Origin of the sequence: Variovorax sp. OV329 (assembly GCF_900114785.1) — a bacterium.
Classification (GTDB): domain Bacteria; phylum Pseudomonadota; class Gammaproteobacteria; order Burkholderiales; family Burkholderiaceae_C; genus Variovorax.
The window spans coordinates 1-223,820 of record NZ_FOUG01000008.1 but is presented as its reverse complement, the minus strand read 5'-3'; the positions used below and the strand labels follow the sequence as shown (position 1 = coordinate 223,820).

Below are 223,820 nucleotides of genomic sequence, written 5' to 3'. Positions count from 1 at the left end.
CGTCAGTGCGCCGCGGCGCTGCCGGCTTCCGCCGGCGCAGCACCCGGAAGGTCCTGCAGCGGCCCGGTGCCGCTGTAGCGGTCCAGCGCCAGGTAGATGGCCGGCGTGATGTAGAGCGTGATCACCTGCGAGAAGATCAGGCCGCCCACCACCGCCACGCCCAGCGGCTGGCGCAGCTCGGCGCCGGCGCCCAGGCCCAGCGCCAGGGGCAGCGCGCCCATCAGCGCGGCCAGCGTGGTCATCAGGATGGGACGGAAGCGCAGCCGGCAGGCCTCGCGGATGGCCTCCACGGGCGTGAGGTTCTGCATCCGCTGCGCTTCCAGCGCGAAGTCGATCAGCATGATCGCGTTCTTCTTCACGATGCCGATGAGCAGCAGGATGCCGATGGTGGCAATCAGCGTGAGGTCGAAGCCGAAGAGCTTGAGCGACAGCAGCGCGCCCACCGCCGCCGAGGGCAGGCCGGCCAGGATGGTGAGGGGGTGGATGTAGCTTTCGTACAGCACGCCCAGCAGCACGTAGATGACCAGCACCGCGATGATCAGCAGCGCCGCCTGGCTGCCCTGCGAGCTCTGGAACACCGCGGCGTCGCCGCCGTAGCTGGTGATGATGTCCGCCGGCATCTTCAGGTCGGCAGCGAAGCGGTCGATCTTTTGCGTAGCCTCGCCCAGCGGCACGTTGGGCGCGAGGTTGAAGGACACGGTCACCGCCTGCAGCTGGCCCTGGTGGTTCACGGCCGTCGGGCCGACGGTGCGGCGCACGGTGGAGAAGGCCGACAGCGGCACCAGCTGGCCCGCCTTGTTGCGCACCGACAGGCGCGACATGTCGTCCTCGAACTGGCGGTCGCTGTCGGCCGCGGCCAGGATCACCTGGTAGGTGTTGCTGGGGCCGTAGATGCTGCCGATCTGGCGGTCGCCGTAGGCGTTGTACAGGGCCGTGCGCAGGTCGCCGATGGCCACGCCCAGCACGCCGGCCTTGTCGCGGTCGATGTTCAGCGTGGCCTGCAGGCCGCGGTTCTGCGAGTCGCTGGTGACGTCGCGGAAGGCGGGGTCGGCACGCAGCTTCTCCATCAGCCTGCCGGCCCATTCGCCGAGCGAGCCGGCGCTCACGCTCTGCAGCGTGTACTGGTAGCGCGCCTTGCTCTGGCGACCGCCCAGGCGCAGGTTCTGCGTGGGCTGCATGTACACGGCAACGCCGGGGATGTCGCGGAAGCGCTTGCGCAGCGACTCCAGCACCTGCGCCATCGGCAGGCGCTCGGCGCGGGGCTTGAGCACCACGAACAGCCGGCCGCTGTTCTGCGTGGCGGTGGGGCCGCCCACGCCGACGAAGGAGCTCACGTCGCCCACGTTCGGGTCCTCGCCGATGGCCTGCGCCACGCGGTCCTGCAGCGCCAGCATGGCGGGGAAGGAGATGTCCTCGGCCGCCTCGGTCGTGACCTGGATCTGGCCGATGTCTTCCTCGGGGAAGAAGCCCTTGGGCATGGACACCGCCAGCCAGCCGGTGACAACGAAGGTGCCCAGCGCCAGCAGGAGCATCAGCGGGCGGCGCCCCAGCGTCCAGTCCAGCGTGCGCATGTAGGTGGCGTGCACGCCGCGGTAGAGGCGCTCGAAGGCGCGGCCGATCGCGGTGCCGGGCTCCGGGTGGCTTTCCTCGTGGTCCTCGGCGTGGCCGCCGCCTTCGCGGGGCGTGTGCTTGAGCAGGCGGCTGGCCAGCATGGGCACCAGCGTGAGCGACACGATGGCCGACACCAGCACCGCCAGCGCCACCACCACCGCGAACTCGTGGAACAGCAGGCCGATCACGCCGGGCATGAAGAAGATGGGGATGAACACCGCCACCAGCGAGATCGAGATGGAGACGATGGTGAAGCCCACCTCGCGCGCGCCGCGCAGGGCGGCCGCCATGGGCTCCATGCCCTTCTCGACGTAGCGCATGATGTTTTCCAGCACCACGATCGCGTCGTCCACCACCAACCCCACCGCGAGCGTGATGCCCAGCAGCGAGACGTTGTCCAGGCTATAGCCGAAGGCGTAGAGCAGCGCCACCGCGCCCACCAGCGAGATCGGGATGGTGGCCGCCGGAATCAGCGTGGCCACCAGCCTGTGCAGGAACAGGAAGATCACCAGCACCACCAGCGCGATGGTGCCCAGCAGCGTGAGTTGCACGTCGTGCACCGCCTCGCGGATGGAGACCGAGCGGTCGTTCACCGGATGGATCTCCACCGACTGCGGCAGCTGCGCCTGGAAGCGCGGGATCAGCGCGCGCACCGCGTCCACCACCTCCACCGTGTTGGCGTTGGGCTGGCGCTGCACCGCCAGGGTGATGGAGCGCTGGCCGTTGTAGCTGCTGGCGGTCTTGACCGACTCGTAGCTGTCTTCCACCGTGGCCACTTCGTCCAGGCGCACCGGTGCGCCGTTGCGCTGGCCGACGATGAGCCGCTTGAACTCGTCGGCCTTGAGCAGCTGCTGGTTGGCCTGGATGGTCAGCGTCTGGCGCGGGCCGTCCAGCACGCCCACCGGCGTGTTGGCATTGGCCAGGCGCACCGCGTTGGCCAGTTCGTCCAGCGTGATGCTGCGCGCATTGAGCAGGTCGGCGTTGGCCTTGATGCGCACCGCGAAGCGCTTCTGGCCGTACACCAGCACCTGAGCCACGCCGTCGATGGTGGACAGCGTCGGCGCCACCAGGTTCTCGGCATAGTCGTTGAGCTGCGCCGGCGACATCGACTCCGAGGTCATCGCGATCAGCAGCACCGGCGCGTCGGCCGGGTTCACCTTGCGGTAGGAGGGCAGCTGCGTCAGCTCGGCCGGCAGTTGGCGCTGTGCGCGCAGCAGGGCGGCCTGCACGTCGACCGCGGCCGCGTCGATGTCGCGGGTGCTCACGAACTCCAGCGTGATGGAGGTGGTGCCCTGGGTGTTGACCGAGCTGATGGTCGACAGTCCCGGGATGGTGGAGAACTGCTTTTCCAGCGGCAGCGCCACGGACGAGGCCATGGTGTCGGGGCTGGCCCCCGGCAGCTGCGCCGAGACGTTGATGACCGGCGTGTTGTAGCTGGGCAGCGCCGCCACCGGGATGCGGAAGTAGGCAAAGATGCCGATCACCACCACGGCGCAGGACAGCAGCACCGTCATCGCCGGACGGCGGATGCACAGCTCGGAGATGTTCATTACTGGCTCCGCTGCGCCACGGGTCCGATCGGTTCAGGCCGCGCCGAGGCGGCGCCGGGGCCGGTGGGACCGCCCGGGGGCTCGGCCGCCGGGGGCTGCGGGCGCGGCGCGGGCGCATCGGTGCGCACCTTGCCGCCGGGCCGGACGTTCTGCTTGCCTTCCAGCACCACCTGCTCGCCGGCCTCCAGGCCTTTCACCACCACCCGGGTGCCGAAGTTGTAGATCGGCTCCACCTTGCGCCGGGTGGCGTTGCGCTGCTCGTCCACCACGTAGACCGAGTTGCCGTCGGCCAGCAGCATGACGGCGGTGGCAGGAATCACGGTCGCGTCCTTCAGGGTGCGCACCGTCACGTGCGTCTCGACGAACTGGCCGGGCCACAGGCCCTGGTCGGGGTTCTTGAACACCGCCTTGGCACGCACGGTGCCGATCTGCGGATCGACCGTGTTGTCGACGAAGTCCAGCGTGCCTTCGATCGGCTGGCGGCCGGGCACGATGGCCTTGACCTCGGTGCGGCCGCGCGCCGCCGCCAGCAGGTCCTGCAGCTTGTCCTCGGGCACCGGGAAGCTCACGGCAATGGGGTCGAGCTGGGTGATGGTCAGCAGGGAGGCGCTGGGCTGCACCAGGCTGCCCGGATAGACGTTGACGGCGCCGATGCGCCCGGCAATGGGCGCGCTCAGCGTCGAGTAGCTCAGCGCCACCTGCGCCGCCTGCACCGCCGCCTTGTCGGCCGCCACGGCGGCGCGCTGCGCATCGAGCTGCGCCAGCGTTGCGTCGGCCGCGCTCTTGGAAATGAAGTTCTGCGCCAGCAACTCCTGGTTGCGCTTGTATTGGCGCTGCAGGTCGGCCAGGGTGGCCTCGTCCTTGAGCTGCTGGGCCTTCGCCTTGGCCAGGTTGGCCTGGTCGGCGCGCTCGTCCAGCGTGAAGAGCAGCTGGCCGGCCTTGACGAACTGGCCCTCCTTCACGTGCACCTCGCGGATGGTGTTGGTGATCTGCGGGCGCAGGTCCACGCTGTTGAGCGAGACCACGCTGCCGTTGACCTGCACGGTGATCGGCACGTCCTGCCTGCTGGCCTTGGCCAGCGTGACCAGGGCGGGCGCGCCGGCCGCGCGCGGCGCAGCGTTCTCGCCGCTGCCGTTCTGTTGTTGGGACACCGCGCCATTGGTGGCCTGCCGGCCCGAGTTCCACCAGAAGGCCGCGCCCCCGAGAACCAGGACAGCCAGCAAGGGCAGGACGACTTTTTTCTTCATGGGGCAAATAACAACAACGGGGGCGACGTGAGGCAAATTTGGACCGACACTCTGAGATCGTTACCAAAGGCAACTATTGGACCAGTGACGGGGCCCGCGCGTCCATGCCTTCCGTAAAGATAGGTAAAGCCATGGTGGCCGGCCGTGGGGCGGGGCCGACACCTGTCTCGTAAAATCGCCCGCTCAGCCTCTGGATATACCCCATGAACCGCTGCATCGCCACAAGTTCCATCAAGACCCTCTTCATCGCTGCAGCCGCTGTCACGTCGCTGCTGCAACTGCCGGCCGCCCACGCGCAGGACGACGTGCTCCAGGGCCAGCCAGAAGCCGCCGTCGGCGGCCGCGTCTTTCCCATGAACGCCCTGCGCGGCGAGATCAGCTTCGGCGCGCCGCCCGCGATCCTGCTCGACGGCCAGGCCGCCCGCCTGTCGCCGGGTGTGCGCGTGCAGAGCGCCCAGCGCATGCTGACCTCGCCCGCATCGCTGGCGGGCCAGAGCTTCGCGGTGAACTACACCCGGGAAGCCACTTCGGGCATGGTCAACCAGATCTGGATCCTGAACAACCTGGAAGCCGGCACCAAGCGCGCGGGCGCCCCGAAGCCCTTCTTCAATTTCTGGCCCTTCGTCGCCAACACCGGCCCGCGCGACGACGGCACCACGCCCTACAACCAGTTGCCGGGCTACGGCCAGTAGGACGGGCCGGCTGGCCGCGGCGGGCCAGCCATGACGACAACACGACGCGACGCGCGGGGTCTGGACGATGCCCCGCGCCGGAGGCATCTCCTTTCCATTGACCGATCGCCCACCTGACCCACCCTCGACGGGCACCCCATGACCAAGAAAGTCTTCATCAAAACCTTCGGCTGCCAGATGAACGAGTACGACTCGGACAAGATGGCCGACGTGCTGAACGCCGCACAGGGCTACGAGCCCACCCAGGACGTGGAGGAAGCCGACCTCATCCTCTTCAACACCTGCTCGGTGCGCGAGAAGGCCCAGGAGAAGGTGTTCTCCGACCTGGGCCGCGTGAAGCACCTCAAGGCCAGGGGCGTGAAGATCGGCGTGGGCGGCTGCGTGGCCAGCCAGGAAGGCGACGCCATCATCGCCCGCGCGCCCTACGTGGACGTGGTGTTCGGCCCGCAGACCCTGCACCGCCTGCCCGAGCTGCTGGCCCGGCGCGAGCGCCTGGACCGCCCGCAGGTGGACATCAGCTTTCCGGAAATCGAGAAGTTCGACAACCTGCCGCCCGCGCGGGTGGAAGGCGCCACGGCTTTCGTCTCGATCATGGAAGGCTGCTCCAAGTACTGCAGCTACTGCGTGGTGCCCTACACCCGCGGCGAGGAAGTCAGCCGCCCCTTCGACGACGTGCTGGTCGAGGTGGCCGGCCTGGCCGCGCAGGGCGTGCGCGAAGTGACCCTGCTGGGCCAGAACGTCAACGCCTACCGCGGGAAGATGGGCGACACGAGCGAGATCGCCGACTTCGCCCTGCTCATCGAGTACGTGGCCGACATCCCGGGCATCGAGCGCATCCGCTACACCACCAGCCACCCCAACGAGTTCACGCCGCGCCTGATCGAGGCCTATGCCAAGGTGCCGCAGCTGGTGAACCACCTGCACCTGCCGGTGCAGCACGGCAGCGACCGCATCCTGATGGCGATGAAGCGCGGCTACACGGCCATGGAATACAAGAGCACGGTGCGCAAGCTGCGAGCCATCCGGCCGGACATCGCGCTGTCCAGCGACTTCATCGTCGGCTTCCCGGGCGAGACCGATGAAGACTTCGGCCGGATGATGAAGCTGATCGAGGACGTCGGCTTCGACTCCAGCTTCAGCTTCATCTTCAGCCCGCGTCCCGGCACGCCCGCGGCCGCCCTGCACGACGACACGCCGCACGAGGTCAAGCTCGCGCGCCTGCACCAGCTGCAGAAGAGCATCGACGACAACGTCAAGCGCATCGGCGAGAGCCGCGTGGGCACGCTGCAGCGCGTGCTGGTGGAAGGCGCTTCCCGCCGCGACGCCGACGAGCTGATGGGCCGCACCGAGTGCAACCGCGTGGTCAACTTCCAGGGCGACCACCGCCTGGTCGGCCAGATGATCGAGCTGCGCATCACCCGCTCGATGTCCTACACGCTGCGCGGCGAGGTGCCCACCCGCGAGGGCTCCGCGTTGCAGCAGGCCGGCGGCACGGTGCTGGCCGCCTGATGGGAAACCTCAAGTCCGCCCGCGGCTCCTTCCAGCAGTTGCTGCTCTTCGGCTTCCTCCTGATCACCGCGCTGCTGGTGGGCGTGGCGCTGCGCTCGGTGTTCCAGTACGACGGCCTCATGACCCAGAGCCGCGATGCCGCGGCGCGCGCCCTCACGCTTTCGGGCTCGGCCCAGTCGCTGGCCGAGCGCAGCGCCGCCATGGAGCGCGCCGGGCGTCAGTCGCTGGTGCTCAACGACGGCGTGCTGCGCCGCCGCTTCGAGGATGCGGCGCGCGACGCGCACGGCGCCATCGACCGCCTGGTGGCCAACGGCCTGCCGGTGGAGGCCGCCGACGAATGGCGCAAGCAGATCGGCTCCATCGAGTCGCTGCTCACCGGCCCGCAGGAAACCGCCCTGGCGCGCGAGAGCAGCATGGCGCTGCAGTTCCGCGACCTGGACGGCAACAACACGCAGATCGCGCAGCAGGCCCAGACGCTGATCGAGGCGCAGAACAAGGCGCTGGCCGACCGCATCGAGAGCGCCCGCCGCCGCCTGATGAGCGAAGTGCTGGCCGCCAGCGGCGTGGCCCTGGTCCTGGCGCTGGCCTTCGGCGTCTGGCTGGCGCGGCCTTTCAAGCACCTGGAGCGAGCCATCGTCGGCCTGGGAGAGAACCGCCTGGACGAACCTATCGACATCCGCGGCCCGGCCGACGTGCGCCGCGTGTCGGAGCAGCTGGAATGGCTGCGCCTGCGCCTGACCGAGCTGGACGCCGACAAGGCGCGCTTCCTGCGCCACGTGTCGCATGAGCTGAAGACGCCGCTGGCCGCGCTGCGCGAAGGCGTGTCGCTGCTGGAAGACGGCGTGACCGGCGCGTTGAACCCGGCGCAACGCGAGGTCGCCCAGATCCTGCAGCAGAACACCGTGGCGCTGCAGGGGCAGATCGAGGCGCTGCTGCGCTTCAACGCCGCCGCATTCGAGGCGCGCCAACTGCACCGCGAGCGCGTGCCGCTGCTGCCGTTGATCGAGGAGCAGGTCTATGCCCAGCGGCTGCAATGGCAGGCGCAGGGCCTGGAGGTGCGCGCCGAGGGCGAGGACCTGCAGGTCGCCGCCGACCGCGTCAAGCTGGGCACGGCGCTTGCCAATCTTCTCTCGAACGCGATCCGTTTCTCTGCGCGCGGCGGGCTGATCACGCTGGCGGTGTCCAGCGGGCCCGGCGTGGCGCGCATCGACATCTGCGACGCCGGCCCCGGCATTGCCGATGGCGACCGTGAACGCATCTTCGAACCCTTCTTCCGTGGAGAGCGCCAGCCCGAGCATGCGGTGAAAGGCACTGGTATCGGCCTTTCCATCGTGCAGGAGTACATTGCAGCCCATGGCGGCAGTGTCGAACTGCTGACCGACGGACCGGGCGCCCGCTTTCGCATCGAACTGCCGCGCACTGCCTGAGCCCGTCCCATTCTTCCTGTCCTGCGCCCCCTTTCCTGTCCTTCATGTCGTTGTTCCTGTCTGCCCGCAGAACTGTCTCGCTCTGGGCTGCCGCCGCCGCACCGGTGCTGCTGGCTGCCTGCTCGTCGCCCGCCGTGCTCAAGCCGGCACCCGCGACGGCCCCGGCGCCCGTGGTCCAGACCCTGCCCGCGCCCGTGATCCCGGTCGAGGCCGAGCCCAGCGCGCCGGCCACCCAGCCGGCCATCAATTTCATCGCCGCCACCTCCGGCCAGGTCGCCGCCGCGCTGGCCTATGCCGACAAGGTGCGAACCCTCAACCCCAATGACCTGGGCAACGAGATCAGCCGCCTGGGCGAGCCCGGCGAGGTGCCGCTGTCGCAGATGCAGCTGGCCATGGCCCTGGCCCAGACCCGCCAGGGCCCGGACCTGATCCGCGCCCAGGGCCTGATGCAGCGCGTGGCCAGCGGCACCACGCCCGAAGCCCAGCAGCTCGCACCCCTGGCGCGCACCCTGGGGGCCCGCTACGGCGAGCAGCGCAAGGTGGAGGAAGAGCGCGAGAAGCAGGCGCAGCAGCTGCGCGACAGCCAGCGCCGCATCGACCAGCTCACCGACCGCCTGGAAGCGCTGCGCGCCATCGAGCGCAGCTTCTCGCGTCCCAGCAACCATCCGCCGGCGGTGCCGGCCGCGCCGGCCCCCAGCGCCACCAAGCCATGAGCAGCGCGATTCCCGAGAACACCCACCGCGGCGCCCGCCTGCTGGTGGTGGACGACGACCCGGACATGCTGCGACTGCTGTCGATGCGCCTGACCGGCGCCGGCTACCAGGTGACGGCGGTGACTTCGGCGGAATCGGCGCTGACCCAGCTGGAGATCGAGCATCCGCAGCTGGTGCTCAGCGACGTGCGACTGCCCGGCAAGGACGGCCTGCAGTTGTTCGACCAGATCCGCCAGCAGCACCCGACGCTGCCGGTGATCCTGCTCACCGCGCACGGCACCATCCCCGACGCCGTGGAAGCCACCGCGCGCGGCGTGTTCGGCTACCTCACCAAGCCCTACGACGCACGCGAGCTGCTCGACAAGATCGGCCAGGCGCTGTCGCTGGCCGCGCCGGCCGTGCTGCCCGCCAAGGGCGCGGGCGACGAGAGCTGGCGCTCCGAGATCGTCAGCCGAAGCAACCGCATGGCCGAGCTGCTGGCCGAGGCGCGCATGGTGGCCAAGTCCGACGCCAGCGTGCTGCTGCGCGGCGACAGCGGCGCGGGCAAGGAGTTGCTGGCACGCGCCATCCACAAGGCCAGCTCGCGGGCGGAAAAGCCCTTTGTGGCGGTGAACTGCGGGGCCATTCCCGAGGCGCTGCTCGAGTCCGAGCTCTTCGGCCACATGAAGGGTGCCTTCACCGACGCGCATGCCAACCACAAGGGCCTGTTCCAGCAGGCCGACGGCGGCACCCTGCTGCTGGACGAAATCGGCGACATGCCGCCCGCCCTGCAGGTCAAGCTCCTGCGCGTGCTGCAGGAGCGGGCGGTGCGGCCGCTGGGCGGCAGCCAGTCGATCCAGGTCGACGTGCGCATCATCTCGGCCACCCACCGCGACCTGGACGCCGCCATGGAGGCCGGGCAGTTCCGCGAGGACCTGTACTACCGTCTCAACGTCGTGACACTGAACCTGCCCTCGCTGGCAGCGCGTCGCGAGGACATTCCCCTGTTGGCCAACCATTTCCTGCAGCGCCTGGCCGGCAAGTACAACAAGCGGCTGTCGGGATTTGCCCCGGAGGCATTGAAGGCCCTGACCACCGCGCCCTGGCCGGGCAACGTGCGCCAGCTCTACAACGTGGTGGAGCAGGTCTGCGCCCTGTCCACCTCGCCCCTGGTGCCGCTGGCCCTGGTGCAGCGGGCCCTGCGGGTGCCCACGGTGGAAGTGCAGACCTATGCCGAAGCCAAGCAGCGCTTCGAGCGCGACTACCTGGTGGGCCTGCTCAAGCTCACCGACGGCAACGTTGCGGACGCTGCCCGCCTGGCCGACCGCAACCGCACGGAGTTCTACCGGCTGCTGCAGAAACACGAGCTGACGCCGGGCTCCTTCAAGGGACCCGTGGCGGGCTCCGCAGAGGGCGTCGCCGACGAGCGACAGCCCTAAGTTGTTGATTTTCAATAACTAATTTTTTGGGCTGAATGGCCTTGTCGTGATCCGGCGACAAAAACGAGGGTTTTGAGGGCCAAGATCGGCGAATGGGCCGAAAAACCCAGACCACGCTCTCGCAAGTGGTTGATTTGGAAGCGTTTTTCCATGCTGGCACAGGGATTGCCCTATAGCTCGCATGACGACACTTTCCAGCCCATCTTTCGCCACGCGCTCGCCCCAGTACGGCCTGCGCCACAAGCACGTTTCGCCCTCGCGGCCACGCGCGGCGACCCAACTGTCCGGCTCGCTCGAGTCGGGTAACGGGATGGCGCCAGACAGCGTATTCAAGCGCTTTCCGGCAATCGGCGACACGCCGGTCCGCGACAAACAAGCTTTCTAAAGGCGCCGATGAAGCCCAACGATTTTTCCCAGCTGCGCGTGCTGGGCGAAAGCGACTTTGTCGCCGCTCGCCCCGCCGCCCGTGAAGAGCGCCACCCCAATTCCGTCACCGCCCCCCCGCTGAACCGCGGCTCGATGGTGCCGCGTCCCTGGCGTGGTTTCTGGAACAGCATCGGCACCGGCCTGCTGGTGCGCCTGGGTGCGGGCGGCGCCCGCCGCCAGGCCGCCGCGCCCGAGGCCCGCCAGCCCTGGCAGCGTGCTGCCGAGCGCCGCCGCTCCACCTTCGTCCTGCTGACGGTGCTGAGCACCGTGCTGGCCGCCTGCCTGTTCGCCACCATCCAGCCCGAGTACGACAACGCCCTGCTGCAGTACGGCCAGATCGCGCTCTACGCCATCCTGTCAGGCTGGGTCGTGACCGGCTTCGTCACCGCACTCATGGGCTTCTACGTCTCGGTGCGCGGCGACAAGCACGCCCTGTCGGCCAGGCAGGTCGCCGACCACCCGATGAATCCCGAGGCGCGGACGGCCATCATCATGCCGATCTGCAACGAGGACGTGGCCACCGTGTTCGCCGGCCTGCGCGCCACCTGCGAATCGGTCGCCGCCACGGGCCACGCGAAGCAATTCGACGTGTTCGTGCTGTCCGACAGCTACCAGGATGGCATGGCCGACGCCGAGCGCGCCGCCTGGGAAGACCTGCGCGCCGCGCTGGCCGAGAACCCGAACCAGCCGCAGGTGGAGGTGTACTACCGCCTGCGCACCCGCCGCACGCACCGCAAGGCCGGCAACGTGGCCGACTTCTGCCGCCGCTGGGGCAAGGACTACCGCTACATGGTCGTGCTGGATGCCGACTCGGTGATGAGCGGCGACTGCCTGACCGCCATGGTCAAGCTGATGGAAGCCAACCCCAGCGCCGGCATCATCCAGACCGCCACGCAGGCCATCGGCCACGTGACGCTGCACGCACGCGCCCAGCAGTTCGCCTCGCGCGTGACGGGCCGCCTGTTCACGCTGGGCATGCAGTTCTGGCAGCTGGGCGAATCCCACTACTGGGGCCACAACGCGATCATCCGCGTCGAGCCCTTCATGCAGCACTGCGCGCTGGCCCCCATCAAGGGCAAGGGCGGCATGTCGGGCGGCATCATGTCGCACGACTTCGTCGAAGCCGCGCTGATGCGCCGCGCCGGCTACCACGTGTGGCTGGTGGCCGACCTGGTGGGCAGCTACGAGCAGCAGCCGCCGGACCTTCTGGCCGAGCTGCAGCGCGACCGCCGCTGGTGCCAGGGCAACCTGCAGAACGCTCGGCTGATGGCCGAGCCCGGCATCCACCCCGTGCACCGCGCGATGTTCGTCACCGGCACCATGGCCTATGTGTCGGCCCCCCTGTGGCTGGCCTTCCTGACGCTGGGCACCACGCTGTGGCTGGCCGGCTCGAACCTGGTCGCCGACTGGCACGTGCTGCCGGCGGAACTGGCGGGCCTGTGGGCCTGGACCTTGTGCCTGCTGTTCCTGCCCCGCATCCTGGGCGTCGCCGCCATCCTGATGCGCAAGGAACAGCGCCAGTACGGCGGCTTCTGGGGCCTGGTCAAGAGCTCGCTCATGGAAAGCGCCATGGCCATCGTGCAGGCGCCGGTGCGCATGCTGGCCCACTCGCTGTTCGTGCTGGTGGCCATCACCGGCATCAAGCTGGACTGGAAGTCGCCTCCGCGGGAAGCCGCTGCAGTGGGTTGGCGCGACGCCGCCAGCGCCCTGGCCCCGATGAGCATCGTGGTCGGCATGCTGGCCCTGGGCATCGCCATGATCGACGCCAGCGCCCTGATCTGGCTGATGCCGGTGGGCCTGCCGCTGCTGCTGGCAATTCCGCTCACGGTGCTGACCAGCCAGCTGAGCCTGGGTGCCAGCCTGCGCGACCGCGGCTTCCTGCTGATTCCCGAGGAATCGCGCTCGCCCGCCGTGCTGCGCCGCGCCTGGATGCATGCCCTGCGCCTGTCGCGCCCGGCTGCGCTGGCCACCGCCTGAGGACGGTTCGACGGCTCACGAAAGGCCCGCTGTTGCGGGCCTTTTTCATTGGATCTGTATCTCGCGGCGCCCTTCGGGTTTCCGGTATCGTCGAGAGACTCCCATGATCTCCACCTCGCACTTCATCCTCTTTTTCGGCGCCGCGCTGCTGATGGCTCTTACCCCGGGGCCGAACATGATCTACCTGATCTCGCGCTCGCTGTGCCAGGGCCGCGCGGCCGGGGTGATGTCGTGGTTCGGCGTGGTGCTGGGCTTCACGGTGCACATGTGCTCGGCGGCGCTGGGCCTCACGGCCCTGTTCATGGCCGTGCCGCTGGGCTACGAGATCCTGAAGATCGCCGGCGCCATCTACCTGCTGTGGCTGGCCTGGCAGGCGCTGCGCCCGGGTGCACGCTCGCCCTTCGAGACGCGCGAGCTTGCGCCGCAGTCGCCGCGCAAGCTCTTCACCATGGGGCTGCTCACCAGCATCCTGAACCCCAAGGTCGCGATCTTCTACCTGTCGGTGCTGCCGCAGTTCATCACGCCCGAATCGGGCTCGGTGCTGGGTCAGAGCCTGCTGCTGGGCAGCACGCAGGTCGCCATCGGCGCCACGGTGAACCTGCTGGTCACGCTGTCCGCCGCCGGCATCTCGCAATGGTTCGCCAGCAACCGCTTCTGGATGCGGCTGCAGAACCAGCTGATGGGCATGGTGCTGGGCGCGCTGGCGGTGCGCCTGCTGTTCCAGCAGCGCACGCCCGCCTGATCCACCCCGGAGCCGGCCCGCGCGCGCAGGCCGGCCGGAGTCGCCTTTTCTCAGATGCGGCGGCGCCTGGGCACGACGTTGAGTTGCAGCTTCGCCTCGGCCGCCGCGCTGGTCAGCGTGAGCGTCTGCGGCGCGATGTCGATGAGCTGGTCCGGGTGCCAGATGCGCACCACGACCGGCCCGTCGGGCACATCTTCCATCGTCACCTTGCCGTCCGCGCCGGTGAGCGCAGCCCAAGGCGAATCGCTCACGTAGACATGGCCCCGCATCGAGGGATGCAGGTGGCAGCCCAGCAGCACCGCGCCTGCCTTGTCGAAGCTGGCGTCGGCGATGCTGGCCGGCTTGCCTTCCGCCTTGCCGTTGAGCATCAGCTCGAAGCCCTCGCCCGGGCTCGCGCTGAACTGCGCCAGCCCGGCCGCCGAGGCGCGCACATGGTGGTCCCAGGTGTCGTTGTTGACGAAGCGCGCCTTGGCACCCACCGCCACGACGCTGGTGGCGGGCACGAAGCGCATCTTCTCCTGCACGATGGTCACGCGAGTTGGCAGTGGCGTCCTGGGCGCCCCGCCACCCGCAGGCTGGAGGATGACCACGGCGTCCGGAACGGGTGCGCCGTCCTTGTCGAGTGCGGTGACCTGCAGGTTGCCTGCCTGCGCGGCGGCACAGGCCAGCGCCAGCAGCGCCGCCGTGGCGCGCGGCACGAGTGCCGCCAGGCCCCGGCCGCTCGTCGAAGATCGAAGGGTGCTCATGTGGATGCGAGCCCGTTCGCCTTCAGGGTTTGACCACGTGCCAGACGTTGCGGTAGTTGTCGCCGTAGCGGTCGCCCGGTTCCTGGTCCTCCGGCCAGTAGTACAGCGGCTTGCCCTTGAAGGCCCACTGCTTCTTGCCGTCGTCGCGCACCACCACCGAGAACTCGCCGACGGGCGCCCCGCCCTCGGCGACCATGAAGGGCGGCCAGTTCACCGCGCACGGGCCGTTGCAGGAGGACTTGCCGGGCGTCTTGTCGGCGTCGAAGGTGTAGAGCGTCATGCGCTTGGCATCGACCAGGATGCCCTGGTCGGCCGTGGCCGGTGCCTTGGCGGACGTCGAAGCGCAGCCGGCCAGGAAGGCCAGGCCGAATGCGGCGAGCGGGAAATACTTCATGCTGGAGTCTCCGTACCACTGCGAGCTTGCAGTTTGTTACAAACACGGAGGGCGCCGATTTATTCCCTGGTCATGCGAGAACCCGGGAAAGCGTTGAGTAAATGCACAGAAAGTCACGTCTCGATCGCCAAAGCTTGCGCCGGGCGGACGATTCGGTCCCACTGCCACTCACGGGGGACGCGGCTGAAGTGATCGAACGGGTCTTGGCCGCGCGAAGCCAGGCGGCCTCAGGCGCCCTTGCGCAGGGTGCGCCGCGCCCGCTGCACGATGTAGCGCGTAGCGGGCGAGTCGCTTTTCCCCAGCCAGCGCTCGCAGGTTTCATCGACCCAGGGCCCTTGCGTCTTGCTGGCGTCGTTGAGCCAGTTGGCCACGGAGTTCTGCACGTAGCGGCTGCCGTCCGCGCGCAGGGCCTCCAGCAGCGGCAGGGCCTGCCAGGGCTCGGACTTCAACGCCTCGATCTGCGCGCACCAGACGCCGCGCGGGCGGGTCAGCTCGCTCGCGAAGCGCCGGATGTTCGGGTCGGCGTCCAGTGCCCAGGGTTGCAGCAGCGCCAGCGCCTGGCCGGGCGCCGTGCTCACCGCGTCTCGTACCGCCATCCATGCGAACTCGCGCACGCCGAAGTGCGTGTCGGCGGCAAATCGACGCACGGCCTCCAGTTGCGCCGCCAGCGGCAGGCCGGAGAGCGTCACCCACTGCGTGGCCCAGCAGCGGGCCACGTCGCTCGCGTGGGTGGCCAGCCGATGCGCCACCGCGTCGCGCTCGCCGTGCAGTGCCGTCAGGTCGTAGAGGGCCCGCGACACGTGGCCGTGGCGCTGCATGGGCTTGAACGCGGCCAGCATGGCCAGGGTGTCGAGCAGGCGATCGGCCTGCGGGTCCAGCCCGATGTGCTGCGCCACCTGCGCCGCCAGCCGTTGCAGGTCCAGCGCGAGAAACTCGTTGAGGTTGACCGTCTCGAGCAGGCCCAGGCTCAGGCCTTCCAGCACCTCGGGCTCGATCAGGGCGATGCGATAGGCGCCCTTGCGCGACTTGAGATGGTCGAGGCTGCCTTCGGCCATGGGCGCACGCCGCTGCGGGTTCAGCCCTGCAGCAGCGTCTTGACGTCGCCCACCATGGGCGCCACGCCCTGCCCGTAGCGGGCATAGAGGCGCAGCCGGCCCTCGGGGTCGTAGACGTAGCTGGCGGCCGAATGGTCCATGGAGTAGGCGGTGGGCGTCTTGCCCTCCACCTTCTTGTAGTAGACCTTGAAGTCCTTGGCCAGCGCGGCAAGCTGCTCCTGCGTGGGTATGAGCGCGACGAAGGAAGGATCGAATGCGCCCATGTAGGCCTTCATCACCTCGGGCGTGTCGCGGTCCGGGTCCACGGTGACGAACACCACCTGCAGCTTGCCGGCGTCCGCGCCCAGCTGCTGCTTGACCTGCGCCATCTCGGTCATGGTGGTGGGGCACACGTCGGGGCACTGGGCATAGCCGAAGAAGAGCACCACCACCTTGCCCTTGAAGTCGGCCAGGGTGCGGGTGGCGCCGTTGGCGTCCTTGAGCGAGAAGCCCTTGGCGTAGTCCGCGCCGGTGATGTCCACCGCATTGAAGCTGGCCTTGTTCTGCATGCAGCCGGCCAGTCCCAGCGTGGCGCCGCCGGCGGCCAGCAGCTTGAGCAGGTCGCGCTTGTTCATGGTGGGGCTCATGTGTCGTCAGTAGGTGATGTAGTGGTCCACCAGCAGCGCGGCGAAGAGCACGCTCAGGTGGACCAGGGAGAATCGGAAGGTCTTGCGCGCCAGCGCATCCGAGTAGTGGCGCCACAGCTTGAAGGCATAGCCCGAGAAGCCCACGCTCACCCCGACGGCCACCAGCAGGTACAGCCAGCCGCTCATGCCGTAGATGAAGGGCATCAGGCAGGCGGCAAAGAGGATGAAGGTGTAGAGCAGCACCTGCAGGCGCGTGAACTCGTTGCCGTGCGTCACCGGCAGCATCGGCAGGCCGGCCTTGCGATAGTCCTCCACCCGGTACAGGGCCAGGGCCCAGAAGTGCGGCGGCGTCCACAGGAAGATGATGAGGAAGAGGATCAGCGCCTCAGGCCCCACGTCGCCGCGCATCGCGGCCCAGCCCAGCACCGGCGGCATGGCGCCCGACGCGCCACCGATCACGATGTTCTGCGGCGTGAGCGGCTTCAGGATCACGGTGTAGATCACCGCGTAGCCCACGAAGGTGGCGAAAGTAAGCCACATGGTGAGCGGGTTCACCGTGAACCACAGCAGGGCCGAGCCCAGCGCGCACAGCACGACGGAGAAGGACAGCGCCTGCCAGTCGCTGAGCTCGCCGCGGGCGGTGGGCCGCCAGGCGGTGCGCTTCATCTTGGCGTCAATGCCCTTCTCGACCAGGCAGTTGAAGGCGGCGGCGGCCGCAGCCACCAGCCAGATGCCGATGCATGCGAACAGCCCCTGCACCACGTCGTCCCACGACGGGATGCCGGGCACGGCCAGCACCATGCCGATGAAGGCGCAGAAGACGATCAGCTGCACCACGCGAGGCTTGGTAAGGGCGTAGTACTGGCGCAGCACGTTGGCGCCATGGCTGTCTTGGGCGGACAAGGGCGTGCTCATTGTTCGAGGATCTTGTTGGAAGCGAGGCCCGCCGAATGGCGGTGCGGCACGGTGGCGGCGGCACGCCGGCTTTCGCACAGCGTCCAGGTCAGCACCACCGCGAGGGCGGCGGCGCCGCCGGTGTGCAGCAGCGCGGCGACCAGCGGCCAGCCCAGCAGCACGTTGCCCAGGCCCGTGGCCAGCTGCAGCAGCGCCAGGCCGATCAGCCAGCGCGCCTGCGCGCGCAGGGCCGGCGCCTGGCGCAGCAGCTGCCAGGCCAGCACGCCGATGGACGCGAAGGCCAGGTAGGCCATCAGCCGGTGCGTGTAGTGGATGGCGGTGAGCGCAGCGAATTCGATGGGCGCGCCATGGCTGGCGGTGCCCAGCTCGCGCCAGATCTCGAAGCCCTGGGCGAAGTTCATGGGCGGCCACCAGCTGTCCTGGCAGGTCGGGAACTGGGTGCAGGCCAGCACCGCGTAGTTGGTGCTGACCCAGCCGCCCAGCGCAATCTGCAGCAGCACCACGCCGGCCGTCCACCACAGGAGGGTGCGCAGCGCCGGGGCGATGGGCGCCGGCAGGCGCGCCTGCGCTGCGTGGCCATAGCGAACGGCCTGGATGCACAGCAGCGCCAGCAGCACCATCGCGCCCAGCAGGTGCAGGGTGACGATGGCCGGATAGAGGCGCCAGGTGACGGTGAGCGCGCCGAAGGCGCCCTGCAGGCACACCCACACCAGCGTGGCCGCGGGCCACCAGGCACTCAGCGATGCCACGCCGCGGCGCGTCGCCTGCGGCGCCAGCCGCTCGCGGCGGCGGACCACCCAGGTGGTCACGGCCAGCACCAGGATCAGGAAGCCGACGCTGGTGGCCAGGTAGCGGTGCACCATTTCCACCCAGGCCTTGCCGTGCGTGACCGGGCCGGTGGGCTGGGCCGCCTGCGCCATGGCGATCTCGTGGCGCGCGCCCAGCGGGCTGGCGTTGCCGTAGCAGCCGGGCCAGTCGGGGCAGCCCAGGCCGGAATCGGACAGGCGGGTGAAGGCGCCGAACAGCGTCAGGTCGAAGGTGAGGAACAGGGTGAGCACCGTGAGCGCCTGCAGCCGGCGGCCGGCGCCCTCGCCCACGTGCCGGCGCCACACCCACAGCAGCGGACCCAGCGCGATCAGCACGCCCATGCCCAGCAGCCACGCCACCGGTGCGAGGTCGTAGAGCGGTTGCGCGTCCATGCCGTTCATCGGCCGGCTTCGTCCCATGAGGAGGACGCGCGCAGCATGCGCTCGACATCGCGCTTGGCCTTGGCAGCGCCTGCGGCGTCCATGCGGGCGGGGAAGCGCATCATCCAGTGGCCCATCGGGTCGACCAGGTACATGTGCTCGTCGAGCTGGTGGCCCGCGGCCGGCGCCAGCCACTGCGCGAGCTGCGCCTGCGGCACGCGCAGCACGGTGGCGCCCTGCAGCGCGCCGCCCAGGCGGGCGGGCGGGGGCGCATCGTCGGTGATGAGCCAGACGCGGTCCAGGCGGTCCTTCTCGCGGCCCAGGCTCTCGCGCAGCTGGCGCTGCAGGTACAGCTGCTGCTCGCACACGCTGTCGCAGCCCGATTGGCCCACCACCACCAGCAGCCACTGCCCCTTGAGCGAGCGCAGATCGACCGGCCGTCCGTCCCCGCCGACGGCAGTGAGCGCGGGCAAGGGGCGCTGCGGGTCGATCAGCTGCCCGTAGGAGGCGTTCCCGGTCGGCTTGACCACGTAGTAGGTGAAGTAGGAGGCGATGACCGGCGCCGCGCACACGAGCATCACCAGCAGCATGCGGATGCGCCCCGTGCGCCGGCCTTCACCCGCTTCCAGCGTCTGCTGGGGCGTGGGCATGGAATGCACCGTGAGGCCGAGCGGCTCGTCAGCCACGGCGCTGGCGCCTGGCGCGGCGGAAGGGGACGATGAATTGGAACCAGACATAAAGTACTGCGACAAGGGCCGCGAGACCGAACCACTGGAATGCGTAGCCGTAATGCCGGTCGATGCCCAGCGCCGGGGCCGGCCAGTCACGCTGCAGTCCTTGGGAGGCACTGCCGATTTCCTGCAGGGACAGTTCCGTGCGTAGCGGCAGGCCGGTCTGCGTGCGGAAAGCGTCCAGGTCCAGATTTTGCCGGATGGGGGAAGACCCCGCGGCAGCGGCCGCCGCAGCCCCGGCCGGCGGTGCCGCGCCGGCGCTGCCTTGGGCAGGCGCGGTGGCAGCCTCGGCGGCGGGCGTGGCTGCTGCGCTGCCGGCGGCGGGCGCGGCGGGCGGCTCCTTGCCCAGCTCCAGCAGGTGGGCTGGCGGCGGGGCGATGAGCGCCTCGACCTCCACCAGGCCACCGGGGGTCTGCACCGGCGCCAACTGCGTGCGGTCGTTGAAATTGCGCTGGATCCAGCCACGCTGGACCATCACCGTCTCGTTGCTGCCTTCCAGCGCCAGGGGCGTGAGCACGTAGAAGCCCGGGATGCCGTGCATCTGCCGGTTGTCCAGGTAGACGGTCTGCGAGGCCAGCCACAGGCCGCGCAGGCGCACGCGGCGGTGCAGCGCGTCGACCGGCTTCGGCAGGGCCAGGAACTCGGCCTGGTCCAGCACGGGCTGCAGCCCCTGCGCCTCGATCTGGGCCTGCAGGGCTTCCTTCTGGGCCGCGCGGCGCAGTTGCCAGTTGCCCAGCGCGATTCCGAGGGCGATGAGCGCCAGCGCGACGACGGCGAAAAGAAGGGTGTGGCCCCGCTTGCGGGTGCGTGCCGGCGCCTGCGCCGACTGGAAGGGTGCCGCCGTGCTCACGCGACGCCCGGACCGCGCAGGTCGATAATGCTTGTCATGAAATTCGTCATTGCCCTGGTGTTCCTGGGCATCCTGGCCAGCTTGGGATCCGCCCTGTACTTCATGCTCAGGGACGGGCGCGAGGGGCGCGCCAAGTCCGGAGGCATGGCGCGCGCGCTCACGGTTCGGATCGGCCTGTCGGTGGTTTTGTTCCTGTGCGTGCTGCTGGCCTGGAAGCTCGGCTACATCCAGCCAGGGGGCCTTCCGGTCGGCAAATAAGTCCGGCCGGCGGGCTTCCTCGGAGAACCATGAAAAAAGCGCCTTGCGGCGCTTTTCTCTTTTGCCGTCGTGCGAGAGTCTCAAAGCCAGTAGACCAGCAGGTACAGGCCCAGCCACACCACGTCCACGAAGTGCCAGTACCAGGCCGCGCCCTCGAAGCCGAAGTGGCGCTCGGGCGTGAAGTGGCCCTTGTGCAGGCGCAGCGTGATGAAGAACAGCATCAGCATGCCCACGAACACGTGCAGGCCGTGGAAGCCCGTCAGCATGAAGAAGGTCGAGCCGTAGGTGCCCGAGCTGAGCTTGAGGTTCAGCTCGGTGTAGAGGTGGTGGTACTCGTAGCCCTGCACGCACAGGAAGATGAAGCCCAGCAGCACCGTGACCCACATGAAGCGGATGGTCTGCGCGCGGTGGTTGGCGCGCAGCGCATGGTGGGCGATGGTGAGGGTCACGCCCGAGCTCAGCAGCAGCGCGGTGTTGATGGTGGGCAGCCAGAAGGGGCCCACGGTCTGGAAGGGCTCGACGATGTTGGCCGGCGAGGCGGTGGCGCCGGCCGCCAGCGTGGGCCACACGGCCTTGAAGTCGGGCCACAGCAGCGCGTTGTCCAGGCTGCCCAGCGCCGGCAGCGAGTGGGTGCGGGCCCACCACAGCGCGGTGAAGAAGGCGCCGAAGAACATCACCTCCGAGAAGATGAACCAGCTCATGCTCCAGCGGTAGGACAGGTCGATCTTGTAGCCGTATTGCCCGCCTTCGCTCTCGTGCGCTGCCGTGCGGAACCAGCGGAACAGGGTGGTCAGCCAGATGACCATGCCGGCCAGCAGGGACCAGGCGCCCCAGGCGTGGCCGTTGATCCACTGGGCCGCGCCCAGGATCACCAGGAACAGCCCGGCCGCGGTGACGACCGGGTAAGCCGAGGGGGCCGGCACGAAGTAATAAGGCGTGGTGCCGTGGGCGGTTGAACTCATGTGGGCTCCTGCTTTCTCTTCTCTCTGTTCAGTCTCTTCTCGGGCTCTTTTTTCCAGGTGCCGCCGCGTCAGGGCGCCACCACGAACTTCACCAGCAAGACCAGCGCGACCACGAACAGCACCGCCGCCACCAGCCCGACGGCGATGATGTGCAGCGGCGTCAGCCGCTTGATGTCTTCCTGGTAGCTGCTGTTCTTGCGCACGCCGAAGAAGCCCCAGGCCACCGCCTTCACGGTGCGCAGCAGCGAGGGCTTGCGCTCCTCGGGGGGCAGCTCGTGCGGCGCGGCCATCACGACCTGGGCTCCGCCTTGGCAGCGGCGTCGGTGCCGGCCGTCTTCGCGGGCGCGGCGGGCACCGGGCTGCCGACCTCGAAGAAGGTGTAGGACAGGGTGATGGTCTTCACGTCCTTGGACAGCTTCGGGTCGATCACGAAGGCCACCGGCCACTGCTTCTTCTCGCCCGCGTCCAGCGTGTACTGGTTGAAGCAGAAGCACTCCAGCTTGTTGAAGTAGGGCGCGGCCTGCTGCGGCGCATAGCTGGGAATGGCCTGCGCGGCCATGCGGCGGTTCTGCGTGTTCTGGAACTCGTACATCACCGTGTGCAGCTCGCCCGGATGGACTTCCATCGTGCTGAGCGCCGGCTTGAAGTCCCACAGCCCGCGCGCGTTGGCGTCGAACTCCACCGTGATGGTGCGGCTCTTGTCGACCTGCGTGTTGTTGACCCGCACGTCCTTGCCGCCGGAGGCGCCGCCGGGCACCTGCAGTTCGGACAACGCCAGGATGTTGATGCCCGTGACCTCGCAGATGGCGCGGTACATGGGCACCAGCGCATAGCCGAAGGCGAACATGCCGGCCGTGATCACGGCGAGCTTCCCCACCATGCGAAGGTTGTGGCGGCGGGTGCGTTCGCTGTTGCTGCTGCGGCTGGCCATGGCGCTTGTGCGGGCTCCGGGCGTCAGCGCATGAAGGTCATGCGGGCGATGAAGCCGAGGAAGAACACCACGGCGATGGAGGCCAGGATCAGCCCCATGCGGCGGTTGCTCTTCTTCTGTTCGGGCGTCATTGCGATGGGTCCTGTATCAGCCGATCACCTTGGTGGCGGTGGCATCCAGCTTGGGCGGGGTCTCGAAGGTGTGGAAGGGCGCCGGCGAGGGCACTTCCCATTCCAGGCCTTCGGCCGCTTCCCAGGGCTTCTGCGGGGCGGGCTCGCCCTTGCCGCGCATCGTGGGAATGACGATGTAGATGAAGAAATACACCTGTGCCAGGCCGAAGGCGAAGGCACCCACCGAGGCGATCGCGTTGAAGTCGGCGAACTGCATCGGGTAGTCGGCATAGCGGCGGGGCATGCCGGCCAGGCCCAGGAAGTGCATCGGGAAGAAGGTGACGTTGAATGAGATCAGCGACCACCAGAAGTGCACCTTGCCGCGCCATTCGTTGTACATGACGCCGGTCCACTTGGGCACCCAGTAGTAGAAGCCGGCGAACATGGCGTAGAGCGAGCCGGCCACCAGCACGTAGTGGAAGTGGGCCACCACGTAGTAGGTGTCCTGCAGCTGGATGTCGATGGGGGCCACCGCCAGGATCAGGCCGGTGAAGCCGCCCATGGTGAACACGAAGATGAAGCCCACCGCGAACAGCATGGGGGTCTCGAAGGTCATCGAGCCCTGCCACATGGTGGCGATCCAGTTGAAGATCTTCACCGCCGTGGGCACCGCGATCAGCATGGTCGCGTACATGAAGAACAGCTGGCCCGTCACCGGCATGCCGGTGGTGAACATGTGGTGCGCCCACACGATGAAGGACAGGATGGCGATCGAGCTGGTGGCATACACCATCGAGGCGTAGCCGAACAGCTTCTTGCGCGAGAAGGCCGGCACGATCTGGCTCACGATGCCGAAGGCCGGCAGGATCATGATGTAGACCTCGGGGTGGCCGAAGAACCAGAAGATGTGCTGGTACATCACCGGGTCGCCGCCGCCGGCGGGGTTGAAGAAGCTGGTGCCGAAGTGGCGGTCGGTCAGCGTCATCGTGATGGCGCCGGCCAGCACGGGCATCACCGCGATCAGCAGGTAGGCGGTGATCAGCCAGGTCCAGCAGAACATCGGCATCTTCATCAGCGTCATGCCGGGGGCGCGCATGTTGAGGATGGTCACGATGATGTTGATCGAGCCCATGATCGAGGACGCGCCCATGATGTGCATGGCAAAGATGCCGGCGTCCATCGAGGGGCCCATCTGCAGCGTCAGCGGCGCGTAGAGCGTCCAGCCCGCGGCCGGTGCGCCGCCGGGCATGAAGAAGGAACCCACCAGCATCGCTGCCGCCGGGATCAGCAGCCAGAAGCTCAGGTTGTTCATGCGCGCGAAGGCCATGTCGGATGCGCCGATCTGCAGCGGGATCATCCAGTTCGCGAAGCCCACGAAGGCCGGCATGATCGCGCCGAACACCATGATCAGGCCGTGCATGGTGGTGAGCTGGTTGAACAGCTCGGGGTTCACCAGCTGCAGGCCGGGCTGGAACAGCTCGGCGCGGATGCCCATGGCCAGGATGCCGCCCACCATCAGCATGGCGAAGGAGAACAGCAGGTACAGGGTGCCGATGTCCTTGTGGTTGGTCGCGAAGACCCAGCGGCGCCAGCCCGTGGGGGCGTGGTGGTCGTGATGCCCTTCGTCGTGACCGTGGCCGTGGCCGGCCGAGTGCCCGTGGTCGTCGAGGATTGCGCTCATGTCGATCTACTTTCTTCTCTGCAACGCTGCTGGGGAGGACTTACTTGCCGCGATCGGCCAGCACTTCGGAGGGCTGCACCAGCTGGCCGGTCTTGTTGGACCAGCTGTTCTTGGTGAAGGTGACCACGGCCGCGATGTCCGTGTCGCTCAGCTGCTTCCAGGCGGGCATGGCACCGTTGTTGGCACCGTTGAGCACGATGTGCAGCTGCTTGTTGTGGTCGGCATCCAGCACGATGGCCGAGCCGTCCAGCGGCTTGATCGGGCCGGCGCCCTTGCCATTGGCCTGGTGGCAGGCCGCGCAGTTGGCGGCATAGACCTTCTCGCCACGCGCCAGCATGTCGGGCAGGGTCCAGACCTTGTTCGGGTCGTCCTGCTTGGCCGCGGCTTCCTTGCGCTTCTCGTCCACCCATGCGGTGTAGTCCTCGGCGGGCAGCACCTTCACGTGGATCGGCATGTACGCGTGCTCCTTGCCGCACAGTTCCTGGCACTGGCCGTAGTAGTCGCCCACCTTCTCGGCACGGAACCAGGTGTCGCGCACGAAGCCGGGGATGGCGTCCTGCTTGATGCCGAACTGCGGCACCGCGAAGGCGTGGATCACGTCGTTGGCCGTGGTGATGATGCGGATCTTCTTGTTCACCGGCACCACCAGCGGGTTGTCCACCTCGAACAGGTAGTTGTCGGGCACCGCGCCCTTGGCACCGGAGTTGGAGAAGGCACGGTGCTCGGGCAGCAGCGTGGAGATGAAGCCCAGGCCCTCGCCTTCGCCCTTGATGTAGTCGTAGCCCCACTTCCACTGGTAGCCGGTGGCCTTGATGGTCAGGTCGGAGTTGGTGGTGTCCTTCTGGGCCACCAGGACCCGGGTGGCGGGCAGCGCCATCAGGATCACGATGAGGAAGGGAATGATCGTCCAGACGACTTCGACGACCACCGATTCATGGAAGTTGGCCGCCTTGTGGCCCACCGACTTGCGGTGCTTCCAGATGGAATAGAACATGACCGAGAACACGGCGATGAAGATCACCGTGCACAGCACCATCATCGCGTTGTGCAGGAAGTGCTGCTCCTGCGAGATCTTGGTGACGCCGACCGGCAGGTTCAGCTGGCGAACCCCGGGGCCGCCCGCCAGGTCGTTGACAGCGTAAGCCGCGCCGCTGAATGCCGCGCCGGTCGCCAGGAGCAGGTTCGCCGCCTTGTACCAAATGCTCTTCATCGTGTTCACTTCTTCATTTTCCAGTTGACCCATCGCCAGACCGCCGGCTTGGAATGGCAGCGCGCCACGCCATCTCATGCGTTGCGCACTGCCATGCGGATCTCCCGCGCCAGCGCCGCTCGAAGCTCGGGCCGCACATAGCGCCCCACCTTCACCGAACGACCCTGGCCCGAGACCTCGATCAGCGAACGGTCGCTGACTTCCGGCTCGATCCGCACCTGGTGCGGCAAGAATTCCGTGCGCTCATGACGTCCACCGTTCTCCAGCTCGACGATCAGCCGCCCTGCCTGCAGCTCGATCATCTCGCCGTCCGTCGCATGCCGGGCATAGACCAGGAAGGCAATCCCCACGGCCGCCAGCTCCAGCCAGGCAAATGGAAGCACGAGCGGAGCTCCGTGCAACCAGAAGCCGGTGGCGATTGCCAGCGACACCAGACACAGCGATGCGTAGAGCCACCCCAACTGGCTCGGCGTGACCGAGCAGTTGCGCCTCAGGAACCAGTGGATTCCCTGGCCTGAGACGGTGGCAAAACGAAACACGGAATTCGACACTTGCGAGCTTCAGTTATCGGTGCATTGGCGGCCGTCAAAACTGTCGTCGCTCGGGCCTTTGAATAGCGTGGACACAATTAGCGCAACGACAAATTGTAGCTGTGTGATTCACTCGGGTTTGTATGGATGGACGCCCTCACGGGGTCGGTCCGCGGCGACCCTGCAGCATCGAGCGCATGTCGCGCAGCGACACCGCGCTTTCGGGGGAGAGCGCCACCCTCGGCTGGGGCTTGAAGGCATGGCCGTAGATGATCTCGAAGGTCATCGAAATGCGGCCTTCGGTGTTCATTTTTTCTGCCAGCGCCTGTTGCAAATCTGCCCTCCAGCGCCGGCCGCGCAAGCCACCAAAGCGGCCGGGGTGCAAGTTGCGCCCCAGGGTGCGCAATTCCGACAGCAATGCGTCGGGCGAACTCCAGGTGAGCTGGACATGCTCCATGTCCATCACCGGTTCGGCAAAGCCGGCGTGCACCAGCATGTCGCCCCAGTCGTGCATGTCGGTGAAGTCGTGGCCGGCCGGCGCCCAGCCATGCCCGGTATAGAGCGCGCGCAGTTCCGCCAGGGTGTCGGGGCCCAGGCAGGAGAACATCAGGAAGCCGTTGGTGGCCACCAGCCGGTGCCAGCGGCCGATCAGGGCCTCGGGGTCGCCCGCGTTGTGCAGGGCCATGTTGGCCCACAGCAGGTCCACGCCCTCTTCCGGCACCGACTCGGCGCCGAAGCGGGTGCGGGCGGCATTCCAGCGGCGCGCGCTCCACCAGGGCTGCGCCAGCGCCTGGGCGGTGGCCTGCTGCAGCCCGGCCTCGGGCTCGACCACGTGGCCGGCCGCCTGCGGGTAGCGGCGCGCCACCAGGCCGTGGGCCTCCAGCCCGCCGCGAAGGGGGGCCCAGTCGGCCCAGGTCCTGGGCTGCGCCTTGATCCACTGCAGCCGGTCCTCCATGCGCCGGCCCACCTCCTCGTGCAGCCAGGGCGAGGTGCCCCCGGTGGGTGTGCGCGCCCAGCGTTCGGCGGCGACGGCATCGATGGTGGGTGGACGCCGCGTGGGCTCGTTCTCTGGCATGGGGCGGCCAGTATATTGAGTGGGCATGCCGGCCCTTGCCTTCCTCTCCCAATGGCGCGATCGCCTGCCCGGCGTGTGCGCGGTCTGCGCCAGCTGGCCCGCGCGGCCGGTGTGCGATGCCTGCGTGGCCCGCTTCGCGCCGCCGGTGCCGCGCTGCCGCAGCTGCGCCCTGCCGGTGCCGGAGGACGTGGCCCGCTGCGGCGAATGCCTGCGCCACCCGCCGCCGCTGGACGCCTGCCTGGCCTGCTGCGACTACGCCTGGCCCTGGCCGGGCCGGATCGGCCGCTTCAAGTTCCAGGGCGAGGCCGGCTGGGCCACGCCCCTGGCCACCCTGATACGCAGCATGCCCTGGGTGGAGCCGGTGCTGGAGCAGGCCGACCTCGTCCTGCCCATGCCCCTGTCCGCCCAGCGCCTGAAGTCACGCGGGTTCAACCAGGCACTGGAACTGGCCCGGCAGCTGTCGCCCCGCAAGATGGAAGCGCGCCTGCTGCTGCGCACCCGGGACACACCGCCGCAAAGCGGCCTGCCGCGCGCGCAGCGGCTGACCAACCTGCGCGGTGCCTTCGCCCTGGAACCGCTGCGCGCCCATGAGGCGCGCGGGCGGCGCGTGGTGCTGGTGGACGACGTGATGACCAGCGGCGCCTCCCTCTTCGCCGCGGCGCAGGTGCTTCGCGACGCGGGTGCGGCGCACGTCGCCGGCATCGTCTTCGCCCGCACCGGCCGGCCCGACGCCGCGCGGGCGCCCTAGCGGGGCCGCGACAATCGGGGCATGTTCCACATCGTCCTGGTCGAACCGGAAATCCCGCCCAACACGGGCAACGTCATCCGCCTGGCGGCCAACACCGGCTGCACGCTGCACCTGGTGGAGCCGCTGGGCTTCTCGATGGAGGACCGGCTGCTGCGCCGCGCCGGCCTGGACTACCACGAGTTCGCGCCGGTCAAGCGCCACGCCAGCTGGCAGGCGCTGCTGGACGCCGAGCAGCCCCGGCACGAGCGCATGTTCGCGCTGACCACCCGCGGCAGCCGGCCGGCGCACGAGCTGCGCTTCGAGGCGGGCGACTGGCTGGTCTTCGGCGCCGAGACCCGCGGGCTGCCGCCCGAGTTGCGCGACAGCTTCTTTCCGGCGGAACAGCGCCTGCGCCTGCCGATGCGGCCCGGCCAGCGCAGCCTCAACCTGTCGAATGCGGTGGCTGTGACGGTGTTCGAGGCCTGGCGGCAGAACGGCTTCGCAGGCGCCTGACCTCGGCGCGACGGGCCTACGGATACCGTCGGGCCACCGACTCGGCGACGCAGGCCGGCTTGGCCGCGCCCTCCAGCTCGATGCTGACTTCCCAGGTCATCTGCTGCCCGTTGTTGTCGATCGCATCGCTGGACAGCAGCTTCATGCGCGCGCGCAGGCGGCTGCCCACCGGCACCGGGGACATGAAGCGCACCCGGTTCAGCCCGTAGTTCACGCCCATGCGCGACTCCACCACGGCAACCGAGGTCTCGAAGAAGCGCGGCAGCAGCGACAGGGTCAGGAAGCCGTGGGCGATGGGCGCGCCGAAGGGCCCCTTCTTCGCCTTCTCGACGTCGACGTGGATCCACTGGTGGTCGCCGGTGGCCTCGGCGAACTGGTTCACCTGCTCCTGCGTGATGGTGATCCAGTCGCTCACGGCGACTTCCTGGCCGACGCAGGCGGCGAGATCGGAGAGGGTCTGGAAGGTCTTGATGGTCATGCGGCGCACTCTAGCTTTGCGGGGGGCGGGGTGCGTGTCGGACAGGCGACAGGCAGGCCGGTCCTCAGCTTTCCAGCCACTGGCAGATCGGCTGCCACTGCGCCAGGTCGCGCGCCACGCGCCCCGGCGCGATGTCGAACACGGTGAGCCCGCGCGCGGCCAGCTGCACGTAGTTCTGGGTGTCGCGCAACTCGCCGATCACCGGCACGCCCAGCCCGGCGACGAACTCGTGCAGACGGTCGGCCGCCAGGGTGCGCGCATCCACCCGCATGCCCACCAGGCCAACCTGCGTCTTGGCGGCGTTGCGGCTTTCCTTCAAACGGTCGAGGAAGTCGCGGGTGGCGTAGATGTCGAAGATGCTGGGCTGCAGCGGCACGATCACCTTGTCGGCCAGCGCCAGCACGTCCTTGAAGCGCCAGCCGTGCAGGCCGGCCGGGGAGTCGAGCACCGCGTGGGTGGTGCCCTTGGGCGGGCGGACCACGCTGCCGTCGCCCTGCGCCTCCCAGGTGGAGATAGGCGCGGCCGCCGGCGGCCGCAGGCTGAGCCAGAGGCGAGCCGACTGCTGCCGGTCCACGTCGCCGAGCATCACCGCGTGCCCGCGGCTCGCAAGGTAGCCGGCGATGTTCGTCGCCAAGGTTGACTTTCCGACACCGCCTTTGGGATTGGCGACCAGGACCACCGGCATGAGAGGCTCCTCGCTCGTGTTTGAATGACCACTAAATGTTACAGGGCGGCGATCACGGCCGTCCGACGCCGGGGCCGCGCCGCACGCCCCGGCGCCGCTTGCGCTATGTTCGCGGCCATGCCCGATTCCACCAACCTCGACGAGCCCGCGCCCCGCATCTACCTGCTCGCGGCGCATCCCCACTGGCGCGACTCGCACATCAACCGCCGGCTGCTGGCCGCGGCCCGCGAAGTGCCGGGCGTGGATGTGAACGACCTCTATTCCAGCTACCCCGACTACGCCATCGACGTTCCCGCCGAGCAGCGCCGCCTGGCGCGCGCCGACCTGCTGGTGCTGATGCATCCGATCCAGTGGTACTCGATGCCGCCGCTGCAGAAGCTCTGGCTGGACGAGGTGCTGGCCTACGACTGGGCCTACGGATCGCAGGGCACCGCCCTGCTGGGCAAGGACTTCTGGCTGGCCGCCACCACCGGCGGGCCGGAAGAGAGTTACCACCCGCAGAACTACAACCGCTACTTCTTCGACGCCTTCCTGCCGCCCTACGAGCAGACCGCGGCGCTGTGCGGCATGCGCTTCCTGCCGCCCCTGCTCCTGCACGGCGCGCGCAGCGCCTCGCAGCAGGAGGTGGCGGCGCACATCGACACCTTCGTCGACCGGCTGGCCACCTACCCGGACTGGCCGGAGATGGACGAGATCGAGCCCTGCCCGCGCTGCATCGTGCCGCAGACCGACCGGCCGCAGGATGCGGAAGACGACGCCGCCGCCCTGGGCGCCACCCCTGACACCACGCAAGCCGAGGCAGCCTGATGGAACACGCACCTGCCTGGCTCGTCAACTCGCTCATCTACCTCAGCGCCGCGGTGCTGGTGGTGCCCATCTCCAAGGCCGTGGGACTGGGCTCGATCATCGGCTACCTGGCCGCCGGCATCGCCATCGGCCCCTGGGGCCTGCGGCTGGTGAACAACGTGGAGGACATCCTGCACTTCGCCGAGTTCGGCGTGGTGCTGATGCTCTTCCTGGTCGGCCTGGAGCTGGAACCCAAGCGGTTGTGGAGCCTGCGGCGCCCCATCTTCGGCTGGGGCTCGGCGCAGGTGCTGGCCTGCGCCGTGCTGCTGCTGGCCATCGGCATGCTGGCGGGCTTCTCGTGGCGGGTGTCACTGGTGGCTGCGCTGGGCCTGGCGCTGTCGTCCACCGCCATTGCCCTGCAGGTCTTCGGCGAGCGCAACCTGCTGCGCACCGACAGCGGGCAGGCGGGCTTCTCGATCCTGCTGTTCCAGGACGTGGCGGCCATCCCGATCCTGGCGCTGCTGCCGCTGCTGTCCACCGCGGCCGATGCCGCCGACAACAACGGCAGCGGCTGGGGCCATCTGCTCGAATTCGCGAAGATCGTCGGCGTCGTGGCCGGCATCGTGCTGGGTGGGCGACTGCTGCTGCGCCCGCTGCTGCGCTGGATCGCGCGCAGCCGCACGCCGGAGATCTTCACCGCCACCTCGCTGCTGCTGGTGGTGGCCATTGCCGCGCTGATGCAGTTCGTGGGCCTGTCGATGGCCCTGGGCGCATTCCTCGCCGGCGTGCTGCTGGCCGAGAGCGAGTACCGGCGCGAACTGGAGACCGACATCGAGCCCTTCAAGGGCCTGCTGCTGGGCCTGTTCTTCATCGCCGTGGGCATGAGCATCGACTTCGGCGTGCTGATCTCGCATCCGTTGTGGATCGCGCTGACGGTGCTGGGCTTCATGGCGGTCAAGGCGCTGGCGATCTACAGCCTGGCCCGCGTGCTGCAGCTGCCGGTGCAGGAACGCCCCGTCTTCACGCTGCTGCTGGCGCAGGGCGGCGAATTCGCCTTCGTGGTGTTCCAGGCCGCCGGCCCCAACGTGCTGCCGCACGAGATGAGTTCCTTCCTGGTGGCCTCGGTGGCGCTGTCGATGCTGATCTCGCCGCTCTTGCTGGTGGCGCTGGACAAGTGGGTGCTGCCGCGCTGGAGCACGGGCGAGGCCCGGCAGATGGACGAGATCTCCGAGCAGCAGGACGCGAACGTCGTGATCTGCGGCTTCGGCCGCTACGGCCAGATCATCGGCCGCATGATGAGCGCGGAGGGGCTGCAGGTGACGGTGCTGGACCACGACCCCGACACGGTGGAAGGCCTGCGCCAGTTCGGCTTCCGGGTGTTCTATGGCGATGCCACGCGGCTGGATCTGCTGCGCACCGCGGGCGCCGCGACGGCCAAGGTGCTGGTGGTGGCGGTGGACGACATCGAGCAGTCGCTGGCCATCGTGGACCTGGTGCAGCAGAACTTCCCGGACACGCGCATCGTGGCGCGCGCACGCAACCTCAACCATTGGTTCCAGCTGCGCGACCGCGAAGTCCATCTTGCCGAACGCGAGGTCTTCGAATCTTCCTTGCGCAGTGGCCGGCATGTGCTGGAGTTGCTGGGCTGGCCGCCGCACGAGGCGCGCGAGAGTGCGATGCGTTTTCGTCAGCTCAACATCCGTTTTGCTGAAGAAACGCACCCGCTCTACAAGGACCGCGCGCAGTTCATCGGCGCCTCGAAAGTGGGACGCCAGCAGATGGAGCAGCAGATGGCGAAGGAGCGCGAGTCGAGGCGACAGCGGGCCAAGGCTGGGTGGAGCGGCGACGTGTCTTAGCGTCCCTGTTTGCTTGCTGGCTTCAGTGGTTCAGCGGTTCAGCGGTTCGGGGTGCACGGGGCGCGGCAGGCGGTCTGGGCCGGGGGCTCATCCGGGGCGGTCGATGCCTGCGGCATCGACTTCGTTGCGGGGCTCGCGCTGGGGCTTGTGCGGCAGAACTCGCTACGCGGCTGCGCCGCTACGCTCAGACAGCTGCCGCAAGTCAGTAACGGTCGCATTCCTGCCTTCGGCAGGAACGCTCAAGCCCCAGCACTCCGCTCCTCACCGCCCCGGAAATCGCCCCCGGCCCAGACCGCCTGCCGCGCCCCGTGGGAAACGGCGTGACGGTTTCTAGAACGGCGAACACCTCACCGTTGAAAGTGGTCGCACCCGGGTTGCATAGCGGTTGGATCACCACCGACGTGTCCTGGTCAAAGGCCTGTGTGCAGCTGTGTGCGCAGCGCGCCTCTCGGGCGCCGAGCAGCGCAGCGGGACCGGCCCGTTTTTGTGTGCCGAAGGACACACAAAAACTTCAACATCTGACTTGCGGCGGCTGTTTGAACGTAGCGAACGAAGTTCGCGCAGTGAGTTCCGCCGCGGGGCCGGTCTCGCGAGCAGCGCAGGGGAGCCGGCGCGAAGCGCCGGCCGCCCGAGTGGCGCGCTGCGCACACAGCTGCACACAGGCCTTTGACCCGCCCCGAACCGCCCCACTCAGGACCGTTGAGCAGACAACAGGGTCTAACCCAGACCCAGAAGCCGAACAGCGTTCCCCTTCAAGATCCCCGGCATGACTTCGGGCTTGAACCCCGCCTCCTCGAAGTCCTTCATCCACCGGTCCGGCGTGATCAGCGGATAGTCGCTGCCGAACAGGATGCGGTCCTTCAGCAGCGTGTTGGCGTACTGCACCAGCTGCTTGGGAAAGTACTTGGGGCTCCAGCCCGACAGATCGATCCACACATTGGGCTTGTGCGTCGCCACCGACAGCGCCTCGTCCTGCCACGGGAAGCTGGGGTGCGCCATGATGATCTGCATGTCCGGGAAGTCGATCGCCACGTCATCCAGGTGCATCGGGTTGCTGTATTCCAGGCGCAGCCCGCCGCCGCAGCGCATGCCCGAGCCGATGCCGCTGTGCCCCGTATGGAACACCGCCGGCAGCTTGTATTCGGCGATCACCTCGTAGATCGGCCAGGCCATCCGGTCGTACGGGTGGTAGGCCTGCACCGTGGGGTGGAACTTGAAGCCCTTCACCCCGTACTCCGTGATCAGCCGGCGCGCCTCACGCGCGCCCATCTTTCCCTTGTGCGGGTCGATGCTGCCGAAGGCGATCATCACGTCCGGGTTCTTCTGCGCCGCCTCGGCGATCTCCTCATTGGGAATGCGCCGGCGCCCCATGTTCGCCTCGGCATCCACGCCGAACATCACGAAGCCGATCTTGCGCTCGCGGTAGTAGTCGATGCTCTCCTGGATGGTCGGTCGGCTGCTGGAGCGGAAGTACTTGTCGGCCGCGCGGTCGTACTCCTCGCCGTAGTTGTCGAAAGGGTTCCAGCAGCTCACCTCGGCATGCGTGTGCGTGTCGATGGCGATCAGGTTGGCGATGTCCATGATGGGCGTGTCTCCGGTTCTATCGGGTAAGTACTAGGCCTCGGGCTGCGATCGGCGCTTGAATTGGTTATTTTTCATAACCATAATCGATTCACACCGCGGATGCAAACCATGACCACCTCCGATCTTCACGTCGAATTCCAGGACGACATCGCCGTCGTCCGCCTGACCCGCGCCACCAAGCGCAACGCACTGTCCGACGGGCTCATTCTGGCCCTGCAGGACACCTTCGAAAAGCTGCCGCCCAATATCCGTGCTGCCGTCATCGACGGCGACGGCCCGCACTTCTGCGCCGGCCTGGATCTGTCCGAGCTCAAGGAGCGCGACGCCGCCCAGGGCATGCACCACTCGCGCATGTGGCATGCGGCGCTGGAGCGCATCCAGCACGGCCCGGTGCCGGTCATCGCTGCGCTGCACGGCGCGGTGGTGGGCGGCGGGCTGGAGCTGGCGAGCGCCTGCCACATCCGGGTGGCCGACAGCACCACCTTCTACGCCCTGCCCGAAGGCTCGCGCGGCATCTTCGTGGGCGGCGGCGGCTCGGTGCGCATTCCCAAGCTCATCGGCGTGGCGCGCATGACCGACATGATGCTCACCGGCCGCGTCTACGGCGCCGAGGACGGCGAGCGCGCCGGCTTCGCCCAGTACCTGGTGCCCGAGGGCACCGCCACCGACAAGGCGATGGAGCTGGCCCGCCGCGTGGCCGAGAACGCGCCGCTCACCAATTACGCCCTGATGCACGCCCTGCCGCGCATCGCCGAACAGCCGGCCGACCACGGCTTCTTCACCGAATCGCTGATCTGCGCCATCGCCCAGTCCGCGCCCGAGGCAAAGGGCCGCCTGCGCGACTTCCTCGAAGGCCGCGCGGCCAAGGTCAGCAAGGAGTAACCGAGTGAGCGCACCCGCCGCCAACGACGCGCTGCCGCGCTATCGCCCTCTCGCCTTCGGCGTCACCCGCGGCGTGCTGCGCGAGGGCGCGCCCGGCGTGCGCTACTTGGAAGCGGAAACGCCGCTGGAACCCTATGGCGAGCACATCACCCACCGCCTGCTGCACTGGGCGGATGTGGCGCCCGACCGCACCTTCATCGCCCGCCGCGAGCGCCTCGCCGACGGCAGCACCGGCGACTGGATCCACATCAGCTACGCGCAGGCGCTGGAGAAGGCGCGCCGCATCGGCCAGGGCCTGCTCGACCGCGGCCTGAGCGCCGAGCGCCCCGTCGCCATCCTGTCGGAAAACAGCCTGGAGCACGCGCTGATGGTGCTGGGCTGCCTGTATGCCGGCGTGCCGCACTGCTCGGTCTCGCCGCCCTACTCCATCGTCAGCCAGGACTACGACAAGCTGCGCCACGTGCTGGCCACGCTCACGCCCGGCCTGGTCTTCGCCGGCGACGAGAAGCGCTACGGCCGCGCGATCCGCGAGGCGGTGGGCCTTGACATCGAGGTGATGCTGGTCGAGGGCCACATCGAGGGCCGCCACTGCACCTGCTTCGCCGATCTGCTGGCCACCGAGCCCACACCCGCGGTGGATGCCGCCATGCGTGCCACCGGCCCCGACACCATCACCAAGTTCCTCTTCACCTCGGGCTCGACCAAGCTGCCCAAGGCGGTGATCAACACGCACCGCATGTGGTGCGCCAACCAGCAGCAGTTGCGCCAGTCGATTCCGGCGCTGATGGACGAGCCGCCCGTGCTGGTGGACTGGCTGCCCTGGAACCACACCTTCGGCGGCAACCACAACGTGGGCATCGTGCTCAACAACGGCGGCTCGCTCTACATCGACGACGGCAAGCCCACGCCGGCCCTCATCGGCGAGACGCTGCGCAACCTGCGCGAGATCGCGCCCACGGTCTACTTCAACGTGCCCACCGGCTTCGAGGCCATCGCCAACGCCATGCAGACCGATGCGCAGCTGCGCAAGAACCTGCTGTCGCGCGTGAAGATGTTCTTCTACGCCGGCGCCGCCCTGCCGCAGCCGGTGTGGGACAGCCTGCACCGCACTCAGGAGGCAGAGATCGGCGAGCGCATCGTCATGGGCACCGGCCTGGGCATGACCGAGTCCGGCCCCTTCGCGCTCTACATCACCGGCCCGCAGGTCAGCTCGGGCGACCTGGGCCTGCCCACGCCGGGCCTGTCGCTCAAGCTGGTGCACACCGACGGCAAGACCGAGGTGCGCTACCGCGGCCCCAACATCACGCCCGGCTACTGGCGCGCGCCCGAGGCCACGGCCGAGGCCTTCGACGAGGAAGGCTACTTCTGCACCGGCGACGCGGTGGCGTGGATCGACCCGGGCGACATCCACCGCGGGCTGCGCTTCGACGGCCGCATCGCCGAGGACTTCAAGCTGGCCACCGGCACTTTCGTGAGCGTGGGTCCGCTGCGCGCCAAGGTGATCGCGGCCGGCGCACCCTACGTGCAGGACGCGGTGCTCACGGGCCTGAACATGAAGGAAGTGGGCGCGCTGATCGTTCCCACGCAGGCGGTGCGCAAGCTCGCCGGCCTGGCTGCAGACGCGCCGATGAAGGCGGTACTGGAAAGCCCGGCGGTGCAGGCGCACTTCCAGGGCGTCGTCGACCAATTGGCCGCCAGCGCCACCGGCAGCGCCAGCCGCATCGCGCGCCTGCACCTGATGAGCGAGCCGCCCTCCATCGACAAGGGCGAGGTCACCGACAAGGGCTCCATCAACCAGCGTGCGGTGCTGCACCACCGCGCGGCGATGGTCGAGGCGCTGCATGCGGGCGTGCTGCCTTTCACGATCCTGCCCAGGCCGGCGAGCGCCTGAGACCGAGCTCATTCATCCACCAAGGAGACACGCATGAAGATCGAAGGACAGGCCGCCCTGGTCACGGGCGGCGCATCGGGCCTGGGCGAGGCCACCGCGCGCGAACTGGCGCGGCTGGGCGCCAGGGTGGCGGTGCTGGACCGCAACGCCGAGCTGGCCGAGAAGGTCGCCAGGGAGATCGGCGGCGTTGCCTGCGGCTGCGACATCACCGACACCGCCAGCCTGACCGCTGCGCTCGACAAGGCATCGGCCGCGCATGGCCCGGCCCGCATCCTGATGAACATCGCCGGCATCGGCAGCGCCAAGCGCGTGGTCGCCAAGGACGGCAGCCCTGCCCCGCTGGAAGACTTCCAGCGCGTCGTGAACGTGAACCTGATCGGCGCGTACAACGTCACGCGCCTTTTCGCCGCGGCCTGCGCCAAGCTGGAACCCAACGAGGGCGGCGAGCGTGGCGTGATTCTCTTCACCGCCTCCATCGCGGCCTTCGACGGCCAGGTGGGCCAGCAGGCCTACAGCGCCTCCAAGGGCGGCCTGGTGGGCATGACGCTGCCGATGGCGCGCGACCTGGCGCAGCACGGCATCCGCGTGTGCACCATCGCCCCGGGCCTCTTTGCCACGCCGCTGCTCATGGAGCTACCCGAGGCCATCCAGCAGTCGCTGGCCGCGTCCATTCCCTTCCCGCCGCGCCTGGGCAAGCCCTCGGAATTCGGCGAGCTGGCCTGCCACATCGTGACCAATGCGCACCTCAACGGCGAAGTGATCCGCCTGGACGGCGCGCTGCGCATGGCGCCGCGCTGAAACCCACCACCACCCCTTTCCAAACCAAGAAGAGGAGACAGCCATGATTTTCAAGAAGACGACGCTCGCCGCCCTGGCGGCTTTCGCGCTGATGGGCGCGGCGCATGCCGACATCACCATTGGCGTGGTGCAGCCGCTCACCGGCCCGGCCTCGGGCCTGGGCATCCCGGTGAAGAACGCCATCATGATCTGGCCCAAGACGGTCGCCGGCCAGAACATCAAGCTGGTGGTGCTGGACGACGCCAGCGACCCCACCGCCGGCGTGAAGGCCGCGCAGCGCCTGGTCACCGAGGACAAGGTCGACCTGATCGTCGGCTCCTCCGCCACGCCGGTGGCCATCCCGATGGCCGACGTCACCGCCGAGGCCGCCACGCCGCAGCTGGCCACCTCGCCGGCCGGCCTGCCGCCGGGCAAGGACAAGTGGTTCTTCCGCCTGCCGCAGTCGAACAACGTCATGGCCTACGCCGTGGTGCAGCAGATGAAGAAGCAGGGCGTGAAGACCATCGGCTTCCTGGGCTACACGGATGCCTACGGCGAGCTGTGGCTCAAGGCCATCACGGAGGAAGCGGGCAAGAACGGCATGAAGATCGTGGGCACCGAGCGCTTCGCGCGGGCCGACACCAGCGTGACGGCGCAGGCGCTCAAGCTCACCTCGGGCAATCCCGACGCGATCCTGATCGTGGCCTCGGGCTCGGGCGCGGGCATGCCGCAGAAGGCGATCATGGAGCGCGGCTACAAGGGCAAGGTCTACCAGACCCACGCCGCCGCCACGCCCGACCTGATGCGCGTGGCCGGCAAGGACGCCGACGGCACCTTCGTGGTCTCGGGCCCGGCCATGCTGGGCGCGCAACTGCCCGACAGCAACCCCTCGAAGAAGGCCTCGCTGGCCTTCCTGGAGGACTACACCAAGGCCTACGGCGCCGCCTCGGCCAACCAGTTCGCCGGCCACGGCGCGGACGCGTACACCATCCTGGAGAAGGCGGTGCCGGTCGCGCTGAAGAAGGCACAGCCGGGCACGCCGGAGTTCCGCGCCGCGCTGCGCGATGCCTTCGAAGGCATGGGCCGCACGGTGATCTCGCACGGCGTGCTCGACTGGACGCCGCAGGACCACTGGGGCTACACGAACGAGACCGGCGTGATGATGCAAGTCGTCGACGGCAAGTTCAAGGTCATCCAGTAACCCACGAACGAAGCGCCCTGCCATGGACTTCTCGATCGCCAGCATCCTGCTGCTGGACGGGCTCACCAACGGCGCGATCTATGCCCTGCTGGGCATGTGCATCGTGCTGGTGTTCACGGTGACCCGCATCATCTTCATTCCGCAGGGCGAGTTCGTCGCCTATGGCGCGCTCACGCTCGCCATCTTCCAGACCGGCCAGGTGCCGGGCACGGTGTGGCTGCTGCTCATCGTGGCGGCGGTGGCCGCGCTGATGGACCTGGTGGCCGTGTGGCGCCATCGCGGCCGCGCAGCGCCTGCGCTGGTGGCGGCGCTGCGCACCTTCGTACCGTCCGCCGTGGTGGCCGGGGTGTCGGCCTGGGCCGCGCCGCGCGGGCTGCCGATGCTCGTGCAGGCGGGGCTCACGGTGGCCATCGTCACCTGCTTCGGGCCGCTGGTGTACCGCGTGGCCTACCAGTCGCTGGCGGGCGCGAGCACACTGGTGCTGCTGATCGTGTCGGTCGGCGTGCACTTCGCGATGACCGGCCTGGGCCTGCTCTTCTTCGGCGCCGAGGGTTTCCGCAACCCGCCCTTTTGGGACATGCGGCTGCCAATGGGGCCGCTCAACGTCAGCGGCCAGGCGCTGGTGATCTTCGGCATGTCGGCCGTGCTCATCGTGGTGCTGTGGCTCTTCTTCGAGCGCACGCTCTACGGCAAGGCGCTGCGGGCCACCGCGGTGAACCGGCTGGGCGCGCGGCTCATGGGCATCTCCACGCAGAACGCGGGGCAGCTCACCTTCGCGCTGGCGGCCTTCATCGGTGCGCTGTCGGGCCTCCTGATCGGGCCGACCACCACCATCTTCTACGACTCGGGCTTCCTGATCGGCCTCAAGGGCTTCGTCGCCGCGGTGATCGCGGGGCTGGCCAGCTACCCGGGCGCGCTCATCGGCGCGCTGTCGGTGGGCGTGATCGAGGCATTCGGCTCCTTCTGGTACAGCGCCTACAAGGAGGTGATCGTGTTCACCATCGTGCTGCCGGTGCTGCTGTGGCGCTCGCTCGCTTCGGGCCATTCGGACGAGGAGCATTGAAGTGAGCGCCGTCGTTTCCTCTTCTTCCTCCGCCGCCGCCGCCGTGCCGGCCGCATCGGTCGCCGGCAGCCCGCTGCGCCGCTGGGGCCCGTGGGCGCTCATCGCGCTGCTGGCCGTGCTGCCTTTCCTGCCGGTGTCGGACTTCTGGATCATCCAGCTCATCTACATCGGCCTGTACGCACTGCCCGTGCTGGGGCTGGTGCTGCTCACCGGCGTGGCCGGGCTGACATCCTTCGGGCAGGCGGCCTTCGTGGGCATCGGCGCCTACACCACGGCCTACCTGACGGTGAACACGGGCCTGTCGCCCTGGCTCACGCTCTTCATCGGGCTGGCGCTCACCGGCGTCAGCGCCCTGGTCATCGGCGCGATCACGCTGCGCATGTCGGGGCACTACCTGCCGCTGGCCACCATCGCCTGGGCGCTGTCGCTGTACTACCTCATGGGCAACATGGATGCGCTGGGCAAGTACGACGGCATCCTGGGCGTGAAGGGCCTGTCGGTCTTCGGCTTCGAGATCGGTCAGCGGCGCCTGTTCTACACGCTGGTGTGGCTCTTCGTGATCGCGGCCTCCTTCGCGATGCTGCGCCTGCTGGATTCGCGCAGCGGGCGCGCGGTCCGGGCGCTGGCGCGCGGCTCGCAGATGGCCGAGGCCATGGGCATCGACACGCTGCGCCACAAGGTGGGCATCTTCGTGCTGGCGGCCATGCTGGCCTCGGTGTCGGGCTGGCTCTTCGCGCACTTCCAGCGCACGGTGAACCCCTCGCCCTTCGGCATCAAGATGGGCATCGAGTACCTCTTCATGGTGGTGCTGGGTGGCGCCGGCCACGTGTGGGGCGCCATCGCGGGCTCGGGCGTGGTCAAGCTGCTGGAGGACCAGCTGCAGGTGCTGCTGCCCAAGCTGATCGGCACCGCCGGCAGCTACGAGGTGATCGTTTTCGGCATCCTGATCGTGCTGGTGCTCAAGTACCTGCCCGACGGCCTGTGGGCCTTCGTCGACCGCCGCCTGCCGCGCGCGCCGCGCCCGGTCGACTGGCAGGACGCCGCGCCGCTGCCGGTGCGCGCCAAGCCGGCCGCCGGCGAGGTGGTGCTGGACGTGAAGGCGGTGCGCAAGACCTTCGGCGGCCTGGTGGCGGTGAACGACATCAGCTTCCAGACGCGCGCCGGGCAGATCGTGGGCCTGATCGGCCCTAACGGCGCAGGCAAGTCCACCACCTTCAACCTGGTCACCGGCGTGCTGCGGCTGTCGGGTGGCGAGGTGCGCTTCCGCGGCCAGCGGGTCGACGGCCTGCCCTCGCGCAAGATCGCGCAGCAGGGCATGTCGCGCACCTTCCAGCACGTGAAGCTGGTGCCCGAGATGACGGTGCTGGAGAACGTGGCCCTGGGCGCGCACCTGCGCGGCCACCGCGGCCCGATCGCGGCCATGGCGAAGCTCAATGGCGCGGAGGAGAAGCAGCTCTTCGCGGAAGCCGAGCGCCAGCTGCAACGCGTGGGCATGGCCGACTTCCTGCACGAGCAGGCCGGCAACCTGGCCATGGGCCAGCAGCGCCTGCTGGAGATCGCACGCGCCCTGTGCGCCGACCCCGCCCTGCTGCTGCTGGACGAACCCGCCGCCGGCCTGCGCCACAAGGAGAAGCAGGCGCTGGCCGAGGTGCTGCGCAGCCTGCGCGCCGAAGGCATGAGCATCCTGCTGGTGGAGCACGACATGGGCCTGGTGATGGACGTCTGCGACCACATCGTGGTGATGGAGTTCGGCACGCACCTGATGGAGGGCACGCCGGCCCAGGTCCAGCAGAGCGACAAGGTACGCGCCGCGTACCTCGGAACGGAGCATTGAGATGAGCGCCCCACTACTTCGCGTGCGCGACCTGCACGCCGGCTACGGCCGCGCCGAGGTGCTGCACGGCATCGCCCTGGACGCGCCCGAGGGCAGCGTGATCACCGTGATCGGCCCCAACGGCGCCGGCAAGTCCACGCTGCTCAATGCGCTGATGGGCGTGCTGCCCGCGCGGGGGCAGATCGAGTTCATGGGCCAGCCCATCGACAAGCTCACGCTGGAAGAACGCGTGATGCTGGGCATGGCCCTGGTGCCCGAGAAGCGCGAGCTCTTCGGCACCATGCCGGTGGAAGACAACCTGGTGCTGGGCGCCTTCCGCCAGGTGCGGCTGCGCAACGCGCGCTGGCGCGAGCAGCTCGATGCGGTCTACGCGCTCTTCCCGCGCCTGAAGGAACGCCGCACGCAGCAGGCCGGCACGCTCTCGGGCGGCGAACGCCAGATGCTGGCGGTGGGCCGCGCGCTCATGTCGCGGCCCAAGTTGCTGATGCTGGACGAGCCCAGCCTGGGCCTGGCACCGCTGGTGGTGCAGGAGATCTTCCGCACGGTGAAGGCGCTGCGCGAGACCGGCGTGACCATCCTGCTGGTGGAGCAGAACGCCCGCGCTGCGCTGGAAGTGGCCGACCACGGCTACGTGCTAGAGATGGGCAGCGTGAGCCTGGAAGGCCCGGCGCGCCAACTGGCGGGCGACGCCCGCGTGATCGACACCTACCTGGGCGCGGCGCGGGCCGCCGCCTGATCGCCTCCCGCATCGCGAAGGATTCCGCATGCCGTTGAATGCCGCATTCCGCACGCTGCCCCTGGTGGCCGCCTGCACCACGCTGCTGTCCTCGTGCGCCAGCCTGGGCCCTGCCGAGCCGCCGCGACTGGGCGCAGCACGCCCCGGCGCGCTGCAGCACTGCGAAGACCTGGCCGCGCGCGCCGCGCTGCCCGGCCTCGCCTTCACCAAGGTCAGCGCCGAGGCCGCCGGCGAGGTCGCGGTCGGCGCGCTGCGCGTGGCCGTGCCGGCCCACTGCCTGCTGCAGGGCAAGGTGGACGAGCGCAAGAGCCCGGTGGACGGCGCCACCTACGCCATCGGCTTCGAGATGCGCCTGCCGGTACAGTGGAACGGCCGCTTCTTCTACCAGGCCAACGGCGGCCTGGACGGCGCCGTGGTGCCGGCGGTGGGCGGCATCGGCGGCGGCGCGCCGGTAACGAGCGCGCTGGCCATGGGCTTCGCCGTGATCAGCTCCGACGCCGGCCACACCGGCGCGCAGAACCCGCGCTTCGGCTTGGACCCGCAGGCGCGCCTGGACTACGGCTACAACGCGGTCGCGCGCCTCACGCCCCTGGGCAAGCAGGTCATCGAGCGGGCCTACGGCCGCGGCCCCGACCGCGCCTACATCGGCGGCTGCTCCAACGGCGGCCGCCATGCGATGGTGGCGGCCGCGCGCCTGCCGCAGGCCTACGACGGCGTGCTGGCCGGCGACCCCGGCTTCAACCTGCCCAAGGCCGCCATCGGCGAGATGTACGGCGTGCAGCAGATGGCCAAGGTCGCCGCCGCGAAGACCGAGGCCGGCCTGCCCGACGTGCAGAGCGCCTTCACGCCCGCCGAGATGCAGGGCGTGGCCCGGCAGGTGCTGGCACGCTGCGACGCACTCGACGGCCTAGCCGACGGCATCGTCAGCGACGTGAAGGCCTGCCAGGCACGCTTCAATCTGGCCACCGACATGCCCACCTGCGCGGCCGGCAGCAGTGCACGCGACGGCAGTTGCCTGAGCGCCCCGCAGAAGGACGCGCTCGCCAGGCTCTTCGCCGGCCCGAAGGACAGCAGCGGCAAGGCGATCTACAGCGGCTTTCCCTTCGACAGCGGCATCAGCGGCGCCAACTGGCGGCAGTGGAAGTTCGTGAACGCGCAGACGCTGGACCCGGCGGCGAGCGCCTTCGTCTTCTCCACGCCGCCGCTGAACGACCGGCCCGGCGGCCTGGCCTACGCGCTGGCTTTCGACCTGGACCGCGACGCACCACGCATCTATGCCACCAGCGGCGCCTTCACCGAATCCGCCATCTCCTTCATGACGCCGCCGAACGCCACGCGGCTGGACACGCTGCGCGACCGCGGCGCGAAGATGATGGTCTACCACGGCACCAGCGACCCGGTGTTCTCTTCCGACGACACGCAGGCCTGGTACGAGGGCCTGCAGAAGGCCAATGCCGGGAAGGCGGATGCCTTCGCGCGCTACTTCCCGGTGCCCGGCATGAACCACTGCTCCGGCGGCCCGGCCACCGACCAGTTCGACATGCTCAGCGCGCTGGTCGACTGGGTCGAGCAGGGCCGCGCGCCCGCGCAGGTGGTCGCCAGCAGCCGCGGCACGGGCAGCGCCGTGCCCAACGTCGAGGCCCCCGCCAACTGGGCGCCCAACCGCAGCCGGCCCCTGTGCCCCTATCCCAGCGTCGCCGTCTACCAGGGCGGCGACGCGGAACGCGCCGGCAGCTTCGCCTGCAAGGCCTCCTCCGTGCCATGAACTACCGCCCGCTTCCCGAAGACATCCTGTTTCTGCAGCAGCAGGTGCTGCAACTGGGCGACAGCCTGCGCGCGCTGCCCGCCTTCGCCGAAGTCGACGATGACTTGTCTTCGCAGCTGCTAGGCGAGGCGGGCCGATTCGTCGGCGAGGTGATCGCGCCGCTGAACCGCGAGGGCGACGAGACCGGCGCCCGCTGGAACGATGGCGAGGTGACCATGCCGCCGGGCTTCCGCGAGGCCTACCAGGCCTTCGTAGCCGCTGGCTGGCCCGCTCTCTCGGCGGCACCCGAGGACGGCGGCCAGGGCCTGCCCGCCGCCCTGGACGCCGTGCTCTTCGAATGGCTCAGCGGCGCCAACCAGGGCTTCACCATGGCGCCCGGCCTGCTGCACGGCGCCTACGAATGCATCCGCCACCACGGCAGCGAGGCGCTGCGCGCGCGCTACCTCGAAGCCATCGCCAGCGGCCGCTGGCTGGCCACCATGTGCCTGACCGAGGCGCACGCCGGCAGCGACCTGGGGCTGGTGCGCACGCGCGCCGTGCCGCAGGCCGACGGCAGCCAGCGGGTAACGGGCGAGAAGATCTTCATCTCGGGCGGCGAGCACGACCTGACGGAGAACATCGTGCACCTGGTGCTGGCGCGCCAGCCCGATGCGCCGCCCGGCCCCAAGGGCCTGTCGCTGGTGCTGGTGCCCAAGTGGCTGCCCGACGGCACGCGCAACACGCTTCGCTGCGAACGCATCGAGGAGAAGATGGGTCTGCACGCCAGCCCCACCTGCGTGATGCGCTTCGACGAGGCCACCGGCTGGCTGGTGGGCGAGCCCGGGCGTGGCCTGGCGGCCATGTTCGTGATGATGAACTCGGCCCGCCTGCACGTGGCGCTGCAGGGCATCGGCCTGCTCGACGCCGCCTGGCAGAAGGCCGACGCCTACGCCCGCGAGCGCCGGCAGATGCGCGCGCCGGTGCGCCCGGCCTCGCGCGGCGAGAACGATGCCGCTGACCTGATCGTCGAGCACCCCGCGGTGCGCCGCGTCCTCGACACGCAGCGTGCCTGGGTCGACGGCGCCCGCCTGCTGGCCTACCGCACCGCCTTGCAGCTGGACGTGGCGCGGCATGCGTCCGACGAGGCGCAGCGCCAGAAGGCCGAGCGCTGGTGCAGCTTCGTCACGCCGGTGCTCAAGTCCGCCTGCACCCACCAGGCTTTCCATGGCGCCAGCGAATGCCTGCAGGTCTTCGGCGGCCATGGCTACGTGCGCGAATGGGGCATCGAGCAGGTGGTGCGGGATTCGCGCGTGACCATGATCTACGAGGGCACCAACGAGATCCAGGCCATCGACCTGCTGGTGCGCAAGGTGCTGCCCGATGCCGGCGCCGGTTTCGCCGCCTGCCTGCTGGAGCTGCGCGACGAGCTGGACGCATCGCGCGAGAACGAGGCCGACGCGCAGCGCCGCATGGCGCAGCTGCGCTACCTCGGCACCTCGGTGGCCCTGGCCGCGCAGGCCGATCCGAAGCTGCCCTACGAGGTGGCCGACGACTACCTGCGCGTGGCCATGCTCACGCTGATGGGCTGGGCCTGGGCGCGCATCGAGCGCGCCGCGCCCGCGGACGATGCGCGCTGGGCGACGCCGGCGGCGGCCTTCCGCCGCTGGCTGTTGCCGGAATTCGACATGCGGCTGGGCCTGGTGAAGCGCGCTTGCGAGGCCGCTTCGGCCCCGCGCTGAATTGGCGGTAGGCTTCCTGGCCATGACGCGCCAAACCAGGTCGACGACCACCAGACCCATCAAGACCAAGGCCTCGGACAAGGCCGGCGGGAGCGACAGCTTGGACAACGGATTCCTGGAAACCCTGGTGGGCTACAACACCCGCCGCGCGTGGTCGCAGATCAGCGCCGTGTTCTCCGAGCGCATGGCGCCCTACGGGCTCAAGCAGGTGGATTTCTCGGTGCTCTCGCTGCTGACCCACAACCCCGGCGCCACCTCGCGCCAGCTGTGCGCCACGCTGGACATCCTGCCGCCCAACCTGGTGAACCTGATCGCCGCACTGGACAGCCGCGGCCTGATCGAGCGTCGCCCCCATCCGCGCGACGGCCGCGCGGTGGGCCTGTACCTCACCGCCGCCGGCGAGAAGCTGACGCGCGAGACCGAGCAGGCGGTGGTGCAGCTGGAGCTGGACGCCAGCGCGAAGCTCAATGCGCGGGAGCGCGAGACGCTGATCCGGCTGCTGCAAAAACTGTATCTTTAGTGCGACTTCGCACACCTACTACCGGTGCTCCCGACAGACGGGGCCGGCCGGTGCGCCGTATAGTTCCAGCCATGATTCATTCATACCAGAGCGCAAGGGAGAGGGAACCCTATGCCACGCGCTTTGGCATTGCCTTCCAGCCGGGTCCGCAGCAACTGGTGAGCCCCGGCGAGCCGGGCATCTTCGTGCGCCGGCCGCGGGCCGACCACCCCGGCAGTCTCAAGCCGCCGAGCCGCTTCGAGGCAGTCACGGGCCGATGGGGCCTGATCCCGCTGTTCTCCAAGGACGGCGAAGACCCCCTCTTCGAGGCCCCGGCAGAAACCGCCGCCGGCGATCGCAACTTCCTGCAACCCTGGAAGCGCGGCCACCGCTGCGTGGCCCTTGTGGACGCGCTGAACATCGAAGGTAAGGACGGCCCGGGCAGCCTTCAGCAGGTCTCGCGTGCCGACGGCAAGGTGATGGCCCTGGCGGGCCTGTGGAACGGCTGGCGCTCGCCGCAGGGCCAGTGCGTGGAAAGCTTCGCGATCTTCTCGGTGCGCTGCGAGGCCGGGCAGCGCCACCCGGCCCTTCTGCACGACGCCTGGCTGGAAGACTGGCTGGCCTGCCCGGTGGAGGAAACCACCGCCTTCCTGCGCCCCTACTCGCCGGACGCCGAATTGGTCCGGCGCAAGATCTAGTGCGCCTGAGGGCGCCCTCAATCCTGGTTCACGCGTCGCGCACGTCGGCCACCGGCTGGCTGCCGAAGTCGGCCCGGTCCAGGTAGGCCAGAACGCGGCCCCCGGCCACCGCCGGCGAGGCCAGCATGCCCTCGGCCTGCATGCGGGTGAAGCGCTCGCGGTCCGGGAACTTGGCCGGATCGCCGCTGCGCAATTCCACCTGCATGTCGGTGTCGATCACGCCCGGCGCCAGCGACACCACCTTCGCGCCGTGGGCCAGCTGCGCCTCTTCCAGCGCCACGCAGCGCGAGAAGTGGTCCATGCCGGCCTTGGCCGCGCAGTACGCGGCCTGGCTGGCCATGGCATTGCGGCCCAGGCCGGAGGAGATGTTGAGCACCTTGCGCCGCGCCTGCGTCCAGCCGCGGGTGGCCTGCAGGAAGGCGCTCGTCAGCAGCATGGGCGCCTCCAGCCCCACGCGCAGCGCGCGCATCAGGTCGGGCAGCTGCGCGTCCGACAGCGGCGCCGGACGCGCAATCACGCCGGCATTGTTGATGAGCGTGGCGCTCGCGTAGCGGCCCGCTTCCAGGCCCTGCAGGTACTGCGAGATCTGCACGGCCGCACCCGTGGCGTCGTCCAGGTCGTGCGACCACTGCTGCAGCGCGCTGCCTTCGCCGACGGGCGCGGCGGCCAGTTCGGCCGAGCTGCCGCGCGAGATGCAGATCAGTGTGTGGCCCGGCCGGGCCAGCAGCTGCTCGGCCATGGCGCGGCCCATGCCGCGCGAGCCGCCGGTGAGGATGACGAGGTGCTGTGCTGTGGTGTGGGATGTGCTCATGGCCGTGCGTTGGTGGGTTGGGATGGGTCGGGTCGGGTGAGGTTCAGTGGGCGATGAAGCCGTCGTACACCAGCTTCAGGCCGGCGAGCAGCATGCCCACGTAGATGAAGCGGTAGAAGGTCTTGGCATCGATGCGCCGCGCGATCTTCACGCCCAGCCACACGCCCACGGGCGCCAGCGGCATCAGCATCAGCGAGGTCGCCATGTTCCTGATGTCGAGCAGGCCCAGCCAGGCGTAGGGAATCCACTTGCTGAGGTTCACCACGAAGAAGAAGTAGGCCACCGTGGCGGTGAAGGCGATGGGGCTCATCCGCAGCGGGATGAGGTAGGCATTGAGCGGCGGCCCGCCCGCATGCGAGATGAAGCTGGTGAAGCCCGAGGCGACGGTCAGCAGCGCACCCAGGCCGCGCCGCGGAAGCGGATCGTCCGGCTTGGGCGGGAACAGCAGCCGCTGCGCCAGGAAGAGCAGCGTGAACACGCCCACGATGCCGGCCACCGCGTGCGGCGACAGCAGCCGGAACAGCAGCGTGCCCGCCACCGTGCCGAGCAGGCCGAAGGGAACGAGGAACTTCAGCAGCCTCAGGTCCACGTCGCGCCTGAAGGCCGCCAGGCCCAGCACGTCCATGACGAAGAGCAGCGGCATGAGGATGGCGGCGGCCTCGGGCACCGGCACTGCCAGCGCCATCATGGGCACGGCCAGCGAGCCGAAGCCGGCGCCGAATCCGCTCTTGCTGATGCCCAGCAGCAGCACGGCGGGCACTGCGACCAGGTAGAAATAGGTGCTGGTGATGACGGGGAGCGACAAGACGGGAAGACGACGGAGCGCGGATTTCGGACGAAGGCGCCATTGTGGCGGGGCCCCACAATTCCTGCCGAAGCCCCAGCCGCGAATCCCCGCAGTTCCAGAAGTGCCAGGAGCCCCATGAAGATCTTCGATGCCGCCACCACCCGCGCCGCGCTGGACTTCGACCGCCTGCTGCCTGCCCTGCACGCGGCCTTCGCCGGCCAGGTCTGCGTACCGGCGCGCCACGTGCACGAGGTGAAGATGGGTGCCGACGAGGGCACCGTGCTGATCATGCCGGCGTGGAGCGAGGACGGCTTCCTGGGCATCAAGACGGTCAACATCTTTCCCGGCAATGGCGCGCGCGGGCTGCCGGGGTTGCATGCGAGCTACGTGCTCTACGACGCCCGCACCGGCGTGCCGCTGGCCATGATGGACGGCGACGAGATCACCTCGCGCCGCACCGCCGCAGCCGCGGCGCTGGGCGCGTCCTTCCTGGCGCGCACGGATGCGCGGCGCCTGCTGGTGCTGGGCACCGGCCGCGTCGCGCGCCTGCTGCCGGCGGCCATGCGGCAGGTGCGGCCGGGCATCGACGCGGTGACTGTGTGGAACCACCGGCCCGAGGGCGCGCAGGCCCTGGCGGCGCAGTGGCGCGCGCAGGGGCTGGATGCGCGCGCCGCCGACGACCTGGAGGACGCGGTGCGCCATGCCGACATCGTGAGCTGCGCCACCCTCTCGACCGCCCCGCTGGTGCGGGGCGAATGGCTGCAGCCCGGCTCGCACCTGGACCTGATCGGCAGCTTCACGCCGCAGATGCGCGAGGCCGATCCCGCGTGCTTCGGCGATGGCGCCCGAAGCTTCGTCGACACCGGGGAGGCCCTGAAGAAATCCGGCGACCTGCTCGACGCGATGGCCGCCGGCCACCTTCGCGAGGACGAGGTGCAGGCCACGCTCTTCCAGCTGTGCCGCGGCGAGCGCCAGGGCCGGGCGAGCGATGCCGAGCGCACCGTGTTCAAGGCGGTGGGCAATGCGCTGGAGGACCTGGCGGCCGCGACGCTGGTCTGGAGATCGTCGCTGGACACGTAGACTCGCGCTTCTCCCTTCTTCCGCACTTCCCTTTTCTCTTCATGCGCGACCGCCCCGCCCACCGCCTGCCATGAGCACGCTCACGTCCATCTTCCTGCTGGTGGCTGCCTGGGCCGTGCTCAATGCCTTCGAGCAGCGCCGCCGCATCGCCCTGCTGGGCCGCGTGCTGCAGGGCTACCAGATCGAGCGGCTGATGCAGCAGCTCACCGACGGCTACCTGCGCTGGCTGGAAGAACAGGACCCGGAGCGCCGCGCCCCGCTGTGGAACATGCTGCAGGGCACCGAGCGATCGCTGGCCTCGCAGATGGCCAGCTTCGCCCGCGAGTTCGCCACCGTCGTTCCGGCGCCGCAGGCCCAGGCGAGCCGGCTGCCCTTCTCGATGCCCTACGCGCAGCAGCTGCTGCCACGCTCACGGCTGTTCGACGCGCGGCGCCTGTTCGAGCTGCATGCGCGTGCCGTGCAGGCGGCCATCGACAACGCCGCGCAGCTGCAGGACAAGGAGCGCGCCTACATGATGACCGCCGAGCTGCTGCTCTTCCAGCACAGCTGCCACTGGTTCTGCCGCTCGCGTTCGGTGGCCGATGCGCGGCTGCTGGCGCGGCACCAGACGCCGTGGCGGCAGGTGGTGTCCAGCGTGTCGGAAGAGACGCGCAACGAATACATCGCGCTGGTCGGCCGGCACTGAAAAATCCGGGGGCAGCCCCGGCGCGCCTCAGGCGTCGGAGCGGATGCCGCGCATCAGGATCACGCCGCCCAGCATGGCCGTGTCCTTGCGCATGCGCGAAGCCAGCGCGTCGGCGGTGCCGGGCTGGGCCTGCCAGCCCACTTCGAGCAGGCGCTTGCTGATCTCGGGCCGGCTCACCACCGTGACCAGCGCGGCATTGAACTTGTCGACGACGTGATCGGGCAGGCTCGCCGGCCCGGCCAGCGCCGTCCAGATCTCCAGGTCGGCGCCGCGCACGGAGGCGTCGCGCAGCGTGTTCATGCCGCTGACCAGCGGGCTGGGCTCGGGCGACGTGACGCCCACCGCGCGCAGCTTGCCGGCCTGCACATGCGGCATCACCAGCCCTGGCGGGAGCAGCGCCATCTGCACCTTGCCCTCCAGCATGGCCTTGATCACCGCCGGGTTGCCGCTGAAGGCTTCGTGCTTCGCGGTGATGCCGGTGCGGGTCTTGATGAGCTCCATGCCCAGGTGCCCGACCGTGCCGTTGCCGGGCGAACCGTAGACCGCCGAGGCGCCCTGGCTGCGGGCCCAGTGCACCAGGTCCACCGGCGTGGCGCCGCCGGCGTTACCCGAGAGCGTGAACACCAGCGGGGCGGTGCCGATCAGGCCCACCGGATCGAAGTCGGTCTCGGGATTGAAGGGCGTCTTCTCGCTCAGCAGCTTGGCTATGGTGAGGTTGCCGTTGATGAGCGCGCCGAAGGTGTGCTCGTCGGTGGACTTGGCCACCAGGTCGGCCGCCACGTTGCCGCTGGCGCCGGGCTTGTTCTCCACCACCACCGGCTGACGCAGCAGCTGCGACAGAGGCTCGGCGACGGCGCGCGCCGCCAGGTCCGGCGAGGCGCCGGCGGGAAATCCCACCAGCAGCCTGATCGGCTTGCTGGGCCAGCCGCCCTCGATAGCGCGGGAAGTGGAGGAAGCGGTGCGGGACTGGGCCCAGGCGGTCGGCAGCGCGAGGCCCGCGGCCGTCGCGGCGAGGCCTTCCAGCCAGCGCCGTTTGTTGAGATCCACAGAAACTCCTATTGCAGAGGACGGGGTACATCAGGTTACATTTGAAGGTTGTCCTGAACAAGTCAACCAAAGAACTAAAAATCCGGGACGACAAGGGAGGAAAAAACCGATGACGTTCGAGTTTTCAGGAGTGGGACGACCCGCCGTTGACGGCCTTTTCTTCCGGCCGTACCGGGGTGAGGTCGACATTCCGGCCATGGCGCATGTGGCAAATGCATGCTCTGCTGCCGACGGCTTGGAGGTGAAGCGCGATGCCGAGCAGATGGCAAGGGACTACGCCAGCTTCAACGACTGCGATCCGCACCACGACGTGCGACTGGTCGAGGTCCACGGAGAACTGGTGGCGTATACGCGCGTGTGGCGCTACCAGGAGGACGCACGCCTGATGCTGCACAGCCAACTGGGCTTCGTTCGACCCGATTGGCAGGGCCGTGGGATCGGCCGTTCTCTGCAGAAATGGATCGAGCAGCGCCATCGCGAAGTGGCCGCGCAGCATGCCGGCACGACGCATCAGCACCAGGTGTTTGTCCAACAAAGCGAAGTGCGCCGCAGGGCCCTGATCGAGGCCGCAGGCTACACGCCCGAGCGCCACTTCTTCGAGATGCTGCACTCGGATCTGGAGCACCCACCCTCCTTTCGCCTGCCGGACGGCCTCGAACTGCGGCCGGTGCTGCCTGCGCACCACCGCCTGATCTGGGACACCCACAGGGAGGCGCTGCGCGACCACTGGGGCATCGCGCAATCCCGGCCCGAGGATTTCCAGCGGTGGGTGGGCAGCAAGCTGTTCCAGCCGCAGCGCTGGCAGATCGCCTGGGACGTCGCGACCGACACCATCGTGGGGCAGGTCAAGACCTGGATCGACGAGGACTACAACCGCATGTTCGACAAGCGCCGGGGCTACACCGAGCACATCAGCGTGGCGCGCCCGTGGCGCCGGCGCGGCGTGGCGCGCGCACTGGTTGCGCAGAGCCTGCGGACGCTCGCCGAGGCGGGCATGACGGAAAGCCACCTGGGCGTCGACAGCGACAGCCTCACAGGTGCGGTCAGCGTGTACGAAGACTGCGGCTTCCGGGTGACCAAGCGCAACACGACCTACCGCAAGCCGCTTGTACCGAACGTCGCGGCTCGCGGGACCTGAAGCCGGCGATGGCCCGCGCAGCGTTCACCAGGCTCTCCCGCAGCGCCCTCCTCGCGCTACCCATCTTCCTGCTCGGCGGCTGCGTCGAATCGATGTTCTTCCACCCCGACCGCGTGCGCTACGCGACGCCGGCCGCGCTGGGCCTGCGCTTCGAGCCGCTGAGTTTTCGCAGCACCGACGGCACCCTGCTCAGCGCCTGGTTCATCCCGGCCGTGGGCCGCGCCGATTCGCGCCAGGCCAGGGGCACCGTCATCCACTTCCACGGCAATGCGCAGAACATGAGCGCGCACCGGCGCTTCGTCGCCTGGCTGCCCAGAAAGGACTTCAACGTCTTCGTGTTCGACTACCGCGGCTACGGCGAGTCCGCAGGGAAGCCCGAAGCGCGCGGCCTGTTCGAGGATTCGGTGAGCGCGATCCGCCATGTGCGCTCGCGCCCCGACGTGGACCCGGCGCGCCTGCTGGTGTTCGGCCAGAGCCTGGGCGGCACCAACGCGATCGCCGCGGTGGGCTCGGGGCAGCGTGAAGGCGTGCGGGCGGTGGCGATCGAATCGACCTTCTATTCCTACTCGTCGATCGCCGACGACACGCTGCGGGGCGCCGGCCTGCTGGTGGGCGATACCTACGCTGCCTCCAGGTACGTGGCCGGCATCGCGCCCATTCCACTGCTCTTCATCCACGGCACCCGCGATGCGGTGATTCCGCTGTCCCACTCGCAGCGCCTGCTGGCCGATGCGCACGAGCCCAAGCGCCTGGTCGAGGTGCCCGGTGCGGGCCACATGGAGCCCATGGGTACCGAGCGCTTTGGCGACACCTACCAGCGCGTGCTGGTGGATTTCTTCGAAGCGGCATTGAAGCAGGCACCCGCCGCGGCAAGCCGCTAGACAGTCAAGGTCTTCTTCAGACCAGGCCGGCGGCCAGCACCACGAGGCCGGCAGCGGAGATGGTGAGGCCGATGATCTTGCGAACTTGTTTCATGGCTCGAATGTTCTCAGCTGCACGCCGCCTCGGCCAGCCAAGCGCATCAATCATCGCGATGCCTGCCGGCTATGAGCCCCAACGAAAAAAGGGCGCCCGAAGGCGCCCTTGCAATCGTCGTCGAGGGACTCAGTCCAGCGACACGTTCGCCTTGCGGATCACGTCGCCGAAGCGCTGCGTCTCGCTCTTCACAAACTGGTCGAACTGCGGGCGCGTGGTGGGGAAAGGCTCGTAGCCGAAGCTCTTGAACTTCTCCTGCACGTCGGCCTCGGCCAGGCCCTTCTCGATGTCGCGCCGGATCTTCTCGGTGACCGCGGCGGGCAGGCCCGGCGGCACGGCGATGGCGTTCCAGCCGGTCACCTCGAAGCCCTTGGGACCGCCAGACTCGCCCACGGTGGGCACGTCTGGGAAGGCGGACACGCGCTGGGGCGCGGCCACGGCCAGGAAACGCAGCTTGCCGCCGCGCTGCAGCGGGCCCGCGGTGGCGATGGAGCCCAGCGCAAAGGCCAGCTCGCCGGTGGCCACCGAGGTGTAGAGCTGCGTGGTCTCCTTGTAGATCACGTGCTCCATCTGAGTGCCGGTGGCCGACTCGAAGAGCTCCGAGCCCAGGTGCACCGGGTTGCCCACCGACCACGAGCCGTAGTTGAGCTGGCCCGGATGCGCCTTGGCATCGGCGATGAGGTCGCCCACGGTCTTGTACTTGCTGTTGGTCGGCACCGTGAAGAAGAAGTAGGTGCGGAACAGCGGCAGCAGCGTGTCGAAGTCCTTGGCCGGGTCGTAGGGCAGTTTCTTGAACAGGGCGGGGTAAGCCGCCAGGTGCACGTTGTCCAGCACCAGCAGGTCGTGGCCGTCCTTGGCGCCGCGCTTCCAGGCATCGATGGCGATGAAGCCATTGCCGCCCGGGCGGTTCTCCACCACCACCGGCTGGCCCCACGCGCGCGAAAGCTTGTCGGCCACCAGGCGCGCGACGCCGTCAGGACCGCCACCCACCGGGAAGGGCGTGATGATGCGCACCGGCTTGGTCGGGAAGGCCGTGGCCGCCGCGGTGGCTTGAGCGTTCGCAAGGCTGGGCAGCAGGCCTGCAGCGGCCATGGCGAGCGATGCGGCGCCCAGTGCGCGGCGAGTCAGGACGGAAGCAAACTTCAAGTGGATCTCCTCAGGTTTCAGGTTCAGTGAATTGGAATTGTTCTGTGTGTCAGTCACTCGGCGGTGGCGCCGGAGACCTTGATGATCTGGGCCCACTGCGCGCTCTCCTTCGCGATGAGCGCGGCGTACTCGGCCGGTCCGCCCAGCAGCGGCACGGCACCTTCCACGCCCAGTCGCGACTGGAATTCCTCGGTGGCGGCCACCTTGAGCATCTGCGCCGACAACTCCTTGACGAAGGCGTCGGGCGTGCCGCGCGGCGCGAGCACGCCGTAGGTCAGCGTGCTCTCGAAGCCCTCCAGCCCCTTCACGCCCGACTCCGCCACAGTGGGCACGTCGGGCAGCGACGGCAGGCGCTTCGCGCCCGTGACGGCCAGCGCGCGCAGCTTGCCACTCTTGACCAGCGCGAGGGCCGGCGGGATGACGCTGAACATCATCTGCACCTGCCCGCCCGCCACGTCGGTGAGCGCGGGGTTGGTGCCCTTGTACGGGATGTGGCTGAGCTTGAGGCCCGCGCGCTGCGCGAACATCTCGCCGGTGAGGTGGCCGCCCGTGCCCGCGCCGCTGGAGGCGTAGTCGAGCGCGTCGGGCTTCTTGCGCGCGATGGCCACCAGCTCGGCCACGTTCTTCGCGGGCGAGGCCGCCGGCACCACGAGCACCAGCGCGGAGGAGGCGAACATCGCCACCGGTGCCAGGTCCTTGCGGGCGTCGAACTTCAGGGCCTGGTAGAGCGCCGGGTTGATCGAGACCGTGCCCGAATGGCCCAGCAGCAGCGTGAGCCCGTCGGGCGCGCTGCGCACCACCTGCTCGGTGCCGAGGTTGCCGCCGGCGCCGGGCTTGTTCTCCACCACGATGCCCTGCTGGCGCAGTTCGCCCAGGCTCTTGGCCATCTGGCGTGCGAACACGTCGTTGCCGCCGCCGGCGGCAAAGGGAACGATGAGGCGGATGGGCCGCGCCGACGATTGCGCGCGCACCCCACCCGTCGCGCCGGCCGCGAGCGCGGCCAGCACGAGCGCGCGGCGGCGCGCGTCGAAGTCAGCGCGCATCAGACGCGCTCGAGGATCACGGCGATGCCCTGGCCCACGCCGATGCACATGGTGCACAGCGCATAGCGGCCGCCGCTCTTGTGGAGCTGGTTGACCGCGGTGGTCACCAGGCGCGCGCCGCTGGCACCCAGCGGGTGGCCGAGGGCAATGGCGCCGCCGTTGATGTTGACGCGCGCGTCGTCGTCCTTCAGCCCCAGCATGCGCAGCACGGCGATGCCCTGGGCGGCGAAGGCTTCGTTCAGCTCGATGACGTCGAGCTGCTCCAGCTTCAGGCCTGTGAGCGCCAGCACCTTCTGCGTGGCCGGGGCCGGGCCGATGCCCATCACGCGCGGCGCCACGCCGGCGGTGGCCATGCCGACCACGCGGGCGCGCGGCGTCAGGCCGTTCTTCGCGGCCGCGGCTTCGCTGGCCAGCAGGATGGCCACGGCGCCATCGTTCACGCCGCTGGCATTTCCGGCGGTGACGGTGCCGTCGGGACGCACCACGCCCTTGAGCTTGGCCAGCGCCTCCAGGCTGGTGTCGCGCGGATGCTCGTCCTTGCTGACGACGACTGCGTCGCCCTTCTTCTGCGGGATGGTGACGGGCACGATCTCCGAATCGAAGAAGCCGGACTTCTGCGCGGCCACGGCCTTCTGCTGCGAGGCCAGCGCCATGCGGTCCTGCGCCTCGCGCTCGATCTTGTAGTCGGTGGCCACGTTCTCGGCCGTCTCGGGCATGGAGTCGACGCCGTACTGCGCCTTCATCAGCTTGTTGACGAAGCGCCAGCCGATGGTGGTGTCGTACACCGCGTTGGCGCGGCTGAAGGCGCTCTCGGCCTTGGGCATGACGAAGGGCGCGCGGCTCATGCTTTCGACGCCGCCGGCGATCATGAGGCCGGCTTCGCCCGCCTTGATGGCACGCGCGGCCGTGCCCACGGCATCCATGCCCGAGCCGCACAGGCGGTTGATGGTGCCGCCGGGCAGTTCCACGGGCAGGCCCGCCAGCAGGGCCGACATGCGCGCCACGTTGCGGTTGTCCTCCCCGGCCTGGTTGGCGCAGCCATAGAGCACGTCGGTCACGGCCTGCCAGTCGACCTTGGCGTTGCGTTCCATCAGGGCCTTGAGCGGCACTGCGCCCAGGTCGTCGGCGCGCACGCTGGACAGGGCGCCGCCGTAGCGGCCGAAAGGCGTGCGGATCGCGTCGCAGATGAAGGCTTCGTTGATCATGGTGTGTGTCCCGGTGAATGTGTGAATGAGGTGACGCTCAGGCGGCTGCGATGGGCAGGCCGACCAGCTTCTCGAGTTCGGCGTGTGTGAGGCCATCGACGAGGTCGATGAGCTTCAGGCCTTGCGGCGTGCATTCCAGCGTGGCGACGTCGGAGTAGACGCGCTTCACGCAGCCGATGCCGGTGAGCGGGTAAGTGCACTTCTCGACCAGCTTGCTCTCGCCCTTCTTGGTGAGCAGGTCCATCATGACCCAGGTCTGCTTGGCGCCGATGGCCAGGTCCATCGCGCCGCCGACGGCGGGGATGGCGTCCTTCTCGCCGGTGTGCCAGTTGGCCAGGTCGCCGGTGGCCGACACCTGGAAAGCACCCAGCACGCAGATGTCCAGGTGGCCGCCGCGCATCATCGCGAAGCTGTCGGCATGGTGGAAGTAGGCGCCGCCGGGCAGCAGCGTGACCGGCTGCTTGCCGGCGTTGATGAGGTCGTAGTCTTCCTCGCCTGCGGCCGGCGCCGGGCCCATGCCCAGGATGCCGTTCTCGCTGTGCAGGATGACCTCGCGGCCGGCCGGCAGGTGGTTGGCCACCAGCGTGGGCTGGCCGATGCCCAGGTTGACGACGGCGCCGTCGAAGATGTCCTGCGCGACGCGCTTGGCCAGTTCGTCCTTGGTGCGGCGGGTGTATGCCATGAGAAATATGCTCCTACGCGCTTTCGCGCTACGGTTTTTGCTTTGGGGCGGCCCGGCAGCTCAAGCTGCCTTCTTGAAGCCGCCCGCTTGCGTGGCGACGCGATCGATCTTGACGACGTGGTGCACGAAGATGCCGGGGGTGACGATGGACTCCGGGTCCAGCGTGCCCAGCTCGGCGATCTCGTGCACGGTGGCGATGGTCTTCTTCGAGGCCATGGCCATCACCGGGCCGAAGTTGCGGGCGGCCTTGCGGTAGATGAGGTTGCCCCAGCGGTCGCCGGCCTCGGCCTTGATGAGGGCCACGTCGCCGTGGATGGGGAATTCCAGCACGTACTTCTTGCCGTTGATCTCGCGAACCTCGCGGTCGCCCGAGAGCTGCGTGCCGAAGCCGGTGGGGCAGAAGAAGGCGCCCACGCCGGCGCCGGCCGCGCGGATGCGCTCGGCCAGGTTGCCCTGCGGGACCAGTTCCAGCTCCAGCTTGCCGCTGCGGTAGAGCTCGTCGAAGACGAAGCTGTCGGCCTGGCGCGGGAAGCTGCAGATGATCTTGCGAACGCGGCCGGCCTTGAGCAGCGCGGCCAGGCCGGTGTCGCCATTGCCCGCGTTGTTGTTCACCACGGTGAGGTCCTTGGCGCCGTGGGCGATCAGGCCGTCGATGAGTTCGTTGGGAATGCCGGCGGTGCCGAAGCCGCCGATGAGGACGGTGGCACCGTCGCGGACGCCGGCCATGGCATCGGCGACCGAGGCTGCGATCTTGTCGATCATTGAATCTGTCTCCTGGGTGGGGAAAACGCGGAACCGAGGGATCTGTCCGCCCAAAATCCGCTTGTGGATTTTGTTCGAATACCGAACATTTGTTCGTATAATGAATTTTAGAGAGGATCGCCCGCCATGACAAGCCTAGCGACACACACCGATACACCCCGCCCCGGCGACGCCTACGTGCAGTCCTTCGCGCGCGGGCTGGAAGTCATCCGTTCCTTCAGCGCCCGCACGCCGCACCAGACGCTGTCGGAAGTGGCCGCCGCCACCGGCCTCACCCGCGCGGGCGCACGCCGCATCCTGCTCACGCTGCAGACGCTGGGCTATGTGGGCAGCGACGGCAAGCTCTTCTCGCTCACGCCGCGCATCCTCGACCTGGGCTTTGCCTACCTGTCGTCCATGCCCATCTGGAACCGCGCCGAGCCGGTGATGGAGGCGCTGGTACGGGAGGTGCAGGAGTCGTGTTCGGCGGCCGTGCTGGACGCCACCGACATCGTCTACGTGCTGCGCGTGCCCACGCAGAAGATCATGCGCATCAACCTCGGTGTGGGCTCGCGCCTGCCCGCGTGGTGCACGTCGATGGGCCGGCTGCTTCTGGGCGAGCTGCCCGACGACGAGGTGAAGGCGCGCATCGCCGCCTCGGGCGTCGAGGCCTTCACCAAGCACACGCTGACGGACCCGGAGGTCATCCTGGCACGGGTGCAGCAGGCGCGCCGGCAGGGATGGTGCGTGGTGAACCAGGAACTGGAAGAGGGCCTGATCTCCATCGCCGCGCCCATCACCGACCGCGCGGGCCGCATGGTGGCCGCGCTCAACATCAGCGGGCAGGCGAACCGCACCAGCGCCAAGGTGATGCAGGAAAGCATGCTGCCGCCGCTGCTGGCGGCGGCGCGGCAGATCTCGAGCCTGCTCTAGCCCCGGGCTTCAGGCGCTTGCAACCGCGCCAGCGCCGCGCCCAGCAGCAGGCGCGAATACAGCTTGTGGAAGCCCAGCAGTGCATGGAAGCCGAAGCCCATGCGCGACTTGCCGGTGGCGCGGTCCACGCTCGGGACGACGGCGGAGCCGAAGTACAGACGCGTGCCGTTCGCGCCCTCAGGCACCGTCATCAGCCAGGAGCGCGTGCGGCCGCCCACGTCGCGCATCAGCAGCTGGTTGGGCGTGCGGTGCTCGACCCGCCAGGCCGAGAACTCACGCGTCTGGCCCGCGGCAAGTTCGCGAACCTGCGCATCGGTCGACGGCCTGGACAGCGCGAGGCCGATCAGGCGGCGTTCCAGCCGCATGAGGCCGCCGCGGTAGAAGGCCTCGATGAAGCTGCCATGCGGCACCGGCCGCGCGACCTCGGCGGTGTAGCAGTCGGCAAAGGCGCCGCCGGCGGCATAGCCCGCCAGCAGGGCATCGGGCGGCAACGGGCAGGGGCGGATCGACGACATGGCCACGCCCCTTCCTCAGCGGCGGCGCAGGCCGATCTCGAATGCCACGCCCAGGGCGGCGCCAATCGCCAACCAAAGACCCAGTTGCCCATGCAGGGCGCCGATCACGGTGCCGGCGGACACGCCCAGCGCAAGACACAGCCCTTCATCCATCTGCTCGTCCTCCCTTTGATGACGATTTGTAACGGGCGAACGAGTCGAGCGCAAGAAAGTTGAACAGGTGCGTGGTGCGGGTGACCTCGATGCCGATGGTGTCGCTGCTACCGCGCGAAGAGGCTGGTGCACCACTGCTGCTCGCAGGGCACGCCATCGCCGTTGCCGTCCATCTTCACGCCGGGGCAGTTCTTCAGGAAGTACTTGGCTTCCGCGCAGGAACTCATCTGGGAACAGTGCGTGCGTCCATCGCACCTGAACAAAACCGGAACCTCGACGGGCGCCGCTTGCACGGCAATGCTTTCGGAGCCAGCGTCCGACGCAGCCAGCCGCGTGAATAGCCCGCCGAACTTGCCGTACGCAGCCGCACCGATCACCAGCACGAGAACGAAGCCGACAAGCACGGCCACCGGGCTCCTGCCTTCGCGCTCGCGCGGATGCGAACGGCGCGGCGCGGAATAGGCCTGGCCCGCAGGCGCCACGCGAACGGCGCGCTTCTTTCCTTCGCGATTGAGCTCCACCTCGAAGCTGAAGGCCTGCCCGACGCGGGGCACGCCGCTGCCGCGCGGCAATGCCGACACATGGACGAAGACGTCCTGCCCTCCCTGCGTGGAAGCAAGGAAGCCGAAGCCCTTGGCCTCGTTCCAGCTCTTGATCGTTCCTTCGAAGCGCATGCTGGCGGCTATTGTCTGGGACGGTACAGCGCCGCATGCTCGGGCTTGTACTCAGCCAGCGGTCCCATGCGGACCTCGGCGGCCAACAGGTCGCCCGCTTGCTTGAGATACGCGAACACCTCGAAGGTCCCGCCCCGCTCCGCCTCGACGGTGATCCGCAAGCGGCGGTAGCCGTCGGGCGCGTGGATGCGCTCCAGCGCGTCCATCGCGGCAAGGGCTTCCTCGCTCACCTCGAACACCTGGCCCGCCACGCGCTCGCCCTCACCCGGCCGGTCGACAAGCCAGGGCGAATGCCGCTCGCCGACCAGGTAGAGCGGATAGCGCTCCCGGGTGACGAAGCTGCCCGGCAGACGCCGTCCCCGGTTGGTCGCGAAGTTGGGGAAGCCTTCCTTCAGCGTGCCGAACACGAAGACGCGGTGCACGGTGGCCATCACCTGCGCCGGTCAAGCGCAAGGATCGACAACCCGGCCACAACGAAGGTCAGCCCCGCGCCCACGTTGGCCGCCAGCACCACGCGCGGCCGGCGCGCCAGCGCCTTCGACAACTGGGCCGCAAAGGCCCCGAGCACGGTGAAGATGATGGCCGTCAGCACCGCGAAGATGGCGCCGTACACCAGCATCTGCACCCACACCGGCCCGCGCGACGCGGCCACGAACTGCGGAAGGAAAGCCACCACGAACAGACCCGGCTTCGGGTTCAAGACGTTGGACAGCAGCCCCGTGAGGAACACGCGCTTCATCGGCTGCCGCGCCGCCGGCACGAAGGAGATGAGGCCGCGCGAGAAGATGGCCTTCCAGCCCAGCCACAGCAGGTAGGCGGCGCCCGCCGCCTTGACGATCCAGAAGGCCACCGGCGAGGTCTGCAGCACCAGGGCCAGCCCCAGCGTGGCCGCGACGGTGTGCACCATGATGCCCAGTCCCGCCCCCACGGAAGACAGCGCCGCGGCGGCGCGGCCCTGGCTCAGGCCGCGGCTGATGGCCAGGATGTTGTCCGGGCCGGGCGCGATCACCACGACCAGCACGGCGAGGAGGTAGGCCAGGAGGATGTCGGTGGGGAACATGTTCTTGTCCTGTTCGCTTGGAGTCGATCTACGCGGCGGCGCACTTCGCGACCGTATCCCAGGTGCGCGTGGTCACGTCGCTGCCGAAGGCGCTCTCGATGAGCTTCATGAACACCGGCCCCTTGTCCGACGGCAGGTAGGCGGAGAAGGCCTCGCGCCCCGACAGGCACAGCACGGCAGCCTCGTCCCTGGCCAGCGGTAGTTTCACGCGCGGCTCGCGCGCCTCGCGCAGGAAGCTCACCACGCGCTTGGCGTTCGCGGGCACGCCGTGCGCCGTGAAAGGATCGGTGGCCAGCAGCGCCTGCAGCTCGGCCGACGGGCGCACGATGGTGTAGAAGCTGCGGCCCAGCGCCTCCTGCATGCACTGTTCGGCCTTGCGCTCGATCGCCGCATCGGACGCCGCCCGCGCGTCGAACACCACGTTGCCGCTGGACAGCACCGTGCGCACGTTCTTGAAGCCAGCCGCCTCGAAGCATTGCTTGAGCTGCGGCATGCTCGCATTGGCCGGGCTCACGCCACGCAGGAAGGCGACGAAGCGCGGCATCTTTTTTCGCTAGACCGGACGCCGCGCGAACAGCGCCCACACGCCCGCCGCCGACAGCAGCGATCCGCCCGCGATGTTGAAGCCGCGCAGCGCGCGCGGCGACGCGAGGAAGCGCCGCGCCGAACTCGCGAAAGCCGCATACAGGCTGGCGTTGAGGGTCGCCATGACGACGAAGGTGATGGCCAGCAGCAGCATCTGCTGCGACACGTCGCCGCGGGGGTTGATGAACTGCGGCAGGAAGGCGACGAAGAACACGATGCCCTTCGGGTTGAGCGCCGTCACCAGCCAGGTGTTGGCGAACAGGCGCCAGCGCGAGCCCGGTGCGGCCGGCGCGGCCAGTTCGGCGGGCGAGATGCCGGCGCGCAGCAGCTTGATGCCCAGGTAGAGCAGGTACAGGCCGCCCACGAACTTCACCACCGTGAACCAGAAGGCGGAGGCCGCGAGCAGCGCACCCAGGCCCAGCAGCGAGAGCACCAGCGCGGTCGAATCGCCCAGCGCCACGGCGGCCACCAGCGGCACGTTGGCGCGGCGTCCGTGCGACATCGAATAGCTGATCACGGTAAGGATGGTGGGCCCTGGAATGATCAGCAGCAGGGCCGAGGCGGCGACGAAGGCCAGCCAGAGTTGCAGGGACACGCGCTTTCTCCTGGTGGGTTCAGCTGCGCGCCTGCACGTGGCGCGCGAAGTTCTCGAGGATGGCCTGCCAGCCCTGGCGCTGCTGCTCGACCGGAAATTCGTTTTCGGGGTCGAAGCTCACGCGCACCTTCGTCGCGCCGCCTTCCTCGATGAACTCCACTTGCGCCGCGCGCTCGCCGAAGGCGTACTCGATGCGCTGGTTCGGAACGATCTTCGTGTAGGTGCCCGCGAAGTCGAAGCCCATGCTGCCGTCCTTGGCCTCCATGCGCGAACTGAAGGCGCCGCCCTCGCGCAGGTCCACGCTGGCCGCGGTGGTGTGCCAGTCGGGCGATGCAGCGTTCCACTGCTTGATGTCCTCGGGCGTGGTGTAGGCGCGCCAGACGTCCTGGACGGGCGCGGCAACGGTGGTCTCGACGGTGATCATGGGATGGCCTTCTCGGTTGAAGAGGATCGATGCGGCCTCACCGGAAGCAACTGCTTGCAGGCATCCGGTACGCGTGCCGCAGGGGCCGATGGTAAAAGGTCCGGCGGCTCGCTGGGTCTGCACCTGCGCTGGTAGCGGTCAGTCAGTCACGCGAGAGCGCTTCTTTGCCAGCGGATGGATGGTCTCGCCGCGCGCGAGCATGGCCACGAGTTGCCCGATGCGGCGCGCCCGCGTGGCCGCCAGCCTGGGCTCGTGCACCCGGTAGAGGATGGCGAAGCGGTTCGCGCCGTCCAACTGCTCGAAGAAGGCCGCGGCCTTCGCATCCGCGTCCAGTGCCGCCTGCAGGTCGGGCGGCACGACCGCTTCGCTCTGCGCGGCATAGGCCGCGTCCCAGCGGCCGTCGGCCTGCGCGCCCTGCACCTGCGCCAGGCCGGCAGGCTGCATGCGGCCCTCCTCGATCAACCGCGAGGCGGTGCGGCAGTTGTTCTTCGACCACTTGCTGCGCGGCTGCCGCGGCGTGAAGCGAACCAGCCACCACTGCGCGTCGTAGCGCTGGATCTGGCCGTCGACCCAGCCATGGCAAAGCGCCGTCTCGATGGCTTGCGCGTGCGTCACGCCGGGCTCTTCGTTGCCCTTCTTCGCCAGCTTGAGCCACAGGCCCTTCTGCGCCGTGCCGTGGCGCGCCAGCCAGCGGTCCCACGCCTTCGCATCGGCAAAGGGCAGGATGGGCAGGCCGGCCTTGCTTTCGGCGGCCTCGGGCACTGGAGGACTTGATCGTCTGCTCGTCACGGCATGGTCAAGAAAGATTGACGCATTGTGGCGGCAGCATGAAGGCACAGGGTCATTCGCACCGGCAGCGGCGATGGCCCTGCGATGCGGCTAGAGTCGACGGCCCCCATGTCCTCCCTCCCCACCCCGACCGCCGCCGGCGCGCATGCCGGCACCACGCCCCCCACCATCGCACGCCAGTGGCTGCTGGGCGTGAGCCTGATCCTCATCGCCTTCAACCTGCGTCCGGTGTTCGGCAGCATCTCGGTGCTGCTGCCCGAGGTGATGCGCGACACCGGCATGGGCCCCGCTGGCGCCAGCCTGCTCACCACACTGCCGCTGCTGTGCCTGGGTGTGTTCGCGATTCCCGCGCCGGCGCTGTCGCGGCGCTTCGGGCCCGAGCGCGTGCTGCTGGGCGCGCTGCTGCTGATCTGCGTGGGCACGCTGCTGCGCGGCACGGGGCACCTGGGCGTGCTCTTCGCATCGACCGCGATGGCGGGCGCCGGCATCGCGGTGGGCAACGTGCTGCTGCCCGGCCTGGTCAAGCGCGACTTTCCGCAACGCGCGGCGATGATGACCGGCCTGTACACGCTGGCAGTGTGCGGCGGCGCATCGAGTTCCACCGCCTTCACCGTGCCGCTGGAGCGCAGCCTGTTCCACGGCCAGTGGGCCTTGACTCTCGCCGCATGGGCCTTGCCCGCCGCGCTGGTGCTGCTGCTGTGGGCGCCGCAGGCCCTGGCGGCCAGGCCGCTGCCGGCGCATGCGCAGCCGCGTGGCGGCAGCCTGTGGCACGACAAGCTGGCCTGGCAGGTGACCGGCTTCATGGGCCTGCAATCGGCCCTCGCCTACATCGTGCTGGGCTGGCTCGCGCCCATGCTGCGCGAGCGCGGGCTGGACGGCGCGCAGGCGGGCTACGTGGTGGCCGTCTCCATCCTCGTGCAGTTGCTGACCTGCCTGGTCACGCCGTCCATCGCTGCGCGCTGCCGCGACCAGCGCGCCTTCGCGGTCGGCCTGGCGGTGGTGATCTGCGTGGCGATGCTGGCCTTTATCTTCGCGCCACTCTCTGGCCGCTGGGCCTGGGCCGTGCTGCTGGGCCTGGGCCAGGGCGGCGCCTTCGCGCTGGCGTTGACGCTGATCGTGCTGCGATCGCCCGATGCGCACGTCACTGCGCAGCTCTCGGCCATGGCGCAGGGCGGCGGCTACATCCTGGCCTCGGGCGGACCGCTGCTGGCCGGCCTGCTGCGCGGCTGGACAGGCAGCTTCGAGTCTTCTTCCATCCTCCTTGTGCTGATCTCGCTGGGAATGGCCGCGTGCGGATGGGGGGCGGGCCGCCGGCTGCTGGTCAAGCCGCGCGTGCATGCCTAGACTGGGGCCATGACCATCACGCCCGAGACCCTTCTTGCGCATGGCGACGAAGGCACGCTGTGGCCCGCCGACGCGCGCGACGCCTCCAACTGGCCCGACCTGGAAGTGGCCTACCGCGACGCGCTGGAAGTGCGCGCGCTGCGCGAGAAGCGGGGCGAGAAACCGGTGGGCTTCAAGATCGGCTTCACCAACCGCACGATCTGGGAACGTTACGGCGTCTTCGCGCCTATCTGGGGCACGGTGTGGGACAGCACCCTCACCCGCGGCGGCGCCGAAGGCGAGCTGAGCCTGGCCAGGCTGTCGCAGCCGCGGCTGGAACCCGAGGTGGTGTTCGGCATCCGCGCCACGCCCTCGCGCTCGCCCACGCTCGAGGGGCTGTTCGAGTGCATCGACTGGCTCGCGCCCGGCTTCGAGGTCGTGCAGTCGCACTGCGAAGCCTGGAAGTTCAGCGCGCCCGAGACGGTGGCCGACAGCGGCCTGCACGGCCGCCTGCTGGTGGGCCGGCAGACACCGGTGCGCGACCTGGCCGACAGCGGCGAGGCGCTCGACAAGCTGCTGGCCGCCTGCCGCGTGCGCCTCATGCAGGGCGATCAGCGCAAGGACGAGGGCCAGGGCGCCAACGTGCTCGACGGTCCCCTGCATGCGCTGCTCTACTTCGTCGAGGAACTTCAGCAGAACCCCGGCGCGCCGGAACTCAAGCCCGGCGACCTGGTCACCACCGGCACCTGGACCGATGCCTGGCCGGTGGAGCCCGGCCAGCAATGGCGCGCGGATTTCGACGCGCCCATCCCATCGCTCGCAGTGCGTTTCGTCTGACGCGCTTGGGGCGACGCGGCCTACAAGTCCGCCGTACGCCCCCTCAAAACTACGGTTGACAGGCCGCGCGGCACGGTTTCACCATGCACGCGTGCCCACGAACAACAAGAGACAGACATGGGTTGGTTGCTCGGCTGGCTGATCTTCGGCCTGCTTGCCGCCTATGAATCCGGAGAGCTCGCCCTGAACGGTGGCGGCGAGTGGGGGCCTGTTCGTGCCCTGGGCTTTTTGCTGCTCAGCGCCATCGGCCTGGGGGTGATTGCCTGGCGCGCCGTGGCGCATGCCAGGCCCTCCGCGCTGCGCGCTGTGTGGCTGATCTCCCTGCTCGCCCTGGCTGTCAGCCTGTGGCGTCTCTATGGCGGTCCAGCCGGCAACTGGGTGACTGCCGCGCTCTTCGGCGCTGCCTACGCTGCGCTGTGCCTGCTGGCCGCGACTGTGAGCATGTTCATCGCCTGGCTCCGCCATCGTGCGCACGAGGCGCGCGTGGCCCACGCGCGCGCCGAGCGCGACCGGCAGCACCGCATGGATGGCGTGCGCGCGCAAGGCGCGGCCCTGACGACCGCCTCGGCCGGCATCGATGCCGATGGCCTGGACGCCGACGGCGACTTCGTGCTGCCCTCGCGGCCCAAGTGGGAAGAAAGCTAGCGCGCCTTCGCAGGCCGGCGGGCCGAGGCGGGCAAGCGACTGGCGGGCGCTACCATCGAAGGCTCCCCTATCTGCCGTCCGCGCATGTCCGTCACCGCTCTCCTGCTCCAGCTCATCGTCATCCTTGCCACCGCGCGCGCTTGTGGCTGGTTGCTACGTCATCTGGGCCAGCCGGCGGTGGTGGGCGAGATGGCCGCGGGCCTGCTGCTCGGGCCCATGGTCATGGGCGCGCTGTTTCCACAATGGCATGCACAACTCTTCTCCAGTGCCTCGGTGGCGGGGCTGCAGTCGCTGGCCACGGTGGGGCTGGTGCTCTTCATGTTCGTCGTGGGTCTAGAACTGCGTCCGCACCGCGGCGTGGCCGCGCAGATCCGCTCGGCCGGCGCGGTCGGCCTGCTGAGCGTGGCCGTGCCCGTGTTGCTGGGCCTGGCGATTTCGCCACTGCTGCATCCGGGCCTGGCGCCTGCCGGCGTGGGCTTCTCGCCCTTCGCTGGCTTCATGGCGGCGGCGCTGTCCATCACCGCTTTCCCGGTGATGGCGCGCATCCTGAAGGACCGCGGCCTCACGCAGACCGCCTACGGCCAACTGGCCATGGGCGCGGCGGCGGTGGTGGACGTGGTCGCCTGGATCCTGCTCGCCTTCGTGGTGGCCTGGGTGGGCGCCGGCGAGGGCACGATGGGCCTCGCGAAGACGGCGGGCGGCGTCGTGGGCATGCTCGCCCTGCTGTATTTCGTGATCAAGCCCTTCTTCGGCTGGCTGCTGCGGCGCCATGCGCCCGATGGCGAGCCATCGGCCACCGTGATGGCCGCACTCATGCTGGGCCTGCTGGCCTGCGCACTGCTCACCGAGTGGGTGGGCCTGCATGCGGTCTTCGGCGCCTTCCTCTTCGGCGCCTGCCTGCCGCGCGACGACCGCCTGCTCGACTCGCTGGCGCCGCGCATCGAGCCCCTGTCCATCGTGGTGCTGATGCCGCTCTTCTTCGCGCTGGCCGGCCTGAGCACCACGGCCGAGGCCTTCGCCCCGGGCAGCTTCGCGCTGGGCCTGCTCATCATCGCCGTGGCCACCGTGGGCAAGATCGTGGGCGGCGCCGCGGGCGCGCGGCTGTCGGGCTATGGCTGGCGCGACAGCCTGGCCACCGGCTCGCTGATGAATGCGCGCGGCCTCATGGAACTGATCGTGATGAAGATCGGCCTGGACGCCGGCCTGATCGGCGCGCAGCTCTTCACCATGCTGCTGCTGATGGCCCTGGTGACCACCGCCATGACCGGCCCGCTGCTCAGCCTGCTGGGCGGCCGCGGTGCATCATCCCCGCAACAGACGAAGGCCGGCGAGTGCCGCTCTTGAGCAGGCAGCCTGAAGGCTTCTTAAAATTCAGGGCATGGAGTTCCACGATCCCGACTACACCCCCGACGCATTCGAAGTTCGCGTAAGCGAACTGCTGGTCGCCACGCCCGAGGCCAGCGACGAACTCATCGACCACGCCGTCCCCGAAGTGCTGCGCATGATCCGCGAGCATCTCAAGATGGATGTGGTTTTCGTCTCGGAATTCACGGAAGGCCGCCGCGTCTTCCGCCGGGTGGACACATCACCCACCGCCCGAGTGATCGAAGTCGGCCAGTCCTCGCCGCTGGAAGAATCCTTCTGCCAGCGCGTGATCGACGGCCGCCTGCCGAACCTGGTGCGCGACCTGAAGCAGGAGCCCGCCTTCCCGGAGCTGCCGCCCACCGACTTTCCTATCGGCGCACACCTGAGCACGCCCGTCGTGCTCAACGACGGCCGCGTCTACGGCACGCTGTGCTGCTTCAGCTTCGCGCCCAACCCCGATCTCACGGCGCGCGACATGAAAAAGCTGGAACTTTCCGCCCAGCTCGCCGCGCGCAAGATCAACGACAAGCTCAACCAGGCGACCGACAAGGCCATGGCCAACTGGTCGCTGGAGCCGCAGGCCACGCCCCTCAGGAAACGCTGAAGAAGAGGACAAGAAGTTGAAAGGCCGCGCGATGCGGCCTTTTTTCTGACCGGCTACTTGCCGGTGACGGCGGGCAGCGGGTAGCTCAGCGAGGGATACCAGTCCCGCCCGCGGCCCTGCGGCGTCAGGTCCAGCATGGTCCACAACGGCATCGGGTCCGGCGCGCCACGCGGGTCCTGGCCGGGGTCGGCGGTGCCGGGGCCCATCTCGCTGCCCCAGAAGTGGCGGATGACGCTGCCCTCGCGCTTGAAGACGTTGAACATGGCCTGGTCCTCGCCCGCGGCCGGGTCCTCGAAGGCGTAGTCCTGGTTGTAGCTGTTGCCGCCGCTGGACAGCAGGCGCAGGTTGCGCCAGCCACGCTCGATGGCAAAAGACATCATGCGGCTGATGGGCGCGCGGGCCACCACCACGAAGGCGGTGCGCTGCAGGATGTCCTGCATCTCGCCGTCCAGCGCGCTCAGCATCGAGGTGCACATGGGGCAGGGCCGCTCGCGCTGCGGGCCGAACATCCAGTTGTAGATGATCAGCGAGTCGTGGTCACCGAAGAGCTCGGACATCATCACCGCGCCCTGCGGCCCCTGGAACACGTAGTCCTGCGGCACCTCGCCGCCCGGCGGCAGCGAGCGCCGCTGCGCGGCCACGCGCTCGATATGGCGGCGCAGATCGATCTCCTCGGCCAGCAGGGCCAGGCGTGCATCGCGGTAGGCCGGCGTTTCGCCGGGGAAGCGGCATTCGGAGCGTCGGGCCAGCTCCATGGGCGAAGGCAGTTCGGGCTCCTTGATTGCGGCGGGGGCGGCGGCCATGCGACTCTCCTGGGATGGGATGCGGGGGGGTTGCCGGGATGTTCGCGCCGACGCGGTCCTGCGTCTGCGGGAGAGCGCCTACAGAGCGCGTGAGCGCCCGCGCACGCGGACGGCTTCCTGCGCCTCATGCCGCCGGAGCAAAGGGTACGGGGCCCACTGCCGAGGCACCTCCCGCGCTGCGCTGGGCCAGCCAGAACACCGGCAATGCCAGCGCCGCGGCAGCCGCCAGCACCACGAACGCAAGACCGAAGTGCTGCTCCGCGCCGACCACGGCATTCGCCAGGCCGCTGCTAACCGCAGCGCCGATGCCCTGCAGCGTCATCACCAGGCCCAATGCAGTGTTGAAGCGCCCGGTCCCGCGCGTGTAGCGCTGCACCAGCAGCGGTGTCGCCACGCCGAGGATGCCGGCGGCGAAGCCGTCCAGGATCTGCACCGGGATGTTGTTCCACTCGCTGGTGAAGGCATAGGCCAGTGCGCCGCGCAGCGGCAGCACGAGGATGGCGGCGTAGACGAAGTGCGCCACGTCCAAGCGCCTGCTGCCCGCGACCCAGACGGCCACCGGGATCATCGTGAGTTGCGCCACGACGATGGCAACGCCCGTCCACAGCAGCGGCGCCGAATCGGCCACGGTGGCAGCGAGGCGCTGGTTCAGCAGCGGCAGCATCGCCGCGTTTCCCAGGTGGAAGAAGGCGCAGGCGAGCGCAAAGAGCAGCAGCGGCCGATTGCCGAAGAGCGCGCGGATGGGTGCGTGGCCTTGCGCATCGGCATCGGCGGGGGCGGCGTCCTGCGGCTCGTCGCCACGCGCAGCGTCGTGGTCGATGTCCGATGCCCGTATCTTCCACACCGAGAGCAGTGCGCCTGCCGTCATGGCGCCCATCACCGCGAGCATCCACGGCGCGCCGAACAGGTGGGCGATGCAGCCCGCGCCGATGGCCGAGATCATGTTGCCCGCGTGGCTGAATGCCTCGTTGCGGCCCGTCTGGTGCTTGAAGCCCTGCTCGCGCGCCAGGCCGAGCGTGAGCGCGGCCATCGCCGCTGCCAGCAGCGCACCGGCAACACCCGTGACCACCTGCGATGCCACGAGCAATGGCCCCGACAGGGTCGTGAAGGCCATGGCGCTGGCCGCCGATATGGCGAGAGCGGCGACCGCCGTCATCGCGCGCTTGGCCTTCGAGCGGTCGACCCAGGCGCCGGCCAGCGGCGTCACTGCCACCGCCGCCAGGCCGCCTGCGGTCATGGTGTAGCCGATCAGCTCCTGCTGGACCCGGCTTTCCTGCAGGTAGGTGGCAAGGAAGGGGCCCAGGCCGTCGCGCACGTCGGCCATGAAGAAGGCCAGCCAGGTCAGCGCCAGCAGGGAGTTGGATCGGCGGTCCATGGCAGCGCCCGATTCCTCAGTCGATGGGCTGGCCGTTGACGCGGCGCGCTTCGATCACGCGGCCGGTGCCGGTCACGAGCGGACGGGCGTCGCCCTGTGCGACGAGCTTGTCGCCCACCTCCAGGCCCAGCTTCTCGAAGCCGCCGGGCCGGGTGTGGACGAAGTCGCCGCTGTCGAGCACGACGCCGTTGGGCGCCCCGTGCCTTGCGTAGTTGAAGCGGACCACGGTGCCGGCGACTTCATGCGCATCGCGGGAGGCCTTCGGCTCCTTGCCGTCGACCGATGCCAGGCGCTCGAAGGCGTAGAGGGAGTGGACTGCCTCGCCCTTGGGCGACGGACCCGCTTCGATGCCTTCGACCACCACCGCCTGGCCTTCCCGCAGCGCACCGAGCTGCTCGACGAGGTCCGGCGCGTGAGGATCGGTGACGAACTGCATGGGTACGCCGTCGGTCGAGATGAGGAAGCCTTCGATGGCGCCCTTGGGGCTGTAGATGAGGTGCTGGAACTGGCCCTCGACAGACCAGACGTCGACTTCGTGCTGCATGTTTTCTCTCGTCAGTGTGGGGTGCTTGGTGATGGGTGGAACAGATCAGGACGCAGGCGGCGCAGGCAAGGGCCCACCCATGCCCGGCGCCGCGGGGCGGGGCCCACGCGGCATGCCAGGGCCGCCGGGCCCGCGCGGCACGGGGGGCGGCGGCTCGGCGCCCGGACCGGCAAACAGCTCGCGCATGGCGTCTGCGGAAGCGCCGAGCGCGGTCGCTTCCAGCGCGCTGCCCTGCTCGGTGCGGCTGCCCCAACCCTTGGCGTACAGGGTGCTTCCGGGCTGCAACGTCGGCGCGACAGAGACGCCCACGTGCGGCGGGAAGCGCACGATGGTGCCGCTGTCGAGCACGACGCCATTGGCGTCGCCCCTGTCCGTGTACAGCAGCCGAGCCACGCGGCCGCTCGCGCTCATGGCCATCAGGGCGCGGGGATCGCGCGGTGGCGGCGGCATGCTGCCGAGGGCCGGTGGCTGGTCCGCCACGCTGCGGCCGCTCGCCGTGGCGGTCAGGATCGCCGCGCGCAGCACCGGCACGTTGGGCGAACGCCAGCCGCTCACCCGCACCGCATCCCCGGGCTTGAGGGTCTGCAGGACATTCGCGGACAGGTGCGGCGGAAACGCCACCTGTGTGCCGTCGGCCATGAGGAAGCCGTCGACCTCGCCATTCGGATTGAGCAGCCACTGCTGCAGGCGGCCGGTGAGCACCGACGCTGCGCCAACGGCATCGACGGGAGGCGAAGGGGGCGCCAGCGGCGGTTCGGCGGGTGGCTGTTGCGCCAGCGCGCCGGCGCCGATCAGCACGAGGGCAGCGGCCAGGGCCGCGGGGCGGAGATTCGATCGCATGGTGAGCTCCAGTAGATGAAAGAGAGGGTGTGGCTCTTTCATCTCAAGGCCCGTGCCAAGGAGCGCGTCCTTTGAAAACAAGGACTTGCGGCACCCGGGCGGCGCGAGTCGTCCGCAATCCGGACGATCGCGCGTCCGCTTTCAGGACAGGCGGACCGGGCCCGGCAACTCAGCCGAGGCCGTACTGCTCGATCTTGCGGTAGAGCAGCTGGCGATGAATGCCCAGCCTGCGCGCCGCCTCGGTCCGGTTGCCCTGGGCTTGCGCAAGCGCATGGGTGATCAGCAGCCGCTCCAGCTTCTCGATCGCGTCGGGCAACTCGCGATCGAGCCAGTCGGCCGGAACCCCATCGCTCGATGTGCCGCCGCCGCCTGCCGCCGCGCCCAGCTCCGCCGCAAAGTCGGCCGCACCGAGCACCCGATGCCGCACCAGCGCATGGCAGCGCTCCATGAGGTTGCGCAGCTCGCGCACGTTGCCGGGCCACGCATGGCTCAGCAGCACCTGGGCCGAGGAAGCGGACAGCACCTTGGGCGCTTCGGGCGCAGCGGCGCGGCGCAGGAAATGCTCGGCCAGCGGAATGATGTCGGCCAGCCGTTCGCGCAAGGGCGGCACGCGGATCGAAAGCACGTTCAACCTGTAGAACAGGTCTTCCCGGAAGCTGCCCTCGCGAACCGCGGCCGCAAGGTCGCGGTGCGTGGCCGCGACCAGGCGCACGTCGACCTTCACCGTCCTGTGGCCGCCCAAGGGCGTGACCTCGCCCTCCTGCAGCGCGCGCAGGATCTTGGACTGCACGTTCGGCGCCATGTCGCCGATCTCGTCGAGCAGCAGCACGCCACCGTCGGCCGCGCGAAAGCAGCCGGGCCGGTCGGCCGTCGCACCGGTGAAGGCACCGCGCACGTGGCCGAACAACTCGCTCTCGAGCAGCTCCTTGGGAATCGCAGCGCAGTTGATGGCGATGAAGGGCGCATCCGCCCGGGCCGAGTGGCGATGCAGGGCGCGCGCGACCATCTCCTTGCCCGTGCCCGTCTCGCCCAGCACCAGCACGGGCGCCGAACTCGCGGCGACCAGGCCGATGCGCTTGTGCACTTCGCGCATGGCATCGCTCGGGCCGATCAGCTCGCCATCCTCGTGGGCGCCACTTGCCTGGCCCGCCAGCGCAGCGGCCTCGGCGTGCAGCGCGCGGGCGAGCACGTCGATCACGGCGTCGCGGCGCACGGGTTTGGTCAGGTGGTCGAAGGCGCCCAGGCGCATGGCCTCGATGGTGTTGCCCCCGCTTGCGAAGGCGGTGAGCACGATGACCGGCGGCAGGCGCGCAAGGCGTGCGCGCATCGCGGCCAGCGCCTGCAAGCCGTCCATGCCGGGCATGCGGTGGTCGAGGAACACGGCGTCGAAGCGCGTGCGCTGCATGGCGTCCAGCGCGCGCTCGCCATCGGCGGCCTCGACGGTGTCGTGCCCAAGGCTTTGCAGCGTCTCGGCCAGCGTCTCGCGAAACGCGGTGTCGTCGTCCACGATCAATAGCTTCGCCACGGAATCTCCAGTTCGAATCGTGCGCCCGGGTGCAGGGGAACGTAGCGCAGCTCTCCCCCATGGGCCAGCGCCACTTCGCGCGCCAGCGCCAGGCCGAGCCCCGTGCCGTCGGCCCGGCCGGTCGCAAACGGCTCGAACAGCTGGGGCACGAGCGCCTCCGGCACGCCGGGTCCGTTGTCGTCGACGCGGATGAGCAGGGCGCCGCCGCCGTCGCGCACAGCCTCGAGCACGACGCGCCCGCCGCGCGGCGCATGCAGCACGGCATTGGCCAGCAGGTTGTCGACGGCCCGCGCCAGGTGCACGGGGTCGAAGCCGGCCTGCACCGGCTCGGCGTGGCGGACGTCCATCGCCACGCCCTTGCCCGCGGCCGCGCCCGCCGCGCCGGCCACGCGCTCGGCCAGCCATGCCGCCAGGTCGACGGCCTGCGGTGCCAGGGTCACGGGCTGCACCAGGGCGAGGAGGCTTCGCACCAGGCCTTCGAGACGGTCGATCTGGCCGACGATCGCATGCAGCGCATCGCCCTGGCGCTCGGGCGGCGCGGCCAGCGCGTTCTCGGCCTTCAGGCGCATGGCCGCGATCGGATTGCGGATCTCATGGGCGATGCCGCTGGTCATGCGTCCCAGCGCGGCAAGGCGCTGGTCGCGCTGGCGCTGCTGCGCCGCTTCGCGCAGGCCCGCGCGCGCCTCCTCGAAGCGCAATCGGTATCGGTTGAAGCCGTCGACGATGCGATCGAGTTCGCGCACGCCGGTTCGATCGAGTTCCGGCACCTCGTCGCCCTGCGCCTGGGCGAGTCGATGCTCCAGCCGCTGCACATGGCGCAGGCCGCGCAGGAGAATCCAGCCCAGCCAGAGCCCGGACGCCAGCACCAGCGCCATCAGCACGCCCAGCCCCGTGCGCAGGCTGTTCTGCGCAGCCAGCGCCCCGGCATGCGTGCGCGTCATGGTCCAGGCAGCGAGGTCGTTGCCGGACGCCGCAAGGGGGCAGGCGGACACGATCAGCGCTTCGCGGCTGCCGCGCACCACGTCCGTCTGCATCTGCCGGGTCCGCGCAGCCTGCTGTGCCAGCTCGATGATCAGCGGTTGCTCGGCCGAGGGCACGTCGCGCTTGACGCCGCTGCCCTCGTAGGTGGGATAGGCATAGGCGAGCATGCCGTCGTTGCGCTGCCAGATGCCGCCCTCCACGTGCGGGGTCTCGATGAGCACCAGTTGCAGCAGCACCTGCAGCAGGTCGAGCTGGGGGCGATCCGGCCCTGCGACCGGCACCGACCTGGCGTACCGGGCGGCGATGGCGCGGCAGGACTGCTCCGCCACCGCACGGCCTTCGGCCACCTGCGCGCCGGCGCTGCTGCGGTAGAGCGTGACCATCACCACCGCCAGTGCGGTGCAGACGCTGATCAGCAGAATCCAGAAGTAGATGAGTTGGCCCCGGAGCGATCGCATGGCAATCGTCCGCTCAGCCGGGGAGCGACGCCGGGCGACGGCGCAAGGCGTCCACACGTTCGCACGTGCCGGGTGCTGATCTCAAGTCCGCTCCTGGGAATCATTCGGGCGTGCAGGTTAACGCCAAGCGAGGCCCATGGGCGTAGGAATGCGACCAGCGATCGCCCGAATCGTCTAGCCCGACGCGCGCTCCAGCACGAAGTCGAAATCCAGCGTGTAGAAGGCCTGCGCGGCCGTGCTGCCGTCCGGCGCCTGGCTGCCCGCCGGATGCGCGCGGAAGTCGCCGACCAGCGAGCTGCGCACGCCGTACACCGCGTCGCTGTCCAGGTAGGTGTCGCCGTCGCGGAAGACGTGGGTGATGAGCGTCTGGTAGTCCGGCGCCTCGATCATGAAATGCACGTGCGCCGGCCGCCATGGGTGGCGCTCGAGTGCCTTCAACATGCCGCCCACGGGGCCATCGGTGGGAATGGGATAGGGCACGGGCAGCTTGCTGCGGAAGTCCAGCCGCCCTTGCGCGTCGGTGCGGAACAGCGCGCGCCCCTGCGCCGATTCGAGGGCGCTGCGCTGCACGTCGTACAGCCCCTCCGAATCGGCCTGCCAGACGTTGACCGTGGCGTCGGCCACTGCCTCGCCCTTCGGGCCGTGCACCGTGGCGCGCACGAAGAGCGGCTCGCCCGCCGCGCCGCCCGAGATGTCGGCGCCCTGCGGCAGCTGCGGCGCGCCCTCGACGTAGAAGGGGCCGAACACCGTGGCCTCGGTGGCCTGCGTGCTCACCGGATGGTTCTGCGCCACCACCAGGGTCGACAGGCCCAGCGTGTCCGACAGCAGGATGAACTCCTGGCGCTTGTCGTCGCACTTCTGCCCCGTGGCGGTGAGGAAGCGGATGCCCGCTTCCCATTCGGCCTCGCTCAGTTTCACTTCGCGGGCGAAGTCGTGCAGGTGGCGCACCAGGGCGCTCATCACCTCTTTCAGGCGTTCGCTTTCGCAGCCGGCCATGCCGCGCAGCACGGCTTCGGTGATGGTGTGTTCATTGATGTTTCGCATGGGAGGGGTGCAGTGTGAGGTCGGGATGCTGCGCAGCCGGCAGCGGGCGCCGCGCCATGGCGGCATCGGGCCGCAGCACCAGCCGGCGCTGCGTGGGAAAGAGCGACCAGCCCCAGCGCTGCTGCGCGTAGCCCCACAGCCCCTGGCGGAAGAAGAGCGTGACCACGATGGCCAGCAGCCCCAGCCCCAGCAGGTACCAGGTGCCGTAGTCGCTGAAGAACTTGTTGAGCGCCCAGAAGACCAGCGCGCCAACGATGGGCCCCTCGATGCGGCCAATGCCGCCGATCACCACCATGAAGATGGCGAAGGCGCTCCAGTTGACGCTGAAGGCCGCGTCGGGGCTGATGCGCAGATTGCCCACGAAATAGAGCGCACCGGCCAGTCCCGCGCCGAAGGCCGCCACCACGTACACGGCCAGCTTGGTCTGCCGCACCGCGATGCCCTGCGACTCGGCCGCGACCTCGTTGTCGCGGATGGCCAGCAGCGCCAGCCCGCGCTTGCCGCGCAGGAACAGGTAGACCAGCGCGATGGCCGCCACCACGCAGCCCAGCGCCATCCAGTATGTGACGCTCTCGCGCGTGGCCCGCTCGATGCCGCGCAGCGCGGTGAGCGTGGTGCCCGAGCCGCCGCCCACCGCCGACACGTTGGCGAAGGACAGGCGGAACACCTCGGCGATGACCCAGGTGCCGATGGCGAAGTAGCCGCCCGAGAGCCTGAAGGCCACGAAGGACACCGGCACCGCGATGAGCCCCGCGGCCAGCGCACCCAGCACCACCGCCACGAAGGGATTGATGCCGGCGAAGTTGCCCAGCATCAGCATCACGTAGCCGCCGAAGCCGAAGAAGGCCTGCTGCCCGATGCTGACCATGCCGCCGTAGCCGGCCAGCAGGTTCCACATCATCGCGAAAATGAAGTAGCAGCCGATCTCCACGAACTCGCGCATCCAGCTCGACTCGCCCCAGAAGGGCAGGCTGGCCGCCAGCAGCACCAGCAGCGCGCCCACCGCGCCGGCGGCGTGGCTCATGGGGGTGGCGCGCTGCACCGAATAGTCGGGAACCATCATGGGGTCGGCCTTCAACGGGTCTTGGGGAACAGCCCCTGCGGCCGCAGCACCAGCACGGCGAGGAACACGATGTGGCCGAACCAGATGCCCCAGCCCGGGTCCAGCCGGAAGCCGATCTGCTGGGTGATGCTCAGGATCATCGCGCCGGCCAGCGTGCCCCAGAAGGAGCCCATGCCGCCGATGATCACGGCCTCGAAGGCGAAGAGCAGCAGCAGCGGCCCGTCGGACGGTGCCACCGTGGTCCGCATGCCCTGCAGCGCACCGGCGATGGCGATCAGCACGAAGGCGATGGCGGTGGCCAGCGCGTAGAGCTTGCGGGCATCCAGGCCCATGAGGCCGGCGATCTCCGCATCGTCCGACACCGCGCGGAAGGCCCGGCCCAGCGAGGTCGCACCGAAGAGCCATTGCAGCGCGGCGGTGGCTGCCAGCGCCACGCCCAGGATCGCGAGCGGCAGCGCGCCCACCGACAGGCTCTCGCCCAACTGCAGCCCCTGGATGTTGAAGCCGCCGGTCTCGATGGAGCGCGGGTCGGCCGAGAAGAGCTGCAGCAGCAGGTTCTGGATCACCACCGCCAGGCCGAAGGTCACCACCAGCGAAGGCAGCGGGTCCTTGCCCAGCGTGCCGTTGAGCACGAAGCGCTGCAGCGCATAGCCGCCCGCGAAGGCCAGCGGCAGCACCACCAGCACGGCCAGCCAGGCCGAGCCGCCCACGCCCGCCTGCGCCGCGATCACCCCGAAGGCCGCGAGCACGATGAAGTCGCCCTGCGCGGTGTTGGTCAGCCGCATGACGCCGAACATCAGCGACTGCCCGAGGGCGAAGAGGGTGTACAGGCCGCCGAGCAGCACGCCTTGAAGAAGGGTCTCGAACATCGCCCGTTCACTCCATGCCGAAGTAGGCGCGCGAGATCTGCTCGCGCGACAGCGTGCTGCACTCGCCCTGCAGCGACACGCGCCCTTCCTGCAGGCAGTACAGGCGCCGCGACACGCGCTGCGCCAGCGACACGTCCTGCTCCACGATCACCACCGACATGCCCTCGGCGGTGATCTGCGGCATGGCCTCGTAGATCTCGCGGATCACGATGGGCGCCAGGCCCAGCGAGAGTTCGTCGCACAGCAGCGCCTCGGGGTTGCTCATGAGCGCGCGGCCCAGCGCCACCATCTGCTGCTGCCCGCCGGAAAGCGAGGTGCCGGGCTGGTGGCGCTTCTCCTGCAGGATCGGGAACATGCGGTAGAGGCGCGAGAGGTTCCACGGACCGGCGCGTCGCGCGAGGCTGCCGGCCAGCAGATTCTCTTCCACGCTGAGGCTGGGGAAAAGGCGCCGGCCCTCCGGCACCATCGCCAGGCCCTTGCGCACGATCTCGCCGGGCGCAAGGCCGCCGATGGGCTCGCCCTTCCAGCGCACCGCTTCGCGCGGCACGCGCACCAGGCCGGTGAGGCTCTTGAGCAGCGTGGACTTGCCCGCGCCGTTCGCGCCGATCACCGCGACCAGCTCGCCCTTGGCGAGCTCGAAGTCCATGCCGAAGAGGGCCTGCGCATCGCCATAGAAGGCTTCGAGGCCGCGCACCTGGAGCAGCACATCGTTCATGCTTCCATCCCCATGTAGACGCGGCGAACCTCGGGGTCGTTCATCACCGCCTGCGGCGCACCCTCCGCCAGCCGCGTGCCGAAATTGATGACGAAGAGCCGGTCCGCCAGCGCCAGCAGCGCATGCACCACGTGCTCGATCCAGATCATGGTCACGCCGCGCGCCTTGATGGCCTTGAGTTCCTCCACCAGTTCGCGCGCCTCGTGCTCGGTGAGGCCGCCGGCGATCTCGTCGAGCAGCAGAAGGCGCGGCCGCGTGGCCAGCGCGCGCGCCAGCTCCAGGCGCTTGCGGTCCAGCAGGCGCAGGCTGCCGGCGGGCTTGTTGGCCTGCGCGAGAAGGCCGGTCTGCACCAGCACCTCGTAGGCCGTGTCCCAGGCCTCATGCTCGGGCTGCTTGCCGCCGAAGCAGGCGGCGGTGACCAGGTTCTCAAACACGCTCATCGCGCCGAAGGGCTGCGGCACCTGGTAGCTGCGGCCGATGCCCGCGCGGCAGCGCTGGTGCGGCGCCAGCCTGGACACCTCCTGCCCGTCGTACTCGATGCGCCCCGCGTCCAGCGACACGTCGCCCGAGATCAGGTTGAACAGCGAGGTCTTGCCCGCGCCGTTGGGGCCGAGGATGCCCAGGGTCTCGCCCTCGGTCACCGACAGGTCGATGCCGTCGGTGACCTTGAGCGCCCCGTAGGACTTGCACACGCCCGAGAGCCGCAGCAGCGCCGCCATGTCTCAGGCCGCCGCGATGAGGCGGATCTTGCCGCCGACGGGAATGCTGGGCGCCGCCTCGTTGTTGACGATGGTCAGCTCGTACTTGTACTTCTGGCCCTTGCCCCATTGGCCCAGCACCAGCGGCGTCTTGCTCACGTTCTTGAAAGGGCCCTGCCCGCCCCACTTCACCGGGCCCACCACGGTGTTGATGGAAGTGGCCACCACCGCATCGCGCACGTCGGCCGGCTTGGTGGACTTGGCGCGCGACAGCGCATCGGCCGCCACTTCGAAGAGCGCATGTGCGAAGCCGATGGGCTGCGTCCACTGCTTCTTCGTGCCGCTCTCGTAGGACTCGGCCAGTGCCTTGGCGCTTTGCTTCGTCAGGCTGGAGGTGAAGGGGTGCGAGGGGCTCCACCACACCTCCGTGGTCAGGCCATCGCCCAGGTCGCCCAGCGCCTCGATCGCGCCGGGGAAGAGCAGCGCCTTGCCCAGCGTGATGACCTTGGGCCTGAAGCCCTGCTGCCGCGCCTGCGTGAGGAAGGTCTTGGCGTCGGGCGGAATCACCACGCCGGTGACGATCTCCACGCCGTCGCGCTTGAAGGCCGCGATCTGCGCGCTGAAGTCCTGCGTGCCGTTCTGGAAGCGGCCCGGGTCGGTGAGCGTGAAGCCCATCGAGGACAGCGGCTTGGGAAAGCCCAGCTCCTTGTCGCCCCAGGCATTGCCGTCGCCGTCGTTGGGGAACAGGCCGCCCACCTTCTTGTTGGTCTGCACCTGCTTCCAGCCGTTGGTGAAGTTGGCGATGACGTCCTCCAGGCCCCAGAACATGTGGTACGTCCAGTTGAAGCCCTTGGCCGGGTCGCCCTTGCGGCCGAAGAACCAGGGCTGCCAGGGCACCACGCTGGAGACGCAGGGCACCTCGTTGAGCTCGCAGGCATCGCTCACCGGGTTGGCCGTCTCGGGCGTTCCTGCCGTCAGCACCAGCGCCACCTTGTCCTTGAGGATCAGGTCGTTGGCCACCTCGCCGGCGCGGTTGGGGTTGGACTGGCTGTCCTTGAGCACGATCTGCACTTCGTACTTGCGCCCGCCCACGGTGATGCCGTCCTTGAAGGCGGACTTCATCTGCTCGATGACCCACTTGTCCGCCTCGCCGAAGGGCGCCAGCGGCCCGGTCTGCGGCGACACGTAGCCGATCTTGAGCACGTCGGCCGCGAAGGCGCGCGGGGCCATGCCGAGGGCGGCCAGTGCGGCGGCGGCCTGGGTGAACTGTCTGCGATCGATCTGCGTCATCGTTGTCTCCTCGTTGTGGTTGGAAAGTGCCTGGCGATCAGTCCGGTCTCACGCCTTCGAAGGCGTTCTGCAGCAGCGCGCGGATGGCTGCGCGCTCCAGTGGCCGGGGATTGGGGTACGGCGTCTGCAGCGCGATGTCGCAGGCGCGGTCGAGGTCCGCGGCCTGCATGCCGATGTCCTTGAGAGCCACGGGTGCGCCGTTGTCACGGGCGAGGTTGAACACGGCTTGCGCAGCCGTCGTGCCCTCCGGCGCCCTCAGCGCACGCTCGATCCGGCGCATGGCCTGCGGCGCGCTGGTTGCGTTGTAGGCCAGCGCATGCGGCAGCACCACCGTGTGCACCTCGGCGTGCGGCAGGTTGAAGCTGCCGCCCAGCGTGTGGCACAGCTTGTGGTGCAGCGCCATGCCCACGTTGCCCAGCACGCTGCCGCACAGCCAGGCACCGTAGAGCGCATCGCTGCGCGCCTCGATGTCCTGCGCATCGCGGCGGATGCCCGGCAGCGCGCGGCCCAGCGCGGCGATGCCCTCCTCGGCCATCAGGCTCATGATGGGATTGGCATCGACGGCATAGAGGCCCTCGGCTGCATGCGCGATGGCGTTGATGCCGCTGGTGACGCTCAGCCCCACCGGCAGGCTGCGCGACAGCTCGGGGTCGTAGATCACGCTGCGCGGCAGCACGCGCGCATCCTTGCCGGTCTTCTTCAGGCCCGCTTCGGTGATGCCGTAGATGGGCGTCATCTCGCTGCCGGCGTAGGTGGTGGGCACGGCGATGATGGGCAGGCCGGAGTCGAGCGCGATCGCCTTGCCCAGGCCCGTGGTGGAGCCGCCGCCGATGGCCACCGCGCAGTCGGCCTTCGAACCGTTCGCCACCTCGCGCGCCTCGCGAGCGGTCTCCATGGGCACGTGCATCACCGCGCGGTCGAAGATGCCGGCCGCGCGCTCGCCCAGCAGGGAGGCCACGCGCTCGGCCTGGCCGCGCTGCTCGGGCGTGCACAGCACCAGCGCGCGCTGCGCGCCCAGCGCCTCGATCTCCCTGGCGAGGTGGCGCAGGGCGCCCGCGCCGAAGACCACGCGCTGGGCCAGGATCCGTGCGGTGAAGTCGTGCATGGCGGCCTTCACTCCATGTCCAGGTTGCGCTCTTTCACCAGGCGACCCCACTTGTCGCGCTCGCTCGCGATCACGGCAGCGAACTGCTCGGGCGTGCCGGCGATGCCGGTGAGCCCCTGGCCTTGCAGCCGCGCGGCGAAGGCCGGCTCGGACACGATGCGGCGGATCTCCGCTTGCAGCCGGTCCACCACCGGGCGCGGCGTTGCGGCCGGCGCCAGCAGGCCCACCCAGGAGTTGACGACGAAGTCCTTGTAGCCGCTCTCGGCCACGGTGGGCGTGGCGGCATAGGCGCTCACGCGCTGCGCGCCGGTCTGCGCCAGCGCACGCAGCTTGCCGGCCTGCACGTGCGGCTGCGCCAGCACCGCCGAGAGGAACATCATCTGCACCTGCCCGCCCAGCAGGTCCTGCTGCGCCGGCCCGCCGCCGCGGTAGGGAATGTGCGTGACGAAGGTGCCGGTGGTCGCCTTGAACAGCTCGGCCGTCAGGTGGTTGCTGGAGCCCGGTCCCACGCTGGCGTAGTTGTACTTGCCGGGGTTGGCCTTGAGCAGCGCGACGAAGCTCTTGAAGTCCTGCGCCTGCACCTGCGGGTTGACCACCAGCACCAGCGGGTTGCTGGCGATCTGCGTCACCGGCAGCAGGTCCTTGGCGATGTCGAAGCTCAGCTTGGGATAGACCAGCGGATAGGTGGCATAGCTGTCGAACACCATCAGCAGCGTGTGGCCGTCCGGCGCCGATCGCGCGACCTCGCCCGCGGCCACGGTGCCGCCGGCACCACCGCGGTTGTCCACGATCACCGGCTGGCCCAGTGCCGCCTGCAGCGGCGCCTGCAACTGGCGCGCGACGGTGTCGACGATGCCGCCGGGCGGGAAGGCCACGACCAGGCGCACCGGCTTGGTGGGCCAGGCCTGGGCCAGCGCGGGACCGGCACCGAAGGCAAAGGCGAGCGCGACGGCGGCGGCGCTGCGGAGGATGAGGCGCTTGTTCATGGGTTGGGGTTTTCGTTTCTGTGAAAGGAGATCAGCGTACGAAGTGCGGCGGAATCTGCGCGTCGACGTTCACCCACACGCTCTTGACCTGGGTGTACTCGCGCATCGCATCGAAGCCCATCTCGCGGCCGTAGCCGCTCTGCCCCACGCCGCCGAAGGGCGAGCCCGGGTTGACGCGCTTGTAGCTGTTGATCCAGACCATGCCGGCATGCAGGTCGCGGGCGACGCGGTGAGCGCGTTGCAGGTTGGAGGTCCACAGGCCGCTGCCCAGGCCGTAGTCGGTGCCGTTGGCCATCGCCAGCGCCTCCTCGTCGTTCCTGAAGGTGAGCACGGTGACGAAGGGGCCGAAGACTTCCTCCTGCGCGACGCGGTCCTGGAAGCTGCGGGCGCGCACCACCGTCGGCTCGACATAGCAGCCGCGCGCCAGTTCGCCCGAAGGCGCCTTGCCGCCCGCCAGCAGCTCGCCGCCCTCTTCCTGCGCCACCTCCACGTAGCTCAGCACACGCTCGCGGTGCTGCGCGCTGGTGAGCGGGCCCATCTCGGTGTCGTCGTCGAGCGGATTGCCCAGGCGGATGGAGCGCGCCAGCGGCAGGAACTTGTCCAGGAACTCGTCGGCGATGCGTTCGTGCAGCATGAGGCGCGATCCCGCGATGCAGGCCTGCCCCTGGTTGTGGAAGATGGCCCAGGCGCTGCCGTTCACGGCCGCCTGCAGGTTGGCATCCTCGAACACGATGTTGGGGCCCTTGCCACCCAGCTCCAGCTGCACCTTCTTCAGGTTGCCGCTGCTGGCCTGCACGATGCGCTTGCCCGTGGCGGTGCTGCCGGTGAAGGCGATCTTCGAGATGAGCGGATGCTCGGCAATGGCCTGGCCCGCCACTTGCCCCAGGCCCGGCACCATGTTCACCACGCCATCGGGCAGGCCGGCTTCCTGCATCAGCTCGGCAATGCGCAGCGAGGACAGCGGCGTGATCTCCGCCGGCTTCATGACGATGCAGTTGCCCGCGGCCAGGGCCGGCGCCATCTTCCAGCTGGTGAACATCAGCGGGAAGTTCCACGGCACGACCTGGCCGACGATGCCCACGGGCTCGCGCAGCGTGTAGTTGAGAAAGCCCGCTTCCACCGGAATGGTCTCGCCCTGGAACTTGTCGGCCATGCCGCCGAAGTAGCGGAAGCAGGCCGCCGTGCGCGGCACGTCGAGCCGGCGCGAGTCGCGGATGGGATGGCCGGTGTCCAGCGACTCCAGGCGCGCCAGTTCCTCGGCGTTGTCCTCGATCAGGTCGGCCAGCTTGAGCAGGATGCGCCCGCGGTCGGCCGCGGCCATGCGGCTCCAGGCGGGGAAGGCCTTGCCCGCCGCAGCCACCGCGCGGTCCACGTCTTCCTTGCCGGCCAGCGCCACCTCGGCGATGGTCGAGTTGTCGTGCGGATTGATGCTGGCCAGCGTCTCGCCGGAGGCGGCATCGACGAACCTGCCGCCGATGAACAACTGGTGCCGGATCGCTGTCTTCAGGCCCGCGGCCTGCTGGATGTCGTCGAGGTTCTGCATGAGAGTCACGTGGCCTTGCCGGCCAGCCAGGGATAACGGGAGGTGTCCTTGCCCGCGTAGTCCGGGTCGAGGTAGATGAAGCAGCGCTGGATGAGGAAGTCGCGCACCTCGAACACGTCGCACCAGCGGCCCGCGCCCCACTCGGGCACGCCGGCGCGCCAGGGGCCGTCGATGTGCTCGCCGGAACTGGTGCCTTCGCAGGCGAACAGGTCGGAGCCGCTGAAGATCCAGTTGAAGCTGGCGTAGTCGTGGCGGATGGACTTGCCGCGGCTGCCCACGTCGCCGAAGAGCTTGCCGATCTCGTCCTTGCCGTTGGCCAGGCCCCACTTGGGGAAGTAGACCTGCGCGTCGTTGGCGAACAGGTCCAGGATGGAGCCGCCGCCGGGCGTGACGCCGCCGTTGTCGTAGGCCTTGAGGTATTCGAGGGCGACCGACTTGCGCTGCTCGTCGGTCATGGTCTGGCGGGTGAGGGCCATGGTGTTGCTCCTTCTTCGTTCAATGGAGGGACTGCAGGTACTCGATGAGCGCGGCGCGCTTCTTCGGGTCGTCCTGGAAATAGGCCATCGTGCTGCCGGGCGCGACGGCCTGCGTGTCGGTGAGCCACTTGTCCAGCAGCGCACGGTCCCAGGTCTTGCTCTTCATCGCCTCGACGTACTGCTTCGAGTAATTGAAGCCCGGGCTGGCAGCGGCCGGCTTGCCCAGCAGGCCGTACAGGTTCGGACCGACGCCGTCGGGCTCGCCCTTGCCGAAGCTGTGGCACTGGGCACAGGCCGACTGCGCCAGCCGCTGCCCGACCGACTGCGCCTGGGCCGGGCCGGCCGGGATCGCCGCGAGTGCCAGCGCAGCCAGCGCGAGGGGGAGCGCGCCCGCCTTCATGCCGGGCTCCTGCCTTCGGCGTGCGCCGCGTTCGCCGCGCGGTAGGCGAAGGCGATGATCGGCCCGAGCGTCGCGCCGCCGGCCCAGTAGGCGCGACCCGAGGCAGAGGCGACGCAGTTGCCCACCCCATAGAGGCCGGGGACGGGCTGGTCGCGGCTATCGAGCACGCGGCCCTGGGTGTCGGTCTTGGGGCCGCCCTTGGTGTCCAGGGTGCCGGGCACCACCAGCGCGGCGTAGTAGGGGCCGCTGTCCGACAGGGGCCACATGGTGGGGTTGGTGCGCCCGGGCTCCTCCTTCACGTCGCCGTTGAAGAGCTGCTCCACGATGCGGTCACCACGCTGGAAGTCCAGGTCCTTGCCTGTCTTTGCGAACTGGTTGAAGCGCGCGATGGCGGCCTGCGTGTTGGCCACGAAATCGGGCGAGAGCCGTGCGCCGCCGATATGGCTCGCGTATTTCGCGAAGCGCTCGTCGATGCCGCGTGCCAGCTCGGCCAGGGTGGCGCCCTTGATGACATGGCGGTCGTCGGTGCCAGGCGGCACGATCAGCCGGCCGTACTCCGCGCTGGCCGAGTGCTGCTGCGAGCGCTGGTCCCAGATCGCGATGCGCACGAGGTTGGGGTATTCGGCCTTGGCGCCGTCCCATCCGAAGAAGGTCTGGGCCAGCTCGTTGTACTGCAGCTTCTCGTTGACGTTGCGCTGCCCGTACTTGTTGACGAAGAGCATCGAGTCGCCGGCCACCGAGAACATGCCCGACATGGAGCCGTCCCTGGCGACGGCCTTTTCCAGCGGAATGGGGCAGGTCCACGCGTAATTCATGTTGCGCAGCTGCACGTCCAAGGGGCTGGCCATCTTCACGAAGTCGCCCTCGTTGCTGGGCGCGGCGCAGCCGCCGAAGATGGGGCCGTTGAGGAAGTTGCGGCGCAGCTCCGCGTTGTGGGTGAAGCCGCCGGTGGCGAAGATCACGGCCTTGCGCGCACGCAGGCGCACCGTCGCGTCGAGTTCGTCCCTGGCCTCCACGCCGATCACGCGGCCGCTCTTGTCCTGCAGGATCTTCGTGACCCGCATGCCGGTGCGGATCGGAATGCCCTCCTGCCGCGCCTTGGTCGACATCGTGCGCACCGCCACCAGGCCGCCGTCGGCCATGCTGGGGATGGCATCGCGCGGCACCAGCACGCGGCCCTTGGGCGCCTTGTCCTCTGGCAGCTCGGCGAAGTAGTCGGGCACCTCGGCCACGTGGCGGTAGGGCAGCGCGCCCTTGCTGGCCAGCAGCTCGGCCGCGGGCGAGGCGCTGTCGTAGAAGGCGGAACACATGTCCCACTCCCACTGGCTGAATCCGTAGCGCGGATGGGCGGGGTCGTAGCCCTGCGGGTTCGACAGGCGCGCCACGTACTTCAGGAAGTCGGGCTTGGGGTCGGCGATGCCGGCCTTGCGCATGGCTTCGTTGTTCGGCACCCAGTACCAGAAGGCGGCCTTGGCGGTGGTGCCGCCGATGCTGCCGGCCTTCTCCAGGATCACGGCGCTGCTGCCCTGCCAGCGTGCGAACAGGGCCGAGGCGAGTCCGCCGCAGCCGCTGCCGCAGACCACGATGTCGTAGGTGGCGTCGAAGCCCTGCGCGGTGGCGGCATCGGCCTCCTGCGTGGGCAGGCCCAGCGTGGCGGCGGCCACGGCCACCGAGCCTGCGCCCGCCTGCTGCATGAATCGCCGGCGCGAAGCGGCCCCGGCATCGGACCGGATGCGGTCTGCCATGTGTCTGTCTCCTCGAAAAGTGGTTCGCGCCGCGCTGCGGCGCGCTTCAGCGGCTCAGAACGAAACCGGGATCTCCGGGCTTTCGCCCTTCTGGATCTCGTAGACCAGCGAGGGAGAACCGTTCTCCCACACCAGCAGCATCGAGCGCTTGGGGCTGTAGCCCTGGTGGCGGCAGTAGGCTGGCATGGCGGCCATGTCGCCGGCCTTCATGATCACGCGGGCCATGGGCTTGCCGGTGTTCTTGTCGCCGCAGTCCCAGTGGATCTCGTCGGTCATCTGGAAGAACCACTCCACCCGGTCGTTGCCGTGGATGATGGGCAGGATGTGCTCCTCGGTGGTGGGGCACATGAAGCTGTGCTTGACCACCGAGGTGAAGCTGGGGTTCCAGGTGACCTGCGAGCGGCTCAGGAAGCCGAACAGGTTGAAGGCATGCACCTCGTTCTCGAAGCCGGGCTCGGGGTGCAGTTCGGGCTGCGCCTGCGGCACGTCGGCGAAGGCGCGGTTGACGGGCGCGCCGCGCGCATCGCTGCGCAACTGCAGGTCGTCCTTCAGGCCCACGCAGCGCTTGGCCAGCTCGCGCGCCCGGGTGATCTTGGCGGTGTTGCTGCCGTTCTTGCGGCCGTAGGGCGTGCCGGTTTCCTGCGGCGCGGCGAAGGGGTCGAAGCCTTCGTTGGTCCAGTCGTCCAGCATGGCCTCGAAGGTGGCGCGGATCTGGTCGGTGGGGAAGTTTTCCAGCAGGTCGATGCCCGCCTCCTTCATCGTGCCGTTGTAGCTGCCGGCGTACAGGTCCACCGACTGGTAGTGGTTGACGGTGCCGAACACGTCGTCGAAGTTGACCCAGCCGTAGAAGAAGCCCCAGGCCACGTCGCGCATCAGCGCACGCAGGTACACGGCGACATCCATGGTGTGGCTCATGGGGCGGCCGTCGCGGGTCTTCCAGCTGATGTGGGTGAAGTACTCGTCGCGGCGGAAGCCGAAGCTGCCGAGCTGGAAGTCCTTGTAGCCCAGCGTGCGGTCGGGCTGGGTGGCGATGACCTTGGCGAGTTCGGTGGGGGCGTTCATGTGGGTCTCCTGGAGATTCGGTTCGATGCTTCGTTTGTTCACTGCAGCTGGCAGATCTCGGCCCACTTCTCCACCGAGAGATCGCCCTTGCAGGTCTGCAGGACGACCACGCCGGGGTCGCCCTTGACGCGGAACTGGTAGGCGCTGTTCTTGGGCAGCATGCCCTGGTGGCCGCGGCCCAGTTTCATCCAGCCCATGTTCTTGCCGCGCGGCTCGCCCTGCACGAGCACGGCGCCGTTCTTCTCGGTGTCGCTCACCTGCTGCGCGGCGTCGAGCTGCACCAGGTGCACCTCGACCTCTCCATCCATCACCAGCGCGAACTCGTCGTGGGCGCAGGTGAACCAGGGCGAGACGCCTTCGGCGCGCAGGGCCTCCAGCACGTAGATCTGGTTCTGCCCGAACACCACCTTCTCGTAAGGCCCGCTCTTGCTGGCGATGTCGAAGCAGTTGGAAAAGGCGTAGTGCCGGACGTTGTCGCTGATGGGCTCGACGCGGCCCATCTCGTAGTTCTTCAGCGAACCGAAGCGGGTCTGGTAGTTGCTGGCGGGTGCGCTCATGGCGTGTCTCCTCGGGTGCTTGCTGCGATGCGGCGGATGCCGCGATGGAGCGAACTGTAGGAAGACCCGCCAGTAAGCGGTAGAGGCCAGATCGAAAGCGGATTGTTCGGGAAAGCAGAATGATCCGCAGGGTTTACCCGGGACGGACCAGGCCGTGGTGGCCTCAGCCCTCGATCATCCGGGCCGGCAGGTCGCCCTTGGCGATCAGCGCCGCGTCCCAGGGCGGCTCATGGGTGAACTCGTTGCCGATGTGCTCGATGAACAGGCGCAGCTTGAAGTCCTTGCGCGAGGTATCCGGGTACACCGCGCACAGCGGGAAGGACGACAGCTGTTGCTCCGGCAGCACCACCTGCAGGTCGCCGCGCAGGATGGCCTCGCCCGCCACGATGGTGGGCAGGCAGACGATGCCGGCGTGCTCCAGCGCGTATTCGCGCAGCAGGTGCACGCTGTTGGTCAGCAGCGTGGCGTTGAGGTAGATGGTGACCTGCTGGCCGCGGTGGTGGAAGGTCCAGCGGTCGCGCGTGGGGTAGTCCGAGTACAGGCCCAGCGTGTGGCGGTGCAGGTCGCGCGGGTTCTCCGGCGCGCCGTGCGCCTTGAGGTAGGCCGGCGTCGCGCAGAACACGCGCCGCACGAAGAAGAGCTGGCGCGACACCAGTTCCTGCGAGGCCGCGGGGAAAATTTGCAGCGCGCAGTCCACGCCGGCCTTCACCGGGTCGACCACCGCGTCGCTCACGATCAGCTCCAGGCGGATGTCGGGGTAGGTGGTCTGGAAGCGCCGCAGCAGCGCGGCGAAATGCCCGAGCACCATGCCGGTGAGCGCATGCACCCGCAGCACGCCCGAGGGCTTGGCGCGCACGTCGCGCATCTGGTCCACGATCTCGTTGGCGTGGCCCACCAGCTCGGTGCAGTCGCGCAGGAAGGCCTGGCCGATGTCGGTGAGCCGCACCACCCGCGTGCTGCGGTGAAAGAGCGGCGCCCCCAGGAAGTCTTCCAGCTGCTTGATGCGCGTGGTGACCACCGAGTTGGACACGCGCAGCTGGCGCGCGGCGGCGGCGAAGCTCTGCGCCTGCGCCACCCGCACGAAAGTCTCGATGCTCTGCAGCCGGTCCATGGCGGGCGACTGTAGCGGGGCGGGCGGCGCGGGCAATGGGGAGAACGCGCTGGGCGCCCTCCCCGGGGCCTGCGGTCAGTAGGCCAGCACCGTCGGCGCGCCCACGCGCTGCGCTTCCACGTCGGCGCGGTGGAAGGGCATGGGCAGCCACTTCTTCTGCGAGAACAGGGGCAGCTGGTCGAAGGCGCGCGGCGAGGCCGGGTCGCTGCTCTGCCCGTAGGTGAGCAGCGCCTGCGCCACCGGGCCGCGCTCGTCGAAGCCCACCACCTGGATGTAGCTGCTGCCGTAGTTGATGCCGTAGCCCTTGGGGCCGATCACCGGCTGGCCCTGGCTCTCGACCTTGTTGAGCACGCCTTCGAACTCGTCGCCGCCGGGGATGGCCACCTTCTGGCCGCGCACCTCGCGGTACTGCGCATCGGCCAACGTCACGTCGGGCGCGAAGCCGGCCGCGCGCACCGCCGCTACCGCATCGCCCAGCGACTTGAAGACCGCCTCGCGCGTGGCGGTCGTGGCCATGTCCAGGCCGGCGGGCGTGGCAACCGGACGGGCCGGGTCGAAGGGCACGCGCCAGACCTTGGGCAGGTCCTTGGCCTTGCGCCAGAACTCACGGAACAGCAGCGCGCCCTTGGCCTCGGGCGTGCTGGTGCGGTTCCAGGCGGCGAGCACGCGGCAGCCGGTCTGCTGGTCCGCGCTGAGGCTTGCGCCCGCGCTGCGGCAGGCGGCCGCGAGATCCTCCATCACCAGGTCGCCAGCCAGGTTCTTGTCGCGGAAGATCACGTTGCGCAGCTGCTCGGCGCCCATCTTGTTGCCGGGCAGGCCATCGCGGCCGGCCAGGCGGTTCTCGATCTCCTGGATGCCGCTGCGCGTGCGCAGGCGCTGCGGCACGCCCACCGGGCCGACCAGGGGCGAGATGTTCGCCGGCGCCGCGATGTTCGGGTTGGACAGCCAGAAGCTGTCGTTGCTGTTCTGCACCCAGTCGGGCGTGACGATGACCGGCATGCGCGCGGGCGGGATCGCACCGGGCATGGCGGCGGCGCTGTCGCGCTTCCAGTCGCAGGCGGCGCGCGAGCCGTCCAGCACGGTGAGGCCGGCGGTACCGAACAGGCCGGCGGCAGGGGCCGAGGGCGCGCAGGACTTGAGCTGCTCGGCCGACACGTCTGGCACCACCGACAGGTCCGCGTACATCGCGTTGCCCTGGCGGTCGGCGCCGATGGTGTTGATCCACGGCATGCCCTGGTTTCCCATGGCATCGCGCAGCTCGGCCATGCTGCTGGCGCGTCCCATCTTCATCCACGCACGGGCCGAGCGGGTGTTGAGCGTGTTGACGTCACGGATCGCGTAGGCGGTGGTGGCGCTCCAGCCCAGGCCTGCGCGCGGCAACGAGATCACCGGGCCCCACTCGGAGGCGTAGAAGGTCTTGCGCGCAGGCTGCGCGCCGGCGGCGGCCGATTCGGCCGGCAGCACCACGGTCTTGGCCGTCATCTTCCTGCGCTGGCCGTCGACGATGTAGACGGTGGGGTCGCTGGGGTCCAGCTTCAATTCGTACAGCGTGAAGCGCTTGCCGGTGGACACGGTATGGGTCCAGGCCACGTCCTTGTTGAAGCCGATGGCCACCGTGGGGCTCAGGCCACCGGTGGCGCCCATCACGTCCATGCTGCCGGGGATGGTCAGGTGCATCTCCCAGAAGCGGTTGATGCCGAACCACGGGAAGTGCGGGTTGCCCAGCACCAGGCCGCGGCCGTCGGGCGTGGCGTTGCGGCCGAAGGCCCAGCCGTTGGAGCCCAGTTCGCCGCCCTCGGGGTTGGCGTTGAAGGACAGGCGCGCGATCTCCAGCGCGGCCTGCTGCGGGTCGACCGCGGGCTGCGCGGACGCGGTCTTGGCCGCCGGCGGCTCGGCGGCCATCACCGCACCGGCCAGGGCCGCGAGGCCGCCCTGGATCATCGACAGCTCAGTGGTGCGCGAGAGGTCGGCCTGCGTCATGGGGCGCACCCAGGGCTTGCCGCGGCAGGCCTCGGGCAGGCCGTTGGGGCCCGTGTCCTGCAGGTAGCGGTTGTAGCCGGCCACGTAGCCGCGCAGGGCGGCGCGCACCTCGGCATCGGTGTCCGCGGCGCGGGCCAGGGCCGCGTCGTCCATGTGGTTGCGCACGAACAGGTCGATCTGCGCGTTGGTCATGCGGCCCAGGCCGAAGTCGCCGGTGCCGGTGGCGCCCAGGTACTGCGAGCGCTCGCCGCGCGCGGTGAGCAGGTACTCGGCCGTCTGGCAGACGTTGTCCTGCGCATGCGCGTAGGCCACGCCGTAGGCGACGCCTTCGTAGTCCGGCGCGGTGATGTGGGGAATGCCGTAGGCGGTGCGCTCGATGGTGACGCTGCGCGATCCCGGTGCCGGGGTGCTGGCGCAGCCGGCCAGAAGAAGGGAGGCGATGGCCAGGGCGGTGCCTGTGGGCGCGAAGCGCGCCGCTGGAATCAAGGGCATGGAAGAAGCTTCGGATGAGGAGAAGGAGTGGCGATTAAAGAGGCACCCGCCTGCGATCCGATGCGTGATAACCCGCGATGCCTGTCGCCAAGGAGGCAGGGCCTCGCGCCCCTGCCCTCGCATCGCCGGAACTCAGGCGCGCTGGAACACCAGCGCGGCGTTGGTGCCGCCGAAGGCGAAGGAGCTGCTGATGGCCGCCTGCAGCGAAGGCGCGGCCGTGTCGCCCTTGCGCACCAGGTTCAGCGCGCAGGCCGGATCGGGCTCGTCCCCGTGCATGTTGGGCGGCACGGCCCGGCATTGCAGCGCCATGACGGTGATCAGCGCCTCCAGCGCGCCGGCCGCGCCCAGCAGGTGGCCGTGCAGCGCCTTGGTGGAACTCACGCGCAACTGCGGCAGCGCATCGCCCCACACCTGCGCCAATGCCTCGCATTCGATCGGGTCGCCGATGCGCGTGGCGGTGCCGTGCGCGTTGCAGTAGCCCACGTCCTGGGGCGCCAGCCCGGCCATGCGCAGCGCCGCGCGCAGGGCGCGCGCCTGGCCGGCCGCCTCCGGCTTGGTGAGGTGCGAGGCATCGCAGCTGCTGCCCCAGCCCGACAGCCGCGCATGGCTGCGCGCGCCGCGGTCTGCGGCCCGCTGTTCCGATTCGAGGATCAGGAAGGCCGCGCCCTCGCCCAGCGCGAAGCCGCTGCGGTCTGCCGCGAAGGGTCGCACCGCCGTGGCGGCCTCGCCGGGCGGCGCGGAGGCCAAGGTCTGCATGGCCTGCCAGGCCATCACCACGCCGGGCACGATCAGTGCCTCGCTGCCGCCGGCGATCGCCATGTCGACCTCGCCGCTGCGGATGGCCTTGGCCGCCTCCGCGATGGCGATGGCCGAGGAGGCGCAGGCGACGGAATAGGTCAGCACCGGGCCCAGCACCTTGCGCCGCATGGCGATGTGCGAAGCCGGCGCGTTGGGCATGAAGGCCGGAATGGTCAGCGGCGGCACGCGTCCGCTGGCGCCGCCGCGGTAGGCGGCCTCGAGCGCGCTGGCGCCACCCATGCCGCAGCCGACGTAGACGCCGATGCGCTCGCCCTGCGCTTCGCTCCAGGGGTCCTGCAGGCCCGCGTCGGCCAGTGCCAGTTCGGCGGCGGCCAGGGCCAGCTGGCTGACCCGGTCCACGCCGGCCAGCTGCAGCTTGCTGAACCAGGGTGAGGGATCGAATGCTGCGGTGGCGGCCAGGGCCGGCTTGGGCAACTCGGGGAAGACCGCGTGGATGGCCGACTCGCCGCGCAGCAGTGCATCGAATGCCAAGGCCGGATCCCGGCCGTGCGGACTCACCAGCCCCAGGCCGGTGACGGCGATGCCCGGCTCGCTCATGCGACCCGCTGTTTCGGCGCCTGCTCGGCGTCGGCGCGCGCCTGGTCGACCATGGCGGTCAACTGGGCCAGCGTGTCCATCGCGGGGTCGGGATCGGGCAGGGTGACGTGCAGGCGGTCCTCGATCTCGAAGAGGAATTCGGCCAGGGCGAGCGAGTCGAAGCCCTTGTCGCGCATCGAGGCGTTCGGGTCGAGATCGGCCGGGTCGATGCCGTATTTTTCCTGGATCAGGTCTTGAAGTTCCTTGAGCGAACTCATGTCGGTCGTCTTGGAGTTATGTGGCTGACGGATTGTCACTAGCGGTCCATGATAGCCACCATCGGCACCGACCCGGGCGCCGGGGCCGGCCGCCAGCGCAGCGAGGCCCAGGCGAACACCCCGCCCAGCAGCGTGCCGCCCACCACGTCGTAGAACACGTGCTGGCCGGTGGCAAGGGTCGAATAGCTGATGGCCAGGAACCAGGCCAGGTTGATCGCCCGCAGCGGCCAGGGGGCGCGGGCGGACTTGAAGATGTGCTCGATCCAGCAGGCCGTGAAGATGGCGATGGCCACGTGCATCGAGGGGCAGGCATTGCCCGCGGCGTCGATGCCGCGCAGCAGCGCGAAGCCGGGAAAGCCGCCCGCGTCCATGGGCTGCAGCGGGATGCGCGTGGGGAATGCGGCGAACAGCGCCAGCCCGGTCAGGCACAGGGCGCCGGCCCACAGGCCGTAGACCAGCAGCTCGCGGAAGCTGCGCTGAAGCCCCGGGGCGATGCCCACGTAGACCCAGAGCGACAGGTAGGGAATGAGCCAGGCCGGCTGGAAGGGGACCCAGGCGTCCACGAGGGTGAGCGGCATCTCGAAGACCGGCCGCATCGGGTTGCGCAGAAGGTGGAAGTAGCCGATGAAGAAGACCCAGATCCAGGCCGTGGTGCCGACGACCTTGAGCGGCTGCAGGACGCGCAGGCGCTGGCCGATGTCGTGGGTCCAGGGCGGGCGCGGCGGGCGTTCTTGCATGGGTGTTCGAGCAGCAGATGGCGGCGTGGAGCGAGGCCCCTATCTTGCCCCAGCCGCGTGACGGCGCATGCCCCGCCCCGCACAGGGCCCAAGGGCTCGGTGCTACCCTCGCCGGCCATCATGTTCAATCCATCCCAAGAAGAGGTACGCCGCTTTTTCTGCGACGTGTACGCCAAGAGCCGCCAAGGCCGCCCGCTGGAGGCCCTGGAAACGATCGCTGCGGGCTGGATCGACGCGCATCCCGAGTACCACGCCGACCTGCAGGACGCGGACGCCGCCGTGGCCCGCATCTATGACGGCGCCGACGGACGCGAGAACCCCTTCCTGCACCTGGCCATGCACCTGTCGATCAGCGAGCAGTGCTCCATCGACCAGCCGCGCGGCATCCGCCAGGCCGTGGAACTGCTGGCCGCACGCCGCGACTCGCTGCTGGACGCGCACCACGAGGCGATGGAGTGCCTGGGGCAGATGATGTGGGAATCGCAGCGCGCGGGGCGGCCGCCGGATGGCGAGGCCTACATTGCGTGCGTGCAGCGCAGGGCAACACGGGACTGAGCCGGCGCCAGCGCTCTAGCGCTTCCGCCTGGCCGTGGCGCCCCCATCCAGCCGCCGCGCCTCGTCGCGCAGCAGGGCAACCAGCGCGCTTCGAGCCGGCGAAGCGGGCGCATCCGTTCGCAGCAGCAGGCCCACCGGCTCCTCGGTGCCCGGCGTGTCGATGCGCAATCGAACCAGCGTGCCCGAGGCCAGCTCGCGGCGGGCCGCGCCCAGCGGGGTGATCCAGATGCTGTCGGAGCCGGCCACCAGCGCGCTGGCCACCGACACGTCCAGGGTCTGCAGCGCATCGGCCGGCAGCGCCAGGCCCAGGCTGGCCAGCAGGCTCTCGGTGTGGTGGCGCGGGATGGTGCCCTCGCCGTAGACCACCAGCGGATAGCCCAGGGCCGCGCGCGCCGAGGCACCGCGCTTGGCCAGCGGATGACCTGCGCGGGCCGCGAACACCAGCGGCTCGGTGTGCAGCAGCTCGAAGCTCAGCCCGCTGGTCAACGACGGGTCGCTCATGCGGCCCACCACCACGTCCAGTTCGCCCGCGCGCAGGTCGGCCAGCAGCACCGCGTTGGCCGCGCTCTTGACCATGATCTGCAGCCCCTGGCGCTGCGCGCGCAGCCGCGCCAGCGCCTGCGGCAGCAGCGAGGGCGCCACGCTGGGCAGCGCTCCGATGCGCAGGCGCTCCAGCCGCTCGCCGCCGGCCACTGGCGCCACCGCCTGCGCGCTGGCATCGATGGCCTCCAGCACGCGCAGGGCCTGGGCCAGAAGCTGCTCGCCGGCGGCCGTGAGCCCCTGCACGCCGCGCCGCCCGGCGCCACCGCGCTCCACCAGGCGGGTGCCGGCCAGCTCCTCCAGCTCGGTCAGCGTCTTGGACATGGCCGGCTGACTCAGCGCCAGGCGCTCGGCGGCGCGCGCCAGGTGGCGCTCCTGCGCCACGGCGACGAAGCAGCGCAGGTGGCGCAGCTGCACGTTGCGCGCGAAGGCCAGGGCGGCGGCGGAATTCTTCAATTACCAATGCTCATGTAAATCGTCGGAATGTTCAATTTACATCATCAAATGGCAGTCTTAAAGTCCTGCCATTCCGATTCCCCCCGATCCCAAGGAGACCCCCACGATGGCCAAGCTCGACCCCCGCGACTGGGACAGTCACCCGTCCTACATCTACCCCGGCTACAAGTCGACAGTGAAGCGCGGCCCGACCCAGCCGCTGATTCCGCTGAAGGCCTCGATGGCCGAGCTGCGCCAGCCGGTGTACGGCCACGACAGCATCGGCGAGCTGGACCACGACCTCACCCGCAACGCCCGCATGAACGGCGAGCCGCTGGGCGAGCGCATGATCCTCACCGGCCGCGTGCTCGACGAGCGCAAGCGCCCGGTGCGCAACACGCTGGTGGAACTCTGGCAGGCCAACGCCGCCGGCCGCTACGTGCACAAGGTGGACCAGCACGACGCCCCGCTGGACCCCAACTTCCTGGGCGCCGGCCGGTGCCTCACCGACAGCGAGGGCCGCTACCGCTTCCTCACCATCAAGCCCGGCGCCTACCCCTGGGGCAACCACCCCAACGCCTGGCGTCCGCAGCACATCCACCTGTCGCTGTTCGGCGAGCACTACGCCAGCCGCCTGGTGACGCAGATGTACTTCCCCGGCGACCCGCTGCTGCAGTACGACCCCATGGTCACCGGCACACCCGAGAAGTACCGCAACCGCCTGATCGCCGACTTCAGCCTGGACATCACCGAAGAGGGCTACGCCCTGGGCTACCAGTTCGACATCGTCCTGCGCGGCGCGGACGAGACCCACTTCGAGAACCGTTGAACGCACAGGGAGACACAGCATGCTGATGAGCGCACTCGAGACCAACTTCGGCCAGACCCCCTCGCAGACGGTCGGCCCCTACTTCGCCTACGGCCTGGCGGCCACGCAGTACGGCTACAACTTCAACCAGCCCTTCGACGACCGCGTGGCGCTGGACGGCGCGCGCGGCCAGCGCATCCGCCTGGTCGGCCGCGTGATCGACGGCGACGGCAAGCCGATCAACGACGCCATGGTCGAGATCTGCCAGCCCGACGGCGAAGGCCACTACCCCACTTCAGTGGAAGACGCCAAGGCGCGGGGATTCCGCGGCTTCGGCCGCATGGGCACGGGCACCGACGCGCAGAACCGCTTCGTGTTCCAGACCGTGAAGCCCGGCGCCAACGCGGCCGGCGAGGCGCCCTTCGTCGGCGTCATCGTCACCATGCGCGGCATGCTGCTGCACGCCTTCACCCGCGCGTACTTTGCCGACGAGGCCAAGGCCAACGCCGAGGACGCCGTGCTGGCCCAGGTGCCGGCCGAACGCCGCGACACCTTGCTGGCCCAGCGCAGCGAGGAAGGCGGCCAGGTCACCTACACCTTCGACATCCACATGCAGGGCGACAAGGAAACGGTGTTCTTCGACGTCTGAGCCCCACGGACTAGACGCGGTTCTTCTCGCGGAACGCGCGCGGCGTCAGGCCGGCCTGCTGCCGGAAGCGCCGCGCGAAATAGTCGGCATCGCGAAAGCCGCATTGCTGGGCCACGGCGGCGATGCTCGCGCCGGAGGCCAGCAACAGCTCCTTGGCCTGCTCCAGCCGCCGCTCGGTCACCAGCTCGGTGAAGGTGCGGTCGGTCTGCTTCTTGAGCAGGTGCGCCAGGTAGTTGGGCGAGAGCATGGCGGCAGCGGCCGCCTCCTGCAGCGACATCTCCTCGTGCAGGTGCTCGCGCACATAGCGCATCACCCGCTGCAGCGCATCGCGCCTTGACGTGCGCCCGCCATGACGCGCGGCCTGCGCGCGCAGCGGCGCCTCGTGCCGCCTGCAGGCCAGCGCCAGGATCTGCAGCAGGAGGCCGCGGATCGCGGCCGTGGCGGCGAAGCCGCGCTCGCGGTTCAGCTCCGCCAGCTCATCGAGCCAGGCCAGGATGCGGGCGAAGTCCGCAGCGTCGAAATGGAAGTCGACGTACTCCTGGAACAGGAAGGGCGCGAGTTCCGGCACGCGCGGCACGCTGACCTCTTCCAGCTCCAGCGCTTCCACGTCCAGTTCCGGCCAGAGAAAGTTCTGGTCGAAGTTGACGATGGCGTAGCGCGCGCCCGGCGGGTGCGGCACCACGTGCAGCCGGTAAGGCAGCACGAAGCTCAGGTGGCCCGCGCCGAAGGAGCGCACCGCGCCGCCGATGACCTGCTGCGAGCCGCCTTCCACGCTCACCTGGATCTGGAAGTACTCATGCCGGTGCGGCCGCGCCAGCACATCGCGCGCGCCCTCGAAGCGGATGTCGAAGTCCAGGTGGTTCGCGCGCTCCTGCATGCCGTAGAGGCGCGCCGCGGAGGAACGAGGGCTGGGCGGGGTCTTGGGCATCGGTCGATGGTAAGCGCGGCGATTGCGTCCTGATTTTGCGTAGATGCGTGCGGGAGCGCGAGCCGGAGTCTGCCCAGAATCGGTGGCTGACCCGGCCGGTCGCAAGCGCCTGGCGGGGTCATCGATTCCATTTCTTCCAATGCCAAGAATCAGGAGACTTACATGACCACCTCCCGCCGCAACCTGCTGGCCGGGTCCGCCACCATGGCCACCGGCGCCCTCGTCGGATGCGCCCTGCCCGCCGGCGCCGCGCGCTCGCCGCAGACACCGTTCGACGTCGCGCAGCCCACCATTCCGATCGTGGGCAGCGACCAGGTGTTCCCGGTGCGCCGCATCTATTGCATCGGGCGCAACTACGCGGCGCATGCGCGCGAGATGGGCTCGGACCCGACGCGCGAGCCACCCTTCTTCTTCCAGAAGCCCAGCGATGCGATCCAGGTCGTCATGCCCGGCAAGGTGGCCGACCATCCCTACCCCACGCTGACCAGGAACTACCACTACGAAGTGGAACTGGTGGTGGCCCTGGCCAAGGGCGGGCGCGACATCAAGCCGGAAGACGCGCTGTCCTACGTGTACGGCTACTCGCTGGGCCTGGACATGACGCGCCGTGACCTGCAGCGCGAGATGGGCGACCAGAAGAAGCCCTGGGAGATCGGCAAGAGCTTCGACCATTCGGCACCTATCGGCCCGATCCACCCGGTGGCGCAAGTAGGCCACTTCGCCGATGGCGCGATCTGGCTCAAGGTGAACGGCACGACCAAGCAGGACGCGACGCTCAAGCACATGATCTGGTCGGTGGCCGAGCAGATCAGCCGACTGTCGCAGGCGAACGAACTGATGGCCGGCGACATCATCTATGCGGGCACGCCGGAGAACGTCGGCCCGGTGGTGCGCGGCGACCTGATCGAGATCCACATCGACCGCCTGCCGAACCTGTCGGTCAGGATCGTCTGAGCGCGGCACACCTGTCGCATCCGCCAGGGCGCCCGATTGGGCGCCCTTTTCATTTGGCACCAGCGCTGGCAATCACTCTTGCGCCCCGCCACAGGCTTGCTCAAGATCGACGATGACAGTGCCGACCTGAAAGGCACTGCACGAGCGACACATGCCGCGAGAAGGCGGCGTGCATGAAAACGAGACAACGGGCCCCGCCGGGCCCGCAGCAAGCAAGAATGGCAGAACAACAAGAGTTTTTCTCCGGCGCGCAGCCGCTCTCGCCGCGCCTGCGCCGGCTGGTGGCGGGCCTGCGCGAGGACAGCGCCGGCCTGTCCGAGCGCATGCTGCAGACGCTGCGCAGCACCATCCCGGAATACGGATCGCTGGGCGATTCGCTGGCCCAGGACGTCTACCGCGCCGGCGTGAAGAACGCCGAACTCTGGTACGACTCGCTATTGGCCGGCGGCCGTCCGCACGAGGACAACCTGCGCTGGATCGGCCGCTTCAGCCAGCGCCGCCACGCGCAGGCGCTGTCGCTGTCCGCGCTGCTGCAGGCCTACCGCACCGGCACCCGCGTCTACATGGACGCGATGCTGTCGCAGGTGCGCGAGCACCCCACCCTGCGCGACGAGATGCTGTTCCGCGTCTCCCCCTTCCTGCTGTACTACAGCGACCTGATGAGCCGCACGGTGAGCGACACCTACCTCACCGAGCACTCGCGCGAGCTGCTGTGGAAGGAGCAGTTGCAGGCGCGCCTCTCGGCCGCCGTGTTCAACCCCACCAGCCCGGGCGCCTTCGAGGACGCGGCGCGCGCGCTGGGCATCGCGCCCGAGCATCCGCACGTGGCGCTGGCCCTGCGCCTGGGGCCTGCGCAGTTGCCGGCCACCGACCCGACGCTGCCCGAGCAGATCCTGGAGGCCCTGGTGGCCACCGCGCCCAGCGACAGCGCTCCGGTGGCGCGCAGCCTGCACCACGGCCACTGGCTGGCCTGGCTGCCGCTGGTGGCCGGCGAGACGGCGGACGCGCGCGAGCGGCGACTGGGCGAACGCGCCCGCCAGCTGCTGCGCGCCTTCCCGGACGCCGAGGCCGCGGGCGTGGGGTTGCCCGGCGCGGCTGCGGCCGGTTGGCGCACCAGCGCCGAGCAGGCCATGGGCGCCATCGACCTGGGCCGGCGGCTGCACAAGGGCGGCGCGAGCTTCCGCTATTCGGACTTCGCGCTGGACACGCTGATGCGCCAGTCCTCCGAGATGAGCGGCCTGTGCGGCGAGATGGTGGCCTGCATTGCCGCCGAGCCCCAACTGCTGGAAACGCTGGAGACCTACTTCGAACACCGCCAGAACCACAAGGTCACGGCGGCGGCCCTGGGCATCCATCGCAACACGCTGCTGCACCGGCTGGCCCACATCGAGGCCATGCTCGGAGCCAGCTTCGACGACATGGACTGGCTGTCGCGCATCTACCTCGCGCTGCGCCAGCGGCGGCTGAGCCGCGGCACGCTGCCCTCCCTCCACTAGAACCACCGCGCCGCCCGCCCTTGTGCACATGCACAGTGCGACGGGGCACCTTGCCAATGGCGCCGCGCGGGGCCCGACCGTAGAGTCGTTGCACGCCCCCCTGCGGCTGCGACAGGCATTGCCCGCCTGCCGTGCAGCCCGGGCGTTCGAGATCACGAGACGACAACACGGAGACAAGATTCCATGCGATTGCCAGACAGCGGACAGCCCTCTGCACGTCCATCCTCCCGAACCCTGACTTCCGCCAAGCCCTGGTTCGCCTGGGTCGGCACCGCCCTGCTCGCGGCTGCGCTGGCGGCCTGCGGCGGCGGCGGCTCGAACCCGCCGCCTGCCGCCGGGGGCGGCAGCAACAACGGCGGAAACAACGGCAGTGGCGGAACCGCGCCCCCGGCCATGCTGGCCAGCATCGACGACCAACTGCCTGCGGATGCCGCTGCCAAGGCCGATGGCTGCGACTTCCTGGACGCGAGCCATTGCATGCTGCCCTTCCCGAACGACTACTACACGGTGGCCGATGCGGGCACCGACACCGGCCGGCGGCTGAACCTCAAGACCTCCTCGATGCCGCGCAGCCAGATCGCGGCCAACCGTGCCATCGACACCACCGAGTGGAACCGCAACGACGGCTTCTCGCCCGGCGCGATGGTGGTCACCCGCGTGCCCGGCGTGGACCTGGACAAGAGCGGCGCGCCGCGCCTGTCCGACCTGTCGGCTTCGCTCAAGAGCGACGCGCCGGTGATGCTGATCGACGCCGACACGCTGGAACAGAAGCTCGTCTGGGCCGAGTTGGACACCAACAGCGTCGGCACGCCGGAAAAGCAGAGCCTGAACATCCGCGTGGCCAAGAGCCTGGAATGGGGCCACCGCTACATCGTCGTGCTGCGCAACATGAAGGACGCGCAGGGCAAGGCCATCGAGGTCGGCCCCGCCTTCCAGATCTACCGTGACCGGCACGAAAGCAAGCTGGACTTCGTGAACGGGCGGCGCGAGCACATGGAAGCCCTCTTCGCCACGCTGAAGAAGGCGGGCGTGGCGCGCGAGTCGCTGTACCTGGCGTGGGACTTCACGGTGGCCTCCAGGAAGAACACCACCGGCCGCATGCTGGCGATCCGCGACCAGGGCTTTGCGGCGCTGACGAACGGCACGCCCGCCTTCACCGTGGACACGGTGACTGAAGATCCCACCGACCTGAAGATCGCGCGGCACATCGAGGGCACGATCACGGTGCCCAGCTTCGTCGTCACGCCCAACACCGGCACCGACATCATGCCGGTGGTGGCGGCCGTCGGGCCCTACCTGCAAGGCAAGGCGCCGATCAACCTGCCCGCCATCAAGACCGCCTTCGACGCCATCGGCGACAAGCCCCTGCCGCTGCCGCACTTCAAATACGCCTCGGCCACGCCCGGCGTGAACGACGTGCCGGTGCAGAACGGCACGATGACGGTGAAGTACATGTGCAACATCCCGCGCTCGGCCCTCAACGTCGACGGCAGCGTGAACCCCGCACGCATCTCGCTGTACGGCCACGGCCTGTTCGGCCGCGCCGCCGAGATGAACGGCGGCAACGTCAAGTCGATGGGCAACGAGCACAACTTCGTGTTCTGCGCCACCAACTGGTATGGCTTCTCCGAGGACGAGATCGTGCCCTCGGTATTCGCCTTCTTCGACCTGTCCAATGCGCGGGTGCCCTTCGACACCACGCAGCAGGGCGTGCTCAACATGATGATGCTGGGCCGCGCGATGAAGAGCGCACAGGGCTTCGCCACGAACGCGGCATTCCAGATGGGCAGCACGCCCACCAGCGTGCTGGACACCGGCGAGTTGTTCTACGACGGCAACAGCCAGGGCGGCATCCTGGGCGGCATGTTCATGAGCGTGGCGCAGGACGTGCAGCGCGGCGTGCTGGGCGTGCCCGGCATGAACTACTCGCTGCTGCTCGAGCGCAGTGCCGACTGGCCGCAGTTCGCCTCGATGGTGTATGGCGCCTACCCGGACAGCCTGGACCAGCAGTTCATCTTCTCGCTGTGGCAGTCGCTCTGGGACCGCGCCGAGGCCAACGGCTATGCGCAGGCCATGACCGACAACCCGCTGCCCAACACGCCGGCGCACAAGGTGCTGATGCATGTGGCCTACGGTGACCACCAGGTCTCGATGTGGGCCGCCGAGATCGAGGCGCGCACCATCGGCGCCAAGCTCTACTGCCCGGCGCTGGCCCCGGGCCGTCATCCGGACGCCAACCCCTACTTCCAGCTCTCGTGCATGGACAACGCCACCGGCCACGACGGCTCCGCCATCGTGCTGTGGGACAGCGGCCCGGGCCGCACCACCGTGCCGCCGCAGGGCAACGTGCCGCCCACCACCGGCACCGATCCGCACAGCGATCCGCGCTCCACGCTGATGGCACGCGCGCAGAAGGCGGCCTTCCTGAAGACCGGAGGGAGCGTGGTCGACAAATGCGGCAACGCGCCCTGCCGTGCGGATGCCTACGTGCCCTGAAGAAGCGCCTTGCGCGGCTTGCCCGCGCGGGGCCTTGACGACTTGACAACCCGATGACGACATCCAGCGGCTCGCCCAGGCGCGAGCCGCTTTCCGCTTGACGACGACAACGAGGAGACACCCATGAACCCACGGCCCGGCGCCCGCTATCGCCATGTGCTGCTGACCACGCTGCTGGCCGCCACGCTCGCATCCTGCGGCGGTGGCAGCAGCAGCAACAACAACGCAGGTGGCGGCAGCACACCGCCGCCCAGCCAGGGTGGCGGCGAGCCGCCCGCACCCACGGTGGCCGAGCTGAAGCTGCAGACCCTGTCCAGCCGCGCCGACATGGTCAGCGGCGGCGACGCGCTTGTGCAGGTGACCCTGCCCCAGGGCGTGGACGCGGCCAGCGTGAAGCTGCTGCGCGACGGCACCGACGTGAGCGCGGCGCTGAAGGCCTCGGACGACGGCCGCACGCTGCGCGGCCTGGTGTCCGGCCTGGCCCAGGGCAGCAACAAGTTGGAGGCGATGACCGCCGCCGGGACGGCCTACGGCACGTTGACCGTGACCAACCACCCGATCACCGGCCCGCTGTTCTCCGGCACGCAGCTCTCGCCCTTTGAATGCCGCACCAGCGAATCGGGCATGGGCTCGCCGCTGGATGCGAACTGCTCGGCCGCGACGCGCTACGACTGGTTCTACTTCACGGCCGCCGGCGCCGCCAAGGCGCTGGCCGATCCGCTGGGCCCGCGCCCGTCCGACCTGGCGACGGCCACCACCATCGAGGGCAAGACCGTGCCCTTCATCGTGCGGGTGGAGTCGGGCACCATCAACCGCTCGATCTACCGCATCGCGGTGCTGGACGACCCGGCCGAGGCCGGCAAGTGGAACGGCGCTGGCTGGAACCGGCGGGTGGTGTTCCGCTTCGGCGAATCGACCGCGGCGCAGTACAACCAGGGCACGTTGCAGCTCACCGAGGTCTTCAAGGCCGACGCGGTGGACCAGCAGAGCATCCGGGCGCTGGAGCGCGGCTTCGCCTACGTGGTGTCCAGCCTGAACATCAACAAGGTCAATGCCAACGACGTGGTGGCGGCCGAGACGGCCACCATGATCCGCGAGCACATCGCCAAGGCCTACGGCCTGCCGCGCTGGATGGTGGGCATGGGCGGTTCGGGCGGCGCGATCCAGCAGATGATGATCGCGCAGAACTATCCCGGCGTGCTCGACGGCATCATGCCGGACGCAGCCTTCCCGGACGTGTTCGGCACGGCGATGGCGGTGTCGGACTGCCGGCTGCTCAACCGCTACTTCGCCGCCAACCCGACCCTGGCGCCGCTGCGCCAGGCCTTCGAGGGCCACCTGAGCACCGCATTCGGCAAGACCTGTGCGAACTGGGACGCAGGCAACGGCGACGCGGTGCTGGCCACCAGCGGCTCGGTCACGCCGGCCTGCGGCCTGAACGACAGCACCAAGGTCTACAACCCGCTGACCAATCCGACCGGCGCGCGTTGCACGGTCTACGACATCAACGCCAACACGCTCGGTCGCGATCCGGCCACCGGCGCCGCGCATCGGCCGCTGGACAACGTGGGCGTGCAGTACGGCCTGGCCAGCCTGCGCAAGGGCCTCATCACGACCACGCAGTTCCTCGACCTCAACGAAGCCATCGGCGGCTACGACGTGGACGGCAACATCGTGGCGAGCCAGCGTACGGTGGGCGATGCCCAGGGGCTGGCGCGCAGCTACGAGATGGGCCGCCTCGGCTCGGGTGGCGGGGGCCTGGCGACGGTGCCGATCCTGAGCCTGCACCCCTACGGGGAGCCCGGTGGCGACATCCACACCATCTACAACGACATCAAGATCCGCGAGCAGCTGAAGAAATCCAACGGACGGGCGGACAACCAGGTGATCTGGCTGTTCCCCAACCCGCAGCTGGCGGCGCTGGTGGGCAAGCCCGCCCAGCAGGTGCCGCTGTCGCTGCAGCTCAAGGACCTGCTGATGACGCGCCTGACCTTGATGACCACCTGGCTGGATGCCATCACCGCAGACCCGAGCGCTTTGACGCCGGACAAGGTGGCGAAGTACAAGCCGGCGGACGCGACCGATTCCTGCTGGGACGTGAACGACGGTGCCCGCTACCAGGAAGAGGCGACGATGAGCGGCGCCGGCAAATGCAACGCGCTCTACCCCAAGACGCCCGCGCCGCGCATGGTGGCCGGCGGACCGGTGAGCGACGACATCCTGAAATGCCAGCTCAAGCCCATCGACGATGCGGACTACGCACCGGCCGTGTTCACCCCGACGGAAAAGCTGCGCCTGCAGGCCATCTACCCGCAGGGCGTGTGCGACTTCGGCAAGCCGGGCGTGGGCCAGGCGGCGCTGAAGGGAACCTGGCTGAAGTACTGAGCCGGAGCGGCGCCGCGCGGGGCCGCCCCGCGGGCGCCTAGTCGCCGCCCACCGAGCACACCGACACCAGCACCTTGCAGGGCTCGGTCGGCAGGTGGGCGTTGCACTGGGCCGCGGCGTTCGAGCGGGCCGCGTCCAGGGTGGGCGCGGAGGCCACGCCCCATTCGCTGAAGTTGCCGGTGGCCATGGCGCCGCAGGCGCGGTCGAAGGTCATCCGCACCTCGCAGCCGCTGCCCGCCCGGCCGGCGCGGCGCTGGCATTGGGCACGGGCGGCATTCTCGGCCCCGGTACGGGTGGCCTGGTTGAAGGAGTAGCCGTAGAGCCCGTCGACCGTGGCGATGGCGCCCCAGCGCGGGGCCGGCTTGGCCGCGTCGGCGGCAGCGAATGCGGTGCCGGCCGCCAGGCCGATCAGGCCACCGGCGATCCAGGCCGCCAGGGCCTTGGCGCGCGGAGCCTGGACGGAAAGAAGCAAATCAGTCGGCGCGGTGGAAGCGCGATTCGGGCACGGTCTTCAGGTCGCCCGGCAGGCCGCTGATGTAGCTGGCCAGCTCCTTGACCTCGGCGTTGCTGAACTTCTTGGCCTGGCCGCCCATGACCGCGTTGGAGCGCCCGACGATGCCGTGGCCGTCGCTCTTGTACTGCTTGAGCGCCACGTTCAGGTAGTCCGCATGCTGGCCGGCCAGCTTGGGCACGGTACCGTCGTTGGGGGTGGAGAAGTTCGCACCGTGGCACTTGGTGCAGCTGTTGTCCTTGTCCCGCGTGATGAGGGCCTGCACCGTGTCGCTGGGCGCCTTGGCGGTGGCGGGAAGCGCTGGCGAATCCTTCATGCCCAGCTGGGCGTAGTAGGCAGCCAGGTCGGCCATGTCCTGCTCGGTGAGGGTGTCCGCGATGGCGCGCATGGTCGGGTGCTTGCGGTCGCCGTTCTTGTAGGCGCCCAGCGCCGACACGATGTAGGTGGCGCTCTGGCCCGCGATCATCGGGACCTTGTGGATCTCGGGGAAGCTTGCCTGATACCCGATGATGCCGTGGCAGCCCACGCACATGGCGGTCTTCTTGGCGCCGTTCTCGACGCTACCAGTCACCTTCTGGGCCTGTGCCGCCACCGTCACGGAAGCGACAGCAAGGGCAAACATCGTGGTCAACAACTTGTTCATTTTGCGCGCACAATCTCGTGGAGATATCAGGTTTTCAGGGCAAACAGCTTTCGATTATATGGGTGGCCTCCAGGGTCACTCAGTCGGGTCTGACCCGGGTTTGCGCGCCCATCGAAAGTGTTGCATCCACCACTCCACCGCCTAGCCTTCCATGAAATTCAAGGGTTCCGACAACTACGTTGCCACACAGGATCTGATGCTCGCGGTCAACGCGTCCATCACCCTCAAGCGCCCCCTGCTGGTCAAGGGCGAGCCGGGCACCGGCAAGACCATGCTGGCCGAGGAAGTGTCCAGCGCGCTGGCCCTGCCGCTCTTGCAATGGCACATCAAGTCGACCACCAAGGCCCAGCAGGGCCTGTACGAGTACGACGCGGTGAGCCGCCTGCGCGATTCGCAGCTGGGCGACGAGCGCGTCAAGGACATCCACAACTACATCGTCAAGGGTGTCCTGTGGGAGGCCTTCACGGCCGACCAGCCGGTGGCGCTGCTCATCGACGAGATCGACAAGGCCGACATCGAATTCCCGAACGACCTCTTGCGCGAGCTCGACCGGATGGAGTTCTACTGCTACGAGACGCACGAACTCATCAAGGCCAAGCATCGCCCCGTGGTGTTCATCACCTCCAACAACGAGAAGGAGCTGCCCGACGCCTTCCTGCGCCGCTGCTTCTTCCACTACATCAAGTTCCCCGACGCCGAGACGATGAAGAGCATCGTGGCGGTGCACTTCCCCACGCTCAAGCAGGACCTGCTGGCGGCGGCGATGAAGACCTTCTACGACGTGCGCAACCTGCCCGGCCTGAAGAAGAAGCCCTCTACGTCCGAACTGCTCGACTGGCTCAAGCTGCTGGTGGCCGAGGACATCCCGCTGGAGGCGCTGCAGAGCAAGGACGACAAGGTCGCCGTGCCGCCGCTGGTGGGCGCGCTGCTCAAGAACGAGCAGGACGTGACCCTGTTCGAGAAGCTGGTCTTCATGCAGCGGCACAACCGCTGAGCCGGGCGACATGAGCACGCCGGGCAACAAGAGCAACACGCCATCCACCAGCCGCCTGCTGGTGCAGGGCGTGGCGCAGGCCGCGGGCTTCCTGCTGGGCGCGCTGATCGGGCGCTACGCCGGTCTCTTCATGGGGCTGGACGCCTTTGCCGACGGCGGCAGCTACTCCGGCCGCGCGATGGGCGGCATCCTGCTCATCGGCCTGGGCGGCGGCGCCGGCGTGCAGCTGGCGCGCCGCTGGTACATCCGCCGCTACGGCGATCCGCGCATCTGACGTCCTCTTCCCCTTCGTATCCATGAGCTCCTCCTTCGTCGAACCGGTGAACCTCTCGGCCCGCGGCGTGGCCATGGTGCCGCTCACGCCCCTGCACGAGCAGGGCCTGCGCGAGGCCGCCGCCGACGGCCAGCTGTGGAAGATCCGCGTGACCTCGGTGCCCGAGCCCGATCAGACCCGCGCGTACATCGAGGCCGCGCTCCAGGCCACCGACCGCTTCGCCTTCGCGGTGATCGACGAAGCCAGCGGCAAGGTGCTGGGCACCAGCAGCTACCACGACGTGCTGCCGGCGGTGAAGCGGGTGGAGATCGGCTACACCTGGTATGCCGGCAGCGTGCAGCGCACGCATGTGAACACCACCTGCAAGCTGCTGCTGCTCACGCACGCCTTCGAATCCCTGGGCTGCCACGTGGTCGGCTGGCGCACGGACAATTTCAACCATGCCTCGCAGCGCGCCATCGAACGCCTGGGCGCCCGCAAGGACGGCGTGATCCGCGGCCACGCCATGCGCCGCGACGGCAGCATCCGCGACACGGTGATGTACAGCCTGCGCAGCGGCGAATGGCCCGAGGTGAAGGCGCAACTGCTGTACCTGCTGGACAAGCCGCGCCAGGCCTGACGGCCTTTTTCTTGGAAGGGACCGGCATGAATGCACTCTCGAAAGACATCTTCGAGCTCGGCGTGCACGAGAAGCTGCAGTTGGTCGAAGACCTGTGGGACAGCATTTCCGATGAAGCCATGCCGCCCATGTCCGACGAGGTCTACGAGGAGCTGTGCCGCCGCGCAGCGTGGGCCGACGCGAACCCCGGTCAGGCACAAAGCCTCGAGCAGATCGCACAGGACCTGGGCGTTCGCCTGTGACGCGGACGTAAACCCTGCACTTTGATTTCAATTCCGATGTGGTGCGCGTGCATGCCTGCCTGCATTTCCGCCAGAGCCCGTCCCGCTGGCCAGGAGCCTGAACCATGCTGATCGACTTCTTCTACACCCTCCGCTCGGCCAAGCTGCCGGTGTCGGTCAAGGAATACCTCACGCTGCTGGAAGCGCTGGAGGCCGACGTGGTCGGGCCCAATTCCGAGGGCGCTTTCAGCCTGGACGATTTCTACTACCTCAGCCGCACCGCGCTGGTGAAGGACGAGAAGCACTACGACAAGTTCGACCGCGCCTTCGCCGCCTACTTCAAGGGCATCGAGCTGCTCACCGATTTTTCCAAGGAAGTGCCGCTGGACTGGCTGCGCAAGACGCTGGAGCGCGAGTTCAGCGCCGAGGAAAAGGCCAAGATCGAGAAGATGGGCTGGGACGAGCTCATGGAGACGCTGAAGAAGCGCTTCGAGGAACAGAAGGAACGCCACGAGGGCGGCAACAAGTGGATCGGCACGGGCGGCACCTCGCCCTTCGGCCACGGCGGCTACAACCCGCAGGGCATCCGCATCGGCGGCGCCGGCAAGAACAAGAGCGCCGTCAAGGTGTGGGACCAGCGCGCCTACAAGGACTACGACGACACCCAGGAACTGGGCACGCGCAACATCAAGGTCGCGCTGCGGCGCCTGCGCAAGTTCGCGCGCGAGGGCCACGAGAACGAGCTGGACCTGGACGAGACCATCAGCCGCACCGCCGCCAACGCCGGCTACCTCGACATCAAGATGCGGCCCGAGCGCCACAACAACGTGAAGGTGCTGCTGCTGATGGACGTGGGCGGCACCATGGACGAGCACATCCAGCGCGTGGAAGAGCTGTTCTCCGCCGTGAAGACCGAGTTCAAGCACCTGGAGTTCTACTACTTCCACAACTGCGTCTACGACTTCATGTGGAAGAACAACAGGCGCCGCTTCGCCGAGAAGTTCGCCACCTGGGACATCCTGCGCAAGTACAACAAGGACTACAAGCTGATCTTCGTGGGCGACGCCACCATGAGCCCCTACGAGATCCTGCAGCCCGGCGGCAGCGTGGAATACAACAACGAGGAGGCCGGCGCCGAGTGGCTGCAGCGCCTCACGCACGCCTTCCCCAAGTTCGCCTGGATCAACCCCGAGCCGCAGGGCGTGTGGCAATACCGCCAGAGCATCTCGGTGATCCAGCAGCTGATGTCGCATCGCATGTATCCGCTCACGCTGCGCGGGCTGGAAGAAGCCATGCGCATGCTCACCAAGTAGCGCGCCGGCGCCCGCTTTTGCAGGGCGCGCCGGGATGGTCGCCGGCGATGTCAGAATCGACCCGATGCTCAGGGCGGCTTCCCTTCGTGCGCCGGCTTGGTGGCCGGCGCTCCTGCTTTTGTCTTGCGCGCTCCTGCTGCAGGGGTGCAGCTTGCTGTCGAAAAAATCCGACGAGCCCGCAGCCGACACCGAGAACGCCATCGCCACCGACGGCGAGGGCCGCAAGGATGCGCGCGATGCCTTCACACTGGAGGTCGAGTCGCCCGACAAGACCATCACCGCCTTCCTCGAGACGCACCTGGACCTGCAGCGCTACCGCAGGCTCAACGACCTGGCGGCCAACGAGGTGTCGCGGCTCATGGTGGCGGCCGAGGGCAATGCGCGCGAATTGCTCAACACCCTGGGCTACTTCACGCCCACCCTCACGCTGGAGCTGAAGGACACGCCCGACAGCGAGAAGGCGCCCCGCGCCATCCACATCACGGTGGAGCCGGGCCCGGCCACCCGCATCGAGAAGGTGCAGCTGAACTTCCAGGGCCCGGTGGCCCAGGACCCGCGGGACGAGGCCCAGCGCAACGAGATCCGCAGCGGGTGGCGGCTGCCGCCCGGCCAGATCTTCACGCAGCAGGGCTGGGACGCGGCCAAGACCGTCAGCCTGCGCACGCTGGCCGCCCGGCGCTACCCCACGGCGCGCATCGACAGCAGCCTGGCCGACATCGATGCCGACCAGTCGACCGCCGGGCTGCAGGTGGGCTTCGCGTCCGGCCCCGCCTATCGCTTCGGCCCGCTCATCATCAACGGCTCCGAGCGCTACGACCCGGACGCGGCGCGGCGGATCGCGCGCCTGCCCACCGGACAGGACTACGACCAGCAGCGCCTGCTGGACGCGCAGCTGCGCCTGGCCAGCAGCGGCTACTACGACTCGGTCTTCCTTACGATGGACACCGACGAGGGCACCGACCCGGATGCCGCCCCCGTCACCGCCCAGGTGCGCGAGGCGCCTTTCCAGAAGGTGGTGCTGGGCGTGGGCTTCACCTCCGACAGCGGCCCGCGCATCTCGATCGACCACATCCACAACAAGATGCCGATCCTGGACTGGCGTTCGGTCTCTCGTCTCTCGCTGGACAAGAACACCAAGCTGCTGAGCACCGAGTGGACCGGCCTGCCGGCGGACTCCGGCTGGCGCTGGTTCAACCTGGCCCAGCTGCAGCGCGACAACAATGCCGGCGACTACAGCGTGGACAGCGCCCGCTGGCGCACCGGCCGCAGCCGCGCCGGCGACCACATCGACCGCAGCGTCTACCTGCAGTACGACTACTCGGTCAGCCGCGGCATCGACCCGCCGCCCTCGGGCTCCGCACTGAGCATCAACTGGGGCTGGACCGGCCGCTACTTCGACAACCCCGCCGCGCCGACCAGCGGCAATGGCCTGGCGGTGGAGCTGGGCGCGGGCTACACGCTGCGCGGCGAGAACCTGCCCTTCCTGCGCGTCTATGGCCGCTGGCTGGGCCTTTTCCCCATCGGCTCGGACGCCGACCCGATGCTCGCAGCGCGGCGACCGCGCCTGGCCCTGCGTGCCGAGGCAGGCGCCGTCAACGCGAAGGAAGCGGCGCAGATCCCGCAGTCGCTGCAGTTCCTCACCGGCGGCGACACCACCGTGCGCGGCTACAGCTACCGCCAGATCGGCGTGGTCAACGCCAGCGGGCAGATCCAGGCCGGCCGCTACATGAACGTGGCCAGCGTCGAGTGGCAGCAGCCCATCGTGCGCGACGGCCGGCTCAGCGATTTCGAGGGCGTGGTCTTCGTCGATGCCGGCGCGGTGGCCGACGAACCGGCCGACCTGGGCAAGCTCAAGGTGGGCACCGGCGTCGGCGTGCGCTGGCGCAGCCCCGTGGGGCCCTTGCAGGCCGACCTGGCCTATGGCATCGACGTGAAGGCCTTCCGCCTGCACCTGCGCTTCGGCTTCACCTTCTGACGCAGTTGACGTGAACGACGACGCCTCACCCTCCTCCACCGCCAACGGCGAAACGCCGCGGCCGCGCTCGCGCGCGCGGCGCGTCGCGCGGGGCCTGGCCTGGAGCTTCGCCAGCCTGCTGGTGGTGCTGGCCCTGGCACTGGCCGGCGCCTGGTGGTGGCTGGGCTCGAACCAGTCGCTGGCCTTCGCGCTGGCGCAGGCGGCCCGCTACCTGCCGGCCGACCAGCAGCTCACGCATGAGAACGTCGAAGGCTCGCTGCTGGCCGGCGGCCACATCGGCCGGCTGCGCTGGCAAAGCCCCGGCATGTCGGTGGAGCTGACCGACGCCACGCTGGGATGGCACTGGCCCTCGCTGCTGCGGCGCCGGCTGCAGCTGGGCGAGGTGCACATCGCGCAGGTCGACATCGCGCCCATCGGCCCCAAGCCCGAGAACAGCCCGCCACCCGAACCCTTGCAGCAGCTGCTGCTGCCGCTGGCCATCGAGCTGCCCTTCAAGGTCGACCGGCTGCGCTGGGCCGGACCGCCCGAGGTGGTGGCCACGGGCCTGGCGGGCCGCTATGCCTTCGAGGGAGGTGAGCACCAACTGGACGTCGATGGCGTGGACCTGGCGGACGGCCACTACAGCGCCAAGGCCCGGCTGCAGGGCGCGGCGCCCATGGACCTGGACGTGAAGCTGGACGGGAAGGTGCAGGCCCCGCTGGACGCGGAACGCCGCATCGAGGTCCAGGCCCGCGCCAGCCTGCGCGGCCCGCTGGCGGGCGCCGACGCGCGCCTGCAGCTGGACGCCGAGATCGTGCCCACCGAGGAGGCCGCCGGCATGCAGGCCCGGGTGCACGCGGAACTCGCGCCCTGGCAGGCCCAGCCCCTGGTGAAAGTGGACGCGCTGCTGCAGGACGTCGACCTCGCCCGCCTCTGGCCCGAGGCGCCCGCCACGCGCCTGAGCGGCGAGGTGCATGCCGGCCCGGCCGCAACCCTGGGTGCTTTGGGTTGGGAAGGCACGGCCGACCTGCGCAATGCCGACCCCGGTCCCTGGGACGAAGGCCAGTTGCCCATCGCCCGGCTGCAGGCCCAGGCCAGCTTCGATGGAAGCGAATGGGTGGTACCGCAGCTGCGCATCGATGCCGGTGGCGGCCGCATCGAGGGCAGCGGCAGCTGGCGGCCTGCGCCCGAGCCCTGGCAGGCCAGGCTCGAGGTCAAGAACCTGAGGCTGGGCGAGCTGCACACGCAGCTGGACGGCGCGCCGGTCGAGGGCAAGCTGGAAGCGCAGCAGAAGGAAGGCGGGCGCATCGACTTCGCCGTCGACCTGCGCGCGCGCGGCGGCGCCGGCGCAAGGGCGGCGCGCGATTCGCTCGAGGGCCTGGCCATCGAGCGCGTGACGGCGCGCGGCCTGTGGCAGGACGCGCTGCTCACCCTGAGCAACCTGCAGGTGGACGCGGCCGGCGCCCAGCTGGAAGGCAAGCTGCGCGCCCGGCCCGAGGCGAAATCGGGCGACGGCACGCTGCGCCTCACCCTGCCCGGCGCCGAGGTCAATGCCCAGGCCGACATGGCGCCGAGCAAGGGCCAGGGCCAGGTCAACGCCCGGATCGACGATGCCGCCGCGCTGCAGGCCTGGATCGAGCGCCTGCCGGGCCTCGCGGACGCGCTGGCCGGCCTGGCGCTGCAGGGCAACGGCACGCTGGATGCGCGATTCACCGGCGGCTGGCAGACGCTGCAGCAGCGATTGACGGCGCCCGAGCAAGCCATGCCGCGCGGCGTGGCCGAGCCCACCTTGTCGGCACAACTGGTGCTGCCTCGCCTGAGCTGGCAGCCCGAGGGAGCATCAGGCGAGGAACGCTGGCAGCTGCGCGACCTGCGCGCCTCGGTCGACGGCAGCCTGGCGCGTGCGCGCATCGAAGTCGATGGCGAGGCCGTTTCGCCCATCCGCCAGGTGACGCTGCAGCTCAAGGGCAGCGGCGGCCAGGAACGCGCGCGCCAATGGCGGGCCGAGGTCGCGAGCCTGACGGCGCAGCTGCGGCCCAATGCGCGCAATGCGCCGCCGCCCTGGAAGCTCGTGCTGCAGCGCACGCTCTCGGCCACCATCCGCACCAGCGGCGGCGACACCGACGGCACCCTGCAGATGGATGGCAGCGGCGGCGCCGCAATCATCACCGGCCCGCAGCCCGGCAGCGTGCGGCTGGAATGGCAGCCCACCCGCTTCAGCCGCAGCGGCCCGCCCACGCGCCGCGCGCTGCGCCTGCAGTCCGCGGGCAAGATGCAGGGCCTGCCCATGGCCTGGGCCGACGCCGTGGGCGCCGGCTCGCTCAGCGAGATGGGCGTGAGCGGCGACCTGCTCTTCGAAGGCGACTGGGACGTGGATGCCGGCGACCGCCTGCGCGCCCATGTGCGGCTGGCCCGCGCGAGCGGCGACCTGCGCGTGCAGGCCGGCGAGGCGGCCATGGTGACCCGCGTGCACAGCACCGGCACCGGCACGGCCGAAGAGATCACCACCGACGCCGATGCCAGCGGCCGCAACGGCGCCAGCACGCCGGCCGGCCTGAAGCAGGCGGAGCTGGTGGTCGATGCCGAGGGCGACGCGCTGCGTGCCAGGCTGGTGTGGGACTCGGAGCGCGCCGGCGTCTTGAAGGCGCAGGCCTCCACGCGGCTGGCGCGCGACGGCGCCGGCTGGCGCTGGCCCGAGAACGCGCCGCTGGCCGGCCAGCTGGAGGCACGCATGCCTCGGCTGGGCGTGTGGTCCATGCTGGCGCCGCCGGGCTGGCGCATCAACGGCACGCTGGATGCGAACCTGACCCTCTCCGGCAGCCGCGATGCGCCCACCTGGAACGGCCGGCTGGCCGCCGACGAGCTGGGCCTGCGCTCCGCGGTCGAAGGCCTGGACCTGCGCGACGGCCGGCTGCGCGCCACCCTCAGCGGCCGCCAGCTGACCGTGGACGATTTCACCCTCAGCGGCGGCCCGGGCAGCCGCGTCCGCATCCCCGGGCGCAGCGGCAACCTGAGCACCGCGGCCAGCGAGGCCGCGGCCGACGGCGGCCGCTTGACCGTGCGCGGCAATGCGCGATGGGGCGAGCCCACGGTGGCCGGCGGCAGCGGCATCCGCATGGACATGCAGGGCGAGATCCGCTCGCTGCGCGTGCTGGTGCGCAGCGACCGGCAGGTGACGCTCTCGGGCGACCTGCAGGTGCGCCTGCAGGACCGGCAGATCACCGTGCGCGGCAAGCTGCGCACCGACCGCGGCGTCATCATCCTGCCGCCCGACACCGCGCCGAGCCTGGGCACCGACGTGGTGGTGCGCTCCGCCGCCCGCGAGCGCGCCGCAGCCGAGGCCGCCGCGCGCACCAGGGAGCGCGGCGCGCAACAACAGCAGGCGCAGGCACAGGCCGTCAACACGCCGCAGACGCCGCGTCCGGCCGACATCCAGGTGGAGCTGGACCTGGGCAAGGACTTCGCGGTGCAGGGCCGCGGCATCACCACGCGGCTGGAGGGCCAGCTGGACATCCGCGCCGTCGGTGCCGGCAGCCCGCCGCGCATCACCGGCGAGGTGCGCACGGTCAACGGCGTGTACCGCGCCTACGGCCAGCAGTTGAACGTGGAGACCGGCATCGCCCGCTTCAACGGCCCCTTCGACAACCCGCAGCTGGACGTGCTGGCGATCCGCCCCAACATCTCGCAGCGCGCCGGCGTGCAGATCAGCGGCACCGCCAGCGCGCCGCGCGTCAAGCTGTACTCGGAGCCGCCGCTGTCGGATGCGGAGACGCTGTCGTGGATCATGCTGGGCCGCGCTTCCGCTTCCAACGGCGGCGAGGCCATCCTGATGCAGCAGGCCGCGCTGGCGCTGCTGGGGCGCTTCGGCGCCGACTCCAGCACCGGCAACCTGGCCAGCCGCTTCGGCCTGGACGAGATCGGCTTCAAGGGCCCCAGCCCCAACGGCGAACTGCAGGAATCCTCGGTGACCCTGGGCAAGCGCCTGTCGCAGGACTTCTACGTCACTTACGAGCGCAGCATGGCCGGCACGCTGGGCACCTTCTTCATCTTCTACGACCTGACGCAGCGCCTGACCCTGCGCGGCCAGGCGGGCGAGCATTACGGGGCGGACCTGATCTACACGATCAAGTTCGACCGGCTGCGGGGCCGCTGATCAGGGCTGCGTCGCCGCGGCCACCTGCGCGGTGTCGTAGTACTCCATGAACTTCACGATCTTGCCGCCACGGAAGTGGATCACGTCGGCCTTGGGCGAGTGCACCTCCTTGCCCGTGCCCCTGTGCTTCCAGTGGCAGCTGCCCAGCATGACAACCTTGTCGCCCTGGGCCACGTACTCGTCGGCCTCGTAGCCCAGCATCTGCCAGTCGGCACCGAGCTGCTCGAAGTAGCGCGGCACGTCCTGCTTGCCCACGCACACGGCGGTGAACTCCTGGCCTGCGCCGCCGTTGCCCAGCGAGCACCAGTGCACGTCGTCGGCCATCAGGTCCATCAGCTGCTGCACGCTGGCGCCCTTGCTGCTGTTCCACTGCGCGTAGGCGTCGCGCATGATGCTGACGTTCAGGGCTTCTTGCTCCGTCATGGCGGGCTCCTGGCGTTGGGGGGCCGCCATCATGGGCAGGCGCCGCGCGCCAGGCAATCTGCCGTTTGGCCGCTGTCTCAGGCGAGTGACGCCGGCGTGCGTCCGCGCACGCCCCAGGCCCGCGCGCTCAGGGGAATGCTGCCGTCCGGGGCCACCGGCAGCGCCGCGCGTATGAGTTCGCGCAGCCGCAGGCGCTCGGCCTCGGGCAAGGCCATCGCGTAACCGGGCGCCGGGCCCTGCCCGCCCAGGAACGGCGACCAGTAGTCGTCGAAGTCGCGGAACACCGTGGGCACCTCCAGCGCCTTCACCTCGACCGCCTGAAGGCCGGCCTGCTCGAACAGCGCGCGCAGGGGATCGGGTCGGCACATGGGGAAGCGCCGGCCCTCGGCCGAATCGAGCGCCGCGGGGTTCAGCTGCACCGCCGCATCCCAGAAGCGGCGCATCAGCTGCATGCCCTGCGCGTAGTCCCACACGTAGACCGCCACCTGGCCGCCCGGCCGCGCGACCCGGACCATCTCGGCCAGTGCAAGCTCGGGCTGCGGCACGAAGTTGAGCATCAGCCCGGAGACCACCACGTCGACGCTCTGCGCCGCCAGTGTCAGCGCCTGCGCGTCGCCGACCTCGTAGCGGGCGCGGCCCTCGGGCGTGAAGGCCTGGGCGAAGTCGATGAAGGCCGGCGAGGCATCGATGCCCAGCACCGAGGCAGGCTGCGCCACGCGAAGCACCGCCTGGGTGAGTGCACCGGTGCCGCAGCCCACATCCAGCCACTGCGAATTCGGCGGAACCTGCAGCCAGGCCAGGAATTCGAGCGCCACCTTGCGGCTCCAGCGGCCGACGTAGGGCTCGTACAGGTCGCCGGCCGACCAGTGTTCCTTTGGTTGGGGCATTTCGGGCACCTCCTTCGGGCGTCCCGATTGTCCGGCGCCGCGCAGCAGAGGGCGTTCCGTTTTGTAGCGGCCAAGGCTGTTAAAGTCCTCGTCGCGCCGTCCCTGTAGTTCAATGGATAGAACGGGGTCCTCCTAAGACTCAGATACAGGTTCGATTCCTGTCGGGGGCACCAGCTTCCCCGTAATGCTTTCTTCGCCTGTTGGTTTCTGGCAAGCATTCGCGCCCGCGCGGCAGCGGCGCCGGGCCCGACCCACTACGATTCCATCCTGGCGCAGCAGCCTCCCTGCCGCCGCGCCGAGCACGGAGTTCTGGATGAAGTTTCTCTACGTCGCCGTGGCGGCATGCATGCTGGCCCTGGCGGGCGGGCCGGCAGCCCACGCCCAGCAGCAGTTGCCGGGGGCAATCGCGCCGAATTCGACGGACCTTCAGGCCGGCTACTGCCTGGGCCTGCTGAAGATGCTGGACGACCCCGGCCCGATCATGCGGGTGCGCACCTACATCGCCGACCGCTTGGCGGTGGTCGATGGCGAACCGATCATGGCGGCCTCGCGCAAGGCCGAGAAGGACATCGAGGCGTCCGTGGTCAATGCCGAGGCCTGCGTCAAGTCGAACTGCCGGCCGAACGACCGGTCCTGCGTCATGCAGTGCGCGCTGCAGCCGGACACGAAGGCGCACATCTCGTCCTGCATGGCGCTGGACTTCCTGCCGCGCTGAAGCCGGGCTGCCGCTGCCTGCCGCGCGTCGGTGCCTCGCTCCGCGCGCTGTCGCGCCCGGCCTAGCGAGACGCCTGCCCGGCGGCCGCGAGCAGATCCACGAGTTCGGACAGCGCGGCGCCCACCGGCGCCTCCACCTTGAGCGTGAGCAAGTCGTCCGCCCGCGTACGTCCCAGATTCACCGCTGCCACCGGCAGGCCCGCCGCCGCGGCGGACTGCACGAAGCGAAAGCCCGAATACACCATCAGCGAGGAGCCGGCCACCAGCACCGCGTCGCTGTCCTGCAGCGCGGCACGCGCGGCGGCCACGCGATCGGGCGGCACGCTCTCGCCGAAGAAGACCACGTCGGGCTTGAGCACGCCACCGCACACCTCGCAGGGCGGAACGACGAAGCTGGAGAAGTCGCGGCCTTCCAGGTCGGCGTCGCCGTCGGGTGCGCTGCTGGCCCACAGCTGCGCCCAGGCGGGATTGCGTGCCACCAGCTCGTCCTGCAGCTTCGCGCGCGGGCTGCGGCGGCCGCAGGCGGTGCAGCAGACGGTGTCGATGCGGCCGTGCAGGTCGATGGTGGCGCGGCTGCCGGCGGCGCTGTGCAGCCCGTCGACGTTCTGCGTGAGCAGCAGTTTCACATGGCCCGCGGACTCGAGCCGGGCCAGCGCGTGGTGCGCAGGGCCGGGCCGGGCCTCGCCGATGATGCGCCAGCCCACCAGGCTGCGCGCCCAGTAGCGCTGGCGCGTGGCCTCGCTGCCCATGAAGGCCTGGTACGTAACCGGGGCGGCACGCTTCCAGTCGCCGTTGGCATCGCGGTAGTCGGGAATGCCCGACTCGGTGCTGCAGCCCGCGCCGGTGAGCACGAACAGGCGCGGATGCCGCCGCACGAAGTCGGCCAGCGCGTGGACGTCGCGGATGCTGCCCGGCATCTCAGGGCGCACCGTGTGCGCGACCGTCCGAATAGGTGTGTGCGCGCAGGGCATCCACCTCGGTGTGCAGCGTCATGGCCCAGGCGCGGCGCTCGCGGCCGCGCGAATCCTGCGGGTCGCCGAAGCGCAGGTAGGCAGTGAGCGGCGGCGCGCTCAGGGTGCGCCACAGCGACTGCAACAGCGAATCGTCGCCGATGTAGGCGGCCGCGTCGGTGGACTCGTCGCTGCGGCGGTCGGCGAAGCGCAGCGCGGCCGGCTGCACGGGCGCGCCGGCGGAGATGGCCGCCTGAAGCAGGTTGGCGTGAAAAGGCAGCAGCACCTTGCCGTCGCCGGTGGTGCCCTCGGGAAACACCGCGATCATGTCGCCCGCGCGCAGCGCCTCGGCCATGTGGTGCACCAGGCGCATGGCGTCGCGCGGACGCTCGCGCTCGATGTAGAGCGTGCCCGCGCCGGTCGAGAGGCTGCCGATCATCGGCCAGTTCTTGATGTTGGACTTGGCCACGAAGCGCACGTGCCGCGCGGCGTGGATGGTGAGGATGTCGAGCCAGGACATGTGGTTGACGATGAGCAGCAGCGGCCCCTGCGCCGGCGGCGTGCCCTGCACGACCAGCCGCACGCCCAGGACCTCGAGCATCCGGCGCGACCAGCGCTGCACCTCCAGCGCGCGCTCGTCGGGGCTCATGCGCGGGAAGGAGAAGCGGATGGTCCACCAGCCGCCGGCCGCATGCGCAGTGGCACGCAGCAGCTTCCAGCTGACGACCGCCAGGCGCATCCGCTCAGGCCTGGTAGACGACGTGCCCACCCACCAGCGTGCTGCGCACGCGGCCGCGCAGCGCGTAGCCGGCGAAGGGCGTGTGCTTGCCCTGGCTCTTGAGCGCGTCGGCGCTCACCTGCCACTCATGCGCAGGATCGAAGATGCACAGGTCGGCCGCCTCGCCGGCCGCGATGCGGGCGCCGCCCACCGCGGGCACCACGCGTGCGGGCGCGCTGGTCACCACTTCCAGCGCGCGGCGGATGCCCGCCCCGCTCTGCTCGCCCCATTGCAGCGCCAGCGGCAGCAGCAGTTCCAGGCCGGTGGCGCCGGGCTCGGCTTCGGCAAAGGGCAGCGTCTTGGCGTCGGACTCGACGGGCGTGTGGTCGGAGACCAGCGCGTCGATGGTGCCGTCGGCCAGCGCGGCGCTCAGCGCCTCGCGGTCGCGCTGCTGGCGCAATGGCGGCGACAGGCGCGCGCGGCTGTCGAAGTAGCCGATGTCGGTGTCGGTGAGATGCAGCGAGTTGATGCTGACATCGCAGCTCAGCGGCAGGCCTTCGGCGCGCGCCGCGCGCACCAGCGCCACGCCGCCGGCGCTCGACAGGCGGCACAGGTGCACCCGGGCGCCGGTGGAGCGCATCAGCTCGACGATGGTGAAGATGGCGATGGTCTCGGCCGCCGCCGGCACGCCCGCCAGGCCCAGGCGCGTGGCCAGCGGGCCGCTGGCCGCCACGCCCTTGCCCAGGTCGCGGTCCTGAGGGCGCAGCCACAGCGTGTAGCCGAAGGTGCTGGCGTACTGCAGCGCGCGCTGCAGCACCTGCGTGTTCGTGAGCGGCACTTCGGCCTGGCCGAAGCCCACGCAACCGGCCTCGGTGAGCTCGGCCATCTCGGTGAGGATCTCCCCCTTCAGTCCCCGCGTGATCGCGCCCAGCGGAAACAGGCGCGCCTTCCTCAGCTTCTGGGCGCGGTACTTGAGCATCTCGACCAGCCCGGGCTCGTCGAGCACCGGGTCGGTGTCGGGCGGGCAGACGAGGCTGCTCACGCCGCCGGCCACCGCGGCGGACATCTCGCTGTCGAGCATGCCCTCGTGCTCGTAGCCGGGCTCGCGCAGCCGCGCCGCGAGGTCCACCAGGCCGGGCGCCACGATGCAGCCCTGCGCGTCCAGCGTCTGCTGCGCGCTGAAGTCGGCCGGGATGTCCTTGACGCCCACGATGGCACCGTCGGCGATCGCGATGTCGGCCTGGCCATCGAAGCCGGAGGCCGGATCGATGACGCGGCCGTTGCGGATGAGGATGTTGTTCTTGCTGCTGCTCATGCTTCGTTCCCTGCGACGATGCTCATGACCGCCATGCGCACGGCGATGCCGAAGGTGACCTGCGGCAGGATCACGCTCTGCTGGCCATCCACCACGGCCGAGTCGATCTCCACGCCGCGGTTGATGGGGCCGGGGTGCATCACGATGCAGTCGGGCTTGGCCCGCTGCAGCTTCTCGGGTGTCAGGCCGTAGGTCTTGAAGAACTCCTGCGACGAAGGCAGCAGCGCGCCGCTCATGCGCTCGTTCTGCAGGCGCAGCATGATGATGACGTCGCAGTCCTTGATGCCCTCCTCCAGCGTGTGGCACACCCGCACGCCCATGGGCGCCATGTCGGCCGGCACCAGCGTCTTGGGGCCCACCACGCGCACCTCGGCACAGCCCAGGGTGGTCAGGGCGTTGATGTCCGAGCGCGCCACGCGCGAGTGCAGCACGTCGCCGACGATGGCCACCGTGAGGTTGGAGAAATCCTTCTTGTAGTGGCGGATGGTGAACATGTCGAGCAGCCCCTGCGTGGGGTGCGAATGCCGGCCGTCGCCCGCGTTCACCACGTGCACGTGCGGCGCCACGTGCTGCGCGATCAGGTAGGGCGCGCCCGACTCGCTGTGCCGCACCACGAAGAGGTCGGCTGCCATCGCGCTGAGGTTGGCGATGGTGTCCAGCAGCGACTCGCCCTTGCTCGCCGAAGAGCGCGCGATGTCCAGGTTGATCACGTCCGCCGACAGCCGCTTTGCCGCGATCTCGAAGGTGGTGCGGGTGCGGGTGGAGTTCTCGAAGAAGAGGTTGAACACGCTCTTGCCGCGCAAAAGCGGCACCTTCTTCACCTCGCGGTCGCTCACGCTGGTGAAGTTGGCGGCGGTGTCCAGGATGTGGATGAGGGTGTCCTTGGGCAGGCCCTCCATCGACAGCAGGTGGATCAGCTCGCCGTGCTTGTTGAGCTGCGGGTTGCGCTTGTACAGCACGCTCACGCTCCTTCTTCTGGTTGTTCGATCTTGAGTGCGAAGCCGCCGTTCGCGTCGCGGTCCAGCGCCAGCGACTGGCTGGCAGGCAGTTCCAGCTTCGCCGCGGCGAAGTCGGCGGCCACCGGCAGTTGGCGGCCCCCGCGATCCACCAGCACGACCAGGCGCACTGTGGCCGGGCGGCCGAAGTCGAAGAGCTCGTTGAGCACCGCGCGGATGGTGCGGCCGGTGTAGAGCACGTCGTCCAGCAGCAGGATGTCGGCGCCGTTCACGTCGAAGGGCAGCTTGGTCTGCACGCTGGAGGCCAGGCCGCGGCGGGCGAAGTCGTCGCGGTGCATGGCCGAGGAGATGATGCCGGGCGCGCCGGGCAGGCCCAGGTCCTTCTGCAGGCGCTCGACCAGCCAGGCGCCGCCGGAGGTCACGCCCACCAGCCGGGTGCCCTCGCGCATCAGGGTCTTGACGCCGGCGAGGAGCGCCTGGTACAGCGTCTCGGCGTCGGGGACTTTGGGGTTCACGGGAGGCTCCTCAGGAATTGTTCAAGGATGATGCAGGCCGATGCGGCGTCGGCGTCGCTGGCACCGGCCGCCAGGGCCTCGGTGGTGCTGTAGCGCTCGTCCACCTGGTAGACCGTCAGGCGGAAGCGCCCTTCCAGCTGGCGCGCGAACTTCTGCGCTGCGCGGGTGTTGTCGTGCGGTGCGCCGTCGGGGTAATAGGGCACGCCCACCACCAACGCGTCGGGGTGCCATTCGCGGATGCGCTTCTCGATCTGTGCGAAGCGGGCATCGCCCTCGGCAGCAATGGTGCCCTGCGGCGTGGCGTTGGCCAGCATGCGGTTGCCGCTGGCCACCCCGGTGCGTTTGCGCCCGTAGTCGAAGGCCAGGAAGCTTTGGAAATGGGACGGGACGGAAGAGGCGGTGTCGGGAAGCATGGCCGCTCGCGGCATCAGGCATGCCCCGCGTCCGGCGAAAGCTTCCAGGCTTCCAGCCCCAGAAGCAGCAGGGCCTTGTTGTAGCGCTGCTCGACCGGCGTGTCGAAGATGACGGCCGGGTCGGCGTCCACGGTGAGCCAGCTGTTCTCGGCCAGCTCGGTTTCGAGCTGGCCCTCGCCCCAGGCAGAGTAACCGAGAGAAACAAGCACCTTGCGCGGGCCGGCACCGGTGGCCAGGGCCTCCAGCACGTCACGCGAGGTCGTGAGTTCCAGCCCGCCGGGAATGGTCATTGTGGAAGCGTAGACCGGCTCGGTGTTGTCCGGCGGGTCGGCGAACACCGGCTCGTGCAGCACGAAGCCGCGCTCGGTCTTCACCGGGCCGCCCTGGAACACGGGCGCGTCGCCGATGTCCGTCTGGTTGGTGGGCAATTCCACCTTCTCGAAGAGTGCGCGCAGGTTGATGTCGCTGGGCTTGTTGATGACCAGGCCCAGGGCGCCGCGCTCGCTGTGCTCGCACAGGTAGATCACGCTGCCGGCGAAGGCCTCGTCCCGCAATCCCGGCATCGCGATCAGGAAGTGATGCGTAAGGTTGATGCGGGCAGAATCGGTCGACATGCCGCCGATTTTACTGGCCGTCGACAAAACATACCCACGGGGCCTGATGTGGTTTAGGCGCGACCTCCGCCTGTCGGACAACGCCGCGCTCTATCACGCCCTGCGCAGCTGCCGCGAAGTGGTCTGCGGTTTCGTATTCGACACCGCCATTCTCAAGAACCTGCCCAAGGCCGACCGGCGGGTGGAATTCATTCGCGAGTCGCTGGCCGAACTGGCGCGGGACCTGGCCGAACACGGCGGCTCGCTGGTCGTTCGGCACGGCCTGGCGGAGGAAGAGCTGCCCCGCCTGGCCCGCGACCTGGGCGTGCAGGCCGTGTTCGCCAACCGCGACGACGAGCCCTTCGCGGTGGAACGCGACGCCCAGGTCTTCGGCGGCCTGGCCAATTCGGGCATCAGCTTCCACGCCCACAAGGACCGGGCCGTCTTCGAGCGCGACGAGGTGCTGACGCAGGCGGGCCAGTCCTTCTCGGTCTTCACGCCCTACAAGCGGGCCTGGCTGGCCAAGCTGGACGACTTCTACCTCAAGCCCTACCCGGTGGAGCGCTACCTCGATGCGCTGGTGCAGGCGCCGGAGGCGCTGCGCGGCGCCGTGCCCACGCTCGCAGACCTGGGCTTCGAAAAGACCAACCTCTCGGAGCTGGAAATCCCCACCGGCGCCAGCGGCGGCGCCCAGCTCTTCGAGGAATTCTTCGACAAGCGCATCGACCGCTACCACGAGACGCGCGACTTTCCCGGCGTGCGCGGCCCCAGCTACCTGGGCATCCACCTGCGCTTCGGCACGGTTTCCATCCGCGAGCTGGCGGGCGTGGCGCACCAGCTGACGCACTCGGGCGCCAACCAGGGCGCGGCTGTGTGGCTGAGCGAGCTGATCTGGCGCGACTTCTTCTTCCAGATCCTGGCGCACCACCCCGAGGTGGCCGCGGGCAAGAGCTTCCGACCCGAGTACGACAAGATCATCTGGCACCACGGCAAGCATGCCGACGGGCTGTTCGACGCCTGGCGCGAGGCCCGCACGGGCTACCCGCTGGTGGACGCCGCCATGGCGCAGATCAAGCACACCGGCTACATGCACAACCGCCTTCGCATGGTGGTGGCCAGCTTCCTGTGCAAGGACCTGGGGCTGGACTGGCGGCGCGGCGAAGCCTATTTCGAGCAGCAGCTCAACGACTTCGAGTTCAGCTCCAACAACGGCAACTGGCAGTGGGCCAGCGGCAGCGGCTGCGACGCGCAGCCGTGGTTCCGCATCTTCAACCCCGTGACACAGAGCGAGCGTTTCGACCCAGAGGGCAAGTTCATCCGCCGCTACCTGCCGCAACTGGCCAAGCTCTCGGACGCCTCCATCCACGCGCCCTGGCTGGCGACGCCGGTGGAACTGGAAGCCGCCGGCGTTCGACTGGGCGAGACCTACCCCCGCCCTATCGTCGACCACGCCCAGGCGCGCGAACGAACGCTGGAGCGCTATGCCGTGGTCAAGGAGCAGCAGGCGGGCGGCAAGGCGAACGGCCCGCGAAAAAAATAACGCCCGGCGCAGCGGGGTGCTGCGTCGGGCGCGAGGCCTTGGAGCGAACGAAAAAAACTCAGGCTTCCAGCGGCATCGCCTCGGCAAGGGTGTAGCTGCGCACCAGTCGCAGCAGTTCTTCTTCCGAGTACGGCTTGCCCAGGTAGTGGTTCACGCCCAGCTGCTTGGCGTGCTCGCGGTGCTTTTCGGCAATGCGCGAAGTGATCATGATCACCGGCAGGTCGGCCAGCGACACGTCGGCGCGGATGTTGCGCACCAGGTCGAAGCCATCCATGCGCGGCATTTCGATGTCCGACAGCACCAGCGCCGGGCGCTCTTCCTGCAGCCGCTCCAGGGCTTGCAGCCCGTCGGCCGCCAGGGTCACGCGGTAGCCTTCGCGCTGCAGCAGGCGCTGCGTGACGCGGCGCACGGTGATCGAGTCGTCCACCACCAGCACCAGCGGCACCTGCGGCACCACGGGCTGGGCCAGCGGGAGCACCGGCACCTTTGCATCCTGCGCGGACGAGGCGCCTTCTGCTTCCTCGCCCTTCTTCGCGGCCAGTTCGCGCGCCTGCAGCGCACGGGCCTGATCGCCGTGCACGGCGGCCAGGGCCACCGGGTTGTAGATCAGCGCCACAGCGCCCGAGGCCAGCACCGAGATGCCTGCCATGCCGGGCAGCGTCGACAGCTGCGGGCCGAGGTTCTTGACCACCACTTCCTGGTTGCCCAGCACTTCGTCCACGTGCAGCGCCACGCGCTGTGCGGCGCTTCGCACCACCACCACGGTGTTGGCGCGGCCGGGCTGGCGGTCGCTGCGGGTCGTGGTCTGCAGCAGGGCGCCGGACCAGAAGAAGGGAATCTCCTCGCCGCCGAAGGGATAGCGGGCGTTGGCGTAGGCCAACTCCAGCTCGGTGGCGCTGACGCGCTGCACCAGTTCCACCAGGTTGGAAGGCACGCCCACCGACAGCTCGCCGGCACGCATCATCACCACGTGCGTCACAGCGGTCGTCAGGGGCAGCACCAGCTTGAAGGTGGTGCCCTGGCCCGGCGTACTCTGCGTCTCGATGCGGCCGCCGAGCGCAGCCACGTCGGCGCGCACCACGTCCATGCCGATGCCGCGGCCGGCCAGTTCAGACACCTGCTCGGCGGTGGAGAAGCCCGGCTGGAAGATCAGCTCGGCCGCCCGCTCGGGTGTGAGCGTCTCGCCCTGCGGCAGCAGCCCCAGTGCATGGGCACGCTGCGCGATGCGTGCGATCTTCAGGCCGGCGCCGTCGTCGCGGAAGCTCACCGAGACGTCGTTGCCCTCGTGGTGCAGGTCGATCACGATCAGGCCGCTGGCATCCTTGCCCGCCGCCGAGCGGCTGGCCGCGTCCTCGATGCCGTGCGCCACGCAGTTGCGCAGCAGATGCTCGAAGGCCGGCGTCATCCGCTCCAGCACCCCGCGGTCCATCTCGATGGAGCCGCCGGTGATGTCCAGGCGAACCTGCTTGCCGGTGTCCTTGGAAGCCTGGCGCACCACGCGGTACAGGCGGTCGGAGATGCCCTCGAACTCCACCATTCGCGTGCGCAGCAGGCCGCGCTGCAATTCACGGGTCTGGCGGGCCTGGGCGCTCAGGTCGTCCTCGGTGGCCTGCACCGTCTTCTGCAGGGAGCGCTGCACGGTGGCCACGTCGTTCACCGACTCGGCCATCATGCGGGTGAGTTCCTGCACGCGGGTGAAGCGGTCGAATTCGAGCGGGTCGAAGGACTGCGCCGAATCCTTGGCTTGCGCCAGCCGCGACTGCATCTGGCTCTCGGCCTGCACCTCGATGTCGCGCAGCTGCTGGCGCAGGCGGTCCAGGTTGCCAGTGAGGTCGAGCAGCGAGGTGCTCAGCTGGCTCAGCTCGGCCTCCAGGCGCGAACGGGTGATGATCACCTCGCCGGCCTGGGCCAGCAGGCGGTCCAGCAGCTGGGTGCGGATGCGAACCACTTGGCCGGCACCGCCGCGCAGCGGCGTGAGCACGCTGGAGGCGGGCGCTGCCAGGCGCTGGGGCACGAGGGCCGGAACGGCAGGGGGCGCATCGGCAGCCACGGAGGGCTCGTTGGCGGCGACGGGCGTCGCCGCTTCGGGCTCCGGCGTGGCAGCTTCGGCTTCGGCCGCGGCCGGCTCGGCGGCGGCAGGCGCCACCTGCACCGTCACCGGCGCGCTGACCGTGGGCACCGCCGACGTGGCGGCGACAGCACGCTGGGCGATCTCGGCCTGGGCGGCACCGTCGGCGTCGCGCAGGCTGTCGAAGGCGGCCTGAAGCAGGTCGTAGCGGCCGTGCAGTTCCTCGATCGCCTGGCGCGGGATGTTCTCCACGCCCAGGATCTCGACCTCGGACTCCATGCGGTGGGCGCGTTCGCCCAGGCGCATGGCGCCGGCCAGGCGTGCGCTGCCCTTGAGGGTGTGCAACGCACGCAGCACGACGGAACGCTGGCCCAGCTCGTTGGGCGATTCGGCCCAGGCGCGCAGCGCATTGGAAAGCTCGGGCAGCAGGTCGGCGGCCTCTTCCTCGAAGATGGGGAAGAGGTCGGCGTCGACCGCGTCCTCGACGTCGATGACGTCCTCGGAGTCTTCCAGCGACACGTCGGCAGGCGCGTGGTGCTGCACAGCGGACACGGCCGGCTGGAAGCGCGGCACGGGCGCCTCGAAGGCGGGCATGGGCGCAGCGGCCAGCGCGCGCAGCGACTCCAGCGTCTCGGGCGCGGGGTCCTTGAGGACGCCCGCGGCGAACTGGTGCAGCAGGCGGCGCAGCTCGTCGGCCGCCAGTACCAGCACCGTGCCCTGCTCATGCGTGCCCACGCCCAGCATCTGCAGGTGCGTGAGCGCGGCCTCGACCAGGCGCGCCATGTCCGACAGGCTCTTGAAGCCCACCGTGGACGAGCTGCCGGCCAGCGAATGCGCCAGCGCGATGGTCGAGTCGTGGATGCGTACGTGCGGCTCCAGCGCCCACTCGCCCACTTCGACGGCGAGCTGGCGGGACCATTCGTCGGCCTCGTTGAGGTAGACGTTGTAGAGCGCGATGCCGATGCGCAGCGGGCCGATGGCCTTGAAGGCCTCGTCGGCGACAGGTGCCGGCTCCTCGACGACCGGAGCGGGCTCGGCGGCAACGGGAATCACCCCGGCAGCAGCAGCCTGCTGGACGGCGAAGGCCTCGTAGTCGAAGGCGGGGATGTCCTCTGCCACCGGCTCGGCGGCCGGCACGGGCTTCGTGGGCTCTGCCACGGGCGCCGCGCGCAGCTCGAAGGGGTCGGCCAGCGCGGTGGGCTCGAACCCGACGCTGAAGTCGATGCCGGCATCCAGCGGTTCCAGCATGGCCGGCTCGGCGGAGGCTGGCTTCTTCTCGTCCTCGAACTCGAGGAAGTCGGTGGAGGGGAAGTCCACCATCTCGTGGACGGCAAAGGGATCGGCCTCAGGCAGCTGCGCCATGGGCGCGGGCTCGGTGTCGGCCTCGAGCACGAGCTTGTGCTCCGGCTCGATCGGAAGCTCCGGTGCGGGCTCAACGAACTCGGCCACCGGCTGGGCTTCGATGACCGGCTCGGCGGAGATCAGGTCCAGGTCAGGCAGCAGGTCGAAATCAGGCAGGGGCGGCAGCGCGGCCGCGGGCGCCTGGACCGCCGGAGCGGCGAGGGGCTCCAGCGGCATCGGCGCCGAAGACTCTGCAATCGATGCGGGCTCGGCCGCGATCTGGCGCGCAACGGCAGCCAGCGCGGATGCGTCGGCGGCCGGCGCAGGGGGCGCAGTCAGCGGCTCGCCGCTGCCCAGCGAGCGGGCCAGGTCGCTGAAGGGGGCCGACTGCCAGGAGTGCGGCTCGCCCGAGGCGACGGCTTCCACCCAGGCGCCGAAGTCGCGCAGCGAGGTGCCGGCGCCGGCGATCAGTTCCTTGGTGACCGGGCGCTGGTCGGCCAGCCAGGTGTTGAGCACCTGCTCCATCGACCAGGCGGCATCGCCGAAGTCGGTGAGACCGACCATGCGCGAGCTGCCCTTGAGCGTATGGAAGGCGCGGCGCAGGATGGTGAGCTCGCCCGTGTCGCTGGGGTCGTGGTCCAGTTCGCCGACGGCCACCAGGCCGTTCTCGACGACCTCGCGGGCCTCGTCCAGGAAGATGTTGAGCAGGTCGTCTTCGGCCAGCTCGGTGACGAAGGTCTCGGGCAGGGCCTCCAGCGGCGCGGGGCCGGTGATCTTGGCGGTCCAGCTGTCGGCGGCCTTGCTGAATTCCTCGATGGGCGAGGCACCGCCCTTGTCCTTCTTCTTGCTGCCCTTGGGGTTGGCCAGCTCGGCCAGCCTGGCGGCGATCTGCTTGTCGATCTCGTCGGAGGAAAGCGGTGCGGCTTCGGCCACGGGCGCCGGCTCGGCGGCGATCGGGGCCGCTGCTGCGGCGATGGCTGCCTCTGCCTGTTCCTCGGCCTGGCGGCCCATCAGCGGCTTGAGCTCGCCGGCCTGTGCGTCGAACACGAACAGGCGCTTGGCCAGCGCCGGCTGGTAGCCCAGCATGTCGATCAGGAAGCCCAGGGCGCCCAGGTTGTTGCCCAGCGCGTCGAAGGCGCCCGGTTCGTCCGCGGGGGTGGCACTTGCCACCAGCTCGTCGACGTTGTCGCGCATGCGCTGCACGGCCAGCGAGGCCTGGTCCAGGCCCAGCACCGAGAACACGCCGCGCATCTGCATGAGTTGGCTGGGCACGGTGCGCAGGTGGCCCTTTTCCGTCGGATGACGGAAGAACTGGTCCATCGCCTTCTCGAGCTCGGAGAGGTGGCTGCGCAGCTCGTCGACCACGGTGCCCATGGTCTGGCGGTCGCTCACGCGGCGGTAGAGCTCTTCCATCCACGGCTCGAGCGGCTCGGAGCGGCCGCCCTCGCGGGCGCGCTCGATGCGGCCGGCCAGTTGCACGGTGCGTGCGGTGAGCTGGCGGTCGTTGGGGTCCAGGTCCTCGAAGGCGGCTTCGAGGTACAGCACCGAGGTCGCCACTTCCATGGCCAGCTCGGTGGCCGGCGGCTTGCCCGAATTGAGCGAGGCCTGCACGGCGTTGTTGAGCGCCTGCACCATCGGCAGGCTTGGCGGATGCAGCTTCTGCAGTGACTCGGTGAGCTGCGCAAAACTGTCGACCGCCGGGCGCACCCGGCCCATGTCGCCGCCCGAGAGCGCCGACCACATTTCCTTGGCACCCTCGATGCGCTTGCGCGCCTGCGCGAGGATGACGGGGTCGAAACGGCCGAACTGCTCGCGGGTGTAATCGACGGCCTTCTCGTTGATGATGCCCCAGGCCGCGCGCACGGCGCGCAGCGTGGAGGCGTCGTCGCGCATGCTGGGCACGGCCTGGGCACAGAAGAAGAGCAGGTCCTGGCCGAGGCGGTCGGACACGGTCTCGTCGCCGCGCGCCAGGGTGGCGTACTGCAGCAGCACGCGCGAGGCGGCGCGCTTCACATAGATGTCGGGTGCGACCAGCGACAGGCCCAGCGCCTCGAAGAAGCCGCCGGCCAGCGCCCAGAAGCTGCGCGAGCGGGCACCAGCGGAACCGCGCGACAGGCCCACGCAGATTTCCTGCAGGCGCTTGGCGGCCGCGTCGTCGCCGGTCTTGACCACCTTGAGCAGTTCGCGGTCGAACTTGGAGCGCACGGCCGGGTCGTACACCAGCGCCGGCTTGCTGCTCATGAGGGCGACGTCGGCCCAGCGCCAGGGCAGCGACCAGAGATCGGCCGGATGCACGCGCTCGTTGCCCACCAGTTCGAGCACGTCGCGGTATTGCGGGAAGAGCGCGACGGCAGACACCGACTTGCCGGCCAGCATGGCCTGCAGGAAATCGGTGACGGCAAAGCCGGCGCGGTCCAGCTTCTGCACCGCGGCGTCGTTGCAGCGCTGCGGCTCCTGCACGAAGCTCTGGACGGCAAATTCCATCGCGCCCAGCACCAGTGCGGGCGAGGGATGGCCGACCATCTGCAGGGCACCGACGACCTGGTGCAGCTGCTGGCGCACCAGGCGCAGCGGGCCGGCATCGGCGTCCACAACGCCTTGGCTTTCTCGCGCGAAACGGCGCAGCGACTTGGCCGCAGTCTCGAGCGATTTCTGGATTTCACCGAGCACCCAGGCCAGCGGCCCGAGGTCTTCGGCCCCCTGCGCGTTGCCGGCGACAGGGGCGGTTGCGTGGGGGGCGAGGGTCGACACGTTGGGGTGCTCGTCGTTCAGGCGATCTTGAATCGGGACACCGACTGGCGCAGTTCTTCAGCCATGTGCGAGAGTTCGCGCACCTGCTGGGCCGTGGCGCGGGTGCCTTCACCCGTCTGCTCCGTCACCGCGAAGATGTGCTGGATGTTCGCCGCCACCACGTTGGCCGAATTGGCCTCGCGGGAAGCGGACTGGGAAATCTGCTCGATCAGCTCGGCAAGGCGGCGGGACACGCGGTCGATCTCCGACAGGGCGGTACCTGCATTGTCGGAGAGCTTGGCCCCTTCCACCACACCCTGCGTGGAGCGCTCCATGGCGCCCACCGCGTCCTGGGTGTCGGTCTGAATGGCCTTCACCAGTGCCGCGATCTGCCGCGTGGCGTCTGCCGAGCGTTCGGCCAGTCGCTGCACTTCTTCGGCCACCACCGAGAAGCCTCGGCCGGCTTCACCGGCGGACGCGGCCTGGATGGCGGCGTTCAGTGCCAGCACGTTGGTCTGTTCGGTAATGTCCGAGATCAGCTCGGTGATTTCGCCGATCTCCTGCGAGGATTCGCCCAGGCGCTTGATGCGCTTGGAGGTTTCCTGGATCTGGTCGCGGATGGCGTTCATGCCGCCGATGGCGTTCTGCACGGCCTGCAGGCCCGAGGACGCAGCCTGCAGCGACTGGCGCGCCACCGTGGCGGACTCCTGCGCTTGCGAGGACACACCGTTGATCCGCTCGGCCATGGTCAGCACCGACTGGCCGGTTTCGCGAATCTCGCGCAGCTGTTCGGTCGAGGCGGCCAGCAGTTCGGTCGAAGTGCTTTCCACCTGCGCCGTCGTTTGCGCGACCCGGGAGGCCGTGTTCTGCACGTTGCCCACCAAGAGGCGCAGTTCTTCCACCGTGTAGTTCACCGAGTCGGCGATGGCGCCGGTGATGTCTTCCGTCACGGTGGCTTCCTGCGTCAGGTCGCCTTCGGCCACCGTCTGCAGTTCGTTCATCAGGCGAAGAATGGCGGCCTGGTTGGCCACGTTCACGCGGGTCACTTCCTCGTGGGCCCGGTCGGCTTCGACGCGGTCACGCTCGGCGGAGACGGCACGCTCGCGGCCTTCACGCACCTGGGCAAAGGCGATGGCACCAGCCAGGCCGAGGGCGGCCAGCGACAGGATGAACAGCAGGACCACGGTGCCGGCGCCCAGGCCGGTGCGCTCGGACAGCTTGTCCTGCAGGTCGCCCAGGGCGACACGCAGCGGCTCGCTGTCGGCCAGGATGGTGGCCTGTGCTTCACGCGCGGTGACCAGGCCCTGCAGGTTGCCCAGGATGGCACCGGCCTGCGTGCGGGTCTGCTCGTAGGTCTTCAGGATGGCTTCCAGCTGCTGGCGGGTCTGCGGGTCGCGGGTGCCGGGCAGGCGCTGCTGCGCGCTGCCGTCCAGCAGGCCCTTGGCCACTTCCTGGAAGGTGTTCAGGTCCTTGCCCAGCAGGAACACCGCGTCGGGGCTCACGCCTTCCACCGTCAGGAATTCGTTGGCCGACTTGCCGATACGCTGCGTCAGCATGACCAGTTGGCCGGCGGCCGAGATCTCGGGCACGGTGGCGGTCTGCTGCATCTTCAGCGAGGCGACCGTCTCGGTCATTTCCAGCAGGTCGGAAGACTGGCGGTTGATGTTGCGCAGCGCGGCGCCCACCTGCGTCAGGATCTGCTGCTGGGCCAGCACGGCCTTGGCACTGGCCGAGGCGCGATCCACCAGCGGCAGGATCTTGGTCATCTCGGCGTCGAGGTCCTTGCTGACCGGCTCGAGCTTGATGGCGTCGTCGCCGGAGGCCAGGCCGTGCGCACGCACGCTCAGGTCGGCCGAGGAATCCTTCACTTCCGCGAAGGCCTTCACGTCACCCACCAGGGCCTGCGAGACCGACTTGGCAAGACGCTGCGACTGCATCAGCGACTGGCCGGTGGCAGCCACCTGCTGCGCGACGCGGTCGGCGCGAACGATGGCGGAGCCGGCGATCACCAGCAGCACCAGCACCACCACGGCCAGCGCGATGAAGAGGTAGCGCTGCTGGCGCTGAAGGTCGGAACGAGGTGTGGCGGGCGGCGCCTCGGCGGCCTGGACCTCGCCGGCCTCGGCCGGAATGCCGACGGCGGCGCCGGACTCGTTGGCCGCGGCGGCCTCCGCGTCGCGGCGCATCAGCACGGTCTTCTCGTCGAAGCCCTGCTCGGTTTCGACCTGGTCGAGGGCAATGGCACTGTTGTCGGCGCCCATCGCGTTGTCGCGCGCGGGCAGGAGGCGTTTGAACTTGTCGGCGATCGAGCTCACAGTCGGTCCTTCAGGTTGATGGCGTTGCGGCTGCCCGATCAGGCGCCGATACTCAGAAAGTGCGGTTGCTGGGACAAGGCTTGCAGGTTGACTTCCTGCCACTGCTCGCCAGCCTCGTCGGTGTAGGTGGAACCCATCCAGGCCGGCGCGTCCTCGGCCGGCGGCTGCGTGGCCACGAAGGCCTCGACGCCGCGCAGACCGATCAGCCGGTCGATCAGGAGGGCACAGTTGACCTCGAGCAGTTCGTTCAAGGCCACCAGGCGCGACTGGGTACGCGCGGCATCGGTGGCCGCCGTGGTGCGGCGGCCGGTGGCAAAGCCGGCGAACTCCACGACGCCGTACAGGCCGCCGCGGAGATTGGAAACGCCGAGGAACCAGGGGTGCGTGTAAGGCACCGGTTGCGGCGGCGCCCACGGGAAGATCTCGCCGGCATGGCCGAGCGGAAAGAGGAACTTCGCATCGCCAGCCTCGACGGCCAGCCAGGAGGCCGACACGCCGGAACTGCGTGCCGCCTGCAGCCGGCCAGCCAGCCTGGACTGGAATGCACGGAGCGCGTCGCGATTGGCCATGGCAGGAAGAGCGTTGGACGCGAGTTGCTTAGTTGAGCGCGCTGATCTTGGCCATCAGCTCGGCCGCGTTCACGGGCTTGACGATGTAGTCACGCGCGCCCTGGCGCATGCCCCACACGCGGTCCGTTTCCTGGTTCTTGCTGGTGCACAGGATGATCGGCACAGCCGCGTACAGCGGATCGCGCGCGATGGCACGCGTGAGCTGGAAGCCGTTCTGGCCAGGCATGACCACGTCCATCAGGATCAGGTCGGGACGGTCTTCCTGCAGGCGGCGCATGGCGTCGTCGGCGTTCTCGGCCGTCTTGACCTTGAAGCCGTTCTTCTCGAGCAGGTCGGTCAGGAACATCAACTCCGTCTTGGAGTCATCGACCACGAGGACTTTTTGGATAGCCATTTAGAGAGTTTCCGATTGAGCAACGCCGAACTGCTCCACTGCCTGGAGCAACTGGTCTTTGGTGAAAGGCTTGGTGAGGTAATCCTGCGAGCCGACCATGCGGCCGCGCGCCTTGTCGAAGACGCCGTCCTTGGACGACAGCATGACGACGGGGACACTGGAGAAATGCGAATTGCGCTTGATGATCGCGCAGGTCTGGTAGCCATCCAGGCGCGGCATCAGGATGTCGCAGAAAATGAGGTCAGGCCGGTGGTCGTTGACCTTCGACAGGGCATCGAATCCATCCTCGGCCAGCAGCACCTCGTGCCCACCCTGCTTGAGGAAGATCTCCGCGCTGCGGCGGATGGTGTTGCTGTCGTCGATGACGAGCACCTTGTAGCCAGATCCATTGGTGCTCATGGGCACACGCTCCTCAAACAACACTTCCGACGACGGCGGCTACCTTTCCAATCAGAAAAGTCGCCGGAAGCGTGGCCCTATGCCATGCTTCAAATTTCAACCATTTCGAAGTCTTCCTTGCGGGCACCACACTCGGGGCAGGTCCAATTCATTGGCACATCGGCCCACGCTGTTCCGGCCGCAATACCATCTTCTGGTACCCCGACCGCTTCGTCGTAGATCCACCCGCAAATCAGGCACATCCAGGTTTTTTTGTTCATCGCAGCTTACGTTCCCTGTTCATAGAATGCAACGATTGTATCGAGACGTGTGTCGCGAACTCGTGATTTGCGTCTCACATCCGCCACCATCTTGGTGAGCATCGAAGACGCATGAAAACTTTTCTTTTACCCCCTGAAGACTCAGGTCCAACGGACGATCTTAGCGGCGCCGACGCCGGACTCGAGAAGTCCGAGGAAGGCAGCCAGAACGGCCTGCCCTGCGTGCTCGTGTTCAATGCCAGCGACCCCAGCGGCGCCGGCGGACTCGCCTGTGACGCACTGGCGATCTCCTCCGTCGGCGCGCACATGCTGCCGGTGGTCACCGGCGCCTATGCGCGCGACACGGCCGAGATTTTCGACCACTTTGCCTTCGACGAAGAGGCGGTTTCCGAGCAGGCCCGCACCATCCTGGAGGACGTGGAGGTGCAACTGATCAAGGTGGGCTTCGCCGGCACGCCCGAGAACCTGGCCGAGATCGCCGAGACAGCCAGCGACTACCCCGAGGTGCCGGTGGTGGCCTACATGCCCAACCTGGCGTGGTGGGACGAAACCAAGATCGACGCCTACCTCGATGCCTTCCGCGAACTGGTGCTGCCGCAGACCACGGTGCTGGTGGGCAACCACAGCACCCTGTGGCGCTGGCTGCTGCCCGACTGGAACGGCGATCGCCCGCCCACGGCGCGCGACGTCGCCCGCGCCGCCGGCGAACAGGGCGTGCCCTACACGCTGGTCACCGGGATCGTGCTGCCCGACCAGTTCTTCGACAACGTGCTGGCCTCGCCGCAGGCGGTGCTGGCCAGCGAGAAGTACGAGCGGCTCGAAGCCGTGTTCTCCGGCGCGGGCGACACGCTCTCGGCCACGCTGGCGGCGCTGCTGGCCAGCGGCACCGAACTGGTGGCCGCCACCAGCGAGTCGCTCAGCTACATGGACCGCTGCCTGGACGCAGGCTTCAGACCCGGCATGGGCCACGTCATTCCCGACCGCCTCTTCTGGGCCCAGCCCGAGGACGAGGACGGCGAGGAAGACACCGCAGGCGCCAGCGACTTCGCGCTGCCGCCACACGAAACACGACATTGAGACCGATGACCGCAGACGACCGCAACAACCAACTTTTCGAGCGCGCACGCGCTGTCATTCCTGGCGGGGTGAACTCGCCGGTGCGCGCGTTCAAGGCCGTGGGCGGCACGCCGCGCTTCATCCAGAAGGCGCAGGGCGCCTACATGTGGGATGCAGCCGGCCAGCGCTACATCGACTACATCGGCTCCTGGGGCCCGATGATCCTGGGCCACGGCCATCCCGCCGTGATCGAGGCGGTGCAGAAGGCCGTGACCGAGGGCCTGTCCTTCGGCGCGCCGACCGAGCGCGAGATCGAACTGGCCGAGGCCATCCTCGCGCTCATGCCGTCCATGGAGATGGTGCGCCTGGTCAGCTCGGGCACCGAGGCCGCGATGAGTGCGCTGCGCCTGGCCCGTGGCGCCACCGGGCGCAAGACCATCATCAAGTTCGAAGGCTGCTACCACGGCCATGCCGACGCGCTGCTGGTGAAGGCCGGTTCAGGCCTGGCCACTTTCGGCAATCCCACTTCCGCGGGCGTGCCGCCCGAGGTGGTGCAGCACACGCTGGTGCTGCGATACAACGACCTGCCGCAACTCGACGCCGCCTTTGCCGAACATGGCAAGGACATCGCCTGCCTGATGATCGAGGCGATCGCCGGCAACATGAACTTCGTGCGGGCCACGCCCGAGTTCGCGAAGCGCTGCCGCGAGCTGTGCACGCAGCATGGCGCGCTGCTGGTGTTCGACGAGGTCATGACCGGCTTCCGCGTCGGCCTGCAGGGTGCGCAGGGCGTGCTGGGCGTGCGGCCCGACCTCACGGTGCTTGGCAAGGTCATCGGCGGCGGCATGCCGCTGGCGGCCTTCGGCGGACCGCGCGCCATCATGGAGCAGCTGGCACCGCAGGGCCCGGTCTACCAGGCCGGCACGCTGTCGGGCAACCCGGTGGCCACCGCCTGCGGCCTGGCCACGCTGCGGGAAATCGCCAAGCCGGGCTTCTACGACGCACTGGCCGCCAAGACCCGCTCGCTGGTCGATGGGCTCAAGGCCGCCGCCAGCGCCGAGGGTGTCGGCTTCAGTGCCGACTGCGAAGGCGGCATGTTCGGCTTCTTCCTGCTCGACACGCTGCCGCAGGACTACGCCAGCGTGATGAAGAGCGACGGTGCACGCTTCAACGCCCTCTTCCACGGGCTGCTGGAGCGCGGCGTCTACATCGCGCCGGCGCTGTACGAGGCAGGCTTCGTGAGCAGCGCCCACAGCCAGGACGATATCGCGCAGACGCTGGAGGCAGCTTCGGCGGTCTTCAGGAAGCTCGGCCGGGCCGCATGAGCCGGCGCGCCGCGCTCGCAGGCCTGCTGCTGGCCCTGGCCGCTCTGCCGGCCGCGGGCCAGGCGCAGGAAACTGCCTCGGACGCCGGAAGCTCTTCCGAAGTCCTGTCGCGCCTGTGGCTGAACCCCGGCTTCTATTCGTGGCACTGGGACCGCGACAAGAACCTGGAAGACGCCAACCCGGGCTTCGGCGTGGAGTACGTGCTCGACGACGAGTGGTCGCTCACGGCCGGCACCTTCAAGAACAGCGACCGCGAGCGCTCGAACTACATCGGCGCCTACTACATGCCCTTGCAGTGGCAGGGCTTCAGGTTCGGCGCCGCGGTGGGTGCCTTCGACGGCTACCCCAACTACAAGGACGGCGGCTGGTTCCCGGCGCTGATCCCCACCGTGGCCTACGAAAGCCGCTACTGGGGGCTCAACGTCGGCGTCATTCCCTCGTACAAGGACCGGCTCTACGGCGCCATCAGCTTCCAGCTGAAGGTGCGCTTCAGCGCGCCGGCCGGCGGCGCGCCGAAGTAAGGAGGCAGCCGAGCGACTGCCGCTGCGCTCAGTGGCGGAAGTGGCGCACGCCGCTGAAGACCATGGCCACGCCGCGCTCGTTCGCCGCGTCGATCACTTCCTGGTCGCGCATCGAGCCGCCCGGCTGGATCACGCAGGTGGCACCGTGGTCGATGACCACGTCCAGGCCGTCGCGGAAGGGGAAGAAGGCGTCGCTGGCCACGGCCGAGCCGGCCAGCGAGAGGCCGGCGTGCTCGGCCTTGATGCTGGCGATGCGCGCCGAGTCGAGCCGGCTCATCTGGCCCGCGCCCACGCCCAGCGTCATGCCGCCCGCGCAGAACACGATGGCGTTGCTCTTGACGTACTGCGCGACCTTCCAGGCGAAGAGCAGGTCTTCCAGCTGCTGGGCGGTGGGCTGCTTCGTGGTCACCACCTTCAGGTCGGCCAGCGCGAGCTGGTGGTTGTCCGCGGTCTGGATCAAAAGGCCCGAGCCGACCCGCTTCACGTCCATCGCATTGCGGCCGTTCTTCCAGTCGGTGTCGCCGCCGGGCGGCAGCTCGATCTGCAGGATGCGGACGTTGACCTTGGCCTTGAACACCTCCAGCGCCTCGGGCGTGTAGGCCGGAGCCATCAGCACCTCGACGAACTGCTTGCTCACCGCCTGCGCGGCCGCCAGGTCCACCGGGCGATTGAAGGCGATGATGCCGCCGAAGGCCGAAGTGGGGTCGGTCTTGAAGGCCTTCGCATAGGACTCGTGCGCGTCCGCGCCCACGGCCACGCCGCAGGGGTTGGCGTGCTTGACGATGACGCAGGCGGGCACCTCGAAGTTCTTCACGCACTCCCACGCCGCGTCGGCATCGGCGATGTTGTTGTAGGACAGCTCCTTGCCCTGCAGCTGCTTCGCGGTGACCAGCGAGCCCGGTGCCGGATACAGGTCGCGGTAGAAGGCGGCCTGCTGGTGCGGGTTCTCGCCGTAGCGCAGGTCCTGCAGCTTGACGAAGCGGCCGTTGCTTTGCGCCGGGAAGAGCGCTCGCTTGGGCGCCGCCTGGCCTTCGCTGGCCTCGAAGTCGATGGCCGAGAGGTAGTCGCTGATGGCGCCGTCGTAGTCCGCGATGCGGTTGAAGGCGGCCACCGAGAAGGCGAAGCGGGTCTTGTCGCTCAGCTTGCCGCTGGCCTTGAGCTCGGCCAGGGCCACGGGGTACTGCGCCGCGTCGGTCAGCACGCCCACGTCCTTCCAGTTCTTGGCGGCGCTGCGCACCATGGCCGGGCCGCCGATGTCGATGTTCTCGATCGCGTCCTCCAGCGTGCAGCCGGCCTTGGCCACCGTGGCCTCGAAGGGATAGAGGTTGACCACCAGCAGGTCGATGGTGTCGATGCCGTGCTCCTGGATGGCCGCCACGTGCGCGGGCAGGTCGCGGCGCGCCAGCAGGCCGCCGTGGATCTTCGGGTGCAGCGTCTTCACGCGGCCGTCCAGCATTTCGGGAAAGCCCGTGTGGTCGGCCACTTCGGTGACCGGCAGGCCGGCGTCGGCCAGCAGCTTGGCGGTGCCGCCGGTGGACAGGAGCTTCACGCCCAGGCCGTGCAGGCTCTGTGCGAATTCGAGGATGCCGGTCTTGTCGGAAACGGAGAGGAGTGCGGTGAGTGCCATGGGATGCTTACTTCAGGAGCTTGTGTTCGACCAGCTTTTTGCGCAGGGTGTTTCGGTTCAGGCCCAGCCACTGGGCCGCCTTGGATTGGTTGCCCTCGGCGCGGCTCATCACCACGTCGAGCAGCGGTTTCTCGACCACGTTGACCAGCATGTCGTACATGCCGTCGGGCTCGGTGCCTCGGAGGTCGCGGAAATAGCCTTCCAGACTGCTGCGGACGCAGTCCTCGATCTGCTTCTTGCTCATGCTCTTCTCTTCTTGATTTGATCTGTTATCGGGCGTCCTGGCAGGCCACCCCTTCTTCTTCCTCGGGATCGTTCAATGCCTGCGGCGCGGCGGCAGGCATGCGGTCTGTGTGGGCGGCCAGGCCGTCGAAGAAGGCTGCGACGGCCGCCAGCTGGGCCTCGCACTCCTCGATGCGGTTCATCTCGCCGCGAAATTCCTCGCCCCCGGGCAAGCCGCGCACGTACCAGCCGATGTGCTTGCGGGCCGTGCGCACGCCGCTGTAGTCGCCGTAGAGGACGTAGTGCTCCTGGAGATGCTCGAGCAGGAGGCGCTGGACCTCGGCCACCAGCGGCGGCGCGCGGTGCGTGCCGGTGGCCAGGAAGTGCTCGATCTCGCGGAAGATCCAGGGCCGGCCCTGCGCGGCACGGCCGATCATGATGGCGTCGGCACCGGTCGCGGCCAGGACCGCGCGGGCCTTCTCGGGGCTGGTGATGTCGCCATTGGCCACCACCGGCACGCTCACCGCGGCCTTCACCGCGGCGATGGTCTCGTACTCGGCCTGGCCCTTGTAGCCCTGCTCGCGGGTGCGGCCGTGCACCGTGAGCATCTGCACGCCGGCGGCCTCGAAGCGGCGCGCGAGCGCGACCGCGTTGCGCTGCTCCAGGCTCCAGCCGGTGCGCATCTTGAGGGTGACCGGCACGCCGTGCGGCTGCGCCGCCTGCACCACGGCTTCGACGATCTCCAGCGCCAGCGGCTCGTCGCGCATGAGGGCCGAGCCGGCCCACTTGTTGCAGACCTTCTTGGCCGGGCAACCCATGTTGATGTCGATGATCTGCGCGCCGCGATCGATGTTGTAGTGCGCGGCCTCGGCCATCATGGCCGCGTCGGTGCCTGCGATCTGCACCGAGATCGGACCGGGCTCACCGGTGTGGTCGGCGCGCCGCGAGGTCTTGAGCGAATGCCACAGGTCCTTGCGCGAGGTGACCATCTCGCTGACCGCGTAGCCGGCCCCCATCTGACGGCACAGGGTGCGGAAAGGCCGGTCGGTCACGCCGGCCATGGGCGCCACGAACAAGCGGTTTTCCAGCGGGATGTTGCCGATCTGCAGGGTCATGAAATGGTGCGGTGCGCAACTCGGCTGCTGAAAAATGAGGCACGATTGTAGCGATGCCACATCCCGGTGGATGAAACGATTTGCACTGCCAACGTGCAGGAAGCAAGGCCCGGGTTCTTATACTGCCGCGCTACATGGAACATTGGTACGACTCACTTCTTGCGCTGCTCGCGCTGCCCGAATATGGGCTGACGTCGCTGTTCATCGTTTCCTTTATTTCAGCCACGTTGCTGCCGCTGGGCTCGGAGCCCGCGCTCTTCGGCCTGCTGCAACTCAACGCCGACATGTTCTGGCCGGCGATCTTCGTTGCCACGGCGGGCAACACGCTGGGCGGTGCGGTGGACTGGTGGATGGGCTTCGCGGCGCACCAGGTGGCTGATAAGTACTCACACTCCAAGCACCACGTGCGGGTGCTGGGTTGGCTCGAACGCCTGGGCCCCAAGGCATGCCTGCTGGCCTGGCTGCCGCTCTTCGGCGACCCGCTGTGCGCGGTGGCCGGCTGGTTGCGCATGCCCTTCTGGCCTTGCGTGTTCTACATGGCCATCGGCAAGTTCGCGCGCTACGTCACCATGACCATGGGCCTCATCTATATGTGGCCCAGGCTGGGCTTCGGCTCCTGAAATGAAAAAGCCGGCACACGCCGGCTTCTTTTCAGGACTGCGCGCATGGCACGCAGCAGAGAACGGCGATCAGCCCTGGTGCGCGCGCTTGCCGACGTTCTTCTTGCTGCGGGTGGCGGGGCCGCGCTCGAGGCTGCGGCGCTGGCCGGTGCCCTGGCGAGCCAGCGCCATGCCGGGCATCGGCGTGGGACGCGGGGTGGCCTTGCGGTCGGCTTCGGTAACGATCTTGTTGCCCATGTGAGTGCTCCTGGTCGGTGTGATGGGTGGGTGAAAAAAGAGGGGCTCCCATGCGGAGCCACCCCTGTATTGTCGCCGCTTCGGCAAAGCCCCGGTCAGCTGAGCTCGAAGCGCCCCCCGCGCTCCAGCGCGCGCTGGTAGGCCGGCCTTGCGTGGATGCGCTCCAGCCAGGCCATGAGCTTGGGCCGGCTCGCGTCCAGCCCGCCGCGTGCGCGCGCCACTTCCACCGCAAAGCTCATCTGGATGTCGGCCGCGCTGAAGGACTCGCCGGCGAACCACGGGGTCTTGCCCAGTTCGCCCTCCATGAAGTCCAGGTGCGTCTTGAGCTGCGGGGCGATGAAGGCCGACTTGGTCTTGTCGACCACGCCCTTGACGATGGGCTTGGCGAAGAAGGGCACCGGGCTCTTCTCGATGCGGTCGAAGATCAGCTTGAGCAGCAGCGGCGGCATGGCCGATCCTTCGGCGTAGTGCAGCCAGTAGCGGTAGCGTGCGGCTTCGGGCGTGCCGGGCGCGGGCGCCAGCTGGCCCTGTCCGTAGCGCTCGGCCAGGGTCTCGATGATCGCGCCCGACTCGGCCAGCGTAAGGCCGTCGTCGGTCACCACCACCGGCGACTTGCCCAGCGGGTGCACCGCCTTGAGCGAAGCGGGCGCCAGCATCGTCGCCGGGTCGCGCTGGTAGCGGATGATCTCGTAGGGCTGGCCCAACTCCTCGAGCAGCCAGAGCACGCGCTGCGAGCGGGAGTTGTTCAGGTGATGGACTGTGATCATGGTTGTGCTGCTCTTGTTGTTGTTCAGGGGTTTGAAAGGCGCACGGCCGAAGTCGGCCGCGACGCCCCGCTTTCTACCGGTTCGCGTGCGCAGCACCCACGCCGATGCGACGAAGCGCCGCGGGCGGCCGCCCAGCCGCACGGGCGAGCGACGAGCCGCCGTCCCTATTCAATCAGGAGCTGAACAGGAAGTTCATGACGTCGCCATCCTTGACGACGTATTCCTTGCCTTCGGAGCGCATCTTCCCCGCGTCCTTGGCGCCCTGCTCGCCCTTGAAGGCGATGTAGTCCTCGAAGGCGATGGTCTGGGCGCGGATGTAGCCCTTCTCGAAATCGCCGTGGATCACGCCGGCGGCCTGCGGGCCGGTGTCGCCGATGTGGATGGTCCAGGCGCGCACTTCCTTCACGCCGGCGGTGAAGTAGGTCTGCAGTCCCAGCAGCTTGAAGGCGGCACGGATGAGGCGGTTCAGGCCCGGCTCCTCCTGGCCGATCTCGGCCAGGAACATCTTCTTGTCTTCCTCGTCCATGTCGGCCAGCTCCGCCTCGATCTTCGCGCAGATGGCCACCACCGGCGCGTTCTGCTTGGCGGCGTACTCGCGCAGGCGGTCCAGGTAGGGGTTGTTCTCGAAGCCGTCCTCGGACACGTTGCCCACGAACATCGCCGGCTTGGCGGTGATCAGCGTGAAGCTCTTGACCAGCGGCTGCTCTTCCTTGGTGAACTCGAGCGCGCGCACCGGCGTGTTCTCGTTGAGCGCGGCCTGGCAGCGCTCGAGAAGGCCGACCAGCTTCTGCGCGTCCTTGTCGCCCGAGCGGGCAACCTTCGTGTGGCGGTGAAGCGCCTTCTCGACGGTGGCCAGGTCGGCCAGGCACAGCTCGGTCTGGATCACCTCGATGTCGGAGATGGGGTCGACCTTGCCGGCCACGTGGATCACGTTGTCGTCGTCGAAGCAGCGCACCACGTTGACGGTGGCGTCGGTCTCGCGGATGTGGGCCAGGAACTTGTTGCCCAGGCCTTCGCCCGTGCTGGCACCGGCCACCAGGCCGGCGATGTCCACGAACTCCACGATGGCCGGCACCACGCGCTCGGGCTGCACGATCCCGGCCAGCTGCGCCAGGCGCGGGTCGGGCACTTCCACCACGCCGACGTTCGGCTCGATGGTGCAGAAGGGATAGTTTTCCGCCGCGATGCCGGCCTTGGTCAGGGCGTTGAAGAGGGTGGACTTGCCGACGTTGGGCAGGCCGACGATGCCGCACTGGAGGCTCATGGCGCTAGCTTTCTGGGAGATTGGGGAGAACCCGTGATTTTACGGCGCCCTCCCCGCGCCTATTCGAAGCGCAGGTTGGCGCCCGCCGTCTGCCCCACCCGCAGGGGCTGCTCCACGCCTTCGAGCACGATCAGGTTCATGCCGAAGGTCAGGGCGCCGTCCAGCCGCGGGTCGGCGCGGTAGCTGCGCAGGGTTTCATTGACCGCCGTGCCGGTCTGGGCGGTGGCCGGGTCCACGTCGGGGATGGTGCAGCGGGCGCAGGGCTTGACCGGGCGCAGCAGCACCTGGCCGCCCTCGCCGGTGTCGATGCGCAACTCGTCCACACGGTCCTCGTCGTGCGCCTCGATGCCGGCGAGCACCAGGTTCGGCCGGAAGCGCTCCATGGCGATCGCCTCGTGGCCGGCCGCGGCCATGCGCGCGTTGAATTCGGCGAGCGAGGCCTCGCTGATGGCCAGGATCGGGAAGCCGTCGGCGAACTGGTTCGGGGCCTCGACCTCGCCGGTCCACTTGCGGCTGGACAGGCGCTTGTGCTCGGGGTCGAAGCGCACCAGGCGCAGCTTCTTCTTCGGCTGGCCGGGCTCGGACAGGAAGTCGCTGAACCACTGGGCCGCGATGTCGCCCATGTCGTAGGCGGCCACCTCGTCGTCCCACACGCGCACCCGCACCGGGCCCTCGACCCGGTCGAAGGCGATGTGCAGCGCCAGCATGCCGGGGGCGCGCAGCACCATGTCGCCGTGCCGCAGCGTGGGGCGGATGAGGGCCATGCGCGGCAGCTCGCGCTGGCTGACGAACTCGCCCCCCTCGTCCACCACCATCCAGGCGCGGTCGAATTCCAGGCCGGTCTCGATCAGCAGGCTCTCCTGGAGTTCCACGCCCGCGCAGGACTTGATCGGATAGACGAAAAGCCGCGAGATGCTGGCTTGGAGGTCGAAATCGGCAGGGTTCACGAAGGGGTCCTCGGCTGGGGCTGCCGATTGTCTCCCAACAGGAAGGGCCAAGCCGGCGCCCGCCCCCGACTCCCTACAATGGCCCGATGGCTCTTCCCCCCGAGGTTTGCATCCGCGGCGCCGGCATCGTCGGCCGCACTTTGGCGCTTCTGCTGGCCGGCGCGCGCGTGCGCGTGGCGCTGGTGGCGCCCGCCGCCGATGCGGCCGCCAAGGCGCGCGAGGACATCCGCGCCTACGCCCTCAACGCCGCCTCGCGCGAGCTGCTCGAATCGCTGCGCGCCTGGCCGGATGCGCAGCACGCCACCGCCGTGCGCGAGATGATGATCCACGGCGACGACGGCGGCAGCGTGCACTTCAGCGCGCCCCAGCAGAAGGTGGACGCGCTGGCCTGGATCGTCGACGTGCCCGCGCTGGAGCAGCGCCTGGCCGACGCCGTGCGCTTCTCGCCCATGATCGAGGTGGTCGAGCAGCCGGTGGCCGCGCCGCTCACCGTGGTGTGCGAAGGCAAGGCCAGCGCCACCCGCGAGGCCCTGGGCGTGCACTACGAACTCACCCGCTACCCGCAGCACGCCATCGCCGCCCGTTTCGAATCGGAACGGCCGCACGGCGAAGTCGCCCGCCAATGGTTCAACGACTGCGGCGAAGTGCTCGCCCTGTTGCCCCTGGGCGGCCCCGGCGGGCGCTCGCTGGCCCTGGTGTGGTCCGTGGACCAGGCCCACGCACCGCGCCTGCTGGCCCTGGGTGCCGAGGAATTCGCCGGCGCCGTGCGCGAAGCCTGTGGCGACGCGCTGGGCGCGCTCACCCCCGTGGGCGAGCGCGCCGCCTGGCCGCTGCAGCGCGCAATTGCCGATCGCTGGACCGGCCAGATGCGCACCGGCAGCGGCAGCTGGGCCCTGGCCGGCGATGCCGCACACACGGTGCACCCGCTGGCGGGACAGGGCCTGAACCTGGGCCTGGCCGATGCACAGGCGCTGGCCGCCGTGCTGGGCGAGCGCGAGCACTGGCGCAGCGTGGGCGACATGCGCCTGCTGCGCCGCTACGAACGCGCCCGCCGCGCCGACGTGCTGGCCATGAGCCTGGCCACCGACGGCCTGCAGCAGCTGTTCGCCCACAGTGCCGACCCGTTGCCGCGCCTGCGCAACTGGGGCATGCGCGGCTTCGACCGCACCGGCTTCGTCAAGAGCTGGGTGGCGCGCCGCGCCATGGGCCTGCAGCGCTCGGCCGCGCCGGGTGCGCACTGAACCAAATACCGTCCCACCGATCCGAATCGCCATGAAATCCATCCGCCTGTTGGCCGCCGCGCTCGCCTGCGCCGCCGCCTTTGTTGCCGCCACCGCCCACGCCGGCGAGGCCGAGATCCGCAAGAACCTCGCCGCGCGCTTCCCGCAGTTCGCCCAGATCGAGGAGGTCCGCAAGACCCCCATCGCCGGCCTTTGGGAGGTGCGCGTGAACGGCTCCGAGTTGTTCTATGCGGACGAGCAGGGCGATTTCCTGGTGCAGGGCGAGATGATCGACGTCAAGGGCCGCCGCAACCTCACGCAGGAGCGCATGGACAAGCTCAACGAAGTCGCGTTCGACAAGCTGCCGGTGCAGGACGCCTTCAAGATCGTGCGCGGCAACGGCAAGCGCAAGCTGGCGGTGTTCGAGGACCCGAACTGCGGCTACTGCAAGCACTTCGAGAAGGACCTGCGCAACATCGACAACGTGACGGTCTACCTGTTCCTCTACCCGGTGCTGGGCCCGGATTCGAAGGTGAAGTCGCGCAACATCTGGTGCAGCAAGGACAAGGCGAAGGCCTGGAACGACTGGATGGTGGGCGAGGTCAAGCCGACCGACGCCACCTGCGACACGGCAGCCATCGACCGCAACGTCGCCTTCGGCCGCAAATACAACATCACCGGCACGCCCACCCTGATCTTCAGTGACGGCTCCCGCACGCCGGGCGCCATTCCGGCGGCGCAGGTCGAGAAGCAGCTCACCGCGGCCGCCAAGTGATGGCCGGCAAGAGCGCCTCGCCCATCCATTTCCAGGTGACGTGTGCCGACAGGCATGCGCACCTCTTCGACATCCGGCTGCACATTTCCGCCCCGGCCGCTGGCCAGGTGGTGTCGCTGCCGGCCTGGATTCCCGGCAGCTACCTGGTGCGCGAGTTCGCCAAGAACCTGCAGGGGCTCACGGCCCGCCAGGGCCGGCGCAACGTGCCCATCCAGCAACTGGACAAGGCCACCTGGCAGGTCGACAGCGCCGTCGGCAAGCCGCTGGAGCTGAGCTACCAGGTCTGCGCCTATGACAACTCGGTTCGCACCGCCTGGCTGGACGACAACCGCGGCTTCTTCAACGGCACCAGCCTGTGCCTGCGCGTGGAAGGCCAGACGGCCCAGGTGCACGAGTTGGAAGTGCTTGCGCCGCGTGCCGCCGCCGGCGAGGCGCGCTGGTCCTGTGCCACCTCGCTCGCGCCCATCGCCGTCGACCGGCAGGGCTTCGGCCGCTACCAGGCGGCCCACTACGACGAGCTGGCCGACAGCCCGGTGGAAATGGGCACCTTCTGGAGCGCCAGCTTCGACGTGTGCGGCGTGCCGCACCGCTTCGTGGTGGCGGGCGCACCGGCCTCCTTCGACGGCGACCGCCTGATCGCCGACACCCGCGCCATCTGCGAGACGCAGATGCGCTTCTGGCACGGCGACAAGGTGGGCAAGCGCGGCGGCCCCAAGCCACCGCACGACCGCTACGTGTTCATGCTCAACGCGGTGGACGACGGCTACGGCGGGCTGGAGCATCGCCACAGCACCGCGCTCATCTGCGCGCGGCGCGACCTGCCGCGCCACGGCAGCGCGCGCCAGGCCGAGGGCTACACCACGCTCATGGGCCTGATCAGCCACGAGTACTTCCACACCTGGAACGTCAAGCGCCTGCGGCCGGCGGATTTCGCCAGCTACGACTACGGGCGCGAGAACTACACCGAGCTGCTGTGGTTCTTCGAGGGCTTCACCAGCTACTACGACGACCTGCTGCTGCGCCGCGCCGAGCGCATCGACGACGCCACCTACCTGCGCCTGGTCAACAAGACCATCAACCAGGTGCAGCAGGCGCCAGGACGCCTGGTGCAGTCCGTGGCGCAGGCCAGCTTCGACGCCTGGGTGAAGTACTACCGGCAGGACGAGCAGACGCCCAACAGCACGGTGAGCTACTACACCAAGGGCGCGCTGGTGGCGCTGTGCTTCGACCTCACGCTGCGCGCCGAAGGCAAGGGCTCGCTGGACGAGGTGATGCGCCTGCTGTGGAAGAACAGCAGCGGCGGACCGGTGAGCGAGGCCGATATCGCGGCTGCCCTCCAGGCCGTGGGCGGCCGCAGCTACGCGAGCGAACTGGCGCGCTGGGTGCATGGCACGGACGAGTTGCCGCTGGCCGAGCTTCTTCGCACGCACGGCGTGGCCGTGCTGGACGACCCGGCGCAGCGCGCCCAGGAGCTGGGCCTGCGCGTGGCTGAAGCCGGTGGCAGCGTGCAGGTGAAGGTGGTGCTGCGCGGCGGCGCTGCAGAGAAGGCCGGCTTCGCCGCGAATGACGAATGGCTGGGCATCGAGCTGGCCGCCACGCGCTCGCAGCCGGCGCAGGCCTGGCGACTGGCCAAGCTGGACGACCTGGCGCTCTACCTGGGCCCGCAGAAGAAAATGACGGCCCTGGTCGCGCGCGACCGCCGGCTCATCCGCCTGCCGCTGCAACTGCCCAGCGGCATCGGCACCTGGCGACTGGCTGCGCACGATTCGGCGAAGCTGGTGCGCTGGCTAATCGGCACTTCGACATCCTGATTCCAAATTTCCGCGAGGAGACAAGCCATGAGCTACGAAACCATCGAAACCCGCGTCGAGGCCGGCAAGGTCGGCATCATCACGCTCAATCGGCCCAAGGCGCTGAACGCGCTCAATGACCAGCTCATGACCGAGCTGGGCCTGGCGCTCAAGGCCTTCGACGCCGACCAGGCCATCGGCTGCATCATCGTCACCGGCAGCGAGCGTGCCTTCGCCGCGGGCGCGGACATCGCGGCGATGGCGAAGTACGACTTCATCGATGCGTACAAGGGCGACTTCATCAGCCGCAACTGGGAGACCATCCGCTCCATCCGCAAGCCGGTGATCGCCGCGGTGGCCGGCTTCGCGCTGGGCGGCGGCTGCGAGCTGGCGATGATGTGCGACTTCATCATCGCGGCCGACAACGCGAAGTTCGGCCAGCCCGAGATCAAGATCGGCGTCATCCCGGGCGCCGGCGGCACGCAGCGCCTGCCGCGCGCGGTGGGCAAGAGCAAGGCCATGGACATGGTGCTCACGGCCCGCATGATGGACGCGCAGGAAGCCGAGCGGGCCGGCCTGGTGAGCCGCGTGGTGCCTTACGAGAATCTGGCCGAAGAGGCGCTGGGCGCGGCCCTGGTCATCGCGGGCTTCTCGCAGGTCTCGGTGATGGCGGCCAAGGAGTCGGTCAACCGCGCCTTCGAGTCGGGCCTGTCGGACGGCATTTTGTTCGAGCGCCGCCTCTTCCACTCGATGTTCGGCACCGCCGACCAGCGCGAAGGCATGGACGCTTTCCTCAACAAGCGCCCGCCCAGCTTCACGAACCGCTGAGCGCCTCGCCGCCCCTCCACTACTGCGCAGGCGCAGGCACGGGCGGTGGCACCAGCGGAGGATCGATCATCACGGGAGCCGGTGCCGGCACGGGCGCCTCGACGGGCGCGGCCGGCTCGGCACGGGGTGCACGCACGGGCGGCATCGGTGCTTCCGGACGCGGCGTCGCAGCGGCCCTCATCGTCTGGCGCAGGGCGGCGCGCAAGGCGTCCAGCGATTCGATGGGCGGCGTGCCCGTGCTGGGCGGCAGCTTGCCCTCGGTCCAGCGCACCTGGCTGCGCGCCACCTCCAGCACGGCCAGCACCTGGCCCTTGCGCTCCAGCGACACGCGCCATTCCGGCAGCGCTCGCATGGGCGGCGCGCCCACGGCCATGATGGCGGCCGAGCTCATCAGCAGGCTCAGTTCCCCGGCTTCGGACCGCGGCACCACGCGCACATCGCCATTGACGTTGGCCACCCGCATCTCGGACCAGCGCGACAGCGAGGCGAAGTCAGGCACCAGCGGCGGCGGCGCCGCAGGCGCGGCCGGCTCGGCGGGTTCCTGACGCGCGGCAGCGGCGCCTCGTTTCTTCTCGTCCGCTGGTGCAGCTGGCGCTGGTGCGGCGGCCGCGACCTCTGCCCGGCGACGCTCGGGCGCGACCGCGTCGGCCGCAGCCGGAGCGGCAGACTGGCGCGTTCCCGCATGGGGTGGCGAAGCGTAGTTCTGGCTCAAGGATTGACGTGGAGCGTCACCGGTGCCGGGCGAGGGAGCCGCCGGCACGACAGGAGAAGATGGCGCCGGAGCCAGGGCACCGCCGGCGGCGGGCGCCGCAGGCGCAGGCGCAGGTGCAGGTAGCGGAGTTGGCGGCCGCGCCATGGGTGCTTGCACCGCGGCGCCTGCAGGCGGCTGCGCCGGAACAGCGACGACAGCGGGCGCGGACGCCGTTGCGGCGGGCTCCGTGACGGACGGCGCCCCGGCCGAGCCAGGCCTTGCGGAAGGCTCGGTCGACCCCGACGAAGCCGACGCCCCGCGGGCGGGCGCAGGTGCGTTGGCTGCAGGCGCGGGCACCGGCGAAGAAGATCCCGAAGGAGCCGGTTTCGGCGATTCCGCGGCCCTCGACGGCGCCGCACGCTCCGCATCCTTGCGCAGGGCATCCTCCTTCGCCACCGACTCCGGCGCGGGCGCCGCCGCGCGCTCGGGCGCCACCGCGACCGGCCGCTCGTCCAGCCGTGCGCCAGGCACCGGCTCGCGCTGCCACATCAAGGTGACCAGCACGCCGACGATCACCGTCGCAAAGGCAGCACTCCAGGGCGCGGCGCCTGTGAAGCCCACCCGCTCGCGCCACCAGCCGAAGCGCCACCAGGGCGTGCTCTCGCGGCTGGCGGACAGCAGTTCCTCCGACGCCGAGATCGCGTCGCGCGCGTGCTCGAGGATGGCCTGGCGGATTCGCCAGTCGGGCAGGGTCGTGCGGTCCGGCGCCTGGGCCAGCGCCTTGCGCAGCGCGTCGTTGGAAATCGGCTCGTCCGGCTCGCCGGGTTCCAGAATCATGCCGTCGTCGGTGGTGTTCATGCGCGTCGCTCCAGCACCTGCAGGTAGCGCTCCATGCAGCCACGCAGCTTCTTGAGGCCGTAGCGCAGGCGGCTGCGCACGGTCTCGAAGTTGATCTCCAGGGTCTTGGCCATGGCCTCGACGCCGAAGCCCTCCTCGTTGTGCAGCAGGAAGGCAGCGCGCTGCTCGTGCGGCAACTCGTCCAGGCAGGCCAGCAGGCGCCGGCCGGCGGCGCGCCAGAAGGCCACCTCCTCGGCCGAGGGCGCGGCGTGCTCGTCCGCGCCGCCGTCGCCGAAGGCCTTCAACCGGTGGTGGAACAGGCGCATGGCTTCGGCGCCGTCGCCGTCCTCGTCATGCGCATAGAAGGCCACCTCGCGCCCGCTGACGCGCAGGCGGTCCATGGCCAGGTTGTGGGCGATGGTGAAGACCCAGGTGCGCCAGGTGGCGCCCTGGGGCGAGAAGCTCTCGCGTGCCGAGACGACGCGAAACCAGGTCTCCTGGAACACCTCGTCCACTTCGGCGCCCAGGCGCGCGCCCAGCAGCCGGCGCACGAAGCGGTACAGCGATCCTTCGTGGCGGGCATACAGCACGTCGAACGCAGCGCTGTCGCCATCGGCATAGGCGAGCATCAGCTGGTCGTCCGGCATGGCTTCGTGGAGCGCGGCAATGGCCGCATCGGGCTCGAGCATCGGCAGATTTTCACCTCACGTTCTACGGGTGGCGGGCGCGTTCGGGGTTAGCACGGGTCAAAAAATGGGCCGGATGCTAACCCCGTCACACCGTGGCCCGCCGTATCAGTGGCATCCACAACACGGAGCCACCGCATGACAACACCAAGAATCGTCCCTGCCCGCGCACGCCGCCTGCAGTCTGCAGTCCTGTGCCTGGGCTTGTCGCTGCTGGCCGGCGGCTGCGGCGCGGGCAGCCCGATGATGCCGGCGGACGCGGCACGCTGGCCGCAGCCCGCACCGCAACCCGAGCCGGTGCAATGGCCCGCCCAGCCGGTGGCGGTTCAGACGCGGCCCAACTTCGAGGCGCCGTCGGCACCGCACTGCGCGCGGCCGGCGCAGACGGTGGAACTGCCCGGCCGCGCGTCCGCCACGCAATGGCCCGAGCGCCCCGCCCCCGGCGTTGCGAGGCGCGCGTTGCGCGACGAAGAGGCGCGTGTCGATGAATCCGCCGCCGCGCCGGCGCCTCCGTCGGTGGCCGCGCCCGCCTCGCCATCCGCATCCGGCGCGGCCGCCGCCAAGCGCGGCGAGCGCGCTGCCGCCGACGCCATGGCGAAGGAAGCCCCGGCCGCCAACTACCTGCCGCAACCCGCCCCGTCCGACGCGCCGCTGCAGCGCCAGCGCCTGCCTCGCCAGGAGGTGGTGACCGCAGGCATGGTGGACGACAACGCCGACTTCGCCAGCTACCTGCAGTTCCGCCAGCGCAATGCCGGCGTGGCGCACCGCGAGCGCGACGTGAGCGAGCGCTACCTGCTGCAGGTGCGCAACGCGGCCGGCGAGGTGGTGCCCGATGCCGAGGTGGCGGTGCGCGCCGCCAACGGCGCTGCCATGTGGGCCCGCACCGATGCGGGCGGCCGCGCCTGGCTGCATCCGCGTGCCTTCGACCCGGCCGCCAGCACCATCTACGAAGTGGCCGTGCGCAAGAACGGCCGCCAGGCCAATGGCTTCCTGCGCCGCGGGCAGAAGAGCGCGGTGGAGTTGACGCTGGACGCCGGCGCCGTGCCGGCCCGCGCCCGCCTGGACCTAGTGTTCCTGGTGGACGCCACCGGCTCCATGGGCGACGAGATCGCCAGGCTGCGCGCCACGCTGCACACCATCGCCCGCGAGGTCGCCGCCCTGCCCAGCCGCCCCGACACCTGTTTCGGCCTGGTGGCCTACCGCGACCAGGGCGACGCCTTCCTGCTGCGCCGGCACGACCTCACCAACGACCTGGCCAGCTTCCAGCAGGTGCTGGACGCGCTGCAGGCGGCCGGCGGCGGCGACTACCCGGAAGCGATGAACGAGGCGCTGAACGACACGGTGCACCGCATTAGCTGGCGCGGCGACGGCGCCACCCGCATGGTGGTGCTGCTGGCCGACGCGCCCCCGCACCTGGACTACGGGGGGCCCCAGTACGACGACGACATGCTGGCCGCGCTGGGCAAGGGCATCAAGGTCTTCAGCGTGGGCGCCAGCGGCCTGGACACCCAGGGCGAATACGTGCAGCGCCAGATCGCGCAGTACACCGGCGGGCGCTTCGTCTTCCTGACCTACCGAAACGCCGCGAACCCGGCCAGCGGCCCCGGGCGGGAGACGGTGCACGAGGTGAGCAACTATTCGGTGGACACGCCGGACCGCCTGATCGTGCGGCTGGTGCGCGAGGAACTGGGCAAGCTCCCGCGCGGCGGCTGAGCGCGCGCCGACCCCAAGTTGGTGATGCGGCGCACCATGCTGAAGCGGCCGGCTCCTGCTGCGCGAGCTTCCGCGGCCGTTTTCCGACCGGCGTCCCCCAGTGAAAGGCGCCGTGGCCCCTGCCAGGCCCGCATGGCACGGCCCTTGCTCACCCTCCTTCATCCACCGGTGATGTCGCCGTTGGAAGGCCGGCCACCTTGCCGGCCGACTCTCCGCTGACGGTGGCGGAACCCGCAAGGTGCCCAGGTCCGAAAGGACGAAGCCCGTGCGGGGATTCCAACCCTACCCACATCAGGCGGAGTGCGCGATTCATCGTTCCTCCGCCGGGGTGGCCCGAGGCGCACGCGGAGCTTTCCATCGTCGTGTTCCAACGGTCCACCTGCATTTCGCGAGAAGGACCAGTCATGATGAAGATCGTTGTTGTCGGCCACGGCATGGTGGGCCACAAGTTCCTGGAGGCCCTGGCCGAGACCGGCCTGCCCGACGTGGAGGTCACCGTGCTGTGCGAGGAGCCGCGCGCCGCCTACGACCGCGTGCACCTCTCCGAATTCTTCAGCGGCAAGAGCGCCGACGAGCTCTCGCTGGTCGAACCCGGCTTCTTCGAGCGCACCGGCTTCAAGCTGCGCCTGGCCTCGCGCGCCGCCGCCGTGGAGCGCCGCACGCGCCACGTGACCACCGCCGACGGCGAAGTCATTCCCTATGACAAGCTGGTGCTGGCCACCGGCTCGAACCCCTTCGTGCCGGGCGTGCCGGGCCGCGAGCGGGAGCACTGCCATGTGTACCGCACCATCGAGGATCTGGAGGCGATGCAGGCCTCGGGCGCCAAATCGAAGAGCGGCGTGGTGGTGGGCGGCGGCCTGCTGGGCCTGGAATGCGCCAAGGCGCTGCGCGACATGGGCCTGGAAACGCACGTGGTGGAGTTCTCGCCGCGCCTGATGGCGGTGCAGGTGGACGAAGGCGGTGGCCGCATCCTGCGCAGCAAGATCGAGGAACTGGGCGTGCATGTGCATACCGGCCGCAACACGGTTGAGATCACCGACGGCGCCGGCGCGCGGCATCGCATGGTGTATGCCGACGGCACCTACCTCGAGACCGACATGATCGTGTTCTCCGCCGGCATACGCCCGCGCGACGAGCTGGCCCGCCAGTGCGTGCTGGCCATCGGCCCGCGCGGCGGCGTGGTGATCGACAGCAACTGCCTCAGCAGCGACCACCATGTCTACGCCATCGGCGAATGCGCCTCGTGGAACGACCAGACCTTCGGCCTGGTCGCCCCCGGCTACGACATGGCCCGCGTGGCCGCGCGCCACATCGCCGGCCAGGCCGACGCCGCTTTCGTCGGTGCCGACATGAGCACCAAGCTCAAGCTGATGGGCGTGGACGTGGCCAGCATCGGCGACGCGCAGGGCAAGACGCCCGGCTGCCGCAACTACCAGTACGTGGACGAGCGCAAGCAGGTCTACAAGAAGATCGTGGTGAGCGAGGACGGCAAGCAGCTGCTGGGCGCCGTGCTCGTGGGCGACGCGGAGGAGTACGGCACGCTCCTGCAGATGGCGCTCAACGGCATCGCGCTGCCGGCCGACCCGGAGTTCCTGATCCTGCCCGCCAGCGACGGCAAGGCCCGGCCCGGCCTGGGCGTGGATGCGCTGCCCGACAGCGCGCAGATCTGCTCGTGCAACAGCGTGAGCAAGGGCCAGATCTGCGCGGCGGTGTGCGGTGGCGCCACCAGCATCGGCGAGCTCAAGGCCTGCACCAAGGCCGGCGCCACCTGCGGCGGCTGCGTGCCGCTGGTCACGCAGATCATGAAGGCCGAGATGAAGAAGCAGGGCCTGGCGGTGAACAACCATATTTGCGAGCACTTCGCCTACTCGCGCCAGGAGCTGTACCACCTGATTCGCGTGGGTGAGATCAAGAGCTTCGCCGACCTGCTCGCCAGGCATGGCAAGGGCCTGGGCTGCGACATCTGCAAGCCGGCCGCGGCCAGCATCTTCGCTTCATGCTGGAACGAGTTCGTGCTCAAGAAGGAGTTGGCCAGCCTGCAGGACAGCAATGATTACTACCTGGGCAACATCCAGAAGGACGGCAGCTACTCGGTGGTGCCGCGCATGCCCGGCGGCGAGGTCACGCCCGAGGGCCTGATCGCCGTGGGCCAGGTGGCGAAGAAGTACGCGCTGTACACCAAGATCACCGGCGGCGCGCGCGTGGACCTCTTTGGTGCACGCGTGGAGCAGCTGCCTTTCATCTGGGAAGAGCTCATCGCCGCCGGCTTCGAGTCCGGCCATGCCTACGGCAAGTCGCTGCGCACGGTGAAGAGCTGCGTCGGGTCAACCTGGTGCCGCTACGGCGTGCAGGACAGCGTGGGCATGGCGGTGGAATTGGAGAACCGCTACAAGGGCCTGCGCGCGCCGCACAAGATCAAGTTCGGCGTGTCGGGTTGCACCCGCGAATGCGCCGAGGCGCAGGGCAAGGACGTGGGCGTGATCGCCACCGAGAAGGGCTGGAACCTCTATGTGTGCGGCAACGGCGGCATGAAGCCGCGCCACGCCGAACTGCTGGCCTCGGACCTGGGCAAGGAAGAGCTGGTGCGCATGATCGACCGCTTCCTGATGTTCTACGTGCGCACCGCCGACCGCCTGCAGCGCACCAGCACCTGGCGCGAAAGCCTGGAGGGCGGGCTGGACTACCTCAAGGACGTGATCGTGAAGGACAGCCTGGGCCTGGGCGACGAGCTGGAATCGCAGATGCAGCACGTGGCCGACACCTACCAGTGCGAATGGAAGACCGCCGTGACCGACCCGCAGACGCGCGCGCGCTTCCGCTCCTTCGTCAACAGCGACAAGCCCGACGAGCACATCGTGTTCGTGAACGAGCGCGGCCAGCGGCGTCCGGCCCGTGCAGAGGAACGCGCGGCCGCTCAGACGGAAGCCGCCTGAAGCGCGCAACTAGATCAGAAAGGACCCCGCCATGAAGACCCAAGACAACGATTGGACCGCCATCTGCGAGGCCAGCGACATGCTGCCCAACCTGGGCATCTGCGCACTGGTGAAAGATCGCCACGTGGCCGTGTTCCGGCTGCAGGACGAGCAGTACTTCGCCATCGACAACGTCGATCCCAAGTCCGGCGCCAGCGTGCTGTCGCGCGGGCTGGTCGGCAACCTGGGCGAACGGCTTGTCGTGGCCTCGCCCCTGTACAAGAACCACTTCGACCTGCGCACCGGCGAGTGCCTGGAAACGCCCGAGCACTCGGTGCGCGCCCACGCCGTGCGCATCGAGCAGGGACAGGTGCAGGTAGCCCTGGCCTGATCGACCCCGCGCATGCCGGACACGGCGCCGCTGTCCCCCGCCCAACTCGTGCTGCTGGCCAGGCAGCGCGAGATCGACGCCATGCGCCGGCTGCAGGCTCGGGCCGACCTGGTGGAGGCGCTGGGGCAACTCATGCATGCCCTGCAGCGCGAGCGCGGCGCGTCGAGCATCTTCCTCGCGTCGCTCGGCGTGCACTTCGCCGACGTGCGGCGCGTGACGGTCGAGGCGGTCCATGAATCGCAGCAGCGCCTGCGCCTGCTCGTCGAATCGCAGGCCGAGCCTTCACAGGGCGCCAGCGCGCGCATCCTGTCGCTGCTCGCCTGGGTGCTGCTCGACCTGGATGCCCTGCCCGCACTGCGCGCGCGCATCGAGGGCCAGGCGCTCAGCGCGCACGACGCGGTGGCTGCCTACAGCACGCTGATCGCCGGCCAGGTGGAGCTGATCTCCCACGTGGCCGATGCCACGCTGGTCCCCGGCGTGTCGCCCCTGCTGGTGGCCTTCCTGCATCTCGTTCAAGGCAAGGAGGCCGCGGGCCAGGAGCGGGCGGTGGGCGCGCTCATGTACGCATCCGGCCTGTGCGACGACGAGCACCAGCAGCGCGTGATCCACCTCATCGACTCGCAGGAACGATCGCTGCAGGTGTTCGCCGAATTCGCCGACCCGGCCTTGCGCGCGCGCTGGGAGGCGCACCAGCTCTCGGCCGGCACCGCGCGGCTGGAACGCCTGCGTCGCACCTTGTGCGCCGCACGGCCCGGCATGGCGCTGGACAGCCAGCTCAGCGAGGCCTGGTTCGACGTCAGCAGCGCGCGCATCGACATGCTGTGGGACCTGGAGGTCGCGCTGACGCAGCGCCTGCGCGAAGCCTGCGCGGAACAGATCCGGCAGGCCGAAAAAGAGCTGCAGGATTCCGAGGGCCTGTTGCAAAGGCTGCGCGACAACCCGCCGCCGCATGCGCATGCGGTGGAGCACTTCTTCGACATGGCCTCGCAGCCCGAGGCGGCGCCCGCGCTGGCGGTGGACCCGGCTTCGGCCACGCTGCTGCAGCTGCTGCAGTCGCAGTCCACGCGCCTGGCCGGCATGGAGGCCGAGCTCGACGCCGCCCGCCGCGCCCTGCACGAGCGCAAGGTGATCGAGCGCGCCAAGGGCGTGCTGATGTCGCGCCTGCGCATGAGCGAGGAAGCCGCCTTCCGCGCCCTGCAGAAGACCTCGATGGACCAGAACCGCCGCCTGCTGGACGTGGCCGAGGCCACGCTCTCGCTGCCTGACCAGACCTTCGAGCAACTCGCCGCGCAGCAGGGCGACAAGCTGCGGCGCTGAAGCCCCGTGGTACACGAGCGAACTGGAACCATCGCGGTGCCGGGCCTGCACCGGTGCGGGGCTCGCGACCCGTCACCCGGCGAGCGAAACAACGCGAATGCGCCCGAAGCGGGCGAAACGCGGGCATTTCCTCGGGCATGGAACCTGCATCAGTCGCTGCACCGAGCTAACGGCGGCTCGACCCCCGCTGCCCGCAACGACTGAGCGGCCAGCAACCACCCCCCCTGGATGACGGCGTCCGAGGCAACCCTGCAGCTTGCATGCGGGTGCATGCCTGCGGCGCCGTTCCCGCTCGCGCGTTCTTCTGCCACGCATGGCGTGGCCGGCACGCGCGAACACCTCAAAAAAGGAAGACAGAAGATGGCCTACCTCGCTCCCGCCGAGTTCGTGACCAAGATGGTCGACGCCGGCGAATCCAAGCTGCTGATGTCCACCCGCGACACGCTGATCCGCTCCTACATGGCCGGCGCCATCCTCGCGCTGGCGGCCGCCTTCGCCGTGACGGTGACGGTCAACACCGGCAATGCGCTGGTAGGCGCCATGCTCTTCCCGGTCGGCTTCATCATGCTGTACCTGATGGGCTTCGACCTGCTCACCGGCGTGTTCACGCTGGCGCCGCTCGCGGTGTTCGACCGCCGGCCCGGCGCCACCTGGGGCGGCGTAATTCGCAACTGGGGCCTGGTGTTCACCGGAAACTTCGCCGGTGCGCTGACCGTGGCCGTGTTCATGGCCATCATCTTCACCTTCGGCTTTTCCGAGGCGCCCAACGCGGTCGGCGAGAAGCTGGGCCACATCGGCGAAGGCCGCACGGTGGGCTACGCTGCGCACGGCGCGGCCGGCATGCTCACGCTGTTCATCCGCGCCGTGATGTGCAACTGGATGGTCTCCACCGGCGTGGTGGCGGCCATGATGTCCACCACCGTCTCGGGCAAGGCCATCGGCATGTGGATGCCGGTGATGATCTTCTTCTACATGGGCTTCGAGCACTCCATCGTGAACATGTTCCTGTTCCCCACCGGCCTGATGCTGGGCGGCAAGTTCACGCTGATGGACTACCTGATCTGGAACGAGATTCCCACGGTGCTGGGCAATCTGGTCGGCGGCCTGACCTTTGTCGGCGCGACGCTCTACGCCACCCACTACAAGACCGCGCCGAAGCGCAACGTGGCCGCCGTCGCGGCGGTGAAGGCCCAGCCGGCCAAGCGCGCCGCCGCCTGATCCACGCGGCATCGATGCCGCCCATGGGCACCCAGGTCGACGACACGACGCTGCGCATCACGCTCGGCCAGCACTCGCGCGCCGGCCGGCACGGCGTCAACCAGGACTTCCACGGCGCGATGCTGCCGGGTGGGGCGCTGCTGCACAGCAAGGGCATCGCGCTGGCGCTGGCCGACGGCATCGGCTCCAGCGCCGTGAGCCAGGTCGCCAGCGCGGCGGCAGTGCGCGGCTTCCTGGAGGACTACTACGCCACCTCCGACGCCTGGTCAGTGCGCCGCTCGGCGCAGCGCGTGCTCGCGGCCACCAACTCCTGGCTGCATGCGCAGAACCAGCGCGGCGACGCGCGCTTCGACAAGGACCGCGGCCATGTCTGCACCTTCAGCGCACTGATCCTCAAGGGACGCGAGTTGCACCTGCTGCACGTGGGCGACGCACGCATCTACCGCGTGCACGAGGCGGCGCTGGAGCGGCTGACCGAGGACCATCGTGTCCACCTCGGCGGTGCCGAGTCCTACCTGGGACGCGCGCTGGGCGTGAACGCTGCCGTGGAGATCGACTACCAGTGCCTGTCCGCCGAGGCCGGCGCCATCTACCTGCTAGCCACCGATGGCGCCTACACGGGGCTGGACGCCGCGGCCGTGCAGGCCGCATTGGCGCGCTGGCCCGGCGACTTCGACGCCGCCGCGCAGGCCCTTGCAGATCATGCGCAGTTACGCGGCAGTGACGACGACATGACGGTGCAGCTGCTGCGCGTGGACGCCTTGCCCCCGGGCGACCCGCAGCAGTTGCAGTCGATGCGCGAATCGCTGGCGCTGCCGCCGCCGCTCGCGCCGCGCATGTGCTTCGAGGGCTACACCATCGTGCGGCCTCTTCACGTGAGCGCGCGCAGCCACGTGCACCTGGCCGTCGACGACGCCACGGGGCGGCAGGTGGTGATCAAGACGCCGTCCACGGACCTGAGCGAGGACGCGGCGCACCTGGATGGCTTCCTGCTGGAGGAATGGGTGGCGCGCCGGCTGAACAGCCCGCACGTGCTGCGTCCGCTGCCCGACGAGCGCCCACGCCGGCATCTCTACGTCGCCATGGAATACGTGCAGGGCCAGACGCTGGCCCAGTGGATGACCGACCATCCGCGGCCCGACCTGGACAGCGTGCGCCGCATCGTGGCGCAGCTGGGAGCAGGCCTGGCGGCCTTCCACGGCAAGGAAATGCTGCACCAGGACCTGCGGCCGGAGAACGTGATGATCGACGCCGCCGGCACGGTGAAGATCATCGACTTCGCGGCGGTGCGAGTGGCCGGACTGGCCGAGGGCTCGCCGGACACGGCGCCCGCCATCGCCGGATCGCTGCAGTACACGGCGCCCGAGTACTTCTCGGGCGGCGCGGTGGGCGAGCGATCCGACCTCTTCTCGCTGGCCGTGCTGAGCTACCAGATGCTGTGCGGCCAGTTGCCCTACGGCCTGCAGGTGACGCAGGTGCGCAACGTGGCCGGGCTGCGCCGGCTCCGCTACCAGCCGCTGCGCAACCTGCGACCGGACCTGCCGGCCTGGCTGGACGCCGTGCTGCGCAAGGCCCTTCAAGCCGAGCCCGGGCGGCGACAGGAAGCAGTTTCCGAGTTCGTCCACGACCTGCGCGCGCCCGGTCCGCAGTTCCTCCGAGAACGCGTGCCTCCACTGGCGCAACGGCACCCGCTGTTTTTCTGGCAGATGTGCACCCTGGTGCTCGCGCTGGCCGTGCTGGGGCTGCTGGGGCGCATGGCCCTGGTCCCCTGAAAGCAAGGCACCTCATTGGGAGCTGCCGGGCCAGCTTGCCGGGCTATGCAAAACACGGCTATAATTTAGGGCTCGGCTCTTTAGCTCAGTCGGTTAGAGCGATGGAATCATAATCCACAGGTCCGCGGTTCGAGTCCGTGAAGAGCCACCAAAATCAGAAAAGCCCCGCAAGTGCATGACTTGCGGGGCTTTTTCTTTGGCTTGACCAAACAGGAAAGCAAAGCGCCGACGCCAACGATTCTCAGCGCCATTCAAGCCGCGGCCTGCATGCGGCCGAGTGTGCGAATCTCTTGCGCGACGAAGCGCCCCTCAATTGCGCTTCTTGTTGCCCTCGTCTTCGCGAACTCGTCGTGTTTCTCCGCGCAATACCAGCCCAGCGTTCAGGAGGTGTTGGCGGCCCTGGAGAAACGCTCCGGAATTCCAGAGACCGAACTGCAGCTACTGCTGGGCAAGTGCGATGCCAGTCAATCCGCAATGAACATATGTGCGTATCGCGACGTCGTCGCGGCCGACCTGGTTCTTCAGCACACCGTCGCCCGCAAGATCGAGCAGTCGCCAGGCTGCAAGGCCAGCCTCGAAGCAAGCACTGCTCGTTGGGCCTCGGACCGTGCCAGGGGTTGCAAGCAAGGTGCCGCCAAGGACTATGGCAGCGGATCGCTTGCTCCGATGGCCGAGTCGATGTGCATGACGCATGAACTCGAGCAGATGACGAAAAGGATCGAGCGGCAGCGTTCCTGCGCGCGTTGAATCCTTGGAAACCGCCCTGACTTCTTCGCCCGCTCTGCGTCAACGGCCTCAGGACGCTTCGTTGCGCTGCCGGTAGCGCGAGTCGGCCCGCGGCGGCGGCTCGGCGTCCATGTTCCAGCTGGCGCCGAAGCTCGCCATGTAGGCGACCACGCGTTCGATCTCCTCGTCGTCGAGCACCTGGAAGGCCGCCATGAAGAAGGCCCGCGTCACGCTGATCTCGCGCGGCGCCTGCCCGCCGGTATGCTTTCGCCACTGCTCCGGCTGGACGGCGAACAGGCGCGCCATCTCGTAGGCCGTGAGGCCGAACTGCTCCTTGAGCACCTGCAGGTCGCGCGGCGTGGGTGGCCGGTAGTCGTTCACCGGAGGCGTGATCCGCATGGGGGCCCTGGCCCTATCGTCGTCGTCAGTCTTGTTCACGTAGGCCTGGCTGTGATTCCTGGCGGAATCATGGGTGGACATCCTTGAAGGTACGTGGCGCCGCGCAGGTCGCCGCGCCACATTCCGAGGATTCTACCGACCCTTTAGGTCGCACCCCAACGGGTGTCATCCGGCCACGGCGTCCTCCACGGCGGCGCCGGACGCCTGCATGCGGTGATGCAGGTCGTGCCACTGGCACAAGGCGCGCAGGTTCTCCGGCCGCAGGTCCTGCGGCTCGTGGTTGGCGTGAGCCAGCTTCAGGGCCACCTGCATGGGGCGTTGCAGCGCGATGAAGCGACCGCCATCCAGCACCGTACCGTCGGCGCGTGCGCGCACGTTGCCGTTCCAGTGATCCAGCCACGCGGGCTGCGGCTGCGCGGGCGCGGCCTTCGCCTCGCCGACGTGCACGCCCAGCGTGACCATCGCGCCGTGGGGGGCTCCGCACGTTTCGCACTTGTGGCCCGCACGCTCGCGAATGAGCTGCGAAACCTCGCGCCATTCTGCGGAATTGGCATCATTCATTTCGAGTCCTTCTTCAGGTCCGGGCAACATCGCCCACGCATGCACTCAGCTGCGGTGCATGCATCGACGTCGGTTGCGTTCGCGTGGCTCGTCGAGAAGACGAGGTGGCAGCCTTCGAGGGCGTGGTGAGTTCGGTGCCGGCAGCACACGAAGGCTGCGGCGGATGCATCGGTGCGCATGCCGGTCGCGGCGCGAAGGCGAATCGCCCGGCGCGCGCGCACTGCGCGATTCGATCTGCGGGGTGTGCAGCTTCGCAGGGGGAACGAGCGCGATGCGCAGTTCCTGTCCGGCGGGCTAGGCTACCGGCTCACCGGGCCTGTGTCAGGAGGGCCTTTCGATGGGGCCTGTGCGGTTCATGGGTGTGCGTCCTTGGAGGGTTGCGGGCGCTGCGTCATCGCTGCGCCACGATCCCATTTTACCGACCTTTTAGGTCGTAAGTAAAAACCCGCAGCCGAATTTCGTGAACTAGTTCTCGCGGCGGCCCAGCTTGTCGCCATCACGCCGCAGGCGTTGTCGGAAGCGCGTGGTAGATACGTCGATTCCGCCAATGTCACGCCGAGGCGAGGCGCATGTCGACGCCTTCCAGCCTGAACATGCGTACGGCCTCGACCAGTTCGCCTGCCTGCTCGTGCATGGCATGGGCCGCGGCCGAAGCCTCCTCCACCATCGAGGCGTTCTGCTGCGTCACTTGGTCGATCTGCCGGATGGCGTCGCTCACCTGTTGGATGCCGGCACTTTGCTCCTCGCTGGCCGAGCTGATGCAGGCCATGATGTCCGTCACGCGGCGCACGCTGCCGACGATCTCCTGCATGGTCTGGCCGGCCTCGTTGACCAGCGCGCTGCCGGCGTCCACTTGGTGCACCGACTCGCCGATCAGCGTCTTGATCTCCCGGGCCGCCGCCGCCGAGCGCTGCGCCAGCGAGCGCACTTCCGATGCGACCACCGCGAAGCCGCGGCCCTGCTCGCCGGCGCGCGCCGCTTCCACCGCCGCGTTGAGTGCCAGGATGTTGGTCTGGAAGGCGATGCCGTCGATGACGCTGATGATCTCCACCACCTTGCGCGAGGAACTGTTGATGGAGGCCATCTTCTGCACCACCTGGCCCACCACGGCGCCGCCGCGCAGCGCCACCTCGGAGGCCGAGGCCGCCAGCTGATTGGCCTGGCGCGCGTTCTCCGCGTTCTGCCGCACGGTGCCGGTGAGCTGGGTCATCGAGACGGTGGTCTGCTCCAGCGAGTTGGCCTGCTCCTCGGTACGGCTCGACAGGTTGCGGTTGCCGGCGGCGATCTGGCTGGACGCCGAGGCGATGGAATCGGTTCCGGCGCGCACTTTGCCCACCACCACGGCCAGACCTTCGTTCATCTCGCGCAGCGCGTTCATCAACAGGCCCGACTCGGAGCGATCGGCCACCTCGATGCGGGCCGACAGGTCGCCCGAGGCCACGCGCTGCGCCACCGACACGGCCTGTCCTAGCGGCAGGGTGATGGAGCGGCTGGTCCACAGCGCGAGCAGCACGCCGCCGACCAGGGCGCTGCCGCTGATGCCGAGCATGAGCCAGCGCGCCTTTTGGTAGGCAAACTGCGCCGAAGCCGCGCTGTCGTCAGCACCCTTCTTGAGTACGCGGCCGAACTCCGATACGTGGGCGATCACCCGGTTCAGCAGCGGCATGCAGTCCAGCGTCAGCGCGACGATGGCGGCCTCGGTGCGCTTCGTGGTGGCCAGGGTGACCACCTGGGTGGCAATGGGCAGGTACTGGGTCTCCAGCGACTTCAGTTCATCCAGCATCCGCAGTTCCTGGGCGCTGGCATTGCCCGGCACGCGCATGAGCGAATCGAGCTCGCGCAGGCTCTGGTCAATCTCGCGCTGGGAGCTTGCCACCAGGTCCAGGTCGCCCTTCTGCGCCGCCGGATCGCTCTTGAGCGCCAGGTTGCGCGCGGCCACGGCGCGCGTCCCGATGGCAAAACGCGCGTTGTCCAGCAGGTCCAGCTTGGCCGAACTGACCGAGGTCTGGTAGGCGATGCGCGCCGACAGGTCGGCCATCTGGTGCAGGCCGATGCCGGTGATCAGCAGCTGCAGGACGAGCATGAGGCCAAAGCCCAGGCCGAGGCGCGCGCCGATCTTGAGGTTCGAGATGAAGGACATGGTGGATGTCTCAGGAAGTTGGAAGAAGGCGCCTGCCGGATTTCCGGCGGCCACGCCCCATGCCCTGGATATCGGCAGCCACCTCCCCCATCACCCCACCCGCGAAGGGTGGTGCCGGAAACCGATCCGGGCCGGGCTGGGCCGTCAGCCCGTGGCGACGGCGCCCAGGCGTGGCGCCACGTCGTCCCGCCCGTGCACGCCGAGCTTGAGGTAGACGTTCTTCAGGTGCCACTTCACCGTGTCCAGCGACAGCCCCAGTGCGCGTGCGATGCGCTTGTTGGGCATGCCCTGGCGCAGCAGGGCCACCACCTCTGCCTCGCGCGGCGTCAGCAGGGACTCGTCGCCCGCCGCGGCCGCCCCCCAGCCTGGCGGGCCGTCTGCCGCGCGATGCTGTCGGGCCGCCATGGCCTCGATGCGCTCGACATGGAAGGCCAGCCGCGCATCCAGCCCCGGCTGCCCTGCCGCCTCGCGCAGCAGGCGCGGCGCCTGCGGATGCGCATCGAGCAGTGTCTGCATCAGCCCCAGGCGATGGGCCAGTGCCAGCGCCTCCTGCATGAAGGCCTGCGAGGCCGGCCGGTCGCCCAGGCTGCGCGCCACGCCGGCCGACTGCACCAGCAGGTAGGCGAGCCGGCGGCCCAGCCGGCGCTCTCGCGTCCTGCCGACGAGGATGACCAACCGCTCGCGCGCCTCGACGAGGCGCCCCTCGTGGATGGCCATGCGCACCTGGACGCGCTCGGCCACCGCCGGCACGTCGCCATGCGTGCCCGCCGAGGACTGCGCATGGCGATCGCCCAGCGCGTCGAGCCGGCGCAGGCAGATATGCGCCGCCTCCGGCTCGTCGGCCGCCAGGTGGATCTTCAACCGGTCCAGCAGCAGGTAGGCCTCAGCGCGATCCAGCTTCAGGCGCCGTGCCTGCTCCAGCGCGCCGTCGAGCACTTTGTGCGCCTGCTGCAGCTGGCCCGCCAGCACATGGCTGCGGCTGATCACCAGCGCGATGCGCACGGTGGCATCGGGGATCAGCGGCTGTTCGCTGGGGCCATGGCCGGCGAACATGCGGGACGCCTCGCCGGGGCCGTGCCGCTCGTAGCTCACATCCACCAGCAGCTGCTGCGCCAGCGAGACGGCCTCCATGCAGTTGCCGCGGTCGCCCGCCTCGGCCAGCACGGCGCGGTAGTGCTCCTCGGCCTCCCGCATGTCGCCTTGCACCGCATGGGACATGCCGACCATGGTTCGCCCGACCAGCGAGCCGAAGATGGTGCCCACGATGGGCTCTCCATCGAGCAGCGGCGCCGCGCCCTCTTGCTGGATGGTGCGTGCGCGCTCATGCTCGCCCAGGTGCAGGAACAGCCAGCTCAGCACGTTGCGGCGTCCGGCCACCGCGATCGCATCCGCCCCGGCCGGCGGATGCAGCAGCTCGTCCAGGTGGACGACGGCTGCGGCGGTGTCGTCGCGCAGCACCGCCGACAGGCTGCGCAGCAGGGTGAGCCGGTAGTGCATGACCGGATCGCCCCCGTGCTCGGCCTCGACCTGGGCGATGACGCGCTCGCAATCCTCGAAGCGGCGCTCGCACAGTGCGATCCACGCCAGCCACAGCCGCAGCGCCGCGTGGGCCTCGCGCAGCTCGGGCGGCAGCTGCCGCACCAGTGCCACCAGCGCGCGGATATCGCCCTTGGCGAAGAGCAGCCGCGCCCCGCGATCCGCCATCTGCGCGGCGCTTTGCAGGTCGCCGGCCAGCAGCGCATGGCGGGTCGCCTCGTGGTGCAGGTTGCGCAGGGCGAACCAGTGCCATGCGCTCATGTGGACGCGCTGCCGCTCTTCAACGCTGCGCGATACGAAGCGGCTGCGCAGCAGGCCGCGCGCCAGCGGGTTCATGCGCCACCAGCCGTCCCCGGCCTGCGGCCCCGCCGGCGACAGCAGGCCGGCCGATTGGAAGCGCGCCAGGTCGGTCGCCACGCTGCCCACGGAAACGCTCGGCGCCGCAATGGCACTGCACAGCGACACGCTGAGCGCCGCGGCGCCGGCCCACGATTCCAGGGTGCGCAACTGCGCCGAATCGAAGCCGGCCAGCACCTGCTGGTCGAAGAAGGCGGCGATGCGCTCGTCGGCCTCGTGCAGGCCATCGGCCAGCTTGGCCGCCGCGGCGCGGCGCTGCCGGCACTGCGCCGACAACAGCTGCAGCGGCATGGCCCAGCCTTCGCTGAGCTCGTGCAGCATGTTGGCCTGATGGGCGTCGACCTGCAGAAGGCGTTCCGCCAGGAAAAGCGCCGTCTCGGCGCGCGAGAAGCGCAGCGCCTCGCGGTCCAGGTCCAGTACCTGCCCCTGCGCACGCTCGCGCGCGAGCGTCAGCGGCAGCATGCCGCCACGGGTGGCAAGAGCCAGGCGCAGGGACGACGGCGCGTATTCAAGCAGCAGCTGGAAGATCTGGCGCACGCCCGGATCGGTGCCATGCTGTGCGTCGTCGACGACCAGCACCATGGGCCGGCCGTGCGCCGCGAGGCCGTGCACCAGCGCGATGACAACGCGCTCCAGGCCGTCGGGCTGCAGCCCGCCCATCGCTTCTTCCCTGGCCTGCGTGGATATGCTGCGGTCGACGGAGGCGAAGGCTCCCAGCAGCGCCTGCACGCAGGCGGCCGCATGCATGCCCGGCGCCAGCGCGAGCCAACCGACGTCGGTGCCGCTGCCGACCAACTGGCGCTGCCATGCGAGCAACAGGGAGGTCTTGCCGTAGCCCGCCGGGGCGTCGATGACGACGCAGCGTCGCTGCGATGCCGCGTCCAGGCGCGCCATCAGCCCCGTGCGCTCGATCAGCAGACGGCTGCGCGTGCGCCTGGGGACGGCGGCCCGCCGCGGGTCGGCCGCTGCCGTTGTGTCGTGGTTCATTTGTCTTGCTCTCGCGGGGCAGCCTGGGCTCGCGTGGGTCGCAGGGCTCGCGCCGATGTGCAGGAGCCCGTGCGAGGCCCATGCCGCTCAATTCTCAGGATACGTTGCGCTGCGCGCGATGTCTGCAAGGCGTTCTTCTTACTTTGGCGCCAGTGGGTCTCGCTAGCGACGGGTGTCCGCCATGTCCTGCTGTCCTCGCGCAGCCAGGGAGGCCTCGATCGATTCGCGCAAGGCCTGAACTCTTTCTTCGTAAGTCGACGCCTCGCGCAGTTGTGCGCGCTCGTACCGCCATGACAGCCAGATGTAGATGGCCAGGGCGACGAGCATGGGGATGACGCTCAGTGCCATCCAGAAATCGACTGTCAACTCGCTCATGGGGGGAGGACGCTTCGACGGCCGCCCTTGGCTGCGTGCCGGGGCCAGGAAGCGTCGCATCGATCATAGGTGCCGAAGCGCCGGCTGCACCGATCCGCCATCGCCATTGCAGCGGCGATTGGCAGAATGCTTCACACAATCTTCGTCCGAATTGCAGGAGCCGACGTGATCTCCATGGTTCTTCGATTGTTGAAGTGGTCGTTGTTGGTGGTCCTCATCGTGGCCGCCAGCGCGATTGCGCTGCGGACCTACGACATGCAGCGCGGCCCGCCCCTGCAGCTGTGGCACAAGGTGGTGCCGCACGAACTGACGCGCGGCGAACTGCGCAAGGCCGACTGGCCAGCCTGGCTCGCGGCCGAGCAGGCGGTGTTCGACGAGGTGCGGTCCGAGGTCGGCGGCCGCCTCCCGCCCGAGGCGCAGGTGCCCGCCAACCGCTATTTCGAAGGCAGCCCCATCTACCCGGGGCGCCTGGCGCAGGACTGGAACCGCTCCTACGTGCTCCAGCCCGACGGCCCGCCGCGCGGCGCGGTCGTGATGCTTCACGGCCTCACCGACTCGCCCTACAGCCTGCGGCACATCGCGCGGATGTACCGCGAGCGTGGTTTCGTTGCGGTGGCGATCCGCATGCCCGGCCACGGCACCGTGCCGGGCGGCCTCACGCATGTCGAATGGGAAGACTGGTCCGAGGCCACGCGCCTGGCGGTGCGCGAGGCCCGCCGCCTGGCGCCGGCGCCGCTGCCGCTGCACCTGGTGGGCTTCTCCAACGGCGGCGCGCTGGCGATGAAGTACGCGCTGGATGCGCTGGACGACCCGCAGCTCGCGCGGCCGGCGCGCGTCGTGCTGATCGCGCCGATGATCGGCATCACCGAAGCCTCGCGCTTCGCCGGCGTGCTGGGCTGGCCCGCGGTGCTGCCCGCCTTCGCCAGCGCGGCGTGGCTGGGCATCGTGCCGGAGTTCAACCCCTTCAAGTACAACTCCTTTCCGGTGAACGGCGCGCGTCAGTCCTCGCTGCTCACGCGCGACCTGCGCGCACACATGCTGCGCGAGGAGCAAGCAGGCAAGCTCGCGCAGCTGCCGCCCATCCTCACCTTCCAGTCCCTGGTGGACTTCACGGTGATCACGCGGGCCATCGTCACCGACCTTTATGCGCGGCTGCCGGACAACGGCAGCGAGCTGGTGCTCTTCGACCTGAACCGCAGCGCCAGCTTCCGCCTGCTGCTCAGCGACAGCAGCACGCTGCAGTTCGAGCATGTGCTGCCCGCGCCGCCGTTGCGCTTTCGCTCCACGGTCATCACCAATGTCTCGCCGGACACCGGGCAGGTGCTGGAGCGCACGCTGCCCGCCGGCGCCAGCAAGGCCAGCACGCGGCCGCTGGCGCTGGAGTTCCCGGCCGAGGTGTTCTCGCTCTCGCACCTGGCACTGCCCTTCCCGATCGACGACCCGCTCTACGGCCTGCGCCCAGGCGGGAACAACGAGTTCGGCGTGAACCTGGGTGCCATGGCGCTGCGCGGGGAACGGGGTGCGCTGGTCGTGAGCCAGGAGTCGCTGGCGCGGCTGTTGTCGAACCCCTTCTACCCCTACATGGCCGAGCGCATCGCCCAGGGCATTCCGGCGGCGCGCTAGAGAATCTGCGAACGGTGCCGGGCGATGGCCTCGGCCGCCATGTTCGACAGGCCGTCGCCGCTGGCGTCCACGTGCGCCATCAGCTGCTCGCGCATGCGCGGCTCCCAGAAGCGGCGCAGGTGCTGCGCCATCTCTTCCAGCGCCGCGGCGCGGTCGGGCATGGCCTCGAAGAAGGTGCCGATCTGGTTGACCATGCGCACCAGGTTGTCAGCGTGCATGGCGGCTCTCCTGTTGCTGTTGTTGTTGCTGCTGCTGGCCTTCCAGGCTGAGGCGGCCACTGTCGCAGTACACCACCAGGTCCTGCTGGCGAGCGAAGCCCACCAGCGTCATGCGGGCCCGCTGGGCCGTCGCGACGGCGAACGACGTCGGCGCGGAAACCGCTGCCAGCAGCGGCACGCCAGCCATCGCGGTCTTCTGCACCATCTCGAAGCTGGCCCGGCTGGTGACGGCGATGAAGCCGGTGGAGGCATCCACGTCCTGCGCGGCCAGCGCGCCGATCAGCTTGTCCAGCGCGTTATGCCGGCCCACGTCCTCGCGCAGCCACATCACCTCGCCCTCGGCCGAGCACCAGGCGGCGGCATGTACCGCGCCGGTGGCCTGCTGCAGCGTCTGCAGCGCGCAGAACTGCGACATGGCGCGACTGATGGCATCGCGCGACAGCGGCGCACCATCCACCAGCACCGGCAGGTCGCGCGCCACGTGCGCCAGGCTCTCGGTGCCGCACAGGCCGCAGCCGGTGCGCCCGGCCATGCCGCGGCGCCGGTCCTTGAGGCGCGCGAAGGCGCCGCTGGCCACGTGCAGGCGCAGCGTGATGCCCAGTTCCGACGGCACCTCGTCCACCGCGTACAGCTCGTGCGGCGCGTCCAGGATGCCTTCGCTCAGCGAGAAGCCCAGCGCGAAGTCCTCCAGGTCCAGCGGCGTGGCCAGCATCACCGCATGCGAGATGCCGTTGTATTCCAGCGCGACGGGCACCTCGTCGGCGACCCAGTCGTGCACGGCGAACTCCCGGCCGGCGCGCACGCCGCGCACCGGCAGCGAGCGCGCGCCCTCGCAGAAGGCCACGGCCTGGGCGATGAAGTCCTGAGGCTTGGTCGTCGTGGTGCTCATGCCTTCCTCCTCACTTGCCGGTCACGGCTTCGGCGACCGGTGCGTTGCGCGCTTCCAGCAGTTCCTGCTGCACCTGGTTGAAGCGGCTGTACTCGCGCTGCCAGGTGGAGGGCTGCATCACCGGCATCACCTGCACCGCGGTCACCTTGTACTCGGGACAGTTGGTGGCCCAGTCGGAGTTGTCGGTGGTGATGACGTTGGCGCCCGACTCGGGGAAGTGGAAGGTGGTGTAGACCACGCCCGGCTGCATGCGCTGCGAGACCGTGGCGCGCAGCACCGTCTCGCCGGCGCGGCTCTGGATGCCCACCCAGTCGCCGTCCTTGATGCCGCGGTCCTCCGCGTCCTGCGGGTGCACTTCCAGCCGGTCCTCGCTGTGCCACTGGTTGTTGTCGGTGCGGCGGGTCTGCGCGCCCACGTTGTACTGCGACAGGATGCGGCCGGTGGTGAGGAGCAGCGGGAAGCGCCGCGTGACCTTCTCGTCGGTGGCCACGAACTGCGTGATGATGAAGCGCCCCTTGCCGCGCACGAAGGCGTCGATGTGCATGGTGGGCGTGCCCTCGGGCGCGTCCTCGTTGCAGGGCCACTGCACGCTGCCCAGGCGATCCAGCTTGGCGTAGCTCACGCCGTGGAAGCTGGGCGTGAGCACGGCGATCTCGTCCATGATTTCTTCCGGGTTGGCGTAGTCCATGGGGTAGCCCAGGGCCTGCGCCAGCTTCACCGTGACTTCCCAGTCGGCATAGCCGGCCTTGGGCGGCATCACCTTGCGAACGCGCGAGATGCGGCGCTCGGCGTTGGTGAAGGTGCCGTCCTTCTCCAGGAAGGAGGAGCCCGGCAGGAACACGTGGGCGTACTTGGCGGTCTCGTTGAGGAACAGGTCCTGCACCACCACGCATTCCATGGCCATCAGCGCCGCGGCCACGTGCTGCGTGTTGGGGTCGGACTGCACGATGTCCTCGCCCTCGCAGTAGATGCCCTTGAAGGTGCCGCCGACGGCGGCGTCGAACATGTTGGGAATGCGCAGGCCCGGCTCGGGGCTGATCTCCACGTTCCACGCCGACTCGAACAGCTCGCGGGTGGTGCTGTCGGACACGTGGCGGTAGCCCGGCAGCTCGTGCGGGAAGGAACCCATGTCGCAGGAGCCCTGCACGTTGTTCTGGCCGCGCAGCGGGTTCACGCCCACGCCCTCGCGGCCCACGTTGCCGGTGGCCATCGCCAGGTTGGCGATGCCCATCACCGTGGTCGAGCCCTGGCTGTGCTCGGTCACGCCCAGGCCGTAGTAGATGGCGGCGTTGCCGCCGGTGGCGAACAGGCGCGCGGCGGCGCGCAGCTCGGCGGCCGGCACGCCGGTGAGCGGCTCGGTGGCTTCGGGCGCGTTCTCAGGGCGGGCCACGAACTCGCGCCATTGCGAGAAGGACAGCGGGTCGCAGCGCTCAGCCACGAACTGCTCGGCCACCAGGCCCTCGGTGACGATCACGTGCGCCAGCGCATTGACCACCGCCACATTGGTGCCGGGGCGCAGCTGCAGGTGGTGCGAGGCCTGCACGTGCGGCGACTTCACCAGGTCGATGCGGCGCGGGTCCACGACGATGAGCTTGGCGCCCTCGCGCAGGCGCTTCTTCATGCGCGAGGCGAACACCGGGTGGCCGTCGGTGGGGTTGGCGCCGATCACCATCACCACGTCGGCCTTCTCCACCGACTTGAAGGTCTGCGTGCCGGCCGACTCGCCCAGGGTCTGCTTCAGGCCGTAGCCGGTGGGCGAGTGGCACACGCGGGCGCAGGTGTCGACGTTGTTGTTGCCGAAGGCGGCGCGCACCAGCTTCTGGACCAGGTAGGTCTCTTCGTTGGTGCAGCGCGAGGAGGTGATGCCGCCCACCGATTCGCGGCCGTACTTGGCCTGCAGGCGCTTGAACTCGCTGGCGGCGTGGCCGATGGCTTCTTCCCAGCTCACCTCGCGCCACGGGTCGGTGATCTTGGCGCGCACCATGGGCTTGAGGATGCGGTCCTTGTGCGTGGTGTAGCCCCAAGCGAAGCGGCCCTTGACGCAGGAGTGGCCGTCGTTGGCCTTGCCGTCCTTCCACGGCACCATTCGCACCACCTCGTTGCCCTTCATCTCGGCCTTGAAGGCACAGCCCACGCCGCAGTAGGCGCAGGTGGTGATGACGCTGTGCTCGGCCTGGCCCAGCCAGATCACCGACTTCTCCTGCAGCGTGGCGGTGGGGCAGGCCTGCACGCAGGCACCGCAGCTCACGCATTCCGATTCCATGAAGGGCTGGTCCTGCCCCGGCGACACGCGCGAGTCGAAGCCGCGGCCGCTGATGGTCAGCGCGAAGGTGCCCTGCGTTTCCTCGCAGGCACGCACGCAGCGGTTGCAGACGATGCACTTCGAAGGGTCGTAGGTGAAGTACGGGTTGGACTCGTCCTTCTGGCTCCTGAGGTGGTTGGCGCCATCGGTGCCGTAGCGCACGTTGCGCAGGCCGGTCACGCCGGCCATGTCCTGCAGCTCGCAGTCGCCGTTGGCCGAGCAGGTCAGGCAGTCCAGCGGATGGTCGGAGATGTAGAGCTCCATCACGCCCTTGCGCAGGTCCTGCAGCGCGGGCGACTGGGTGCGCACCTTCATGCCCGGCTCGGCCGGCGTGGTGCACGAGGCCGGGTAGCCGCGGCGGCCCTCGATCTCCACCAGGCACAGTCGGCAGGAGCCGAAGGGCTCCAGGCTGTCGGTGGCGCAGAGCTTGGGCACGCGGACGCCGGCGTCCACGGCCGCACGCATCAGCGAGGTGCCCGCGGGCACGGTGACTTCCTGGCCGTCGATCTCCAGCGTGACTTCACGCTCCGACTCGCGTGCCGGGGTGCCGTAGTCGATTTCCTTGAGGTGGTCGAGCATCGTGAATGTCCTTCTTGTTGTCAGGCGGCCTGGCGCTCGGGTGCCGCGATGCCGAAGTCCCCGGGGAAGTGCTTGAGCGCCGACAGCACCGGGAAGGGCGTCATGCCGCCCATGGCGCACAGCGAGCCGTTGACCATGGTGTTGCACAGGTCGCGCAGCAGGATGACCTGCTGGGCCCGGTTCTGGTCGGCGCGGATGCGGTCGATGACCTCTACGCCGCGGGTGGAGCCGATGCGGCAGGGCGTGCACTTGCCGCAGGACTCGATGGCGCAGAACTCCATCGCGTAGCGCGCCATCTTCGAGAGGTCGGCCGTGTCGTCGTGCACCACCAGGCCGCCATGGCCGACCGTGGCACCCACCGCCGCGAAGGCCTCGTAGTCCACCGGAAGGTCGAACTGGCTCTCGGGCATGTAGGCACCGAGCGGGCCGCCGAACTGCACCGCCTTGATGGGCCGGCCGCTGGCGCTGCCACCGCCGAAATCCTCCAGCAGCTCGCGCAGGGTGACACCGAAGGCCTTTTCCACCAGGCCGCCGAAGCGGATGTTGCCGGCCAGCTGCATGGGCAGCGTGCCGCGCGAGCGGCCCACGCCGAAGTTCTTGTAGAAGGGCGCGCCGCGCGACAGGATGATCGGCACGCTGGCCAGCGTGATCACGTTGTTGATGAGCGTGGGCCGGCCGAACAGGCCCTGGATGGCCGGCAGCGGCGGCTTGGCGCGCACCACGCCGCGCTTGCCCTCGATGCTTTCCAGCAGCGCTGTCTCTTCGCCGCACACGTAGGAGCCGGCGCCCTTGCGCACTTCGAGCCTGAAGGCGTGGCCCGAGTGCAGCACGTCGTCGCCCAGGTAGCCGGCGGCCTCGGCCTTGGCGATGGCCTCGTTCAGCACAGCGATGGCATGCGGGTATTCGGAGCGCACGTAGATGTAGCCGCGCGTCGCGCCGGTGGCGATGCCGGCAATGGTCATGCCCTCGATGAGCACGAAGGGGTCGCCCTCCATGGTCATGCGGTCGGAAAAAGTGCCCGAGTCGCCTTCGTCGGCGTTGCACACCACGTACTTCTGCGCGGCCTGCGTGCCGGCCACCGTCTTCCACTTGATGCCCGCGGGGAAGGCCGCGCCGCCACGACCGCGCAGGCCCGAGTCGAGCACCTGCTGCACGATCTGCTCGGGCGACATCCGCAGCGCCGCGCGCAGGCCGGCGAAACCCTCGTGCGCCTCGTAGTCCGAAATGGAGAGCGGGTCGGTGATGCCCATGCGGGCGAAGACCAGGCGCTCCTGCTTCTTCAGGTAGGGGATCTCGTCGGTGAGGCCGAGTTTCAGCGGATGCGCACGGCCCAGGTGGAAGCCCGCATCGAAGAGGCCCGCGACGTCGTCCGGCGTGACCGGACCGTAGGCCACGCGGCCGGCCGGCGTCGCCACCTCCACCAGCGGCTCCAGCCAGAACATGCCGCGCGAGCCGTTGCGCACCATGCGGATCTTGACGCCGCGCGCGGACGCTTCCTCCGCGATGCGGCGAGCCACCCGCTCGGCGCCGGCGGCCAGCGCGGCGGAGTCGCGCGGCACGTAGATGACGGCGGCGCTCATCGGAGGACCTCCGTGCTTTGCACTGCGGTGCGAGCACCCTTCGCAGCGGCGTGGCGGGTGATCATGCCTCGCTCCTGGCTTGCGCGACGAGCACGTCGAGCCCGCGCGCCGAGACGCGGCCGTGCGGCTCGCCGTCGAGCATCAGCGCCGGTGAGGAAGCGCACAGGCCAAGGCAGTAGACCGGCTCCAGCGAGAAGCTGCCGTCCGAGGTGGTGCTGTGGCTGGCGCAGCCCAGGCGCAGCTCGGCATGGGACAGCAGCGCATCCGCACCCATCGACTGGCAGGCTTCCGCACGGCAGATCTGCAGCACGTGGCGGCCGGCCGGCTCGCTGCGGAAGTGGTGGTAGTAGGTGATGACGCCGTGCACCTCGGCGCGCGAGAGGTTCAGTGCATCCGCGATCTGCGGCACGGCATCGGCCGGCACATGGCCCAGGCGGTCCTGCAGCTCATGCAGGATGGGCAGCAGCGCGCCCTCCTCGTTCGCGTGGCGCGCCAGCACCTCCTGCACCGCGGGGGTGGCGGCCGGGCGGGGTTCGCGGGCCAGGTCCATGTGAGACTCCTTCTTCGTGTTCGCACCCCCGTGGGTCGGGGTTCGAGCGGAGTCTGCGCACGGCCGCCAAGGCGGTCCAATTTATTCGGGGAATGGGTCGATGCGTTCCCGAAATGATGAGAGCGCGGGGCCTTGCCCGCGCAGTCCCGCCCCGCGGGAAGACCCCTAGGATTCCAGCGCGCCGGCGTGACTGGCGACTTCGCGGGTCCAGGCCGCGTCTTCGGCGAAGGCCAGGGCAGCTTCCAGCGTGCGCGAGGGGCGGTTGGTGTCGTGCACCAGGAAGGAGATGGCGGTTTCCACGCTGGGCGAAACCAGTGGCAGCGCCTCGATGTCGTCGTAGCCCTGCACGTCGTCCACCAGGGCACCGGGCATCACGCTGCACACCCGGCCAGCGCGCACGCTCAGGGCCAGGGTGGAGATGGAGTTGGTCTCGATCACCGGTTTCGGCTGCACGCCCGCCTCGGCGAAGGCGCGGTCGATGATGCTGCGGTTGTGCATCTCGGCGCTGAGCAGGCACAAGGGCAGCGCGGCCGCGTCGGCCCATCGCATCGGCTTGCCCACGCGCAGGCCCTGCGGCTTCGCGCTGGTGCGCGGCGCCTTGCGCAGGAGGAAGTAGTGCTCGGTGTACTGCGGGATCACGCGCACCGCCGAGTTGCTGTTGTCCATGCGCTCGGTGTAGCCCAGGCCCATGTCCAGCGCGAGGCTCTCCAGCCCGGTCTCCAGCTCGATGGAACTCATCGAACGCAAGGTGGGCGTGATGCCCGGGTGCCGGTCCTGCAGCATGGCGACGAAGCGCGCCGCAATGGGCATTGCCGTGGGCACGGCGCCGATCAGCAGGTTGCCGGAGGGTGCGTCCTTGCCGCTGTGGAGGTCCTGCTGCAGCAGTTCGTACTCGCGCAGGATCTTGCGGCCGCTGGCCAGGATGCGCTCGCCTTCCACCGTGAAGCCGGCGAAGTTGCGCCCGCGCTTGACGATGGAGGTGCCGAAGCTGACCTCCAGCGCGCGGATGGCATTGGACAACGCCGGCTGGGTGACGCTGCAGGCCAGAGCGGCGCGGCCGAAGTGGCGGTGGTCGTCCAGCGCGACCAGGTACTTGAGAGAGACGAAAAGATTCATTCGGTGGGGATCGTGCCGCGCTTCATCCGCGGTCCTTGGACAGCAGGCGGCTGAGCATGGAGCGCGGCAGTGGCTCGGCTGGCGGCACGGCGGCCAGGCGCCCGGCGTACACGGCGCGCTCTTCCTGCAGCACATCGGTCAGCAGGCGGGCGTTGTCGCGGTTGTAGAGCCAGACGCCGCCCACCACGAAATGCGCGGCATGGCGCGGATGCGGCCGGGGCATGACCTGGATGTCCTGCACGCCCACGCTCTGCAGCATGCGTGCGCGGGCGCCGGCCAGTCGGGTGGCGCCCTCTTCCTGCGCCTCGAAGGCCTCGATGTCGGCGCTCAGCACGATGCCGATGGCGCTGATGGCCGGGTAGCGGTCGACGAAGAAGCTCAGCACCTCCACCACGATCAGCCGCGCGGTGCGCCAGGTGCCCAGGCGCTTGAGGTCGGTGGTGCGAAAGTCTTCCAGGCGCAGTTCGCCACCGTCCGGGCTGGTGCTCACCTGGTTCAGCCGGCCCAGGTGCAACTGGTCGTCGAACACATCGAGAGGCTCGCCGAGGACATAGGGTCCTGAGCGAGGGCCGGCAATTCGGAGGCCTTGGAAGGTCATGGGGAGGTGGGTGCGGACCCTTGAAAGTCTAACAAGGCGCATGTAAGGAAATTACGGCCGGGTCGGCGCCACATGGGGCAAACCATGAGGAGCACCAACTGTCGGGCACGCCTTGCGCAACGGACAATTCCGCCCCATGCGTCCCGGCCAGGTCATCGTTCTCGCCACGCCGATCTTCCTGATCTCGATCGGCATCGAATTCCTCATCGGGCGCATCCGCGCGCGCCGCGGCACCGGGCAGGACACCTACCGGCTGGCCGACACCGTCAACAGCATCGGACTGGGCATGCTCAGCCAGATCGGCGGGGTGCTCAGCAGCCTGCTGCGCATCGCCATCTACACCGCCTGCTGGTCGGCCTTCGCGCTGTTCCCGGCCAGCGACTTCTGGATGCAGTGGTACGGCTGGCTGCTGGCGCTGGTGTTCTACGACCTGTGCTACTACTGGCAGCACCGCATGAGCCATGAGTGCGCGGTGCTGTGGGCCGCGCACGTGGTGCATCACCAGAGCCAGCACTACAACCTCTCGACCGCGCTGCGCCAGACCTCCAGCGGCTTTCTGCTGGACTGGATCTTCTACATCCCCATGGCGCTGGCCGGCGTGCCGCCGCTGGTCTTCGGCGTCGTGGCGCTCATCGACCTGCTCTACCAGTTCTGGGTGCACACCGAGCAGGTGGGCAAGCTGGGCTGGTTCGACCGCTGGTTCTGCTCGCCCTCCAACCACCGGGTGCACCACGCGGTGAACGACCGCTACGTGGACCGCAACTACGGCGGCGTGCTGATCGTCTGGGACCGCCTCTTCGGCAGCTTCAAGGAAGAGGACGAGCGGCCGGTGTACGGCACCCGCAAGCCGCTGGACAGTTGGGACCCGCTGTGGGCCAACCTGGAGGTGTATTGGGCATTGGGCCGCGATGCCTGGCGCACGAAGCACTGGGGCGACAAGCTGCGCATCTGGTTCAAGCCGCCGGGCTGGCGGCCGGCCGACCTCGCGGCCAGCGACCCGCATCCGCCCTTCGACATCGCGCAGGTCCGGCGCTACGAGCCCGTGGTGCCTGGCGCCGTTCAGCTTTTCGCGGGCCTGCTCTTCCTGGTGCTGCTGGGCGGCACGGTGGCCTTCCTCTGGTTCGCCGAAGTGCTGCCGATGCCGACCACGCTGGTGTGGCTGGCGGTGCTGAGCGTGGGGCTGTGGTCCACCGGCGCGCTGCTGCAGGGGCGGCTCTCTGTGCTCGACGTTGTTTTCGTCAATGCGGCCGCGCTGGCCACCGCATCGGGTGCGCTGGGCATCGCGCCGCTGCACCTCGTGACCAAGCCGCTGGCGCTGGCCGTCGGCATCGCGATCGCCTGGAGGCGGTCGCGCACACCGCAGGCCGGCGGGCGCTTCGGCGTGCTGCTGCTGGCGGGGCTCGCCGGCTCGCTGGCGGGCGACGTGTTCCTGATGCTGGGCGCACACCTGTTCGTGCCGGGCCTGGCGAGCTTCCTGGTGGCGCACCTGTTCTACATCGCGCTCTTCACCCAGGGTGTCGGCCTGTTCCCGCGCAGGTGGGCGCTGGCTGCGACGCTGGGCGTGGGCGGGGCAATGTATGCCTTCCTGTGGGCGGGGGGACTGCCGGCCGGCCTGCGCGTACCGGTGGCGCTCTACGTGGTGGTGATCGCCTGCATGGCAGCGCAGGCCATCGGGCGCGCGGCGGTGCTGAAGGACGGCGCAGCCCGGGCCGTGGCGCTGGGTGCGCTCTTCTTCATGCTGAGCGACTCGCTGCTCGCCCTGAACCGCTTCGTGTCACCCCTGCCGCTGGCCTCGCTGTGGGTGCTGTCGACCTACTACGCCGCGCAGTGGCTGATCCTGCGGCACAGCGTGCGGCCGCAGCCGGGCGCGGCACGCGAAGAAGAGGCTCAGGCGCCGAACAGGTCGCTGTTGTCGCGCTGAGGCGGCGCCACGCCCAGGTGCCGGTACGCCGCCAGCGTGGCGATGCGCCCGCGCGGCGTGCGCTGCAGGTAGCCCTGCTGGATGAGATAGGGCTCGATCACGTCCTCGATGGTGCCGGACTCCTCGCCGATGCTCGCGCCGATGTTGTCCAGGCCCACGGGCCCGCCGTCGAAGCGGTGGATCACGGCTTCGAGCAGCTTGCGGTCCATCAGGTCGAAGCCCTGCGGGTCCACGTCCAGCATGGCCAGCGCCTTGTGCGCGATCTCCTCGGTGATGCGGCCGGCGCCCTTTACCTCGGCATAGTCGCGCACCCGGCGCAGCAGGCGGTTGGCGATGCGAGGCGTGCCGCGCGAGCGGCGCGCGATCTCGAAGCTGCCGGCATCGTCCGTCGGCACGTTGAGCAGGCCGGCGCTGCGCTTGACGATGCGCCCCAGCTCCTCGGCGGTGTAGAACTCCAGCCGCGCCACGATGCCGAAGCGGTCGCGCAGCGGGTTGGTCAGCATGCCGGCGCGGGTGGTGGCGCCCACCAGCGTGAAGGGCTGCAGGTCCAGCTTGATGCTGCGCGCGGCGGGGCCCTCGCCGATCATGATGTCGATCTGGTAGTCCTCCAGCGCGGGGTAGAGGATTTCCTCCACCACCGGCGACAGGCGGTGGATCTCGTCGATGAAGAGCACGTCGTTCTTCTCGAGGTTGGTCAGCAGCGCGGCGAGGTCCTTGGGCTTTTCGAGCACAGGGCCGCTGGTCTGGCGCAGGTTCACGCCCAGCTCGGCCGCGATGATGTGCGAGAGCGTGGTCTTGCCCAGGCCCGGCGGGCCGAAGAGCAGCACGTGGTCCAGCGCCTCCTCGCGCTTGCGCGCGGCGCCGATGAAGATCTCCAGTTGCTCGCGCACCTTGGCCTGGCCGACATACTCGTCGAGCAGCTTGGGGCGCAGGGCGCGCTCGATCGCCTCCTCGTTGGGCGAGGCGGGGGCGGCGGAGACCACGCGCTTTTGCGGGGCCGGGGCGAAGTCGTCGGTCTGGATGCTCATCGTCGGGCGCTACTTTGCCAGGGCCTTGAGCGCCAGCTTGATGCCCTCGCCCACCGCCACGTCCTTGGGCAGGGCTTTGAGGGCGGCGGCGGCCTCGCGGTCGCTGTAGCCCAGGGCCACGAGCGCCTGCAGGATGTCGGCCTGCGAGTCGGAGGCGGCATGCACCGGCGCGCCGATGTCGGCGCCGATCTTGCCCTTGAGCTCCAGCAGCAGGCGCTCGGCCGTCTTCTTGCCGATGCCGGGGATCTTCACCAGCCGCCCGGTCTCCTGCAACGTGATGGCCTGCGCCAGCTCGGCCACGCTCATGCCCGAGAGCACGCCCAGCGCCGTGCGCGGGCCCACGCCGGAGATCTTGATGAGCTGGCGGAAGGCCGCGCGCTCCTCGGCGGTGCCGAAGCCGAACAGCACCTGCGCGTCCTCGCGCACCACGAAGTGCGTCAGCAGCGAGACGCGCTCGCCGGCTTGCGGCAGGTTGTAGAAGGTGCTCATCGGCACGTCGACCTCGTAGCCGACGCCGTTGCAGTCCACCACCACCTGGGGCGGATTGCGTTCGGCCAGGGTGCCGGTCAATTTGCCTATCATTGGCACCCTCCCAGCCTCGCCCACCCCGTGTGGCTCGGGCACCCCGTCCAGGGGGCGGCCTCCGCGGCCCGGCCCAGCCGGCCCCGCGGGGCTTTACGCCCCGGATTGCAATGATTCAAGCGCTGCTGGTCGTGCATGGGTGCCGCGAATAGAAAGAATTGGAAACCGCGTGATTCTGCGTCACACCTTCGCCCCGCCCAACAACACCCGCCTGTCGCACCTGTGCGGCCCCCTCGATGCCAACCTGCGGCGCATCGAGGAAGCGCTGGACGTGAAGATCGCGCACCGGCATGAAGACTTCAAGATCGACGGCCCCAAGCCCAAGGCCGAGCGCGCCTTGGAGGTGCTGCAGGCGCTGTATGAAATGGCTCGGCGCCCGCTGGACGCCGGCCTGGTGCAGCTCACGCTCGCCGGCGACACGCCGCTGGGGGAGGCCGACGACGGCAGCGCCACCCTGGCCACGCGCCGCGCCGACCTGCGCGCCCGCACGCCCAACCAGAGCGTGTACCTGGAGAACATTGCCAACCACGACATCACCTTCGGCATCGGCCCGGCCGGCACCGGCAAGACCTACCTGGCGGTGGCCAGCGCCGTGGATGCGCTGGAGCGCAGTAGCGTGCAGCGCATCGTGCTCACGCGCCCGGCGGTCGAAGCGGGCGAGCGCCTGGGCTTCCTGCCCGGCGACCTGACGCAGAAGGTGGACCCCTACCTGCGCCCGCTCTACGACGCGCTGTACGACCTGATGGGTTTCGACCGCGTGACCAAGGCCTTCGAGCGCAACACGCTGGAGATCGCGCCGCTGGCCTTCATGCGCGGGCGCACGCTCAACAACGCCTTCGTCATCCTGGACGAGGCGCAGAACACCACGCCCGAGCAGATGAAGATGTTCCTCACCCGCATCGGCTTCGGCTCCAAGGCAGTGGTGACCGGCGACGTGAGCCAGATCGACCTGCCCAAGACCCAGCTGTCGGGCCTGATCGACGCCGAGCGCGTGCTGCGCCGCGTGAAGGGCATCGCCATCACGCACTTCAACAGCAGCGACGTGGTGCGCCATCCGCTGGTGGCGCGCATCGTCGACGCCTACGACGGCGCACGCAAGCGCGATGCGGCGCGCGCGGCCGCCTGAAGGACAGGGGTCAACATGGCACTTCGCGCCCTGAGCCTGTCGCTGCAGTTCGGTCAGTTTCCGCAACTGGCGCGGCACCGCACCGCCTTGCCACGGCACAGCGTCGTGCGCTGGATCCGCCACGCGCTGGACCTCGACGCCGAGATGACCGTGCGCATCGTCGATGCCGAGGAAGGCCAGCGCCTGAACCGCGAGTTCCGCGGCAAGGACTACGCCACCAACGTGCTCACCTTCGACTACGCGCAGGAACCCCTGGTGATGGCCGACCTGGTGCTGTGCGCGCCGGTGGTGGCGCGCGAAGCCAAGGAGCAGGGCAAGACCCTGGCCGCGCACTACGCGCACCTGCTGGTGCACGGCACCCTGCACGCGCAGGGCTGGGACCACGAGACTGGCGAGGAAGACGCGCAGGAGATGGAAGCGCGCGAGATCGATATCCTCGCCGGCCTCGGCATCCGCAACCCCTACTGAGCATGACGCTGCCCGGCACGCCCGACGACTGGCTGCCGCGCTGGCTGCCGCTCTTGCGCCAGAGCGTCGACTCGGCCGGCGGTGCGCCGGTGCTGGAACTGGGCTGCGGTACTGGGCGCGACACCGAGGTGCTGGTCGCGAACGGCCTGGGCGTGGTCGCCCTGGAGCTGCTGCCCGCGCAGCTCGAACTGGCACACCAACGCGTGCCGGCGGGTGCCGACTTCCACCAGCAGGACATCCGCGCACCTTTCCCCATCGGCGAACAGGGGCCAGGCGAGGTGGGCGCCGTGCTGGCCAGCCTCTCGCTGCACTACTTCGACTGGGCCCAGACGCTGGAGATGGCGGCGCGAATCCGCCGCACGCTCCAGCCCGGCGGGCTGCTGCTGTGCCGGCTGAACTCGGTGCGTGATGTTCACCACGGCGCGCAGGGCGACTACCCTCGCATCGATCCCGACGACCCGGACTTCCTGCATGTCGATGGGTGGGACAAGCGATTCTTCGACCGGCCGCAGGTGGACCGGATGTTCGCCGACGGCTGGAACTGGGTGGGCCTGGAAGAACGGACCGTGATGCGCTACGCAGAACCCAAGGTCCTGTGGGAAGCGGCGCTGCGGCGCGCCTGAACTCAGCTCATCTGCATCGGGATGGTGACCGGCCCGTCGTTCACCAGGTGCACCTGCATGTCGGCAGCGAACACGCCGGTGGCGACCACCGGATGCGACTCGCGCGCTTTCTGCACGAAGTAGTCGTACAGCCGCCGCCCCTCCTCGGGCGCGGCCGCGCCGCCGAAGCTGGGCCGGTTGCCGCCGCCGAGGTCGGCCGCCAGGGTGAACTGGCTGACGATCAGCAGGCCGCCCCTCACGTCCTGCACGCTGCGGTTCATCTTGCCGGCCTCGTCGGAGAAGATGCGCAGCTTCAGCAGCTTGGCCAGCAGGCGGTCGGCCTGCGACTCGCTGTCGCCGCGCTCGGCGCACACCAGCACCATCAGGCCGGCGCCGATCGCGCCCACCACCTCGGCATCGATCTCCACGCGCGCTTCGCGCACACGCTGAACGACTGCCTTCATGCGCCTTCCTTCTCCAGCAGCACCGCACGCGCCTCCATGCCCAATGGCAGCAGCTGGATGGTGACGCGCAGGCCGGGCACCGCATCCATCAAGGCCTGCTCCACGCCGTCGCGCAGGCCGGCGGCGCGCTGCAGGGTCCAGTCGCCTGGCACGTGCATGTGCAGGTCCGCGAAAAGGCGCTGGCCCGCACGGCGTGTGACCACGTCGTCGAAGCGCACGCGCTCGCCCTCAGGGGTGGCGGACCGGAATCGCTCGAGCGCAGCCAGCAGCGCCTCGATCGACTCGGGCTCCAGCGCCTCGTCCATCAAGCCCTGCGAAGAACGCCAGACGAGCTTGAAACCCTCGCGCACGATGTTCAGGCCCACCACGATGGCGATCGCCGGGTCCAGCCAAAGCCATCCGGTCAAGGCCACGGCGGCCACCGCGACCAGCACGCCGGCGGAGGTCCAGACGTCGGTCATCAGGTGGCGCCCGTCGGCCTCCAGCGCGATGGAGCGGTGCGCCGCCGCTGCCCTGAACAGCATGAGGGCCAGCACCGCATTGAAGCCCGAGCTGAGCACCGACAGCCCCATCCCCCAGCCCAGTTGCTCCAGCGGCTGCGGATTCATGAGGCGCAGCACGCCGAACCAGATGATGGCGGCGGCCGCGCCGAAGATGAGCACGCCCTCGAAACCCGAGGAGAAGTACTCCGCCTTGTGATGCCCGTAGGGATGCCCCTCGTCGGGCGGTCGCGCCGCAATGGTGACCATGCCCAGCGCAAAACTGGCGCTGGCGAGGTTGACGAAGGACTCCAGGGCGTCGGAGATGAGGCCCATCGAGTTCGTCACGTACGCCGCCAGGCCCTTGAGGACGATGGTGATCACGGCGACCGCGATCGAGAGACGCAGCAAGGCCTTGGGGCTTTGGAGAAAGGTCTTTGAGGAAAGGGGGGCTGCAGGCACGTGGAATGAAGGACGCTGGCCTCGATATGACGGAATTATCACGGTCGTCCAGGCGCAAGGATTCGCTTAACATCGTTGCCCCATCACAAAAATGAATGCTTAGGGAGTAATAGAAGTGATCCGTAGGAACCTCCGCGCCGTCGCTGCCTCGACCCTGATCGCAGCAAGCCCCGGCGCCTTTGCCCAGAACGCTGCGCCATCGATGGCTCCCACCAACACCAAGCCACAGGCTGCCGAGGAGCACGCCGGCGTCCTCAAGTCTGTGCAGGGCACCGTGCGGCTCACTTCACCCTCGGGCGCCACGCGCCTTGCCAGGTCGGGCGATGCCGTCGCGCTCGTCGACCGCATCGACACCGATGCCGACAGCGGCGCCAGCCTGGTCCTGCGGGACGGAACCATGATGGTGATCGGCCCCGCCTCGCGGCTGGAGCTCAAGGAGTTCCAGTTCGACTCGACCACGCACAACGGTGGCCTGATCGTGTCGCTGCTTCGCGGCTCGCTGCGCATGGTCACCGGCCTTCTGGGCAAGCGGCCCGACGGCATCCGCGTCGACACGCAGACAGCCACCATCGGCATCCGCGGCACCGACTTCATCGTCACGGCGGACGACAAGAGCTGATGCGCGGCCACCTGCTCTCAGGAATCGCAGGTATCGCCGCACTGGCGTTGCTGATGTCCGGTTGCTCCACGCCTGGGACGCGCGTGATCCTGCTGCCGCAGGAAGACGGCAGTCCCTCCTCGGTCACTGTTCGCACCCAGGGCGGCGAGCAGTTGGTGTCACAGCCCTACCAGCGCGCCACGGCGCCGACCGGCTCCAAGGAGCTGCCAAGACTGGACCAGGCCGACCCGGCCGAGATCCGCGCGAAGAACAAGGAACTGTTCGACCTGGCACCACCGAAGCCGCAGAACTTCGATCTTTATTTCGATGCCGGCGGCACGGCGCTCACCGCGGAGTCGGTCGCGGCTCTGGACGGGGTGGTTTCGGCCGCATTGAAGCGCGCCGGAGCCGACATCACCGTCACCGGCCACACCGACACCCGCGGCAGCACGGGCGACAACGACGCCCTGTCGATGCGGCGCGCCCAGGAGATCAAGCAGTTGCTGGTGGGCAAGGGTTTCCCTGCCGACCGGGTCGAGGCCATCGGCCGCGGCGAGCGCGAGCTGGCCGTGCAGACCGCCGACAACGTGGACGAGCCACGCAACCGGCGCGTCGTGGTCGTGGTGCGCTGACGCCCGGGGGCGAAGGGCCGGGCGGCCTCAGGCGCCCAGCGTCACCCGGACGAACTTGCGCTTGCCCACCTGCACGACATAGGTGCCGGCAGCCAGCTTCAGCCCCTTGTCGCTGACGACCGCCTGGTCCACCCGCACGCCGCCGCCGTCGATCAGGCGGTTGCCCTCGGAGGTGGAAGGCGCCAGGCCCGCCTGCTTGAGCAGGTGTGCAATGCCCAGCGGAGCGCCCGTGAGGCTCAATTCCGGAATCTCGTCCGGCACCCCGCCCTTGCTGCGGTTGATGAAGTCCTGCTCGGCCGCGTCGGCCGCCTGCGCGCTGTGGAAGCGGGCGGTGATCTCCTTGGCCAGCGCCACCTTGGCGTCCTTGGGGTTGCGGCCCGCCTCGACCTCGGCCTTGAGCTTCTCGATGTCCGCCATCGACTTGAAGCTCAGCAAGGTGTACCAGCGCCACATGAGCGTGTCGGAGATCGACAGCACCTTGGCGAACATGCTGTTGGCGTCCTCGCTGATGCCGATGTAGTTGTTCTTGCTCTTGGACATCTTCTCGACGCCGTCGAGCCCTTCCAGCAGCGGCATGGTCAGGATGCACTGGGGCTCCTGGCCGTATTCCTGCTGAAGGTGGCGGCCCATCAGCAGGTTGAACTTCTGGTCGGTGCCGCCCAGTTCCAGGTCGGACTTGAGGGCCACCGAGTCGTAGCCCTGCATCAGCGGGTAGAGGAACTCGTGCACCGAGATCGACTGGCCGGCCTTGAAGCGCTTGGTGAAATCGTCGCGCTCCATCATGCGGGCCACCGTGTACTTGGCGGCCAGCTGGATCATGCCGCGCGCGCCCAGTGGGTCGCTCCACTCGGAGTTGTAACGGATCTCGGTGCGGGCCGGATCCAGCACCAGGCTGGCCTGACGGTAGTAGGTCTCGGCGTTGGCCTCGATCTGCTCCTTTGTCAGCGCGGGCCTGGTGGAATTTCGCCCGGACGGATCTCCGATCATGGTGGTGAAGTCACCGATCAGGAAGATCACGGTGTGCCCCAGGTCCTGGAGTTGCCGCATTTTGTTAAGTACCACCGTATGTCCGACATGAATGTCAGGCGCGGTGGGGTCCAGGCCCAGCTTGATGCGCAAAGGCGTGCCGGTGGCTTCGGAACGGACCAGTTTCCTGACCCATTCATCCTGGGGCAGGAGTTCATCGGCGCCCCGCAGGGAAATCGCCAGGGCCTGAGCCACTGCGTCGGAAAGAGGTGGCATCGGAGTTGAATCGGCCTTCATTTGACTGTTACGTAAAGCATGGCCGTTTCCACTATGGCCAAAGTTATACTTGCCCGCTATCTTCGGGCGCTTGATTTTATAAGCGGCGCCATTTGCCAAGGCGCCGACGCCGGGCAGTTCTGTAGGAGCGGGCCGCAATCTTGCTTACGGTTACGCCGACACAACAAAGTTTTCTGGATTCTCAATTTTGATCAACGGTATTCTCGCCGCCGAAGAGAAGCTCGCTTCCTGCGTCGCCAAGGCCGTGCGAACCTATCCGCGGCAGATCACCGCGGCCATTGCCTCCCTGCTGCTGTTCGCGGGTGGCGGTGCATTCGCCGTGGCTTCTCTTCCCGACGCCTCCGACCTGCCTGTGATGCAGGTGCTCGAGGCCGTCACGCCCCACCCCATCGACGACCAGACCGAAGCGCTGGAGTCCTTCAACTACACCCTGTTCCGCAGCGACCAGACCCGTGCCAGCGACACGGCCGAGGCCCTGTTGCGCCGCCTGGGCATCGCCGACGACGCGGCCGCCGCCTTCGTGCGCGGCAACGCGGCGGCCCGCAGCGCGCTTCTCAGCCGCCCTGGCCGCACCGTCACGGCCGAAGCCTCGCAGGACAGCCGCCTGGAACGGCTGAGCGCCCGCTTCATCCCCGATGGTGAAGGCGGCCTGCAGCGCGTGACGGTCGAGCGCGTCGGTCCGGCCTTCACGGTCAAGACCGAGTCCGAAACGCTGACCACCTCTTCGCGCCTTGCCAGCGGCATCATCCGCAGCTCCTTCTTCGCTGCCACCGACGCGGCGAACATCCCGGACGCCGTCGCCAGTCAGCTGGCCGACATCTTCTCGGGCGACGTGGACTTCCGCTCGCTCCAGAAGGGCGACCGCTTCGCCGTGGTCTACGAGAGCTTCGACGCCGAGGGCCAGGTCCTGCGCACGGGCCGCGTGCTGGCCGCCGAGTTCGAATCGGGCGGCAAGACGCACCAGGCGATGTGGTTCCAGGAAGCCGGCCAGAAGGGCAGCTACTACCGCCCCAGCGGCGAGAGCCTCCGCAAGGCCTTCCTGACCTCGCCGGTGCAGTATTCGCGCATCTCCAGCGGCTTCGCGATGCGCATGCATCCGATCATGAACGACTGGCGCCAGCACAAGGGCATCGACTTCGCGGCTGCTTCGGGCACGGCGGTGCGCAGTGTCGGCGACGGCGTGGTCGAGTTTGCCGGCCGCCAGTCCGGCTACGGCAACATCGTCATCATCAACCACCGCAACAACCAGAGCACGGCCTACGCTCACCTCAGCCGCATCGACGTGCGCGAAGGCCAGAGCGTCAACCAGGGCCAGTTCATCGGCGCGGTGGGGGCCACCGGCTGGGCGACCGGCCCGCACCTGCATTTCGAATTCCGCGTGAACGGCGAATTCCGCGATCCGACCACCATCGCCCAGCAGGACGGCGGCACTCCGATCAGCGCGAACGCGCGGCTGGCCTTCGCCCGTGCGGCAAAGTCGGTCAAGTCCGAGCTGGCGGCCGCTTCCACGGTGCTGCAGGCCAGCGCCAACTGAACTGCGGGAGACGGGCGCAGCCTTCGATGCGGGAAGCAAGCGCGCCTACCCAGCCACCAACGGCCGAGCTGTATGTCGGCCTGATGTCGGGCACCTCGCTCGACGGCGCAGACGCCGTGCTGGCGGATTTCTCCAACGGCGGCATCCAGGTCCTCGGCCATGCCGGCGCCCCTTTCCCGGCGACCCTGCGCGCCGAGCTGCTGTCCCTCAACACCCCCGGCGGAATCGATGAGCTGCACCGCGCAGCGTTGGCGGGCAATTCGCTGGCGCGCGTCTATGCCGAATTGACCGCCCGCCTGCTCGAGGGCGCGGGCGTCGCGCCGGATGCCGTGGTCGCCATCGGCGCGCATGGGCAGACCGTGCGGCACCGCCCACTCGAGTTCGACGAGGTGGGCTACACCCTGCAGCTCAACAACCCAGCCCTGCTGGCCGAGCTGAGCGGCATCGACGTGGTGGCCGAATTCCGCACCCGCGACCTCGCGGCCGGCGGCCAGGGCGCTCCGTTGGTGCCGGCCTTCCACCGGGCGCTGTTCTCGAGGGATGACCAGGCCATCGGGGTGCTGAACATCGGCGGCATCTCCAACCTGAGCCTCCTGCCGGCCGGACGAGCCGGCGCTGGCGAAGCGGTGCTGGGCTTCGACTGCGGTCCGGGCAATGCCCTGCTCGACCACTGGTGCCAGAGCCACCTGGGCCACCCCTACGATGCCGGCGGGCAGTGGGCCGCGAGCGGTACCGTGCTGCCCGACTTGCTGGACAGCCTGCTGGCGGAGCCCTTCTTTGCGCGCAAGCCGCCCAAGAGCACCGGCCGCGACCTGTTCAATCCCACCTGGCTGGCCGCGCAACTGCAGGGGATCGAGGCGCGCCCGCAGGACGTGCAGGCCACGCTGGCCGAGCTCACGGCCGGCGTCTGCACCGCCGAGGTCCAGCGCCATGGCAGCACGATCGGGCAACTGGTGGTCTGCGGCGGCGGCGCCCTGAACGATCACCTGATGGCACGCCTGGCCGCCCTCTTGCCCGGAGTGCAGGTGCTCTCGTCCGCGGAGCGCGGCCTGCCACCGCAGGAAGTGGAAGCGGCGGCATTCGCCTGGCTCGCCCACGCGGCGATCCGGCGCCAGCCCGGCAATCTGGCCAGCGTCACCGGTGCGCGCGGTCCGCGCATCCTGGGCGCCATCTACCCGGCCTGAGCGGCTACATCGCTGGCGGCGCCCCGGGGCGTTGCGATCGTCCGGCCACGCGACCAAGGGAGCGAAGCCTGCACGGCAGTCATGACCCTGCCGCCACCATTGAACCTTCCTGGGCGGTACGCTGCCGTGCAGCCCACCCCGCCACAAGAACAATCGATGCGAACAACAGGCGAGTGCCACCCGACCGTGCCTGCCACCCCGCCGGCAAGGCCAGCCGAGTCACGCAGACTCGGGCTCCTGCGCTCGGGCGCCCGCCTGGCACTGGTCGCCGGCGTCGCAGCGCTCGGATTGCTTGGGGCCGCCTTTCCCGCCTGCTCACAGGAAAGCCTGATCAAGGGCCTGTACCTGGAAGGCGGCGTGGCGCCTCACAGCGATGGCAACACGCATGCGGTCGCCGCCGGCGTGCTGCTGTCGGGCTCTCCGGCCGATACGCTGCGCAACAGCCGGACCGACTTCTACTGGGATGTGTTCGGCAGCGGCTGGCGCGCGCCATCGACCACCGACGGCCGCCGCAACTACCTGCAGTTGGGTGTCATCGCCACGCTGCGCTACCGCTTCGACGAGGGGCGCTCGCCCTGGTTCGCCGATGCCGGCTTCGGCATCAGCACCATGGACCATCACTACCAGACACCCTCGCGCGAATTCAGCACCGACTTCCAGTTCACCGAGGCCCTGGGGCTGGGTTTCAACTTTGGCGAACACAGGCAGTACGAGCTGTCGATGCGCCTCCAGCACGTGTCCAACGGCGGCATCCGCGAGCCCAACCCGGGTGAGAACTTCGTACGCCTGCGGGGCAGTTACCTGTTCTAGGCGCCCCAAACGAAAAAGCCGCCCGAAGGCGGCTTCTGTCCGGGTGAAATCTCGCGTCAGGCCGAGAAGCTCGAACCGCACCCGCAGGTCGAAGTGGCGTTCGGGTTCTTGATGACGAACTGCGCGCCTTGCAGGTCTTCCTTGTAGTCGATCTCGGCGCCCACCAGGTACTGGTAGCTCATGGCGTCGATCAGCAGCGACACGCCATTCTTGGTCATCGTGGTGTCGTCTTCGTTGGTGACTTCATCGAAGGTGAAGCCATACTGGAAGCCCGAGCAGCCCCCACCCTGCACGAACACGCGCAGCTTGAGGTCGGGATTGCCTTCTTCCGCAATCAGGTCCGCCACCTTGGCAGCAGCGCTGTCGGTGAAGACGATGGGCTCGGGCATCTGGGTCTGGACGTTTTCGGCAACGGCGCTCATGGGTGAGGACTCCTGCTTTGGATGAGGCAACCCACTGGATCTGGGGGCGCCAATACTGAAATGCTAGCGCAATCAACAAAAAACCGCCCGAAGGCGGTCTTTTGGCGAAGTACGCAGGAAGCAGGCGATCAGCGCTTGCTGAACTGCTTGCGGCGGCGTGCGGAGTGCAGACCGACCTTCTTACGTTCGACTTCACGCGCGTCACGGGTGACGAAACCAGCCTGGCTCAGCACCGGCTTGAGGTTCGCGTCATAGTCGATCAGCGCGCGGGTGATGCCGTGACGGGTCGCGCCGGCCTGGCCGGATTCGCCGCCGCCGTGGACGTTCACCATGATGTCGAAGGACTCAGCGTTGTCCGTGAGGTACAGCGGCTGCTTGGCGATCATGATCGAGGTCTGGCGGCCGAAGAACTCTTCGATTGCCTTGCCGTTGACCGTGATCTTGCCGGTGCCCTTCTTCAGAAACACGCGGGCGACGCTGGACTTGCGACGGCCGGTGCCATTGTTCCATTCACCAATCATTCTCAAGGCTCCTTACAGTTCCAGCACTTGAGGCTGTTGGGCGGTGTGCGGGTGCTCTGCACCACCGTACACCTTGAGCTTCTTGATCATGGCGTAACCCAGCGGGCCCTTGGGCAGCATGCCCTTGACGGCCTTTTCCAGGGCGCGGCCCGGGTGCTTGGCTTGCATGTCGCGGAAGGTGGTCGCCGTGATGCCGCCCGGGTAGCCCGAGTGACGGTAGTACACCTTGTCCAGGGACTTGGCGCCGGTGACACGCAGGCGAGCTGCATTGATGATGACGATGAAGTCACCGGTATCGACGTGAGGCGTATAAATGGCCTTGTGCTTGCCGCGCAGACGGAGGGCAACTTCGCTGGCTACCCGTCCGAGGACCTTGTCGGTCGCGTCAATCACAAACCACTCGTGCTTCACGTCAGCGGGTTTTGCGCTGAACGTAGACATGAGATGTCCTTAAAAAGGATGGTTTGGCGGGCCCTTTTCCACGGTCGGTGCTCCTCTGATGGGAACCTCTTAGGTGGGAGTATTGCTTCGCCGCGGGGCCACTAAAGCGCTGCGAAGCCTTCCATTATAGCCAGGAAGCCTGGTTTTGGCCAAGGGGCCTGCCGCGGCGCCCCGCAGGCCCCACAATCGCCCCTCCGGGCGGCCGTCCGCCGCCCCAGCCTTGCCCAATCCCATGTTCAGCTACCGCCACGCCTTCCACGCAGGAAACCATGCCGATGTGCTCAAACACACCGTGCTGATCGCCACGCTGGACCACCTGCTCGAAAAGGACACCGCCCTCACGGTGGTCGATACGCATGCCGGTGCCGGCCTGTACCGGCTGGACGGCGACTACGCCGGCGCCAGCGGCGAAGCCACCCAGGGCGTGATGCGCCTGCTGGCCAGCAAGGGCTCGCCCGGCGTGCCGGCCGAACTGGCGCCGGCACTCCAGCGCTACCTCGAGATCGTGGTGCGCGACTTCAATGCGGGCAAGGAAAGCGCGCGCATCTACCCCGGCTCGCCCTTCATCACCCAGCACCTGCTGCGCGACCACGACAAGCTCAAGCTCTTCGAGCTGCACCCCACGGATTCGCGCACGCTGTCCGCCAACATCGCCCAGCTGGAGGCGGGCCGGCAGGTGACGGTGCTTCGCGAGGACGGCTTCGGCAGCGCCACCAAGTTCCTGCCGCCGCCCTCGCGCCGCGCGCTGGTGCTGTGCGACCCCAGCTACGAGATCAAGAGCGACTACGGCCGCGTGCTGGACTTCATTGCCGAGGCGCTCAAGCGCTTTGCCACCGGGACCTACGCCGTCTGGTATCCGATCATTCCGCGTCCCGAGGCGCACGACGTGCCGCGGCGCCTGAAGACCATGGCCACCAAGGCCGGCAAGTCCTGGCTCAACGCCAGCCTCACGGTGAAGTCGAGCAAGATCCTCACGACGCCCACCGGCGAGACGCGCCGCCCGGGGCTGCCGGCCAGCGGCATGTTCCTGATCAACCCGCCCTACACCCTCAAGGCCCAGCTGGCCGAGGCGCTGCCGCAGATGGTGGCCGTACTCGGCCAGGACCGGAACGCCGCCTTCGCGCTGGACGCCGGCGGCTGAGGCCCTTTCAGCGCCGCCGGGTGGCGCGCCGCGCCGGCTGCGGCTTCTTCTTTGTCTCCGACGCGCTGTCGCCGCCCGGGTCCACCGTCGACAGCGGTGGCGGGCCCACGGTCTCGCCACCACAGCGCATGCCTTCGCGGTCGACGATCGACAGCGCCACCTGCTTGATGCCCAGGCCGATCATGTCCAGCTCCTCGGCCGCGGCGCGGCTGAGGTCGATGATCCGGTTGTTGGCATAGGGGCCGCGGTCGTTGATGCGCACCAGCACTTCCTTGCCGTTGACCAGGCTGCGCACGCACACGCGGGTGTTGAAGGCCAGGGTCCTGTGGGCAGCGGTCATCGCGCCCATGTCGAAGCGCTCGCCATTGGCGGTCTTCTTCTGGTGGAACTGGATGCCGTACCACGAGGCGCCTCCGCGCTGGAACACCTCGCGTGTGCCGCTGTCACCGGGCACGCCGTCGTCGGGCAGGTCGTCGCCGGTGCCGGGCGTGCCCAGCTCGTAGTTGACCGAGGGCACGCGCGAGCGCGGCGCGCCCGCGGGCACCGAGGGCTGGCGCGAGAGCGGGCGCAGGTCCTCGCCCTGGCGCTCGCCCGGCGCACCGCAGGCGCCGAGCAGCGCCGCGGTGGCCAGCGCTGCGGCCCAGGCGGCGCAGCGCTTGCCGATGCTCACGAGGGCGTTTTCCAACCCAGCCGCTGCAGGACGCCCAAGGTGGCGACTGCCTGGTTCATGGTGTAGAAGTGCAGCGCCGGCACGCCCGCCGCGATCAGCCGCTCGCACAGCTGGGCCACCACGTCCAGACCGAAGGCCTTGATGGACTCGGTGTCGTCGCCGAAGCTCTGCAGGCGCAGGCGCACCCAGCGCGGGATCTCGGCGCCGCAGGCGTCGGAGAAGCGCATCAGCTGCGTGGAGCTGGTGATGGGCATGATGCCCGGCACGATCGGCAGGTCCAGCTGCTGCGCATGGGCCTCGTCCACGAAGCGGAAATAGGCCTCGGGGCTGAAGAAGTACTGGGTGATGGCCGAATCGGCACCGGCCCGCACCTTGGTCGCGAAGGCCTGCATGTCGGCCTCGGGCGAACGGGCCTGCGGATGCACCTCGGGGTAGCAGGCCACCTCGATGTGGAAATCGCTGCCGGTCTCTTCGCGGATGAAGCGCACCAGGTCGCTGGCGTAGAGGAACTCGCCGCCCGCGCCATAGCCGCTGGGCAGGTCGCCGCGCAGGGCCACCAGGCGCTTCACGCCCATGGCCTTGAGCTCGGCCAGCTGCGTGCGCACCGTGGCGCGGGTGGCGCCGATGCACGAGAAATGGCAGGCGGCATCGCTGCCCTCGGACAGGATCTCGCGCACCGCACCGAAGGTGCCTTCGTGCGTGGAGCCGCCGGCGCCGTAGGTGACGGAGCAGAACTCCGGCTTCATGCCGTACAGCTTCTGGCGCACCGCGCGCAGCTTGACCGCGCCTTCGGGCGTCTTGGTCGGGAAGAACTCGAAACTCAAGGGAAGGTCCACGGGGCCTCCTGAAGGAAATCTAGCCGCCCGCGGGGCGCGCGGCATGAACGAAAAATTCTCGGTTGCCATCGCCACCGGAGATGGCGCTGTCGTGCCAGCCGATGACCTGCAGGCCCAGCTGCCCGCAGGCATCGCGCAGCCGCTGCTCCACCTGCCGGTAGAGCGACGCATCCCGCACGATGCCCCCTTTGCCGACCTGGCCGGGCTGCAGCTCGAACTGCGGCTTGACCAGCATCAGCAACCGACCCTGCGGCGCCAGCAACGGTACCAGCGCCGGCAGCACCAGCGTGAGCGAGATGAAGGACAGGTCGCCCACGACCAGGTCGAAGGGTACGCCGCTGTCGCCGGCGGCCACCAGGTCCTGCGTGCCCAGGGCACGCGCATTGACCTTTTCCACCGCCCGCACCCGGGCATCCCCGCGCAGCCGCGGATGCAGCTGGCCGTGGCCCACGTCGACGCCGACCACCTGCTCGGCACCCTGCTGCAGCAGGCAGTCGGTGAAGCCGCCGGTGGATTGGCCGACGTCGAGGCAGCGCAAGCCGCGGACCTCGATGCCCGCCGACGCCAGTGCGCCTTCCAGCTTCAGCCCGCCGCGGGACACGTAGCGCGCCTCTGCGTTGTCGGCCAGCTCGAGTTCGGCCGATGCCGGCACCTCCTCGCCGTTCTTGGCGACGCTGCGCCAGGCCGCATCGCCCGCCACGCGCCAGCGCAGGCCGCCCGCGATGAGGCGGGAGGCCTGGGAGCGCGAGGCGGCGAGGCCGCGCTCGACGAGCAACTGGTCTGCGCGCACGTCGCAGCGGAACGGGCGTGCGGCCCGCTCAGTAGCGGTACGTGTCCGGCTTGTAGGGACCGCTCTTGTCGACGCCGATGTAGGCCGCCTGCTCGTCGGTAAGCACCGTGAGCTGGGCGCCCAGCTTGGACAGCTGCAGGCGCGCGACCTTCTCGTCCAGGTGCTTGGGCAGCACGTAGACCTTGCCGGCCTGGTAGGCATCGGGCTTGGTGAACAGCTCGATCTGCGCGATGGTCTGGTTGGCGAAGGACGAGCTCATCACGTAGCTCGGGTGGCCCGTGCCGCAGCCCAGGTTCACCAGGCGGCCCTTGGCCAGCAGGATGATGCGCTTGCCGTTCGGGAAAATGATGTGGTCGACCTGCGGCTTGATCTCTTCCCACTGGTACTTCTCGAGCGACGCGACGTCGATCTCGTTGTCGAAGTGGCCGATGTTGCAGACGATGGCCTGGTCCTTCATGGCGGCCATGATGTCGTGCGTGATCACGTCCTTGTTGCCGGTGGTGGTCACGAAGATGTCGGCCTTGTCGGCGGCGTATTCCATCGTGACGACGCGGTAGCCTTCCATGGCGGCCTGCAGGGCGTTGATGGGGTCGATCTCGGTGACCCACACCTGCGCCGACAGGGCGCGCAGCGCCTGCGCCGAGCCCTTGCCCACGTCACCGTAGCCGGCGACCACGGCGACCTTGCCGGCGATCATCACGTCGGTGGCGCGCTTGATGCCGTCCACCAGCGACTCGCGGCATCCGTAGAGGTTGTCGAACTTGCTCTTGGTGACCGAGTCGTTCACGTTGATGGCGCGGAACTTCAGCGTGCCCTTGGCCGACATCTCGTTGAGGCGGTGCACGCCGGTGGTCGTTTCCTCGGTCACGCCGATGATCTCGGCGGACTTGCGGGTGTACCAGGTGGCGTCCTGGGCGATCTTGGCCTTGATGGCGGCGAAGAGGATGCGCTCTTCCTCGCTGGTTGGGTTGGCCAGCACGCTCTGGTCCTTCTCGGCCCGCTGGCCCAGGTGCATCAGCAGCGTGGCGTCGCCGCCGTCGTCCAGGATCATGTTCGGGCCTTCGCCCTTCGAGTCCTTGGGGCCGAAGTCGAAGATGCGGTGGGTGTAGTCCCAGTAGTCGGACAGGCTCTCGCCCTTGATCGCGAACACGGGCGTGCCGGCTTCGGCGATGGCGGCAGCAGCGTGGTCCTGCGTGGAGAAGATGTTGCACGAGGCCCAGCGCACCGTGGCGCCCAGCGCCTGCAGCGTCTCGATCAGCACCGCGGTCTGGATCGTCATGTGCAGCGAGCCGGTGATGCGCGCGCCCTTCAGGGGCTGCGTCTTGGCAAATTCGTCGCGGATGGCCATCAGGCCGGGCATCTCGGTCTCGGCGATGCGGATTTCCTTGCGGCCCCAGGCGGCAAGGGAGATGTCGGCGATGGCCTGGTCGGCGGAAGAAGCATTGGATTTGAGAACAGCGCTCATGGGAACTCCAGACGGGTTGCTACGTGGACCGCCGGCCAGGGGGAGCGAGTGAAGGCTCACCGCGAGACAGCGGGCGAGCGTCGTTGCGAATGTGGATCCGAGCCTCACGCCTGATGGCGCTGCAACGCTCCTCGGAAGAGGGCATTTTACGCAAAGGCGGACGAGGCGCCGTGCGCATTGGCACCAATCGACGAAGTCGGCGTCCTGATTTGCGAAACAGGCGCGTCAACAGGTTGCAACAGTGCGTCGCCATTTTGGCCATTCCTATCAACTTTGATGGGGCGATCTGCCTTAACTTCTTCTTACATTTGCGGCGCACGGGTCGAGTCAGGGCCTGCGCGCATCGGAAATTCAAAAGATAACTAGGAGTCCAGCGATGAGTTTTGTTCGTGGAATGGCTGCCGTCCTGGCAGCGGCCAGCCTGGCCTTGGCAGGATGCGGAGGAGGCGGGGGAGGCGGCGGCGCCCCGGCGCCGCTGACCCTGTCCGTGAAGATCAACGGTGCCGACAGCGCCAGCATGGACACGTACAGCGTGAAGCCCGGCGACACCGTCAGCGTCGCCGCCAGCGCCGCCGCCACCTGGACGAGTTCGGGGGCCCAGGTCCAGCTCGCCAACGCCAGCAGTTCGACGGGTTCATGGCAGGCGCAGCTTCTCAACACGGCCACCAGTGCTGCCACCCTGACGCTGAGCGCCTCGGCCGCCACCGGGAACAAGACGGTCACCTTCCAGCTGGGGGCGGGCGACGTCCGCAATGGCAGCTACAAGGTCTACGCGACCAACGGCTCGCGCGAAACGCTGGCCCTGAACTTCGACGCCGGCAGCTACGCCTTCAGCGGCAGCAACATGGGCGACGTGGACGCGTCCGGCACTTTCAGCGCAGACAGCGCCGAGGCCGGCACCTACGTCTTTGCCAGCAGCCGCGTGACCACGACCGCCAACACGGCCAGGTTCAGGGTCAAGGGAGACACCATCGTCGGCGGCTTCCCCTTCGCGAATGCCCAGACGCTGGCGAGCTACGAGATCAAGCCCTTCGTCGCCTCTCGCGCCCTGGAGAAGAACCGTGCCGCCATCGATGGCGTGTTCAACCGCTTCGGCATCACGATCGGCTCGACCGCGTCCCAGATCATGCAGGTGGAGATCTCCGGCAGCGGCACCGTGATGCGGCAGTGCCTGGACAACACCATCCCGCGCATCGACCTGTGCACCTCGATTGCGACCTACTCGATCCAGCCAGGCGCGACGGACGACACCTGGAGCATCGTCGATGGAACCGGCGCTTCCCTAGGCAGCTTCGCCATGGCCAGGCATGAAGGCGCCTACATCTACCTGTCGGCCGGCAAGCAGGCAGGTGGATCGACGGACACCATCTTCCGCATCGGCCTGCCCGATTCCACCGCCTGGCCCACCGGCACAGGCTACGGCAGCGCAACGCCAGGGTCGTGGGGCCGGATCGACATGCAAGCGGGCACGTCGACACGCACGGGCATCGCCACGAACGGCACGGCCGTACAGACAGCGAATGTCTACCTCGCGATGGGTGCCGGCCGCCCGGACGGCATGCGCGAGATCAGCGGCTCCGGCGTGGCCTACTTCGCCATGCAGGGCGCGGGCCTCTTTGCAATCATCGGTGCCGACAGCATCCCCGCCGGCACGGCCGGCTACATGCAGATCAGCCTGATGAACTGATCGGCAGGCGCCCCTGACGGCACCGAAGGGCCGTGGCGTCACCAGCCACGGCCCTTTTTCTTGCGGCCGGTAAAATTGCGCGCTTTGCCCTCGCAGCCCGAGCGCGCCCGCTGGCGCGCAGCACGCTTCGCGCTCCCGCCATGTCCTACGCCCCCGAAACCCGCCGCCGCCGCACCTTCGCGATCATTTCCCACCCCGACGCCGGCAAGACCACGCTCACTGAGAAGCTGCTGCTGTTCTCGGGCGCGATCCAGATCGCCGGCTCGGTGAAGGCCCGCAAGGCCTCGCGGCACGCGACCTCGGACTGGATGGAGATCGAGAAGCAGCGCGGCATCTCGGTGGCCTCGTCGGTGATGCAGATGTCCTACCGCGACCACGTCATCAACCTGCTCGACACCCCCGGCCACAAGGACTTCTCCGAAGACACCTACCGCGTGCTCACCGCCGTCGACTCGGCGCTGATGGTGATCGACGCGGCCAACGGCGTGGAAGCGCAGACGCGGCGCCTGATCGAGGTCTGCCGGCAGCGCGACACCCCTATCATCACCTTCGTCAACAAGATGGACCGCGAGGTGCGCGAGCCGCTGGACATCCTGGACGAAGTGGAGCGCGAACTGGGCATGCCCTGCGTGCCCATGACCTGGCCGGTGGGCCAGGGCAAGCGCTTCGGCGGCATCGTCAACCTGCGCACGCAGGCCATGACGGTTTTCGAGTCCGGCAGCGAGCGCCGCCCGCAGGACTTCGAGGCCATTCCCCTGTCCGAGCAGGACCAGCTCCGGCAGCGCTTCGGCAGCGAGTTCGACGCCGCCCTGGAAAGCATGGAACTCGCCGCGGGCGCGTCCCCCGAGTGGGACCACGAAGCCTTCCTCGCCGGCAAGCAGACGCCCGTCTTCTTCGGCTCCGGCGTGAACAACTTCGGCGTAATGGAAGTGCTCGACGCGCTGGTGGACCTGGCGCCGCCGCCGCAGCCGCGCATCAGCACCACCCTGGTGAACCGCCAGCCGGTGGTCAAGGAGATCCAGCCCGAGGACAAGGACTTCGCCGGCGTGGTGTTCAAGGTGCAGGCCAACATGGACGCCAACCACCGCGACCGCATCGCCTTCGTGCGCATGGCCTCGGGCAAGTACTCGCCGGGCATGAAGCTCAAGGTGCAGCGCACCGGCAAGGAACTGCGTCCCACCAGCGTGGTCACCTTCATGAGCCAGCGCCGCGAGGCGGTGGACGAGGCCTACGCCGGCGATATCGTGGGCTTCACCACGCACGGTGGCGTGCAGCTGGGCGACACCATCACCGACGGCGCCTCGCTGCAGTTCACCGGCCTTCCCTTCTTCGCGCCCGAACTGTTCATGGTCGTGGTGCTGAAGAACCCGCTGCGCACCAAGCAGCTGCAGCAGGGCCTGGCGCAGCTGGGCGAGGAAGGGGCGATCCAGGTCTTCCGCCCCGAGGTCGGCGGCCCGATGCTGCTGGGCGCGGTGGGCCAACTGCAGTTCGAAGTGGTGCAGCATCGGCTGAAAAGCGAGTACGACGCCGACGTGCGCTTGGAAGGCTGCCAGTACACCGGCGCGCGCTGGATAACGGCCGACACGCCGGCCGAGCTGCGCGAATTCGTCAACGCCTATCCGCAGCGCATGGCGCTGGACGCGGCCGACACGCTGGCCTATCTGTGCACCAGCCCCTACGACGTGCGCCTGGCGCAGGAGCGCTTCCCCAAGATCCACTTCCACCCGCTGCGCGAGCACGCCGGCCTGGCGCTGCAATCCGCGGCATGAGCACCGCCGGCAAAGCCAGCCCGATGCGCCCGCTGGCCGACTGGCCCGCGGCCGACCGGCGCCAGCTGATCGGCGTCTTCACCGACATCGACGACACGCTCACCACGGATGGCGAGGTGCCCGAGGGCACGGTGGCCGCGCTGGGCGCGCTGCGGGCGGCGGGCCTGCACGTGGTGGCGATCACCGGACGGCCGGTGGGCTGGAGCGTGCCCTTCGCCTCGCGCTGGCCGGTGGATGCGATCGTTCCCGAGAACGGCGCGATGGCGCTGTTGCCTACCGGCGAGCCCGACGCGAATGGCCAGCGCCAGCTCGCGCGCCTCTACCAGCAGGACGAAGCCACGCGCGCGCGCAACCATGCGCGCATGCAGGAAGTGCTCGCCGGCATCGAGCGCGACATTCCCGGCGCGCGACGCGCGCAGGATTCCGCCGGCCGCGAGTGCGACATCGCCGTGGATCACAGCGAATTCGCGCAGCTGTCGGACGCGCAGATCGACAAGGTGGTCGTCGCCATGCGCGTGGCCGGCATGCATGCCACCGTGAGCAGCATCCACGTCAACGGCTGGTTCGGCGACCACAACAAGCTGGAAGGCGCGCACTGGATCGTGCGCCAGCTCTGGAACCGCGACCTGCGCGCAGAGCACCAGCGCTGGGCCTTCGTAGGCGACTCGACCAACGATGCGCTGATGTTCCACTACTTCGAGCACAGCGTGGGCGTGGCCAACATCGCGCGCTTCGTGCCGCACCTGTCGGACCTGCCGACCTACGTCACGCAGGGCGAGCGCGGCGCGGGCTTCGAGGAAGTGGCGCGCGCCATCCTGGCCGCGCGGTAGCGCCCGGAGTTCAGCGCCTAGCGTTCAGGGCACGGTGAAGCTCACCGGCTTGGCGCGCGTCATCGGCTTGCCGTCGCCGTTGGCGATCAAGTCCAGCTTGGCGCTGTAGTCGCCCTTGGGCGGGTTCAGCCACAGTTCGGTCTGCCCGCCGTCGAGCTCGATCACCTCGCTCTTCTGGCCGGCACGGTCCAGCGTCAGGCGGAAGTGCCCGGTGCCGTCCACCTTGGGCGCCACGTGCGAGACGTTGTAGCCACTGGCGTGGAACTGCATGCGCAGCGGCAGTTGCACCGTGCCGCGCTCGGTCGCGCCGATCACCTCGATGCGCGGTGGGCCGAGCACGTCGGCCGGCTTCACGTCCTTGTTCTGTTTCGCGACCGTGACCCGCAATGGCTTGCTGTAGACGAAGTAGGGAATGTGTCCCTGGTCGGCCAGCACCAGGCGCAGGGTGTAGCTGCCGGGCGGCAGGTCCACCACTGCCTCCATCTGGCCCTTGCCGAAGTGCACGTACTTCTCGGTGAAGGGCAGCGGCTTCTTGAAGTCCAGCGGCAGCGGCTGGTCGATCAGCAGGTGGTGGTGGCCGGCACGGCCGGCCGTCTTGCCCGCCGGCACGATGCCTCGCATGCTCAGGCCGAAGCGGGCCACGAAGGGCGACTCGACGCTGGCGCCATCCTTGAGGTTGGTGAAGTAGGCCTCGGGCGACCAGCTGGGCGGCACCACCACCCAGGGGTGCGACGGCAGGTCGGCCAGGTCGGCCTCGGGCTGCGGCGCCGCCGCCGGTGACGCCGGCATTGCGTGCCCCGCATGCGGCGACTGGGGCGCCTGCGCCCCCGCCAGACCGCACGCCAGCAAGCCGGCGGCGGCCGCCAGGGCCATGGCAACGGAACCCCTCTCGACCCTCGTCCCCAACCTCGTCCCCATAGTCATTGCGACACCTTTTGTTTCTTAGGTGTCGCATTGTGGCCTCAAGATTTGCCGACCCAACGGTCGAAAAACCGGGCTTTTTCACCAGGACCGCCGACTTTCCGCCGCCAGCCCGGACGAGGTCAGTTGCCCTTGGCCAGCCCCAGTTTGTCGATCAGCGCCTTCTCCTTCTTCACCGTGTCCTCGGCGAAGGCGGTGTACTGGGCCGAGTTCATGTAGATCGGCACCATGTCGTAGCGGCCCAGCGCGGCCACGTAGCTGGGCTCGTCCATGGCCTGCTTGAAGGCGTCGTGCAGCTTCTTCACCACATCCGGCGGCGTGCCCTTGGGTGCGCCGATGCCGAAGGGCGAGTTCTGGACGATGTCGTAGCCCAGTTCCTTGAGCGTGGGCGCGTCGGGGAACTTGGCCAGGCGCTTGTCGCCCCAGGTGTTGAGCACGCGAAGCTTGCCCGACTCCACGTGCGGCGCCCAGCCGGTGCTGTCGGAAGCGGCCATCAGGTGCCCGCCCAGCAGCGCCTGCATCAGGTCGGCATTGCCCTTGTAGGGAACGTGCTGCAGCTGGATGCCGGCCTGCTGCGCCAGCAACTCGGTGGTCAGGTGCGGGCTGGTGAGGTTGCCGGTGGAGCCGTAAGTGAGCTTGCCCGGGTTGGCCTTGGCATAGGCGACGAACTCCTTCCAGTCCTTGATGGGGCTGTCGCTGGGCACCACCATGCCGAAGGCGTAGCCGGTGACGTTGATGATGTAGCTGATGTCCTTCACCGGGTCCCAGTTGATCTTGGTCGTGTAGCCGATGCGGAACACGCCCAGCGGGATCTGGCCGACGGTGTAGCCATCGGGCGCCGCGGTCTGCAGCGCCTGGGCAGGGAGCGTGCCGCCGGCGCCGGGCTTGTTCTCTACGATCACCGGCTGGCCCAGCGCCTTGCCGGCGTTCTCGGCCAGTTGGCGCATGGTGATGTCGGTCGGGCCACCGGCCGGGAAGGCGATCACCAGCTTGATGGGCCTGCTCGGAAAGGATTGCGCCTGGGCGGCCAGGGGCCAGGCCAGGCTGGCCAGCGCGGCCAGGGATGCGGTGCGAAGAATCAGCTTGCGTCGGGACATGGGACAAGGCCTCCTTGATGGCGCGGGTGTCAGGAGCGCGCATTGGGCCGGTGCCACGGGCGAGCGGCAATCGGGGCTCACCCGCAAGGGGTCACTCCGGCGACTCAGGCGGCCTGCGCGAAACCCTGCAGCACGTTCACCGCGTTGACGCCGACCTCCGCCACCGCGTAGCCGCCCTCGAACACGAAGACCGTGGGCAGGCCGGCGCGGGCGATGTCCTCGCCGATGCGCAGGTAGTCCTCGCTCTTCAGGCTAAAGCCGGCCACCGGGTCGCCTTCGAAGGTGTCGACGCCCAGCGAGACCACCAGCGCCTCGGCGCCCGTGGCGGCGATGCCCTGCAGCGCCACGCCCAGGGCGGCGCGCCAGCTGGCGAAATCGGTGCCGCGGGCCAGCGGCAGGTTGTGGTTGAAGCCCAGGCCCGCGCCCTCGCCACGCTCGTCCGCATGGCCCAGGTAGTAGGGGTAGTCGGTGCGCGGGTCGCCGTGCAGGCTGGCCACGTGCACGTCGGCACGCTCGTAGAAGATGGCTTGCGTGCCGTTGCCGTGGTGGTAGTCCACGTCCAGCACCGCCACGCGCGCGGCGCCGGCGTCGCGCAGCGTTTGCGCCGCGAGGGCGGCGTTGTTGAGGAAGCAGTAGCCGCCGTAGAAGTCGGCGCCGGCGTGATGGCCGGGCGGCCGCGTCAGCGCGAAGGCAGCGCGCTCGCCGCCGGCCACGCGGCGCGCCGCGGTCCAGGCGGTGGCGGCGCCGTGGCGTGCGGCCTGCCAGCTGCCGGACATGAGCGGCGTGCCTGCGTCGAAGGCGAACAGGCCTACGCGCGCGGGGAAGCTGGTGGGCAGCACGTCGCGCCGCATGCCCAGCGCGGGCCAGTACGAAGGCAGCACGTCGAGCGCGGCGTTGGCCGGGTCGAGCGCGATCCACTCCTCCCACGCGCCAGCCAGGAAGTCCAGATAGCGGGGCGCGTGGATGGCGCTCAGCAGGGCCTCGTCGAAGTCATCCGCGGCGCTGACCGGCCCAAGGCCGCGCGACTGCAGTTCGCGCAACACGAAGTCTGCCCGCGCGGGCACCTCGAAGCTGGGCACCAGCTGGCCCCGGAACATCTCCATGCGGCCCTGGTGCAGCGCATGCCGCTCGTTGTAGATGGTCAGCATGACCTGCTTCTCCCTTAGCGCTTCAGCACCGGCTTGAGCGCATTGCCGGTGTGCGTGCCGATCTTCACCAGCTCCTGCGGAGGCGCGGCCGCGACCACTTCACCGCCACCGTTGCCCCCCTCGGGGCCGAGGTCGATCACCCAGTCGGCCTCGGCGATAAGGTCCAGGTCGTGCTCGATCACCACCACGCTGTGGCCGCCGTTGACCAGGCGGTGCAGCACGTGGATGAGCTTCTCGACGTCGGCCATGTGCAGGCCCACCGTGGGTTCGTCCAGCACGTAGAGCGTGTGCGGCGCCTTGTTGCCGCGGCGCGTGACGTCGTCGCGCACCTTGCTCAGCTCGGTCACCAGCTTGATGCGCTGCGCCTCGCCGCCCGAGAGCGTGGGCGAGGGCTGACCCAGCGTGAGGTAACCCAGCCCCACGTCCTGCAGCAGCTTCAGCGGATGCGCGATGTTGGGCATGCTGGCGAAGAAGCCGACGGCCTCGTCCACTTCCATCTGCAGCACATCGCCGATGCTCTTGCCGCGCCAGCTCACCGCCAGCGTCTCGGGGCTGAAGCGCGCGCCGTGGCAGGCCTCGCAGGGCACCTTCACGTCGGGAAGGAAGCTCATCTCGATGGTGCGCACGCCCGCGCCCTCGCACACCGGGCAGCGGCCCTCGCCGGTGTTGAAGCTGAAGCGGCCCGGTGCATAGCCGCGTGCCTTGGCTTCCAGCGTGTCGGCGAAAAGCTTGCGGATGGTGTCCCAGAAGCCGATGTAGGTGGCCGGGCAGCTGCGCGGTGTCTTGCCGATGGGCGTCTGGTCCACTTCCAGCACGCGGTCGATGGTTTCGTAGCCTTCCAGCTTCGCGCAGCCGGCCCAGGCCGGACGCTTGCCCGCGGCGTCCGCATCGCGGCCGGCCTTGGTGCTGCGCTGCTGCGCGATGGCCTGTACGTTGGCCAACAGCACGTCGCGCGCCAGCGTGGACTTGCCCGAGCCGCTCACGCCAGTGATAACCACCAGGCGCTGCAGCGGCACGGTGGCCGTGACCTTCTTCAGGTTGTGCAGGTCGGCGCCACGCACCGTGAGCCACTGCGTGGCGCCCTCGCCTGCCGCGCCTTCGGGCAGCACCGTGCGGCGCTCGTGCAGCGGATGGCGGATGGCGTCGCGCAGGTAGCGGCCCGTCAGCGACTCCTCAGAGGCCTGGATGTCCTTCAGCGTGCCTTCGGCCACCACGCGGCCGCCGCGCTTGCCGGCGCCGGGGCCGATGTCGATCACGTGGTCGGCGCGGCGGATGGTGTCCTCGTCATGCTCCACCACCACCAGCGTGTTGCCCTTGTCGCCCAGCTTGTGCAGGGCGTCCAGCAGGATCTGGTTGTCGCGCGCATGCAGGCCGATGGTGGGCTCGTCCAGCACGTAGCACACGCCCTGCAGGTTGCTGCCCAACTGGGCCGCCAGGCGGATGCGCTGCGCTTCGCCCCCCGACAGCGTGGGCGCGCCACGGTCCAGCGTGAGGTAGCCCAGGCCCACCTCTTCCAGGAACTCGAGGCGGCTGCGGATCTCGGGCACCAGGTCGCGCGCGATGTCGGCCTCGCGGCCGCGCAGTTCCAGCGTCTCGAACCAGGCGCGGATGTCGCTCACGCTCATACGCGCCAGCTCGTTGATGGCGATGCCTTCGTCGACCGGCCCCGCGGCGCCGAAGCGCACCGCGCGCGCCGTAGCGTTCAGACGCGTGCCTTCGCAGGTGGGGCAGGCGGTCTCGCCCACGTCCTCCACGTCCGGCTCGGCGAAGGTCTGCTCGCGGCCGCGCTGGTCGTCGGCCAGCACCGAGTCGTCGAAGACCTTGCGCTGCTCCTTGCTGAGCTTCACGCCCGTGCCCACGCAGTCGGGGCACCAGCCGTGCTTGCTGTTGTAGGAGAACAGGCGCGGGTCCAGTTCTGCATAGCTGGTCGCGCACACCGGGCAGGCACGCAAGGTCGAATACACGTGCGCCTTGCCGATGCCGTCGGTGGACGCGCCGGCCATCATCGCGCCACGCAGGCCGGTGAGATCGCTCAGCACATGCACCACGCCCTTGCCATGCTCCAGCGCAGTGGCCAGCGCGTTGCGCAGCTGCGCCTCGTTGGCAGGCAGCACGTCCAGGCTGGCCACCGGCAGCTCGATGCTGTGCTCCTTGAAGCGGTCGATGCGCGGGAAGCCGGTGGTGGGCAGGAAGGCACCGTCCACCCGCAGGTGGGTGTAGCCGCGCGGCCGCGCCCAGTCGGCCAGCTCGGTGTAGACGCCCTTGCGGTTGGTCACCAGCGGCGCCAGCAGGCCGATGTGCTGGCCCTTGAAGTTCTTCAAAATCTGCGCGGCGATGCTGTCGGGCGTCTGCGGCTGCACCGGCGTGTTGTCGAAGATGCAGTGCTGCACGCCCAGCTTCACGAAGAGCAGGCGCAGGAAGTGCCACACCTCGGTGGTGGTGCCCACGGTGCTCTTGCGGCCGCCGCGCGACAGCCGCTGCTCGATGGCCACGGTAGGCGGAATGCCGTACACCGCATCCACCTCGGGCCGGCCGGCCGGCTGCACGATGGAGCGCGCATAGGCGTTGAGCGATTCCAGGTAGCGCCGCTGCCCCTCGTTGAAGAGGATGTCGAAGGCCAGCGTGGACTTGCCCGAGCCGCTCACGCCGGTCACTACGCTGAACTTGCCGCGAGGGATGTTCACCGACAGGTTCTTCAGGTTGTGCTCGCGCGCATGCACGATCTCGATGGCATCGCGGCCCGGTGCGGCCACCGCATGGCCGGCGTAGCTGCGCAGCACCTTCTCTGCCGCCTTGAAGGCGCCAGGACCGATGGTCGATTCGTAGTCGGCCAGCGCCGCGCCGGTGAGCGAAGCGCGGTTCTCGCGTACCTGCTCCGGCGCGCCCTCGGCCACGACCTGGCCGCCGCCGTCGCCGCCCTCGGGGCCCAGGTCGATCAGCCAGTCGCTGGCGCGGATCACGTCCAGGTTGTGCTCGATCACGACCAGCGAATGGCCCGCGTCCAGCAGCTTGCGCAGCGCGCGCATCAGCCGCGCGATGTCGTCGAAGTGCAGGCCGGTGGTGGGCTCGTCGAAGAGGAAGAGCGTCCCCTTGCGCGCCAGCGGCTGCCTGCTGGCCGAGCTGCTCTTGGCCGCCTCGGCCAGGAAGCCGGCGAGCTTGAGGCGCTGCGCCTCGCCGCCGCTGAGCGTGGGCACGGGCTGGCCCAGCTTCACGTAGTCCAGCCCCACGTCCACGATGGGCTGCAGCACGCGCTGCACCTCGCGGTCGTTGACGAAGGCGGCCAGCGCCTCGGCCACGGTCAGCTCCAGCACGTCGGCCACGTTCAGGTGGCGGCCGGCGCGCTCCACCTTCACTTCCAGGATCTCGGGGCGGTAGCGCTTGCCGTCGCAGTCGGGGCAGCGCAGGTACACGTCCGAGAGGAACTGCATCTCCACGTGCTCGAAGCCCGACCCACCGCAGGTCGGGCAGCGCCCGTCGCCGCTGTTGAAGCTGAACTTGGCCGCGGTGTAGCCGCGCTGTTTCGACAGCGGCGCGACGGAGAAGATCTCCCGGATGGCGTCCCACGCGCCCACGTAGCTCGCGGGGTTCGAGCGTGCCGTCTTGCCGATGGGCGACTGGTCCACGAACACCACGTCGCTGAGATGGTCCGCGCCCAGCAGGCGGTCGTGCGCGCCGGGCGTCTCGGTGGCCTTGCCGAAGTGGCGCATCAGCGCCGGCGCCAGCACGTCCTGGATCAGCGTGGACTTGCCCGAGCCGCTGACGCCGGTGACGCACACGAGGCGCTGCAACGGCAGCTCCACCGTGACGTTCTTCAGGTTGTGCTCGCGCGCGCCTTCGAGGATGAGGCGCGGCGTGGCATCGCCCACCGGTCGCTTGAAGCCCATTCCGATGGTCTTGCGCCCACCCAGGTAGGCGCCGGTGAGCGTGTCGGCGCTGCGCAGGTGGTGCGTGTCGCCGTCATAGACGATCTGCCCGCCGCGCGCGCCGGGGCCGGGGCCCATGTCGATGATGCGGTCGGCAGCCAGCATGACGGCAGGGTCGTGCTCCACCACCACCAGCGTGTTGCCCGCGTCGCGCAGGCGCAGCATGGCCTCGGTGATGCGGCTCATGTCGCGCGGGTGCAGGCCGATGCTGGGCTCGTCCAGCACGAAGAGCGTGTTGACCAGCGAGGTGCCCAGCGCGGTCGTGAGGTTGATGCGCTGCACCTCGCCGCCGCTGAGCGTGCGGCTCTGCCGGTCCAGCGTGAGGTAGCCGATGCCCACGTCGTGCAGGTAGCGCAGGCGGGTGGTGATTTCCTCGAAGAGCAGCTTGAGCGCCTGCGCCTCGCCGCCGCCGGCCTCGCCAGCAGCCGGGAGCTGCGCGCGGTCGAAGAACTTCCGCAGCCGCTCGATGGGCAGCAGCATCAGGTCATGCAGGCACAGGCCCGGCAGCGCCTCGAGGTGCGCGCGCGTCCACTTCGCGCCCACGGGCAGGAAGCGCTTCCCGGGCGGCAGCACCGCATCCGCGTCGTCCTTGCCGCCGATGCGCCAAAGCAGGCTCTCCAGCTTGAGGCGCGCGCCGCCGCAGGTCGGGCACGGCGTGTAGCTGCGGTACTTGGACAAGAGCACGCGGATGTGCATCTTGTAGGCCTTGCTCTCCAGGTAGGCGAAGAAGCGGCGCACGCCATACCAGTGCTGGTTCCACTTGCCGTTCCAGTTGGGCGAGCCCTCGATCACCCAGTGCTGCTGCTCGGGCGTGAGCTTGACCCAGGGCGTGTCGCGCGGAATGCCGGCCGCCTCGGCGTGGCGCATGAGGTCGTCCTGGCACTCCTTCCAGGCAGGCGTCTGCATGGGCTTGATGGCGCCGGCGCGCAGCGTGAGCTTGTCGTTGGGAAAGACCAGCCCCATGTCCACCCCGATGACGCGGCCGAAACCGCGGCAGGTGTCGCAGGCGCCCACCGCCGAGTTGAAGGAAAACATCGAGGGCAGCGGGTCGGCGTAGCGGATGTCGCTTTCCGGGCAGTGCAAGCCAGTGGAGAACTTCCAGATCTCCGGATGCTCGTTCTCGTCCGCCGGCAGCGCATACACCGTGAGCTTGCCCGAACCCCGCTTGAGCGCCACCTCGATGGCCTCGACCACCCGTGCGCGCTCGGCGCCCGACAGGCGGAAGCGGTCCGCCACCACGTCCAGCAGCTTGCGCGGCCCGGTGGGCGTGGCGACCTCGCGCTCGGCCTGCACGCGCGTGAAGCCGCTGGCCGACAGCCACTGCGCCACCTCGTCGGCGCTGGTGCCCGCGGGCAGTTCCACCGGGAAAGTCAGCACCACGCGCGGATCGCCGCTGGCGGCGGCGCGGGCCGACAGCTCGGCGTAGATGGAGTCGGGGGAGTCGTGCCGCACCGGCAGCGCGGTCTCGCGGTCGAACAACTGGCCGGCGCGGGCGAACAGGAGCTTCAGGTGGTCGTTCAGCTCCGTCATCGTGCCCACCGTGGAGCGCGAGGAGCGCACCGGGTTGGTCTGGTCGATGGCGATGGCCGGGGGCACGCCTTCCACCCGGTCCACCGCGGGCTTGTCCATGCGGTCCAGGAACTGGCGGGCGTAGGCCGAGAAGGTCTCGACATAGCGCCGCTGCCCTTCTGCGAACAGGGTGTCGAAGACCAGGCTGGACTTGCCCGAGCCGCTGGGGCCCGTGACCACCGTCAGTTCGCCGGTGCGGATGTCGAGATCGAGGTTGCGAAGGTTGTGCTGGCGTGCGCCGCGAATCCGGATGGAGCCCTGTGTCATGCGTGCCTTGGAGGTGGGGCGGACATTCTAGGGAGCGCACGCTGACAGCCTCCTGCCACCCGCGGATGCTTGGCCGCAGCGCAGGGAATTGGCGCGGACGGCCTGCCGGGCGGCGCGGATCGCGCTAGTCGTCCCGGAAAACGCAACATTTCGTGCCAAAGGGCCGGAACAAGTGTCTCGAATAAGCCCTCAAGGGGGTTTTCCCGTGGCAGCCGCGCGGCCGGCCTGCGCGCCAATAGCGCCTCCTCCATTTCAAGATCCGTAGAGAAGAAGGAAGAGACAAGGCATGCACGACAAGCAGCGATTCGCCGGCATTCGCACCGCCGCCCTCACCCTGGCATGCCTGGCGGCATGCGGCCTGGCGCAGGCCCAGCTGGTGATCGGCCAGACCGCCGGCCTGAGCGGCTCGGTGGCCGCCAGCGTGAACGAGACCATCGCCGGCGCGCAGCTGGTGATCGATGCCGTCAACGCGCAGGGCGGCATCCATGGCGAGAAGATCGAGGTGCTGCGCATGGACGACGCCTTCGACGTGAAGCGCGCCGGCGAGAACGCCAAGGTGCTGATCGAGCAGAAGCAGGTGCTCGCCATGTTCATGACCCGCGGCACGCCGCACACGCAGGCCATCATCCCGCTGCTGGACCAGCACGGCCTGGCGCTGGTCGCGCCCTCGACCGGCGCGATGGCGCTGCACCAGCCGCTGCAGAAGAACGTGTTCAACGTGCGGCCCACCTACCAGCGCGAGGCCGAGAAGGCCGTGGCGCACCTGAGCACGGTGGGCATCACCCGCATCGCGGTGGTGCACGTCACCGACTCCTTCGGCGCCGATGCGCTGGAAGGCGCCAAGAAGGGCTTTGCGAAGGCGAAGATCGAGCCGGCGGTGCTGGTGCCGGCCGACCGCGACAAGCCCGACTACAACGCGATCGTGCCCAAGCTGGTTGCGGCCAATGCCCAGGCGGTACTGTGGATCGGCTCGGGCACTGCGGTGGTCGACGGCGTGAAGGCACTGCGCGCGGCCGGCTCGGCGGCGCAGGTGGTCACGCTGTCCAACAATGCCTCCAGCGGCTTCATCAAGCAGCTGGGCGATTCCAGCAAGGGCGTGATCGTGACCCAGGTGTTCCCCAACGAACGCGCCATGGGCAACGCGATGGTGAAGGAGGCCCTGACCATGGCCCGCGCCAAGGGCATGAACGAACTCTCGCCGGCCTCGCTGGAAGGCTTCGCCTCGGCCAAGGTGCTGGTGGAGGGCCTGCGCCGCGCCGGCCCCAAGCCCACGCGCGCACGCGTGGTGACGGCACTGGAGACCATCCGCCAGTACGACGTGGGCGGCGGCCTGGAGGTGAGCTACTCGGCCACCGACCACAGCGGCATCGACTTCGCCGACCTGTCCATCATCTCGGACGGCCGCTTCAAGCGCTGAACGCGGCCGGGGGCGCCACCCGGCGCCCTACTTCGCGGGTGCCGGCTCGGCCGGTGCCGGCGCGTGCGTGCTGTCCCCACCGTGCTTCTCGCCCGACATGTCGACCTTGTCGCCGAACTTCATGATCACGAACAGGGAAATGGCGGCAAAGATGACGAAGCCGACGGCGATCTTCCACATGGCGTGGTTCCTCCTGAATGGATGGGTAAGCGGGCATCGAGCGCCCAAGAAAAAGGCTTCAGCACCGCGCGGCAGCGGCGCATGAAGCCCTTTTGTTGAGCGCCTGGCGGCGGGTCGCGCCGCCAGGGCTTTCAGTCGGCGAGCGCGTCAGTCGTTGGCGTAGATGTTCACGTCCTTGGTCTCGCGGATGAACAGCGTGCCCACCACCAGGGTGATGGTCGCGATGATGATCGGGTACCAGAGACCGTTGTACATGTTGCCGGTCGACGCCACGATGGCGAAGGCGGTGGTGGGCAGCAGGCCGCCGAACCAGCCGTTGCCGATGTGGTAGGGCAGGCTCATCGAGGTGTAGCGGATGCGGGTCGGGAACAGTTCCACCAGCATCGCGGCGATCGGCCCGTACACCATGGTGACCAGGATCACGAGGTAGGTCAAGATGACCAGCACCATGATCTTGTTCATCTTGGCCGGGTCGGCCTTGGTCGGGTAGCCAGCGGCCTTCAGGTCGTCAGCCACGGCCTTCTTGAACGCGGCGATGTCCTTGGTCGACTGCTCGTCGAACTTGGCGCGGACCACGGTGCCGTTGGGCGCCGTAATGGCGCGCTCGCCGATCTTCACGATGGCCTGCGAGCCTGGCGCGCCAGCGATGTTGTCGTAGCTCACCGAGTTCTGCACCAGGAAGCGCTTGGCGATGTCGCAGGACGTGCGGAAGTCGATCTCGCGTGCCACCGGGTTGCCCTGGAAGGAGCAGGTGGCGGGGTCGGCGGTGACGGTCACGGCGGCGTTGGCCTGGGCGTGGGCCAGGTCGGGGTTGGCCGCTTCGGTCAGCATCTTGAAGACCGGGAAGTAGGTCAGCGCGGCGAGCAGGCAGCCGGCCATGATGATGGGCTTGCGGCCGATCTTGTCCGACAGCGTGCCGAAGATCACGAAGAAGGGCGTGCCGATCAGCAGCGCGGCGGCGATCAGCAGGTTGGCGGTGATCGGGTCCACCTTCAGTTGGGCCGTCAGGAAGAACAGCGCGTAGAACTGGCCCGTGTACCAGACCACGGCCTGGCCGGCGGTCAGGCCCACCAGCGCCAGGATCACGATCTTCAGGTTCTTCCACTCGCCGAAGGACTCGGCCAGCGGCGCCTTGGAGGTCTTGCCCTCGGCCTTCATCTTCTGGAAGGCGGGCGACTCGTTGAGGCTCAGGCGGATCCACACCGAGATGGCCAGCAGGGCGATGGACACCAGGAAGGGAATGCGCCAGGCCCACGCGGCGAAGGCGTCTTCACCGACCACGGTGCGCACGCCCAGGATCACCAGCAGGCTGAGGAACAGGCCCAGCGTGGCGGTGGTCTGGATCCACGAGGTGTAGGCGCCGCGCTTGCCGTGCGGGGCATGCTCTGCCACGTAGGTGGCGGCACCGCCGTACTCGCCGCCCAGCGCCAGGCCTTGCAGCATGCGCAGTGCGATCAGGATCACCGGGGCGGCCACGCCGATGGTGGCGTAGGTGGGCAGCAGGCCGACGATGAAGGTCGACAGGCCCATGATCAGGATGGTGACCAGGAAGGTGTATTTGCGGCCGATCATGTCGCCCAGGCGGCCGAACACGATGGCGCCGAAGGGTCGCACCAGGAAGCCCGCGGCAAAGGCCAGCAGCGCGAAGATGAAGGCGGCGCCCGCATCCAGTCCGCTGAAGAACTGCTTGGCGATGATCGCCGCCAGCGAGCCGTAGAGGTAGAAGTCATACCACTCGAACACGGTACCGAGCGAGGAGGCGAAGATGACCTTCTTCTCCTCGGCTGTCATGGGCCGGGGGGCTGCGGCCCCCCGGGAATCAAGTGCGGCTGTCATGTCTTCGGTCTCCTCGAATAAGAATGGTGCGACCCCGGTGGATCGAGGTCGTGACGCATTCTTCGACCGGCTTCTGACCCTAGGCTTTCGCCAAACTTAACGTTTGCTGACAAATTAGGGTCAAACCCCCGACATCCGTTTCAGGATGCAGAAATCGCGGGTTTTGGAGGGTCAGGGTTTTCCGCGGGCCAGGCCGGGCCGCGAAGCCGCCGCCTGCCAGCCCGGCTCGGAAAACCAGGGGTCGCCGTCGAGGTAGTCGCGCAGCACCGGCAGGCTGTCGAAGCCCCAGAAATGCTGGCCGTCGACCTCCAGCATGGGCACGCCGAAGATGCCGGCGGCCACGGCCTCGTCGGTGTTGGCGCGCAACTGGGCCTTCACCGCGTCGCCGTCAGCTTCGCGCACGGAATGCAGCCTGGCCTTGAGCGCGGCGAAGCGCGCCGCATCGCCCGGCTCGCCGCCGCCCTGCCAGATGTCGCGGAAGATCGTCTCGGTAACGAAGCGGCTGGTGTCGCCGCCGGTGGTGGTGGAGAGCGCCAGCCGCAGGTAGGGCAGCGGGTTGAAGGGATGCGTGGCCGGCATGTCGATGGGGATCTCGTGCGCATGGCTGAGCCACAGCACGTGGCGGTAGGTCCACTCGCGCTTGGGCGGCACCTCGGCCGGACCGAGCAGTCCGTGGTGGCTCAGTAGCGGGCCGAGCAGCACCGGGCGGTAGCGGATGTGATAGCTCAGGCCGGCCAGCGTCTCGGGCAGCTTCTCGAAGGCCAGGTAGGCGAAGGGCGAGATGAAGTCGAAGTGGAAGGTGATGGTCTTCACGGCGGTCCCCTCGGTGGTCAGGCGCCCATCTTGCACGCCCGCTGCCCGATGCGCATCCACACGTCGAGCCTGGCAGCGTCATCCAGCGTGCTCCAGGCGGCGATTTCGTCCAGCGTGCGCAGGCAGCCTTCGCACAGGGCGCCGGCACCATCCATCCGGCACACCGAGACGCAGGGCGAAGGCACCGGCGCCGTCGTGCCGGCCGCCTGGACGGCGGCTGCGCGCAGGGCCAGGTCTTCGGCCGTCATCGCCGACATGGCCGTCATGCGGCGGCCTGCGGCGCCTGGACCACGTCGGCCACCGGCGCGCCGGTGAGCTTTTCCAGCTCGGCCGGCGTGAGCTTCACCACCGCATGCGGATGGCCCGCGGCGGCCCAGATCTCTTCGAAGCGGAACAGCTCGCGGTCGATGAGGGTGACGGGCTTGCTCGCATGCGCGAAGGGCGACACGCCGCCGATGGAGAAGCCGGTGGCGCTTTTCACGAAGTCGGCATCGGCGCGGCCGGTCTTGCCGATCAGGGCATCGACTTTCTTCTCGTCCACGCGTCGGTCGCCGGAGGTGACCACCAGCACCGCCACGTTGTCGCTCTTGCGCTTGAAGATGATGCTCTTGGCAATCTGGCCCACGGCAATGCCCAGCGCATCGGCCGCCTGCTGCGCGGTGCGCGCGGCGTCGTCGAGCATCTGCGGCGCATGCGGATGGCCGGCGGACTGCAGCAGGCGGGCGACGCGCTGCACGGTTTCGGGGAGGGCGGTGAGTTCGGCGCCGCACATGGGGAGGGTCCTTCCTGGCTGCTGGTCAGAAGGCAAGGAGTTTAGGGCGCGCCCGCGCCGGTCCTAGCCGCCGATGAGAATCTCCGACTGCACCGGGATCGAGCGCCGCAGCGCATCACCGACGGGCGAATGCTGCTCGGCCCAATGGACCAGCTCGCGAAGCTGCTCCTCCGGCACGCCATCGGCCGCCAGGCGGAAGCTGACCTGCACGCTCAGCGGCCCGGCCGGCACCGAATCGTCCACACCCAGCAGGCCGCGGTTGTCCGACTCGCTGGCCACCCTGACCTCCAGGTGGCTGAGCGCGATGCCCAGTTGCGCGGCACGCATCGCGACCATCGTTGCATCGCAGTTGGCCAGCGCCGCGCGCAGGAGCCAGCCCGGTGTGGGCGCATCGCCACCGCCGCCGACGGAGGCCGGCATGTCGCTCACCATCGATGCGCCGCCGGGCCCCTGCGCTTGGCAGCGCAAGCCTGAGTCGAGGACGGCCACGGCCGGTGCGTCCTGCGCCCGGGCATCCTGCGGGTGATCGGCAAGGTGCTTCGCGGCCTGGCTGATTGCAAGCTGGATGCGCTGTGTGCTCATGCGGCTGCTCCGGAGATTGAATGAATGCCCGGCGATTCGCGCGAGGGAAGCGCTGGGGGTGGCAATGCTCTTTCGCCGACGTTATCAAGCGTGTCGTCGCGCCGCAAGCCTCGTGCGTTGAGCACCCGCAAGCCACCGGACTTGCCGCGCAGTCACCCGGCCCTGTCACGCCAAGGCGGCTGCGCGATCTACCGTCAGGGAATCCACAATGAAATCCAACATCCTCCGCCCCGGCCTCGTGCTGGCCGCTTCACTCTGCGCTGGCAGCTTCGCCCACGCCGCCGCCCAAGCATCCCACTGGGCCTACACCGGCAAGCACGCGGACCCCAGCCACTGGGCTGCACTCTCACCCGAGTTCGAGTCCTGCGCCAAGGGGCACGCGCAAAGTCCGGTCGACATCCGCGCCACCGTGAAGGCCGACCTGCCGGCGCTGCGCTTCGACTACACGCAGGCCGATCCGGTCATCCTGAATAATGGGCACACGGTGCAGGTCAACCTGCCGCCGGGCCAGCGGTTGACGATCGGCGACCGCAGCTTCGAGCTCTTGCAGTTCCACTTCCACACGCCCAGCGAGGAAGAGATCCACGGCAAGCGTGCGCCCATGGAGGTCCACTTCGTCCACAAGGATGTCGAGGGCAAGCTGGCGGTGGTCAGCGTCCTGCTGCAGGCCGGCAAGGCCAGCAAGGCGTATGCGCCAGTCTTCGACCACCTGCCCCGGCCGGGCGAGAAGATCACGGTCGATGGACTGCACCTGGACCTGGCCAGGCTCCTGCCGGCCGCGACCGGCTACTACCGCTTCCAGGGCTCGCTGACCACGCCGCCCTGCTCGGAAGGCGTCCAGTGGATCGTGCTCAAGCAGCCGCTCGCCCTGGGCGCCGGGCAGATCCGCGCCTTCCACACGCTCTTCAAGGCCAACGCCCGGCCGGTCCAGCCGCTCAACGGCCGAGTGGTCGAGGAATCGAACTGAGAGGCGCCGGATAGCGCGCCCTCAGGCGATGCGCTTGTTCAGGATGGCCGTGGCCGCGCGCGACGCCGGCTTGCGGCCGAGCGCCTCGCTGATGTAGGCGCCGGCGTCGATCAGCTTGTCCAGGTCGATGCCGGTGTCGATGCCCATGCCTTGCAGCAGGTACACCACGTCCTCGGTCGCCACGTTGCCGGTGGCGCCCTTGGCGTAGGGGCAGCCGCCCAGGCCGGCGCTCGAGGACTGGAAGTTCCACACGCCCAGTTCGAGCGAGGCCAGCGTGTTGGCGAGCGCCTGGCCGTAGGTGTCGTGGAAATGGCCGGAGATGTGGTCCACGTCGAAGTGCGCCAGCGTGGCTTCCAGTGCGGCCTGCACCTTGCGCGGCGTGCCCACACCGATGGTGTCGGCGACGTCCACGCGCTGCACGCCGATGCCCTTCATCAGCTTCGCCAGCATGCCCACGCGCTCCGGCGCGATCTCGCCCTCGTAGGGACAGCCGACGGTGCATGACATCGCGCCGCGCACCTGGATGCCCTTCTCGCGCGCAGCCTGCACCACCGGCGCGAAGCGCTCGATGCTCTCGGCGATGGAGCAGTTGATGTTCCGCTGGCTGAAGGCCTCGCTGGCCGCACCGAAGACCACGATCTCGTCGGGCCACTCCTCGCGCGGCGCGGCCACCGCGGCCTCGAAGCCCTTCATGTTGGGCGTGAGCACCGAGTAGCGCACCCCAGCCTGGCGCTCGATGCCATGCATCACCTGTGCGTTGTCCGCCATCTGCGGTACCCACTTGGGACTGACGAAGCTGGTGACCTCGATCTCCTTCAGGCCCGCGCCCTGCAGGCGGTGGATGAGGCCCAGCTTTACGTCGGTAGGAACGGGCTGCTTCTCGTTCTGCAGTCCGTCACGCGGGCCGACGTCGATGATCCTGACTCTCTCTGGAAGTTTCATTTGCATCTCACCTCATGGGGCGCCGAAGGAACCAACACGTCATTTTCAGACAATGGCGCCTCCCTTGCTGCGGCTTCGGGTCGCAGATTGCGCCAACGGGGGTGCAAATGGAGCCAGGTCGGGCGGGCTCAATATCCACGCAGCCTGTCGACAGTGCCGGAGGGGATCTCACCGCGTCCAAGCGCATGAATCTTGGAGGCGATCTGCGCCACAGTCTCCCGACGCAAGGTCCGAGCAGAGGCATGCGGTGTCACCACTATTTTCGGATGCGACCAAAAGGGATGACCCGCGCGCAAAGGTTCCTCACGGAACACGTCCAGCGTCGCCCCGGCGAGATGCCCTTCGTCGATCAAGGGCACCAGGTCCTCTTCCACCAGATGGGCCCCTCGGCCCACATGAATCAGGTAGCCGCCCGGGCGCAGGTGAAGCAAGGTCTCACGGCGCAGGATTCCACGGGTCTCGTCGGTCAGCGGCAGCAGATTGACCAGAATGCGCGATGCCGCAAGAAACTCGTGAAACTGCGATTCGCCCGCAAAAGATTGCACTCCCTCTAAGCGTTTGGGTGATCGACTCCAGCCCAGCACGGGAAACTCAAACTGCGAGACGGCACGCGCCACGCGCTGACCCAAGACGCCCAGGCCCATGATCCCGACGGGAAATTGGCTGCGCTCACGCGGCTTGCGATAGACCCAGCGGCCATTGCACGCCTCTTCCTCGTACACATCGAACTCGCGAAAGTGGCGCAGCAGCGCATGGCAGACGTACTCTGCCATTTGAACCGACATCCCCGCGTCGTCCAACCGGACAATCCTGGTCTGCGGTGAGATCGACAGCCGCATGAGGGCGTCGACTCCCGCACCGATGTTGAACACGCACTGAAGTTGGGGCTGCTCATCCAGCAGCGCCTGCGGAGGCATCCACACAACGGCATGGTCCGCGGCCATGGCGCCAGGCCTCCACTGCTCGATCTCGGCTCCTGGCAGGGCCTCCTGCAACGCGGTGATCCAGGGTTCGGGACGGTTGTCGGTCAGGCAAACGAGGATGCGCATCGTCCGATCTTAGTGCGCATTCCTTCCGATCATCCACGCGCACATTGCGGCTTGCCGGCAAGCCAGCGACCGGCGCACCGCACAAGCGCCAGCAGGCGCCAGGTGCGGGAGGCGAAGATGCCGTTGAGCCTGGCCGCGGCGACTTTGCCGGCCATGGACTCCCGGCGCAGCATCTGCATTTCCGCCATGTGGCGCTCCTGCAATTCGTGGACTGCAGCGCTTCCGTCGCGCAGGTCCGTCTCCAACGCTTCGTTGCGCCCACGCAGCTCGCAAAGCTGATGTCGGAGCGCATCCTGCGCAAGCAGCAGTCCGTGCAGATTGGCGTTCGACTGGCCGAGCAGCCGGCAGCGCTTCTCAAGCGCCTCGTACAGCGCGGTCTGGGCCTCGAGTTCGGACTCGGCGTGCGCGTTCATCTGCTGCGCCTTGAGAAAATCGCAGTTCAACAAGGCGCACTCGGCCTGGAGGTCGTCGATCCGGGAATGCAGCGCCCCGATCTCTTGTCGCTGCGCGCGCGCCCTTGCCGACTCGTGGGAATGGCTCTGCGCCAGACGCATGCCAGGGAGTCCTGACATGCTGTGATTGAAGACAGCCGAATTCTTGCCATAGACGTTGTCTCGCAAGGTACACGGGACGCCGAGAAGCGCGGCACCGATGCCCACATGCAATCGATCGGTGTTCACATGCCTGGCCAACGAGATCGCACGAAGGAAGCACCATGCCGCCACGTGAGCCTCGCCGGGATTGACCCCCAGCATGAACAAGTCGGAGATGTCGGCATCCGACGCGGCGTCCACCTGGGTCGATTCGATGTCCTGTCGCATCAGGTCGACGCTGGGCCAGCGCTCGATGTCCTGCGCGCTGATGCCGCATGCGCTCAACTTCATTTCCAGGATGACGGAGCCTTGGCGCTCGACTTCGGAGGTCTGGCGGAGGTAGGCATGGGCGTCGAGGTGGAACGCCATGTCGTGCGCCAGGCGCACGTCGACCGACGGATTGACTGCCTTTACATGATCGAAGCTGGCACGATCTCTTGCGAACAAGGTGCACGTCTGGTCGAGGCGCTCGAGCAATGGCTCATGACCACGGATCGTGTGCGGCAGCAAAACGATGCGGGCCGCACGACCGAGGAACGCGTCCAACGCTCGGCGGGTGTCAGAGTAGAAGGGCACCAGGTTGCCCCCGCCAGCCAGCACGACGACCCTGCCGGCGACATCCGTGTCGAGGCTTGCCAACTCGAAACGCACGCCAGCGCGCCCGAACGCCTCGTAGGTGGCTGCGGCGATAAGGGAATCTCCGCCATTCCCCGGATTGGGCAAATAGAGAATGGGCGTCGCACGGAACTGTTGCAGGAAAAGCGCGACTTCCGCCCGATGGCTATGCCAGTCGTCGGGCGGACCTGCATCGACAGGGCAGGTCGATTCGGCTCCGGCAGACAAGGCAGAAGATGGCAACCGAGTGCTCATGCCTGCGAGGCTGGTGACTCGGCAGGCAGCCCCCACTCGGGCAGCGAGCGGAAGCCTCCTTCGAATGGTGTCGTCCGGCGTGTGCGCCACTCGATCGACATGTCGTGCACGCCCTTGGCACGAGACAGCGCAAAAGCCTCTCGATACGCTTCGTCCAGCGCCTTCTGAAACACCGGGTGGTCGGGCAAGCCGGCTTCGCTTCGGACGATGGCGATGCGATCCATCTGCCGAGTCCACCTCAAGCGGGCCGCGTAGTCCATCCGCTGGCGGGGCCAGTTGGCCATGGCCGCATCGATCTCGCAATAATCGCGAACATCGGGCTGCGGATGCATCTGTGAAAACAGGTACTGGGAGCGACCCTGGCGGTACGAGCGTGCACAGAACTCGTCAAAGCTTAGAGAGCGAATCATCGTCGCCTGTGCCTTGGGTTCGTAGACCACCTGCAGACCATGTCGCGCCAGCCGCCAGCCCAGTTCGATGTCCTCGCAGCCGAAGCTGAACTCCGGCCTGAAAAGGCCGTGGTTGACCAGCAGCGAACGCTTGCAGGAGCTTCGGCCGCCCCAGAATTCCGTGTGCTTCAACCACTGCCCCGGCTGCATCCAGCCATAGGAGAAAAGCTGGCAACCTACCCGTGTCACATGGCGCATGACGGGTCGTGATTCGACCGCAGATGAAAGCCTGGTGTGGCCAAGCACCGCAACAGGCCGCTCCGGATGCCGGATGTGCGCAGCAAGATGCGCCGCGAGCAGACTCGGACTGGCGACGTCATCGTCGTCGAGGAAGACGACCACCGGGCCCCGGGCCATGAGGACGCCGAGGTTCTTCGCGTTCGCAAGGCCAGCGTGCTTCTGGCGCTGCACACGCAGTGGAAGGCGGCTTGACCATTGAGCAAGCACCCCAGGCGTGTCGTCGATGGACCCGTCGTCGATCGCCACGATCTCATAGCGCTGTGGAGCGATGGTCTGTGCTTCCAGGCCCGCAAGTACGGCGGGGAGGAGATGCGCCCGATTGCGCGTCGTGAGCACGGCGGTGATCATGATCGTCATGTGTAAGCCTCCAGAACCAGGAAGGCTTCATCCCTGCTGAGGTGGGGCGACAAGGCCAGAAGATCCGCCATGACGGCGTTCGCCCCGCTCGAGTCATAGCTTCGCGCGGCGGGCCGCATCCGATGGGCCATGGGTGCAGCATCGATGATGCCCGCGCGCAAGCCCGCCTGCTCCAAGAGGGCTGGCCAGATGAAGTCGAGGCCCCACCCCATGCCAGCCTTCGGGCCGAAGGGCATCAGCAGTGGGACGGCATCCCGTCGAATGCACACCACCGGGCCGATCTCGACAAATCGGGTCCTGCGCGCTGAAACACCACCGAGGCACTGAACGATCGGATGGTCGATGTAGCTGTCCGACGTTCGCGCCGGCTGAGCCAGGGCGAAGTCGCAGCGCTGCACCCAGTGGATGAATTCGTCCAGAAAGCCCGGGGCGAATTCGACGTCGTCGTCGCACAGAAGAATCCAGTCGAATCGGCCGGCATCCTGCGTCACTTCGTCGAGCAGGAGGAACTTCGGCTGCGGACGCGTCACGACCCTGGCGGTACAGGGCAGATCGAAGCTGCCGATGCCATCGGGGGCCAGCCCGATCCAGCGCTGCTGGACCCAGTGCGTTCGGCTCGATGCAAGCTCGTGGATGACATGCGCCGCGGTATTGGGGCGATTGGCGACGTAGACCCCTGCGACAAGGACCTCAGCCACGGAGCACCTCGTCGAGCTTGTGCTTGATGACGTGAGTCGAGAACATGGTCGCCATGTGCTCGCGACCGCCCAACGAAAGGCGTCGCCAGAGTTCGTCGTCGCGCAGCAACTCGATCACATGTTGTGCAAAGCCGCGCTCATCTTCGGCCACCAGCAGGTGCTCGCCATCGCGAAGTGCCATGCCCTCCGCACCAATGGGCGTGGCCACCACAGGCAAGCCGTGGGAAAGCGCTTGTCCGACCTTGCCCTTGGTCCCGGCGCCCCACCTCAAAGGAGCGATGGAAACACGGTGACTCTCCAGCAGCGGGGCGACATCAGGAACATATCCCAGGACCTCGATGCCCGGCTGAGCACCGAGCGCAAGCACTTCGTTGCTCGGGTTGCTTCCGACGATGCGCGAGATGACGTCCGGCTCTGCGGACCGGACTAGCGGCCAGATCCGGTCGACAAACCAAGCGACCGCATCGCCGTTGGGCTTGTGCCAGAAGCCACCGATGAAAAGCAGGTCCTTCCGCGCCTCGACGCCTGCGGGCGCGTGCTCGGGCATGTGAAACACATTGGGCATCACCTCGATGACTGCTTCGGGTGCCAGGGCCAGCATCGCCGCTCGCTCTTCTTCGTTGATCGCCAGTGTCAGGTCGGCCGAGCGAGCGCAGGCGACCTCGATTGCGCGCTGCTTTTCGGCCTCCTTCCTGAGCGGCTCGTTCTTCTCGACATCGGCTTGCCTAGACATGCGCAGGCCGTGAAAGTCAACCATGTCGTAGACGATGCTGGCAACGGGGCAATGCGTGCGCACCAAGGGCAACAAAGCATTCGTTACATGCGGGAAGGAGAGAAAGACCATATCCAGACCGCGCCCCGTCTCCTTCAGATAAACGGAAATCTCATCCACCCCGAAGACGCAACGCGTCACGCCGCTCCTTCTCAGCGCGTTCTCGTAGGACGCAAGCCCACTGGGTGTCGACAGAATTCCGGGCGACTCCTCCCGAAGAGCCAGCGAGCCGAACACCAGTTTCCAGCCCAACTCGCCCATCAGATCGATGAGTGTCTTGAGCCGCAACCCTCCGGCGCTCTGGTCGAACAGGGGGAGCATGTCGGCAGCCACCAGCGCGGTTCTTTGCTTCTTGCTCGGAGAAGACGCAACACCGTCGCATGTCATTGATGAGTCGACGACCACGCCAAATGCCGATGGCTCTCCCGCGGCATGTGAGGCTGGCGAAGCGGCCTCCCTCCTGAAAGCTAACGAGGGTGGGCCAACCACGTCACGCGATCCGACCGGCTTGCCCAGAAGCCTGCGGACAACGTTTGCCATGCCGCGCAAACCTCGCGTCAGCCGCCATGAGCGCGACCTGTACACGGCAGATAGCGCTGCGTAGATTTGCTCGCTTTCGAAAGCACTTCGCGCGAGTGCCTCGTCCCAACCGGCTCGCTCCGAAAGCAACTGACGCTTCGCAGCCTCGCGATCCTGCTGAGCAAGCTCGGTACTTCGTCGAAGTCCCGCTTGGTCGCGAAGGAGATACGCAATCTCCCGGTGAAGAATGGCCTCTCGGACACCGACGCCGAGCGCGTCGTGCATGCCCTGGTTGCTTGCGTCCATCTCCTGGACACTCGAGGCGCGGCCGAAACCCGCGCCACCTTTCTCTGCGCTCAAGTTCATCATGCATTGCCGGCATGCTTACTGCAATTTTCGCCGGCGCTCCCTGGCGCGGATTGTATCGTTCAGATCAATCCGCGGCGACGCTCATGAAGCCGCCGCCAGCCGCAGCAGCGCCGATCCCTCGGTCACCTGGTCGCCCGGCTGGAACAGCAGCTCTTCCACCGTGCCGTCGGCCGGCGCGGCGATGGTGTGCTCCATCTTCATCGCCTCCAT

Annotated in this window: 214 protein-coding genes, 2 tRNA genes and 1 riboswitch; of the genes, 83 read left to right on the top strand and 133 right to left on the bottom strand. The window is 68.9% G+C overall.

Annotated features, from left to right (window positions below):
• Positions 1-2 precede the first annotated feature (2 nt).
• Together BM345_RS16085 and BM345_RS16080 are read right to left on the bottom strand one after the other, a co-directional pair.
• Positions 3-3,161, bottom strand: coding sequence for an efflux RND transporter permease subunit (locus BM345_RS16085; protein WP_093381054.1), 3,159 nt, complete (start codon positions 3,159-3,161; stop codon positions 3-5).
• The gene (locus BM345_RS16080; RefSeq protein ID WP_093381053.1) at positions 3,161-4,408 is read right to left on the bottom strand and encodes an efflux RND transporter periplasmic adaptor subunit; all 1,248 of its coding nucleotides are present in this window, start codon (positions 4,406-4,408) and stop codon (positions 3,161-3,163) included. The genes BM345_RS16085 and BM345_RS16080 overlap by 1 nt, the downstream gene beginning before the upstream one ends.
• Before the next feature lie 203 nt (positions 4,409-4,611).
• Between BM345_RS16080 and BM345_RS16075 the strand changes: the two genes are divergently transcribed.
• The 8 genes from BM345_RS16075 (at position 4,612) to BM345_RS16040 (ending at position 13,312) form a co-directional block, all read left to right on the top strand.
• Entirely contained in the window at positions 4,612-5,100 is a 489-nt protein-coding gene (locus BM345_RS16075; RefSeq protein ID WP_093381051.1) for a hypothetical protein, read from the top strand.
• Between the two features lie 138 nt (positions 5,101-5,238).
• Positions 5,239-6,609: a tRNA (N6-isopentenyl adenosine(37)-C2)-methylthiotransferase MiaB gene (gene miaB / locus BM345_RS16070; RefSeq protein WP_093381049.1), complete on the top strand. Its 1,371-nt coding sequence runs from the start codon at positions 5,239-5,241 to the stop codon at positions 6,607-6,609.
• On the top strand, positions 6,609-8,036 hold the full coding sequence (locus BM345_RS16065; RefSeq protein WP_093381048.1) for a sensor histidine kinase: 1,428 nt from the start codon (positions 6,609-6,611) through the stop codon (positions 8,034-8,036). Before miaB ends, BM345_RS16065 begins: the two co-directional genes overlap by 1 nt.
• A gap of 44 nt (positions 8,037-8,080) precedes the next feature.
• Positions 8,081-8,749, top strand: a complete 669-nt coding sequence (locus tag BM345_RS16060) for a hypothetical protein (protein ID WP_093381046.1) — start codon at positions 8,081-8,083, stop codon at positions 8,747-8,749.
• On the top strand, positions 8,746-10,167 hold the full coding sequence (locus BM345_RS16055; protein WP_093381045.1) for a sigma 54-interacting transcriptional regulator: 1,422 nt from the start codon (positions 8,746-8,748) through the stop codon (positions 10,165-10,167). The genes BM345_RS16060 and BM345_RS16055 overlap by 4 nt, the downstream gene beginning before the upstream one ends.
• Positions 10,168-10,348: 181 nt before the next feature.
• The gene (locus BM345_RS16050) at positions 10,349-10,552 is read left to right on the top strand and encodes a hypothetical protein (protein WP_093381043.1); all 204 of its coding nucleotides are present in this window, start codon (positions 10,349-10,351) and stop codon (positions 10,550-10,552) included.
• An 8-nt stretch (positions 10,553-10,560) separates the two neighbouring features.
• Entirely contained in the window at positions 10,561-12,570 is a 2,010-nt protein-coding gene (gene mdoH, locus BM345_RS16045) for a glucans biosynthesis glucosyltransferase MdoH (protein ID WP_093381041.1), read from the top strand.
• 103 nt (positions 12,571-12,673) lie between these two features.
• The gene (locus BM345_RS16040) at positions 12,674-13,312 is read left to right on the top strand and encodes a LysE family translocator (protein WP_093381039.1); all 639 of its coding nucleotides are present in this window, start codon (positions 12,674-12,676) and stop codon (positions 13,310-13,312) included.
• Between the two features lie 50 nt (positions 13,313-13,362).
• Here the strand turns inward: BM345_RS16040 and BM345_RS16035 are convergent, their stop codons facing one another.
• The 8 genes from BM345_RS16035 to BM345_RS16000 form a co-directional block, all read right to left on the bottom strand.
• Complete coding sequence (locus BM345_RS16035) at positions 13,363-14,058, bottom strand: cupredoxin domain-containing protein (RefSeq protein ID WP_254789757.1); 696 nt, start codon at positions 14,056-14,058, stop codon at positions 13,363-13,365.
• A 22-nt stretch (positions 14,059-14,080) separates the two neighbouring features.
• On the bottom strand, positions 14,081-14,452 hold the full coding sequence (locus BM345_RS16030) for a COG4315 family predicted lipoprotein (RefSeq protein ID WP_093381038.1): 372 nt from the start codon (positions 14,450-14,452) through the stop codon (positions 14,081-14,083).
• A 227-nt stretch (positions 14,453-14,679) separates the two neighbouring features.
• Complete coding sequence (locus tag BM345_RS16025; protein WP_093381036.1) at positions 14,680-15,507, bottom strand: DNA alkylation repair protein; 828 nt, start codon at positions 15,505-15,507, stop codon at positions 14,680-14,682.
• 20 nt (positions 15,508-15,527) lie between these two features.
• Complete coding sequence (locus BM345_RS16020; protein ID WP_175545034.1) at positions 15,528-16,121, bottom strand: SCO family protein; 594 nt, start codon at positions 16,119-16,121, stop codon at positions 15,528-15,530.
• An 18-nt stretch (positions 16,122-16,139) separates the two neighbouring features.
• On the bottom strand, positions 16,140-17,048 hold the full coding sequence (gene cyoE / locus BM345_RS16015) for a heme o synthase (RefSeq protein ID WP_093381033.1): 909 nt from the start codon (positions 17,046-17,048) through the stop codon (positions 16,140-16,142).
• The gene (locus BM345_RS16010) at positions 17,045-18,247 is read right to left on the bottom strand and encodes a COX15/CtaA family protein (RefSeq protein ID WP_093381174.1); all 1,203 of its coding nucleotides are present in this window, start codon (positions 18,245-18,247) and stop codon (positions 17,045-17,047) included. Before BM345_RS16010 ends, cyoE begins: the two co-directional genes overlap by 4 nt.
• Before the next feature lie 5 nt (positions 18,248-18,252).
• Positions 18,253-18,972, bottom strand: coding sequence for an SCO family protein (locus BM345_RS16005; RefSeq protein ID WP_093381031.1), 720 nt, complete (start codon positions 18,970-18,972; stop codon positions 18,253-18,255).
• Positions 18,914-19,816, bottom strand: coding sequence for an SURF1 family protein (locus tag BM345_RS16000; protein WP_093381030.1), 903 nt, complete (start codon positions 19,814-19,816; stop codon positions 18,914-18,916). Before BM345_RS16000 ends, BM345_RS16005 begins: the two co-directional genes overlap by 59 nt.
• A gap of 27 nt (positions 19,817-19,843) precedes the next feature.
• Here BM345_RS16000 and BM345_RS15995 point away from each other — a divergent pair, with 27 nt between their 5' ends.
• Positions 19,844-20,074, top strand: coding sequence for a twin transmembrane helix small protein (locus BM345_RS15995; protein ID WP_093381028.1), 231 nt, complete (start codon positions 19,844-19,846; stop codon positions 20,072-20,074).
• 80 nt (positions 20,075-20,154) lie between these two features.
• On the opposite strand, the gene BM345_RS15990 is transcribed toward BM345_RS15995, so the two are convergent.
• The 8 genes from BM345_RS15990 to BM345_RS15960 form a co-directional block, all read right to left on the bottom strand.
• The gene (locus tag BM345_RS15990) at positions 20,155-21,036 is read right to left on the bottom strand and encodes a cytochrome c oxidase subunit 3 (protein ID WP_093381026.1); all 882 of its coding nucleotides are present in this window, start codon (positions 21,034-21,036) and stop codon (positions 20,155-20,157) included.
• Positions 21,037-21,104: 68 nt separating this feature from the next.
• Complete coding sequence (locus BM345_RS15985; RefSeq protein WP_093381025.1) at positions 21,105-21,326, bottom strand: DUF2970 domain-containing protein; 222 nt, start codon at positions 21,324-21,326, stop codon at positions 21,105-21,107.
• On the bottom strand, positions 21,326-21,967 hold the full coding sequence (locus BM345_RS15980; protein ID WP_093381023.1) for a cytochrome c oxidase assembly protein: 642 nt from the start codon (positions 21,965-21,967) through the stop codon (positions 21,326-21,328). The genes BM345_RS15985 and BM345_RS15980 overlap by 1 nt, the downstream gene beginning before the upstream one ends.
• Before the next feature lie 23 nt (positions 21,968-21,990).
• Entirely contained in the window at positions 21,991-22,098 is a 108-nt protein-coding gene (locus BM345_RS30410) for a cytochrome oxidase small assembly protein (protein ID WP_217653994.1), read from the bottom strand.
• A gap of 16 nt (positions 22,099-22,114) precedes the next feature.
• A complete protein-coding gene (gene ctaD, locus BM345_RS15975; RefSeq protein ID WP_093381021.1) occupies positions 22,115-23,758 on the bottom strand; it encodes a cytochrome c oxidase subunit I in 1,644 nt (547 codons plus the stop codon).
• A gap of 40 nt (positions 23,759-23,798) precedes the next feature.
• The gene (gene coxB, locus BM345_RS15970) at positions 23,799-24,968 is read right to left on the bottom strand and encodes a cytochrome c oxidase subunit II (RefSeq protein ID WP_093381019.1); all 1,170 of its coding nucleotides are present in this window, start codon (positions 24,966-24,968) and stop codon (positions 23,799-23,801) included.
• A gap of 74 nt (positions 24,969-25,042) precedes the next feature.
• The gene (locus tag BM345_RS15965; protein WP_093381017.1) at positions 25,043-25,519 is read right to left on the bottom strand and encodes a DUF2244 domain-containing protein; all 477 of its coding nucleotides are present in this window, start codon (positions 25,517-25,519) and stop codon (positions 25,043-25,045) included.
• Between the two features lie 136 nt (positions 25,520-25,655).
• Positions 25,656-26,573: a methyltransferase domain-containing protein gene (locus tag BM345_RS15960; protein ID WP_093381015.1), complete on the bottom strand. Its 918-nt coding sequence runs from the start codon at positions 26,571-26,573 to the stop codon at positions 25,656-25,658.
• A gap of 25 nt (positions 26,574-26,598) precedes the next feature.
• On the opposite strand from BM345_RS15960, the gene BM345_RS15955 reads away from it, so the two are divergent.
• Both BM345_RS15955 and trmL read left to right on the top strand, forming a co-directional pair.
• A complete protein-coding gene (locus tag BM345_RS15955) occupies positions 26,599-27,321 on the top strand; it encodes a ComF family protein (RefSeq protein ID WP_093381013.1) in 723 nt (240 codons plus the stop codon).
• Between the two features lie 21 nt (positions 27,322-27,342).
• On the top strand, positions 27,343-27,813 hold the full coding sequence (gene trmL, locus BM345_RS15950; RefSeq protein ID WP_093381011.1) for a tRNA (uridine(34)/cytosine(34)/5-carboxymethylaminomethyluridine(34)-2'-O)-methyltransferase TrmL: 471 nt from the start codon (positions 27,343-27,345) through the stop codon (positions 27,811-27,813).
• A gap of 16 nt (positions 27,814-27,829) precedes the next feature.
• On the opposite strand, the gene BM345_RS15945 is transcribed toward trmL, so the two are convergent.
• Complete coding sequence (locus BM345_RS15945) at positions 27,830-28,291, bottom strand: MaoC family dehydratase (protein ID WP_302847555.1); 462 nt, start codon at positions 28,289-28,291, stop codon at positions 27,830-27,832.
• 64 nt (positions 28,292-28,355) lie between these two features.
• Complete coding sequence (locus BM345_RS15940) at positions 28,356-28,976, bottom strand: ParA family protein (protein WP_093381007.1); 621 nt, start codon at positions 28,974-28,976, stop codon at positions 28,356-28,358.
• Positions 28,977-29,093: 117 nt separating this feature from the next.
• Here BM345_RS15940 and BM345_RS15935 point away from each other — a divergent pair, with 117 nt between their 5' ends.
• Positions 29,094-29,783, top strand: coding sequence for a glutathione-regulated potassium-efflux system oxidoreductase KefF (locus BM345_RS15935; RefSeq protein ID WP_093381172.1), 690 nt, complete (start codon positions 29,094-29,096; stop codon positions 29,781-29,783).
• The gene (gene kefC / locus BM345_RS15930; protein ID WP_093381005.1) at positions 29,783-31,618 is read left to right on the top strand and encodes a glutathione-regulated potassium-efflux system protein KefC; all 1,836 of its coding nucleotides are present in this window, start codon (positions 29,783-29,785) and stop codon (positions 31,616-31,618) included. Before BM345_RS15935 ends, kefC begins: the two co-directional genes overlap by 1 nt.
• Positions 31,619-32,335: 717 nt before the next feature.
• Here the strand turns inward: kefC and BM345_RS15925 are convergent.
• A complete protein-coding gene (locus BM345_RS15925) occupies positions 32,336-33,199 on the bottom strand; it encodes an amidohydrolase family protein (RefSeq protein ID WP_093381003.1) in 864 nt (287 codons plus the stop codon).
• Between the two features lie 111 nt (positions 33,200-33,310).
• Here BM345_RS15925 and BM345_RS15920 point away from each other — a divergent pair, with 111 nt between their 5' ends.
• The 11 genes from BM345_RS15920 (at position 33,311) to BM345_RS15870 (ending at position 46,266) form a co-directional block, all read left to right on the top strand.
• Entirely contained in the window at positions 33,311-34,084 is a 774-nt protein-coding gene (locus tag BM345_RS15920; protein ID WP_093381001.1) for a crotonase/enoyl-CoA hydratase family protein, read from the top strand.
• A gap of 4 nt (positions 34,085-34,088) precedes the next feature.
• Positions 34,089-35,975, top strand: coding sequence for a feruloyl-CoA synthase (locus tag BM345_RS15915; RefSeq protein WP_254789756.1), 1,887 nt, complete (start codon positions 34,089-34,091; stop codon positions 35,973-35,975).
• A gap of 33 nt (positions 35,976-36,008) precedes the next feature.
• Complete coding sequence (locus BM345_RS15910) at positions 36,009-36,773, top strand: SDR family NAD(P)-dependent oxidoreductase (protein ID WP_093380999.1); 765 nt, start codon at positions 36,009-36,011, stop codon at positions 36,771-36,773.
• 43 nt (positions 36,774-36,816) lie between these two features.
• Complete coding sequence (locus tag BM345_RS15905; RefSeq protein ID WP_093380997.1) at positions 36,817-37,953, top strand: ABC transporter substrate-binding protein; 1,137 nt, start codon at positions 36,817-36,819, stop codon at positions 37,951-37,953.
• 22 nt (positions 37,954-37,975) lie between these two features.
• Positions 37,976-39,016 (top strand): branched-chain amino acid ABC transporter permease, encoded by a 1,041-nt coding sequence (locus BM345_RS15900; RefSeq protein ID WP_093380995.1) that lies wholly within the window; start codon positions 37,976-37,978, stop codon positions 39,014-39,016.
• A 43-nt stretch (positions 39,017-39,059) separates the two neighbouring features.
• On the top strand, positions 39,060-40,850 hold the full coding sequence (locus BM345_RS15895; RefSeq protein ID WP_254789767.1) for a branched-chain amino acid ABC transporter ATP-binding protein/permease: 1,791 nt from the start codon (positions 39,060-39,062) through the stop codon (positions 40,848-40,850).
• A 1-nt stretch (position 40,851) separates the two neighbouring features.
• Positions 40,852-41,586 (top strand): ABC transporter ATP-binding protein, encoded by a 735-nt coding sequence (locus tag BM345_RS15890; protein ID WP_093380991.1) that lies wholly within the window; start codon positions 40,852-40,854, stop codon positions 41,584-41,586.
• 28 nt (positions 41,587-41,614) lie between these two features.
• Entirely contained in the window at positions 41,615-43,351 is a 1,737-nt protein-coding gene (locus BM345_RS15885) for a tannase/feruloyl esterase family alpha/beta hydrolase (protein WP_093380989.1), read from the top strand.
• Positions 43,348-45,069 (top strand): acyl-CoA dehydrogenase family protein, encoded by a 1,722-nt coding sequence (locus tag BM345_RS15880; protein ID WP_093380987.1) that lies wholly within the window; start codon positions 43,348-43,350, stop codon positions 45,067-45,069. Before BM345_RS15885 ends, BM345_RS15880 begins: the two co-directional genes overlap by 4 nt.
• Before the next feature lie 22 nt (positions 45,070-45,091).
• Complete coding sequence (locus BM345_RS15875; protein WP_093381169.1) at positions 45,092-45,589, top strand: MarR family winged helix-turn-helix transcriptional regulator; 498 nt, start codon at positions 45,092-45,094, stop codon at positions 45,587-45,589.
• 71 nt (positions 45,590-45,660) lie between these two features.
• The gene (locus BM345_RS15870) at positions 45,661-46,266 is read left to right on the top strand and encodes an SOS response-associated peptidase family protein (protein WP_093380985.1); all 606 of its coding nucleotides are present in this window, start codon (positions 45,661-45,663) and stop codon (positions 46,264-46,266) included.
• A gap of 28 nt (positions 46,267-46,294) precedes the next feature.
• Here BM345_RS15870 and BM345_RS15865 read toward each other — a convergent pair whose 3' ends face one another.
• Both BM345_RS15865 and BM345_RS15860 read right to left on the bottom strand, forming a co-directional pair.
• Positions 46,295-47,077, bottom strand: coding sequence for an SDR family NAD(P)-dependent oxidoreductase (locus tag BM345_RS15865; protein ID WP_093380984.1), 783 nt, complete (start codon positions 47,075-47,077; stop codon positions 46,295-46,297).
• A 43-nt stretch (positions 47,078-47,120) separates the two neighbouring features.
• Positions 47,121-47,882, bottom strand: coding sequence for a sulfite exporter TauE/SafE family protein (locus tag BM345_RS15860; RefSeq protein ID WP_093380982.1), 762 nt, complete (start codon positions 47,880-47,882; stop codon positions 47,121-47,123).
• Between the two features lie 117 nt (positions 47,883-47,999).
• On the opposite strand from BM345_RS15860, the gene BM345_RS15855 reads away from it, so the two are divergent.
• Together BM345_RS15855 and BM345_RS15850 are read left to right on the top strand one after the other, a co-directional pair.
• The gene (locus BM345_RS15855) at positions 48,000-48,944 is read left to right on the top strand and encodes a bifunctional Delta(1)-pyrroline-2-carboxylate/Delta(1)-piperideine-2-carboxylate reductase (protein WP_093380980.1); all 945 of its coding nucleotides are present in this window, start codon (positions 48,000-48,002) and stop codon (positions 48,942-48,944) included.
• A gap of 70 nt (positions 48,945-49,014) precedes the next feature.
• Positions 49,015-49,629 (top strand): hypothetical protein, encoded by a 615-nt coding sequence (locus BM345_RS15850; protein ID WP_093380978.1) that lies wholly within the window; start codon positions 49,015-49,017, stop codon positions 49,627-49,629.
• A gap of 27 nt (positions 49,630-49,656) precedes the next feature.
• On the opposite strand, the gene BM345_RS15845 is transcribed toward BM345_RS15850, so the two are convergent.
• Positions 49,657-50,676, bottom strand: a complete 1,020-nt coding sequence (locus tag BM345_RS15845; protein WP_093380977.1) for a Bug family tripartite tricarboxylate transporter substrate binding protein — start codon at positions 50,674-50,676, stop codon at positions 49,657-49,659.
• 109 nt (positions 50,677-50,785) lie between these two features.
• On the opposite strand from BM345_RS15845, the gene BM345_RS15840 reads away from it, so the two are divergent.
• Both BM345_RS15840 and BM345_RS15835 read left to right on the top strand, forming a co-directional pair.
• A complete protein-coding gene (locus BM345_RS15840) occupies positions 50,786-51,814 on the top strand; it encodes a GNAT family N-acetyltransferase (RefSeq protein WP_093380976.1) in 1,029 nt (342 codons plus the stop codon).
• 8 nt (positions 51,815-51,822) lie between these two features.
• A complete protein-coding gene (locus tag BM345_RS15835) occupies positions 51,823-52,695 on the top strand; it encodes an alpha/beta hydrolase (RefSeq protein ID WP_093380974.1) in 873 nt (290 codons plus the stop codon).
• A gap of 16 nt (positions 52,696-52,711) precedes the next feature.
• Here the strand turns inward: BM345_RS15835 and BM345_RS30770 are convergent, their stop codons facing one another.
• From BM345_RS30770 to BM345_RS15810, 6 genes are all read right to left on the bottom strand, one after another.
• The gene (locus BM345_RS30770) at positions 52,712-52,843 is read right to left on the bottom strand and encodes a hypothetical protein (RefSeq protein WP_302847554.1); all 132 of its coding nucleotides are present in this window, start codon (positions 52,841-52,843) and stop codon (positions 52,712-52,714) included.
• 75 nt (positions 52,844-52,918) lie between these two features.
• Positions 52,919-53,881, bottom strand: a complete 963-nt coding sequence (locus tag BM345_RS15830) for a Bug family tripartite tricarboxylate transporter substrate binding protein (protein ID WP_093381168.1) — start codon at positions 53,879-53,881, stop codon at positions 52,919-52,921.
• 107 nt (positions 53,882-53,988) lie between these two features.
• Entirely contained in the window at positions 53,989-54,978 is a 990-nt protein-coding gene (locus BM345_RS15825; RefSeq protein WP_093380973.1) for a Bug family tripartite tricarboxylate transporter substrate binding protein, read from the bottom strand.
• On the bottom strand, positions 54,978-56,183 hold the full coding sequence (pcaF, locus tag BM345_RS15820) for a 3-oxoadipyl-CoA thiolase (protein WP_093380971.1): 1,206 nt from the start codon (positions 56,181-56,183) through the stop codon (positions 54,978-54,980). The genes BM345_RS15825 and pcaF overlap by 1 nt, the downstream gene beginning before the upstream one ends.
• 37 nt (positions 56,184-56,220) lie before the next feature.
• Entirely contained in the window at positions 56,221-56,865 is a 645-nt protein-coding gene (locus tag BM345_RS15815) for a 3-oxoacid CoA-transferase subunit B (RefSeq protein WP_093380969.1), read from the bottom strand.
• Positions 56,866-56,925: 60 nt separating this feature from the next.
• A complete protein-coding gene (locus tag BM345_RS15810; RefSeq protein ID WP_093380967.1) occupies positions 56,926-57,627 on the bottom strand; it encodes a 3-oxoacid CoA-transferase subunit A in 702 nt (233 codons plus the stop codon).
• Positions 57,628-57,753: 126 nt separating this feature from the next.
• Between BM345_RS15810 and BM345_RS15805 the strand changes: the two genes are divergently transcribed.
• Positions 57,754-58,539, top strand: a complete 786-nt coding sequence (locus tag BM345_RS15805; RefSeq protein ID WP_093380965.1) for an IclR family transcriptional regulator domain-containing protein — start codon at positions 57,754-57,756, stop codon at positions 58,537-58,539.
• Here the strand turns inward: BM345_RS15805 and BM345_RS15800 are convergent.
• From BM345_RS15800 to BM345_RS15765, 9 genes are all read right to left on the bottom strand, one after another.
• Entirely contained in the window at positions 58,536-59,054 is a 519-nt protein-coding gene (locus tag BM345_RS15800) for a hypothetical protein (RefSeq protein WP_093380963.1), read from the bottom strand. The two genes, BM345_RS15805 and BM345_RS15800, sit on opposite strands and share 4 nt — an antisense overlap.
• Positions 59,055-59,069: 15 nt before the next feature.
• Positions 59,070-59,207 carry a glycine zipper domain-containing protein gene (locus BM345_RS30150; protein ID WP_175545027.1) on the bottom strand — a complete coding sequence of 46 codons (138 nt, stop codon included), beginning with the start codon at positions 59,205-59,207 and terminating at the stop codon, positions 59,070-59,072.
• Positions 59,208-59,314: 107 nt separating this feature from the next.
• Positions 59,315-59,881 carry a cold shock domain-containing protein gene (locus tag BM345_RS15795; protein ID WP_093380961.1) on the bottom strand — a complete coding sequence of 189 codons (567 nt, stop codon included), beginning with the start codon at positions 59,879-59,881 and terminating at the stop codon, positions 59,315-59,317.
• Positions 59,882-59,889: 8 nt separating this feature from the next.
• Positions 59,890-60,312, bottom strand: coding sequence for a gamma-glutamylcyclotransferase family protein (locus BM345_RS15790; RefSeq protein WP_217653993.1), 423 nt, complete (start codon positions 60,310-60,312; stop codon positions 59,890-59,892).
• A complete protein-coding gene (locus BM345_RS15785) occupies positions 60,312-60,941 on the bottom strand; it encodes a LysE family translocator (RefSeq protein ID WP_093380959.1) in 630 nt (209 codons plus the stop codon). The genes BM345_RS15790 and BM345_RS15785 overlap by 1 nt, the downstream gene beginning before the upstream one ends.
• A 28-nt stretch (positions 60,942-60,969) precedes the next feature.
• Positions 60,970-61,485, bottom strand: coding sequence for a DUF1697 domain-containing protein (locus tag BM345_RS15780; protein ID WP_093380957.1), 516 nt, complete (start codon positions 61,483-61,485; stop codon positions 60,970-60,972).
• Between the two features lie 9 nt (positions 61,486-61,494).
• Positions 61,495-62,121 carry a LysE family translocator gene (locus BM345_RS15775; RefSeq protein WP_093380955.1) on the bottom strand — a complete coding sequence of 209 codons (627 nt, stop codon included), beginning with the start codon at positions 62,119-62,121 and terminating at the stop codon, positions 61,495-61,497.
• Between the two features lie 19 nt (positions 62,122-62,140).
• Complete coding sequence (locus BM345_RS15770) at positions 62,141-62,545, bottom strand: SRPBCC family protein (protein ID WP_093380953.1); 405 nt, start codon at positions 62,543-62,545, stop codon at positions 62,141-62,143.
• A gap of 138 nt (positions 62,546-62,683) precedes the next feature.
• Positions 62,684-63,307: a YdeI/OmpD-associated family protein gene (locus BM345_RS15765; RefSeq protein WP_093380951.1), complete on the bottom strand. Its 624-nt coding sequence runs from the start codon at positions 63,305-63,307 to the stop codon at positions 62,684-62,686.
• Positions 63,308-63,442: 135 nt separating this feature from the next.
• On the opposite strand from BM345_RS15765, the gene BM345_RS15760 reads away from it, so the two are divergent.
• From BM345_RS15760 to BM345_RS15740, 5 genes are all read left to right on the top strand, one after another.
• Positions 63,443-64,678, top strand: coding sequence for a CynX/NimT family MFS transporter (locus BM345_RS15760; RefSeq protein ID WP_254789755.1), 1,236 nt, complete (start codon positions 63,443-63,445; stop codon positions 64,676-64,678).
• A 9-nt stretch (positions 64,679-64,687) separates the two neighbouring features.
• Positions 64,688-65,494, top strand: a complete 807-nt coding sequence (locus BM345_RS15755; protein ID WP_254789754.1) for a 2-keto-4-pentenoate hydratase — start codon at positions 64,688-64,690, stop codon at positions 65,492-65,494.
• Positions 65,495-65,611: 117 nt separating this feature from the next.
• Complete coding sequence (locus tag BM345_RS15750; protein WP_093380947.1) at positions 65,612-66,139, top strand: hypothetical protein; 528 nt, start codon at positions 65,612-65,614, stop codon at positions 66,137-66,139.
• Between the two features lie 84 nt (positions 66,140-66,223).
• Positions 66,224-67,483, top strand: a complete 1,260-nt coding sequence (locus BM345_RS15745; protein WP_093380946.1) for a cation:proton antiporter — start codon at positions 66,224-66,226, stop codon at positions 67,481-67,483.
• Between the two features lie 34 nt (positions 67,484-67,517).
• Positions 67,518-68,108: a GAF domain-containing protein gene (locus BM345_RS15740; protein WP_093380944.1), complete on the top strand. Its 591-nt coding sequence runs from the start codon at positions 67,518-67,520 to the stop codon at positions 68,106-68,108.
• A gap of 53 nt (positions 68,109-68,161) precedes the next feature.
• Here BM345_RS15740 and BM345_RS15735 read toward each other — a convergent pair whose 3' ends face one another.
• The 25 genes from BM345_RS15735 to BM345_RS15615 all read right to left on the bottom strand — a co-directional run bounded on the left by BM345_RS15735 (position 68,162) and on the right by BM345_RS15615 (position 94,120).
• On the bottom strand, positions 68,162-68,863 hold the full coding sequence (locus tag BM345_RS15735) for a DUF899 family protein (protein WP_093381164.1): 702 nt from the start codon (positions 68,861-68,863) through the stop codon (positions 68,162-68,164).
• 172 nt (positions 68,864-69,035) lie between these two features.
• On the bottom strand, positions 69,036-70,286 hold the full coding sequence (locus BM345_RS15730) for an MFS transporter (RefSeq protein ID WP_093380943.1): 1,251 nt from the start codon (positions 70,284-70,286) through the stop codon (positions 69,036-69,038).
• Positions 70,287-70,302: 16 nt separating this feature from the next.
• Entirely contained in the window at positions 70,303-70,830 is a 528-nt protein-coding gene (locus BM345_RS15725) for a hypothetical protein (protein WP_093380941.1), read from the bottom strand.
• Between the two features lie 45 nt (positions 70,831-70,875).
• Positions 70,876-71,670, bottom strand: a complete 795-nt coding sequence (locus tag BM345_RS15720; protein WP_093380940.1) for a hypothetical protein — start codon at positions 71,668-71,670, stop codon at positions 70,876-70,878.
• Between the two features lie 169 nt (positions 71,671-71,839).
• Positions 71,840-73,195: a sigma-54-dependent transcriptional regulator gene (locus BM345_RS15715; protein WP_093380938.1), complete on the bottom strand. Its 1,356-nt coding sequence runs from the start codon at positions 73,193-73,195 to the stop codon at positions 71,840-71,842.
• Entirely contained in the window at positions 73,180-74,634 is a 1,455-nt protein-coding gene (locus BM345_RS15710; protein WP_093380937.1) for a sensor histidine kinase, read from the bottom strand. Before BM345_RS15710 ends, BM345_RS15715 begins: the two co-directional genes overlap by 16 nt.
• A gap of 174 nt (positions 74,635-74,808) precedes the next feature.
• Positions 74,809-75,678 carry an intradiol ring-cleavage dioxygenase gene (locus tag BM345_RS15705; RefSeq protein ID WP_093380935.1) on the bottom strand — a complete coding sequence of 290 codons (870 nt, stop codon included), beginning with the start codon at positions 75,676-75,678 and terminating at the stop codon, positions 74,809-74,811.
• Entirely contained in the window at positions 75,662-76,741 is a 1,080-nt protein-coding gene (locus BM345_RS15700; RefSeq protein WP_093380934.1) for a branched-chain amino acid ABC transporter permease, read from the bottom strand. The genes BM345_RS15705 and BM345_RS15700 overlap by 17 nt, the downstream gene beginning before the upstream one ends.
• An 11-nt stretch (positions 76,742-76,752) precedes the next feature.
• Positions 76,753-77,610 carry a branched-chain amino acid ABC transporter permease gene (locus tag BM345_RS15695; protein ID WP_093380932.1) on the bottom strand — a complete coding sequence of 286 codons (858 nt, stop codon included), beginning with the start codon at positions 77,608-77,610 and terminating at the stop codon, positions 76,753-76,755.
• 7 nt (positions 77,611-77,617) lie between these two features.
• Positions 77,618-78,325 carry an ABC transporter ATP-binding protein gene (locus BM345_RS15690; RefSeq protein ID WP_093380931.1) on the bottom strand — a complete coding sequence of 236 codons (708 nt, stop codon included), beginning with the start codon at positions 78,323-78,325 and terminating at the stop codon, positions 77,618-77,620.
• Entirely contained in the window at positions 78,322-79,044 is a 723-nt protein-coding gene (locus BM345_RS15685; protein ID WP_093380929.1) for an ABC transporter ATP-binding protein, read from the bottom strand. The genes BM345_RS15690 and BM345_RS15685 overlap by 4 nt, the downstream gene beginning before the upstream one ends.
• Positions 79,045-79,047: 3 nt before the next feature.
• The gene (locus BM345_RS15680) at positions 79,048-80,313 is read right to left on the bottom strand and encodes an ABC transporter substrate-binding protein (protein WP_093380928.1); all 1,266 of its coding nucleotides are present in this window, start codon (positions 80,311-80,313) and stop codon (positions 79,048-79,050) included.
• 37 nt (positions 80,314-80,350) lie between these two features.
• Positions 80,351-81,418 carry a maleylacetate reductase gene (locus tag BM345_RS15675; RefSeq protein WP_093381163.1) on the bottom strand — a complete coding sequence of 356 codons (1,068 nt, stop codon included), beginning with the start codon at positions 81,416-81,418 and terminating at the stop codon, positions 80,351-80,353.
• A gap of 8 nt (positions 81,419-81,426) precedes the next feature.
• Complete coding sequence (locus BM345_RS15670; protein WP_093380926.1) at positions 81,427-82,404, bottom strand: tripartite tricarboxylate transporter substrate binding protein; 978 nt, start codon at positions 82,402-82,404, stop codon at positions 81,427-81,429.
• 31 nt (positions 82,405-82,435) lie between these two features.
• The gene (locus BM345_RS15665) at positions 82,436-83,899 is read right to left on the bottom strand and encodes an aldehyde dehydrogenase family protein (RefSeq protein ID WP_093381161.1); all 1,464 of its coding nucleotides are present in this window, start codon (positions 83,897-83,899) and stop codon (positions 82,436-82,438) included.
• A 53-nt stretch (positions 83,900-83,952) separates the two neighbouring features.
• Entirely contained in the window at positions 83,953-84,423 is a 471-nt protein-coding gene (locus BM345_RS15660; protein ID WP_093380925.1) for a nuclear transport factor 2 family protein, read from the bottom strand.
• 19 nt (positions 84,424-84,442) lie between these two features.
• Positions 84,443-84,823: a c-type cytochrome gene (locus tag BM345_RS15655; protein ID WP_093380923.1), complete on the bottom strand. Its 381-nt coding sequence runs from the start codon at positions 84,821-84,823 to the stop codon at positions 84,443-84,445.
• Positions 84,820-86,568 (bottom strand): FAD-dependent oxidoreductase, encoded by a 1,749-nt coding sequence (locus BM345_RS15650; RefSeq protein WP_093380922.1) that lies wholly within the window; start codon positions 86,566-86,568, stop codon positions 84,820-84,822. The genes BM345_RS15655 and BM345_RS15650 overlap by 4 nt, the downstream gene beginning before the upstream one ends.
• Before the next feature lie 54 nt (positions 86,569-86,622).
• Positions 86,623-87,630 (bottom strand): hydroxyquinol 1,2-dioxygenase, encoded by a 1,008-nt coding sequence (locus BM345_RS15645; RefSeq protein ID WP_093380920.1) that lies wholly within the window; start codon positions 87,628-87,630, stop codon positions 86,623-86,625.
• A gap of 38 nt (positions 87,631-87,668) precedes the next feature.
• Complete coding sequence (locus tag BM345_RS15640) at positions 87,669-88,187, bottom strand: cupin domain-containing protein (RefSeq protein WP_093380919.1); 519 nt, start codon at positions 88,185-88,187, stop codon at positions 87,669-87,671.
• A 163-nt stretch (positions 88,188-88,350) separates the two neighbouring features.
• The gene (locus BM345_RS15635; RefSeq protein ID WP_093380917.1) at positions 88,351-89,298 is read right to left on the bottom strand and encodes a LysR family transcriptional regulator; all 948 of its coding nucleotides are present in this window, start codon (positions 89,296-89,298) and stop codon (positions 88,351-88,353) included.
• A 75-nt stretch (positions 89,299-89,373) separates the two neighbouring features.
• The gene (locus BM345_RS15630; RefSeq protein WP_093380916.1) at positions 89,374-91,770 is read right to left on the bottom strand and encodes a penicillin acylase family protein; all 2,397 of its coding nucleotides are present in this window, start codon (positions 91,768-91,770) and stop codon (positions 89,374-89,376) included.
• A gap of 132 nt (positions 91,771-91,902) precedes the next feature.
• Positions 91,903-93,126: a beta-ketoacyl-[acyl-carrier-protein] synthase family protein gene (locus BM345_RS15625; RefSeq protein ID WP_093380914.1), complete on the bottom strand. Its 1,224-nt coding sequence runs from the start codon at positions 93,124-93,126 to the stop codon at positions 91,903-91,905.
• Entirely contained in the window at positions 93,123-93,383 is a 261-nt protein-coding gene (locus BM345_RS15620; protein ID WP_093380913.1) for an acyl carrier protein, read from the bottom strand. The genes BM345_RS15625 and BM345_RS15620 overlap by 4 nt, the downstream gene beginning before the upstream one ends.
• 38 nt (positions 93,384-93,421) lie before the next feature.
• Complete coding sequence (locus tag BM345_RS15615) at positions 93,422-94,120, bottom strand: phosphatase PAP2 family protein (RefSeq protein WP_093380911.1); 699 nt, start codon at positions 94,118-94,120, stop codon at positions 93,422-93,424.
• A gap of 120 nt (positions 94,121-94,240) precedes the next feature.
• Between BM345_RS15615 and BM345_RS15610 the strand changes: the two genes are divergently transcribed.
• Complete coding sequence (locus tag BM345_RS15610) at positions 94,241-94,675, top strand: DUF1841 family protein (RefSeq protein WP_093381160.1); 435 nt, start codon at positions 94,241-94,243, stop codon at positions 94,673-94,675.
• Between the two features lie 15 nt (positions 94,676-94,690).
• Here the strand turns inward: BM345_RS15610 and BM345_RS15605 are convergent, their stop codons facing one another.
• Complete coding sequence (locus BM345_RS15605) at positions 94,691-95,671, bottom strand: LysR substrate-binding domain-containing protein (protein ID WP_093380909.1); 981 nt, start codon at positions 95,669-95,671, stop codon at positions 94,691-94,693.
• A gap of 106 nt (positions 95,672-95,777) precedes the next feature.
• On the opposite strand from BM345_RS15605, the gene pcaH reads away from it, so the two are divergent.
• Together pcaH and pcaG are read left to right on the top strand one after the other, a co-directional pair.
• Positions 95,778-96,479, top strand: a complete 702-nt coding sequence (gene pcaH / locus BM345_RS15600) for a protocatechuate 3,4-dioxygenase subunit beta (RefSeq protein WP_093380907.1) — start codon at positions 95,778-95,780, stop codon at positions 96,477-96,479.
• 19 nt (positions 96,480-96,498) lie between these two features.
• Positions 96,499-97,107: a protocatechuate 3,4-dioxygenase subunit alpha gene (gene pcaG / locus BM345_RS15595; RefSeq protein WP_093380905.1), complete on the top strand. Its 609-nt coding sequence runs from the start codon at positions 96,499-96,501 to the stop codon at positions 97,105-97,107.
• Between the two features lie 10 nt (positions 97,108-97,117).
• On the opposite strand, the gene BM345_RS15590 is transcribed toward pcaG, so the two are convergent.
• Positions 97,118-98,035: an AraC family transcriptional regulator gene (locus tag BM345_RS15590; RefSeq protein ID WP_254789753.1), complete on the bottom strand. Its 918-nt coding sequence runs from the start codon at positions 98,033-98,035 to the stop codon at positions 97,118-97,120.
• Positions 98,036-98,197: 162 nt separating this feature from the next.
• On the opposite strand from BM345_RS15590, the gene BM345_RS15585 reads away from it, so the two are divergent.
• The 4 genes from BM345_RS15585 to BM345_RS15570 all read left to right on the top strand — a co-directional run bounded on the left by BM345_RS15585 (position 98,198) and on the right by BM345_RS15570 (position 105,366).
• Positions 98,198-98,989 carry a fumarylacetoacetate hydrolase family protein gene (locus BM345_RS15585; protein WP_093380904.1) on the top strand — a complete coding sequence of 264 codons (792 nt, stop codon included), beginning with the start codon at positions 98,198-98,200 and terminating at the stop codon, positions 98,987-98,989.
• A gap of 218 nt (positions 98,990-99,207) precedes the next feature.
• Positions 99,208-100,485, top strand: coding sequence for a PucR family transcriptional regulator (locus BM345_RS15580; protein ID WP_175545026.1), 1,278 nt, complete (start codon positions 99,208-99,210; stop codon positions 100,483-100,485).
• 183 nt (positions 100,486-100,668) lie between these two features.
• A complete protein-coding gene (locus tag BM345_RS15575; RefSeq protein ID WP_093380901.1) occupies positions 100,669-102,981 on the top strand; it encodes a hypothetical protein in 2,313 nt (770 codons plus the stop codon).
• Positions 102,982-103,104: 123 nt separating this feature from the next.
• The gene (locus tag BM345_RS15570; RefSeq protein ID WP_093380899.1) at positions 103,105-105,366 is read left to right on the top strand and encodes a DUF6351 family protein; all 2,262 of its coding nucleotides are present in this window, start codon (positions 103,105-103,107) and stop codon (positions 105,364-105,366) included.
• 37 nt (positions 105,367-105,403) lie between these two features.
• Here BM345_RS15570 and BM345_RS15565 read toward each other — a convergent pair whose 3' ends face one another.
• Positions 105,404-105,838, bottom strand: a complete 435-nt coding sequence (locus BM345_RS15565; RefSeq protein WP_093380898.1) for a DUF4189 domain-containing protein — start codon at positions 105,836-105,838, stop codon at positions 105,404-105,406.
• Position 105,839: 1 nt separating this feature from the next.
• Entirely contained in the window at positions 105,840-106,520 is a 681-nt protein-coding gene (locus BM345_RS15560; RefSeq protein ID WP_093380896.1) for a c-type cytochrome, read from the bottom strand.
• Between the two features lie 151 nt (positions 106,521-106,671).
• On the opposite strand from BM345_RS15560, the gene BM345_RS15555 reads away from it, so the two are divergent.
• The 7 genes from BM345_RS15555 (at position 106,672) to BM345_RS15525 (ending at position 116,048) form a co-directional block, all read left to right on the top strand.
• Entirely contained in the window at positions 106,672-107,514 is an 843-nt protein-coding gene (locus tag BM345_RS15555; protein WP_093380895.1) for an AAA family ATPase, read from the top strand.
• 10 nt (positions 107,515-107,524) lie between these two features.
• Positions 107,525-107,788 carry a hypothetical protein gene (locus tag BM345_RS15550; protein WP_093380893.1) on the top strand — a complete coding sequence of 88 codons (264 nt, stop codon included), beginning with the start codon at positions 107,525-107,527 and terminating at the stop codon, positions 107,786-107,788.
• A gap of 22 nt (positions 107,789-107,810) precedes the next feature.
• Positions 107,811-108,407: a GNAT family N-acetyltransferase gene (locus BM345_RS15545; RefSeq protein ID WP_093380892.1), complete on the top strand. Its 597-nt coding sequence runs from the start codon at positions 107,811-107,813 to the stop codon at positions 108,405-108,407.
• A 26-nt stretch (positions 108,408-108,433) separates the two neighbouring features.
• Positions 108,434-108,649 (top strand): addiction module protein, encoded by a 216-nt coding sequence (locus BM345_RS15540; protein ID WP_175545025.1) that lies wholly within the window; start codon positions 108,434-108,436, stop codon positions 108,647-108,649.
• A 104-nt stretch (positions 108,650-108,753) separates the two neighbouring features.
• Positions 108,754-109,941, top strand: coding sequence for a vWA domain-containing protein (locus tag BM345_RS15535; RefSeq protein WP_093380889.1), 1,188 nt, complete (start codon positions 108,754-108,756; stop codon positions 109,939-109,941).
• Positions 109,942-110,005: 64 nt separating this feature from the next.
• Positions 110,006-111,916, top strand: coding sequence for an autotransporter assembly complex protein TamA (locus BM345_RS15530; RefSeq protein ID WP_093380887.1), 1,911 nt, complete (start codon positions 110,006-110,008; stop codon positions 111,914-111,916).
• A 10-nt stretch (positions 111,917-111,926) separates the two neighbouring features.
• A complete protein-coding gene (locus BM345_RS15525; RefSeq protein WP_093380886.1) occupies positions 111,927-116,048 on the top strand; it encodes a translocation/assembly module TamB domain-containing protein in 4,122 nt (1,373 codons plus the stop codon).
• Here the strand turns inward: BM345_RS15525 and BM345_RS15520 are convergent, their stop codons facing one another.
• Positions 116,049-116,471: a nuclear transport factor 2 family protein gene (locus tag BM345_RS15520; protein WP_175545024.1), complete on the bottom strand. Its 423-nt coding sequence runs from the start codon at positions 116,469-116,471 to the stop codon at positions 116,049-116,051. It lies immediately after the preceding gene.
• A 77-nt stretch (positions 116,472-116,548) separates the two neighbouring features.
• Entirely contained in the window at positions 116,549-117,358 is an 810-nt protein-coding gene (locus BM345_RS15515) for a class I SAM-dependent methyltransferase (protein WP_093380882.1), read from the bottom strand.
• Between the two features lie 98 nt (positions 117,359-117,456).
• On the opposite strand from BM345_RS15515, the gene BM345_RS15510 reads away from it, so the two are divergent.
• Positions 117,457-117,531, top strand: a tRNA-Arg gene (locus BM345_RS15510).
• 140 nt (positions 117,532-117,671) lie between these two features.
• Entirely contained in the window at positions 117,672-118,073 is a 402-nt protein-coding gene (locus BM345_RS15505; protein WP_093380881.1) for a hypothetical protein, read from the top strand.
• 61 nt (positions 118,074-118,134) lie between these two features.
• On the opposite strand, the gene BM345_RS15500 is transcribed toward BM345_RS15505, so the two are convergent.
• From BM345_RS15500 to BM345_RS15470, 7 genes are read right to left on the bottom strand one after another with little or no spacing between them, the layout of a single operon-like run.
• The gene (locus BM345_RS15500; protein ID WP_093380879.1) at positions 118,135-118,989 is read right to left on the bottom strand and encodes an NAD-dependent protein deacetylase; all 855 of its coding nucleotides are present in this window, start codon (positions 118,987-118,989) and stop codon (positions 118,135-118,137) included.
• 1 nt (position 118,990) lies between these two features.
• Entirely contained in the window at positions 118,991-119,761 is a 771-nt protein-coding gene (locus BM345_RS15495; RefSeq protein ID WP_093380877.1) for a lysophospholipid acyltransferase family protein, read from the bottom strand.
• Positions 119,762-119,765: 4 nt separating this feature from the next.
• Entirely contained in the window at positions 119,766-121,055 is a 1,290-nt protein-coding gene (locus BM345_RS15490) for a dihydroorotase (RefSeq protein ID WP_093380876.1), read from the bottom strand.
• Positions 121,052-122,014 (bottom strand): aspartate carbamoyltransferase catalytic subunit, encoded by a 963-nt coding sequence (locus tag BM345_RS15485; protein WP_093380874.1) that lies wholly within the window; start codon positions 122,012-122,014, stop codon positions 121,052-121,054. Before BM345_RS15485 ends, BM345_RS15490 begins: the two co-directional genes overlap by 4 nt.
• Positions 122,015-122,016: 2 nt before the next feature.
• On the bottom strand, positions 122,017-122,526 hold the full coding sequence (gene pyrR / locus BM345_RS15480) for a bifunctional pyr operon transcriptional regulator/uracil phosphoribosyltransferase PyrR (RefSeq protein ID WP_093380873.1): 510 nt from the start codon (positions 122,524-122,526) through the stop codon (positions 122,017-122,019).
• Complete coding sequence (ruvX, locus tag BM345_RS15475; protein ID WP_093381157.1) at positions 122,523-122,939, bottom strand: Holliday junction resolvase RuvX; 417 nt, start codon at positions 122,937-122,939, stop codon at positions 122,523-122,525. The genes pyrR and ruvX overlap by 4 nt, the downstream gene beginning before the upstream one ends.
• Positions 122,940-122,953: 14 nt before the next feature.
• The gene (locus BM345_RS15470; RefSeq protein WP_093380871.1) at positions 122,954-123,553 is read right to left on the bottom strand and encodes a YqgE/AlgH family protein; all 600 of its coding nucleotides are present in this window, start codon (positions 123,551-123,553) and stop codon (positions 122,954-122,956) included.
• Here BM345_RS15470 and BM345_RS15465 point away from each other — a divergent pair.
• Positions 123,552-125,072, top strand: a complete 1,521-nt coding sequence (locus tag BM345_RS15465; RefSeq protein ID WP_093380870.1) for a cryptochrome/photolyase family protein — start codon at positions 123,552-123,554, stop codon at positions 125,070-125,072. The genes BM345_RS15470 and BM345_RS15465 overlap by 2 nt on opposite strands.
• 58 nt (positions 125,073-125,130) lie before the next feature.
• Here the strand turns inward: BM345_RS15465 and BM345_RS15460 are convergent, their stop codons facing one another.
• The 6 genes from BM345_RS15460 to BM345_RS15435 all read right to left on the bottom strand — a co-directional run bounded on the left by BM345_RS15460 (position 125,131) and on the right by BM345_RS15435 (position 135,148).
• A complete protein-coding gene (locus BM345_RS15460; RefSeq protein ID WP_093380868.1) occupies positions 125,131-131,232 on the bottom strand; it encodes a hybrid sensor histidine kinase/response regulator in 6,102 nt (2,033 codons plus the stop codon).
• Positions 131,233-131,249: 17 nt separating this feature from the next.
• Positions 131,250-133,526 (bottom strand): methyl-accepting chemotaxis protein, encoded by a 2,277-nt coding sequence (locus tag BM345_RS15455; RefSeq protein WP_093380867.1) that lies wholly within the window; start codon positions 133,524-133,526, stop codon positions 131,250-131,252.
• Between the two features lie 38 nt (positions 133,527-133,564).
• Positions 133,565-134,095, bottom strand: coding sequence for a chemotaxis protein CheW (locus BM345_RS15450; RefSeq protein WP_093380865.1), 531 nt, complete (start codon positions 134,093-134,095; stop codon positions 133,565-133,567).
• A gap of 28 nt (positions 134,096-134,123) precedes the next feature.
• Complete coding sequence (locus BM345_RS15445) at positions 134,124-134,489, bottom strand: response regulator transcription factor (protein ID WP_093380864.1); 366 nt, start codon at positions 134,487-134,489, stop codon at positions 134,124-134,126.
• The gene (locus BM345_RS15440) at positions 134,490-134,888 is read right to left on the bottom strand and encodes a response regulator (RefSeq protein ID WP_093380862.1); all 399 of its coding nucleotides are present in this window, start codon (positions 134,886-134,888) and stop codon (positions 134,490-134,492) included. It abuts the gene before it with no gap.
• Between the two features lie 89 nt (positions 134,889-134,977).
• Entirely contained in the window at positions 134,978-135,148 is a 171-nt protein-coding gene (locus BM345_RS15435; RefSeq protein WP_084242021.1) for a rubredoxin, read from the bottom strand.
• Between the two features lie 111 nt (positions 135,149-135,259).
• On the opposite strand from BM345_RS15435, the gene BM345_RS15430 reads away from it, so the two are divergent.
• The 3 genes from BM345_RS15430 to BM345_RS15420 are packed head-to-tail and all read left to right on the top strand — an operon-like array spanning position 135,260 to position 138,050.
• Positions 135,260-136,225: a bifunctional hydroxymethylpyrimidine kinase/phosphomethylpyrimidine kinase gene (locus BM345_RS15430; protein WP_093380861.1), complete on the top strand. Its 966-nt coding sequence runs from the start codon at positions 135,260-135,262 to the stop codon at positions 136,223-136,225.
• Between the two features lie 5 nt (positions 136,226-136,230).
• Positions 136,231-137,529, top strand: coding sequence for a glutamate-1-semialdehyde 2,1-aminomutase (gene hemL, locus BM345_RS15425; protein WP_093380859.1), 1,299 nt, complete (start codon positions 136,231-136,233; stop codon positions 137,527-137,529).
• Entirely contained in the window at positions 137,526-138,050 is a 525-nt protein-coding gene (locus tag BM345_RS15420; protein ID WP_254789752.1) for a hypothetical protein, read from the top strand. Before hemL ends, BM345_RS15420 begins: the two co-directional genes overlap by 4 nt.
• 28 nt (positions 138,051-138,078) lie before the next feature.
• Here the strand turns inward: BM345_RS15420 and purH are convergent, their stop codons facing one another.
• Genes purH through dusB form a run of 3 tightly spaced genes read right to left on the bottom strand, consistent with a single transcriptional unit; the run spans position 138,079 to position 141,014 of the window.
• A complete protein-coding gene (purH, locus tag BM345_RS15415) occupies positions 138,079-139,677 on the bottom strand; it encodes a bifunctional phosphoribosylaminoimidazolecarboxamide formyltransferase/IMP cyclohydrolase (RefSeq protein WP_093380858.1) in 1,599 nt (532 codons plus the stop codon).
• Between the two features lie 7 nt (positions 139,678-139,684).
• Positions 139,685-139,921, bottom strand: a complete 237-nt coding sequence (locus BM345_RS15410) for a Fis family transcriptional regulator (RefSeq protein ID WP_093380856.1) — start codon at positions 139,919-139,921, stop codon at positions 139,685-139,687.
• Between the two features lie 25 nt (positions 139,922-139,946).
• Positions 139,947-141,014, bottom strand: coding sequence for a tRNA dihydrouridine synthase DusB (gene dusB / locus BM345_RS15405; protein ID WP_254789751.1), 1,068 nt, complete (start codon positions 141,012-141,014; stop codon positions 139,947-139,949).
• Positions 141,015-141,148: 134 nt separating this feature from the next.
• On the opposite strand from dusB, the gene BM345_RS15400 reads away from it, so the two are divergent.
• Positions 141,149-141,634: a YqaA family protein gene (locus BM345_RS15400; RefSeq protein ID WP_093380855.1), complete on the top strand. Its 486-nt coding sequence runs from the start codon at positions 141,149-141,151 to the stop codon at positions 141,632-141,634.
• Positions 141,635-141,703: 69 nt separating this feature from the next.
• On the opposite strand, the gene BM345_RS30145 is transcribed toward BM345_RS15400, so the two are convergent.
• From BM345_RS30145 to BM345_RS15385, 4 genes are all read right to left on the bottom strand, one after another.
• Positions 141,704-141,871 carry a hypothetical protein gene (locus BM345_RS30145; RefSeq protein ID WP_175545023.1) on the bottom strand — a complete coding sequence of 56 codons (168 nt, stop codon included), beginning with the start codon at positions 141,869-141,871 and terminating at the stop codon, positions 141,704-141,706.
• Positions 141,872-141,966: 95 nt separating this feature from the next.
• A complete protein-coding gene (locus tag BM345_RS15395) occupies positions 141,967-142,638 on the bottom strand; it encodes a glutathione S-transferase (RefSeq protein WP_093381152.1) in 672 nt (223 codons plus the stop codon).
• 172 nt (positions 142,639-142,810) lie between these two features.
• Complete coding sequence (ychF, locus tag BM345_RS15390; protein ID WP_093380853.1) at positions 142,811-143,902, bottom strand: redox-regulated ATPase YchF; 1,092 nt, start codon at positions 143,900-143,902, stop codon at positions 142,811-142,813.
• Between the two features lie 59 nt (positions 143,903-143,961).
• Positions 143,962-144,849 (bottom strand): MOSC domain-containing protein, encoded by an 888-nt coding sequence (locus BM345_RS15385; RefSeq protein WP_093380852.1) that lies wholly within the window; start codon positions 144,847-144,849, stop codon positions 143,962-143,964.
• Positions 144,850-144,935: 86 nt separating this feature from the next.
• On the opposite strand from BM345_RS15385, the gene BM345_RS15380 reads away from it, so the two are divergent.
• Genes BM345_RS15380 through BM345_RS15365 form a run of 4 tightly spaced genes read left to right on the top strand, consistent with a single transcriptional unit; the run spans position 144,936 to position 149,462 of the window.
• Positions 144,936-146,090 carry an FAD-dependent monooxygenase gene (locus tag BM345_RS15380; protein ID WP_093380850.1) on the top strand — a complete coding sequence of 385 codons (1,155 nt, stop codon included), beginning with the start codon at positions 144,936-144,938 and terminating at the stop codon, positions 146,088-146,090.
• Between the two features lie 31 nt (positions 146,091-146,121).
• A complete protein-coding gene (locus BM345_RS15375) occupies positions 146,122-146,844 on the top strand; it encodes a DsbC family protein (RefSeq protein WP_093380849.1) in 723 nt (240 codons plus the stop codon).
• Positions 146,844-148,655: a M61 family metallopeptidase gene (locus BM345_RS15370; protein ID WP_093380847.1), complete on the top strand. Its 1,812-nt coding sequence runs from the start codon at positions 146,844-146,846 to the stop codon at positions 148,653-148,655. Before BM345_RS15375 ends, BM345_RS15370 begins: the two co-directional genes overlap by 1 nt.
• A 27-nt stretch (positions 148,656-148,682) precedes the next feature.
• Positions 148,683-149,462 carry an enoyl-CoA hydratase gene (locus BM345_RS15365; RefSeq protein ID WP_093380846.1) on the top strand — a complete coding sequence of 260 codons (780 nt, stop codon included), beginning with the start codon at positions 148,683-148,685 and terminating at the stop codon, positions 149,460-149,462.
• Positions 149,463-149,481: 19 nt separating this feature from the next.
• Here the strand turns inward: BM345_RS15365 and BM345_RS15360 are convergent, their stop codons facing one another.
• Together BM345_RS15360 and BM345_RS15355 are read right to left on the bottom strand one after the other, a co-directional pair.
• Positions 149,482-151,011, bottom strand: a complete 1,530-nt coding sequence (locus BM345_RS15360; protein ID WP_093380844.1) for a hypothetical protein — start codon at positions 151,009-151,011, stop codon at positions 149,482-149,484.
• The gene (locus tag BM345_RS15355) at positions 151,008-151,679 is read right to left on the bottom strand and encodes a sigma-70 family RNA polymerase sigma factor (RefSeq protein ID WP_254789750.1); all 672 of its coding nucleotides are present in this window, start codon (positions 151,677-151,679) and stop codon (positions 151,008-151,010) included. The genes BM345_RS15360 and BM345_RS15355 overlap by 4 nt, the downstream gene beginning before the upstream one ends.
• Before the next feature lie 135 nt (positions 151,680-151,814).
• Between BM345_RS15355 and BM345_RS15350 the strand changes: the two genes are divergently transcribed.
• The 8 genes from BM345_RS15350 (at position 151,815) to BM345_RS30555 (ending at position 161,746) form a co-directional block, all read left to right on the top strand.
• On the top strand, positions 151,815-153,389 hold the full coding sequence (locus tag BM345_RS15350) for a vWA domain-containing protein (RefSeq protein ID WP_093380843.1): 1,575 nt from the start codon (positions 151,815-151,817) through the stop codon (positions 153,387-153,389).
• Positions 153,390-153,796: 407 nt separating this feature from the next.
• Positions 153,797-156,322, top strand: coding sequence for a nitrite reductase large subunit NirB (gene nirB, locus BM345_RS15345; protein ID WP_093381149.1), 2,526 nt, complete (start codon positions 153,797-153,799; stop codon positions 156,320-156,322).
• Positions 156,323-156,353: 31 nt separating this feature from the next.
• On the top strand, positions 156,354-156,692 hold the full coding sequence (gene nirD / locus BM345_RS15340; protein ID WP_093380841.1) for a nitrite reductase small subunit NirD: 339 nt from the start codon (positions 156,354-156,356) through the stop codon (positions 156,690-156,692).
• A 12-nt stretch (positions 156,693-156,704) separates the two neighbouring features.
• Positions 156,705-158,009 carry a nitrate- and nitrite sensing domain-containing protein gene (locus tag BM345_RS15335; RefSeq protein WP_093380840.1) on the top strand — a complete coding sequence of 435 codons (1,305 nt, stop codon included), beginning with the start codon at positions 156,705-156,707 and terminating at the stop codon, positions 158,007-158,009.
• 360 nt (positions 158,010-158,369) lie between these two features.
• The gene (locus BM345_RS15330; protein WP_093380838.1) at positions 158,370-159,227 is read left to right on the top strand and encodes a formate/nitrite transporter family protein; all 858 of its coding nucleotides are present in this window, start codon (positions 158,370-158,372) and stop codon (positions 159,225-159,227) included.
• A 23-nt stretch (positions 159,228-159,250) separates the two neighbouring features.
• Positions 159,251-160,999: a bifunctional protein-serine/threonine kinase/phosphatase gene (locus BM345_RS15325; protein ID WP_093381148.1), complete on the top strand. Its 1,749-nt coding sequence runs from the start codon at positions 159,251-159,253 to the stop codon at positions 160,997-160,999.
• A gap of 74 nt (positions 161,000-161,073) precedes the next feature.
• Positions 161,074-161,150, top strand: a tRNA-Met gene (locus BM345_RS15320).
• A gap of 20 nt (positions 161,151-161,170) precedes the next feature.
• Entirely contained in the window at positions 161,171-161,746 is a 576-nt protein-coding gene (locus BM345_RS30555; protein ID WP_254789749.1) for a lysozyme inhibitor LprI family protein, read from the top strand.
• Between the two features lie 48 nt (positions 161,747-161,794).
• Here the strand turns inward: BM345_RS30555 and BM345_RS15310 are convergent, their stop codons facing one another.
• The 5 genes from BM345_RS15310 to BM345_RS15290 form a co-directional block, all read right to left on the bottom strand.
• Entirely contained in the window at positions 161,795-162,124 is a 330-nt protein-coding gene (locus tag BM345_RS15310; protein ID WP_093380837.1) for a hypothetical protein, read from the bottom strand.
• 165 nt (positions 162,125-162,289) lie between these two features.
• On the bottom strand, positions 162,290-162,685 hold the full coding sequence (locus tag BM345_RS15305) for a hypothetical protein (RefSeq protein WP_093380835.1): 396 nt from the start codon (positions 162,683-162,685) through the stop codon (positions 162,290-162,292).
• A 550-nt stretch (positions 162,686-163,235) separates the two neighbouring features.
• Complete coding sequence (locus BM345_RS30765; protein ID WP_093380834.1) at positions 163,236-164,825, bottom strand: methyl-accepting chemotaxis protein; 1,590 nt, start codon at positions 164,823-164,825, stop codon at positions 163,236-163,238.
• Between the two features lie 144 nt (positions 164,826-164,969).
• Positions 164,970-167,705: a LuxR C-terminal-related transcriptional regulator gene (locus tag BM345_RS15295; protein WP_093380832.1), complete on the bottom strand. Its 2,736-nt coding sequence runs from the start codon at positions 167,703-167,705 to the stop codon at positions 164,970-164,972.
• 162 nt (positions 167,706-167,867) lie between these two features.
• Positions 167,868-168,080: a hypothetical protein gene (locus tag BM345_RS15290; protein ID WP_093380830.1), complete on the bottom strand. Its 213-nt coding sequence runs from the start codon at positions 168,078-168,080 to the stop codon at positions 167,868-167,870.
• A gap of 174 nt (positions 168,081-168,254) precedes the next feature.
• Between BM345_RS15290 and BM345_RS15285 the strand changes: the two genes are divergently transcribed.
• The gene (locus tag BM345_RS15285; protein WP_093381145.1) at positions 168,255-169,703 is read left to right on the top strand and encodes an alpha/beta hydrolase; all 1,449 of its coding nucleotides are present in this window, start codon (positions 168,255-168,257) and stop codon (positions 169,701-169,703) included.
• On the opposite strand, the gene BM345_RS15280 is transcribed toward BM345_RS15285, so the two are convergent.
• The 7 genes from BM345_RS15280 to BM345_RS15250 all read right to left on the bottom strand — a co-directional run bounded on the left by BM345_RS15280 (position 169,700) and on the right by BM345_RS15250 (position 177,535).
• Positions 169,700-169,921 carry a formate dehydrogenase subunit delta gene (locus BM345_RS15280; protein ID WP_093380829.1) on the bottom strand — a complete coding sequence of 74 codons (222 nt, stop codon included), beginning with the start codon at positions 169,919-169,921 and terminating at the stop codon, positions 169,700-169,702. The genes BM345_RS15285 and BM345_RS15280 overlap by 4 nt on opposite strands.
• Positions 169,911-170,810, bottom strand: coding sequence for a formate dehydrogenase accessory sulfurtransferase FdhD (fdhD, locus tag BM345_RS15275; protein ID WP_093380827.1), 900 nt, complete (start codon positions 170,808-170,810; stop codon positions 169,911-169,913). The genes BM345_RS15280 and fdhD overlap by 11 nt, the downstream gene beginning before the upstream one ends.
• A 10-nt stretch (positions 170,811-170,820) precedes the next feature.
• Positions 170,821-173,691 carry a formate dehydrogenase subunit alpha gene (gene fdhF, locus BM345_RS15270; protein ID WP_093380826.1) on the bottom strand — a complete coding sequence of 957 codons (2,871 nt, stop codon included), beginning with the start codon at positions 173,689-173,691 and terminating at the stop codon, positions 170,821-170,823.
• 20 nt (positions 173,692-173,711) lie between these two features.
• A complete protein-coding gene (locus BM345_RS15265) occupies positions 173,712-175,271 on the bottom strand; it encodes a formate dehydrogenase beta subunit (protein WP_093380824.1) in 1,560 nt (519 codons plus the stop codon).
• Between the two features lie 61 nt (positions 175,272-175,332).
• Entirely contained in the window at positions 175,333-175,821 is a 489-nt protein-coding gene (locus BM345_RS15260) for a formate dehydrogenase subunit gamma (protein WP_093380823.1), read from the bottom strand.
• 165 nt (positions 175,822-175,986) lie between these two features.
• On the bottom strand, positions 175,987-176,937 hold the full coding sequence (locus BM345_RS15255; RefSeq protein WP_093380821.1) for a LysR substrate-binding domain-containing protein: 951 nt from the start codon (positions 176,935-176,937) through the stop codon (positions 175,987-175,989).
• A 22-nt stretch (positions 176,938-176,959) separates the two neighbouring features.
• Entirely contained in the window at positions 176,960-177,535 is a 576-nt protein-coding gene (locus tag BM345_RS15250; RefSeq protein WP_139237532.1) for a hypothetical protein, read from the bottom strand.
• A 136-nt stretch (positions 177,536-177,671) separates the two neighbouring features.
• Here BM345_RS15250 and BM345_RS15245 point away from each other — a divergent pair, with 136 nt between their 5' ends.
• A complete protein-coding gene (locus BM345_RS15245) occupies positions 177,672-179,456 on the top strand; it encodes a lysoplasmalogenase family protein (RefSeq protein ID WP_093381143.1) in 1,785 nt (594 codons plus the stop codon).
• On the opposite strand, the gene ruvB is transcribed toward BM345_RS15245, so the two are convergent.
• A complete protein-coding gene (gene ruvB, locus BM345_RS15240) occupies positions 179,423-180,484 on the bottom strand; it encodes a Holliday junction branch migration DNA helicase RuvB (protein ID WP_093380818.1) in 1,062 nt (353 codons plus the stop codon). The two genes, BM345_RS15245 and ruvB, sit on opposite strands and share 34 nt — an antisense overlap.
• A 9-nt stretch (positions 180,485-180,493) precedes the next feature.
• Positions 180,494-181,066, bottom strand: a complete 573-nt coding sequence (ruvA, locus tag BM345_RS15235; RefSeq protein WP_093380817.1) for a Holliday junction branch migration protein RuvA — start codon at positions 181,064-181,066, stop codon at positions 180,494-180,496.
• Positions 181,067-181,235: 169 nt separating this feature from the next.
• Here ruvA and BM345_RS15230 point away from each other — a divergent pair, with 169 nt between their 5' ends.
• The 3 genes from BM345_RS15230 to BM345_RS15220 are packed head-to-tail and all read left to right on the top strand — an operon-like array spanning position 181,236 to position 183,283.
• Entirely contained in the window at positions 181,236-182,192 is a 957-nt protein-coding gene (locus BM345_RS15230) for a PhoH family protein (RefSeq protein ID WP_093380815.1), read from the top strand.
• 15 nt (positions 182,193-182,207) lie between these two features.
• Positions 182,208-182,660 carry an rRNA maturation RNase YbeY gene (gene ybeY, locus BM345_RS15225; RefSeq protein ID WP_093380814.1) on the top strand — a complete coding sequence of 151 codons (453 nt, stop codon included), beginning with the start codon at positions 182,208-182,210 and terminating at the stop codon, positions 182,658-182,660.
• 2 nt (positions 182,661-182,662) lie between these two features.
• The gene (locus BM345_RS15220) at positions 182,663-183,283 is read left to right on the top strand and encodes a class I SAM-dependent methyltransferase (RefSeq protein WP_093380812.1); all 621 of its coding nucleotides are present in this window, start codon (positions 182,663-182,665) and stop codon (positions 183,281-183,283) included.
• Positions 183,284-183,285: 2 nt separating this feature from the next.
• On the opposite strand, the gene dtd is transcribed toward BM345_RS15220, so the two are convergent.
• Together dtd and BM345_RS15210 are read right to left on the bottom strand one after the other, a co-directional pair.
• Complete coding sequence (dtd, locus tag BM345_RS15215) at positions 183,286-183,726, bottom strand: D-aminoacyl-tRNA deacylase (protein WP_093380811.1); 441 nt, start codon at positions 183,724-183,726, stop codon at positions 183,286-183,288.
• Entirely contained in the window at positions 183,723-184,667 is a 945-nt protein-coding gene (locus BM345_RS15210) for a cation diffusion facilitator family transporter (protein WP_093380809.1), read from the bottom strand. The genes dtd and BM345_RS15210 overlap by 4 nt, the downstream gene beginning before the upstream one ends.
• Before the next feature lie 202 nt (positions 184,668-184,869).
• Here BM345_RS15210 and BM345_RS15205 point away from each other — a divergent pair, with 202 nt between their 5' ends.
• Both BM345_RS15205 and BM345_RS15200 read left to right on the top strand, forming a co-directional pair.
• The gene (locus BM345_RS15205; protein ID WP_093380808.1) at positions 184,870-185,286 is read left to right on the top strand and encodes a FecR family protein; all 417 of its coding nucleotides are present in this window, start codon (positions 184,870-184,872) and stop codon (positions 185,284-185,286) included.
• A gap of 53 nt (positions 185,287-185,339) precedes the next feature.
• Complete coding sequence (locus BM345_RS15200) at positions 185,340-185,897, top strand: OmpA family protein (RefSeq protein ID WP_254789748.1); 558 nt, start codon at positions 185,340-185,342, stop codon at positions 185,895-185,897.
• 27 nt (positions 185,898-185,924) lie between these two features.
• Here BM345_RS15200 and tyrS read toward each other — a convergent pair whose 3' ends face one another.
• Positions 185,925-187,139, bottom strand: coding sequence for a tyrosine--tRNA ligase (gene tyrS / locus BM345_RS15195; RefSeq protein WP_254789747.1), 1,215 nt, complete (start codon positions 187,137-187,139; stop codon positions 185,925-185,927).
• Positions 187,140-187,347: 208 nt separating this feature from the next.
• Here tyrS and BM345_RS15190 point away from each other — a divergent pair, with 208 nt between their 5' ends.
• From BM345_RS15190 to BM345_RS15180, 3 genes are all read left to right on the top strand, one after another.
• Positions 187,348-188,694 (top strand): M23 family metallopeptidase, encoded by a 1,347-nt coding sequence (locus BM345_RS15190; protein WP_093380803.1) that lies wholly within the window; start codon positions 187,348-187,350, stop codon positions 188,692-188,694.
• A 26-nt stretch (positions 188,695-188,720) separates the two neighbouring features.
• Positions 188,721-189,878 (top strand): anhydro-N-acetylmuramic acid kinase, encoded by a 1,158-nt coding sequence (locus BM345_RS15185; RefSeq protein WP_093380801.1) that lies wholly within the window; start codon positions 188,721-188,723, stop codon positions 189,876-189,878.
• A gap of 156 nt (positions 189,879-190,034) precedes the next feature.
• Positions 190,035-190,688, top strand: coding sequence for an acyloxyacyl hydrolase (locus tag BM345_RS15180; RefSeq protein ID WP_093380799.1), 654 nt, complete (start codon positions 190,035-190,037; stop codon positions 190,686-190,688).
• Positions 190,689-190,744: 56 nt separating this feature from the next.
• On the opposite strand, the gene erpA is transcribed toward BM345_RS15180, so the two are convergent.
• The 3 genes from erpA to rplM all read right to left on the bottom strand — a co-directional run bounded on the left by erpA (position 190,745) and on the right by rplM (position 192,072).
• A complete protein-coding gene (erpA, locus tag BM345_RS15175; protein ID WP_093380797.1) occupies positions 190,745-191,110 on the bottom strand; it encodes an iron-sulfur cluster insertion protein ErpA in 366 nt (121 codons plus the stop codon).
• Between the two features lie 128 nt (positions 191,111-191,238).
• Positions 191,239-191,631, bottom strand: a complete 393-nt coding sequence (gene rpsI, locus BM345_RS15170) for a 30S ribosomal protein S9 (protein ID WP_093380796.1) — start codon at positions 191,629-191,631, stop codon at positions 191,239-191,241.
• A gap of 12 nt (positions 191,632-191,643) precedes the next feature.
• Positions 191,644-192,072 carry a 50S ribosomal protein L13 gene (gene rplM / locus BM345_RS15165; protein WP_093380794.1) on the bottom strand — a complete coding sequence of 143 codons (429 nt, stop codon included), beginning with the start codon at positions 192,070-192,072 and terminating at the stop codon, positions 191,644-191,646.
• A gap of 232 nt (positions 192,073-192,304) precedes the next feature.
• On the opposite strand from rplM, the gene BM345_RS15160 reads away from it, so the two are divergent.
• Positions 192,305-193,213, top strand: coding sequence for a 23S rRNA (adenine(2030)-N(6))-methyltransferase RlmJ (locus BM345_RS15160; RefSeq protein WP_093380793.1), 909 nt, complete (start codon positions 192,305-192,307; stop codon positions 193,211-193,213).
• A 7-nt stretch (positions 193,214-193,220) separates the two neighbouring features.
• On the opposite strand, the gene BM345_RS15155 is transcribed toward BM345_RS15160, so the two are convergent.
• From BM345_RS15155 to ahcY, 4 genes are read right to left on the bottom strand one after another with little or no spacing between them, the layout of a single operon-like run.
• A complete protein-coding gene (locus tag BM345_RS15155) occupies positions 193,221-193,829 on the bottom strand; it encodes a septal ring lytic transglycosylase RlpA family protein (RefSeq protein WP_175545030.1) in 609 nt (202 codons plus the stop codon).
• A 50-nt stretch (positions 193,830-193,879) separates the two neighbouring features.
• Positions 193,880-194,719, bottom strand: a complete 840-nt coding sequence (gene metF, locus BM345_RS15150) for a methylenetetrahydrofolate reductase [NAD(P)H] (protein ID WP_093380789.1) — start codon at positions 194,717-194,719, stop codon at positions 193,880-193,882.
• A gap of 19 nt (positions 194,720-194,738) precedes the next feature.
• Positions 194,739-195,509: a TlyA family RNA methyltransferase gene (locus BM345_RS15145; RefSeq protein WP_093380788.1), complete on the bottom strand. Its 771-nt coding sequence runs from the start codon at positions 195,507-195,509 to the stop codon at positions 194,739-194,741.
• Positions 195,510-195,537: 28 nt separating this feature from the next.
• Positions 195,538-196,974, bottom strand: coding sequence for an adenosylhomocysteinase (gene ahcY, locus BM345_RS15140; RefSeq protein WP_093380786.1), 1,437 nt, complete (start codon positions 196,972-196,974; stop codon positions 195,538-195,540).
• 68 nt (positions 196,975-197,042) lie between these two features.
• A riboswitch (S-adenosyl-L-homocysteine riboswitch) is annotated at positions 197,043-197,113 on the bottom strand.
• A gap of 237 nt (positions 197,114-197,350) precedes the next feature.
• Here ahcY and BM345_RS15135 point away from each other — a divergent pair.
• The 3 genes from BM345_RS15135 to BM345_RS15125 all read left to right on the top strand — a co-directional run bounded on the left by BM345_RS15135 (position 197,351) and on the right by BM345_RS15125 (position 201,260).
• Complete coding sequence (locus BM345_RS15135; RefSeq protein WP_139237531.1) at positions 197,351-198,661, top strand: hypothetical protein; 1,311 nt, start codon at positions 197,351-197,353, stop codon at positions 198,659-198,661.
• Positions 198,662-198,801: 140 nt separating this feature from the next.
• Entirely contained in the window at positions 198,802-200,430 is a 1,629-nt protein-coding gene (locus BM345_RS15130) for a peptide chain release factor 3 (protein WP_093380783.1), read from the top strand.
• 23 nt (positions 200,431-200,453) lie between these two features.
• Positions 200,454-201,260: an HAD-IIB family hydrolase gene (locus BM345_RS15125; RefSeq protein WP_093381141.1), complete on the top strand. Its 807-nt coding sequence runs from the start codon at positions 200,454-200,456 to the stop codon at positions 201,258-201,260.
• A 24-nt stretch (positions 201,261-201,284) separates the two neighbouring features.
• Here BM345_RS15125 and BM345_RS15120 read toward each other — a convergent pair whose 3' ends face one another.
• From BM345_RS15120 to uvrA, 4 genes are all read right to left on the bottom strand, one after another.
• Positions 201,285-202,133, bottom strand: coding sequence for a DUF4399 domain-containing protein (locus BM345_RS15120; protein ID WP_254789746.1), 849 nt, complete (start codon positions 202,131-202,133; stop codon positions 201,285-201,287).
• Between the two features lie 170 nt (positions 202,134-202,303).
• Positions 202,304-203,278 carry a tripartite tricarboxylate transporter substrate binding protein gene (locus BM345_RS15115; RefSeq protein WP_093380779.1) on the bottom strand — a complete coding sequence of 325 codons (975 nt, stop codon included), beginning with the start codon at positions 203,276-203,278 and terminating at the stop codon, positions 202,304-202,306.
• Between the two features lie 104 nt (positions 203,279-203,382).
• Positions 203,383-204,426, bottom strand: coding sequence for a histone deacetylase family protein (locus tag BM345_RS15110; RefSeq protein WP_093380778.1), 1,044 nt, complete (start codon positions 204,424-204,426; stop codon positions 203,383-203,385).
• A 14-nt stretch (positions 204,427-204,440) separates the two neighbouring features.
• Positions 204,441-210,185, bottom strand: a complete 5,745-nt coding sequence (gene uvrA, locus BM345_RS15105) for an excinuclease ABC subunit UvrA (protein WP_093380776.1) — start codon at positions 210,183-210,185, stop codon at positions 204,441-204,443.
• A 286-nt stretch (positions 210,186-210,471) separates the two neighbouring features.
• Here uvrA and BM345_RS15100 point away from each other — a divergent pair, with 286 nt between their 5' ends.
• Entirely contained in the window at positions 210,472-211,602 is a 1,131-nt protein-coding gene (locus BM345_RS15100; protein ID WP_093380775.1) for an ABC transporter substrate-binding protein, read from the top strand.
• A 27-nt stretch (positions 211,603-211,629) separates the two neighbouring features.
• Here the strand turns inward: BM345_RS15100 and BM345_RS30140 are convergent, their stop codons facing one another.
• From BM345_RS30140 to BM345_RS15075, 6 genes are all read right to left on the bottom strand, one after another.
• Complete coding sequence (locus BM345_RS30140; protein ID WP_175545021.1) at positions 211,630-211,782, bottom strand: hypothetical protein; 153 nt, start codon at positions 211,780-211,782, stop codon at positions 211,630-211,632.
• A gap of 147 nt (positions 211,783-211,929) precedes the next feature.
• Positions 211,930-213,618 carry an MFS transporter gene (locus tag BM345_RS15095; protein WP_093380773.1) on the bottom strand — a complete coding sequence of 563 codons (1,689 nt, stop codon included), beginning with the start codon at positions 213,616-213,618 and terminating at the stop codon, positions 211,930-211,932.
• Positions 213,619-213,789: 171 nt separating this feature from the next.
• Complete coding sequence (locus BM345_RS15090; RefSeq protein ID WP_093381140.1) at positions 213,790-214,431, bottom strand: 2-hydroxychromene-2-carboxylate isomerase; 642 nt, start codon at positions 214,429-214,431, stop codon at positions 213,790-213,792.
• Positions 214,432-214,448: 17 nt separating this feature from the next.
• Positions 214,449-214,679 carry a DUF1289 domain-containing protein gene (locus tag BM345_RS15085; RefSeq protein ID WP_254789766.1) on the bottom strand — a complete coding sequence of 77 codons (231 nt, stop codon included), beginning with the start codon at positions 214,677-214,679 and terminating at the stop codon, positions 214,449-214,451.
• A gap of 14 nt (positions 214,680-214,693) precedes the next feature.
• Entirely contained in the window at positions 214,694-215,203 is a 510-nt protein-coding gene (locus BM345_RS15080) for a YbaK/EbsC family protein (protein WP_093380772.1), read from the bottom strand.
• A 63-nt stretch (positions 215,204-215,266) separates the two neighbouring features.
• Positions 215,267-215,785, bottom strand: coding sequence for an OsmC family protein (locus BM345_RS15075; RefSeq protein WP_093380770.1), 519 nt, complete (start codon positions 215,783-215,785; stop codon positions 215,267-215,269).
• 208 nt (positions 215,786-215,993) lie between these two features.
• Between BM345_RS15075 and BM345_RS15070 the strand changes: the two genes are divergently transcribed.
• Positions 215,994-216,752: a carbonic anhydrase gene (locus BM345_RS15070; RefSeq protein WP_093380769.1), complete on the top strand. Its 759-nt coding sequence runs from the start codon at positions 215,994-215,996 to the stop codon at positions 216,750-216,752.
• A gap of 21 nt (positions 216,753-216,773) precedes the next feature.
• On the opposite strand, the gene BM345_RS15065 is transcribed toward BM345_RS15070, so the two are convergent.
• The 7 genes from BM345_RS15065 to BM345_RS15035 form a co-directional block, all read right to left on the bottom strand.
• Positions 216,774-217,694, bottom strand: coding sequence for a hydroxymethylglutaryl-CoA lyase (locus BM345_RS15065; protein ID WP_093380767.1), 921 nt, complete (start codon positions 217,692-217,694; stop codon positions 216,774-216,776).
• 128 nt (positions 217,695-217,822) lie between these two features.
• A complete protein-coding gene (locus tag BM345_RS15060; protein WP_093380766.1) occupies positions 217,823-218,743 on the bottom strand; it encodes a 2-hydroxyacid dehydrogenase in 921 nt (306 codons plus the stop codon).
• Positions 218,744-218,772: 29 nt separating this feature from the next.
• Entirely contained in the window at positions 218,773-220,206 is a 1,434-nt protein-coding gene (locus BM345_RS15055) for a polysaccharide pyruvyl transferase family protein (protein ID WP_139237530.1), read from the bottom strand.
• Entirely contained in the window at positions 220,203-221,252 is a 1,050-nt protein-coding gene (locus BM345_RS15050; protein WP_093380763.1) for a glycosyltransferase family 2 protein, read from the bottom strand. The genes BM345_RS15055 and BM345_RS15050 overlap by 4 nt, the downstream gene beginning before the upstream one ends.
• Positions 221,249-221,950 carry a hypothetical protein gene (locus BM345_RS15045; RefSeq protein WP_093380761.1) on the bottom strand — a complete coding sequence of 234 codons (702 nt, stop codon included), beginning with the start codon at positions 221,948-221,950 and terminating at the stop codon, positions 221,249-221,251. The genes BM345_RS15050 and BM345_RS15045 overlap by 4 nt, the downstream gene beginning before the upstream one ends.
• A complete protein-coding gene (locus tag BM345_RS15040) occupies positions 221,943-223,610 on the bottom strand; it encodes a glycosyltransferase (protein ID WP_093380760.1) in 1,668 nt (555 codons plus the stop codon). Before BM345_RS15040 ends, BM345_RS15045 begins: the two co-directional genes overlap by 8 nt.
• An 81-nt stretch (positions 223,611-223,691) precedes the next feature.
• Positions 223,692-223,820 (bottom strand): acyl-CoA carboxylase biotin carboxyl carrier protein subunit (locus BM345_RS15035; protein ID WP_139237529.1); only part of this gene is annotated, 129 nt, incomplete at its 5' end.

Excerpts from the sequence above, each read along its gene's own strand:
- BM345_RS16085 (WP_093381054.1), bottom strand. The coding sequence starts at position 3,161 with ATGAACATCTCCGAGCTGTGCATCCGCCGTCCGGCGATGACGGTGCTG.
- BM345_RS16080 (WP_093381053.1), bottom strand. The coding sequence starts at position 4,408 with ATGAAGAAAAAAGTCGTCCTGCCCTTGCTGGCTGTCCTGGTTCTCGGG.
- BM345_RS16075 (WP_093381051.1), top strand. The coding sequence starts at position 4,612 with ATGAACCGCTGCATCGCCACAAGTTCCATCAAGACCCTCTTCATCGCT.
- miaB (WP_093381049.1), top strand. The coding sequence starts at position 5,239 with ATGACCAAGAAAGTCTTCATCAAAACCTTCGGCTGCCAGATGAACGAG.
- BM345_RS16065 (WP_093381048.1), top strand. The coding sequence starts at position 6,609 with ATGGGAAACCTCAAGTCCGCCCGCGGCTCCTTCCAGCAGTTGCTGCTC.
- BM345_RS16060 (WP_093381046.1), top strand. The coding sequence starts at position 8,081 with ATGTCGTTGTTCCTGTCTGCCCGCAGAACTGTCTCGCTCTGGGCTGCC.
- BM345_RS16055 (WP_093381045.1), top strand. The coding sequence starts at position 8,746 with ATGAGCAGCGCGATTCCCGAGAACACCCACCGCGGCGCCCGCCTGCTG.
- BM345_RS16050 (WP_093381043.1), top strand. The coding sequence starts at position 10,349 with ATGACGACACTTTCCAGCCCATCTTTCGCCACGCGCTCGCCCCAGTAC.
- mdoH (WP_093381041.1), top strand. The coding sequence starts at position 10,561 with ATGAAGCCCAACGATTTTTCCCAGCTGCGCGTGCTGGGCGAAAGCGAC.
- BM345_RS16040 (WP_093381039.1), top strand. The coding sequence starts at position 12,674 with ATGATCTCCACCTCGCACTTCATCCTCTTTTTCGGCGCCGCGCTGCTG.
- BM345_RS16035 (WP_254789757.1), bottom strand. The coding sequence starts at position 14,058 with ATGAGCACCCTTCGATCTTCGACGAGCGGCCGGGGCCTGGCGGCACTC.
- BM345_RS16030 (WP_093381038.1), bottom strand. The coding sequence starts at position 14,452 with ATGAAGTATTTCCCGCTCGCCGCATTCGGCCTGGCCTTCCTGGCCGGC.
- BM345_RS16025 (WP_093381036.1), bottom strand. The coding sequence starts at position 15,507 with ATGGCCGAAGGCAGCCTCGACCATCTCAAGTCGCGCAAGGGCGCCTAT.
- BM345_RS16020 (WP_175545034.1), bottom strand. The coding sequence starts at position 16,121 with ATGAACAAGCGCGACCTGCTCAAGCTGCTGGCCGCCGGCGGCGCCACG.
- cyoE (WP_093381033.1), bottom strand. The coding sequence starts at position 17,048 with ATGAGCACGCCCTTGTCCGCCCAAGACAGCCATGGCGCCAACGTGCTG.
- BM345_RS16010 (WP_093381174.1), bottom strand. The coding sequence starts at position 18,247 with ATGGACGCGCAACCGCTCTACGACCTCGCACCGGTGGCGTGGCTGCTG.
- BM345_RS16005 (WP_093381031.1), bottom strand. The coding sequence starts at position 18,972 with ATGTCTGGTTCCAATTCATCGTCCCCTTCCGCCGCGCCAGGCGCCAGC.
- BM345_RS15995 (WP_093381028.1), top strand. The coding sequence starts at position 19,844 with ATGCTTGTCATGAAATTCGTCATTGCCCTGGTGTTCCTGGGCATCCTG.
- BM345_RS15990 (WP_093381026.1), bottom strand. The coding sequence starts at position 21,036 with ATGAGTTCAACCGCCCACGGCACCACGCCTTATTACTTCGTGCCGGCC.
- BM345_RS15985 (WP_093381025.1), bottom strand. The coding sequence starts at position 21,326 with ATGGCCGCGCCGCACGAGCTGCCCCCCGAGGAGCGCAAGCCCTCGCTG.
- BM345_RS15980 (WP_093381023.1), bottom strand. The coding sequence starts at position 21,967 with ATGGCCAGCCGCAGCAGCAACAGCGAACGCACCCGCCGCCACAACCTT.
- BM345_RS30410 (WP_217653994.1), bottom strand. The coding sequence starts at position 22,098 with ATGACGCCCGAACAGAAGAAGAGCAACCGCCGCATGGGGCTGATCCTG.
- ctaD (WP_093381021.1), bottom strand. The coding sequence starts at position 23,758 with ATGAGCGCAATCCTCGACGACCACGGGCACTCGGCCGGCCACGGCCAC.
- coxB (WP_093381019.1), bottom strand. The coding sequence starts at position 24,968 with ATGAAGAGCATTTGGTACAAGGCGGCGAACCTGCTCCTGGCGACCGGC.
- BM345_RS15960 (WP_093381015.1), bottom strand. The coding sequence starts at position 26,573 with ATGCCAGAGAACGAGCCCACGCGGCGTCCACCCACCATCGATGCCGTC.
- BM345_RS15955 (WP_093381013.1), top strand. The coding sequence starts at position 26,599 with ATGCCGGCCCTTGCCTTCCTCTCCCAATGGCGCGATCGCCTGCCCGGC.
- trmL (WP_093381011.1), top strand. The coding sequence starts at position 27,343 with ATGTTCCACATCGTCCTGGTCGAACCGGAAATCCCGCCCAACACGGGC.
- BM345_RS15945 (WP_302847555.1), bottom strand. The coding sequence starts at position 28,291 with ATGACCATCAAGACCTTCCAGACCCTCTCCGATCTCGCCGCCTGCGTC.
- BM345_RS15940 (WP_093381007.1), bottom strand. The coding sequence starts at position 28,976 with ATGCCGGTGGTCCTGGTCGCCAATCCCAAAGGCGGTGTCGGAAAGTCA.
- BM345_RS15935 (WP_093381172.1), top strand. The coding sequence starts at position 29,094 with ATGCCCGATTCCACCAACCTCGACGAGCCCGCGCCCCGCATCTACCTG.
- kefC (WP_093381005.1), top strand. The coding sequence starts at position 29,783 with ATGGAACACGCACCTGCCTGGCTCGTCAACTCGCTCATCTACCTCAGC.
- BM345_RS15925 (WP_093381003.1), bottom strand. The coding sequence starts at position 33,199 with ATGGACATCGCCAACCTGATCGCCATCGACACGCACACGCATGCCGAG.
- BM345_RS15920 (WP_093381001.1), top strand. The coding sequence starts at position 33,311 with ATGACCACCTCCGATCTTCACGTCGAATTCCAGGACGACATCGCCGTC.
- BM345_RS15910 (WP_093380999.1), top strand. The coding sequence starts at position 36,009 with ATGAAGATCGAAGGACAGGCCGCCCTGGTCACGGGCGGCGCATCGGGC.
- BM345_RS15905 (WP_093380997.1), top strand. The coding sequence starts at position 36,817 with ATGATTTTCAAGAAGACGACGCTCGCCGCCCTGGCGGCTTTCGCGCTG.
- BM345_RS15900 (WP_093380995.1), top strand. The coding sequence starts at position 37,976 with ATGGACTTCTCGATCGCCAGCATCCTGCTGCTGGACGGGCTCACCAAC.
- BM345_RS15890 (WP_093380991.1), top strand. The coding sequence starts at position 40,852 with ATGAGCGCCCCACTACTTCGCGTGCGCGACCTGCACGCCGGCTACGGC.
- BM345_RS15885 (WP_093380989.1), top strand. The coding sequence starts at position 41,615 with ATGCCGTTGAATGCCGCATTCCGCACGCTGCCCCTGGTGGCCGCCTGC.
- BM345_RS15880 (WP_093380987.1), top strand. The coding sequence starts at position 43,348 with ATGAACTACCGCCCGCTTCCCGAAGACATCCTGTTTCTGCAGCAGCAG.
- BM345_RS15875 (WP_093381169.1), top strand. The coding sequence starts at position 45,092 with ATGACGCGCCAAACCAGGTCGACGACCACCAGACCCATCAAGACCAAG.
- BM345_RS15870 (WP_093380985.1), top strand. The coding sequence starts at position 45,661 with ATGATTCATTCATACCAGAGCGCAAGGGAGAGGGAACCCTATGCCACG.
- BM345_RS15865 (WP_093380984.1), bottom strand. The coding sequence starts at position 47,077 with ATGAGCACATCCCACACCACAGCACAGCACCTCGTCATCCTCACCGGC.
- BM345_RS15855 (WP_093380980.1), top strand. The coding sequence starts at position 48,000 with ATGAAGATCTTCGATGCCGCCACCACCCGCGCCGCGCTGGACTTCGAC.
- BM345_RS15850 (WP_093380978.1), top strand. The coding sequence starts at position 49,015 with ATGAGCACGCTCACGTCCATCTTCCTGCTGGTGGCTGCCTGGGCCGTG.
- BM345_RS15840 (WP_093380976.1), top strand. The coding sequence starts at position 50,786 with ATGACGTTCGAGTTTTCAGGAGTGGGACGACCCGCCGTTGACGGCCTT.
- BM345_RS15835 (WP_093380974.1), top strand. The coding sequence starts at position 51,823 with ATGGCCCGCGCAGCGTTCACCAGGCTCTCCCGCAGCGCCCTCCTCGCG.
- BM345_RS30770 (WP_302847554.1), bottom strand. The coding sequence starts at position 52,843 with ATGATTGATGCGCTTGGCTGGCCGAGGCGGCGTGCAGCTGAGAACATT.
- BM345_RS15830 (WP_093381168.1), bottom strand. The coding sequence starts at position 53,881 with ATGGCCGCTGCAGGCCTGCTGCCCAGCCTTGCGAACGCTCAAGCCACC.
- BM345_RS15825 (WP_093380973.1), bottom strand. The coding sequence starts at position 54,978 with ATGCGCGCTGACTTCGACGCGCGCCGCCGCGCGCTCGTGCTGGCCGCG.
- pcaF (WP_093380971.1), bottom strand. The coding sequence starts at position 56,183 with ATGATCAACGAAGCCTTCATCTGCGACGCGATCCGCACGCCTTTCGGC.
- BM345_RS15815 (WP_093380969.1), bottom strand. The coding sequence starts at position 56,865 with ATGGCATACACCCGCCGCACCAAGGACGAACTGGCCAAGCGCGTCGCG.
- BM345_RS15810 (WP_093380967.1), bottom strand. The coding sequence starts at position 57,627 with ATGATCGACAAGATCGCAGCCTCGGTCGCCGATGCCATGGCCGGCGTC.
- BM345_RS15805 (WP_093380965.1), top strand. The coding sequence starts at position 57,754 with ATGACAAGCCTAGCGACACACACCGATACACCCCGCCCCGGCGACGCC.
- BM345_RS15800 (WP_093380963.1), bottom strand. The coding sequence starts at position 59,054 with ATGTCGTCGATCCGCCCCTGCCCGTTGCCGCCCGATGCCCTGCTGGCG.
- BM345_RS30150 (WP_175545027.1), bottom strand. The coding sequence starts at position 59,207 with ATGGATGAAGGGCTGTGTCTTGCGCTGGGCGTGTCCGCCGGCACCGTG.
- BM345_RS15795 (WP_093380961.1), bottom strand. The coding sequence starts at position 59,881 with ATGCGCTTCGAAGGAACGATCAAGAGCTGGAACGAGGCCAAGGGCTTC.
- BM345_RS15790 (WP_217653993.1), bottom strand. The coding sequence starts at position 60,312 with ATGGCCACCGTGCACCGCGTCTTCGTGTTCGGCACGCTGAAGGAAGGC.
- BM345_RS15785 (WP_093380959.1), bottom strand. The coding sequence starts at position 60,941 with ATGTTCCCCACCGACATCCTCCTGGCCTACCTCCTCGCCGTGCTGGTC.
- BM345_RS15780 (WP_093380957.1), bottom strand. The coding sequence starts at position 61,485 with ATGCCGCGCTTCGTCGCCTTCCTGCGTGGCGTGAGCCCGGCCAATGCG.
- BM345_RS15770 (WP_093380953.1), bottom strand. The coding sequence starts at position 62,545 with ATGATCACCGTCGAGACCACCGTTGCCGCGCCCGTCCAGGACGTCTGG.
- BM345_RS15760 (WP_254789755.1), top strand. The coding sequence starts at position 63,443 with ATGTCCTCCCTCCCCACCCCGACCGCCGCCGGCGCGCATGCCGGCACC.
- BM345_RS15755 (WP_254789754.1), top strand. The coding sequence starts at position 64,688 with ATGACCATCACGCCCGAGACCCTTCTTGCGCATGGCGACGAAGGCACG.
- BM345_RS15750 (WP_093380947.1), top strand. The coding sequence starts at position 65,612 with ATGGGTTGGTTGCTCGGCTGGCTGATCTTCGGCCTGCTTGCCGCCTAT.
- BM345_RS15745 (WP_093380946.1), top strand. The coding sequence starts at position 66,224 with ATGTCCGTCACCGCTCTCCTGCTCCAGCTCATCGTCATCCTTGCCACC.
- BM345_RS15740 (WP_093380944.1), top strand. The coding sequence starts at position 67,518 with ATGGAGTTCCACGATCCCGACTACACCCCCGACGCATTCGAAGTTCGC.
- BM345_RS15735 (WP_093381164.1), bottom strand. The coding sequence starts at position 68,863 with ATGGAGCTGGCCCGACGCTCCGAATGCCGCTTCCCCGGCGAAACGCCG.
- BM345_RS15730 (WP_093380943.1), bottom strand. The coding sequence starts at position 70,286 with ATGGACCGCCGATCCAACTCCCTGCTGGCGCTGACCTGGCTGGCCTTC.
- BM345_RS15725 (WP_093380941.1), bottom strand. The coding sequence starts at position 70,830 with ATGCAGCACGAAGTCGACGTCTGGTCTGTCGAGGGCCAGTTCCAGCAC.
- BM345_RS15720 (WP_093380940.1), bottom strand. The coding sequence starts at position 71,670 with ATGCGATCGAATCTCCGCCCCGCGGCCCTGGCCGCTGCCCTCGTGCTG.
- BM345_RS15710 (WP_093380937.1), bottom strand. The coding sequence starts at position 74,634 with ATGCGATCGCTCCGGGGCCAACTCATCTACTTCTGGATTCTGCTGATC.
- BM345_RS15705 (WP_093380935.1), bottom strand. The coding sequence starts at position 75,678 with ATGCGAAACATCAATGAACACACCATCACCGAAGCCGTGCTGCGCGGC.
- BM345_RS15700 (WP_093380934.1), bottom strand. The coding sequence starts at position 76,741 with ATGATGGTTCCCGACTATTCGGTGCAGCGCGCCACCCCCATGAGCCAC.
- BM345_RS15695 (WP_093380932.1), bottom strand. The coding sequence starts at position 77,610 with ATGTTCGAGACCCTTCTTCAAGGCGTGCTGCTCGGCGGCCTGTACACC.
- BM345_RS15690 (WP_093380931.1), bottom strand. The coding sequence starts at position 78,325 with ATGAACGATGTGCTGCTCCAGGTGCGCGGCCTCGAAGCCTTCTATGGC.
- BM345_RS15685 (WP_093380929.1), bottom strand. The coding sequence starts at position 79,044 with ATGGCGGCGCTGCTGCGGCTCTCGGGCGTGTGCAAGTCCTACGGGGCG.
- BM345_RS15680 (WP_093380928.1), bottom strand. The coding sequence starts at position 80,313 with ATGACGCAGATCGATCGCAGACAGTTCACCCAGGCCGCCGCCGCACTG.
- BM345_RS15675 (WP_093381163.1), bottom strand. The coding sequence starts at position 81,418 with ATGCACGACTTCACCGCACGGATCCTGGCCCAGCGCGTGGTCTTCGGC.
- BM345_RS15670 (WP_093380926.1), bottom strand. The coding sequence starts at position 82,404 with ATGAACAAGCGCCTCATCCTCCGCAGCGCCGCCGCCGTCGCGCTCGCC.
- BM345_RS15660 (WP_093380925.1), bottom strand. The coding sequence starts at position 84,423 with ATGGCCCTCACCCGCCAGACCATGACCGACGAGCAGCGCAAGTCGGTC.
- BM345_RS15655 (WP_093380923.1), bottom strand. The coding sequence starts at position 84,823 with ATGAAGGCGGGCGCGCTCCCCCTCGCGCTGGCTGCGCTGGCACTCGCG.
- BM345_RS15650 (WP_093380922.1), bottom strand. The coding sequence starts at position 86,568 with ATGGCAGACCGCATCCGGTCCGATGCCGGGGCCGCTTCGCGCCGGCGA.
- BM345_RS15645 (WP_093380920.1), bottom strand. The coding sequence starts at position 87,630 with ATGAACGCCCCCACCGAACTCGCCAAGGTCATCGCCACCCAGCCCGAC.
- BM345_RS15640 (WP_093380919.1), bottom strand. The coding sequence starts at position 88,187 with ATGAGCGCACCCGCCAGCAACTACCAGACCCGCTTCGGTTCGCTGAAG.
- BM345_RS15635 (WP_093380917.1), bottom strand. The coding sequence starts at position 89,298 with ATGGACCGGCTGCAGAGCATCGAGACTTTCGTGCGGGTGGCGCAGGCG.
- BM345_RS15630 (WP_093380916.1), bottom strand. The coding sequence starts at position 91,770 with ATGCCCTTGATTCCAGCGGCGCGCTTCGCGCCCACAGGCACCGCCCTG.
- BM345_RS15625 (WP_093380914.1), bottom strand. The coding sequence starts at position 93,126 with ATGAGCGAGCCGGGCATCGCCGTCACCGGCCTGGGGCTGGTGAGTCCG.
- BM345_RS15620 (WP_093380913.1), bottom strand. The coding sequence starts at position 93,383 with ATGAGTTCGCTCAAGGAACTTCAAGACCTGATCCAGGAAAAATACGGC.
- BM345_RS15615 (WP_093380911.1), bottom strand. The coding sequence starts at position 94,120 with ATGCAAGAACGCCCGCCGCGCCCGCCCTGGACCCACGACATCGGCCAG.
- BM345_RS15610 (WP_093381160.1), top strand. The coding sequence starts at position 94,241 with ATGTTCAATCCATCCCAAGAAGAGGTACGCCGCTTTTTCTGCGACGTG.
- pcaH (WP_093380907.1), top strand. The coding sequence starts at position 95,778 with ATGGCCAAGCTCGACCCCCGCGACTGGGACAGTCACCCGTCCTACATC.
- pcaG (WP_093380905.1), top strand. The coding sequence starts at position 96,499 with ATGCTGATGAGCGCACTCGAGACCAACTTCGGCCAGACCCCCTCGCAG.
- BM345_RS15590 (WP_254789753.1), bottom strand. The coding sequence starts at position 98,035 with ATGCCCAAGACCCCGCCCAGCCCTCGTTCCTCCGCGGCGCGCCTCTAC.
- BM345_RS15585 (WP_093380904.1), top strand. The coding sequence starts at position 98,198 with ATGACCACCTCCCGCCGCAACCTGCTGGCCGGGTCCGCCACCATGGCC.
- BM345_RS15580 (WP_175545026.1), top strand. The coding sequence starts at position 99,208 with ATGGCAGAACAACAAGAGTTTTTCTCCGGCGCGCAGCCGCTCTCGCCG.
- BM345_RS15575 (WP_093380901.1), top strand. The coding sequence starts at position 100,669 with ATGCGATTGCCAGACAGCGGACAGCCCTCTGCACGTCCATCCTCCCGA.
- BM345_RS15570 (WP_093380899.1), top strand. The coding sequence starts at position 103,105 with ATGAACCCACGGCCCGGCGCCCGCTATCGCCATGTGCTGCTGACCACG.
- BM345_RS15560 (WP_093380896.1), bottom strand. The coding sequence starts at position 106,520 with ATGAACAAGTTGTTGACCACGATGTTTGCCCTTGCTGTCGCTTCCGTG.
- BM345_RS15555 (WP_093380895.1), top strand. The coding sequence starts at position 106,672 with ATGAAATTCAAGGGTTCCGACAACTACGTTGCCACACAGGATCTGATG.
- BM345_RS15550 (WP_093380893.1), top strand. The coding sequence starts at position 107,525 with ATGAGCACGCCGGGCAACAAGAGCAACACGCCATCCACCAGCCGCCTG.
- BM345_RS15545 (WP_093380892.1), top strand. The coding sequence starts at position 107,811 with ATGAGCTCCTCCTTCGTCGAACCGGTGAACCTCTCGGCCCGCGGCGTG.
- BM345_RS15540 (WP_175545025.1), top strand. The coding sequence starts at position 108,434 with ATGAATGCACTCTCGAAAGACATCTTCGAGCTCGGCGTGCACGAGAAG.
- BM345_RS15535 (WP_093380889.1), top strand. The coding sequence starts at position 108,754 with ATGCTGATCGACTTCTTCTACACCCTCCGCTCGGCCAAGCTGCCGGTG.
- BM345_RS15530 (WP_093380887.1), top strand. The coding sequence starts at position 110,006 with ATGCTCAGGGCGGCTTCCCTTCGTGCGCCGGCTTGGTGGCCGGCGCTC.
- BM345_RS15520 (WP_175545024.1), bottom strand. The coding sequence starts at position 116,471 with ATGACGGAGCAAGAAGCCCTGAACGTCAGCATCATGCGCGACGCCTAC.
- BM345_RS15515 (WP_093380882.1), bottom strand. The coding sequence starts at position 117,358 with ATGCCCCAACCAAAGGAACACTGGTCGGCCGGCGACCTGTACGAGCCC.
- BM345_RS15505 (WP_093380881.1), top strand. The coding sequence starts at position 117,672 with ATGAAGTTTCTCTACGTCGCCGTGGCGGCATGCATGCTGGCCCTGGCG.
- BM345_RS15500 (WP_093380879.1), bottom strand. The coding sequence starts at position 118,989 with ATGCCGGGCAGCATCCGCGACGTCCACGCGCTGGCCGACTTCGTGCGG.
- BM345_RS15495 (WP_093380877.1), bottom strand. The coding sequence starts at position 119,761 with ATGCGCCTGGCGGTCGTCAGCTGGAAGCTGCTGCGTGCCACTGCGCAT.
- BM345_RS15490 (WP_093380876.1), bottom strand. The coding sequence starts at position 121,055 with ATGAGCAGCAGCAAGAACAACATCCTCATCCGCAACGGCCGCGTCATC.
- ruvX (WP_093381157.1), bottom strand. The coding sequence starts at position 122,939 with ATGCTTCCCGACACCGCCTCTTCCGTCCCGTCCCATTTCCAAAGCTTC.
- BM345_RS15465 (WP_093380870.1), top strand. The coding sequence starts at position 123,552 with ATGCCGCCGATTTTACTGGCCGTCGACAAAACATACCCACGGGGCCTG.
- BM345_RS15470 (WP_093380871.1), bottom strand. The coding sequence starts at position 123,553 with ATGTCGACCGATTCTGCCCGCATCAACCTTACGCATCACTTCCTGATC.
- BM345_RS15450 (WP_093380865.1), bottom strand. The coding sequence starts at position 134,095 with ATGGCCAATCGCGACGCGCTCCGTGCATTCCAGTCCAGGCTGGCTGGC.
- BM345_RS15445 (WP_093380864.1), bottom strand. The coding sequence starts at position 134,489 with ATGGCTATCCAAAAAGTCCTCGTGGTCGATGACTCCAAGACGGAGTTG.
- BM345_RS15440 (WP_093380862.1), bottom strand. The coding sequence starts at position 134,888 with ATGAGCACCAATGGATCTGGCTACAAGGTGCTCGTCATCGACGACAGC.
- BM345_RS15435 (WP_084242021.1), bottom strand. The coding sequence starts at position 135,148 with ATGAACAAAAAAACCTGGATGTGCCTGATTTGCGGGTGGATCTACGAC.
- BM345_RS15430 (WP_093380861.1), top strand. The coding sequence starts at position 135,260 with ATGAAAACTTTTCTTTTACCCCCTGAAGACTCAGGTCCAACGGACGAT.
- hemL (WP_093380859.1), top strand. The coding sequence starts at position 136,231 with ATGACCGCAGACGACCGCAACAACCAACTTTTCGAGCGCGCACGCGCT.
- BM345_RS15420 (WP_254789752.1), top strand. The coding sequence starts at position 137,526 with ATGAGCCGGCGCGCCGCGCTCGCAGGCCTGCTGCTGGCCCTGGCCGCT.
- purH (WP_093380858.1), bottom strand. The coding sequence starts at position 139,677 with ATGGCACTCACCGCACTCCTCTCCGTTTCCGACAAGACCGGCATCCTC.
- BM345_RS15410 (WP_093380856.1), bottom strand. The coding sequence starts at position 139,921 with ATGAGCAAGAAGCAGATCGAGGACTGCGTCCGCAGCAGTCTGGAAGGC.
- dusB (WP_254789751.1), bottom strand. The coding sequence starts at position 141,014 with ATGACCCTGCAGATCGGCAACATCCCGCTGGAAAACCGCTTGTTCGTG.
- BM345_RS15400 (WP_093380855.1), top strand. The coding sequence starts at position 141,149 with ATGGAACATTGGTACGACTCACTTCTTGCGCTGCTCGCGCTGCCCGAA.
- BM345_RS30145 (WP_175545023.1), bottom strand. The coding sequence starts at position 141,871 with ATGGGCAACAAGATCGTTACCGAAGCCGACCGCAAGGCCACCCCGCGT.
- BM345_RS15395 (WP_093381152.1), bottom strand. The coding sequence starts at position 142,638 with ATGATCACAGTCCATCACCTGAACAACTCCCGCTCGCAGCGCGTGCTC.
- ychF (WP_093380853.1), bottom strand. The coding sequence starts at position 143,902 with ATGAGCCTCCAGTGCGGCATCGTCGGCCTGCCCAACGTCGGCAAGTCC.
- BM345_RS15380 (WP_093380850.1), top strand. The coding sequence starts at position 144,936 with ATGGCTCTTCCCCCCGAGGTTTGCATCCGCGGCGCCGGCATCGTCGGC.
- BM345_RS15375 (WP_093380849.1), top strand. The coding sequence starts at position 146,122 with ATGAAATCCATCCGCCTGTTGGCCGCCGCGCTCGCCTGCGCCGCCGCC.
- BM345_RS15370 (WP_093380847.1), top strand. The coding sequence starts at position 146,844 with ATGGCCGGCAAGAGCGCCTCGCCCATCCATTTCCAGGTGACGTGTGCC.
- BM345_RS15365 (WP_093380846.1), top strand. The coding sequence starts at position 148,683 with ATGAGCTACGAAACCATCGAAACCCGCGTCGAGGCCGGCAAGGTCGGC.
- BM345_RS15360 (WP_093380844.1), bottom strand. The coding sequence starts at position 151,011 with ATGAACACCACCGACGACGGCATGATTCTGGAACCCGGCGAGCCGGAC.
- BM345_RS15355 (WP_254789750.1), bottom strand. The coding sequence starts at position 151,679 with ATGCTCGAGCCCGATGCGGCCATTGCCGCGCTCCACGAAGCCATGCCG.
- BM345_RS15350 (WP_093380843.1), top strand. The coding sequence starts at position 151,815 with ATGACAACACCAAGAATCGTCCCTGCCCGCGCACGCCGCCTGCAGTCT.
- nirB (WP_093381149.1), top strand. The coding sequence starts at position 153,797 with ATGAAGATCGTTGTTGTCGGCCACGGCATGGTGGGCCACAAGTTCCTG.
- nirD (WP_093380841.1), top strand. The coding sequence starts at position 156,354 with ATGAAGACCCAAGACAACGATTGGACCGCCATCTGCGAGGCCAGCGAC.
- BM345_RS15335 (WP_093380840.1), top strand. The coding sequence starts at position 156,705 with ATGCCGGACACGGCGCCGCTGTCCCCCGCCCAACTCGTGCTGCTGGCC.
- BM345_RS15330 (WP_093380838.1), top strand. The coding sequence starts at position 158,370 with ATGGCCTACCTCGCTCCCGCCGAGTTCGTGACCAAGATGGTCGACGCC.
- BM345_RS15325 (WP_093381148.1), top strand. The coding sequence starts at position 159,251 with ATGGGCACCCAGGTCGACGACACGACGCTGCGCATCACGCTCGGCCAG.
- BM345_RS15310 (WP_093380837.1), bottom strand. The coding sequence starts at position 162,124 with ATGCGGATCACGCCTCCGGTGAACGACTACCGGCCACCCACGCCGCGC.
- BM345_RS15305 (WP_093380835.1), bottom strand. The coding sequence starts at position 162,685 with ATGAATGATGCCAATTCCGCAGAATGGCGCGAGGTTTCGCAGCTCATT.
- BM345_RS30765 (WP_093380834.1), bottom strand. The coding sequence starts at position 164,825 with ATGTCCTTCATCTCGAACCTCAAGATCGGCGCGCGCCTCGGCCTGGGC.
- BM345_RS15295 (WP_093380832.1), bottom strand. The coding sequence starts at position 167,705 with ATGAACCACGACACAACGGCAGCGGCCGACCCGCGGCGGGCCGCCGTC.
- BM345_RS15290 (WP_093380830.1), bottom strand. The coding sequence starts at position 168,080 with ATGAGCGAGTTGACAGTCGATTTCTGGATGGCACTGAGCGTCATCCCC.
- BM345_RS15285 (WP_093381145.1), top strand. The coding sequence starts at position 168,255 with ATGGTTCTTCGATTGTTGAAGTGGTCGTTGTTGGTGGTCCTCATCGTG.
- BM345_RS15280 (WP_093380829.1), bottom strand. The coding sequence starts at position 169,921 with ATGCACGCTGACAACCTGGTGCGCATGGTCAACCAGATCGGCACCTTC.
- fdhD (WP_093380827.1), bottom strand. The coding sequence starts at position 170,810 with ATGAGCACCACGACGACCAAGCCTCAGGACTTCATCGCCCAGGCCGTG.
- fdhF (WP_093380826.1), bottom strand. The coding sequence starts at position 173,691 with ATGCTCGACCACCTCAAGGAAATCGACTACGGCACCCCGGCACGCGAG.
- BM345_RS15265 (WP_093380824.1), bottom strand. The coding sequence starts at position 175,271 with ATGAGCGCCGCCGTCATCTACGTGCCGCGCGACTCCGCCGCGCTGGCC.
- BM345_RS15260 (WP_093380823.1), bottom strand. The coding sequence starts at position 175,821 with ATGGACCTGGCCCGCGAACCCCGCCCGGCCGCCACCCCCGCGGTGCAG.
- BM345_RS15255 (WP_093380821.1), bottom strand. The coding sequence starts at position 176,937 with ATGAATCTTTTCGTCTCTCTCAAGTACCTGGTCGCGCTGGACGACCAC.
- BM345_RS15250 (WP_139237532.1), bottom strand. The coding sequence starts at position 177,535 with ATGACCTTCCAAGGCCTCCGAATTGCCGGCCCTCGCTCAGGACCCTAT.
- BM345_RS15245 (WP_093381143.1), top strand. The coding sequence starts at position 177,672 with ATGCGTCCCGGCCAGGTCATCGTTCTCGCCACGCCGATCTTCCTGATC.
- ruvB (WP_093380818.1), bottom strand. The coding sequence starts at position 180,484 with ATGAGCATCCAGACCGACGACTTCGCCCCGGCCCCGCAAAAGCGCGTG.
- ruvA (WP_093380817.1), bottom strand. The coding sequence starts at position 181,066 with ATGATAGGCAAATTGACCGGCACCCTGGCCGAACGCAATCCGCCCCAG.
- ybeY (WP_093380814.1), top strand. The coding sequence starts at position 182,208 with ATGGCACTTCGCGCCCTGAGCCTGTCGCTGCAGTTCGGTCAGTTTCCG.
- BM345_RS15220 (WP_093380812.1), top strand. The coding sequence starts at position 182,663 with ATGACGCTGCCCGGCACGCCCGACGACTGGCTGCCGCGCTGGCTGCCG.
- dtd (WP_093380811.1), bottom strand. The coding sequence starts at position 183,726 with ATGAAGGCAGTCGTTCAGCGTGTGCGCGAAGCGCGCGTGGAGATCGAT.
- BM345_RS15205 (WP_093380808.1), top strand. The coding sequence starts at position 184,870 with ATGGCTCCCACCAACACCAAGCCACAGGCTGCCGAGGAGCACGCCGGC.
- BM345_RS15200 (WP_254789748.1), top strand. The coding sequence starts at position 185,340 with ATGTCCGGTTGCTCCACGCCTGGGACGCGCGTGATCCTGCTGCCGCAG.
- tyrS (WP_254789747.1), bottom strand. The coding sequence starts at position 187,139 with ATGCCACCTCTTTCCGACGCAGTGGCTCAGGCCCTGGCGATTTCCCTG.
- BM345_RS15185 (WP_093380801.1), top strand. The coding sequence starts at position 188,721 with ATGCGGGAAGCAAGCGCGCCTACCCAGCCACCAACGGCCGAGCTGTAT.
- BM345_RS15180 (WP_093380799.1), top strand. The coding sequence starts at position 190,035 with ATGCGAACAACAGGCGAGTGCCACCCGACCGTGCCTGCCACCCCGCCG.
- erpA (WP_093380797.1), bottom strand. The coding sequence starts at position 191,110 with ATGAGCGCCGTTGCCGAAAACGTCCAGACCCAGATGCCCGAGCCCATC.
- rpsI (WP_093380796.1), bottom strand. The coding sequence starts at position 191,631 with ATGATTGGTGAATGGAACAATGGCACCGGCCGTCGCAAGTCCAGCGTC.
- rplM (WP_093380794.1), bottom strand. The coding sequence starts at position 192,072 with ATGTCTACGTTCAGCGCAAAACCCGCTGACGTGAAGCACGAGTGGTTT.
- BM345_RS15160 (WP_093380793.1), top strand. The coding sequence starts at position 192,305 with ATGTTCAGCTACCGCCACGCCTTCCACGCAGGAAACCATGCCGATGTG.
- ahcY (WP_093380786.1), bottom strand. The coding sequence starts at position 196,974 with ATGAGCGCTGTTCTCAAATCCAATGCTTCTTCCGCCGACCAGGCCATC.
- BM345_RS15135 (WP_139237531.1), top strand. The coding sequence starts at position 197,351 with ATGAGTTTTGTTCGTGGAATGGCTGCCGTCCTGGCAGCGGCCAGCCTG.
- BM345_RS15130 (WP_093380783.1), top strand. The coding sequence starts at position 198,802 with ATGTCCTACGCCCCCGAAACCCGCCGCCGCCGCACCTTCGCGATCATT.
- BM345_RS15125 (WP_093381141.1), top strand. The coding sequence starts at position 200,454 with ATGCGCCCGCTGGCCGACTGGCCCGCGGCCGACCGGCGCCAGCTGATC.
- BM345_RS15120 (WP_254789746.1), bottom strand. The coding sequence starts at position 202,133 with ATGGCCCTGGCGGCCGCCGCCGGCTTGCTGGCGTGCGGTCTGGCGGGG.
- BM345_RS15115 (WP_093380779.1), bottom strand. The coding sequence starts at position 203,278 with ATGTCCCGACGCAAGCTGATTCTTCGCACCGCATCCCTGGCCGCGCTG.
- BM345_RS15110 (WP_093380778.1), bottom strand. The coding sequence starts at position 204,426 with ATGCTGACCATCTACAACGAGCGGCATGCGCTGCACCAGGGCCGCATG.
- uvrA (WP_093380776.1), bottom strand. The coding sequence starts at position 210,185 with ATGACACAGGGCTCCATCCGGATTCGCGGCGCACGCCAGCACAACCTT.
- BM345_RS15100 (WP_093380775.1), top strand. The coding sequence starts at position 210,472 with ATGCACGACAAGCAGCGATTCGCCGGCATTCGCACCGCCGCCCTCACC.
- BM345_RS30140 (WP_175545021.1), bottom strand. The coding sequence starts at position 211,782 with ATGTGGAAGATCGCCGTCGGCTTCGTCATCTTTGCCGCCATTTCCCTG.
- BM345_RS15095 (WP_093380773.1), bottom strand. The coding sequence starts at position 213,618 with ATGACAGCCGCACTTGATTCCCGGGGGGCCGCAGCCCCCCGGCCCATG.
- BM345_RS15085 (WP_254789766.1), bottom strand. The coding sequence starts at position 214,679 with ATGACGGCCGAAGACCTGGCCCTGCGCGCAGCCGCCGTCCAGGCGGCC.
- BM345_RS15080 (WP_093380772.1), bottom strand. The coding sequence starts at position 215,203 with ATGTGCGGCGCCGAACTCACCGCCCTCCCCGAAACCGTGCAGCGCGTC.
- BM345_RS15075 (WP_093380770.1), bottom strand. The coding sequence starts at position 215,785 with ATGAGCACACAGCGCATCCAGCTTGCAATCAGCCAGGCCGCGAAGCAC.
- BM345_RS15070 (WP_093380769.1), top strand. The coding sequence starts at position 215,994 with ATGAAATCCAACATCCTCCGCCCCGGCCTCGTGCTGGCCGCTTCACTC.
- BM345_RS15065 (WP_093380767.1), bottom strand. The coding sequence starts at position 217,694 with ATGAAACTTCCAGAGAGAGTCAGGATCATCGACGTCGGCCCGCGTGAC.
- BM345_RS15060 (WP_093380766.1), bottom strand. The coding sequence starts at position 218,743 with ATGCGCATCCTCGTTTGCCTGACCGACAACCGTCCCGAACCCTGGATC.
- BM345_RS15055 (WP_139237530.1), bottom strand. The coding sequence starts at position 220,206 with ATGAGCACTCGGTTGCCATCTTCTGCCTTGTCTGCCGGAGCCGAATCG.
- BM345_RS15050 (WP_093380763.1), bottom strand. The coding sequence starts at position 221,252 with ATGACGATCATGATCACCGCCGTGCTCACGACGCGCAATCGGGCGCAT.
- BM345_RS15040 (WP_093380760.1), bottom strand. The coding sequence starts at position 223,610 with ATGATGAACTTGAGCGCAGAGAAAGGTGGCGCGGGTTTCGGCCGCGCC.